Raw genomic sequence first — 177693 nt, 5'->3', positions numbered from 1 at the left:
ACCTGCGGCGGCGCTCCGGACCGGTGATCAAACTGACATGGGCCATGCTGTGCAGCTACGAGCGCTCTTAAGGACGTCCTTACGAGCACAGCATCGCCATCCACCTCACCCCGACAAGGCGGCCCCCACCGGAGGCTCACGCTGAGCGAGGCATTTTCGGCTGGAAAGCAATCCATGAGACGGAGTTTCACTGGCCGGATGCTCCCAGTGAGGGCGAAGTCGTCAACAATGGAACGCCGGAGCGGCTAGTAGCGCAGGTCCTCGACTACCTAGAGGGGCGTCGTGACGGGAACTGACCCGCTCTGTAGAAAATTGGTCACGTAGTCGCTGGGCCAGTCGATGCCTAAGGTCCGATATGCCGAAAGCACTGGCTCGGCTTCCGCTTTGTCGACGCCGGCGAACAACTTGAGTAGGGCGGCATGCGCGGTCTCAAGCGGATGGTGGTATCCAGGCTCAACGAGTAAGGCGCTCACGTGCTCAAGGGGCTGATTAGCCTCTTCAGTTTTCCTTGCCTCAATGTAGGCAGCAGCTTCGCCGAGCAGCGCCCAAATCTGGGAGTCTCGGTTTCCAGTAGCGCGCGCCAGCTCCTCAGCAATTTTGTAGCTAGAGATCGCCACATCAAAATCATGTCGGTATCGAGCGGCTTCTGCTCGGGCTAAGTGTGCATTGCCAACGTCTCTAACGGATCCAATTTTCTGACTTGCTTCAAACGCGGCCTCCGCAAACTCCGCGGCTTCCTGGTGGCGCCCAAGCTTCGCTAAGGCTCGCGCGAGATTTCTGTCCAGCGACATTTGCGCTTCGGGGGTGAGCTTCCCGCGGGCAGCCAAAAGATAGGCTGTGGTCTGATTGATACCGCCGTAATCCATGAGGTCGCGATACGCGACATTGAGGATTTGCTGACCGGACGCCATAGCCCCAGGGTCGTCTGTCGCTAACGCCTCGAGCTCCTTAGCGAAGGCCCAAAGCGCCTGATACGCATTTCGCCGCAACGCGAGTTTCATTTGCAGCAAGGCAACCTGACGCTTGTCATCGGCAGTGGATGCCTGTCGGGACGCCATCGTCAATGGCTCGTCGACCTCACTATACCGCCCAAGGTCAAGGCGAGTCCGAGCTGCAAGTAACGCATGCTGGAGCATATTCTCGCTGTTACCGCTCCCTTCCACATCATAATGCCACGCATGATCCAGAAGCATCAGGCCTGGGTGGACTTGGCCGCTCGCGATCAGTCGCCTGCCGATCTCGGCAATCTCATCTGGCTTTTTCGCCGCAATTAGAGGCTGGACGATGGCGTCGATCAAACCGATCACACCCGACGCCGTCAACTGTGGCGGCTCATATTTCCGCACAACGCTGAACCAGGCAGCGCCAAGTTCGCTGGTCCGCGGCCCAGTGAGTCCGGCGCGCCACACGTCCTGTGCCAGCCGGTGAGCGAGCCCTAGGTTACCATCTCGTTCACGCAACAACCTTTCACGATGGAGCTCTATCAAGGCTGGGCCCACGTCGGACACGCCGAGCTGCAGCGCTGCGCCTGCCAGCAGGTCCGCGGGCACAGCCGCATCATAGTTGATCACTGACAACAGTTCGGCGGTCGTCCTAGCTTCTGCCGATAGCGCGGCACGCTTGTTGGCGTAATACCCACTAAAGTTGCCATGGATTGGGTCGGTGCCACCATCGCGGATCGCTTCAAGCGCAGTCTTGAGGTTGAAGGCCCTTCCACCTGTGCTTTGGAGAAGTGCTTGGACCTCTGCTTCCGTAGGGAGGCGGCCAACAACCTTGTGGAACCACTCTCTGACGACGCCGGCGGGGAACGTCTCTAGCTCTTGGTTCTTGCCACCGCGCGCCTCAAGGTCGGCGACAATCTCGTTCCAACGCTGATTGTTACCGTCCTCAACGTTGTGAGCGATGAGCAGCGCTACCCGACCTGGCTTTGCGCGGATCAGATAGCGGAGAAAGTCTGAAAGGGATGGGTCAGCGCCGTCGAAGTGGTCGACTGCGATCACTACAGGGTTCCCTGCCGCCTCAAGAGCTGCAAGGAAGGAGGTGAGGAAGTATCTCTGATTAGAGTTATCAGCATCTCCAAGCGCCTTAGCGACACTGCTACTACCTTCCCCACCCTCAACTAGCCCTTGGACGGCTTCGATAGTCTTCTCGGCGTTTTCTGCCGCGCCCCTTAGCACGTCAGCGATTACGGCGGCGGTTAGTGTTCGGAGCACCTGCACGGCGCTTTCGGCGAACTTCTTCTTAAGTTGCTGAATGACAGCTTCAGGATCGGGGGCAACCGATCGAAGCTGAGTGTAGATAGCTCCGATGGCCAGCTCCTCACTCGCAAGTTCGGCGGCGTTCAAGCGAGCGACGCCTGCGTAGCCAATCCCCTGCAATTCTGACGCAAGCGTCTCAAGCACTGCCGACTTGCCAACGCCTGTGATGCCCTCCAGACCAATCAGACGTCGGCCTGCGCCAACCTGATTGATCAATTCCTCGATCAAGGCCTGGCGGCCGACAAGGCCGAAGTCTCGCTTAGGTGCAATCGCGGGAGGGCGTGCCATTGGGTTCGAGAGAATGAGAAGATGACGCAGGACATCAATCGCCAGCCGTTTGTGACGGTCCCAACGCCCGCTGGCATACTACGCGTGCGTGTCGCGGAAGTGAACGGGCAGACTCTGCTGATTGCGACGAGTGAGACTGTGCCGGAGGTGCCTGTCGTCCGCTTCCAATCATCGTGCGTGTTTGGCGAAGCGTTCCACGCCGTCGACTGTGATTGCGGAGCTCAGGTGTCTGCGGCGCTGAAGCTCATTTGCTCAGAGGGCGGGATACTCATCTATGCGTGGGAAGAGGGGCGCGGGACCGGCATCGCGAACAAGCTGAAGGCGATTGCGATGCAGCAGGGGGAGGGCCTTTCAACGTCCGAGGCATTCAAAGCGCTTGGCCACGAGCCGGACCCACGAACTTTCGTGTCCCATATCGCGGCTCTGAAAGAGGTGTTCGCCGGATTGCGCATCAAGATTGCATCCGACAACCCCAGGAAAATGACCGCCCTGGAAAATGCCGGCTACTTTGTCGAGCGTGTCCGCCTGAATGTGCCAATGACTCCTGAACGCGCAGCCTACCTTAAGCACAAGCGCGACTATCTGGGTCACATCAATGACGACGATTGATCGGGCTCTCACGGGCAATCCTTTCAGCGTAGATTTATTCCGCTGTCGTCATGCGGCTGAAGCGCTACGGGGCTTCAAGCCGGCTCACCCCCCTGAGGCCTGGTCAGACTTGCCTCAAATCTCCCAAGTGATTTTCAAAACGCTGTTCGTTTCTATCTGCCACCAATTCAATTGGGACTTTCTGCAAAGCGCTATGGCGAACTGGTTGCTCCCGTCACCGGAGCAAAGACTAGACGAGATAGCAGAAACGCGGCCGGCGACGATTGCGGCCCTTCTCGCATCCTATCCGAAGCCTGAGCGTATTCGTGCTCAGCAGCGAGCTCGCATGCTCCGGCATACCGCGAACGTGTTGCGGCAGATGCTGCGCAGCGGTGAACTAGAACAGCTGCTGGCGGCCCCTCGGCTGGAAGGCGGTGCCGGCTTCTACGAGCTGATGCGCCAAATCCCCGCCTTCGCTGAGGACGAGCTCGAAAAAAAGGTCCGCGTCCTCGCTCACGACCTTCACCGAGAAGAGATTGTCGTCTTCGCCGACCCCGAGAACCTGAAGCCAGCGGTCGAGTATCATCTGCTGAGACTCTACCTCCGGACAGGCCGGGTCTACGCGACAAAGGAGTCAGTCCGCGACAGGCTCCGAAGTCCTGGCCTAACCTCTCGGGACCGCTTGGTGAAACTCCTTCGACAATCAGTGGAGGAGGCGATGATCCAGACGGCCTTCTACGCTGGCATGGACGTGGCGACACTAAACTACGTCGAGTGGCAGATCGGGAGAGCCATTTGCACTCCAGACTTTCCGCGCTGCGAGCGACCACCAATCAGCGAGATTGCCCCCGATGTCGCTCCGCTATCGTCGGAGCGATGCGTCTACGCAGGCTTCTGCCGCTCCTTCACCGATGTGAACTACGGTTGGTTCCACGAACCGCATTTCCAGAAGGCTATCTACTGAAGCCGATGAGCGACTCGCTCAGCACCTTGTTAGGCAGTCGCCTACGCGAGTGAGGGCTCAACCGAGAGAGGTGCTGGTTCACACGCCAATCGCGACGGCAAACGGCTTGCATCCCCACATTTATTGCAATCTCGCCGAGCAAGTCAGCGGTCGGAACATAGACATCTTTATAGTATGTATCTTGAACGACCATGAATAGTAATCCGCCGGGTTTCAATAATTTCCGCATGTGCTCGACGGCATTATACATGTCACTGAAATAATATAAAAACCCTTTAAAGTAATACCTCTCAGATGCATAGCTAGAGTGCGTTCTAATGCTGTGTAAGGCGGCGGTTATTTTAGCCGGAAGCGGCGCGTTTGGCTCCACATCTCTGATCAGCGGCGTTCCGATTTGCTTTGCGCGAACCGACCGCTCATCTTTCCCCGATAAGTTCAGTAATAGCTCCGACGCCGGCAAATAGTGACGAATGTAATCCGTTCTATTCGCGTAAGGGGGCGATGTGATAATGGCGTCCAGGGTTTCTGGCTCTATGGGTTGGCTCTCTATGTCAGTCCAGAATACACTGGTTGAATTCTGCGCATGAATATTTGGCAGTTGAGTGGCGTAGATGCGCGCAATTTCGGAGGTCTCGATAATCGCCCTCCTCGCATCATCTCCACCTGCGTCTATATTGGCCCGCTTCACCCAGGTTGGGTTGGAACCAGCCAAGCCCTTGTGCAAGCGCAGGCGTCCCAACGCCACCACATAGATGAGCAAAGCCGCTTCCCGATGATCTTGCGCAGTGGGTGAGCTCATGATCTTGGCGAAATCAGCGGGCGTCTGAGCGCCTGTAGCGTCGAACATACGAGCGAAAAACGTTGTTTCATCCTCTGCGGTGACTTGATTGGCGACGCTCCTTGCTGTGTCGATAACCCTAAGGATCTCTTCGGCGGGCGCGGATCGAAATGCACACGACAGTGCAGCAAAGGGGCTGATGTCGCCGAGGTGCATTTCCAAAGGCTTTGAGCGAGCAGCCTCTGCCATCGTGCCCATTCCACCAAAAGGGTCCGCAATACTGCGGCAGCCCGCCTGCACGCAGACGTCCAGCGCAAACGAGGCAAACTCGCTGGAGAATGCGGTGTAGAGGCTCGCCAGCTGACCAAATCGCGCTTTGTCAGCTGCCTGAGGCTTTGGGTTTGGCGCGTCTGCAAGGGCGTCGACAAGCCACTCGCCGGTTGGAAATAGCGAGGAGCTCATTTCAGCCTAGTCACCTGCGGAAGAAGCACTGATCGGGGGCAAGCTGGACACTTATCCCCATTTGCGACGGGCTCCAAAGCCCCTCTAGAGAGACTGGTATGCTCGTCGAGCGGTGCGAAAAAGACTGACACGAGAGCCGACTTCACAAAACAAAGTTACCCGTTTGCGACTCCCCCAGCCAACCGGGGCAGTCTTCGCCGAATTTGTGGGGTGGCTCTGGGAAAACCCCGACGCGGAACGACCCCGTCGCAGTCGAGGAAGCGTCGCCTCGGGTTTTGCAAACCGGATTGCTAAAGCCGATGTAAAAGGCGGTGAGAACCGCGCCGCTCTCGTGCGCTAAGCAATTGATTTAAAGGCGTAAAAGAAAAATGGCGCGCCCGGAACGATTCGAACGTCCGACCCTCAGATTCGTAGTCTGATGCTCTATCCAGCTGAGCTACGGGCGCGCAGTGCCTTTCGGCAAGGGCGCGGAACCTAGTCGGCCTTTTGGGAAAGTTCAAGCGGGGGAATTGGGGGAATGGCGATTCTTCTTGCGCCCCCTCAGGCGAGGTCGCGCCAGCAGGGGACAGGGGCGTCTGGCCAGGGGGCGGCGGCGTAGACGCCACGGGCCACGGCGCGGGCCAGGACGTCGGCGGCCAGGGCGCCCAGGCGGGCGATCTGGAAGTCCGGTCGCGCGCCCAGGGGCCGCTGGGCGGTGGCCAGGGCGAAGACCACGTCGCCATCGAACGGGGCATGGACGGGCCGGATGGCGCGGGCCAGGCCGTCCTGGCCCATGACCGCCACGCGGCGGGCCTGGGCCGGGGTCAGGAGGGCGTCGGTGGCCACGCAGGCGATGGTGGTGTTGGTGCGGGCCTGAGGATCGGCCTTGGCCAGGCCCCAGTCGTCGCCGGCGCCCGCCAGGCCGGCTGAGCCGAGGCCGCCGAACTCGCCGTCAATCTCATAGGGCGCGGCCCAGAAGGTGCGGCCGCCGGGCGCCACCACCGAGCCGAAGCTGTTGACCGCCACCACCGCGCCCACGGTGAAGCCATCGGCGGTGACGGCCGAGGCTGAGCCGACGCCCCCCTTGAGCCGGCCGGCCATGGCGCCATAGCCGGCTCCGGCCGTCCCGAGGTCAAAGTCCTCGGCCGCCGCCAGCGCCGCCTGACGTCCAAGCGCGCGATAGGGCGGGTCCTCGCCCCACGCCTTGTCGCCGCCATTGGCCAGGTCGAACAGGATGGCCGCCGGGACCACCGGCGAGGGCGGGACCGCGGAATTGGCGACGAGACCATAGCCCCGCCCCTGAGCGCCCAGCCAGGCGGTCACGCCGTCCGGGGCGGCCAGGCCATAGACCGAGCCGCCGGACAGGACGACGGCGTCGATCGCCTCCACCAGATTGTGCGGCTCAAGCGCGTCGGTCTCCCGCGTCCCAGGGCCGCCGCCGCGGACGTCGCAGGCCGCCACGGCCCGGGTGTCGGGCAGGATGACGGTGACGCCGGTGCGGGCGCGGGGCTCATGGGCCTGGCCGACCCTGATCCCTGGCACATCGGTGATCAGGTTGCGCAGGCCCGGGCGGGCGATCCCGGGGTGGGCGAGCGATGACGTCATGGCGGCGGGTCTCCCTTCTGGCTGGGTCGCACAGCCAGATGGTTGTTGTCCACGCCGACGCCGCTAAGGTGCCGCCATGATGCAAGCCAGCCCCTGGAGCGCCGTGTCCGCCTTCCTCCCGCGTCCCCTCGCCCGCCTCGCCTATCCCCTCATGCGCCCCCTGGCTCCCGCCCTGCTTCTGCTGGCCAGCGCCTGCGCGCCCATGACCCAGACGACCGAGGGGCCAACGCCGCCGTCTGCCACGTCGGCGGGCCAAGGTCAGGTGATGGTCACCGCGGCCAATCCCCTGGCGGTGGAGGCCGGTCTGGAGGTCCTGCGGGCCGGCGGCTCGGCGGTGGATGCCGCCGTCGCCGTCCAGGCGGTGCTGGGCCTGGTGGAGCCGCAGAGCTCAGGGCTCGGTGGCGGCGCCTTCCTGGTGCACTACGACGCCGAAACTGGCGTGGTCAGCGCCTATAACGGCCGGGAAACCGCGCCGGCGGCGGCCACGCCCGACGTGTTCCTGAACGGCCAGGGCAAGCCCCTGCCCTTCTTCGACGTGCTGCTCAGCGGCCGCTCCACTGGCGTCCCTGGGGCGGTGGCCATGCTGCATATGGCCCAGGCCGAGCACGGCAATCTGGAATGGAACCAGCTGTTCGGCTCGGCCGAGCGCCTGGCCGACGAGGGCTTCGTCGTCAGCCCACGCCTGGCCGGCATGATCTCCGGCCCCGCGCCCCAGGCCAAGGCGCCCGACGCGGCAGCCTATTTCACCAAGCCCGACGGAACCCGCTACGTCGCCGGCGACCGCCTGCGCAATCCGGCCTACGCCGCCACGGTGCGCAGGATCGCCGCCGAAGGCCCCGCTGCCCTGCTGCAGGGCGAGATCGCCCAGGCCATCGTCGCCCGGGTGACTCAGGGCGAGCTGCCCGGCGTCATGACCCTGGCCGATCTGGCGGCCTATGAGCCCAAGAAGGCCGAGGCCCTGTGCCGGCCCTATCGCGTCTATGTGGTGTGCACCCCGCCGGCCCCATCCGGCGGCCCCGCCGTGCTGGAGGGGCTCGGCATCCTTGAGCACACCGCCATCGCCGATCATCCCAATGACGCCCAGGGCTGGTACCTGTTCACCCAGGCCAGCCGGCTGATGTACGCCGACCGTGACCGCTATATGGGCGATCCCGACTTCGTCGCCGTGCCGACCGAGGGCCTGCTGGACAGGGCCTATCTGGCCGAGCGGGCCAAGCTGATCGGACGGACGGCGGGACCGGCGCCCATGCCCGGGACGCCCGCCGGGGCCGGCGTTCGCGCCCCTGACGCGACCCGGGAAGTCTCCGGCACCTCGCACTTCGTGGTGGTCGATGCGGCCGGCGACGCCGTCTCCATGACCACCACGGTCGAGAGCCTGTTCGGCTCAGGGCGCATGGTGGGCGGCTTCTTCCTCAACAATCAGCTCACCGACTTCGCCTTCGCCCCGGTCAACACCGACGGCGCGCCGGCCGCCAACGCCATCGCCGGCGGCAAGCGGCCCCGGTCCTCCATGGCCCCGGCCATCGTGCTGGAGGACGGCAAGCTGGCCGCCGCCGTCGGCTCGCCGGGCGGCACCTCGATCCTGGCCTATAATCTGAAAGCGCTGGTGGGGATGCTGGACTGGAAGATGCCGGTGGCCGAGGCCATCGCCCTGCCCAACCTGATCGCCCGGGGCACGTCCTACGCCGCCGAGGGCGAAAAGTTTTCGCCTGATGTCGTCGCGGGCCTAGCGGAGCGCGGCGTGACCTTCACCGCCGTGGGCGGCGAGGGCTCGGGCCTGCATGGCGTGCGGGTGACGCCGCAGGGCCTGGACGGCGCCGCCGATCCCCGCCGTGAGGGCGTCGCCCTGGGCTTCTAGAGCCGCTGTCAGGCCTTGGGCGTGGCCGGGGCGGCCTTGCGCCGGGTCCGGCCGGCCTTGGGCTGGGGCGGCGGCGCAAGCGCCGCAGGCGCGCCGGGCAGGCGAAGCTCGAAGGTCGTGCCCGCCGTGCCGCTCTCCACCAAGCTCAGATCGCCGCCGTGGCCCTGGGCCAGCTCCCGGGCGATGGCCAGGCCCAGGCCGGCGCCTTCGGCCCGCCCGGAGCCCGTGAAGGGCAGGAACAGCCGCTCGCGCACCTTGGCGGGAACGCCCGGGCCATTATCGCTCAGCCGCACGCGGCTCTGACTGTCGTCCTGCTGCAGACTGAGGGTGATCACGCCCGGCCCGCCCTCGCCTTGCTGCTCGATGGCCTCGCGGGCGTTGCGCATCAGATTGACCAGGATGCGGTGCAGCTGGTCCGGATCGGCCAGCACCTGGTCGGCGGCGGCGACCTGCAGGTCCAGGCGCACCCCGTCCGGGGTCAGGCGCGCCTCTTCAGCGGCCATCTCGGCGGCTTCGGCCAGACGCACCGTGCGGGCCTCCGGCGGGGCCTCCTGGGTCTTGCCGTAGGTCAGCACGTGGGAGGCCAGCTTCACCGCCCGGTCCAGAGCGCGCTCCAGGCGCGGCAGGGCGCGACCCACATCGGGATCGGCCGAGGCGGCCAGTCGTTCCGAGGCGATCTGGGCGCTGGTCAGCATGTTGCGCAGGTCGTGATTGATCTTGGCCACGGCCTCGCCCAGGGCCGCCAGCCGGGCTCTGGCGTTCAGGGCGGCGCGCAGATCGGCCTGCATGAGGGCCAACTCCACCTCGGCGCGGCCGATCTCGTCGCGGCGGCCCGACAGCTTGACCGTCGCCCGGGGATCGTCGGGATCGGTGCGGAACAGCTCCATCCCCCGGGTGATCCGCTGCATGGGCCGGACCAGGAAGAGGTTGAGCGACAGATAGACCAGCCCGCCGGCCATGGCCGAGACGAAGGCGGTCACCGCGATCAGCCGCCAGAGATAGGCGGTCAGCTCCTGGCGCAGCTCGTCGTCGGGGGCGACGATCTCGATGAACTCGGCGTCGCGGAACCGGGGCTCGGCCACCACGCGCACCATGCGGCCCTCGCCGCCAAACATGGTCTGGAACGGGGCGGCCAGCCACGAGGCCACGGCCTGGTCGCGCAGGTCCACCAGATAGGGGGTGCGGCTCATATTATTGCCCCGCAGGACAAGCCGGCGAACCCCATCGCTCTGGATGGCCACCCACTCCACGCCGGCGACCTCCAGCAGTTCGGAGGAGAGTTGCTCGCTGACCACCACGTCGGGCGCCACCTCGGTGGCCAGGGAGGCCAGTTCGGCGGCCCGAACCCGGTCCAGCAGCCACTGTTCCTCGAAGGCCGCCAGGGTCGGCGGCACGATCAGGGCGCCCCCGAAAAGGACGAACAGACTGGTGAGGATGAGCAGGCGAGCAGAAAGGCCGCCCGGCCAGAAGAAGCCGCGCCTGACAGGCCCTGAGGGCTTCGGTGGCGAGGTGGGCTCCGCCATGCCTGTCCGTTAATGCACGCCGCCCGATTGGGCAACGCGCCTCGTGACCAGGCCGGCCCTCAAGAGCGCCAACGCCTCAGCTTGCCGCAACCGCCTCGGCCGTCGAGGTGAAGCCGTCGGCCCGCAGGCGCGCGGCCAGGTCGCGCTTGATGCGCACGACAAGGCCAGGCCCCTGGAAGACCAGGGCCGAATAGAGCTGCACCACGCAGGCGCCGGCCCGGATCTTGGCGTAGGCGTCCGCGCCCGAGGCCACGCCCCCGGCCCCGGCCAGGGGAAAGCGGCCCTGGGCGGCGTCATGAAACTGGCGAAGCACCAGCGTCGACGGCGTCAGCAGCGGCGCGCCGGAAAGACCGCCAGCCTCGCTGGACTGGGCGGACCGCAGATCTGAGGGCCGCGCAATGGTGGTGTTGGAGACAATCACCGCGTCGAGGCCCGCCTCGGCCACGACGTCGCAGATGGCCTCGATCTCGGCATCGTCCAGGTCGGGCGCCACCTTCAGGAACATGGGGGCTGCGCCTTCGGGCGGCAGGCTGTCGCGGGCCTCGCCCAGACGTCCCAGCAGTTCCTGCAGCGCCTCGCGGGTCTGCAGGGCGCGCAGGCCCGGCGTATTGGGCGAAGAGATGTTGATGGTGAAATAGGAGGCCAGGCCCCAGAGGCGGCGAAGGCCCGTCACATAGTCGCCGATCCGGTCCTCGGACTCCTTGTTGGCGCCGATATTGGCGCCCACCACCCCGCGATGGCGGCGGGCCAGACGCGCGGCGAAGGGGTCGAGGCCTTCGTTGTTGAAGCCCATGCGGTTGATCACCGCCTTGTCCTCGCTCAGCCGGAAAAGCCTGGGGCGTGGATTGCCCGCCTGGGCCAGGGGGGTGACCGTGCCGCACTCCACGAAGCCGAAGCCCGCCGCCAGCATGGGGGCGAAAACCTGGGCGTTCTTGTCGAAGCCGGCCGCCAGGCCCAGGCAGTTGGGCAGGGACAGACCGCAGAAGGTGATGGCCAGGATCGGGTCTTCGGGCCCGCTCGGACGCGGACCAAGTCCCATCTGCAAGGCCCGGATGGTCAGGCCGTGGGCGTCCTCGGGGTCCATCTGCCGCAGAGCGCCGGCCGCGAGGCTATGCAGCACGCTCAAGACAGGTCCCCCAGAGCCGGCACGCCGTCCTCGCCCAGCGGCGCCTCATGCACGGCCAGGACATGCTCGGTGTCGAAGCTGCCATAGAGGTGGGCGAACAGGTCGCCGCCGCGGGAGGGCTCCCACTTCACGCCCGGCCCCAGGTCGTCGGTGTCGAGTTCCAGCACCACCAGGTCGCCCTGGCCTTCGAAGTGCCGTCGTGCGGTTTCCTGAGCCTGGGCGGCGGTGGAGAAATGGATATAGCCGTCGGCCAGATCGACGGCCGAGCCGTCGAACCGCCCGATCGCCTTGGCCCGATCCCATTCCTCACGACCGAGGATCTTGTAGATTCGGGTCAATCATTTCCTCCGCGGGGGGGCATCATCAGGCCGTCATAGACCGGGCGACCTTGGCCGTCGAACAGGAAGACCGCGGCGGCCGAGGTCGGAAACCGCGAACGGGCCGTGTTCAGGAGGTCGCCCGAGGCCCCACCCTCGATCAGGAGACGCAGGACCAGTTCGTGCAGGCCCGGATTATGGCCAATCACCAAAACGGTCCCGGCCTCGGCGGCGGCCTCGCGCACCCGGTCGAGCACGGTCTGGGCCTCGGCATGATACAGGCTGTCGTCGAACCGGACCTCGCAGGCGTCGCAGACGGCCTTCAGCGACTCCCAGGTCTCCCGCGTCCGGGCCGCATCGGACACCAGGGCGAGATCGGGGGTGAAGCCCATCTCGGTCAGGCGCTGGCCTGCCTCCAGGGCGTCCCTGCGGCCCCGGGGCGTCAGCCGCCGCGCATGGTCGTCCCCGCTCAATGACTCGCGCTCGGCCTTGCCGTGCCGCAAGAGGATCAGCCGCTGCATTCCCACTCCATAAGCCCACGGCTGTTCCATAGCGCGACCTTGCCCGGACGCGAAGCGGTTGACAGTCGCAGAGCTTGGCGGTCCAAGGCGGCATGAGCCAGACGGTCATCGCCAGCCCGGCCATCGAAACCAACGGCGGGACCCTGCGCCTGCCGGCCGACGCCCCCTTGCGCCTCGACTCCGGGGCCGCGCTGGCGCCCCTGGAGATCGCCTACAAGACCTATGGGCGCCTCAACACCGAGCGATCCAATGCGGTGCTGGTCTGTCACGCCCTGACCGGCGACCAGCATGCGGCCTCGGTCCATCCGATCACCGGCAAGCCCGGCTGGTGGAGCCGGGTGATCGGACCGGGCCTGCCGCTGGATCCCGACCGCTATTTCATCATCTGCACCAATGTGGTCGGCGGCTGCATGGGCTCGACAGGCCCGTCTTCGGTCGATCCGGCGACCGGCAAGCCATATGGCCTGACCTTCCCGGTCATCACCATCGCCGACATGGTGCGCGCCCAGGCGATGCTGCTGGACGCCCTGGGCATCGAAACCCTGTTCGCCGCCGTCGGCGGGTCCATGGGCGGCATGCAGGTGCTGCAGTGGGCGGCCGACTATCCGCACCGGCTGCGGTCGGCCGTATGTATCGCGGCGGCGGCCCGGCATTCGGCCCAGAACATCGCCTTCCACGAGGTCGGTCGTCAGGCGATCATGGCCGACCCCGACTGGCGCGGCGGCGCCTATGAGGCCCATGGCGTGCGCCCCGAAAAGGGTCTGGCCGTGGCGCGCATGGCCGCCCACATCACCTATCTGTCCGAGGCCGCCCTGCAGCGGAAGTTCGGCCGCGAACTGCAGCGCGACGGCCTGTCCTGGGGCTTCGATGCGCCCGACTTCCAGGTGGAGAGCTATCTCCGCTATCAGGGGGCGTCGTTCGTCGATCGGTTCGACGCCAACTCCTATCTCTACATCACCCGGGCGGTGGACTATTTCGACCTGGCCGGCACCTATGACGGCGTGCTGGCCCAGGCTTTTCGGCGCGCCCGCGACGTGCGCTTCTGCGTGCTCTCCTTCTCGTCGGACTGGCTCTACTCCACCGGCGAGAGCCGTGACATCGTCCGCGCCCTGAACGCCGCCGGCTGCCGGGCGAGCTTCGTCGAGATCGAAACCGACAAGGGCCACGACGCCTTCTTCCTGGACGAGCCTGTGCTGGACTCCGCCCTGCGCGGCTTCTTCGAATCCCAGGCCCTGCGCGGAGGGCTGGCGTGAGCGGCCTGCGGGAAGACTTCAAGGAAATCCTGCGGCTGGTGCGACCCAACGCCCGGGTGCTCGACGTCGGCTGCGGCGAGGGCGAACTGCTTGAGCTGCTGACCCAGGAAAAGGGCGTCGACGGCCAGGGCCTGGAGATCAGCCCCAGCGGCGTGGCCGCCTGCCTGGCCAAGGGCATCGCCGCGGTCCAGGGGGACGGCGACCGCGACCTGGATCACTTCCCGACCCAGGCCTTCGACTATGCGATCCTGTCCAAGACCCTGCAGCAGATGCGCGAGCCGCGGCATGTGCTGTCGGAGCTGCTGCGGATCGCCGACCGGGCCATCGTCTCGGTGCCAAATTTCGGCCACTGGCGGGTCCGCTGGGCGCTGCTGACCCAGGGGCGCATGCCCGAGACCAAGGCCCTGCCCGAACCCTGGTGGTCGACGCCCAACATCCACCTCTGCACCCTGCGCGACCTGACCGCGCTGTGCGACGAGCTTGGCCTGCGGATCGAGGCCTGCGCCGCAGTCAGCCGCGGCCAGCCGGCCCGCAGCATCGATCCCTCGCGGCCCATTGAGAACTGGCGGGCCGAAACCGCGCTGTTCCTGCTGACCCGCGAACGCCCGCGGCCGCCGGCGCCTGAGCCAGCCGCCACGGGCGATCTGTTCGGCTAGACCTCTTTAGAAGGCCAGGCGCGCCGTCAGCCGGGCGTCATAGGCCTGATGGTCTCCGCGCAGTTCGCCGCCGCCTTCCAGGGCGAGGTCGAAGTAGCGGGTCATGCCGCGGACGCCCAGGCGCACGACGGCTGCGCCATCGTCCAGTTCGGGCGCGGCCAGGGTGAAGCTGGAGCCGCCGCTGACGAACCGCGCCGTGGTGACGTCCGGTCCGTCGCCGGTCAGGGCGCGATAGCCCACCGTGACTTCCGGCCGCCACAACATGGTTTGCGGATCGCCCAAGGTGGCGCCCAGAGCCACGCCGGCGAAGGCAGACAGCTGCTGGCTCGTCCGCTCGTCGATCACCAGGTCGATGGCCTCGCCGCCGCCGCTCTCGGTGCGGCCGTCTTCGCCGAAGTAGAAGTAGTCGACCTGCAGCATCGGGCGGGCGTGGAAGCGCCCGGCCTGCGCCGTATAGGACAGGCCGGCATGGGCGGCCCCCATCACCGCGTTCCATTCGGAATTGGCGTTTCGGACCAGGCCTGAGTCGGTGTCGACCACGGCGCGGTCGGCCTGCAGCCAGGCATAGCCGCCGCTGGCGCTGGCCGAAGCCTGGAACGCGCCAGCCGAGGCGCGCCAGTAGACGCCGCCCGAGAGCGCCGAGCCCGTGAGATCCTCGGCCGCAGCCGCGCCGTTCTCTTCGACCGACACATTCAGGAAGCTGGTGTGGAGGCCGAACGAGCCCATGGAGCCCGCCGCGCTCTCCACGCCCGCCGCTAGGCCGAAGCCGCCGGCGTCGAAGCCCGCAGAGCCGCTGAGGTCCTGACGGTGGATGACGCCGATCTCCTGCACCCAGGCCCGGCGCTGGCCCTCAGGAAGGCGGCCCTCGGTCTCGTCGATGCCCCGGGCGGTCGCTTCATTCGCCGAGGCGAACACCCGGAAGAGCGCGCCCGAATAGTCGGGCAGGAACTGGTCATAGAGGGCGACGAAGCTCGCCTGATCGGTCTTGGACAACAGGGCGTCGCGGACACCGCTGTCCCGATCGAAGGCGTCGAACACCGCGTCATAGGCGCCCGCCTGAGCCACATCGAGGCCGGCCTCGCCCGCCGTGCGTCGGCGGACATCGGCGATCAGCTGGTTCTGCGTCTCGTCGGCCCGCAGGGTCGTCTTGTAGAGCCAGGGACCATCGGCGAGCAGGCTGTCGTCCAGCGCGCCTCGGATATCCAGGTCGCCGGCCTGAATCAGGGTGAAGCTGGCGGGATCGGTCAGCTTGCTGGTGAACCGCAGGCCGACCTTGGCGCCATCCTCCAGTACGGCTGCGCCGGCCACATTGAGCCGGGTGCTGGCGCCCGTCACGGGGTCGGCGGCCAGCACCAGCTCGGACTTCTGGCCAAGCTGCAGGCTGGTCAGGCCCAGGGTGTCGATATTGGTCGCCGTCAGACGCCCCTCCCCCATGGACACAGCCAGACCGCCGCCGGCGTCGGTGAGCGCGCCGGTGAAGGTCGCCCCGCCATCGACCACCAGGACGTCGGCCCCGGCGCCGAAGGCCAGGGCCCCGTTCATCTGGCCGGCTAGAAGCTCCATGCGCGCCGGCCCGGAGCCGAACAGGACATCGCCGGTGATGGTCGGGACGACGGTTTCGACGCTGTTGGCCGTTTGCCGGACCGTGACGCCCGAGGTGTTGGCGCGCAGATCCAGCGCGATGGCCCGGCCCTCGACGCTCGCCCCATCGGTCGGCGCGATGGCGGCGCGGATGAGGCCGGTGTTTTCCACCCGGGTCAGGGTCCCGGCGGCGTCCAGAACGGCCGTGGCCGAGCCCTTGGCGCCGGTAATGACAGCCGCGACGGTGCCATTGTTGGTCAGCTGGCCCGTCGAGGCGCCGGCGTCGATCTGGATGGCCCGCACATCGACCGCGTTGGTCGAGGTCGAGAGCCCCTGGATGACGCCGCTGTTGGCGATGACCGGGGCGGTGGCGCCTGACTTCAGGTGGAGGCCGACTGCGCCGGCCTGAACCCCGCTGCCGGACACGACGCCAGCGACCTTTATGCCGTTGGCGATGTTCACCTGCCCGCCCTGACCGCCGATTTCAACGCCCAGGCCCCTGACGCCGTCATAGAGGCCGATGCCATTGGCCGAGCCCTTGACCACCAGGCCATAGGCGTCGGCGCCGGTTCCGACGGCGCCGAGCACGATGTCGCCCGTTCCGCCGATCTGGATGGCGGCGGCCGAGCCATAGGAGGTGACGACACCGGTGGACTCCGAAGCGTCGGCGACGCCATCGTCGTCCTCGTCGGCGTCGTTGGGGTCATTGTCGGCCGGCGGCGCATCCACCAGCACGCCGCCCTGAACGCTGCCGCGCACGCGGACAGCCGGCCCCCCTTGCAGCAGGTCATCAGCGTCCAGGATGCTCGTGTTGCTGGGGCGGGTGGTGTAGCGATAGCCGGTCGCCGTGACGCTCGATCCCAGGACCAGCCGGCCGCCGACATTCTGGTCCACGGCGACGCCGACGGCGTCCCGGCCCTGGGCGGTCACGCCGCCTGTGGTGACCACATCGCCGCCCACAGTCCCGGCCGCGTGCAGGCCATAGGTGCGGTCGCCAGTCACGGTGATGCTGCCGGCCGAGCGGATCGAGCCGTCCACCGCGCTCTGCGCATAGATGCCGGCCGAATCATTGCCCTCGACGGTGATGGCGCCCGCAGTCTGGACGATGGAGCCGTGGAAGGGCTCGGCCCCGCTGACGCGCACGGCGAAGCGGTTGGAGCCCGACGCGAACGGGCCGTCGAGATCGCCGTCGTTGTCGGCGTCCGCCGCCGCATAGCTTTCGTTGACCTGCACCGTACCCGACAGAGTCACCTCGCCGGTGCGGCCGCCTTCGATGAGGACCGCCGTCGCATCATTGGCGTCGGTGATCGTCACCTCGCCGGCGATGGCCAGATTGTTGTTGCTGTTCAGGGTGACGGCGTTCCCGCCGGTGGGCTTGACCGAACCTCCGGCTGCGATCCTCAGGTCGTCGGGCGATCCCGAGGCCGCCGTGGCCGTGCTGACCGGGGTGGTCACCGCCGTGCTGATCGTCGTCTCAGCCTGGCTCGCGCCAGCAGCAAGCAAAAGCGGCGCAGCTGCAGCCGCGCTCAACCAACGCCTGTCCATAATATCCCCTCCCGGTGCGCCAAAATGACGATCGAGCCGGGAATGAGCCCCAAATGCGGAGGAAGTCGGGACCCATTGGGGCCATGCCAAGGCGAATTGGGGCGAGGAAGGGGCGCGGCCGAACGCCGATCTTCAACGGCGAGCGCGAACCTCGCCTCTATCCAGGGGTGTAAGCCTAGCCGGCGATGGCCGCGGCGTCCCGGTCGCCGGTGCGGATGCGCATGGCCTGCTCCAGATCGAGGACGAAGACCTTACCGTCGCCGATCTTGCCCGTGTTGGCGGTGCGGGCCACAGCCTCGATCACCGCATCGGCGATGTCCGACGGCACGGCGATCTCCAGTTTCACCTTGGGCAGCAGCTTCACTTCGTACTCGGCCCCGCGATAAACTTCGGTCTTGCCGCGCTGGCGGCCATAGCCGCGAACCTCGGTGACGGTGAGGCCCGAGGCGCCGGCCTCGGTGACGGCTTCGAGCACCGCGTCGAGGCGGCTGGGCTTGATGACCGCGACGATCATCTTCATGGCGACGGGTCTCCGCTGGGGGCCGGCGAAATGCCGAGCTGACAATCTCAAGCTAGGGCGTTCCGCCCCCGTCTCCAAGGCCATCAAGGGCTGGCGAGGGCGGGCGCCTGCGCCTTAGGCGCCTCCAGCAAACGATCAGGCTGCGGCTAAGGTTGCGACCGATCGCCCTCACGCATGGCCGGCGCCGGTGAAAGCGTCGGTCGCGCCTGCCGGACCCGAACTCTCTGGGGCCTGGCCTTGAGCGCATAGGTCTGTTTGACCGCCTCCATCAGCAGCACCCCCGAAAAGCGCGGCCACAGGCGAGAGCCGGCCTGTTCGAAGGTCTCCGCCGAGCCGGCCATCCAGGATACCGGCGGCGCATAGAGGGCGCGGGTATAGCCGGCGGGCTCGAATTCGGCCTCCCGCAGCAGGGCGGCGAGTTGGCGGCGGCTATAGGGTCGCCCGTGGCCAAAGGGCGTGCTCTCGGCGTTGGCCCACAGGCCGTCGCGGGCGACCACGGCCACGATCACCCGCCCCGACGGCGCCAGGACGCGCCAGACCTCTCGCAGGAGCGACGCAGGCTCGGGGCTCTCCTCGATGGCGTGGATCACCAGGATGCGATCGAACAGCGCATTCTGGAACGGCAAGGCCTCCTCATCGACGAGGGTGGCGAGATTGCGCTCGGCGCTGGGCCAGATCTCCACCCCCTGCTGCGCGGGCATGGCGGCGACGGTGCGACGGGCGCGCCCCCGCAACCCGCCGAGAAAGGGTGTCGGATAGCCCAGCCCCAGCACGTCCTGGCCCGAGGCCGAGCCCCAGGCCTCGGTGACCTTGCGGCTGATCATGGCGCGCGCGGCCCGCCCCAGTTCGGAGGCGTAGAAGGCGCGCAGCTCAAGGATGTCTCGACGCATGGACCTGGGGGACTAGGATCGGGGTTCGAACCCTATCCTAGTTTGCGGAGCGCGGCCTTGTCGCCCCGCCCGAACCCGACGAGGCGCGCCATGGCCCTGACCGTCCACCAGTTTCCCTGCCTCTCCGACAATTACGGCTTTCTGATCCGCGACGAGGCCACCGGCCTGGCCGCGACCATCGACACCCCGGACGCCAAGGCGATCCTGGCCGAGCTGGACAAGACCGGATGGCGGCTGGCGCTGATCCTCAACACCCACTGGCATCCCGACCATGCCGGGGGCAACGCCGAGATCCAGGCGGCCACGGGCGCGAAGATCGTCGGCCCCTCTGAGGTGCGCAAGATCGCCCCGCTGGATCGCGAGGTGGGCGATGGGGACACCGTCGAGCTGGGCGAGACCCGGTTCGCGGTGATGGAGGTGGGGGGCCACACCCTGGGCCATGTGGCCTTCTATGATGCGGCCGACGACATCGCCTTTGTCGGGGACACCCTGTTTGCGCTCGGCTGCGGCCGGATGTTCGAGGGCCAGCCCGACCAGATGTGGGCCAGTCTCCAACGGCTGGCGGCCCTGCCCGACCAGACCACCGTCTATTGCGCGCACGAATATACCGCCGCCAATGCGCGGTTCGCCCTGTCGGTGGATTCAGATCCGGCGGTCGCGGCGCGGGCCAAGGACATCTTCGCCGCCCGCGAACGGGGGGAGCCGACCGTGCCGACCAGCATCGGCGTGGAAAAGCAGACCAACCCGTTCCTGCGCGCGCCCCTGCTGGCGCCGGCGCTGGGGGTCAGCGGAGCGGCCGATCACGAGGCCTTCGCCGCCGTGCGGGCGGCCAAGGACAGCTTCAAGGGCTAGGCCAGGGTCAGCGTGAGCCGGCGGCGGCGACGATCCGCTCCGACGAGGGCCGGCCCGCGAGCCCGTCCTCCGGGGTGATGGTGATCAGTATGACCCCGGCCCGGAAACTGGCGCCGGGCCGGCGGCCCTCGACCAGGGTGACCTTGTTGACACTGTTTAGCGTGGCGCGGCCGCCGGGCTGGGTCGACATCCGCACCACGGCCTCGGCCGCCACCATGGCCGCATCGGCCACCAGCGGCGCGGTTTCCGGCGAGGCGTCGGCCTCGAAGGGGATCAGCCGTCGCGCCGCCCGGCTCGCCCGGGCGCTCGCCTGGGCCAGGCGCTGCAGCAGGGCCTCTGGCCCCAGGACCGGCAGGCGCAGGGGATTGGAGCCGCCGGCCAGGGCCGCGGGCGCCCCGGAGGGCCGGTCCGGTGTGAAGACGGTCAGCCCCCCCAGACGGGTGGCGCGCAGGACCGGCTGACCGAGATCGTTCTTGTAGATGATGTCGCCGCGCGGCGCCGGCTGGGGCTGGAGCACCCAGACCTCGGCGCTGTCTTCGAACTTCATCATCGGCCGCGGGGTGGAGCGGTCAAGGATGAAGCCCCCACCATCCTCGACCACATAGCGGGCCACCGGCGGGGCCGAGAAACGCCGGCCATCGTGGCGGCCTTCGCCGAACAGGCCTTCGCGCAGGGATAGCGGCGCGGCCACGGCCGGAAAGGCCATGGCGACGCCAGCCGCGGCGAACGTCGCTGCGACGAGAATCCTCAGGGGCAGCACGGGGCGAGCGCTCATCATGGGCGATCACACATGGCGTTGGACTGGGGCGCTTTTGAGACGGAGCCTTGGTCAGCCAGCCATGTACTGACCGCCGTTCAGCGACAGTGTCGATCCGGTCACATAGCCGGCGTGCTCCCCGGCCAGGAAGGCCACCATGTCGGCGATCTCGTCGCCGCGGCCCAGGCGTCCGACCGGGATCTGACCGATGATGCCTTTCAGCACCTCTTCGGGCACGGCGGTCACCATCTCGGTGTCGATATAGCCCGGCGCGATGCAGTTCACGGTGACGCCCTTGCGCGCATTCTCCAGAGCCAGGGCCTTGGTGAAGCCGATCATGCCGGCCTTGGCCGCCGAATAGTTGGTCTGGCCGATCTGGCCCTTCTGGCCGTTGATCGACGAGATGTTGATGATCCGGCCCCAGCCGCGCTCGCGCATGCCCTCGATCACCTGCCGGGTCATGTTGAACAGGGAGTCCATGTTCACCCGGATCACCTCCGACCATTGTTCGGAGTCCATCTTGTGGAAGAAGCCGTCCCGGGTGATGCCGGCATTGTTGACCAGCACGTCCACCGGACCGAGCTTGGCGGCGACCTGATCCACGGCGACCTTGCAGTCGGCGAACACCCCGACATTGCCCTTGACCACCATGACGCCCAACTCGCGGGCGCAGGCCTCGGCGGCCGCCTCATTGCCGGAATAGCCGGCGGCCACTTCGAAGCCGTCGGCCTTGAGCCTCTGGCAGATCGCCCGGCCGATCCCGCGCGTACCCCCCGTGACGAACGCCACCTTGGCCATGAGCTTCCTTCCCTGACGCGTCTTGGCCGGGCGCTTCAGACGCCCCCTGGCCGGATTTTCTGATTGAGGGCTAGACCTGCTCGACGCACATGGCCACGCCCATGCCGCCGCCGACGCAGAGCGTCGCCAGGCCCTTGCGGGCGCCCGAGCGCTTCATCTCGTGGAGCAGGGTGGTGAGAATCCGTGCGCCCGAGGCGCCGATCGGATGGCCGATGGCGATGGCGCCGCCATTCACATTGACCTTGTCGGCGTCCAGGCCCAGTTCGCGGACCACGCAGATGGACTGGGCGGCGAAAGCCTCGTTGGACTCCACCAGATCGAGGTCGTCCACGCTCCAGCCGGCCTTTTCCAGGGCCTTGCGGCTGGCCGGGATCGGGCCTGTGCCCATGATCTCAGGGTCCACGCCGGCATGGGCCCAGGAGGCGATGCGGGCCAGGGGCTTCAGGCCGCGGGCCTTGGCCTCCTCGGCGCTCATCACCACCAGGGCCGCGGCGCCGTCATTGAGACCCGACGCATTGGCCGCGGTCACCGAGCCCTCCTTGTTGAAGGCCGGGCGCAGGCCAGACACGCTCTCCAGGGTCGCCCCGTGGCGGATGTATTCGTCCTGATCGACCACCGTGTCGCCCTTGCGGCCCTTGATGGTCACCGGCGCGATCTCGTCGGCGAACTTGCCGGCCTTCTGGGCGGCTTCGGCGCGGTTCTGCGAGGCGACGGCGAAGTTGTCCTGGTCGGCCCGCGTGATCTGCCAGCGCGCGGCGATGTTCTCTGCGGTCTGGCCCATGTGATAGCCGTGGAAGGCGTCCCACAGGCCGTCCTTGATCATGGTGTCGACGAAGGCGAGGTCGCCCATCTTCTGGCCCGAGCGCAGGTGGGCCGCATGGGGCGCCTGGCTCATGCTCTCCTGGCCCCCGGCGACGACGATCCGGGAGGCGCCCTCGGCCACCTGCTGGGCGGCGAGCGCCACGGCGCGCAGGCCCGAGCCGCAGAGCTGGTTCAGGCTCCAGGCCGGGGCCTCCACCGGAATGCCGGCCCCGATCGAGGCCTGACGGGCGGGGCCCTGGCCGGCGCCGGCCTGCAGCACCTGGCCCAGAATGACCTCGTCGATGTCGGCGGGCGAAAGCCCGGCGCGGCTGATGGCCGCCGAGATGGCCACCTGGCCCAGCTCGTGGGCCGGCAGGCTGGCCAGGGCGCCGTTGAACGACCCCACAGGGGTGCGGGCGGCCGAGACGATCACCACATCGGTCATAGGAAGCTTCTCCCTCAGTCTTCGCCGCTATCTATCAGGACGACCAGGGCTTTGGGCAAGGGCGGCGCGCGCGGCGGCGTGATTTGCGCTTTTCCTCGCATCCGCGATACTGCGCTGCAAAGCCGGACCCGCCGCCCAGGCGCGGCCCGAAGAAAAGGAAACGGGATGGCTGATACCCAGGACAGCGGCGGCAAGACCGGCGGCGGCAAGCCGGGCGGCGACCGCGTGGTCATCAAGAAGTACGCGAACCGCAGGCTCTACAACACCGCCTCGTCCTCCTATGTCACCCTCGAGCATCTGGCCGAGATGGTGAAGCAGGGGGTCGATTTCGTCGTCTATGACGCCAAGACCAATGACGACATCACCCGCACCGTCCTGACCCAGATCATCTTCGAAGAAGAGAGCCAGGGTCAGAGCCTGCTGCCGATCCAGTTCCTGCGCCAGCTGATCGGCTTCTATGGCAACTCCATGGAGGCCTTCCTGCCCAGCTATCTGGAGCTGTCCCTGGCGACCTTCGCCCAGCAACAGGAGCGGATGCGGACCCAGTTCACCCAGATGGGCCAGGCCACGCCGCTGGGCGCCTATGACGACCAGATCCGCCAGAACCTGGCCATGTTCGACCGGGCGATGAAGATGTTCACCCCCTTCGCCTACGCCCCCAAGCCCGAGGACGCCGCGCCGCGCAGCGAGACCTCGGCGCCCGAAGGCGGCGGTCAGCAGACCGACATGCTCAAGACCCTGCAGGAACAGATGGCCGCCATGCAGGCCCAGATCAACAAGCTGGCCTCGAAGGATTAGGCGGCGCGACCGACGCCAGCTTTCCACCTTCCTTAAGGAAGGTCGTTCAGGCTTGCCCGGTTCAGGCCGAAGGAGCCCGCCCTTGACCTTGCCGATCGATCCCGTCCGCCAGATTGCGCGTCTTCGCCGCGTGCGGCCTCGGACCCATGAGGCGCAGGGCGGGGCCGATGAGGAGCATCCGAACCTGCCGGTCCCGGCCGGCGGCCTGGAGCCTGCGGCCACGCCTGCGCCGATCACCAGCAGCGGGCCGGCCACTTTTACCGCCCATGTCATGGGCGCGGCCGAGCAGCGCCGGGGCCTGCGCGGCGGGCCGCCGACCCTGAACGCCGCCCGCACCGCCTATAACCAGACCGAGTTTTCCGGCCAGGCCGACCGGCGGGCCCGCAAGGGCGGCCTGACCCGCACCGACATCTAGCCCTGCCCGTTCCTGCCGAGCAGGCGGGCAAGATCGGCCTCCAGGGCGGCCACCTTCCGTTCTAAAGCGGCGATCCGCGCCTCGGGCCCTGCGCCTGGGACTGGCGTCGAGACGCCGGCCTGCCGGGCGATCTCGGCGGCGCTCACCCCCAGCACCTCGGCGAAGACGCCCACCTCATCGGGGGAAAGCTCGCGCTGGTCCTTGTAGGCCAGCGCCAGGTCGGCCTCGCTCATGCCGGCGGCCGCGGCCAGCACCCGCCGGCTCAGGCCCCGCTCGGCCAGGCGGGCGTCGAACCATTGGGCGTCGAAGAACAAAGCCAAGTCACACCTCCGAGCGGGCCTCCGAACTGGCGCCAGTCTTGCTTAACCGAAGATGACCTTTTGTGCGTCTTCCACGGTGCGTCCCATGCTGGCTCTGGCCACCCGCGTTTTCGACATCACCCTCGTGGCCCTGATCTTCACCGCGCTCACCTAAGCGCCGGAGAAGCCTTCAGGCCGGGCCGCCGGAAAAGTCGATGTCCCGCCGAGCGGCGACGATGGTCACGATGAAGCCCGCCAGCACGTCCAGCAGCACCATCACCGTGATCAGGAAATAGGTCGAGGTGGCGAAGGCCGGCGCCAGCAGGAACTGGATCAGGCAGATGATGAACAGGATCATCGACAGGGCGTGATTGATGATCGCCACCCCGCGGCTGGTGGTGGACTTCAAAAGCTCGATGAACAGCACCACCAGGGCTGCGGCCAGCAGCAGGTCCCCCAGACTGACCGACCAGTCGATATTGGACGCCATCCGGATCGTGAACAGAGTCTCGCCCATCCGCGCATGGGCGTCGACCGGCGAAAATCCGCCGGTCAGGGTCAGGACGATGAGGTTGTAGACCAGCACCGGCAGGGCCAGCAGCGGAAACGCGGCGAACATGCGCATTGGATCTCCCCCTCAGGCCAAGGTCGCCCCGGGCCAAACCAACCTTAACCCTACCGCCCGATGCGCGGGAAGCTTTGGCCCCCTCTGCGGGAGCGCAAGCCTAGACCTCATCCACCCCTTGGGGCCGGCGCGAGCGGGACTGGAGCCACATGACGCCGAGAAGATCCGAGGCCGACGCCCAGAGCCGGCCGAGATTGGTGTATTTCGACGCCCCCGTCTGACGATGACGATGACCCACCGGGCGGAAGGCCACCTCATAGCCCTCCCGCAGCATCAGGGCCGGGATATAGCGGTGGATGTGATCGAAATAGGGGAGCCGCAGGAAGGCCTCGCGCCGGAAGGCCTTGAGACCGCAGCCCGTGTCGTTGGCCGCATCCCCCAGCAGGCGCTTACGCACCCCGTTGCCGAGCTTGGAGGCAAGCTTCTTGGCGCGGCTGTCCTGGCGCTTGACCCGCTCGCCGCCCACCAGGGCGAGCTCTGGCCCCCCGGCGTTCAGGGCGTCGACCAGGGCCGGGCCGTCGGCGGGATCGTTCTGGCCGTCGCCGTCGAGCGTGACGATCACCGGGGCGCGGGCCGCCAGCACGCCGGAACGGATGGCGCGGCTCTGACCGGAATTGCGCCGATGGCTGAGCACGCGGAGCTGCGGCAGCTCGGCCTTCAGCGCCTGCAGGCCTGCGCGGGTGCCGTCGCGGCTGGCGTCATCGACGAAGATGATCTCGACATTGCGGCCTTCGAAGGCGGCGGCGATCTCTCGGGCCAGGGCCGGGGCAGCGCCTTCTTCGTCAAAGACCGGCACGACCACGGAAATGTCAGGACTAGGGGTCATGCTTCTCCATAGCCGAAAAGCTGGCGAGCGAAAGGATCGTGCTATCACCAGCGCCATGACGTTCCAGTCCAGTCTCCAATGGGCGAGCCAAGGTTGGCGAGGCCCCCTGTTTGCGGCCCTGCTGGCCCTGGCGGCCGGGCTGCCCGGTGTTTTCGCCATGCCGCCCCTGGACCGGGACGAGGCGCGATTCGCCCAGGCGACGGCCCAGATGCTGGAGACCGGCGACCTGGTGGTGATCCGTTTCCAGGACGAGCCGCGCTTCAAGAAACCGGTGGGCATCCACTGGCTGCAGGCCGCCAGCGTCTCGATGGTTTCAGCCGTCGAGGACCGGGAGATCTGGGCCTATCGGCTTCCCTCGCTGCTCGGCGCCATGCTGGCCGCGGCCGCCTGCGCCTGGGGGGCGGCCGCCTTCTTCGGCGCGCCGGCGGGTCTGATGGCCGGCGCCATGCTGGGCTCGACCCTGCTGCTCTCCACCGAGGCCTTCATCGCCAAGACCGACGCCGTGCTCTGCGGCGCGGTGGTGCTGATGATGGCGGCCCTGGCCCGGATCTATGGCGCGGCGCGCGGCGGGGCGCCCGTGGGCTGGCGCACGCGGCTGCTGTTCTGGCTGGGCCTGTCGGCGGCCCTGCTGGTCAAGGGGCCTGTAGGCCTGATGGTGGTGACCCTGACCACCCTGGCCCTGATCGCCTGGGATCGGAAGATCGACTGGCTAAAGGGCCTGGGCCTCAGCTGGGGTCCGATACTGCTGGTGGGCCTGGTGGGACCCTGGGCCTGGGCGGTCACCGTGGCCACGGACGGCGCCTTCTGGACCACCGCCCTGATGAGCGACCTGGCGCCCAAGCTGGCCGGCGGCCATGAGACCCACGGCGCGCCGCCTGGCTATCACCTGCTGGGCCTGAGCTTCCTGGCCTTCCCCCTCACCCTGCTGATTCCCGCCGCCCTCGTCCTGGCCTGGACCCAGCGACGGGAGCCTGGGGTGCGGTTTGCGCTGTGCTGGCTGGTTCCCACCTGGCTGGTCTTCGAACTCGCCCCCACCAAGCTGGTCCACTACACCCTGCCGACCTATGGGGCGCTCGCCTGGCTGGCGGCGGCCGCCCTGCGCCAGGGCGTCGGCCCGCTCGCCCGCTGGGCCGGCGCGGTGCTGGCGGCGGTGACGGGGCTGATCCTGGCCGGCGTCTGCTTCTATCTGGTCTCCGAATTCGGCGGGAACGCCGATGTCGCCGCCGCCGCGGCCGCCGGCGGCCTGCTCGCCGCGGCGGGCCTCATCGGCGGCTTCATGCTGGTCAATCAAGCGCCAAAAGGGGCCATTGTCGCGGCCATGGGCCTCACCATCCTGGGGCACGCCGCCCTGGCCGCCGGCCTGATCCCCGGCCTCGCCCCCCTCTGGAGTTCAGCCCGGGTGGCGCGGATCATGGAGTCCGAACGGCTGCTGCCCCGGCAGGGGATGGCGGCTGCGCCGGTGGCAGTGGCGGGCTATGCCGAGCCCAGCCTGGTCTTCGCGCTCGGCACGCCGACCAGTCTCGGCGACGGCGCCGAGGCCGCCCAGGCCATCGCGGCCTTCCGCCCAGCAGTGGTGGACGCCTCCGAAGAGGCCGCCTTCCGCGCCGAACTCAGCGCCCGCGGATTGCAGGTCAGCCAGGTGCGTGAGATCCGCGGCCTCAACTATTCCAACGGCGATCGCACCCACCTGCGAATCTATATGAACGCCGAGCCACGGCCCGCGCCGGCGGCGGGTCGCGTCATCGGGGGCCGCCCATGAGCTGGACGATCTAGATGAGCCGGAAGATCCAGATCGTCGAGGTCGGCCCTCGTGACGGCCTGCAGAACGAGAAGGTGCTGCTGGAGGTCGCGCAGAAGATCGAATTCATCGACCGGCTGCGCCGCGCCGGCGCCCGGCGCATCGAGACCGTCTCCTTCGTCAATCCGCGCCGCGTGCCTCAGATGGCCGGCGCCGAAGAGATCATGGCCGCCCGGCCGCCAGAGGGTGATTTCTCGCCGATCGGCCTGGTGCTGAACGCCCGTGGCTGGGACCGGGCGGTGGCCGCCGGCTGCGCCGAGGCCAATGTGGTGGTCTGCGCCACCGACGGCTTTGGCGTCCGCAACCAGGGCGCCACCACGGCCGAGCAGATGGAGGCCCTGGCCGCCATCGTCGAACGCCGCCGCGCCGAAGGGGGACCGGCCCTGTCGATGACCCTGTCGGTGGCCTTTGGCTGTCCCTTCGACGGGGAGGTCAGCCTCGATCAGGTGACGGCCCTGGCCGGCGAAGCCGCACGGCTGGGGGTGGCCGGGATCGCCCTGGCCGACACGATCGGCGTCGCTGACCCCTGGACCGTGCGTGAACGGATCGCGGCGGTCCGCAAGGTCGCGCCAGACACGATCCTGCGTATGCATTTCCACGACACCCGCAATACCGGCCTGGCCAACGCCTTCGCCGCTGTCGAGGCGGGCGTGGACGTGCTGGACGCCAGCTGCGGCGGGCTCGGCGGCTGCCCCTTCGCGCCGGACGCCACCGGCAATATCGGGACCGAAGACCTGGTCTATATGCTGGAGCGGGCCGGGTTCGAGACCGGCTACGACCTGGACGCGCTGATCGCGACAGCCCAGTGGATGGCGGGCCTGCTGGGCAAGCCGCCAGCGGCCTCGGTCAGTCGGGCCGGCGGGTTTCCAAAGGTTTAGATCGCCCGGCCCGTCAGCCGCCAGAGTAGCGGCCGTACGATGGCCGCGCCGACCACCAGGGGCCACAGCAGCCAGGCCGCGACGGCCTCGCCCAGCCCATGGGCGCGCTTGCGGAAATAGCGGGCCAGGCCCAGGCCCTTATAGAGCTCGACCCGGAGAGGACTGGCCCGGCTGGTGTGGCCCAGATGGACCACCTCGGCCTTGGGATGGAACATGACTTCGCCGCCGGCCTCGCGCACCCGCCAGCAGAGGTCGATGTCCTCCACATGCAGGAAATAGCCCTCGTCGAACCCGCCCAGGCGGGCGTAGTCGGCGCGGCGCATGGCGAAGAAGGCGCCGGAGATGGTCGGCACGGGGCAAAGGCCCGCCGGCGCAGCCTCATTTTCCCAATGGACCTCATAGCGGCGCAGGGCCTTGGCCCGGCGGGTCAGGCCGCTGAGGGACAGCAGGGCAGCGATCGGCGTGATCTCGCCGCGGCGGGCGCCACGCTGTTCGGTGCGGTCGGCGTTCAGAACCCGTCCGCCCACCAGGCGCATGGCCTTGCCGTCGAGCACCGCCTTGGCCAGCGCCCGGGGCCCGCCCGGTTGCAGGAAGGCGTCGGGATTGAGGAAGATCAGCACCTCGCCCGCCGCGCGCTCAGCGCCGAGATTGGCGCCGCGGGCGAAGCCGACATTGCCCTGGCCACGCACCAGCCGCATCTGCGGATAGCGCCCGGCATAGGCGTCGAGAATGGCCGCTTCGCGGGCGTCCGAGCCATTGTCCACGACGATGAACTCATTCACCTGCGGGTCGGCGAGCACGCAGGTGAGGCTCTGCTCCAGAGCCTCACCCGTCATGTACACGACCATGATCACCGAGATGCGCGCATCTCCGGCGATCTCATGCGGCGTCGGGGCGGTCTCGACCGCCACAAACGATGCGCCGATATCGTTCATCCAGCCTCCATGGCCTCGGCGGACCCCCAGGTATCCGCCTCGCCCCGAGCCTCCCGGGCAACATCGGGCGGAAGCGCCTCGGAGGCAAGCACTGAGACGGCTTCCTCCAGGGTGAGGATCTCCTGGCCCTGCGACCCCAGCCGGCGAAGGGCGACCTTGCCCTCCTCGGCTTCACGCCGCCCGATCACCGCGATCACCGGCGCCTTGGCCAGGCTGTGCTCGCGGATCTTGTAGTTGATCTTCTCGTTGCGAAGGTCCGTCTCCACCCGCAGGCCCGCGGCCCTCAGCTTCGCCACGGCCTTTCGGGCGAAGTCGTCGGCGTCCGACGTGATCGTGGCCACCACCACCTGAGTCGGCGCAAGCCAGAGCGGGAAGGCGCCGGCATGATGCTCGATCAGCACGCCAAGGAACCGCTCCAGCGAGCCGAGAATCGCCCGGTGCAGCATGACCGGCCGGTGCTTCTGGCCATCCTCGCCGATATAGGAGGCGTCGAGGCGCTCGGGCAGGACGTAGTCGAGCTGCAGGGTGCCGCACTGCCAGGTGCGGCCGATGGCGTCACGCAGGTGGAATTCGAGCTTGGGACCATAGAAGGCGCCCTCGTCCGGCAGCATCTCCACATCCATGCCGCAGGCCCGCGCGGCGTTGGCCAGCTTGGTCTCGGCCGCATCCCAGCCCTCGTCCGTACCGAACCGCAGCTCGGGACGCAGGGCGAGCTTCACCGAATGAAGCTCGACGCCCAGGTCCTGATAGACCCGCTGGAGCAGCTCGATAAAGGCGATGGACTCCGCCTCCACCTGGTCTTCGGTGCAGAAGATGTGGGCGTCGTCCTGCTGCATGCGCCGCACCCGCAGCAGCCCCATCACCGAACCGGAGCTCTCATAGCGGTGCAGGCCCTCGAACTCCGAGAAGCGGAGGGGAAGGTCGCGGTAGGAGCGCTGGCCGTGGCGGAAGATCTGCACATGGCCGGGGCAGTTCATCGGCTTGACGGCCAGGGTCTCGCCCTCCTCCGTCTCGCAGACGAACATGCTGGCGTGGAACTTGTCCCAGTGGCCCGACTTCTCCCAGAAGGAGCGGTCCAGGATCTGCGGCGTCTGCACTTCGGCATAGCCCTGCGCCTCGGTGACCCGACGGACATAGTTCTGAAGCGTGCGGTAAAGCGTCCAGCCCTTGGGATGCCAGAAGATCATGCCGCGGCCTTCTTCCTGCATATGGAAGAGGTCCATGGCTGCGCCGAGCTTGCGGTGGTCGCGCTTCTCGGCTTCCTCGATCCGCTGGATATAGGCTTCCAGGTCGGCCTCGGTGGCCCAGGCCGTGCCGTAAATCCGCTGCAGCTGCGCATTGCGGTGGTCGCCGCGCCAATAGGCGCCGGCCAGCTTGGTCAGCTTGAAGGCCTTGCCCACATGCCGCGTGGACGGCAGATGCGGACCCAGGCACAGGTCCTTCCAGGCGCCTTGCCAATAGACGCTGATCTCCTCGGACTCCGGCAGATCTTCGATGATCTCGGCCTTGTAGGCCTCGCCGATGCCGCGGAAGTGCTCCAGCGCCTGATTGCGGTCCCAGACCTCGCGGCGGATCGGCTCGTCCCGCTCGACGATCTCGCGCATCTTGGCTTCGATCTTCTCGAAGTCGTCGAGGCTGAAGGGCTCATCGCGGGCGAAGTCGTAATAGAAGCCGTCTTCGATGGACGGGCCGATGGTCACCTGGGTGCCCGGGAACAGCTCCTGAACCGCCTCGGCCAGCACGTGGGCGGCGTCGTGGCGGATGGTCTCCAGGACCTCGGGGTCCTCCCGCGTGAGGATCTGGAAGGCGCCGCCATGGTTCAGGGGCCGGTCCAGGTCCAGCAGCTGGCCGTCCAGCTTCACCAGCACGGCCTTCTTCTCCAGGGACTTGGCGATGCCCGCGGCGACCTGGCGGCCGGTCACGCCGGCCTCAAAGGGCCGTTTGGAACCGTCGGGAAAAACGAGCTCGATCATGTGTCACACGTCCATTTGCGCGCCGGCGACTCATCGGAGCGGCCCGGCGGCGGAGGCGGCGGATCATAGCCCGAACCGCCCCAGGGGTTGCATCGGCACAGCCGCCGCGCCGCAAGCCATGAGCCGCGCCAGGGGCCGTGATCGATCAGAGCCTGGGCCGCATAGTCCGAACAGGTCGGAAGGAAGCGACACTGGCGTCCGATCAGAGGGGAAAGCGTCAGCTTGTAGGCGCGATGAGCGCCTCTGACGCAGGATTCGTAGGGGGTCATGCCGGCCGCAGGCTTGCGAATACTCGCAGCGATTACGTTGCGGGGGCGGTCAAATCAAGCCGCGCCGGCGGGGCTAGTTCGCGTCATGGCCTGGCGGACAGCATCGACCGTCGCCTCGAACGCCAGGAGCGTGGAGGCGTGGCGGGCGGGATAGTCCTTCACCGGCGCAAGCATGGAAAGATCCGAAAAACGTCCAACGGGCGCGTCTGCGCCGTCCTTCAACATAGCACGAAAGGCGTCCCGGGCCATCTCGATCTCCGAGAGGCGGGCGCCGACCACATGGGTCCCCAGCACGGCGGCGGCGGCCTGGCCGAGCGCACAGGCCTTCACGTCCTGGGCGAAGTCGATCACCTGGTCGCCGTCGAGGGCCACATCGACCACCACCCGGCTGCCGCAGAGCTTGGCCACCTTCTCCGAGGTGCCGTCGGGATCGGCCAGTCGACCGGCCCGGGGCATGTTGGCCGCCAGCTTCAGGAGCTTGGCCGAATAGAGATCGTCGATCATGGGCTTGATCTAGGCATTCAGCGGCTGGGGCGCCACGCGGCCTCGGCCTTGGCCTTCAGCGCCTCGCCCATAGCGGCGAAGCCCTTCTTCAGCGGGCGCTGCACGCGCTTGGCCGAGGTGGGTCCCAGCAGGCCCCGGAAAAGTTCGCCGTTGGAGACGATACAGGCGTGCTCGGCCACCTGGTCGATCTCGATATAGCGGATCGCCGTGCCAAAGCCGCCCGCCACGCTGGTGCGCCAGTGGAGCTGCTCCAGGGGCACCCAGTCGAGGACCACCGGCTCGATATGCCGCGGGGGCTGTTCCGGCAGGGCCAGGGTCAGCTCTAGGGGCGCGCCGATGGACAGGACGCCCTCGGCCCGGGTGTAGAGCGGATTCCATTCCGGCCAGGCCCGGAGGTCGGCGATCAGGTCCCAGATCACCTGCGGCGGCGCCTGGACGCCGATCCGGTGCTCGAGCTTGAGGCCCTTCACGCCATCGCCCCCGCCACCCTTGCGCTTGCCGAAGCCGAAGCCCGGCATGAAGGACGGCGACAGCTGGGTGGCGCCCAGGGGGTTGGTGTTGCGGTTCATGCCCATCATGGCTCAATCCTCCGAAGAGCTCGGCTCCCTGAGCCGCCAGGTGGCGCCGTCTGCGGAGTCCATGACAACCACATTGAGGGCGTTCAGTTCATCACGGATCGCATCGGCCCGTGGCCAATCCTTGGCGGTCCGCGCGGCGATGCGCTCGGCGATCAGGGCCTCGACCCTGGCCTTGAGTTCAGGATCGGCCCCGCCCTGGAACCAGGCCTCGGGATCGGCCTGCAGGAAGCCCATCAGGGCGCCCGACGCCAGCAGCTCGCCCTTGGCCTGGGCGCGGGCCTCATCGTCGCCGGTCTCGATGGTCGAGGCGAGCGCGAACAGTTCGGCCATGGCCTGGGCGGTGTTGAGATCGTCTTCCAGCGCGGCCAGGAACTTCGACGAGGGCGCATCGGTGCTGGCGGTGACGTCGGCGCAGCGGCGCAGGGCGCCGTAGAGGCGATCCAGGGACTTGCGCGCCTGCTCCAGGAGCTCGCCCGACCATTCCTGGGGCGCGCGGTAGTGGCCGACCAGCAGGGCCCAGCGGACCGCCTCGCCCGGCGTCTGCGCCACCAGGTCATGGACCAGGACCACATTGCCCAGGCTCTTGGACATCTTTTCCGAACCGAAGTTCAGGAAGCCGTTGTGCATCCAGTAGCGGGCGTAGTCGCCCCCGTGGCCGGCCTCGCAGCCGTGGGCGGCGCAGACCCCCTGGGCCAGCTCGTTCTCATGGTGGGGGAAGATCAGGTCGTTGCCGCCCCCGTGGATGTCGATGGGCAGGCCGAGCGTCTGCTCGATCATGGCCGAGCATTCGATGTGCCAGCCCGGACGCCCAGGCCCCCAGGGACTGTCCCACACCGGCTCGCCGGGCTTGGAGGGCTTCCACAGCACGAAGTCGGCGGCGTTGCGCTTATAGGGCGCCACATCGACCCGGGCGCCGGCGATCATGTCGTCCAGGCTGCGTCCCGAAAGCTGGCCATAGTCGGGATAGGATTCTGTGCTGAACAGCACGTGGCCCTCGGCGGCGTAGGCCGCGCCCTTGTCCACCAGGCGGCCGATCATCTCGATGATCGCATCCATGGTCTGGGTGGCGCGGGGCTGGAAGGTGGGCGCCAGCGCCCCCAGCGTCGCCATGTCGCGATTGTAGATGTCGAGATAGCGCTGGGTGATGACGTCGATCTCGACGCCCTCGGCCTGGGCCTTGGCGTTGATCTTGTCGTCCACGTCGGTGACGTTGGCGGCGTAGAGCACGGCCTCTTCGCCATAGGTGTGCCGCAGCAGGCGGAACAGGACGTCGAACACCACCACGGGCCGGGCGTTGCCGATATGGGCGTAGTTGTAGACCGTCGGCCCGCAGACATACATCGTCACCCGCTTGGGATCGACGGGGACGAAGGGCCGCTTTTCGCGGGCCATGGTGTCATAAAGATTCAGGGACATCGACCATACTGACGCTGCGGAACGGTTGCCCGCTCGGTTGAGGGAACCATATACAGATCGCCCGGGCGGGAAGACAGAGGGCGCATCCGCTCAAGCTTCCCGGCCGTACCTCGGTGGCACGCGTCATTTCCGGAGCCCTCGCTCCGGCGCAACTCAGCACCAGAAAGACCTGCATCAAGCCCATGGACGCCATTACGCCTGAACGGACCATCGTCGGTTCCGACCTGGAGCCCGTCACCCGCCCGACCCGCGAAGAGGCCATGGCGGCTGTTCGCACCCTGATCGCCTGGGCCGGTGACGACCCGCGCCGCGAAGGCGTGATCGACACCCCCAAGCGGGTGGTGGACGCCTATGCGGAATGGTTCGAGGGCTATGGCGCCGATCCGGCCAAGGAGCTGTCGCGAACCTTCGAGGACGTACAGGGCTATGACGACATCGTCATGCTGCGCGGGATCGAGGTTGAGAGCCACTGCGAGCACCACATGGCGCCCTTCCTGGGCAAGGCCTATGTCGCCTACATGCCGACCAACCGCGTGGTCGGCATCTCCAAGCTCGCCCGGGTGGTGGAAATCTTCGCCAAGCGTCTCCAGACCCAGGAGACCATGACCCAGCAGATCGCCGACGCCATCACCGACAGCCTGCGCCCGGCCGGCGTGGCCGTGCTGATCGACGCCCAGCACCAGTGCATGACCACCCGTGGCGTGCACCACCGGCATGTGGGCACCATCACCACCCAGTTCACCGGGGTGTTCAAGAGCGACGCCAGCCTGCGTCAGCGCTTCCTGGACTTCGTCAACAAGAGCTGAGCCCCTCAGGCGAGGATGGCGCTCGGGCTTCGCGCCGTCTTCGCCGCCGGCCGCGGCGGGTGGACCAGGGTGACCAGAACGAAGCTCAGCATCATCAGCAGGTACCAGGACCCCATCTTGGCCAGGGAGACCGGCGTCCAGCCGGCCTGCTGGTCAGGATAGACCCAGGCCGAGGCGTAGGTGCCGAGGTTCTCGGCGATCCAGATGAAGAAGGCGACCAGCACCGCGCCCAGCAGCATGGGCATGCGCCGGACGGTCAGGTCCGGTGTAAACTGGAACCAGGTCCGGCCAAAGATCACCGCTGAGAAGGCGAACAGGCCCCAGCGGATATCGACCACATAGTGGTGGGTGAAGAAGTTGGCATAGGCCAGCACCGCCAGCAGCCAGGGCGCCCAGGGGGGCGGATAGGCTTCGAACCGGATGTCGAACAGGCGGATGATCCGGGCCATGTAGCTGCCGACGCAGGCGTACATGAAGCCCGAGAACAGGGGCACGTCGCCGATCCGCAGCAGGCTCGCCTCCGGATAGGTCCAGGAGCCGTGAGCGGTCTTGAACAGCTCCATGGCCGTGCCGACGACGTGGAAGATGGCGATGACCAGGGCCTCTCGGGGACGCTCCAGCCCGGTGGCGAGCAGGAAGATTTGCAGGGCGATGGCGGCGATCACCAGGAAGTCGTAGCGCGCCAGGGGCGCCTCGTCGGGCCACAGCAAATGAGTGCCGACCAGCAGCGCCAGCATGGTCCCGGCGAACAGGCAGGCCCAGGCCTGCTTCAGCCCAAACAGCAGGAATTCATAGGCCCCGGCCCGCCACGGCGACCGCGCGGCCCAGGGCCGCGCCCAGGCGTCGAAGGCCAGGACCCTGGCCTTGATCTGGTCCTTGAGGTTCACCCGCCGCTCGCGCTCAGATGCGCCGCAGCTGACTCAGCAGCCCTCGGGCCAGGGCTTCGGGCGAGCCGTCTCCCGTCAGCGCCACGGCCACGGTGGCGCGGGTCGCCATCGAATAGGCCACCATCCCGCTGGCGCTGGAATAGCCGAGCCAGGTGTCCTGCGCCCACGCATCTGCGGCGGCCAGATCGGTGGCCATGACCCCCAACCCGTGGTGCGTCCCGCCCTCGCCCATCGGATAGAGCCGGTAGAACCGCCGCCCGGTGATCTTAGCCCCGTGCAGCCGGTCGCCCATCAGGTCGCGCCAGTATCGGACCACGTCGAGGGCTGACGCCGACACGCCTTCGGCTTCAAACTCGGTCTCACCGAGGTCGCGCCGCCCGGCGATGCGGCGGCCTAACGATTCCGCCAGGGTCGTCTGGTCGATCGCCGCGATGATCTGCGACAGCAGGGCCGGGTTGGCGCGCGACACACCCCACATCGCCCCGGGCGCGAACACCGGCGGCAAGGCGGCCGCAGCGCTCAGGTCGGCGTCCGGCAGGCCGCTCGTTCCGGCCAGCACGTCTTCGAGGGTGATCCAGCGCGCATTGGGCAGCTCCGGCGCCCAGCGATCGATCGTGGCGTCCAGCGCCAGATCGCCGGCCTCGACCATCTGGAGAAGCGCGGTGGCCCTATAGCTCTGGACCAGTTCGCCCCAGGCGAACCGGGCCGGCGGCGCGCCAGGTGTCCGTGTCCAGGTCTGGGTCCAGACCGCCCCGCCCGGCTCGGCCACGGCCGCGGTCGCGGTCTCCACGCCCGTGGACGCGGCGAGATCCTCGAAGAAGCGATCCTCAAGGCTGTCGCGGATCACCGGCTGCAGGCGGGAGGAGACCGCCGCGCGGATCTCGTCGAACTGCCAGTCGCCGAACTGCTGGCGAAGGGGCGGACCGGCATAGTTGGCGCGGCCATCCGCCGGCGTTTGCGCGGCCCGTCGCCCGATCCCGAAAGGCCAGGCGGCGAGGGCTTGCCCCGGCAGGGCGAGGGCGGCGGCGGACAGGAGGGCGCGGCGGCTGAGGCTCATGGGCGAAATCGACTCCCCTAACAATGGACGCAAGCTGCGCCGGACACCTCCCCTTGGGTCAGGAGGAGGGCTATAGTTTGCCCATGACCGCCCAATTTCCCACTGCTTCCGACAAGCACGCCTTGGAACGCGGCGACGTTATCGCCCCGCGCTTCGACACCAACGGCCTGATCGCCGCCGTCGCCACCCATGCCGAGACCGGCGAGGTGCTGATGTTCGCCTGGATGAACGCCCAGGCCCTGGCCCTGACCCTGTCGACGGGCAAGGCCCACTATTTCAGCCGCTCACGCAACGAACTCTGGCTCAAGGGCGAGACCAGCGGCCAGGTGCAGCAGGTGGTCGAGACCCGCCTGGACTGCGATCAGGACTGCGTCTGGATCAAGGTCCTGCCCCAGGGCGACGGCGGCGCCTGTCACGTCGGCTTCCGCTCGTGCTTCTACCGGGTGGTCGAGGACGGCAAGCTGGTCGAGCGACCCGACTGAGCCGGGCCGCCCGCACCTGATCCTCAGCCCTCGATGGCCTGAAGCGGCGAGACGCCGCCTTGCGTCGGCGTGACCTTGAAGGCCTTGCGCACCGCAGTCTCATAGTCCTTCGAGAAGATCGACGAGACGGTCATCAGATCGCCGCGGACCTCATCGGCGGTCAGGGTCAGGAGGACGAACCCCTTGGCGTCGTGATCGCTATAGATCACCTCCTTGGCCCCCTTCATGTAGAGGTCGCCCACCGGCAGGCTTTTGACCGTGTCGCCCGCGCCGGGGCTGGTGATGCCCGTGGCCCCGAACTCGACGCCGCGCAGAACGTCCCCGTCGTCATAAAGCTCGTTGACCCAGAAGGCGTGGCTGTCGCCGGAGATGACGATGGCCCGGGCCTGCGCGGCTTCCACGGCGTCGTACAACCGCTCGCGGGCGGCGGCGTAACCGTCCCACATGTCCAGGCCGTAGGGCAGGCCCATGGCCGCCAGACGCTCCATCTGCTCGATGCGGCGGGCGATGTCCTCCGGCTGGGCGGCGATGGCGGCGGCCACGGCCTCTTCGCCCAGCACCTTGCCGGGGCTGGGGACGTCCATCCGCGCCATGACCACCTGGTTGCCCAGGATCTGCCAGGTGCGGCCGCTCTTGACCGAGGCGGCCAGCTCATCCGCCAGCCAGGCCTCCTGCGCCTCGCTCATCATCTTGCGGGCGGGATCGTTGATCTTGGTGCGGAAGCCCTCGACATCGGGCTGGCCGTTCACGACCTCCATGTCGCGGGCATAGTCGAGCTGGTCGTCTCGGGCGGTCAGCCGGGATTCCAGCATGATCAGGCTGGCCAGGTCCCCGAACTGGAAGCTGCGGTTCATGGCCTCGAAGCTGCCGCCGGGCGCCGGGTCGCGGATCGGCATCCATTCGAAATAGGCCTTCAGCGCATTGGCCTTGCGGGTGTTCCAGTCGCCCTCGGTCTCGGGGCTGTGGTTCTCGGCGCCGCCCATCCAGCTGTTGTTGGCCGTCTCGTGGTCATCCCAGGAGACGATCCAGGGCGCTCGGGCGTGGGCGGCCTGGAGCTGGGGATCGGCCTTGTACTGGGCATGGCGCTGACGATAGTCGGCGAGGCTGACGATCTCCCGGTCCGGAACATGCCGGCGCTCGCCGGCCACCGGCGAGTTCATCCCGTAGGAGCCGTCGCCGCCATACTCGTAGATATAGTCCCCGAGATGGATCACCGCATCGAGCTGCGGCAGGTCGGCGATGGCCTGGTAGGCGTTGAAATAGCCGTAGGGATAGAGGGCGCATGAGGCGACGGCGAAGACCAGTTCCCGGGTCTCGCCCACCGGCAGGGTGCGGGTGCGGCCCATGGGCGAGGTGACTCCATTGGCCTCGAATTCGAAGGTGTAGGCCCGCCCGGCGTCGAGGCCGGTGACATCGACCTTCACGGTGAAGTCCCGGTCGGGGCCGGTGAAGCCCTGACCCGACTTGGCGCCCCCGGCGCGGCGGTCGATGGGGTTCAGCCGCCAGGCATAGGCGATCTGGCCCGCGCCCTCTTCCTTGGGCGTGATCCGGGTCCAGAGCACCACGGCGTCGGCCAGCGGATCGCCCGATCCCACGCCGTGCTCGAAGGCGACAGCCCCGGCATAGGCGCCTTGCGCATGGACGGCGAGCGGCGCCGCGGCGCCGATTCCCAGAAGGGCCAAGGCCCGGCGTCGATCGATCTTCATTCTATGGTCCCCAACTCGCGCAGGCGTTCTGAGCGTGTAATAGAAGGCGTTTCTGCGACAGGAGCATGATGCCATGGCCAGCGAGACCCTTCACGTCCCCCGTGAGAAACTTAGCCCCAAGACCCTCCAGCTCCACTACGCGATCTCCTCGCTGATGGAAGAGCTCGAGGCGGTGGACTGGTACCGTCAGCGGGCCGACGATTGCGACGACCCGGAGCTCAAGAAGATCCTCCTGCACAACGCCAAGGAGGAAATGGAGCACGCCGCGATGGTCCTGGAATGGATCCGCCGCAATGACGAGCAGTTCGACGGCCAGCTGCGGGAATACCTGTTCAAGGACGGCTCCATCACCGGCCAGGAAGAGGGCGCGGCCGGCAAGCATGGTCTCTGACCCTGCCGCCGACACGCCTGCGGCCGACGAGGACGAGGACGGCGACCTGCTGATCGTGCAGGTCGCCCCCGAGGCGGCCGGCGGGCGGCTGGACAAGACCCTGGCGGCCCTGGTTCCGGACCTTTCGCGGGCCCGCATCCAGGCGCTGCTGGCCGAGGGCGCGGTCAGCCGCGAGGGCGCGCCGGTGCGCGACGGGTCCGCCAAGGCCCTGGCCGGGGCCTATGAGATTCTGGTGCCGGCGGTGATCTCCGCCGAGCCGGCCGCCCAGGACCTGCCGCTCACCGTGCTGTTCGAAGACAGCCACCTGATCATCATCGACAAGGCCGCCGGCATGGCGGTCCACCCGGCGCCGGGAACCCCGGACGGAACGGTGGTCAACGCGCTGCTGCACCACTGCGGCGCCAGTCTCTCAGGGATTGGCGGCGTGGCCCGGCCGGGCATCGTCCACCGGCTCGACAAGGACACCTCCGGCGTCATGGTCTGCGCCAAGACCGACGCCGCCCACCAGGGCCTCTCGGCCCTGTTCGCCGCGCACGACATCGACCGGGCCTATGTGGCCCTGACCCGCGGCGCGCCGAAGCCCCGCAAGGGCACGATAGAATCCCGCCTAGGCCGCTCGGCCCACGACCGCAAGAAGATGGCCGTGCTGCGCACCGGCGGGCGCGAGGCCATCACCCACTACGAGGTCACCGCGCTGTTCGGCCCCTCTGACCGCCCGACGGCGGCCCGGGTGCGGTGCCGGCTGGAGACCGGACGCACCCACCAGATCCGGGTGCACATGGCCTCCAAGGGCGCGCCCTGCCTGGGCGATCCCATCTATGGATCGGGCAGCCCCGCCGGCCCTGTGCGCGCGGCGATGATCGAGGCCGGCCTCGCCCGCCAGGCCCTGCATGCGGCCGTCCTCGGCTTCATCCATCCGATCACCGGCGAGCCCCTGCGCTTCGAAAGCGCCCTGCCGGCCGACATGGCCAGACTTGAAGATTTGCTGTCGGCGCTCTGAGTTTTTCCCCGAGGCCTGCGGGCATGATCGCCTTGCTTGCGCCCTGATCAGGGGGTAATAATTCCCCAGTACACAAGTGGGACATTCAGTCCGCACGGTGGACCCGACGGATCGCCCTCCCCGGCGGTCTTCCGCTCCGAGAACCCAATACCTATCTGCAGGGTCGAGGGGCGGACTGACCCGCGCGCGTCTGCGCGACGGTCCCTAAGGTCCGCAGGGAAAGGGGATAATCATGGCCACAGCGAACACGCTTTCCGTCATGTCGCCAGATGGCGGCCTGAGCCGGTATCTGAGCGAGATCCGCAAGTTTCCGATGCTGGCCAAGGACGACGAGTTCATGCTCGCCAAGCGCTGGCAGGAGCACGAGGACTCGGACGCCGCCCACAAGCTCGTCACCAGCCACCTGCGCCTCGTGGCCAAGATCGCCATGGGCTATCGCGGCTATGGCCTGCCCATCGGCGAGGTGATCTCCGAGGGCAATGTCGGCCTGATGCAGGCGGTCAAGAAGTTCGATCCCGACCGCGGCTTCCGCCTGGCCACCTACGCCATGTGGTGGATCCGCGCCTCGATCCAGGAATACATCCTGCGCTCCTGGTCGCTGGTGAAGATGGGGACCACGGCGGCGCAGAAGAAGCTGTTCTTCAACCTTCGCAAGGCCAAGAGCCAGATCAGCGCCTTTGAAGAAGGCGACATGCATCCCGACCAGGTTCACCAGATCGCCACCAAGCTGGGCGTGCTGGACGAGGAGGTCATCTCCATGAACCGGCGCCTGTCGGGCCCGGACGCCTCGCTGAACGCCCCCCTGCGGTCGGACTCCGAGAGCGAATGGCAGGACTGGCTGGCCGACGACAATGCCCCCAGCCAGGAGTCCGTCGTCGCCGATAAGGAAGAGCGCGGCCTGCGCATGGGCCTGCTGGAAGAGGCGATGGCCGAGCTCACCGATCGCGAGCGCCACATCCTGACCGAGCGTCGTCTGAAGGACGATCCGACGACCCTCGAGGAACTGGCCGGCCAATACGGCGTCAGCCGCGAGCGGGTGCGCCAGATCGAGGTTCGCGCCTTCGAGAAGCTTCAGAAGACCATGCAGGCCGCGGCCGAAGACCGGAACCTGGTCAACGCCTGAAGCCCATGACCTCGAGACATCAACGGTCGGCCCTTCCGGGGGCCGGCCGTTTTCGTTTCAGGCGACCCGCTTGGCGCCCGCGGCGGACTCCGCCGGCATGAAGGCCGCCAAGGCTGCGACGTGGAACGCCACCTGCCCGGGGTCGAGGCGCCTGGGATCGACGACGGTGGCCAGATAGCGCTGGAAGTCGGCCGAGGCGGCCGCCAGCTTCATGTCGCCGGTCTTCACCGCCACCGACTGCAGGTCCGCGCCCTGAGCCTTCATGGCGCGCAGGGCCTGGACCGGATCGCTCTGCAGGGCGCTGGCGGCGGATTTCAGAATCTTGATGGCCTGGGTGATCCGCGACTTTTCCGGCGTGGCGCGGACGTCCGAGCGACGCTTGAGGGGGCCGGTATAGTCCCCGGAGTTGAACCTTCGGCGGTCGGGGCCGACATAGGTCACCGCCTCCACCCAGTCGCGGGGCCGCAGGGTCACCGCCTCCAGGCGCTTCAGCAGATCGCCGGTGGTGAAGGGTTTGCGCAGGAATTCGTGGACGCCCGCGTCCCGGGCGCCCAGGACGGCGGCGGCCGTCGGCTGGGCCAGGATCATGACCACCGGCGCCTGGCGGCAGGCCGCCTCGCTGCGGCGGAGCCTGCGGGTGAACTCGATGCCGTCCACGCCGCCCCGTTCCGCATGCTCGACGAAGACGATCTGGGGATCGATCACCTTCAGCAGCTCCATGGCCTTGCCGGCCGATGGCGCGATCCAGACCTGGCAATGGACCAGGCTGCGCATCAGATCAGCCAGCATGCGCCCGCCCGGCGGCGACGGATCGATCACGAGCACCCTCTGCAGGGCCGGCGCCATGCGCTCGATCAGTTTTCCGTCGTCCTTGAACACTTGGGCACGCTCCGCGAATGGGGCGAAGGTGCCACGAGGCCGTAAAGAACCACTTACGGGCGCGGGGTCGCTTAACCCTGAAAAGGATCCAGCATCATGATGATGTCGTCCCGGTCCGGGCTGGTGGAGAGCAGCACCGCCGGGGCGCCGATCAACTCCTCGATCCGCCGCACATACTTGATCGCGTTGGCCGGCAGGTCCTTCCAGGAGCGGGCGCCGCGGGTGCTCTCGCTCCAGCCCTCCATCTCCTCATAGATGGGCTCGATGGCGGCCTGGTCCCGCAGGCCGGCGGGCAAGTAGTCGATGGTTTCGCCCCGCAGGCGATAGCCGACGCAGACCTTGAGCGTCTCGAAGCCGTCAAGGATGTCGAGCTTGGTCAGGACCGCGCCCTGGATGCCGCCGACGGCGATGGACTGGCGCACCAGCACCGCATCGAACCAGCCGCAGCGGCGGGGCCGGCCGGTGACGGTGCCGAACTCATGGCCCCGCTCGCCCAGCAGGCGGCCGGTCTCGTCGTTCAGCTCCGTGGGGAAGGGCCCCTCGCCCACCCGGGTGGTGTAGGCCTTGACGATGCCGAGCACATAGCCCCCCGCCGTCGGCCCCACGCCGGCGCCCGCCGCGGCCTGGCCGGCCACCGTGTTGGACGAGGTCACGTAGGGATAGGTGCCGTGATCGACATCCAGCAGGGTCGCCTGGGCGCCTTCGAACAGGACCCGCTGGCCCGCCTTGATGGCGTCTCCGAGGATCCGCCAGGCCGGCTTCACATAGGGCAGGATGCGCGGCGCCAACTCTTCGAGCTGGGCGAGAATTTCGTCGGCGCGAGCCTCGGGAAGACCCAGGCCTTTGCGCAGGGCGCCATGGTGGGCCAGCAGGCGCTCGATCTTCACCTCCAGGGCCTCACGGTCGGCCAGGTCGGCGAAGCGGATGGCGCGGCGGCCGACCTTGTCCTCATAGGCCGGGCCGATGCCGCGACCGGTCGTGCCGATCTTTCCGGCCCCGGCGCGGGCCTCGCGGGCCCCGTCCAGGTCGCGGTGCAGGGGCAGGACCAGGGTGGCGTTCTCCGCCAGGATCAGGTTCTCGGGGCTGATGCCCAGGCCCTGGCCCTGGGCGCGGGTGATCTCGTCCAGCAGCGACCAGGGATCGACCACCACGCCGTTGCCGATGATCGACAGCTTGCCCTGGATGACCCCCGACGGCAGCAGCGACAGCTTGTAGGTCTTGTTCCCCACAACGATGGTGTGGCCGGCGTTGTTGCCGCCCTGGAAGCGCACCACCACATCGGCGCGGTTGGCCAGCCAGTCGATGACCTTGCCCTTGCCCTCGTCGCCCCACTGGGCGCCGATCACCGTCACATTGGCCATTGAGATACGATCCTTCCGCCTGCCGAGCGGATCCGTCCCGCCCTTCGACAGGGCTCGGCGAGAGGATTTGATCGATTGTGGAACCTGCCGGATGCGCTCATGCGGCGCCGGGGCAGGTCAGAAGCTGTAAATCAGCCGCACGCCAGCTTCGTCAAGGCCCTGGTTCTTGCCCTGGTGGAAAATCTGGGCGTTGGAGATGTGGACCCAGGACAGTTCGGCGGCGAACCGCTCGGTGAATTCGTAGCCCAGCGACAGCTCGGGCTGGAACAGGACCTGAGAGCCGAAGTCGATGCGGGTGTTGTAGAGCTCGAGACGGCGCGCCACTTCATCAGGCGTCAGGCCGGGCTCATTGACTGGCGGCAGGCCCGCCTCGCCATCGGTATAGGCCAAACCCAGACCCGGGCGGATATAGAGCCGGTCTGTGACGCCGATGGGCCAGGACAGGCCGGCGGCGATGAAGTTGCTGGTGTTCTCGCTGTTGATCGAGACGAAGGCGTGGGCCTGGGGATCCCCCCAGAGGGCTTCGATCGGCTCGCTGCGCAGGCCAAGATGCAGGTCGATCCCGTCCTCGCGGCCCGCGGCGCCCGAACCGATCGCCTCGCCGATGAAGGTCACGTCATGGGCATAGACCCCGACCATTAGATCGGCAGCCTGGGCCACCCCCGAGCCAGCCAGACAGACGGCGGCGCTGGCCGCCGCAACGAGATTGCGCTTCATGATTGGTCCCAAACCCACCGCTATGGATCGCGCACAGATAAGCACGGCGGGGCGGCTGTCAAAGCGGTCGCGCGTCGGTAGATGGCAAGCTATGCAGAAGGCCATGACCCGACCCCGCTTTCACCTCGCCTTCCCCGTCCGCGACCTGGCCGAGGCCCGCGCCTTTTACGGCGATCTGCTGGGCTGCGCCGAGGGCCGCTCCAGCCCCGACTGGATCGATTTCGACTTCTACGGCCACCAGATCGTCGCCCATCTGGCGCCGGACGAGGTGGGTCACCGCCAGACCAGCGCGGTCGATGGCGAGCAGGTTCCGGTCCGCCATTTCGGCGTCATCCTGACGCTACAGGCCTGGCAGGACCTGGCTGATCGGCTGCAGGCGGCGGGCACGGACTTCATCATCGCCCCGCAGGTCCGCTTCAAGGGCCAGCCCGGCGAGCAGGCCACCCTGTTCTTCCTTGACCCATCCGGCAACGCCCTGGAGTTCAAGGCCTTCGCCAACGACGACATGGTGTTCGCAAAATGAGCCTGACCCTCGCCGATATCGAGGCGGCCGCCGACCGCATCCGCGGCCTGGCCATTGAGACGCCGCTGATCGAAAGCCCGGCCCTGAACGAGAAGATGGGTCTGCGCGTCCTGCTCAAGGCCGAGACCCTGCAGCGAGTCGGCGCCTTCAAGTTTCGCGGCGCCTATAACCGCCTCGTTCAGCTGGACGCCGACGAGCGCGCCCGCGGCGTGGTGGCCTTCTCGTCGGGCAACCATGCGCAGGGTGTCGCCCTGGCCGCCCGGCTGCTGGGGATTCCCGCCCTGATCGTCATGCCCAAGGATGCGCCGGCGGTGAAGGTCGCCGCCACCAGGGTCTATGGCGCCGAGGTGCGGTTCTACGACCGGCTGACCGACAGCCGCGAAGCCATCGCCGCCGAGATCGCCGAAGAGCGCGGAGCCGTGGTCGTTCCGGCTTTCGACGACCCGCACATCATGGCTGGCCAAGGCACGGTGGGGCTGGAGCTGGTGGCCCAGGCCAGGGCGGCCGGCGCGACCCTGGACGTGGTGGCTGCGCCCATCAGCGGCGGCGGCCTGCTGGCCGGACTGGCCACGGCGGTGAAGGCCTTGAGCTCGCACACCGCCATGGTGGGCGTCGAGCCCGAGGGTTTCGACGACACCCTGAAGTCGCTGCAGGCCGGCGCGCGCCAGACCTTCAAGCCCACGGGCCGGTCCCTGTGCGACTCTCTGGAATCGCCGGCGCCAGGCGTGCTGACCTTCCCGGTCATGCAACAGACGGTGGCCGATGTGGCCCTGGTCAGCGATCGCGAGATCACCGAGGCCATGCGCTACGCCTTCTCGACCCTGAAGCTGGTGGTCGAGCCTGGCGGCGTCGCAGCCCTGGCGGCCCTGCTGGCGGGCAAGATCGACGTCGCCGGCAAGACGAGCATCGCGCTGGTCCTGTCCGGCGGCAATGTCGATCCCGAGCAGTTCGCCCAGGTCATCCGCGGCGAGATCTGACGACGTCAGATCTGCGCCTACAGGCGATCCTCCGGCACGGCTGCGCCGGGCGCCTCCCGGGGCGTGATCAGGCGGCCGAGCTTGGGCGCCAGCCAGCGCTCGAAGTCGTCGACGATCTCATAGACCACCGGCACCAGCACCAGCGACAGGATGGTCGAGGTGATCAGGCCGCCGATCACGGCGACGGCCATGGGCTGGCGGAACTCGGCGCCCTTTTCGAGGGCGAGCGCCGTGGGCAGCATGCCGGCCGCCATGGCCACCGTGGTCATGACGATGGGCCGGGCGCGCTCGCGGCAGGCCTCGATCAGAGCTTCGCGCTGGGGCATGCCCTCGCGCTCGCGCTCGATCGTGTACTCGACCAGCAGGATCGAGTTCTTGGCCGCCAGGCCCAGCAGCATCAGGAAGCCGATCAGCGACGGCACCGAAAGCGAGAGCCCGAAGGCGAGCAGCCCCAGGAAGGCTCCGCCCACGGCCAGCGGCAAGGCCGACAGGATCACGATGGGCTTGAAGAAGCTGCGGAAAAGCAGGATCAGCACGGCGAAGATCATCGAGACCCCGGCGAAGACCGCAATCCCCATGGCGCCGAACAGCTCCATCATCGCTTCCAGCTGGCCGGTAGCCGCCGGCGCGACCCCCTCGGGAAGGTTCTTCATGATCGGCAGGGCCTGGACCTTCTTGTTGGCGTCGCCGAGCTCCACGCCGTTGAGCTCGGCCTGGACGGTGAGCTGGCGTTTGCGATTCAGACGCTCGATGCGGGCCGGACCGGCCTGGAACTCCACATCGGCCACGGCGCCCAGGGTGGTCACGCCCCCGGTCGCGGTCGGCAGGCGAAGGCCCCGGATAGCTTCCAGGTCGGTGCGGGCGTCTGCAGGCAACCGCAGACGGATGGGCAGGCGCCGCTCGCCAATGGTCATCTTGGCGACATTGGCGTCGATGTCGCCGACGGTGGCCACCCGGGCGACGGAGGCGATCTGTTCAGCGCTGACGCCAAGCCGCGCCGCCTCGGCGGCCCGCGGGCGAATGATCAGCTCCGGCCCGACGGGCGGCACCGACGGCCGGGGTTCGGCGATCTCGGGCACGCCCCGCATCTGCCGCTCAAGCTCGAGGGCGGCTTCGCGAAGGGCGTCGGGGTTCTCACCGGTCAAGACAATCTGGATACCGGCCTGGCCCTGGCCGTCGAGGAAGGTCACCCGGGCGTCGGGGATTTCCCGCAGCGCTTCACGCATTTCACGACGGATTTCGTCGCCGGACAGGTCGCGGCCCTCATTCAGCAGAACCGTGACGGTGCCGCTGCGTAGGTCGCTCCCGCCGCCGCCGCCACCACCGGGACCCTGGGCGACCACGGTCGAGCCGATCTGGGCGAAGACATTGGTCACTTCAGGCCGCCCGGAGAAGGTGTCGGTGATGCCGCGGACCACACCTTCCATGTGCTCGGCGGTGGCGCCGGGCGGCCCCTGCACATTCACATAGAGGTAGTCGGGATCCCCGGCGGGCTGGAACCCTTGGGGCAGCAGGAGGGTCAGGGCCAGGGACACGGCGAACAATGCGCCGCCGACCATGCAGGCCACGATCCGGTGGTCCAGGGCCCAGTCCAGGCTGTTGCGATAGAAGCCCGTGAAAGGCTTGCGCTCCTGGGCGTGGGCCGCCGGCTTGAGCAGATAGGCGGCCATGAGCGGAGTGAGCAGACGGGCCACCAGCAGGGAAAAGATCACAGCCACAGAGACGGTGATGCCAAACTCGGTAAAAAACTGTCCGGCCATACCGCCCATGAACGAGACCGGAGTAAACACCACCACGATCGACGCCGTGGTGGCCACGACGGCCAGGCCGATAGCGTCGGCGCCTTCCAGCGCGGCTTGGTAGGGCCGCATCCCGGCGATGATTCGTTTCTCGATATTCTCCACCTCGACGATGGCGTCATCGACCAGGATGCCGATCACCAGGGTCAGGCCCAGCAGGGTGACGACGTTCAGTGAAAAGCCCAGCAGATCCATCACAAAGAAGGTGGGGATCAGCGACAGCGGCATGGCGACCGCAGCGATGGCCGTCGAGCGCCAGTTGCGCAGGAAAACGAACACCACCAGGGCGGCGAGCCCCATGCCTTCCAGGAGGACGTTCTGGGTGGCGTGGAAGCTGGCGCGGGTCTCGTCCACCGACGAGAAGATCTTGGTGAAGCTGACGCCTTCATACTGCTGCTCAAGCGCGGCCATAGCATCGAGCACCCCGTCCTCGACCTCCACGTCGCTGGAGTCGCGGGTCTTGGTGACCATGAAGGCGACCACGGGCTGGCCGTTCAGCCGGGCGAAGCCGCGGGGCTCGGAGGCGCCATCGCCGACGTCGGCGATGTCCGACAGGCGAACATAGCCCCCCTGGCCTGTGGGGATGGTCAGGTCGCGCAGGGCCTCGACGCTGCTGACGGCGCCCAGAACCCGCAGGTTCTGCTCCTGGCCGCCGATGGCGACCCGGCCGCCCGGCGCATCGAGATCGAAGCTGCGCAGGGCGTTGTTGACCTGGGTCGCCGTCAGGCCGCGAGCCGCCAGGCGGTCGGGATCGAGGACGACGTTGATCTCGCGAGTCACGCCGCCGACCCGGGCGACCTGGGCCACGCCCTCGCTGGCCTGCAGAGCCCGTCCAACGGTGTCATCGACAAACCAGGACAGCTCGACATCCGACATGCGGTCGGAGGCGACCGCATAGGTCATGATCGGCTGAGAATCGAACTCGATCCGCTGGACCGTCGGCTCGTCGATCTCCCGCGGCAGCAAGGCTCGGGTCTGATCGATCCGGGAGCGGACGTCGTCCGTGGCCTTTTGCAGGTCTTCGCCAAGCTCGAACTCGACCATGGTCACCGAGGCGCCCTGGGTGATGGTCGAATGGATGTTCTTGACGTTGGGGATGCCCGCCAGGGCGTCCTCCACCGGCCGGGTGATCTGGGTCTCCATCTCGCCCGGCGCGGCCCCGCTCTGGGTGACCGTGACGGAAACGGCTGGGAACTGCACGTTGGGGAACAGCTTCACCGGCAGATTTCCATAGGAAATCATTCCGGCCAGCGTCAGGGCGACGAAGAGGACGACGACCGGAACCGGGTTGCGGATCGCCCAGGTTGAGATGCCCGTGGGGTGCTCCGCGCTCATTTCGCCGGCTCGGTCTTGGCGGCCGGTTGGGCGGCCGGTTGGGCGGCCCGCGGGGTCGCCGAATTCGCCGTCGGCGCAGTGGCGCCGGCTGAGGCCCGGACGGGCCGGACAATGTCGTTCTCAAGCAGGAAGGAACCCGCGCTCTCGACCACCAGGGCGCCGGCCGGCGGACCGCGCACGAGCTCGACCTGCCCGCCGCCCCGGGCGCCGGTGGTGACCGCGACGCGCTTCACGCGATTGTCCTCGCCCACCACCATGACGCTGGCGCCGTCGCCGTCATAACGCACGGCGGTCTCGGGCACGGTCAGCGACGACGATCCGCCGCCCTCGAAGGCGGCGCTGGCGAAGCCGCCGGCGCGGATGTCGGGGCGATTGGGCAGGCGGATCCAGACCTCGCCCAGCTGGCTGGTGTTGTTCACCTGCGGGCTGACCAGGCGCACGGTCCCCTGGACCGTCTGGCCATTCTGAAGGGCCACCTGAACCGACTGGCCCTCGCGGATGCGGGCCAGGTCGGCCTCGGACACTTCGGCCCGCAGCTCGATCAGGCCATCGCGGGCGATGACGAACCAGGGGGTCGTCCCAGCGCCAGACTGATCGCCCGGCCGGACATTCCGTTGCAGCACAAGCCCCGACACCGGGGCCGTGACCGAAAGCCTCGCCAGGCGGGCGCGGATATCTGCGAGCCCCGCAGCCTGGGCCTCGGCCTGGGCGCGGGCGCTGCGGGCCTGGAACTGGCGCTGTTCGATCTGTTCGCTGGACAGGACGCCCTGGCCTTCGAGGCCTTGCACGCGGGCGGCCTGGCTCTCGGCCTGCTGGGCCTGAACCTCGGCCTGGGCCAGGGCGGCTTCCTGCTGTTGCAGCTGCGACTGGAGGAGCGCGCCGTCGAGGACCGCCAGGGCCTGGCCCTGGCGCACATAGGCGCCCGGCTCGACCAGCACGCGGGCGACGCGATAGCCGGCGATCTCGGCGCTGACCGCGGCCTCTTCCCGCGGGACCAGGGGGCCGGAGGCCGCGACAGAGCCGCTGATCGATCCGGCGGACACCGGCACGACCGTCACGGCGCGGGCCTGTTGCTCGGCCGTTTCGCGGGGCGCGTCCTCGCTGCAGGCGGCCAGGGCGAGCGCGCTCGCGATCATCACGATCAGGGCGACGGGGGCTGTGCGGCGGGTCGCCGGAGATGTCTGGATCTGCATCATGCCATCCGCCTCAGCGGGCTTGGGTGTTGGGGGGAAGGTCCTGCGACGGCCAGCCGCCGCCGAGGGCCTTGAAGGCCTGAACCGCCCGGCGCTGGGACTGCACCTGGGCGCCGGTGAGCTGGGCGCGGGTGGCGCGCCAGGTCTGCTCGGCGCCCAGGGCGGTCTGCAGGTCGGTAAGACCGATATCGTAGCCAAGCCTTGCGGACTGGTAGGCCCGCTGGGCGCGGGCTTCCCCGTCGGTCAGCAGGTCCACCCGGCGGCGGTCGGCCGACAGTCGGACCAGGGCGCTTTCAGCCTCGGCATAGGCGGTCTGCACCACCTTTTCGTAGGCGATCACCGCCTGTTCGGTGCGGGCGTCCTGGGCGCGCATGTCGAGCAGGAGCTGGGGAATGTTCAGCACCGGCTGGGACACATTGGCCCCGATGCTCCAGTTCTGAGTGGTCGCCTCATAGCCCGGCTGGACCGTCCGCGAGATGCCCAGGCCCGGCGTCAGGGTGAAGGTCGGAAAGAAGGCGAGCTGCGTCACCGCCAGGCGACCGGCCGCCGAGCGCACCCGCGCCTCGGCCTCGCGCACATCAGGGCGGCGGGCCAGGAGTTCGCCGGGCACCGCGGCGGGAACCGGCGGCGGAAGGCCGGCCAGCGGCGGGGTGGAGACACCGGCCAGGGGCGCCGTCCCGCGGCCGACCAGGACGAGCAGCGTCCGCTGCTGGGCCTGGAGTTCGGCCTCCAGGCTCTCGACCTGGCTGCGGGCCTGGGCGAGTTCGCCGGCCACGCGGTCGGAGTCGGAACGGGCGGCGATGCCGATATCGACCCGCTGCTGGGCGACATCATAGAGCGACTGCTGGACCCGGGCGCTCTCGCGGGCGTCCTCAAGCTGGATGGCCAGACCGCGGGCCTGGAAATAGGCGTCGGCCACATTGGCCGCCAGGCTGGCGCGGGCGCCCTCATAGGCGAAGCGGGCGGCGGCCGTGTCACCCTGGGCCGCACGACGGGCGGCGAAGAAGCGGCCGAACAGGTCCAGCTCCCAGCTGACATTGAAGGCGCCCTGGTAGCTTTCGCTGGTTCCCGAGGTGGACAACCCGGGCACGCTGATCTCCTGACCGTCGATCTGCTCGGTCTCGGTCTGCCGGGCCGAGCCGGTCAGCTGGCCCTGGGGCAGAAAGCTGGTGAGCGCGCTGGCGGCGGTCAGCCGGACCTCGCGCAGCCGCGCCGCCGCGCTCTGGGCGTCGGGGCTCCGCACCAGGGCCTCATCGATCAGGGCGGTGAGCTCAGGATCATTGAAGGACAGCCACCAGGCGTCCAGCACCTCGGCCGAGGCCGCCGCCGCATCCACCGTCGGATAGGCTTCGGGAAGATCGATCTCAGCATCCCGGGCGGTCGCACAGGCGCCCAGGGCGAGCAGAGCGGACAGGGCGAGCGAAGACGTCAGACGCATGGCAGTCCTGCAAGGCCGCGAATCGGGAATCATCATACCGCCCCAGGAGGTAATGCCGCCTAAACAGCGACGCTTCCCAAACCACAGGTTCGCGACGCGGGAATTGCAGCGCCGATACAAACCTCAAGCCGCGCCGTCACAGAGGTAACATCCTCGGTGGCGTGGCGCCTGCGCCGCGGTTAGGCTCGCCCCCAAACGACAACCCTGCGCAGAGTTTCAATGAAAAAGCTCCTATTTGCGGCGGTCGCCTCAGTGGCCCTGATCGCCGCCCCTGCCCTGGCGGCCCCCTCCATCTCCGGCGAACGGATCGGCCAGCATGTCGAGGTCCTGGCCTCCGACGCCTTTGAAGGCCGCGCGCCCGCCACCCCGGCCGAGGCCAAGACCATCGCCTATATGGTCGAACAGCTGAAGGCCGCGGGCCTCAGCCCCGCCGGCGACATCAAGGACGGCCAGCGCCTCTGGACCCAGGACGTGCCGCTGGCCCGGTTCGAGATCAAGGGCCCTGTGGAGGCGACCATCCTGGCGCCGGGCGCGGCGATCACCCTGCGTCAGGGCGAGGAGATCGCCATCCGCGCCGCAGCCAACGGCGCCGATCGGGTCGATATCGACAACGCGCCCATCGTCTTCGCCGGCTATGGGGTCGTGGCGCCGGAGCGCGACTGGGACGACTTCAAGGACATGGACGTCAAGGGCAAGGTCGTCGTGGTCCTGGTCAACGATCCCGACTATGAGGCCGGCGAAGGCGACTTCGGCGGCAAGGCCATGACCTATTATGGCCGCTGGACCTACAAGTACGAGGAAGCCGCCCGCCAGGGCGCACTCGGCCTGCTGGTCGTCCACGAGTCCGAGCCGGCCTCCTATGGCTGGGCGACGGTCAAGAACTCCAACACCAACGAGATCTTCGACATCATCCGCGCCGAGCCGGCCAAGGCCCATGTGCCGGTGGAGGGCTGGATCCAGCGCGACGTGGCCGTCGATCTGCTGGCCCGGGCCGGGTTGGACTTCGAGGCCCTCAAGGCCGAGGCCCAGACCCGAGACTTCCAGCCGCGCCTGCTGGAGGGCGTCTCCTTCTCCACCGCCTTCGAGGTCGATGCTCGCCAGATCATCAGCCAGAACGTGGTCGCCGAAGAGCCCGGCTCCGAGTGGCCCGACGAGCGCATTCTCTACACGTCCCACTGGGATCATCTGGGCGTCGGCGCGCCGGACGCCTCAGGCGACACCATCTATAACGGCGCGGTGGACAACGCCGCGGGCATCGGCGCGGTGATTGAGATCGCCCGGGCCTTCGCGCAAGGGCCGGCGCCGAAACGCAGCGTCGGCTTCCTGCTGGTCACCGCCGAGGAAAAGGGCCTGCTGGGATCGGAATACTACGCCGCCAATCCCCTCTATCCCCTCGAAACCACCGTGGCCGTGCTGAACCTGGACGCGCCGTCTCCGGCCGGCCCGGCCAAGGACTTCTCGGCGGCCGGCGACGCGGCCTCGCAGCTGCAGGACATGCTGATCGCCAAGGGCGAGGCGCAAGGGCGGACCTTCAAGCCCGATCCCCGTCCCGAAGCCGGAAGCTTCTTCCGCTCCGACCACTTCCCCTTCGTGCGCGCCGGCGTGCCTGCGATCTCGTTCCGCTCGGGCCAGGATCTGGTCGAGGGCGGACTTGAGGCCGGCCAGGCCTGGTCGCGGGACTACACCGCCGAGCAGTACCACCAGCCCGCAGACGAATACGGACCCGACTGGAACCTTGAAGGCATGGCCCAGGACGCCGACATGCTGTTCCAGCTCGGCCTCGACCTGGCCAATTCCAGAGATTGGCCGGAATGGAAGGCGGGCTCGGAATTCAAGGCCGCCCGCGACGCCACCGCAGCGGCGCGCAAGTAAAGGGACGACGACCGATGACCGGACAGGTGCGTGCAGGAATCGGGGGCTGGACCTTCGAGCCCTGGCGGGGCATCTTCTACCCCCAGGGCCTGCGGCAGGCCGATGAACTGGCCTATGCCAGCGCGCACCTTCCGGTCATCGAGATCAACTCCACCTACTATTCCAGCCAGAAGCCCGAGAGTTTCGCCAAGTGGGCCGCCGCCACGCCCGAGGGCTTCGTCTTCACCCTGAAGGCCTCGCGCTTCTGCACCAACCGCAAGGTGCTGAAGGAGGCCGGCGAGTCGGTGGACAAGTTCCTGAACCAGGGGATCGCTGAACTGGGCGACCGGCTGGGCCCAATTCTCTGGCAGTTTATGGCCACCAAGCGGTTCGACGCCGAAGACTTCGAGGGCTTTCTGGACCTGCTGCCATCCAAGCTGGCGGGCCTGCCCCTGCGCCATGCGGTGGAGGTCCGCCATGAAAGCTTCGCCGACCCGGCCTTCCTGGCCCTGTGCCGGGCGCGCAATGTGGCGGTCTGCCTGACCGAGCACGCCGAGTTTCCGATGATCGCCGATCCGGTGGCCGACTTCGTCTACGCCAGGCTGATGGCCGGGTCCGATGACATCGAGACGGGCTACGAGCCCAAGGCGCTTGATCAGTGGGCGGATCGTCTACAGGTCTATGCCGCCGGAGACGCGCCCGACGACCTGCCGATGCTGGAGGCTGCGCCTAAGACCAAGGCCCGCGAGGTCTTCGCCTTCTTCATCAGTGAGGGAAAGGTGCGCGCGCCCGCCGCCGCCCAGGCCCTGATGACGCGTCTGAAGGCCTGACCGTCAAAGAAAAAACGCCCCCGCGCAGGACGCGGGAGCGTTAGATCGTAAGAATACGAAACTGTCTGGCTTAGCTGCCAGGGAACCGCATCGGGACCTTCACCTGGCCCGTCTTGGCGCCCATGGGCAGGACTTCGGCGACGCAGAGCGCGGCCTTGTCGAAACCCTTGCCGGCAGCGCTGTCCTGCAGAACCTTGCAGCCCGACAGCTTGCCGCCGTCAGCACTGCATTCCAGCATGACCGTCGCCGCTTCACGCGTATTGGCGTGCTTCGACAGACAACGAGCCATGCTTTCTTCAAACGAAGCCGCCACAGAGGCGTTCGCCAGAACGAGGCTCACGAAGAGGCCCCCACCGATTGCGATGATCTTTTTCACCTACCCACTCCTTCTAGACCGGAAGTGAGAGCACCATCGGGGATTCAGGTTAAAATTGTCTAATCCATCCAAGAAAACGATAGTAAATAAACATAAACCATAATCTCTTTGGGTAAACGCCATCGCCTTCACTTGCCCGTCTCTATATAGGCGCGGCCGCGGGCGAACGACGGCGCTGATGCAACCCTCGGTGAGGAACTGTTAGCAACCTGCCGTTCATTATGCCCTGGCTGGATAGGAAATTCAGGCCTGTCAGGGGGATGGAACAGCGATGCGCTTTCGGCTTGTGGACTTACCTTTGATCGTGAAGATCGGCTTCGCGCCGGCCTTCGCCTTGCTCATGCTCGCCGCCGTTGCGGGCGGGACCATTTATATGCAGCAGGCCCAGACCAGGGCCTTGCAGCAGGTGGTTCACACCGACATGCCTAACAGCCTGCGGATCCAGCAGATTTCTGAACGGATCAACGCCGTTCATGGCCAGCTCTACTTCCTCCTGACCAAGCAGGCCGCGGCCCTCGAGGTCGAGACCATCGACGCCCAGGCCCAGCAGATGCTCGCCGAGGTGGACGCCATCGCCGCCGATGCGGCCACCGCCAAGGCCACCGCGCCGGCCAGCCAGCAGGCGGCCTTCGACACCCTGATCCAGGACCTGACAGAGACCCGCGAGGCGCTGGACATCATCGCCGCCTTGCTCTCGGTGGACTTCACCACCGCTGCGAGCTTCGCCGCGCCCTTCGAAGAACAGTATACGGAGATGACCGCCAATCTGGGCGCCATCGTCGCCGAGACCCAGGCGGCGACCGACGCCCGGGCTGCGGCCAGCGAGGCCCGTGCGGCCCTGGCCCGCAATGTCACCATCGCGGTGGTCCTGATCACCCTGCTGGCGGCCGGCGCCCTGGCGCTGATGTCGGTGCTGACCATGCGCCGGGCGGTCAAGCGCATCGCCGGCGCCACCGAGCGCCTGTCCCGCGGCGACAACGAGGTCAATCTCGACGTCCTGGCCCGCAAGGATGAGCTCGGCGCCATCGTCGGCTCGCTGACCGTGTTCCGCGACAACCAGATCCAGATGGAACAGCTGCGGGCCGACCAGGAATCCTCCCGCCAGTCCGCCGAAGAGTCCCGCCGCCAGAGCGCCGAGGCCGCCGCCGCCGTGGCCGAGGAGCAGGCGCGCGTGGTCGGCGAGCTGGCTCGGGCCCTGTCGCACCTGGCCGACGGCGACCTCACCTATCGACTGGAGACCGACTTCCCCGGCGAATATCAAAAGCTCCGCGACGACTTCAACGCCGCCGTGGCCAAGCTGGAAGACGTCATGGGGGCCATCGCCTCGACCACCGGCGCGATCACCTCTGGGGCGACCGAAATCTCGTCGGGCGCCGACGACCTGTCCCGCCGCACCGAGCATCAGGCCGCCACCCTCGAAGAGACCGCCGCGGCCCTCGACGAGATCACCGCGACCGTCCAGAAAACCTCCAGCAGCGCCGATCAGGGTCGGGAAGCCGTCACCTCGGCCCGGGCCGACGCCGAGCGCTCCGGTGAAGTCGTCCGCCGCGCGGTGGCCGCCATGGGCCAGATCGAACAGTCCTCAGCCCAGATCAGCCAGATCATCGGGGTGATCGACGAGATCGCCTTCCAGACCAACCTGCTGGCCCTGAACGCCGGGGTCGAGGCCGCCCGGGCCGGCGACGCCGGCCGCGGCTTCGCCGTGGTCGCCTCCGAGGTGCGGGCGCTCGCCCAGCGCTCGGCCGAGGCGGCCAAGGAGATCAAGGCCCTGATCAGCGCCTCGACCGAACAGGTGTCCCAAGGGGTCGGCCTGGTGGGCGAGACGGGCAAGGCCCTGGAGCGGATCGTGTCCCAGGTGACCGAGATCAACGGGCTGGTCAGCGAGATCGCCGCCTCGGCCAAGGAGGAGGCGCTGGGCCTGGCCCAGGTCAATACGGCGGTCAATGAGATGGACCACGTGACCCAGCAGAACGCCGCCATGGTCGAGCAGTCCACCGCCGCCAGCCGCGTCCTGGCCGATGAGTCCCGCGAACTCGCCAAGCTGGTGGGACGGTTCAGGGTTTCGGCCGGCCAGCCCGCCGCCTATCGCTCGGCAGCCCCCGCCCCGCGGGCTGCGCCCCGACCGGCCGCAGCGCCCCGCGCCGCGACCCGAGGCGCCACAGCCCTGGCCCTGGCGCCCGCCGCCCAGGAAGAGGGCTGGGAAGAGTTCTAAGGCCCTTCCCTGACCGACTGAGCTGATCGAAGCGTGCGGCCCCCCGCGCGCTTCTTTCGTTTTCAGCACATGAACCTCGGCCGACGCCGGGGCTTGACCGACGAGGCGTCACAGGTCCGCAGTGTCGAAAACAGCGGAAGACGCCCCATGGCCCAGTTTTCGATGGACGACCTGATGTTCCGCCCCGGCCTGATGGCGGGCGAACGGATCCTGATCACCGGCGGCGGCACGGGGCTGGGCAAGGTGATGGCGGAGGCCTGCCTGATGCTGGGCGCCGAGGTCTATATCTGCGGCCGGCGCGGCGGCGTGGTGGAGGCGACCGCCAGCGAACTGATGGCGGCCCACGGCGGCAAGTGCGTGGGCCTGGCCTGCGACATCCGCGTGCCCGACGCCATCGAGGCCATGCTGGACGCCATCTGGGCTGACGGCGGCGCCCTGACCGGTCTGGTCAACAATGCGGCGGGCAACTTCATCAGCCGCACCGAGGACCTCTCGCCCCGGGGCTTCGACGCCATCTCCAACATCGTCTTCCGCGGCGCCTTCTTCGTCACCCAGGGCTGCGGCAAGCGCTGGATCGCCGAGGGCCGCAAGGCCTCGGTCGTCTCCATCCTGGTCACCTGGATCTGGAACGGCGGCCCCTACACGGTGCCCTCGGCCATGTCGAAGGCGGGCATTGCGGCCATGAGCCAGTCGCTCGCTGTGGAATGGGGCTCCTACGGCATCCGCTTCAACAATATCGCGCCGGGTCCCTTCCCCACCGAGGGCATGAGCGCGCGGCTCAATCCCAGCCAGGGCGAGGAGACCGGCGGCGCCTATGGCGACATGAGCAGCAACCCCATGGGCCGGGTCGGCGACATGCGCGAACTGGCCAATCTGGCCGTCTATCTGCTGCATCCCCTGTCGGCCTATGTGAACGGCCAGACCATCGCCATCGACGGAGCGTCCTGGCAGGCCACCGGCGGCAACTTCTCGCGCCTGCGCGCCTGGGGCGACGATGAGTGGCAGGCCGCCCGCAAGGCGATCCAGACCACCAACGAGAAGGACCGCGCCCAACGCACCGTCTGAACAGGCCCGGGCGAGAACGTGGTTAATCGGGCCTTAACGGCTGGGGGCCAGGATGGCGTCATGCGTCTCGCCCTCGCCCTTCTGCTGGCCGCACTGACGGGTCTCCCGGCGTCTGCCCAGACGGACGGACGCCTGGACCTGTCTCGGCCGGGCGCGGGCGCCCTTGGCCTGCGGGGGGCCGGCGACCTGGCCCCCGAGGCTTCAGGAGCCGCCGGCGCGGCGGGCGAAGCCACGTCGGCGCCGGGGACGATCGACCTGAATCTGCGCCCCCTGGCGGGACCTGTGCTGATGTCGTCCCCCCCGCCGCCAGACGCCCAGGCCTGCCGGATGTCCTGCGCCCAGACCTATTATTTCTGCCTGGCCGATAACGCCTCCGACGAATGCCCCCAGGCCTGGGGGCAATGCCGGCTGGGCTGCGGCCCTGGCGGCGGCGGCGCACCCGCCGTCTGACCCAGCCCGGCCCTGCGGCGCCCAAGGGGCAAGCGGGCGGCCTGAATATCAGGGGCCTGACGACCACGTGCGTCAGACCAGTGGCGCTGGCCAATACCACGGCCTAGAATGACACCCGTCAGTTTTGCGTACGGAGTCGCATGTCCCAGCTCGCCATTCTCCCGGCCGGAAAGCGCGCCAAGACCAAGGTCCAGAACCGGACCGCCATATTGGACGCCGCGCGCGAGGTGTTCGGTGAGATCGGCTACGAACCTTGCACGGTGCGCGACATCATTCGCCGGACCGGCCTCGCCGCCGGCACCTTCTATAACTACTTCAAATCGAAGGAGGAGGTGTTCGCCGCCCTGGCCGACGACGGCGCCCGGCGGTTCGGCCCGATCCTGAAGGCCCTGCGCAGCCAGAACGACGACTTCGAAAGCTTTTTGCGCGCCGCCCTGCGGGCCTATTTCCGGTTCCTCGCAGACGAATACCAGAACTGGGCCGCCCGGCGACCGGCCGAGGAGCACCTGCACGTCCAGGGTCAGACCCCGGAGATGGAGGCGGTGTTCAGCGAGGTGCGCGCCGCCATCCTGGACGCCATCGCCCGCGGCGGGGTGCCGGCCGCCGACGCCGACTATCTGGCCGCCGCCTGCATCGCCATCGCCCGCGAGGTGGGCGACCAGATGCTGAACCGCCGCCCCGTCGACGTGGACGGCGCCACGGCCTTCTCCACCGCCCTCATCCTCTCGGGCCTCAAGGGCCTGCCCCAGGCGCAACCGGCGGAAGACCGCTGATGCGCGCCCTGCTGGTCGAGGAACTGGCGGCCGACTATGGCGGCTGCGTCCTGAAGGAGGTCGAGACGCCCGCCCCAGGGCCTGGCGAGGTGCTGGTGCGGGTGCGGGCCGCAGCGGTGAACTTCCCCGACCTGCTGCAGACCCGCGGCGAGTATCAGCACAAGCCCGCCCTGCCCTTCATTCCCGGCATGGAGATCGCGGGCGAGGTCGAGGCCCTGGGCGAGGGCGTCGAGGACTTCCAGATCGGCGAGGCCGTCGTCGGCGGCGCGCGGATCGGCGGCTTCTCCGAATTTGCCGTCACCCCGGCCAAGGGCCTGCGCCGCAAGCCTGAGCGCCTCTCCTTCAGCCAGGCCGCGGGCTACGCCACGGCCTATCTCACCGCCTATGTGTCGCTGGTGCGCCGCGCCCGGGCCGAGCCCGGCGAGTGGGTGCTGGTGCATGGGGCGGCCGGCGGGGTGGGCCTGGCGGCCGTCGATCTCGCCCGTCACCTGGGCTGCAAGGTCATCGCCGCCTCGGCCTCGGACGCGAAGCTGGCCATTGTCGCCGACGCCTATGGCCCGGACGCGACGGTCAATGTCACCGGCGGCTTCCGCGAGGCGGTCAAGGCGATCACCGGCGGCCGCGGGGCCGACATCATCTATGATCCCGTGGGCGGCGACGTGTTCGACGAGAGCGTGCGCTGCATCGCCTTCGACGGCCGGCTGCTGTCCATCGGTTTCACCTCCGGCCGGCTGCCCGTGCTGCCGGTCAACCTGGCGCTGATCAAGGGCTTCTCCCTGATGGGCGTTCGCGCCGGCGAGTATGGCCGCCAGTTTCCTGACAAGGGGCGTGAGAACCAGGCGGCGATCTGGGCCCTGGCGCAGGCCGGCCAGGTCACCCCGCGGGTCCATGCCGAATATCCCCTGGCCGACTGGCGCGCCGCCTTCGACAGCCTGGCTCTGCGCCAGGTGGTTGGCAAAGCCGTCATTCGTCCCGATCTCTGACGCCACATCCTCGACGAAAGACCGCCATGACCATCAACAGCCAGGAAGATCTGGAAAAGCTCAGGATCATCGGCCGACTGGTCGCCCAGACCCTCGAGGCCATGGGCAAGGCGCTGGAGCCTGGCATGACCACCGCCGAGCTGGACGGGATCGGCCGACGCCTGCTGGAGGCGGAAGGCGCGAGGCCTGCGCCTGAGCTCACCTACGGCTTTCCCGGCGCCACCTGCATCTCGGTGGGGCCAGACGTCGCCCACGGCATCCCCGGCGAGCAGAAGATCGTCGCCGGCGATCTGGTGAATATCGACGTCTCCGCCGAGCTCGACGGCTATTTCGGCGACACCGGCGCCAGCTTCGCCGTGCCGCCGGTGTCCCGCAAGGTGGAGCGTCTGTGCCGCGATGGTCGCCGCGCCATGTGGAGCGGCATCCGCGCGGTGCGGCCCGGCGCGCCGCTGAACGCCATCGGCCGCAGCATCGAGGGCTTCGCCCGGCAGAACGGCTACAGCCTGATCCGCAACCTCGCCAGCCACGGGGTCGGCCGGTCCCTGCACGAGGAGCCTGAGAGCATCCCCACCTGGTACGAGCCGGGCGATCGCCGCCAGATCACCGAAGGCCTGGTCTTCACCATCGAGCCCTTCCTGGCGCTGGGCGAAGACTGGGTGGACGAGTTGGACGATGGGTGGACATTGCGCCCCACCGGCGGCGGTCCGGCGGTGCAGTACGAGCACACCCTGGTCGCCACCCGCAACGGGCCGATCATCATGACCCTGGCCAATTGAGGGACATTCGGCCTTTTCCGCAGCCGAGCGGTTGACGGGGCCAGGTGGTTGGCGTATCTCCGCGCCTCGTTTTTCTGAGCTGGAGCCAACAACGTGAAGCGGACATATCAGCCGTCGCGACTCGTGCGTAAGCGCCGTCACGGCTACCGCGCGCGCATGGCCACCAAGAATGGCCAAAAGGTCATTCAGCGCCGCCGCGCCAAGGGCCGCAAGCGTCTGAGCGCCTAAGGGCGTTCGCTGAGCGGCAGAATCGAGGTGTCGGCGTGACCGACGCCCCCATCAAGATCGAGCGCCTGCGTAAGCGTCCAGACTTTCTGGCCGCCGCGCGGGCGTTTTCGTGCGCGAGGGGCGCCGTGGTCGTCCAGGCCCGCGACCGGGCCGATGACACGGCCCTGGTCCGCGTCGGCTTCACCGCCACCCGCAAGGTGGGCGGCGCTGTGGTCCGCAACCGCGCCAAGCGCCGCATGCGGGCCGCCGCCCACGAGATTCTACCGAGCCTGGCGCGCCCCGGATTCGACTATGTTCTCATCGCCCGAAGCGGCGCGCCGGCCCGGGCCTGGCCGCGTTTGCTTGACGATGTGAAAAGCGCGCTGATAAGCCTCGCCACCGAAAGCGACCGGCAGGCGCGTCCGTCTGCGACCGCAACCCCTCCTCCCGCCTGAGCGCGCTGACTCCATGCAAAATGACAACACCCGCAACACGATCCTGTTCGTGGTCAGCGCCATCATCGTGCTGGTGGTCTACCAGTTCCTGGTGATCGAGCCGGCGGCCAGGCGCCAGCAGGCCGAGGCCGCCCGGGCCGCCGCCGCGGACGCGCCTGTGGCGCCCGGGACAAATCCGGTCGGCCGCGACCCCGCTCTGCCCTCGGGACCGGCGCAGATGGCTGACCGCGCCACCGTCGTGGCGCGCACCGCCCGGGTGCCGGTGGCGACGCCCTCTCTGACCGGCTCCATCGCCCTGCGTGGCGCGCGGATCGATGACCTGTTCCTCAACAACTACAAGGTCAGCGTTGATTCCGACGCCGACCCCGTCGAGCTGCTGCGCCCCGAGGGCGCGGAATATGCCTGGTTCGCCGAGTTCGGCTGGACCGGGGCCAACCTCACCGGCCTGCCCACGCCTGACACCCGCTGGACCCTGGTCGAGGGCGATCGCCTCGCGCCCGACTCGCCGGTCACCCTTCGCCACACCAATGGCCAGGGCCTGACCTTCACCCGCCAGATCTCGGTGGACGACCGCTACATGTTCACCGTGACCGACACGGTGGCCAATACCGGCGAGGGCTCGGTGACCCTGGCCCCCTATGGCTCGGTGCAGCGTCAGGGCATCCCGGCCGACCTCGGCAAGAACCAGATCGTGCACGAAGGCGCGGTCGGCTGGCTGGGCGAGGAGCTTCGCCTGGTGAAGTACAACAAGTGGGCCAAGGACGGCGGACCCGAGGTCACCTCCCAGGGCGGCTGGCTCGGCATCACCGACAAGTACTGGCTCGCGGCCCTGATCCCCGACCAGGACGAGACCCTGAAGGGCGAGTTCCGCGTCACCCGCGCCGGGCCGGTGGAGATCTTCGAGGCCAACTATGTGGGCCAGCCCCGGACCATCGCCTCTGGCCGCCAGATCACCGAGACCACCCACTTCTTCGCCGGCGCCAAGACCGTGCCGGTGCTCAAGGCCTATGAGACCGACCTCAACATTCCCCGGCTGGACGCCGCCGTCGACTGGGGCAACTTCTGGTTCCTGACCCGGCCGCTCTTCAGCTTCCTGCACTTCATCTATCAGCACATCGGCAATGTCGGCCTGGCGATCCTGGCCCTGACCGTCGTGGTCAAGCTGATCTTCTTCCCGCTGGCCAACAAGAGCTACGAATCCCTGACCAAGATGAAGAAGGTGCAGCCTCAGATCGAGGAACTGCGCAAGAAGTACAAGGACGACCCGGCCAAGCAGCAGCAGGAGCTTCTGGGCCTCTACAAGACGGAAAAGATCAATCCGCTGACCGGCTGCCTGCCCATGCTGGTGCAGATTCCCGTCTTCTACGCCCTCTATAAGGTGCTGACCGTCACCATCGAGATGCGGCACGCTCCCTTCTATGGCTGGATCCAGGATCTCTCGTCGCGGGACCCGACGACCATCTTCAACCTGTTCGGCGCCATCCCGTGGGACCCCGGCACAGTCCCGCTGATCGGCGGCTTCCTGAACGGCCCGCTGCATCTGGGCGTGCTGCCGCTGCTCTACGGCTTCACCATGTGGCTGACCACGGCCATGAACCCGCCGGCCACCGATCCGATTCAGCAGCGGATTTTCCAGCTGATGCCGATCATGTTCACCTTCATCATGGCGCCGTTCGCCGCGGGCCTGCTGATCTACTGGATCTGGAACAACATCCTGACCATCGGCCAGCAGTACATCATCATGCGCCGCTTCCAGGTCGATAACCCGATCGACAGCCTGATCAATCGCTTCAAGGGCAAGAAGGCGGTCACTTGAGCGCGCCCGACGAACTCTTCGACGACGCGGCCCTGGAGGCCGCCCGCATCCTCTTCGCCCGCAAGGCGGAGTTCATGATGGGGGCCGTCGCCATGGACGGCCTGCCGGCGCCGGACCTGCCGGAAGTGGCCTTCGCCGGTCGCTCCAACGTGGGCAAGTCCTCGCTGATCAACGCCCTGGTGGGCCACAAGCACCTGGCGCGGGCGTCCAATTCGCCGGGCCGCACCCGCGAGGTGAACTTCTTCGTGCTGGACGAACGCCTTCGCCTGGTGGACCTGCCGGGCTACGGCTTCGCCCGGGCCTCGCGCACCGAGGTCAAGAAGTTCCAGAACCTGGGCCGGGACTATCTGCGCGGCCGGCCGAACCTGAAGCGCGCCTATCTGCTGATCGACGCCCGCCACGGCCTGAAAGAGGTGGACGGCGATCCCATGGACGCCTTCGACCGGGCCGCCGTCTCCTATCAGATCGTCCTGACCAAGGCCGACAAGCTGCGCCCCGCCGCGGTGGAGGATGTCCGCCGCCGCACTGAGGCGGCCATCGCCAAGCGCCCGGCCGCCTTCCCCCGGGTGATCGCCACCTCGGCGGAAACCGCCGCCGGCCTAGCCGAACTGCGGGCCGAGATCGCCGCGGCCTGCGAGATCACCGAGGTCTAGGGCAGACGGTGGAACGCCCTCAGGGCGCCTTCACCGTCTCGCCGCCCTTCATCACGAACACCGGGGCCTCCAGCAGGGTGACGTCGGTCAGGGGATCGCCGCTGACGCCGATCAGGTCGCCCCAGGCGCCGGGCGCCACGACCCCCACCTCGCCCGCCTGGCCCAGCGCTTGGGCGGCGTTCACTGTGGCGGTCTGGATGGCCTGGAGCGGGGTCGCCCCATAGCGGACCATGACCGCGAACTGGCGGCCATTCTGGCCATGGGGATAGACCCCGGCGTCGGTGCCGTAGACCATCTTCACCCCAGCCTTGAGGGCCTTGCGGAAGTTCTCCCGCTGGATCTCGGCGATGTCGCGGTCCTTGCGCAGATTGTCCTCCAGCACGCCGTTCTTGCGCCCCTCGGACTGGGTGTATTCGGTGTTGTAGATGTCCATGCTGAACCAGGCGCCGTGTTCGCGGGCCAGCCGGATGCCTTCATCGTCCACCAGGCTGGCGTGCTCGATGGTGTCGACGCCCCCCAGGATGGCGGCGCGAATGCCGGGCGCGCCGTGGGCGTGGGCGGCCACCTTCATCCCGGCCATGTGGGCGGCTTCGGTGACGGCCTTGATCTCATCGAGGGCCAGTTGCTGGGCGCCGGGCTCGGAGCCTCGGGAGAAGACCCCGCCGGTGGCGCAGATCTTGATCACCTGGGCGCCGTACTTGCGCAGGGTCCGCACATTGCGCCGGGCCGCCTCCGGTCCATCAGCCACATAGGGGCTCTTCTCATCCATGGACGGCGGGAAGAAGGTGGAGTCGCAGTGGCCGCCTGTCGCGCCGAAGGAATAGGCCGCCGTGACGATGCGCGGTCCGGGGATGTGCCCCTCGGCGATCGCCTCGCGCAGGCCCACATCGCCATAGAACTCGGAACCGACATTGCGCACCGTGGTGAAGCCCGCTTCCAGGGTGTCCTTGGCGCTGCGCGTCCCCACCGCCGTCCAGAAGGCGTCGGAGTACTGCAGATAGTTGTAGCCCCCATAGACCGGCGTCGAGGTCAGGTGGACATGCATGTCGATCAGCCCCGGCAGCAGGGTGACGCCGGGCAGGTCCACCCGCGTGGCGCCTGCGGGATCGGCCGGAGCCTGGGCGGCGCTCGCCACCTGGGTGATCTTGCCATCGGTGATCACCACCACGGGGTCGGCCAGCATGCGGCCCGTAGCGGGGTCGAGCAGATGGGCGGCTCGCACGACGACGGTCTGCGCCTGAGCCCCGAAGGCCATGAGGCTGACGGCCACGGCGCCCAGCAGGCGGTTTCGAAGAATGTCCTTGCCCATGGGCCTGTCCCCCGACTCGTAGGTCCCCTCTGGACCCTATCCGGGCATAGGCGTGCGGCGGGGCGGCGTCGATTCGAGATTCATGCCCCCGGCCCGCCTCATCGCCGGCGCCGAAGCTGCGGGCGGCGGGTGACACAGAAGCCGCCGTCGGCTATCGGGGCCATCCACGTCCAGGGAGCCGCGGCCACGTGACCGACACCACCGAAGAAGAAGGCTGGGCGACGGCCCGCACCCTGGCCGAGGCCCTGCCCTTCATCCAGCACTACGACCGCGAAACCGTGGTCATCAAGTATGGCGGCCACGCCATGGGCGAAGAGTCGGTGGCCAAGCTGTTCGCCGCCGACGCGGTGCTGCTGAAGATGCTGGGCGTCCACCCGGTGGTCGTCCATGGCGGCGGGCCGCAGATTTCCCGGATGCTGGACAAGGCCGGCGTAAAGTCGAGCTTCGTCGACGGCCTGCGGGTCACCGATGCGGCCACCATGGAGGTCGCCGAGATGGTGCTGTCGGGCGCCATCAACAAGGAGATCGCCAACTGGATCACCCTGGCCGGCGCCGAGGCCGACGTCCGGGGCGTAGGGCTGTCGGGCAAGGACGCCCGCCTGATCACCGTCGAAAAGGCCGTCCGCACTCGCAAGGACCCCGACAGCCAGATCGAACAGGCCGTCGATCTGGGCTTTGTGGGTGAGCCCACCAAGATCGATCCCAAGCTGATCGAGGCCCTGATCTACGCCGACGAGGACTATGTCCCGGTCATCGCCCCGATCGGCGTCTCCAAGGCCGGCGAGACCTACAACATCAACGCCGACACCGTGGCCGGCGCCCTGGCCGGCGCCCTGCGCGCCAAGCGCATGCTGCTGCTCACCGACGTCAAGGGCGTGCTGGACGCCAATGGTCAGCTGATCCGCGAGATGAATCTCGCCCAGGCCCGCGAGGCCATCGCCTCGGGCGTCGCCACCGGCGGCATGATCCCCAAGCTGGAGACGGCCATCAATGCGGTGGAGTCCGGCGTCCAGGCCGTGGTCATCCTCGATGGCCGTCGCCCGCACGCCATGCTGGTGGAGCTGTTCTCCGAGCATGGCGCCGGGACTCTGATCTCCGCATGAGCGCCGACCTCGTCCACGTCGACACCTGGCTGTTCGATCTCGACAACACGCTCTATCCGGCCGAGTCGGGCTTCATGGCCCAGATCGAGGCGCGGATGACGCAGTTCGTGGTCAAGGTCACCGGCCTGCCGACCGACGAGGCCTTCGCCCTCCAGAAGCGCTATCTGGTCGAACATGGCCTGACGCTGAGGGGCATGATGGAGCATCACGGCGTCGATCCCGCCGACTTCAACGCCCTGTTCCATGACCTCTCCCTCGAAGCCCTGGCCCAAGACGCCGACCTGCTGGCGGGTCTTGAGCGCCTGCCCGGCCGCCGGCTGATCTTCACCAACGCCGACGCCTTCCATGCCGAACGGGTCCTGACCCATCTGGGCCTGCACCACCTGTTCGACGACGTCTTCCACATCGATTCCTTCGGCTTCCGGCCCAAGCCTGATCCGGCCGCCTTCCAGGCCATGCTGGACACCCACGGCCTGGCGCCTGAGGCCACCGCCTTCTTCGAGGACTCCGAGCGCAACCTTGCGCCGGCCGCCGCCCTGGGCATGACCACCGTTCTGGTGGGCGCCCACGCTCCGGCCTCGACCGCCCCCTTCGTCCGACATCGCACCGAAAAGCTGGCGCCGTTCCTGGCGACCGCACGCCTCAGGGAGACCCGCTGATGACCGCGCTGACCTTTGACGATCTGAAGACCGAGATCGAAGCCGCCTGGGAGGCCCGCGACGGACTCTCGACAGCCACCAAGGGCCCGGTCCGCACGGCGGTGGACGAGACCCTGCGCCTTCTGGACGAAGGCCGCCTGCGGGTGGCCGAGCGGGCCGAGGACGGCCAGTGGGAGGTCCGCCAGTGGGCCAAGCAGGCGATCCTGCTGTCCTTCCGCCTGAACCCCAACAGCGTCATGCATGCGGGTGCGCCGGGACCCTACTGGGACAAGGTGCCGACCAAGTTCGACGGTTGGGACGCGCCCCAGTTCCAGGATGCGGGTTTCCGCGCCGTGCCGGGCGCCGTGGTCCGCCGCGGCTCCTACATTGGCAAGAACGTGGTGCTTATGCCGTCCTTCGTGAACATCGGCGCCTATGTGGATGACGGAACCATGGTCGACACCTGGGCCACGGTCGGCTCCTGCGCCCAGATCGGCAAGGGCGTGCACATTTCCGGCGGCGCCGGCATCGGCGGGGTGCTGGAGCCCCTGCAGGCCAACCCGACCATCATCGAAGATGGCTGCTTCATCGGCGCACGGTCGGAGGTCGCCGAGGGCGTGATCGTCCGTGAGGGCGCGGTGCTGTCCATGGGCGTCTTCATCACCGCCTCCACCAAGATCATCGACCGCAAGACCGGCCAGACCTATCGCGGGGAAGTGCCGGCCTATTCGGTGGTGGTGCCCGGATCCCTGCCCGATCCCCACGGCGTCGGCCCCTCCCTCTATTGCGCGGTGATCGTCAAGACGGTGGACGCCCAAACCCGGTCAAAGACCAGCGTCAACGAACTGCTCCGCGACTAAAAAACTTCAACCTTCGCCGCCTTCCGCATCACGTCCTGCTCACACCTCGCGCGTCACGCCCTCCGCAGCGTCACCCGCTCATTTTGAGCGCGGGACTTGTTTCCCGTTATGGGCGAGTAGACTAGGTTGAGTCTCAGAAGCGGGGGCGGTTCTATTCTTGGTTAACGAAGTCTTCCCCCTCAGCTGGCCCAGTGATCTGAATAGAATTGGCCCTCGCTTCGCCTAACTATTGACAGGTTTTCGTCGTTTTTACGACGGCGCCTATAATCGGAGCGATGGTTATGTTTTCGTTAAGCTCGAATTCTCAACCGCCATCCCTACGGGACGCGGCGGATGAGTCAATGGCTGTGCCCGCCGAGGCGCGCGGCTGGAGCGAGCCCAGTCCGGGCTATCTTGACCAGGACGCCCAGCGCTTCTTCTACCGGTGGGGTGGCCAGCTATCGGCCTCGCTGATTCGCATTCGGGCTCGGTTCGACGGCGATCTGGATCAGTACGTCCTCTATCTGACCTTCCTGCTGTCGGAACTGGCCGAGACGATTAACGGCGAAGCCGGCGTCGCCCGACCGCCCCGCGGCCTGAACGCGCTCAGCCTGTCGGAAATCACGGGCATCCCCCGCGAGAGCGCCCGTCGCAAGCTGCTCATCCTGGCGGCCAACGGCTATCTGAACCGGGACGCCGACGGCCTTTTCACCCTGGGCGACCGCTACGGCCTCGACGCCTTCTTCACCGAGCTGAAGCCTCTCTTCTGGGACGCCATCCGCACGCCGCGCTAATCGGTTGAGAGGCTGAGCCCCCACTCAGCCGACCTCGTCCATCCAGCGCCAGAGACTGCGGATCGCCAGGGCCCGAAGGGCCGCGTCCTCAGACTCCAGGACCGGCAGCCCGGCATAGGCCAGGCAGTCATTGAGCGTCAGCGGCTCCCGGGCAGAGACCTCCAGGCCGATGCGCCGGGCCGTCTGCTGGAACCGACGCCAGGCGCACTCGACGCCGGCCGCAGAACGAACTGCGCCATAGGGCAGAAGCCCCCCTTGTAGCACCCGCTGATAGGCCACCAGCGTGGCCCCGCCGCAAAGTCGCGCGGCGATGTGATCGAAGGCGTCAGCCTCCAGCGGCTCCATGGCCAGATCTTCGGCCCGGCTCCCAAACATGATCGCCGCTGGCGCCTGCGAGCGAACGAAGGCGCTCATGACGACATTCCCGCGATCGTCGGCGAAGGCGTATTGCAGGACATGATCTCGCCCCTGCACACCCAGAGACCGCACCACAAAGTAAAGATGATCGCTGGCGGCGGCATCGAGGCGGCGACTGCGCCGGCCAAAAGTCTTCTTCTCAGGCGGCCGATGCTTGGGATCACTCGATCGCAAGGCCATGCCCATGCGGGACCTGCACGGCTTTACAGTTTGACGGCCCAATAGCTCGGAGAAGTTCATCTCGACCTCCAATTACTGGGAGATACGAGCACCATTGAGCGTCCTTTGGAACATAGATGGTCCCTACACTGAGATGATTACTGCGGATTAATCATCTCATACTGGGCTCGGGTGGCGCGGGGCGCCCAGCACGCGCCATTGCCGATCGCGCAACCTGCGGCTACCTGCATGGACATGATCAGCCTCGACGCCGTCCGCCTCACCCAGGATCTCATTCGCCGCCCCTCGGTCACGCCAGCCGACGCCGGGGCCATGGACGTGCTGCAAAGCCAGCTCGAAGCCCTCGGCTTCACCTGCCGACGGATGCGGTTCGGGGAGATCGAGAATCTCTATGCCCGCTGGGGAACGGCCCGGCCCAATCTCTGCTTCGCCGGGCACACCGACGTGGTGCCGGTGGGCGACGCCGGCGCCTGGAGCCATGACGCCTTCGCCGCCGAGATCGTCGACGACATCCTGATCGGCCGCGGCGCGGTGGACATGAAGAGCGCGCTGGCCGCCTTCGCCGCCGCGGCGGCCGCCGCGCTCGCCCGGGGCGAGGTGAGTGGCTCGCTCTCCTTCCTGATCACCGGCGATGAGGAAGGGATCGCCCTGGACGGCACCCGGAAGGTGGTCGAGGCCCTGATGGCCGAGGGGGAGATTGTCGATCATTGCGTGGTCGGCGAACCCACCAGCGCCGAGACCTTCGGCGACATGATCAAGATCGGCCGGCGGGGCAGCATCAACGCCGAAATCGCCGTGGAAGGCCGGCAGGGCCATGTGGCCTATCCCCACCGGGCGGCCAATCCCGTTCCGGTGCTGGTGCGCATCCTGGCCGCCTTGGACGCCCATGTGCTGGACGACGGCTATAGCGGATTCCAGCCCTCGAACCTCGAGATCACCACCATCGATGTGGGCAACGCCGCCACCAATGTCATCCCCGCGCTCGCCCGGGCGCGGGTGAACATCCGCTTCAATCCCGCCCACAAGGGGGCAGACCTCGCCGCCTGGATCGAGGGCGTCGCCCAGGCTCAGGCGGAGGGCTTCGACGGGACCGTGCAGGTCACGCCCGCTATCAGCGGCGAGGCCTTCCTGACGCCGCCGGGCGACTTCACCGACGTGGTCGCCGCCGCCGTGCGCGACGTGGCCGGGCGCGATCCGGAACTGTCCACCACCGGCGGCACCTCGGACGCCCGCTTCATCCGCGCCCTGTGCCCGGTGGTCGAACTCGGCCTGGTGGGCAAGACCATGCATGCGGTGGACGAACGCGCCCCGGTGGCCGAGATCCGCGACCTGCAGGCGGTCTATGAGCGTCTGATCGCCCGCTACTTCGCGCGGTTCGGCGGCTGAAGCGCCCTCGCGCCGAAGGCGCGGAGTGAGCGTCAACCACGAAGGACACGAAGTTCACGAAGAGCCTTTGCGTCCTTCGAGCCCTTTGTGAGCTTCGTGGTTCAAACTTCTGGCGCTGTCGCGCCGTACGTCACGCCCACCAGATAGAGGCCTGTGGCCGGCGCCACGGGGCCGCAGGCGCGGCGGTCGCGGGCCGCCAGGGCCTGGCTGACATCGGCGGCGCTCCAGCGGCCCAGGCCCACCTCGGCGAGCGTGCCGGTCATCGAGCGGACCTGCCGGTGAAGGAAGGAGCGCGAGGCGAATTCCAGGATCACCTCCTCGCCCTCGCGGCGCACCGCGGCCACGTCCAGGGTCTTCATCGGCGACTTGGCCTGGCATTGCAGGTCGCGGAAGGTGGTGAAGTCGTGATGGCCCACCAGCACCTGGGCGGCGGCATGCATGGCGTCGGCGTCCAGCGGCTTCTTCACATGCCAGACCCGGCCCCAGTCCAGGGCGGGCGGCGCCTTGCGGCAGAGAATGCGGTAGATGTAGCGCCGCTCGGTCGCCGAAAAGCGGGCGTGCCAGCGGGGGTCCTCGACCTGTTCAGCCGACAGGATGGCTATGGGCTCGGGCACGAGATGGGCGTTCAGGGCGTCACGGACCACCTCGGCCTTCCAGGCCTTGTCCAGGTCCACATGCACCACCTGGCCGGTGGCGTGGACGCCGGTGTCGGTGCGGCCCGCCGCCTGCAGCCGCAGGTCCTGGCCGCAGAATCCCTTGACCGCCTTCTCGATAGCGCCCTGCACCGAGGCCAGGCCGGCCTGGGCCTGGAAGCCGCGATAGGGCCGTCCGTCATACTCGACGGTGAGTTTGTAGCGCGGCATCAGCTGAGCATTGTCCCGGCCGGCAGCGGAAAGCCCCGCAGGAAGACGTCCGCGTCCTGGGGACCGCGGCCTTCACGCTGCAGCCGCAAAAGGCGCACCGCGCCGTCGCCGCAGGCCACCAGCAGGTTATCGTCCAGCACCTCGCCCGGCGCGCCCGCCCCCGCCTCGCGGACGCAGGCCAGCACCTTCACCCGCACCGGCCCCTTGTCGCCCGGCGCCATGAACCAGGCGCCGGGAAAGGGCGACAGGCCGCGGATCTGGCCATCGGTGCGCGCAGCCGGCCGCGACCAGTCGATGCGGGCCTCCTTGGGACGGATCTTCTTGGCGTAGGTGACGCCCTCGGCGGCCTGCGGGATTTCTTCCGCGACGCCGGCTTCGATCCTCGGCAGGGTCTCGGCGAGCAGGTCGGCGCCCAGCTCTGCCAGACGGTCATGGATGTCGCCGGCGGTGTCCCGGGGCCCGATACGGACCGTGGCGGTCGCCAGGACCGGGCCTTCGTCGAGGCCCTCGGTCATCCGCATCACCTGGACGCCGGTGATCTCGTCGCCGGCCATCACGGCCCGCTGGATCGGAGCCGCGCCGCGCCAGCGCGGCAGCAGCGAGCCGTGCAGGTTGAAGGCGCCGAGCCGCGGCGCGTTCAGCACCTCCGCGGTGAGAATCTGGCCGTAGGCGACCACGCAGGCGGCGTCGAGGTCGAGGGCGCGGAAGGCCTCGATCTCGGCGGGATCGCGCATGGAAACCGGCGTCCGAACGGGCAGCCCGTGGTCCTGCGCAAAGGCGTGGACGGCTGAGGGCTTGAGCGTCTGGCCCCGCCCCCGCGGCGCCGGCGGTTGCGAATAGACACAGGCGATGTCGTGTCCGGCGGCCACGAGGCGGGCCAGGGCGACGACGGCGAAGTCGGGAGTACCAAGAAAGGCGAGGCGCATGGACGCCGTTTACCGCGCTCCGCAGGGTGCGCAAAGCCGCGGAACCATCCAGCAAGCTTGACCGTTAATCGGCCGCTTCAGGAAAAGAGGAGGCCACCATGCGCACGACCCTGACCACCATCACCTTCGCCGCCGCGGCTCTGGCGCTCGCCGCCTGCTCGCAGGCCGAACAGAACGAGGCCGAGGCCAACGCCGATCAGATGGCCGCCGAAGCCAGCCAGGCCGCCTCCGAGGCCGCCGATGCGGCCCAGGACGCCGCCGCTGACGCCACGGCCATGGCCAAGGAGGCCGCCCACGAGGCTGGCCAGGCCATGGAAGCCGCCGGCGACGAGATCAGCGACGCCGCCGACGACGCGACCAACTGAGACGTCCGCCTCAGACATGATGAAGGGCGGCGCGTGTGACGGGCCGCCCTTTTTTATGATGTCCAGCCAAGTCTGCGCCTTGCTCGCCTCAGGCGGCGCGGGCCTGCTTCTTGACCTTGGCCACGGCGCGGTCGCGCTTCAGCCGCGACAGGTGGTCGATGAACAGGACGCCTTCCAAGTGGTCCATCTCGTGCTGGATGCAGACGGCGAACAGCCCCTCGGCGTCCTCTTCCACCTGCTCGCCCTGATAGTTGAGATAGCGGAGCTTGACCTTGGCGGGGCGCTCGACCTCGTCATAGATGTCGGGGATCGAGAGACAGCCTTCCTCATAGGGCGCGGTGTCGTCCGAGGCCCAGAGGATTTCGGGATTCACATAGTACCGGGGCTGGCGATCCTCGTCGGGGCCGGCGATGTCCATGACGATCACCCGCTTGGGCACACCCACCTGGATGGCGGCCAGGCCGATGCCCGGCGCGGCGTACATGGTCTCCAGCATGTCGTCCATGAGCGCGCGCAGCTCGTCGTCCACAGCGGCGACAGGCTGCGAGACCTGCTTGAGGACCGGGTTGGGGACAGTCAGGATTTCACGGATAGCCATGATCGGGAGGTAAGGCTCCGGTCCGCAAGCGTCAAGGTCAGGGACGCCCGCAGAGGCTATCCGTCGTCGCCCACGGCCCGGAAACGCGGCGTGGAATCGGCCTCGGCCGTCAGCTTGGCCAGGGGCCGCACAGCCGTCTCGACGGGGCTGAGTTCGGGGATTTCTCTGCCCTCGTGATCGACCTTCAGGTCCTCGAAGCGTCGGGCCTGGGTGAGCACCTGTGTCTCCAGGGAGCCGACCATCTGGTTGTACTTGCCGACCGCCTCTTCGAGCTTCTTGCCCACGGCTGCGGCGTGGCCGCCCATGACCGACAGGCGCTTGTAGAGCTCGCGACCGAGCTTGGAGATCTCCTGGGCGTTGGCGGCCTGCTCCTCCACCCGCCAGCCATAGACCACAGCCTTGCACAGGGCGAACAGGGTCGTCGGCGTCACCACCAGCACCCGGCGGTCCATGGCCTCGCTCATCAGGTCCGGCGCCCGGTCCAGCGCCGCGGCCAGGAAGCTGTCGCCGGGGATGAACATGGCCACGAAGTCCGGCGAGGCCTCGAACTGGTCCCAATAGGCCTTGGCCGACAGGCTCTGCATATGGGCGCGCACGCTCTGGGTGTGGCGCACGAAACAGGCCTCGCGCACGGCGTCGTCGGTAGCCTCCTGGGCGTCGAGGAAGGCGTTCAGCGAGCACTTGGCGTCGATGACGAACAGGGCCCCGCCCGGCAGGCGCACGGTGACGTCGGGACGGCGCTTGCCGTCCTCGGAGTCGGTGGAGACCTGCTCGTCGAAGTCGTAGCGGTGCGACAGGCCCGCGGCCTCCAGCACATTGCGCAGGGTCTGCTCGCCCCAGCGGCCCTGGACGCCGGCGCCCCGGCGCAGGGCGGCCGAGAGCTTGCGCGCCTCGTCCTGGGTGGCGACGGACGCGGTCAGCAATTGCGCGATCTGAGCCTTGAGGCCGCCGGTCTCCTCGGCGCGGGTCTTTTCCACCGCCGTGACCTGTTCCTGGAACTTGGCCAGGGTCTCGGCCACGGGCTTCAGCTGGGCCTCAAGCCTAGCCTGGGCCAGTTGCTCACGATTGCGGAAGGTCTCTTCGGTGCGCTTGAGCAGGGCCTCGGCGACCACATTGGCCGACTGGGCCGCCTGGTTGCGCAGGATTTCGGCCTGGGCCTCGGACTGGGCCTTGAAGCTGCGGAGCTCGGCCTCGGCGTTGGCGCTGTGGTCGCGCAGGCTCCAATAGTCCCCCTGCAGCCGGTCGGCCCGGCGACGTTCCATCAGCGCCCAGGCGAAACCGGCGACGGCGGCCAGGGCGCAGACCACGACGGAGACGAGGGAGGCATCCAGGTTCATGCTCCGTTCCTAGCGGGAGTCGGCGGCTTGGGCCAGGGCCGGGACCAAACCCCTACACTCCGTCACCCTCGGACTTGATCCGAGGGTCCATGAACACCTTGGCCAGAACGGTGTTCATGGATGGTCGGGTCAAGCCCGACCATGACGGTGAGCTGGTGCTCCTCATCCTGAGGTGCGAGCGCATGCGAGCCTCGAAGGACGCAGAGCCTCAGGCCGGGCGGCGCGCCCGCAGGGCCTGGGCGATGGTGCCGTCGTCCAGCCAGTCCAGTTCGCCGCCGACGGGCACGCCGCGGGCCAGCATCGAGATCGTCACGCCGCAGGGCGCCAGGCGCTCGGCCAGATAGTGGGCGGTGGTCTGGCCATCGACTGTGGCGGGCAGGGCCAGGATCACCTCGGTGACCTCGGCGGCCTCGGCCCGGGCGACCAGGGAGCCTATCCGCAGGGAATCTGGCCCCACCCCGTCCAGGGCCGAGAGCAGGCCGCCCATGACGTGGTAGCGGCCCCGGAAGGAGCCGCCTCGCTCCATGGCCCACAGGGCGCCGACCTCTTCGACCACGCAGATCAGGCCGCCATCCCGCTCGGGATCGGCGCAGACGGCGCAGGGGTCGCGGGTGTCTAAGGCGCCGCAGGTCGAACAGGTCTTCACCCGCTCGGCCGCGTCGGCCAGGGCCTGGGCTAGCGGGGTCAGCAGCTGTTCGCGGCGCTTGAGCAGGGCGAGCGTCGCACGCCTCGCCGAGCGCGGCCCCATGCCGGGCAGCTTGGCCAGCAGCGCGATCAGCCGCTCGATCTCGGGTCCGGAGGATGCGGCCAAGGGGTGTCGATCAGAACTTGGGCATGCCGGGCAGGCCCATGCCGGCCAGGGGACCGGCGGCCTCGCGCATCACCTCGGCCTGCATGGCGTCGAGCTTGCGCTTGGCGTCGGCATGGGCGGCCACCATCAGGTCCGACACCACCTCGCCCTCGCCGGGCGCCAGCAGGCTTTCGTCGAGCACCACCCCGGCCAGCTCGCCTGAGCCGCGCAGGGTCAGCCTGACCATGCCGCCGCCGGACGTGCCCTCGACCGTGGTCTCGGCCAGCCGCGCCTGGGCGTCGGCTAGCTTCTGCTGCATGGCCTGGGCCTGCTTCATCAGGGAGCCAAGATCCTTCATCGGCTAGTCCTCTTCGGTTTCGTTCTCGTCCTCGCCGGTCGGCTGGACGTCGGGTTGCGGCAGGGCGCGGACGCTGAGGATCTCCGCGCCGGGAAAGGCCTCCATGACGGACCGCACGAAGGGGTCCTGTTCGATCCGCTCCCGGGCCTCGCGCTCCTCGCGCTTCTGCAGCTCCCAGCGGCTTTCGGCGCCGCCGCCGCCCTGGGCGACGATCAGCCAGGGCTGGCCGGTCCATTCCTTGAGCCGTCCGGCCAGGCGCTGGATCAGGGTGTTGGGGGCGCCAGGCGCCGGCTCGAACTCGATGACGCCGGGACGGAAGGCGATGGGGCGCACGAACCGCTCCACGTCCAGCCGCAGGGAGATGTCGCGCTTCTGCTCGATCAGGGCGATCACGTCCTCGAACCGCCGCAGGCTAATCTCGGGCGCAGCCTGCGCCTGGGGCTGGGCCATCTGGCGGGCCATGGCCGTCGCCCCGCCGCTGGAGCCCATGGCGGAGCCGCCGCCTCCCCCACCACCGGACGGGCCAGAGCCGCCTGGCAGGGGTTCGCCAGCCTGGAGCTTCTTCAGCGCCTCCTCCGGCCCCGGCAGGTCGGCGGCGTAGGCCAGGCGGATCAGGGCCATGTCCACGGCCGCGGCCGGGTCGGGGGCGCGGCGGACCTCTTCGTGGGCCCGCAGCAGGATCTGCCAGACCCGCGACAGCGTGCCGGCCGACAGGGCCGCGCCGATGGCCGTCAGGCGGGCGGCCTGATCCTTGGGCATGACCAGGGCCTGCGGACCCACGGCCTTGGCCACCGAGGCCGAATGGCAATGTTCCAGCAGGTCGCCCATCACCTGGGCCGGATCGGCGCCATAGCCATAGAGGCTGCGGAAGGTCTCAATGGCGGGACCGCCTTCGCCCTTCATGGCCTGTTCGAACAGGCTGATGGTCTGGGCGCGGTCGGCCAGACCCAGCATGTCGCGTATCGAGACGGCGCTCACCGTCTCGCCCGACTCCGCCTGGACGATGGCCTGGTCGAGCATGGACTGGGCGTCGCGCACCGAGCCTTCGGCGGCGCGGGCGATCAGGGTCAGGCCCTCGGCCTCCACCCGCGCGCCCTCGGCCGCGCAGATCATCTCCAGGTTCTTGACGATGACCTCCGGCTCGACCCGGCGCAGGTCGAAGCGCTGGGTCCGCGACAGGATGGTCACCGGCACCTTGCGGATCTCGGTGGTGGCGAAGATGAACTTGGCGTGGGGCGGCGGTTCCTCCAGCGTCTTGAGCAGGGCGTTGAACGCCCCGGTCGAGAGCATGTGGACCTCGTCGATGATGTAGACCTTGTAGCGCGCCTCGACGGGGGCATAGCGCACCCCGTCCAGCAGCTCGCGCATGTCGCCGACGCCCGTGCGGCTGGCGGCGTCCAGCTCCAGCACGTCCATGTGGCGCCCCTCGACGATGGCCCGGCAATGCCGGCCTTCCTGCGACAGGTCCAGGGTCGGGGCGTGGATGGTGTCGGATTCGTAGTTCAGGGCCCGCGCCAGCAGGCGCGCCGTGGTGGTCTTGCCGACCCCGCGGACGCCGGTGAGCATGAAGGCGTGGGCGATGCGGCCGGCCGAGAAGGCGTTGCGCAGGGTGCGCACCATCGCCTCCTGGCCGAACAGATCCTCGAAGGTCCGGGGCCGGTATTTCCGCGCGATGACCGTATAGGCCGCGCTCTCCGCCGCAGCCGGCGCGGGCGCCGGCTCGGGGTTTCCAAACATGTCCGTCGTATTCGGATCACGCTCGGGCAGATCGGAATCGAGCGTGATGTCTGGGTCGGCCATGAGGAGACGGTGAGAGGAGGCGGGTGGAGACCGGACGACGACCCGAAGCGAAACTCGTTACGGCTGCTTCCTTCCGGACCTGACCGGGTTGGCGAGGACTCCGCCCGTCGCCGATCTCCACCCCCAATATCGCGATCGAAAGGGGTGCGTGCAAGCCGCTGCGCAGATAGAACCGCGTTCATGCCTCTCACAGCCTTTCAAAACACCTTCGCCGGCAACCCCCTGGACCGCGCCAGCGAGCGCCGGGGCGACACAGCCTGGCTCGCCGAAATGCAGACCGCGGCCGAATCGCTGGCCATCGTCCTGTGGAACGGTCGGCCCCTCGTGGAGACCACCGCCGACGGGGGCGTGCAGCTGGCCTATGTGCCGGCCACGATTTCCGACGAGCTGGCGGGCGGCGTCGAGCGGCTGCTGTTCATGGGGCTCTGGAAAGACGTGGCGGTCTTCGCCGTCGACATCGAGGGCGGGGTCGATCCGGCCGAAGGTCCCCTGCGGGGCGTCGGCGCCTTCGAGGATCTGCGGGCCGTCGCCCTGCGCCTGCCCGGCCCCGAGGCCGCCATCGCCGCCACGGCCAAGTCGATGTTCGAATGGCGCCGCCGCCACCGCCACTGTGCGGCCTGTGGCGAGCCCAGCGTCGTGGTCGACGGGGGCTGGAAGCGCCAGTGCCCGGTCTGCAAGGCCGAACACTTCCCCCGTACCGATCCGGTGGTGATCATGCTGCCCTATCTGGGGGACCGCTGCATGATGGGCCGCCAGGAGGCCTGGCCGCCGGGCATGTTCTCGGCCCTGGCCGGCTTCCTCGAGCCCGGCGAAAGCATCGAAGAGGCCTGCGCGCGGGAGCTGGCCGAAGAGGCCGCCCTTAAGACCGTGAAGGTCCGCTACCACTCGACCCAGCCCTGGCCCTATCCGTCATCCCTGATGATCGGCCTGCTGGCCGAGGTGGAGGACGACCAGGCTGCGCCGGATCAGACCGAGCTGTCGGAGGTCCGCTGGTTCACCCGCGCCGAGGCCCGCGACCTGCTGGCCGGCAAGATCGAAGGGGTGTTCGCGCCCGGGCCGCTCGCCATCGCCCATCAGCTGCTGAAGGCCTGGGCCGAGGAAGGCTGAGTCCGGCGGCGAGGCCGTGCGTCCTTCGAGGCTCGCTTTCGCTCGCACCTCAGGATGAGGGAGGGGGTTAGCGGCTTCTCGGTCCGACCTCATCCTGAGGCGCCCTGCGCCAGCAGGGCCTCGAAGGACGAGGGCGGTCGCACCGCGCAACAGCCAGAGGCGCCCGCCTAGACCCGCGCGCGGAAGGGGTCGGCCGGATAGACGCCGAGGATCTCGAACTTCTCGGAGAAGAACTGCAGTTCCTCGAAGGCCAGGGCCAGGCCGCGATCCTCCGGACGTCCATCGACCTCGGCGTAGAAGAAGGTCGCCGTCCAGGCGCCGTCCTCCATGTAGCTTTCCAGCTTGGTCATGTTGACGCCATTGGTCGCAAAGCCCCCCAGCGCCTTGTAGAGGGCGGCCGGCAGGTTGCGGACCCGGAACACGAAGCTGGTGATGCAGGGGCTGGTGAAGGGCGGGGGCGGCGGATCCCGGTCGGCGGTCATCACCAGGAAGCGGGTGGTGTTGTGCCGCTCGTCCTCGATGTCGCGCATGAGGATGTCCAGGCCATAGATCTCGGCCGCCAGGGCCGGCGAGATCGCCGCCCGGGTCCGGTCCGGGTTCTGGGCCAGCATCCGCGCCGCCCCGGCGGTGTCGCCCACGGCCTCGGCCTTCAGGCCCAGGCGCTTGACCGTCCTGCGGCACTGGCTGATGGCGATGGCCATGGACTGGACCGTAGTCACCTCTTCCAGCTTGACGCCGGGATTGACCATCAGCTGGAAGCGGATCGGCTTGAACTTCTCGCCGATGATCTTCAGGCCGGAACTCGGCAGCAGGTGGTGCACGTCGGCCACCCGCCCGGCGATGGAGTTCTCGACCGGGATCATGCCCAGCTGGCAGTCGCCGCTTTTGATCGCCTCGAAGGCCTCGTCGAAGGTCGGATGGGGGACGGGCTCGTAATCCGGGAAGTAGGCGGCGCAGGCCTCATGGCTGTTGGCGCCCAGCTCGCCCTGGAAGGCGATACGTCCCTGGCTCATCGAAGTCCCTCAGTCATGGTCCGGGCATGGGCCCGGGCGCGTTCCAGATCGGCGGGGTTGTCCACCGAGATCGGCGCGGAGTCGATCACCGCCGCCCAGATACTCAGGCCCATCTCCAGGGCGCGCAGCTGTTCCAGCCGCTCGCGCTGCTCCAGCGGAGAGGGCGGCGCAGCCGTGAAGCGGACAAGGGCCTCGCGCCGATAGCCATAGACCCCGTGATGCAACCAGACCGGCCCGTCCCCATAGAGGGTCGAGCGGGTGAAATAGAGGGCGCGGCCCGAGCGGCCGTCCGCCGCCATGGCCAGCACCGCCTTGGGGATGTCGGGGTTCGAGCGCTCTGAGGCGTCGCTGTCGGCCACCACGATGGTTGAAATGTCGCAGGCCGGCTCACGGGCCAGCAGATCGGCGCAGGCGCGCACAACACCAGGCGCCACAAAGGGGATGTCGCCCTGGAGATTGACCACCACGTCGTGGCGGCCCTGCGGGTCCAGAACGTCCAGGGCGCGGAGGATACGATCCGATCCCGAGGGCAGATCCGGGTCGGTGAGCACCGCCCGACCGCCAGCCGCCTCTACCGCCTCGACAATCTCAGGATCGCCCGCCGCCACGGCCACAGGACCGACATCGGCCGCCTGCGCCTGGCGCAGAACCCGCACGATCATCGGCACGCCTTCGATGTCGGCCAGGGGCTTTCCAGGGAGGCGGGTGGCGGCCATGCGGGCGGGTATGAGGATGATCGGGGTCATGGTTCGGACGAAGGCTGTGCGCGGTAGCGCTTGACGCTCCCAGCGACGAACTGGCCGGTTGCACGAGCGCCGGTAGCGTGTAAGAGACGCGGGCGCAATAAGGGGCGGGAGATTCCCGCGCGTCCGCCGGTTTCTGATGACCGGCCTCAAAGAGGGCCGAATCCAAGACTATGAGCGACCTTACGTTCAACAAGGTCGCCGGCGCAGTGCTGGCGACAGGCTTGGCCATTGTTGGCCTGCGTGAAGCCTCCGCCATCGTGTTTGCGCCGCATGCGCCCGAGACGGCTGGCTATGCCATCGACATTCCTGAAGTCGCCGCCGGCGGCGCGCCCGCCGAGGCGCCCATCGACTGGGGCACGGTGCTGCCGACCGCCGACGTGGCGGCGGGCGAGGCCAGCTTCGCCAAGTGCGTGAGCTGTCACACCATCGCCCAGGGCGGCGCCAATGGCACCGGCCCGAACCTGTTCGGCGTGGTCGGCGCCCACCCGGCCTATCATGCCGGCTACTCCTATTCCGCCGCCATGGTCGATCACGGCGAAGAAGCGCCGGTCTGGACCCACGAAGAGCTCGGCCGCTTCCTTGAGGCCCCCCAGCGCGTCGTCCCGGGCACCAAGATGACCTTTGTCGGCCTGAAGCGCCGCGAAGAGCTGATCAATGTGGTGGCCTATCTGCACTCCATGGGCGGCTCCATCCCGTTCCCTGCGCCGAACCCGGTGGAAGAGCCGGCGGCTGAAGAGGCTGCCCCCGCCGAGGGCGAAGACGCTGCGCCGGTCGATGGGGAGGCTGAAGCCGCCGCCCTGGCCGCCGAAGCCGAGGCTCCGGCCACCTGAGCCTAAGGCGACACCTTCGAACGATCAGGCCCGGCCCCAGCGCCGGGCTTTTTCGTGTCTGGCCTTCGGCTCAGGGGCGACGATAGCTGGTGGGTTCGCCCGAGCCCGCCGCCTCGATCCGCGCAATGGCGGTGTTCAGCGGCTCGATCGCCACGGCCATGTGATGGGCGTTGGCGTGGATGATCTGGTCTGCGTCCAGCATCATGGCCACATGGCCGCGCCAGAAGACCAGGTCGCCGCGACGCAGGGCCTGGGGATCGGCGTTCTGGGTGAAGCGCGCCTCCTGCATGTCGGTGTCCCGCGGGCAGGCCCGGCCGCAGGCCAGCATCGCCTGCATGACGAGACCCGAGCAGTCTATGCCCAGGCTCTCGCGCCCACCCCAGAGATAGGGCGTCTCCAGGTGGCGCTCGGCGACCGTGGCCGGGTCGCTGGCGAAGTCGAAGCCCGCCGGGGCGAGATGGCGCTCGACGAACCAGGCGCCGCTGGCGTCGCGGACAAAGCGCCCCTCCCGCTCGGCCTCGGCCACCAGGGCGTTGAGGCTGAACGGCCCCAGAGCCGGCGCCTTGATGCTGGGCGCCTCGAAGGCATAGGTGCGCAGGGCGCTGACCCGGTGGGTGACGTGCGATGGGGCCCCAAGCGCCTCCAGGGCCACATAGCCCACATAGCCGTCCCGCCGGGCCTGGCCCCAGGCGAAGCCATCCACCTCGTCCAGGACGTCGAAGATTTCGCCGAACAGCAGCTGGTCGGCCTGTTCGGCCGCCATTGAGGGCGACGTGCGGATGGCGCTCGCCGCCACGCGACAGGCGAAGGGCCTGGGCTCTGCATAGCGCTCGGCGGCCACCAGCCCTTCGAGATCGCGGGCGGCGAGATCGGGACGCGCCAGCGTCAGACGGGGATCGCGGCTCACCCGTAGCGATCCTGCAGCAGGCGGAAGAGGGCGCGAATCGCCATGACCTCTCCCCCGGCCGGCACGCCCGGCTTGGCGCGGGGATTCCAGGCGAAGATGTCCAGGTGGACCCAGGCGCCCTCCGGCGCAAACCGCTGCAGGAACAGGCCCGCGGTTATGGCGCCGGCCTGCGCCCAACCGTCCGGGTCGTTCTTCAAGTCGGCCACATCGCTGTCCAGAGACTCGGCATAGCCCTTCCACAGGGGCAGACGCCACAGAGGGTCCTCCGTCGCCTCCGAGGCCGCCATGATCGCCGTGGCGAGGTCCTCGTCGTCGGTCATGAAGGGGGGCAGCTGCGGCCCCAGGGCCACTCGCGCCGCCCCGGTCAGGGTGGCCAGGTCGATGGTCAGGTCCGGCGAAAACTCCGCGGCCCGGGTCAGGGCGTCGGCCAGGATCAGGCGGCCCTCGGCGTCGGTATTGCCCACCTCGATGGTCAGGCCCTTGCGCGAGTCGATGACGTCGCCCGGCCGCATGGCCTCGCCGGATATGGCGTTCTCCACCGTCGGGGTCAGGACCAGCAGCCGGACGGGCAGCCTGGCGGCCATGACCATCCGCGCCAGGGCCAGGGCATGGGCGGCGCCGCCCATGTCCTTCTTCATCAGGCGCATGCCGGCCGACGGCTTGATGTCGAGGCCGCCGGTGTCGAACACTACCCCCTTGCCGATGATCGCCACCAGGGGATGATCCTCTTGCCCCCAGGACAGTTCGATCATCCGCGGCTCGCGACCCGCCGCGGCGGCTCGGCCGACGGCATGAACCGCGGGATAGTTGGCCTCCAGCAGCCCCTCGCCGGTGATCACCGTGATCGCCGCCCCATGCTGCTCGGCGATCTCCCGGGCGATGGTCTCGATCTGCAGCGGCCCCATGTCGTTGGGCGGGGTGTTGATCATGTCGCGGGCCAGGGCGCAGGCATGGGCCATGGCGCGGACGGCGGCCACGTCGGCCCCCTTGGCCAGCAGGCGCGGGCGCTCGTCGGGCTTCTTCTTGTAGCGGTCGAAGCGGTAGCTCCCCAGCGCGAAGGCCAGGGCCGCCTCGTCAGGGGTGATGTCCTCCGGGCCGGCGGCGATCTGGTAGGCGCCCTGGGGCAGCTTGGCGGCGAGCGCGCGGACGCCGGAGGCGCGGGCCTGGCCCAGACCGAACAGCACCTGTTCGAGCCCGCCCTCGGCGTCGTGAACCAGCAGGATCTGACCCGCCTTGCCCTTGAACCCCTGAGCCGCCGCCAGACCGCGGCCCTGCGGTCCAAGCGTGGCCACGGCGGCCTCGACATCGGCCTCCCGCAGCAGGTGGACCGGGACGATGACGCCCTCTGCGGCGTCCAGGATCACGTCGGACATGGCGGCTGGCCCTTCGGTTTATGCTTAACGCTTCCTTTAAGGCGCCCGGTCCAGTCTGGACCGAACCTACGGAGGCTACCCTTGGTCATGTGTCGCATGTCGGCCCTCGCCGCAACCGCCCTCGCGCTGAGCCTGACCTCGGTCGTCCCTGCGCAGGCGTTCGGATTCAAGGCCAAGGCTGAGACCCCGGCCGCGCCCGAGGCGGGGGCGAGCGCAACCTCACAGCCGCCCAAGCCGCAAAAGGCCAACGCCGAAGAACGCGCCCTGTCGGCCCGCCTCGACCCCCTGGCCCAGGCGGCCTTCTGGGCCCGGGAAGTCAATCTCGACGCCACCGACCTCGAGGCCGGGATCGGCCTCTCCCGCGCCCTGCGCAACATGGGCAAGCCCGATGACGCCGCCGCCGCCGCCGAGCGGCTGGCCGTGCTGGCGCCCGACAATGTCGAGGTGATGCTGGAGCTGGCCCGCGCCCATCTCGCCCGCGGCCAGGGCTTTTACGCCGTCGAACCTGGCCGCAAGGCCCAGAGCCTGGCGCCCGGCGACTGGCGCGCGCCCTTCCTGCTGGCCATGGCCTATGAGCAGGCGGAGCGGGACGCCGAGGCTCTGGCGGCCCATCGGCGGGCCGTGCAGCTTGCGCCGGACAACGCCTCGGTGCTGTCCAACCTCGCCATGTTCCAGGCCGCTCGCGGTCAGACCGCCGAAGCCGAAGCCCTCCTGCGCCACGCCGCGACCCTGCCCGGCGCCACCGCCGTCGCCCGCCAGAACCTGGCGCTGATCCTTGGCCTGCAGGGCCGGCTCGCCGAGGCCGAGGCCCTGGCGCGCCAGGACCTGCCGCCGCAGCTGGTGGCCAACAACCTGGCCTATCTGCGGGCCGCCGCGGCGGCGGGCTCGACAGGGGGCGCGGGTCGGTCCTGGAATTCTGTCGGCTCGGCCCAGTAGGCTTAGGCCAGTAGGCTCAGGCCGGGCCGTTGGCGGCCATCATGTCCATGACCCGCAGGATCGCCGGCCCCAGGATCACCAGGAACAGCACCGGCAGGAAAAAGACGATCATCGGCACGGTCAGCTTGGCCGGCAGCTGGGCGGCCTTCTTCTCGGCCGTGGCCAGGCGCAGGTCGCGGTTCTCCTTGGCCATCACCCGCAAGGCCGTACCCAGCGGCGTGCCATAGCGCTCGGCCTGGATCATGGCCGTGGTGACCGACTTGATGCCCGGATGGTTGGTCCGTTTGGCCAGCCCCTCATAGGCCTGCCGGCGCTCCGGCAGATAGGAGAGCTCGGCGGTCAGCAGGGTCATTTCCTCGGCCAGCTCGATGGAGGAGCCGCCGATCTCCTGGCTGACCTTCTGGATCGCCGCCTCGATGGACATGCCGGACTCCACACAGATCAGCAGCAGGTCCAGGGCGTCGGGGAAGGCGCCGACGATGGACTCCCGGCGCTTCTGGGCGATGTTGCTGATGTAGATGTTGGGGGCGTAGTAGCCCAGCGTCAGGCCCGCGACGCTGGCGGCGAAGCGCGTCATCGGCGTCAGGCCGAAGTCGTTGACCACGAAGAGATAGAAGCCCACGCCGGCGGCGATCACAAAGGGCGAGACAAAGCGGAAAAAGTAGAAGGTGCTGACCGGCCGCGGCCCGCGGAAACCGGCCTGGGCCAGTTTTTCCACCACCTGCGGGTCCTCCAGCAGCCGGGAAAGCTGCAGACGTTCGACGACCTTCTTGTAGAGTCCCTCGTCGGTCTGGCGCAGCGAGCCGCCCTTGGCCGCCACCAGGGCCTCCCGGGACTTGCGCCGCAGCTCCTCGCGGCGGCTGGAGACGGACTTGAGCCGCGCCTCGAGGTTGCTGCGATTCATCAACGGCCGGGCGATGGTCATGAGGGTGGCGAAGGTCACCACCGCCACGAAGACGGCCAGCAGGTTGTCGGGATCGGTGAAGGCGCCGAGGTCCATCGCAGCCGCCCCTAGATCTTCATCCGGATCATGCGGCGCATCACCCAGATTCCCAAGCCCATCAGCAGCGCGCCGCCCAGCAGGATGATCCGGCCGCGCACATCGGTGAACAGCGGCGCCATGTATTCCGGCGCCATTATGGTGATCATGACCACCACCGCCGGGGGCAGAGAGCCGATGATGAAGGCGGAGGCGACGGCCTCGCCGGACAGGGCCTTGATCTTTTCGCGCATCAGCTTGCGGGCGCGGATGACCGTCGAGAGGTTGCCCAGGGCTTCGGCCAGATTGCCGCCGGTCTTCTGCTGGATCGCCAGGACGATGCCGAAGAAGCGAACCTCCTGGGCCGGCATGCGCTCATACATCCGGTCGATGGCCTGATCGATGGAGACGCCCATGCCGGTGTTTTCGGTCAGCGACCTGAATTCGCTGGCGAGGGGTTCGGGCGCTTCGGCGCCGATGATCCGCAGGCTGTCATTGACCGGCAGGCCCGACTTGATACCGCGGACGATGATGTCCATGGCGTCGGGAAAGGCCTCGACAAATTTCTTGGTCCGCCGGGCGGCCATCATGGCGACGACCCAGCGCGGCAGGCCCAGGCCCGCGGCGAAGGCCAGACCCAGGGCGACATAGGCCGCCTGGCCCGCCATCAGGATCAGCAGGAAGACGGACACGCCGAGCCCTGCGCTGATCAGCCAGAAGGTGCGGACATTGATGCTGAGCCCGGCCTGTTGCAGGCGCGCGCCGATGGAGAGGGAGGCTTTGCGCTGCTGGCGGTCCTGCTCCTTGAGACTCTGCAGGATCTGCTTGCGCCGCTGGTCCTGGGTGGCGCCGGTGGCGCGGCGGGCCTTGGCGTCCCGCGGCTCACGGCCCAGGATCGCCTGGGTGCGCTTGGCCGCACGCGCCTGGCTCGGCGACTGACCGGCCAGGGCGAAACCAAAGCCGGCCACGGCGATGAAGCCGAGCACGGCGGCCAGGATGCTGAGCGCGGTGGCGCTCATTCCGCGGCGTCCAGGGCTTCGGCCAGTTCGCGCTCCAGCCCGTAATAGCGGGCCCGGTCCCAGAACCTGGGGCGGGCGATGCCCGTCGAACGGTGGCGACCGACCACGCGGCCCTCGGCGTCCTCGCCGGTGATCTCGTAGAGCATCAGGTCCTGGGTGATGATCACGTCGCCTTCCAGGCCCACCACCTCGGTGACATGGGTGATGCGACGCGAGCCGTCCCGCAGGCGGGCGGCCTGGATGATGACGTCGATGGAGCCGACGATCATTTCCCGGATGGTCTTCGAGGGCAGGCCATAGCCGCCCATGGTGATCATGGATTCCAGACGGCTGACCGCCTCGCGGGGGCTGTTGGCGTGCAGGGTGCCCATGGAGCCGTCGTGGCCGGTGTTCATGGCCTGCAGCAGGTCGAAGGCCTCAGGCCCGCGCACCTCGCCGACGATGATCCGCTCGGGCCGCATCCGCAGGCAGTTCTTCACCAAGTCGCGCATGGTGATCTGGCCCTGGCCCTCCAGGTTCGGCGGCCGGGTTTCCAGGCGCACCACATGGGGCTGCTGCAGCTGCAGCTCGGCGGCGTCCTCGCAGGTCACGACCCGCTCGGTGGGGTCGATGAAGGCCGTCAGCGTATTGAGCAGGGTGGTCTTGCCCGAACCCGTGCCCCCGGAGATCAGGATGTTGCACCGGCAGGCGCCGATCACGCCCAGGACCCTGGCGCCTTCAGGCGTGATGGAGTCGTACTCCACCAGGTCCTTCATGGTCAGCTTGTCCTTCCGGAATTTCCGGATGGTCAGGGTGGGGCCATCGAGGGCCAGCGGCGGGGCGATGACGTTCACCCGGCTGCCATCGGGCAGGCGAGCGTCGCAGATCGGCGAGCTTTCGTCGACCCGGCGGCCGACCTGGCTGACGATCCGCTGGCAGATGTTCATCAGCTGGGAATTGTCGCGGAACCGCACATTGGTCAGCTGGACCTTGCCGCCGACCTCGATGAACACCCGGCTGGCGCCATTGACCATGATGTCGGCGATGTCGTCCCGGGCCAGGAGGGGCTCCAGCGGGCCATAGCCGAGGACGTCGTTGATGATGTCCTGGACCAGGGTCTCCTGCTCGGAGATCGACATGGAGACGTTCTTGATCGCCACCAGCTCGGCGACGATGTCGCGAATCTCCTCGGCCGCGGCCTTGGCGTCCAGCTGGGCCAGCTGGGCCAGGTCGATCGTATTGATCAGGGCGTTGAAGATCGTCGTCTTGGTGGCGTGGTAATAGTCCGACTGCTCACGCACCACCTGGGTGGCCGGCGCAGGACCCTGGGCGGCGCGAAGCTGCTCGAAGCCGCTGGTGGCCTTGGGGCCCGCCTCGGGCTTGGACCGGGCCGGTTGAGCGCCTGCCGCCGGGGGCTCGCTGCGCTGGGGACGCGTGGCGATGGGGGCCGCCGACTTGGCGGGCGGCGGGGCGGACGCGCCGGCCGGCGCGGGCGCCTTGGGCTGGGGCGCCCGTTGCGGAGCAACGGCTTCGGCCTCGGCGGAGCGCTTCCCGAACATGGCTATTTCCGCCGCAACAGGGCCGACAGAAGCGAGGACTTCTGCGGCGCCGGGGCTTCGCGGCGGCTGATCTGCTGGGCAAGCTCGGCCAGGGCTTCGGTCGTCTTGCCCCGCGGCGCGACCTCTGACAGCATCTGACCATTATTGGCCGCCTGGCCAAACAGCTTGGGCTCGAAGGGCAGGACCAGAGCGGGAACCAGGTCCAGCGCCTCGCCGAAGTCCTTGACCGGAATCTCCGGACGGCCCGGCACGCCCACCTGATTGAGGATCAGCCGCGGGGCCGCATCGTTGGGCCGGGCCCGGCGGACGAGGTCCACCAGGTTCTTGGTGTTGCGCAGGGAGGCGAGATCCGGCGTCGCCACGATCACCAGATCATCGGACGACAGCAGGATGCGGCGCTTCCAGGCGGTCCAGACATGGGGCAGGTCGAGGACCACGAAGGGCGCCGCACCGCGGATCTTCTGGGTCACCTCTTCGAAGGCGTCGGCCGAGATGTCGTAGTCCTGGTCCAGCGAGGCAGGCGCGGCGAACAGGCTGAGCCGGTCGGTGCAGCGGGCCATCATCCGATCCATCAGGACCGGGTCGAGACGGTCAGGCTCGCCCAGGGCGTCGGCCACCCCCTGCAGCGGGTCCTGGTTGAAGTCGAGGCCCGCAGTGCCGAACGGCAGGTCCAGGTCCACCAGCACGGCGTTGGCCGCCAGTCGCTCGGTGATGGCGTGGGCGATGTTGTGGGCCAGGGTCGAGGCGCCGACGCCGCCCTTGGCGCCGCAGAAGGCGATCTGGCGCCCGACGAAGGGCGCGCTGGGATCGGCGTAAAGCCCCGCAATCGAGCGGACGAACTGCAGAGGCTTCATCGGCGGAACGAGGTATTCGCTCACGCCGCGACGCATCAGCTCGCGATAGAGGGCGATGTCGTTGGCCGCCCCGATGACCACCACCTTGGAGCCGGGGTCGCAGACCTCGGCCAGCCTGTCGAGATGGGCCAGAAGTTGCGCGCCCCCCTCGCAGCACTCCACCACCAGCAGGGGCGGGGTCGGCTGGTTCTGATAGGCGGCGACGGCCGCGGCCAGCCCCCCCTCGCGAACCGTGACCGTGGCCCGTTCCATGCGACGGTCCTTGGCGGCGTGTTCGATCAGATCGGCGGTGCGGTCGCGCTCGGTGAAGGCGTGGATGGTGATGCGCGGGACAGGCGTGTCGCCGAAGGCGGCCTCTGCCGTGGCCATCATCTCATGGACCGGATTGTCCGTAGTCGGCGCCGCAGGCTCGGCCCGGCGGCCTTCGGCGGGAGGGTCAGCACGCAGGGGATCGGCGGCCACCGCCACCGGGGGCGGAGGTTCCAGGTCGGCGAACGGGTCGCGACGGGGCGCCGACCGCGCGGCCGGGGCGCCCCAGGCCTCATCGCCCGGCGCGCCGAAGTCGTCATCGGCTTCGAACTGGAGGTCGAAAGGATCGGGTCCGGAACTCGCGCGCATCAGACCCCTACCTCACAACCTGGGAGACGACGCCGGTGGAACGATCGTCGGACTCGCTCGAGGTGATCGCCCCCTCACGGTACTTGGCCAGGACATCGGCGCGACGCGCAGCGTCAGGGGCGTCCATGGCGCGTGGTCCAGCCAGGTCGGCGGGATTGGCGATCTGGGCGGCCAGATTGGCGGTCACCGCACAGCCGAAATTGGCCGAGACGCGGTTGTTCCAGTTGCTGCTGAGATTGTCCCAGCTCTCGCCGCAGTCGGGAATCTGGGCCTCATAGCGCAGATAGCCGACGATCATCGGCGGCCGCAGGTGGCCGCCGGCGTCATAGCCGATCACCTGGACGGCGGCGGGCGGCGCCCCGTGGGAGATCAGGAAGGCGCGCACGCTCTCGCCCATGCGATAGGCCGCCGCGGAGTCCACGCCGCTGGCGGGCGCCTGGATGCGGATGGCGCCGCCGTCGGCCGCGCGCCAGCCAGCCAGCAGTCCTAAGAGGGCGTCGGCCTGCGGCCCGGAAAGGCCTTGGGCATGGATCGCCAGCAGCACCTCTTCCGGGCGCGGCGTCACCTGGACGCGGTATTGGTCCAGCGGCGTGGCGGGATTGGCCACCGCCCCGTCCCGGGGCGGCGCCGAGGCGCAGGCCGCAAGACCAGCGGCCAGCGCCAGGGGCATGAAACAACGCAGGGTGCGGGTCATGGCGGCGCTCACTCGATCACATAGCCGTAGGGGCCCTGGTAGGCCGGCGCGCCTGCGGGCTGCGGCTTGGCCTTGTAGGCGCGGTTGAGGCGCCCCAGGAGGATGGTTTCGGGATCAGAGGCGATCCGCAGGCCGTCGGCCGGGGTCTGCAATCTGTCCGGCGACGTCGGCTGGACAAGGTAGGGGGTGACGATGATCACCAGCTCGGTCTCGCCCTGCAGATAGTCCCGCGACCGGAACAGCGTGCCCAGCACCGGCAGGTTGGTCATGCCCGGCAGGGAATCCACCGCCTGCTTGGTCTGTTCGCGCAACAGGCCGGCGATCATCATGGCGCCGCCGGAGGGCAGCTCCACCATGGTCTCGGCGCGGCGCACGCTGAGGGCCGGGATCACCAGGGACGGGGTCCCCGCGCCATTCCTGATCGAGAAGGCCCCCTCATTGGTGAGTTCGGACACCTCGGTGGAAATCTTCAGGGAGATTCGCCCGCCCGACAGGACCACCGGGGTGAAGCCAAGTCCGACGCCGAAGGGCTTGAACTCGATGGTGACGCGGCCGGTGTCGTCCTGGCCCACGGGCACGGGAAACTCGCCGCCGGCCAGGAACTTGGCGGCCTCGCCCGACACCGCCGTCAGGTTCGGCTCGGCCAGGGTGCGGACCAGGCCGACCCGTTCGAAGGCCTGGATCATGGCCTCGGCCTGGTTCAGGCCGGGATCGCCGGCCAGGCCTTCCTTGATGGTCGCGGTGTCGGAATTGCCGCCGTCGCGGGTGACGAAATCACACAGGGCGTCCGGCTGGTCGACCCAGCCGCATGGGAACTGCATGATCGGCTGTTTGGTGGTGTCGAGGTTGTAACCCCCGGTGAGGCCGCCGATCAGGCCGCCGTTCACGGCGAAGGAGGCGGCGTTGTTGAACATGTACTGGGGCTCGCCCAGCTGGTTCAGGACCGCGTTGGTGTTGAAGCCGAGCTGCTTGATGACGTTGCGCTGGACCTCGACGATGCGCACCTTGAGCATCACCTGGTCCTTGCCGGCGATGGCCAGCATGTTCAGCACCTGCTCGGGCCGGGCCACAGCCGCCCGGGCGATCTGCAGGGCCTTGTCGGCGTCCGATAGGCTCATCACCTCGCCCGACAGGATCAGGCTGTCATTCATGGCGTCGACCCGCACCCGCGCCCCGGGCAACAGGCGATTGATGGTCTGGGCCACCGCGCCGGTGTCCTGATCGACCCGGATGTCCAGCGACAGGATCCGCCGACCGGCGCCGTCGAAGAAGACCGCGTCGGTCTGACCGGCAGCCACCCCCAGCACATAGATTCGCCGGGGCGAACGCAGGACGGCGTCGGCCACCTGGGGATTGGTGACCAGCACGTCGCGGGCGTCCACCGGCAGCTCGATGATGGCCGACTTGCCCCGCGGCAGGGTCAGGGCCTGGGTGGCGCCGCCGCCGGCCAGATCGACCCGGATGGTCGAGCCTTGGGCTTCGAAACGGGACGCCGACCCGGCCAGATCCTGGGCGGTCGCCGGATGGACTGACCACAGGCCGAGGCTTGCGGCGGCGGCGATCAGGAAGGAAAGGCGCCTCATCGGACGGAAACCTCGGTCATCTCGCCGTCGCGGTAGATACGAACGGTCTGGGGCTCGGCCGATCCGCCGCGGCCCACAGGCCCGCCGATGTCGGTATAGGCGCGCAGGGCCAGGATCATCTCGCCCGCCGCCTTGCCCCGCACCAGCACCTCGGCGTCGCCAGCCGGCGCCTCCAGGGTGGCGACGGCGCCGATCATGGTGTTGGAGTCGTCCTTGGGCTCCGTGGCCTGGTCGATGGCCAGGACCCGCAGGTTGCGCATCAGGGTTTCGGTGATCATCGAGCCGTTCTGGTCCTCGCGGCTCTGCAGCACATCGACCCGGTCGCCGGGCAGGATGAAGCCGCCCACGGCGGTTTCCACAGAGACGGGCACCGAGACGGCCCGCATGCCCGGGCCAAGCACCACGGACATGTAGCCGCCCTCCCCGCCGCGAATGACCTTGCGGGTGGTGACGGGCTCGCCAGCGGCGATGGCTTCGCGGACGATGGCGCCTTCGAAGGCCTGGATCGGATTGTCACCCATGAGGGTGGAGGCGGCCTGGCTGGCCTTTTCGGCGACCTTTTCGGCGCCTTCCTTGGGCGGGACCGCAGTCTTGCCGTCGGTCACGAAGGCGGGGTTCAGGGCCTCGACCGGCCAGGCCTGCCAGCCAAGCATGGTCGAAACGATCCGCGTGCCCACGGCGAGGTCTTCCTTGGCCACCAGAACCTGGGCCATGGGGCGGGTTTCCACCTCAGCGGCGGCCTGAGACGGCTCGCCGGAGCTCATCATCCCGCGCACAATGAAGGCCAGCAGGATGGCGGCTACGGCGGCGGCGGCCAGAATGGCGATGCGGACGGCGCCCATGAACTTCCCGATACGCTCCCGCTGAGGGGGATGGGGCGACGCGCCGATTCCGGCGGGCAGCCGCGACTCAAAATCATGCTGCAGCCTTCTGGCGGCGTGATCCTTGTCGGGCGCCCATGGTTAACAGCGGCTAAAGGTCCTAGGCGCCGAGGGCTTGGACCAGGGTGCTGGCGGGGAAGGCGGCGAGGCCGCCGATGCAGATGGCCAGGCCGTAGGGAACGCTCTCGCCCGGCTCGGCCAGGCGGCTCAGCCAGGGCGGGCCGGCCGAGACATAGGGGCGCAGTCGGATCGAGCGCATGGCCAGGAGCATGACCGCCAGGACGCCGCCGGCCATGGCGGTCGCCAGCAGGAAGGTCGCCGAGGCGGGCCAGCCCAGCCAAAGGGCCGTGGCGGCGAACACCTTGGCGTCGCCGCCCCCGATCCAGCGCAGGGCGAACATCACCATGCCGGCGACCAGGGCGCAAAAGCCGATCGCCGCATGCAGCCCCACGGTGTCGAGGCCAAGGCCCAGGATCAGCGCCGTCGGAAAGAACGCCGCGATCAGCGCCAGGGTGATCCAGTTGGGGATCGTATAGGTCGTCACGTCCTTCAGCGCCGCCACGATCAGCAGGGCCGGGCAGATGACGAGCAGGACGGCCTGGGCTTGGGCGATCATGGGCGGGCTCTTGCAGCAGGCGCGAAACGGGCTTCCAGGCGGGCAGTCTGCGCATTGCGAGTGAACGCTTGGTTTCCCGCCCATGAAGAAGGGGCCGCAGCGTCTCCGCCACGGCCCCCGAAAGTCTAATCTTCGTTTTCGCCGCTTGGCGCGGCCGTTGTCTTAGGTCTGGGGCAGCTTGCCGGCGATCATGCCGAAGGTGCCGGTGAGGTTGCCGCCGAGGGTGTTCAGGGCGGTGATCAGCACGACGGCGATCAGGGCCGCGATCAGGCCATACTCGATGGCGGTGGCGCCGGACTCATCTTTCAGGAAGCGCGTGACGAACTTGGACATTGCTCGATCTCCTATGTTGGCGAGCAGATTGATCGGGGATCAGGCCTTGGTGGTCTGCTCGCCCCGAATTGCAGGGTCACAATGCCGCAGCTGACTTAATGGCGAGTAAACTAGCGAGTATTCGATCCAATTTTGTTTTGGTTTACTTGCGTTTACTATTATCATTCATTAACCACGAGGGCAGATTCGAGCGAAATTCGGCCATTTCCCTTTATGATTCACGCACGCGCGCGAGTCGGGTGCGATTCAGCCTTTGTTGACCATTCGGATCGACTCTGGCGCCTCAAGTCCTGCCGCCAGCCGCCCACCGGAATCGCCATGCTTCGCCTCGCCGTTTGCGTCCTCGCCGGCCTCCTGATCGCAGCGCCCGCCGTCGCGGCGCCCCTGTCGGTTCATCTCGACCAGGGCTCGAAGGTCCGCCTTGCCGGCGCGGCGCGCAATGTGGTGGTGACCAATCCGCGGGTGGCCGACGTGAATCTGCTGGGCGCTCAGGACCTGGTGATCATCGGCAAGGGCTATGGCGTCACCAGCGTCATCGTCACCGACGCCCTGGGCCGCACCCTGTTTGATCGCGACATCGTGGTCAGCGCCCCCGACCAGGGCCAGATGTCCTATATCCGCGGCGCAGAGGCCCGCACCTTTTCCTGCTCGCCCCGCTGCGAACCGATCGCCGCCGCCCAGCGGCCCTGAGGGCTTAAGCATCGCTTAGGCCAATGAGGTCTAGGGTCCGCCGGAAACCGGATGGACCCGCAGAATGCCGCGCGCCGCCCAAAACCTGATCCTCGCCCTGCGCGACTTCGCCCGCGCCCGTCAGGGCGCGACCGCGGTGGAGTTCGCCTTCATCGCCGGTCCCCTCCTGATGCTGCTCTTCGGCATTCTGGAATTGGCCCTGGTGTTCATGATGTCCACGGCCCTGGAGGCGGCGACCACGGACGCGGCCCGGACCATCCGCACCGGCGAGATGCAGACCAGCGGGGCCGCCAGCAAGGAGGGCTTCGCCGAGGCGGTCTGTGATCGCATGAGCTGGCTCGGCCCCAGCTGCGGCGACAACCTCTATGTCGACGTCCGCACCTACGACGACTTCACCAGCCTGAAGGACGACCCGGCCCAGGGCGGGAACGCCTTCAACGAAAACAACACCTGCTGGTCGCCAGGCGGGCCTGCCGACATCGTGCTGGTCCGCACCTATTACAGCTGGCCGATCTTCACCCCGCTGATCAGCAACGCCCTGGTCAATTCCGGCACGGACAAGCGCCTGCTGACTGCGGTCGACGCCTTCCGCAACGAGCCCTACAGCGACCAGCCCCCCACCGGAGCGGGGTGCTGATGATGAAGCCGATGGGCCGCATGATCGGTTTCGCTCGCGACCGCCGGGGCGTCGCCGCCGTGGAATTCGCGCTCATCGCGCCGTTCCTGATCCTGAGCTATATGGGGCTGGCCGAGGTCACCATGGCCTTGATGGCCGAGCGCCGCGCCAGTCACGCCACGGCCGTGGTCGCCGATCTGGTGGCCCAGGACACCCTGACCACCCGCAGCGAACTGAACGATGTGTTCTCCGTCGCCGAAGAGATCCTAACCCCCTTCTCACCCAGCGGCATGAAGATCCGCATCACGGCGATCCGGGCCGACACCAACGGGGTGCCAAAGGTGGTCTGGAGCCACGGCAAGGGCATGAACGCCTATGGCAAGGGCGCGACCGTGTCGGGCCTGCCGAACAATCTGGTGGTCGCCCATGACACGCTGATCATGAGCGAGATGGCCTACAACTATGACTCGCCCGTCAAGTACGCCATTCCCAACGCCTTGAACTTCAATGAGAAATACTATCTTCGCCCCCGCAAGATGACCATGGTCAACTGCACCGACTGTTGAGCCGGGCGCGCGGCCCGACAGGGCCCGGTGATCGGAGCGCCTTGATCAGGCGCTAGGGCAAGTCGGCGGCCAGGGCGTCGAGCAGCGGCGGATTGGCGAGGCCTCGCCCCTCCAGGGTCGCCGCCGGGCGCAGGCCCACCAGGCTGTTGGTCAGGAAGACGGCGTCGGCGTGCGCCAGGGCCTCAGGCCCGGCTCTGACCTCGCGCACGGTCACGCCCAGGGCGGCCGCACGGTCCATCACCGCCGCTCTCGCCAGGCCGTCGAGCACCCCGCACTCCAGCGCCGGGGTGAAGAGGTCGCCGTCGTCCATCCAGAAGATGTTGGCCGCCGCCGCACAGGCCACCTCGCCATCTGTATTGAGCATCACGGCTTCGTCCGCGCCGGCGACCTGCGCCTCGCGCCGGGCCAGCACATTGTCCAGATAGGCCAGGGTCTTGTGCCGCGAGGCGGGCGAGCCCCCATTGCGGCGCACCTGGGCGATCGCCAGCCGCAGGGGGCTCGTCGACCGCGGCGCGGGCGCAAGGCTCGACAGCAGTCGGGGGCCGAGCATGGAGGGCCGGTCCAGGCCGCGCCCGCCCGATCCCGCCGTCCAGGTCAGCCGCAGGGCGGCCCGGGCATGGGTCGCACCCGCCATCGCAGCCGCCGCGGCGGCCAGGGCCGCGTCCTCGGTGGGCTCGGGCAGGCCAAGCGTCCCGCAGCCGCGGCGCAGTCGGGCCATATGCTCGGCCCACCAGACCGGCGCCCCGCCGACCACCAGCAGGGTTTCGAAAAGGCCATCGCCCAGCAGCAGGCCGCGGTCGTCGATAGGAACGCTCACGGGCGCCTCACGGGTCTGAAGACAGGGCCGCCAGGATGGCCGAAATCTTGGCCTCGGTCTCCAGGCGCTCGGCGACGGGGTCGCTGTCGGCCACCAGGCCGGCGCCAGCCCTGGCCTCGACCCGCCACCCCTCCGGCGTCTCCACACAGGCGGCGGTGCGGATCAGAACGCTGGAGTCGAAGGCGCCATCGACGCCGGCCCAGAAGATCGAGCCGCAATAGGGCCCACGCGGCGGCTCCAGGCCTTCGATCACCTTCATGGCCTGGATCTTCGGCGCGCCGGTGATGGAGCCCGGCGGAAAGGCCGCCTGCAGGAGATCGGCGCCGCCGCGTCCGGCCTGCATGCGGCCGGTCACCGTGGACACCAGGTGATGGACATTGGCGAAGCTCTCGATGGCGAACAGGTCCGGGACCTTCACCGTGCCCGGCCGACAGACCCGGGCCAGGTCATTGCGCATCAGGTCCACGATCATCAGGTTCTCGGCGCGGTCCTTGGCGCTGGCCAGCAACTCGGCCGCCAGGGCGGCGTCCTGCGTGGCGTCAACGCCCCTCGGCCGCGTCCCCTTGATCGGCCGGGTCTCGGCCGTGAGGCCGTCGGCTCCACGGCGCAGGGCGACGAAGCGCTCCGGAGAATTGGACACCACCGCCCGCCCCGGCAGTCGCAGATAGGCCGCGAAGGGGGCTGCCGAACGCTGGGCGAGACGGGCGAACAGGTCGTAAGGCGTCGCGCCGGCCGCGAGGTCGCCGGTCCAGCGGCGAGCGACATTGGCTTGGAAGATCTCGCCTGCGGCGATGCGGCCGACCACCTCGGCGACCGCCGCCTCATAGGCCTGGCCGGACGAGGCCGTCATCGGACCGGCGAGGCGACCTGGCGCAGTGCGGTTCGGCGCGCCGAGCGCCGCAAGCAGATCCTGGGCCCGGCCGCGGGCCTGGTCTTCCCCCTCGCCGCGGCCGATGGCCAGCAGCCTCTGGTCGCGATGATCGAAGGCGAGCACGGCGGGATAAAGCCCTGCCGCCAGGTGCGGCCAGTCGCGATGCGGGGCCAGGCCCAGCCCCTGGGCGCGGCCCCCGAGCTCATAGGTCGCAAGGCCGACGACCCCACCCTGGAACGGCGGGCCCTCGGCCAGCATCTCGCCTTCCGGGATCAGGTCGGCCAGGGCCGCCAAGGGGTCAGCCGCGTCGTCGGCCTCGACCACCAGCACCCGCTGCGGCCGGGCCGCAAGATAGGACCAACGCCCCCGCAGCCCTCCGCCGCCCGACAGCAGGCAGAGGCTCCAGGCCTCGCCCGCCAGGGCGGCCAGCGCCTGGGCGGGATCACACCAGGGGGCTTCGATCTGGACGACACGACGCATGTCCGCGCCTTAGCCCCCTAAGGCCCCGCTGGAAAGCGATCAGGCGGCGAGCTTGGCGTCGGCGGCGGCCAGAGCCTTGTCCTTGGCGCCGGCGAAGCCCTGTACGGCCAGAGCCTCGGCCAGGGCCGTCAGGCAGAGGCGGACATGCCAGGGGCTGGCCGAAGCGCCCATCAGGCCGATGCGCCAGACCTTGCCCTTCAGGGGGCCGAGACCGGCGCCGATCTCCAGGTTCCAGTGTTCCAGCACGTGATTGCGCACCGCCGCCTCATCGATCCCCTCGGGGATTTTCACGGTGTTGAGCTGCGGCAGGCGATCGGCCGGCGCCACCAGCATCTCCAGGCCCAGGGCCTCGAGCCCGGCCACCAGGGACTCATGCATCCGGGCGTGGCGGACGAAGGCGGCCTGCTGGCCCTCCTCGAACAGCGCGACCAGGGATTCGTGCAGGCCATACAGCGCATTGATCGGGGCGGTGTGGTGATAGGTGCGACCGCCCTCGCCGCCCCAATAGCTCATCAGCAGGCCGATATCGTAGAGCCAGTTGCGGGGCTTTTCCTTGCGCGCGGCGATGGCCGCCACGGCGCGCTTGGAGAAAGCCACCGGCGAGAGGCCGGGAGGAGCAGAAAGACACTTCTGGGTGCCGGAATAGACCACGTCGGCGTCCCAGGCCGCGGCGTCCACGGCGATGCCGCCCAGGGATGTCACGCAGTCAACGATGGACAGCGCGCCGTGCTTGCGCGCCAGGCCGCAGAGCGTGGCCGCATCGCTGCGCACGCCGGTCGAGGTTTCGGCGTGGACGAAGGCCAGCACCTTGGCCTGACGGCCGGCCAGCGCCGTCTCCACCTTGGCCGGATCAACGGGCTTGCCCCATTCGTCGTCCACCGTAACGACCTCGGCGCCGGCGCGGCCGGCCATGTCGACCATCCGTGTGCCGAACACGCCGTTGACGCAGATCACCGCCAGGTCGCCGGGCTCCAGCAGGTTCATCAGGGCCGCCTCCATGCCCGCCGTGCCGGGCGCCGGCAGGGGCACGCAGATGTGATCTGGCGCATTGAACAGGCGCGACAGCGCCGCCTTGATCTCTTCCATCAGGCCCTGGAAGGCGGGGTCCAGGTGGCCGATCGTCGGCCGGGCCAAGGCCGCCAGCACCCGAGGGGTCACATCGGAGGGGCCGGGGCCCATGAGGATGCGGCGGGGGGGTTGAAAGCTCTGCATGGCGACCTCCGGGTGACGACCTGATTTCACGCCGAGGTGATTAGGCCGAGAGGGCGCCTGAGCGCAAATCTTGTCGCTGAGCCTTGTCGGAGGTTCAGCCCCTGGAAGCGCCCGGCGACGACGCGGAGGTCGTCGCCGGGCGTAGGCTTTTCAAAGCGGCGAAAGCCCCTCCGCGGCCCCTACCCTGGTCGCCCTTGGCTCGTCCCGCTCGGCAGGGTCTTTCGCCATTCCGCCCACAGTTGCGCCCGGGGTCGAGGGTACTTTTCAGCCAGGAACTGCGCGCTCACCACCCGGTCGGTGCGGAAATGGCGGAAGCCCTGGCGCAACTCGCACCAGGCGCAGATCAGCCGTGTGGTGTCGAAATAGCCCACCGTGACCGGCCAGATCACCCGGCTGGTCACCGCGCCGGACTCGTCGCGATAGTCCAGGGCCACCTTGCGCTGATCGCGGAGGCAGGCGCGCAGCTGGGACATGTCGAGGGCGTCAGGGGCGCCGTCACGACGGCCCGAGGCCATCAGCGGCGAGGAGCTGATAAAGGGGCGCAAATCCTCCGGAATCACCTGGGCGATCTTGGCCACCAGATCCTGGGCGGCGCGGGCCAGATCCGGATCGCCTCGCCCGCCAACCCACTGAGCGCCCAGCAACACCGCCTCGACCTCCTGCGCCGTCAGCATCAGCGGCGGCATGTCGAAGCCATCCTCCAGCACATAGCCCACCCCGGCCTCGCCGCGGATCGGCACCCGCTGGGCGATCAGGTCGGCCATGTCGCGATAAAGGGTGCGCACCGAGGTCTCCAGCTCGCGGGCGAGCGCCGCGCCGGTCACCGGCCGGCGGCTGCGTCGCAGGATCTGAATGATCTGAAACAGGCGGTCGGCCCGGCGCATCGACGGCTCCAGAAGGCTTGGTGAGACTGCTGACAAGACGCTGACAGGAGAGGGTCCTTATCACGGTCTGGACGGACGCGGAGAAGCAAGATGATCACCCTCTACGGCTTTGGCCCAGCCTTTGGCCTGCCCGATCCCAGCCCCTATGTGATGAAGACCGAGGTTCAGCTGAAGATGGCCGGGCTTGGCTATCTGAAGGTGGCCGGTGACCTGGAAAAGGCGCCCAAGGGCAAGCTGCCCTATCTCGACGACGACGGCCAGGTGGTGGCCGACTCCACCTTCATCCGCCTGCACCTGGAAGAGTCCTATGGGCTCGACTTCGACGAAGGGCTGTCGCCGGCCGATCGCGCCCGGGCCTGGGCTGTCGAACGGATGATCGAGGATCACCTGGGCTGGGCGCTGGGCTATTGCCGCTGGCTGATCCCGGAGAACTTCGCCAACGGGCCGGCCCACTTCTTCGACGACGTGCCCGAGCCCGCGCGTGAACAGGTCCGCGCCGATGTTCAGGCAGAGGTGCGCCAGGCCATGACGGCGCACGGGGTGGCCCGCCACAGCCTGGCCGAGATCGCCGGCCTGGCCGATCGATCCCTGGCGTCCTTGTCGACGCTGCTTGCGGACAAGGTCTTCGTCATGGGTGAGCGCCCGACCTCGGTGGACGCCGCGGCCTTCAGCTTTCTGGCCGGCATCTATTGCGAGGCCTTTCCCTCGCCGGTGCGGGACGCCGCCTTCGCCTATCCGAACCTTGTGGCCTACAGCGAGCGGATGATGCGGATGTTCTTCCCGCAGTACACCCGTCAGGCCCAGGACGCCGCCTAGAGCCTGTTCCCACTTATCGGAACGCGCTCTAGGCCAGGATGCGCTCGGCGATCGACTCACGCATGGACGCATCCACGCCCAGCGCCTGCTCCAGATAGCCGTCGAGCGATCCGCACTGGTCGCGCATGACGGCGAAGGCCGCCTGCAGATACTCCGGATGGACGCTGAGCGCCGTGCGCACCGCCTCTTCAGTGGGCGCGCGGCCAGCGTGCTCAGCCACGAACTCCATCATGAAGGGGACCCGCCGCGCGATGCGGGTCTCGTCATTGGTCAGCAGATAGTCGGCGATCAGGTCGTCCTCATGGACGCCGGCCATGTGGTGGGTGAGCGCGCACAGCATGCCAGTGCGATCCTTGCCCGCCACGCAATGCACCAGCACCGGTCCCTCAGACGCCGAAAGGGCGCGGAAATAGCGCGAAAACAGGTCCAGGTGACGGGCTTCGAACGGGGCTTCCCGATAGAAGCGGACCCCGTCAGCGCGGAAGAAGTCGGCGCTGATGTCGGAGTCCTTCAGGCCCGCCAGCCACGGGTCGCCGGGCTCGCCCAGGTCGTTCTCGATCACATGGGCCATGAAGCCTTCCGGCCGCAGGGAGGGCTCACGCGCCCGCTCGGCGGGCCGGCGCAGATCCACCACCACCGAAATCCCCAGCGCCCGCAGCCGCTCAAGGTCAGACGGCGTGGCGCGGCCATGATTGGCCGAGCGATAGAGCAGGCCCGCGCGCAGGCCCCGGCCGCAGGCGGTGTCGTAGCCTCCGAAGTCGCGGAAGTTCTCGATGCCCTCGAAGTCCATATGTCGTTGCATCGGCAGGCTCTAACCCCGGCCGCCGGCGAAATCCAGGGCCTGGACGCCGCGGCCCCGGCGCTGCAGGCTGGCGGCCATGACCGAGCCCCAGACCCACCGATTCCAGAGCTTCGACGGCGTCGAGATCGCCGTCTATACGGCAGGCGCGGGCCGCCCCGTCGTGCTGCTGCACGGCTTCTTTTCCAGCGGTCAGCAGAACTGGTTCCTGCCGGGCCACGCCGATCGGCTGATCGCGGCGGGCTTCCAGGTGATCGCGCCGGACCTGCGCGGCCACGGCCAGTCCGGCGCGCCGGTGGAGCCCGAAGCTTGGCCGCAGGATGTGCTGGCCAGGGATCAGGCGGCGCTGATCGCCCATCTGGGGCTAAGCGACTTCGACCTCGTCGGCTATTCCCTGGGGGCGCGGACCTCGGTGCGGGCGGTGATCGGCGGCGCTGCGCCCCGGCGGATGGCGCTGGGCGGCATGGGCGCCTCAGGCATCATGGCGGCGGGCGCCCGGGCGGCGATGTTCGAAGACTCCATCCGCAATGGCGCTGGCGCCCGCGATCCCCGGGCTGGCAAGTTCATCCAGGCCCTGATGGCCGAGATGGGCCTCAACCCTCAGGCCATGCTGGGCGTGCTGGCAGCCTTCCAGGAAACCACCGAGGACCAGATTCGAGCGATCAAGGTTCCGACCCTGGTCGTCTGCGGCGACGCCGACCGGGACAACGGCTCGCCCCACGAGCTGGTCGAGCTTCTGCCCCAGGGCGAGCTGGTCATCGTCCCCGGCGATCACCGGGCCGCCGCCGCCACGCCCGAGCTTGGCGAGGCGGTCGTCCGGTTCCTGACGGCCTAGCGTTCTAGCGGAACGGCGGCTCGTCGAAGCTGCGCAGCTTGCGCGAGTGCAGGCGCGGCCCCTCCTCGCGCAGCAAATCCAGCGTCGCCAGACCGATCTGCAGATGCTGGCCGATGGCCCGCTCATAGAAGGCGTTGGCCTGGCCCGGCAGCTTGATTTCGCCATGCAGCGGCTTGTCCGAGACGCACAGCAAGGTCCCGTAGGGCACCCGGAACCGGTAGCCCTGGGCGGCGATGGTGGCGCTTTCCATGTCGATGGCCACGGCGCGGGACTGGTTGAACCTCAGGGCCGACAGCGAATAGCGCAGCTCCCAGTTCCGATCGTCGGTGGTCACCACGGTGCCGGTGCGCAGGCGGCGCTTGAGCACATCGCCCACCTCGCCCGTCACCAGCTCGGCGGCCCGGTTCATGGCCACCTGGACCTCGGCGATGGGCGGGATTGGGATTTCCGGGGGCAGGACATCGTCCAGCACGTGGTCGTCGCGCAGATAGGCGTGGGCCAGCACATAGTCGCCAATGGTCTGGCTGCCGCGCAGACCGCCGCAATGGCCGATCATCAGCCAGGCCTGGGGCCGCAGCACGGCCAGGTGGTCGGTGATCGTCTTGGCGTTGGAGGGGCCGACGCCAATATTGATCAGGGTGACCCCGCGCCCGTCCTTGGCCATCAGGTGGTAGGCGGGCATCTGGTGGCGCCGCCAGGCCGCCTCGGCCACCACCAGCTCGGGATTTTCCGTCTCGGCGGTCACCACCACCCGGCCGGCCGCCGAGAGGGCCGTGTAGGCGCCGCCGGCCTTCAGCTGGGCGCAGGCCCAGGCGACGAACTCGTCCACATAGCGGTGGTAGTTGGTGAACAGGATGAAGGGCTGCACATGCTCGGCCGGCGCGCCGGTATAGTGGGCCAGGCGGGCCAGGGAGAAATCGGTCCGCAGGCCGTCGAACAGGGCCAGCGGCCGGGCCTCCTCCAGGGCCGGCGTCCAGAAGCCGTCGGCGATCTCGTCGCCGATATGGGCGAGCTCGGTGGTCGGGAAGTGGCGGGCGATCTCGCGTGCGCCCACATCGGCCTTGGCCAGGTCCACCGTGCCGTCCAGCACATAGGGGAAGGGAATTTCCTGGTCCGAGCGGCCGACCTCGACGGTCACAGCGAAGTCCTGCATCAGCAGGGTCAGCTGCTCCACCAGATAGGCGCCGAAGAGGTCCGGCCGGGTCACCGTGACGGCGTAGGTCCCCGGCGCCGAGAGCCGGGCATAGGCCCGCGACAGGCGCGGATAATCCAGTCCGGCCGGCCAGGTCAGGCGCAGTTCCGGATAGGTGAAGGCGCCGGCCACGCGCAGGGCGGGGTCGGGCGGCGTTCCGTCGGCGAGGAATTTCTGCAGGGCGCCGCGAAGGGCGCTGACCGAGGCCTCATATTCCTCGGTGAGCCGCGCAAGAATGGCGGCGGGGTCGTTGCTTCTTGTCATGGGGGACTATAGCGCCGCTTGGCGACGGTTTCGAGATGCCTCGTCGCACATGTGCTTGCGCAAGGGCCTCGCCATTCCCCATATCTGGGGCCTGGAACAATCGCCGAACGCAAGATGCACAATCACCTGAGAACCTTCACCCTGCTGGCCGCCCTGACCGCCCTGTTCATGGGGATCGGCTTCATGATCGGCGGCGCCAGCGGCATGCTGATCGCCCTGGTCCTGGCTGGGGGCATGAACCTGTTCAGCTACTGGAACTCCGACAAGATCCTGCTGAAGATGCACGGCGCCCAGCAGGTGGACGAGAGCCACCCTGAGGCCCTGGTCCGCAACTATGTGCGCGACATCTTCGACATGGCCGACGGCGCCGGCATGCCCCGGCCCAAGGTCTATGTGATGGCCACCGACCAGCCCAACGCCTTCGCCACCGGCCGCAATCCGGAGAACGCCGCGGTGGCGGCGACTCAGGGCCTGCTGCGGATGCTGGACCGCCGCGAGGTGCGCGGCGTGATGGCCCATGAGCTGGCCCATGTGAAGAACCGCGACACCCTGACCATGACGGTGACGGCTACGGTGGCCGGCGCCATCTCGGCGCTCGCCAATTTCGCGCTGTTCTTCGGCGGCAATGATCGTGAGCGGCCGGGCGGGATCATCGGGACCATCGCCATGATGATCCTGGCCCCCATGGCCGCCAGTCTGGTGCAGATGGCGATCAGCCGCGGCCGGGAATACGAGGCCGACCGGGGCGGGGCCGAAATCTGCGGCGATCCGGAGGCCCTGGCCGACGCCTTGCAGAAGATCGAGCACTATGCCCGCGGCACGGTGAACCTGCCGGCCGAGCGCAATCCGGCCACCGGCCAGATGTTCATCATCAACCCCCTGTCGGGGCGTGGGGCCGACAACCTGTTCTCCACCCACCCGGCGACCCAGAACCGGGTGCGGGCCCTGATGGAGATGGCCGGCAAGGTGGCCGCGCCCGTCCAGCGGGCCGCCCGGGCCGTGGGCACGGCGGTGCCGGTCACGCGGCGCTCGAAGGGCGGTCCCTGGGGTTAGGCGAAGTCTTTAGAGGTTCGTCGTCCTGGGCCTTGTGCCCAGGATCCCTTGTGACGCTTGCGCCCGCCTTGGAGAGGGATCCTCGGGACAAGCCTGAGGATGACGGCAGAAAATGCTCTACTCCGCCGGCAGGGTGTTATCCGTGCGCTTGTTGAGCAGGCGGTCGAATTCCGACCAGACGCCGGAGTCCCCGTGCCATTGGCCCTTGGTGGCGGCCTTGGAATATTCGGTGGAGCGGGCTTCGAAGAAGTTGGCGTGCTCCACCCCCGACAGCATCGACTGCAGCCACGGCAGGGGGTTTTCCTTCACCCCGTAGACCTCGGGCAGGTGCAGCTGGCGCAGACGCCAGTCGGCGATGAAGCGGATATAGGACTTGATGTCGTCCGGCGTCATGCCCTGGACCTCACCGGCCTCGAAGGCCAGGTCGATGAACTTGTCCTCCAGGCCCACCACGGTCTTGCAGCAGTCGACGATGTCGTCGGCTACCGACTTGGTCACCACCTTCGTCTCGGCGTTGAAGGCGTGATAGAGCCGGATGATCCCCTCGCAGTGCAGGCTCTCGTCGCGCACCGACCAGGAGACGATCTGGCCCATCCCCTTCATCTTGTTGTGGCGGGGGAAGTTCATCAGCATGGCGAAGCTGGCGAACAGCTGCAGGCCCTCGGTGAAGCCGCCGAACATGGCCAGGGTGCGGGCGATGTCGGCGTCCGAATCGACGCCGAACTGCTGCATGTAGTCATGCTTGTCCCGCATCTCCTGGTAATCCAGGAAGGCGGTGAACTCCGAGTCGGGCATGCCGATGGTTTCGAGCAGCAGCGCATAGGCGGCGATGTGGATCGTCTCCATATTGGAGAACGAGGCCAGCATCATCTTCACCTCGGTGGGTTTGAACACCCGCCCGTAGCGCTCCATGTAGTTGTCGTTCACCTCGACGTCCGACTGGGTGAAGAAGCGGAAGATCTGCGTCAGCAGGGCCCGCTCCTTATCGTTCAGCTTGGCCGCCCAATCCTTGATGTCCTCGCCCAGCGGCACCTCTTCGGGCATCCAGTGGACCTGCTGCTGCTTCTTCCAGTAGTCGTAGGCCCACGGATAGCGGAAGGGCTTGTACGCATAGGACGGCGTCAGCAGGCCAGGCAGGGCGCGGAGGTTGGCGTCGGTCACGGCGTGACTTCCTCGATGAGCGGACAGAAAGCTAGGATCGCACCGATAACGTTATCAGCGATTGGGGCGATCTCCAGGGGACAATCGGCCGCTACCCCCAATATGTTGTTAACAATGCCTAACCAGCCACAAGCTGTAGACGATCATGCCGCCGGGCGCCCGCGGCGGGGCTTGGCTGCCGGGGCGGGGCCGACCTCGGCGAAGGGAACTGCGACATGAAGCTCTATACCTACCAGCGGAACTCGGCGGGGGAACGGGTACGCATCGCCCTGGGCTTGAAGGGGTTGGCCTATGAGTATGTCTCAGTCCCTGGCCTCGCCGAGGGTGAGTATCGTCGGATCAATCCGCAAGGGCTGATGCCTGCGCTCGAGCTGGACAACGGACAGGTGATCGCCCAGTCCGGCGCCATTCTGGCCTTTCTGGAAGAGCGTTTTCCTGAGCCGCCGCTTCTCCCGGCTGATCCCGTTCTGAGGGCCCAATCGCGTAGCTTCGGTCTTTTTATCGCCGCCGAGATGCACGCCGTCACCGTCAGTCGGGTGCGCCGATTCGTGGCTGACGAGTTGGGCGCAGGCCCAGAAGGGGAAGCGCTCTGGTTGGCGCACTGGACGGCGGAAGGCTTGGCCCGACTGGAGGCCATGCTCGCCCAACGGTCGCAGGATTTCACATTCTGCTACGGCGAGACGCCGGGGTGGGCCGATCTCCACCTCATTCCTGCCTTACGGAACGCCCGACGGTTCGACGTCGCCCTGGCCAGCTATGAGCGGCTTCTGGCCGTGGAGGGCGCGTGCGCTGAAATTCCAGCGTTTCAGGCCGCCCGGCCCGAAGCACAGCCAGACTTCATCTCGTCTGACCTCAGTTCGAGGGCTTGATCGAGAAGGACAGGGCGAGGATCTGGTCGTCGCGGGTTTCCTGGCCCCAGATCATGTGCTGGCCCTTCACCTCACGGTGAACATAGCCCAGGGCGGCCTGGATCGGACCCTTGCGCCAGCCGACGCCCACATGAGCGTCGCCGATCAGGGCGCTGGAGCGATCGGTGGACCAGCCGGCCTGATCCCAGCCATTGTCATTACGCAGCATGTTGAGGCCGACGGCCCGGCCGCTGGCCGCCGCGAACAGATACCAGCGCCCCGTCTTGCCGAAGGACTCCCCGTCCCTCACGCCCATGGCGTTGAGGCGGTCTTCGACCTCGTCATCAAGGTTCTGGCCGAAACGGACCTGAGCGCCCGCTTCCGCCTGGCCGCCACCGGCCCCGAAGCCCAGGCCGGCGTGGGGCGAGACGTCCACATCATAATCGCCCGCGGCGAATTTCATGGCGCCTGGCCAGTCGCGGACCATCGCGACCTCATAGGCCCGGGCGTCAAACTCGGCCCGTTCGGGATTGAGCGGCAGGCCGCCGGGGCCACGCAGGGGACCGCCGACACTGACGCGAAGGGAATCAACTGCGCCGCTCTCGGTCACCCCAAGCGGCACCGTGCTGGAGCGCCAGCGAACCGGCCCCTGCCCCGGGGCGAAGGCTTCGGGCGTCGTAACCTTTTCGTCGAATTCATTGAAGACGGACTGCGGCGCAAAAGCGGCGTCCATCAAGTCAAACGCAACCTGTGTGGACTCAGCATTGAGGGTAGCGGAGCTGAAGTCTTGCGCCGTGGCAGACGTCGCAACTCCGAACCCCATGACGATGGCCAATCCAGCCGACAGCCGCACCTGCTACTCTCCCTGTCCCCTCATCTACCGCAGAGCGGCAGATGACATCCTTCCATGTCGTTTCAATGTGGGGAAGGTGACAGAGGTTCCCGGTTTATCTGGTCACGGGGTCGTGCATCGAACAGCGCACATGAAAACGCCGGCACCTCTGGAGGCGCCGGCGATTCAATCAGCCCGATCGCCGCCTATTGGCAGGCCAGGCATTCCTCATAGTCGGTGCGGCCGTCTTCGGGCGGCGCCATGGCGGGCACGATGCCTGCGGCGGCCACCGCGGCCCCGGCGTGGGACGCCCGCTGAACGGACTTGGAGCGGAGATAGTAGAGCGACTTGCAGCCCCGCTCCCACGCCATCCAGTGCAGCATGTGCAGGTCCCACTTGTCGACGTCGCCGGGCAGGAACAGGTTCACCGACTGGGACTGACAGATGTCGGGCGTCCGGTCGGCCGCGAGTTCGACGATCCAGCGCTGATCGATCTCGAAGGCGGTCTTGTACACGTCCTTCTCGTCGTCGCTCAGCCCGTCGAGGTGCTGCACCGAGCCCTCGTTTTCCAGGATGGTGTCCCAGACGGCCGGGGTGTTGAGGCCCTTTTCCTCAAGCAGACGCTCAAGATAGGGGTTCCGGACGGCGAAGGTGCCCGACAGGGTCTTATGCGAATAGATGTTGGCCGGGATCGGCTCGATGCCGGCGCTGGTGCCGCCGCAGATGATCGAGATCGAGGCGGTCGGCGCGATGGCCAGCTTGTGCGAGAAGCGCTCCATGACGCCGCGCTCGGCCGCGTCCGGGCAAGGCCCGCGCTCCTCGGCCAGCCGGCGGCTGGCGGCGTCGCAATGGCGGCGCAGATGCTTGAACAGGCGCATGTTCCACGACTTGGCGAGCGCGCTTTCGAAGGGCACGTTCTGGGCCTGCAGGAAGGTGTGGAAACCCATCAGGCCCAGGCCCACCGAGCGCTCGCGGATCGCGGCGTAGACGGCGTTGTCCATTTCGCCCGGCGCGCGGGTGATGAAGTCCTGCAGCACATTGTCGAGGAAGCGCATCACGTCCTCGATGAAGGTCGGGTGATCGCGCCATTCCAGGAACTTCTCGGCGTTCACCGACGACAGGCAGCAGACCGCGGTGCGGTCCTTGCCCAGGTGGTCGACGCCGGTGTGCAGCATGATCTCCGAGCACAGGTTCGACTGCCGGACCTTGAGCCCCAGTTCGCGCTGATGCTGCGGCATGGAGCGGTTCACGGTGTCGGAGAAGATCAGATAGGGCTCGCCGGTCTGCAGGCGGATCTCGAGGATCTTCTGCCAGAGCGAGCGGGCGTCCACTTCGCGGATCACCTCATTGGTCTTGGGCGAGCGCAGGCCAAAGAGTTCGCCGGCCCGGACGGCCTCCATGAACTCGTCGGAGATGCTGATGCCGTGGTGCAGGTTCAGCGACTTGCGGTTGAAGTCGCCGGACGGCTTGCGGATTTCGAGGAACTCTTCGATCTCGGGGTGGTGGACATCGAGATAGACCGCCGCCGAACCCCGACGCAGCGAGCCCTGGCTGATGGCGAGGGTCAGGGAGTCCATCACCCGGATGAAGGGGATGATGCCGCTGGTCTGGCCCGCGCCCTTGACCTTCTCGCCGATGGAGCGGACCCCGCCCCAATAGGTGCCGATGCCGCCGCCGTTGGAGGCCAGCGCCACGTTTTCGTTCCAGACGCCCTGGATGCCGTCGAGGCTGTCGCGCACCGCATTCAGGAAGCACGAGATCGGCAGGCCCCGATCGGCGCCGCCGTTGGACAGCACCGGGGTGGCGGGCATGAACCAGAGGTTGGAAATGTAGTCATAGATGCGCTGGGCGTGGTCGGCGTCGTCGGCGAAAGCCGTGGCCACCCGGGCGAACATGTCCTGGTAGGATTCGCCGGCCAGCAGGTAGCGGTCCTCCAGCGTGGTCTTGCCGAATTCGGTCAGCAGGGCGTCGCGGCTGCGATCCACCTCCACCTTGCGAACCAGCTGCAGCTGGGGGCGTTCAGCGCGGTCTTGCGCCGCCGAAGCCGCCTCAGAAACCTTCAACATTGCCGCTTCACTGCCGCTCATGGCCAAAACCCATAACTTTCAGGGGCTTCGAGCCCATGCCCGATATTCCCGCCCCACCGCTATATCTTGTGGCCGCCAACCCGACGACACCACTATATGGGGCCACATAGGCTAATGACTCGTCAACGGGGTGCGACGGTTCGCCCCCAGGGATTTTCGTTACCTAGATCTTAACGTCGGGACTCCGCCCACTGATCGCAATGGGCTTTCCGGCGGCGCGCTCCCCTCCCCTTCACGGGACTGTGACAATTAGTGCGTGCGCGCCCCGCCCCAATCGGCTGCGCACGAGGCGCCGACTTGCCTTGGACCGCGCAAGGGGCTAGGCCAAGCCCGTCATTGGGGAGTAGCCGCCCGTATCTCCAGCGGGGGGCGCGTCAACAGACTTGCCGAAAGGGTCCTGGCCCAGACGGCATGGCGCGTCCGGCGGATTGAGCTTGGCGAGACCTTTGGCTTTCGCGCGTCGACCATGCGGGGTCGGAGGCGTCGATCGCCATTGGTATGCGCTGTCCGACCCCGCCGGGACATGACATTGGAAGCCTTCTTCATATCCACAGGCCTCGTGGCCATCGCCGAGATCGGCGACAAGACCCAGCTGCTCGCCCTGCTGCTGGCCGCGCGGTTTCGCAGGCCCTGGCCGATCATTGGCGGCATCTTCGCCGCCACCATGGCCAACCACGCCATGGCCGCCGGCCTCGGCGCCGTGGCGGCCGCCTGGCTCCAGGGACCCTGGATGCGCTGGATCCTGGGCGGCCTGTTCCTGGCCTTCGCCGCCTGGGCGCTGATTCCCGACAAGCTGGAAGACGATGACGCACCGGCGCAACGCGACGGGGCCTCGATCTTCTGGACGACCACGGTCGCCTTCTTCTTCGTGGAGATGGGGGACAAGACCCAGGTGGCCACAGCGGCCCTGGGGGCCCAGTTCCAGAACGTGCTCCTGGTCACTGCGGGAACCACCGCCGGCATGATGCTGGCCAATGCGCCGGTGGTTCTGTTGGGGGAAGCCGCCGCCGGGCGCCTACCCCTCAAGCTTATCCGGAGCCTCGCGGCCGGGGCCTTCGCCCTGATCGGCCTCTGGATCCTGATCTTCGGCTGAACCCGCCCGCCGTCGACGGCGGCGTCAGACCCCACAAACGAAAGGAGCCCGGCCTTGCGGCCGGGCTCCCCATCGGTTGGCTTAGCGCCAGTCGAAGATCGATATCAGAAGTTGATGTCGATGGTCGAACGACGGTTCAGCGGTTCCTTCACGCCGTCGCCGGTCGGGACAGCCAGTTGGCTCTCACCCTTCCAGTCGACTTGCAGCGCGCCTTGGTTGACGCCCATGCCGACCAGCTGGTCAGCCACGGCCTTGGCGCGACGTTCCGACAGACGGACGTTGTACGCCGGCGAGCCGGAGGAGTCGGTGTGACCGATCACGACGACCTGGGTGGCGTTGCCGCCCTGGGCGTAGTTGGCGGCCTCAGAGACCACGGCCTGGGCTTCCGGCGTCAGGATGTACTGATCGAACGGGAAGTAGACCACGAACTGCCGGGCTTCATACGCCGCGGGAGGCGGCGGGGGAGGCGGCGGCGGGGGCGGGGGCGGCGGGGGCGGCGGCGGGGGCGGCGGGGGCGGAGCGGCCGGCGAAGCGAAGGAGTAACGCAGGCCGACGGTCACCGACTGATCGCGGTAGTCGCCAGAGAACACGCCCGGCTGCAGCGAAGCGCTGCCGGCCGAGGCGAAGTCGAGATCCGAACCGCCGAGATAGCGGTAGGTCAGATCGACGTCGAGGCGGTCAGTCGCACGCCAGGCCAGACCGGCGATCGCTTGATAGGCCAGGGCCGTATCATCGTCGTCGATCGACAGGTTCTGGATGGCCGGGTTGGCGGCCGTGAACGGACCAGGCGTGGTGGCGAACTGGCCAGTCACGTCCATCTTGACGTGATTGACGCCGACGCCGACGCCGACGAACGGGTTGATGACCGCGCCGGGGGCGATGTCATAGATGACATTACCCATGAGGGTCCAAGCTTCGACGTCGCCGTTGGGCGAGCCGCAGTTCGGAGCCGCCGCGGTGCGAACCACGCCGGGGGTGCAGAGGCCGGCGATGGCCGAGCCCGGAGCGCCACGGACGCTGGAGATGTCGCCGGGACGATAGCCGCCCTCGAGCTCGACACGCCAGTTGGGGTTCAGCCGATAGCCGAGACGGGCGAAGCCGGCCCAGTCATCATCCTGGCTGAATTCCCAGTTATAGCCGCCGCCACCGGGGCCATTGTTGGACGAACCGGTCTCAAGGCCTTCGGGCCAATGATAGCCGAGGTCCATGGCGCCGTACCAACCGGCGTCTTGGGCAGACGCGCCGGACGCGGCGAAAACCGCGGCCATTGCGGCCCCTGCCAGGAGTTTGAATTTCATATTTTGAACCCTCTTCATGCCCTCTGCTGCGGCCATATGACCCAGCAGCGTTATATCAAGCCCGGCGCATCGCGGAAGTGTCGCCTGAGCAACACTCTTGCGCAATCACCAGGCAGATTGGTCGAAATTCGCGAGAATCTCTAGGTCGTCCCCCTCCCTTGGCCCCAACCCGGCACATCCTCCGCTATCCGCGGCGATGTTTTAGGGGTTCTCGCCACCCCTCCCGGCCTATCGGCCAATACTAACCAGCACACCGACATCCATGAGGACTCTCCTCCTGGACAAGACTTCGGCGCTGCGCGGGCGGGGCAGACGATGCCCAAACCAACCGCCACGCTTATGGCGCCGGGCGATGAACGCCAGCCTAAGGAAGAGGTTCCAAAGAAATCCTCCGCCAAAAGATTTTCTGGCGCCTCGCATCGGCGAGACGTGATGTTGCAGCCCCTTGGGGAAATACGCAATCGGCTTCCCGCAAGAGTGGAGTCTTTGGCCCTCAGCCCTTGTCGTTCGCCCGGCTGCGACGGCGGCCTCCCAAGGCGTCGGGCCGGTTGAGATCCTGCCGGTATTCGTCGCGCCGCTCATGGATCGAGGCGATCACCAGGCCCATGGGCACGCCGATCTCCACAAGGACGGTCTCGGAGAGTTGCAGGCTAGCCTCGACCGTCTCGGGCACCGCGTCCGTGGCGCCCATCTCATAGAGGCGTTTGGCGTGGCGCGCGTCCCTAGCGCGGGCGACGATCACCAGGTCGGGGCGCAGCCGACGAGCCACTGAGACCACGGTCTCGGCGCCTTCTGGATCATCCATCGTCACGACCAGGGCGCTGACGTCGCCCAGGCCGCAGCGGTTGAGAAACTCGGCCCGGGAGGCGTCGCCAAAGAAGCAGGGCCGGCCCGAGCGCCTCGCCTGCTCCACCAGCCGCGGATCTCGCTCGGCCGAGACCCAGGCCGCGCCATGTCGGCTGAGCATGTCCCCGACAAGCTGCCCCACACGGCCGTAGCCGACGATAAGCACCGCAGGCGCGCCCTCGCCGCCGCCCGGGGCCTCGTCCAGGGCCGGCGGCGGCTCGCGACGGGCCAGTCGCTGGCCCAGCCAGGCCAGCACCGGCACCAGAGCCATGGTCAGGGTGGCGGCCACCATGACGAACTGGCCGGTCTGCAGCGACACCACCCCAAGGCCGGCGGCCTGGTTGATGATGACAAAGGCGAACTCGCCGCCCGCCGCCAGCGGCAGGGCGACCTCGGCGGCCGCCAGGGGCGGCAGACGGGTCAGCCGCGCCAGGGCGAAGATCACCGCACCCTTGGCCAGCAGAAGGCCCGCCGCCAAGCCGAGGACCTCCAGGGGCCGCGCCGCCAGGAGCGAGAGATTGAGCCCGATGCCCACCGACAGGAAGAAGAGCCCGAGCAGCAGGCCCTTGAAGGGTTCGATGGTCACCTCGACCTCGTGGCGGAACTCGGTCTCCGCCAGCAGCAGGCCGGCGACAAACGCGCCAAGCGCCATGGACAGGCCCGTCAGCGCGCTGACCAGGCCCGCCCCGATGACGACCAGCAGGCAGGCGGCCATGAACAGCTCTTCGCTCTTGGCCCGCGCCACCGATCGGAGCAGGGGCCGCAGCAGGAGCCGGCCAAAGGCCACCAGGCCGATCATGCCCAGCATGGCCGGGGCGAAGGTCAGCAGCAGGCGCGGCGAAAGCTCTTCCCCGCCCCGGGCGCCGAGAACCGCAAGCGTGATCAGGATCGGCGCCACCGCCAGGTCCTGGAACAGCAGGATCGCAAAGGTCGCCCGCCCGGTGGTCGAATGGTGCCGACGCTGTTCGATCAGCACCGGCATGACGATGGCGGTGGAGGACAGGGCGAGCGCCGCGCCGATGGCTGCGGCCGGCGCCACATCCATGCCCAGCAGCATGGCCAGGCCCGTCAACACGCCCAGGGTCACCGCGACCTGGGCCGCGCCCAGCCCGAAGACCAGCTTGCGCATCAGCCGCAGCCGCTCCCACGACAGCTCCAGCCCGATCATGAACAGCAGGAAGACGACCCCCAGCTCTGCGAGCTGGGCGATGTCTTCGGGATTGTCGACGGTGAAGTAGGACACCCAGGGGGCCAGATCCCCCAGCCGCGCCAGACCGAACGGGCCGAGCGCCACGCCCGCCAGGATGAAGCCGAGGATCGGACTGATCTTCCAGCGCCGGAACAGCGGCACCACGACACCCGCCGTGGCCAGGAACAGGACGATGTCCTTATAGCCGTCCGTCGCCCCGTGGCCGTCCATATGATCCCTCGCCCCCGTTCACGGTAAGTATGGCAGGCGCGGCCCTACAGGCGAACTGTTCCACGCGCCGGTCAGGATCCTTGCCCGCCAAGGGCTGGGCGGCGTTGACTTCGCGCAGGCCCGTCCTCTTTATGCGCCACATATTTTGATAATGGAGGACGCCCTATGGAGGTTTGGAATTACGCCAACCTGTGGGAATCGGTCGCGCGCGCCACGCCGGACCGCCCAGCCCTGATCCACGGTGACACTGTGCTCGCCTGGAAGGACTTCGACGCCCGCGCCAACGCCCTGGCCCGACGCATGGTCGAGAAGGGGCTGACCCATCAGTCCAAGGTCGCCGCCTACCTCTACAACGGCCCGGAATACATCGAGACCTACTACGCCGCGTTCAAGGCGGGCCTCGTCCCCTTCAACACCAACTATCGCTACAGCGGCGACGAGTTGGTCTATCTGTTCGACAACGCCGACGCCGAGGCCGTGGTGTTCCACGCCTCGTTCGCCGAGACGGCCGCATCGGTCCGGTCGCGCCTGCCCAAGGTGAAGGCCTGGATCGCCGTCGCCGAAGAGGGCTTCCCGGTTCCCGACTGGGCCGAGGATTATGACGCCATCGTCGCCGGCGACGGCGCGCGCTTCGAGGCGCCCTGGGGACGCTCGGCCGACGATCTTCTCTTTATGTATACGGGCGGCACGACCGGCATGCCCAAGGGCGTGATGTGGCGTCAGGAAGACCTGTTCAAGGGTCTCGGCGGCGGCGCCAATCTGCTGCTCGGCCTGCCCCCGCTCGAGACCGTCGAAGAGGCCGGCGTCCGCGCCAAGGCCAATGCGGCGTCCGCCGAACCCCAGGCGATCACCATCCCGGTCGCCCCGCTCATGCACGCCACGGGCCAGTTCATCTCCTTTGGCCAGCTGATCAGCGGCGGCGCCATCGCCACCCTGCCCTCGCGCAAGTTCGATCCGGCCGTCCTGTTCGACGAGGTCGAGCGGCTGGGGGTCAGCGGCCTGATCATCGTGGGCCTGGCCTTCGCCGCGCCCATGCTGGAATGCCTGGAGGCCAATCCCGGCCGCTGGACCATGCCCAGCCTCAAGCGGATCGTCTCGTCCGGCACCATGTGGTCGGCGGAGAACAAGCAGGGCCTGCTCAAGCACCTGCCCAACATCATGCTGATGGACAGCCTGGGTTCGTCCGAAGCCCTCGGCCTCGCCTCTTCGGCGTCCGGCGGCGGCGTCTCGGCGGCGACGGCCAAATTCGCCACCGGCCCCAATGCGGCGGTCTTCACCGAGGACGGCCGCCGGGTGGCGCCGGGTTCGGGCGAGCGCGGCCTGGTGGCGGTCGGTGGTCACACCCCGCTCGGCTATTACAAGGATGAGGAAAAGTCGGCCAAGACCTTCCGCATCTTCGAAGGCCAGCGGTGGTCGGTGCCCGGCGACTGGGCCACGGTGGAGGCCGACGGCGCCATCACCCTGCTGGGTCGCGGCAGCCAGGTGATCAACACCGGCGGCGAAAAGGTCTTCCCCGAAGAGGTGGAAGAGGCCCTGAAGCGCTTCCCCGGCGTGCGTGACGCCGCCGTGGTCGGCCTGCCCGACCCGCGGTTTGGCGAGCGCATCTGCGCGGTGGTGGATGTGGCCGGCGGCGCCGAGCCCAGCCTCGCCGACCTTCAGGCCCACGTGAAGACCAACCTCGCCGACTACAAGGTCCCGCGGGACCTGGTGTTCGCGCCCGTGGTCCGCGCGCCCAACGGCAAGCTCGACTACAAGTCGGTGCGCGCCCAGGCCCAGGACGCCCTGGCCGCCAAAGCCTAACGAAAATGTAATGAGTCTCCCGGGGTCTGGGCGGGGCATGGTTCGCCCATCCCAGACCCCAAAGAGGCTGATATTTCCACATGAAGACCCTCTGGTTCGGCGCCGCTGCGGCGGCCGCCCTCCTCAGCGCTGCAGCGCCGGCGACCGCTTCCGATTTCCGCCCCCTCCACATTTTCAGCGCTGCGCCCACCGCCGAGGCCGGCGCGGCCGTCGATGTCTCTCAGGCCCAGCGCATGGGCGCATGGGGTTTTGACCAGACGGGCATGAACCCCGCTGTCCGCCCGGGCGAAGACTTCTTCAACCACGTCAACGGCGCCTATGTGGACGCCCTGGAAATCCCGTCGGATCGCTCGCGCTACGGCACGTTCGACGCGCTGAACGAGCTGTCGGTCAACCGCATGCGCGCGGTGCTGGACGCCTCGGCCGCGGGCGGCGGCGCCAGCGGCGACGAGGCCCTGATCGGCGCCTTCTACAAGAGCTTCATGGATCAGGCCGCCGTGGACGCCAAAGGCGCCGCGCCGCTCGCCGACGACCTCGCCCGGGTGCGCGCCGCCACCACGAAACAGGACCTGGCCCGCCTGATGGGCGAGACCATGAAGGGCTTCGGCGGCTCGATCTTCGGCGCCTATGTCTATGACGACGCCAAGGATCCGGACCGCTACACGGTCTATCTCGGCCAGGCCGGCCTCGGCATGCCCGACCGCGACTATTATCTGACCGAGAACTTCGCCGCCCAGAAGGCGCAGTACGAGCTCTATGTGGCCGAGCTTCTCCGCCTGGCCGGCTGGACCGAGCCTGAGGCCAACGCCAAGGCCATCGTCGAGATGGAGACGAAGATCGCCGAGGTCTCCTGGACCCGGGCCGATCGTCGCGACGACGACAAGACCTACAATCCCTACACCCTGGCCGAGTTGAAGGCCTATGCGCCGGACTTCCCCTGGGACGCCTTCATCGAAGGCGCCGACCTGACAGCGGCCGAGCGGGTGGTGGCCTCGGAAAACACCGCCTTCCCGAAGATCGCCGCCATCTTCGCCGAAACCCCGGTCGAGGTTCAGAGGGCCTGGGCGGCCTACACCCTGACCGATCAGGCTGCGCCCTATCTGTCGGAGCCCTTCGTCGCGGCCTATCACGGCTTCCGCGAAAAGACCTTGTCGGGCCAGCCGGAGCAGCGGCCCCGCTGGAAGCGCGGCGTCAGCATGGTCGACACCTATGCCGGCGAAGCGCTCGGCAAGCTCTATGTGGCCGAGTACTTCCCGCCGGAGAGCAAGGCCAAGATGGAAGCCCTGGTGGGCGACATCAAGAGCGCCATGGAGACGCGCATCAAGGGCCTGACCTGGATGGGCGACGAGACCAAGACCAAGGCCCTGGAGAAGCTGTCCAAGTTCACGGTCAAGATCGGCTATCCCGAGGAATGGCGGGACTATTCGTCCCTGACGATCGCGGCCGACGATCTGTACGGCAATGTGCAGCGGGCCGCGGCCTTCGAATGGGCCTATCGCGTGAACCGCCTCGATGAGCCGGTGGACGACAAGGAATGGGGCATGACGCCCCCGACCGTGAACGCCTATTACAGCCCGACGAAGAACCAGATCGTGTTCCCGGCCGCCATCCTGCAGCCGCCCTTCTTCGACCCCGACGCCGATCCGGCGATCAATTATGGCGGTATTGGCGGCGTGATCGGCCACGAGATCACCCATGGCTTCGACGATCAGGGACGCAAGTCGGACGGCGACGGCAGGCTGACCGACTGGTGGACGGCCGAGGACGCGGCCAAGTTCAACGTCCAGGCCGAGAAGCTAGGCGCCCAGTACTCGGCGATCGAGCCGATCCCCGGCCTGCCGATCAACGGGCAGTTGAGCATGGGCGAGAACATCGCCGACCTCGGCGGCCTGCTGCTTGGCCTCGACGCCTACCACCTGTCCCTGGACGGCAAGCCTGCGCCGGTCATCGACGGCTTCACCGGCGACCAGCGGGTGTTCCTGGGCTGGGCGCAGGTGTGGCGGGGCAAGTATCGGGAGGACGCCCTTCGGCGCCAGCTGGTGTCAGGGCCCCACTCGCCGCCGCATTATCGGGTCAATGTGCCCGTCGCCAATATCGACGCCTGGTACGACGCCTTCGACGTTGCGCCGGAGGACGCCATGCATGTGGCGCCTGAGGACCGCGTCCGAATCTGGTGACCCCATGAGTCGGGGCGCGGCCGGATCGGCCCGCCCCGATTTTTATCTCTTGAGTCAATTTTTGGGTTTCGACCAAAAAGAAATGGCCCGCTGCGGGGGATAATCGCAACGGGCCTGTTCTTATTGTGAGCTGCCGCTCATTTTAGAAGGGCGTTTCCTCCCCGAAACGCCGGAGACTTCAGGACTTAAGTCGCCGTCTTGTCTCTCGCCAAGTGAGAAAACGGCAATTTCAGGTCCGAGTCAATCAACCAAATCGGCGGACAGGCGGAATTTCCCTTCGGATTTCCGGGATTTCGGCCAATCGCCCTCACAATCCCGATATTTTTGACTCATTCGTCAGTTTTTGGCCAGGATGGACTTCAGCAGGTCCATGCCGGGTGACGTCGTTGCAAACACGAAGTCCGGTTGCGCGGCGGCAACAGGCCCCAGTCCGGCCGTTGATAGCGCCTGACCCGCCTCAGCCACGACGCCGGAGGGGGCCAACAGGCCGTTGGGCCGGCGCGACGCCCCCCGCGACATCAGGCCGTCAATGACGCCCTGGGCGGCGGGCCCGATCTCGGCCTCGGGCCAAGTCAGGGTGGCGCTGGCCCGCGCATTCGCCCGCGCCTCCACCTGGCGCAGGAGCTGCTCAGCCACCTGGAGGTGGAAGCCCGACCAGTCGGCCCGCAGGCTGGCGGCCAGATGCGCCTGACTTTTCAGGATCACGCCGTCGCTCAGCACCTTCAGACCATTGGCCTCCAGCGTGGCCCCGGTGGTGGTGATATCGACCACCAGTTCGGCGGCCCCGGCCGCCGGCGCGCCCTCGGTGGCGCCGCCCGATTCCACGATCCGGTAGTCGACCAGGCCGTGGCGGGCGAAGAAGGCGCGGGTCTGCAGAATGTATTTGGTGGCCACCCGCATTCGCCGGCCGGTGCGGGCCAGGATGTCGTGCGCCACCTCTTCCAGGTCGCCCATGGTCTCGACATCGAGCCAGCTCTTGGGCGTGGCCACCACCAGGTCGGCGCGGCCAAAGCCCAGGGGACGCAGCAGCAGGGCGCGGGCGGCCAGGTCGCCCGGACGCTCGCGCATCAGGTCCTCGCCCGTCACCCCCAGATGGGCCTCGCCAGCATCGATGGCCTCGGCGATGTCGCCGGCCGACAGCAGGCGGACCTGCGCGCCCTCGAGCCCTTTGAGGCTGGCCATATAGCCCCGGGCGCCGCCCTCGGCCTCGAGCTTCAGCGCGCAGTCGGCGAGCCAGTCCTCGACCTGTTCCTTCAGCCGCCCCTTGGACGGCACGGCGATGATCAACGGAGCGTCCATCAGGCTTCTCCCTGGGCGAAGGCCCGCCAGGGCCGGACCATGCAGCCGACGGCGCGGCCGCCATCGCTCCCGCCGAGCCGGGCCAGCAGCCCGTCATAGCGCCCGCCCGCCGCCACCGGCCGGTCCGCGCCCAGGGCCGCGCTGCGCACCTCGAAGGTCAGGCCGTCATAATAGTCGAAGGCGTGGCCGAGGCCCGGCGTGAACCTCAGGACATCTTGCGGAACGCCTTCAGCGGCGAGCTTGGCGAGACGGCTCGACCAGGCGGCGATCGCAGCGTCCAGGGCGGACGCCTGAGCCCCAGCCAGGCGGCGCGCCTGGTCCAGAGCCGCCTCGGGCCGGTCGAAAATGGCCAGGAAATCTGCGACGGCTGCGGCCTGATCGACGGTCAGGGCCGGCGCCCGGCGCGCCTGGGCCTTGGCCACCAGCCGCTCGGCGATCTCCGCCGGACCCCGGCCGCCCACCGGCGCAATGCCGGCCAGGGCCCAGACCTCGCGGAGCAGGTTCCCGGCCCCCTCGCCGGGCAGGTCCGCCAGCAGGTCGGCCAGACCGCCGTCGGTCCCGGCTTCGACCGCCGCTTGTCCGGCGCGCGCCAGCTCGGCCTGGAGCAGGCGCGGGCGCTTGGCGATCCGGATCAGGCGGGCGGCCAGGGCTGGCGCAAGGTCGAGACTGTCGACAAAGGCCGCAAACAGGGACGCATCCCCAAGCCAGAGCTCCAGGTCCCGACGTCCTCCGGCGATCGCCGCGCGCCAGGCCAGCGCCGCCACCTCGGCGTCCGCGGCGACGGCGTCGGAGGCGTGCGCGTCGAAGCGCTCGAGCCCCAGTTGCAGGAACTCCTCCGAGCGGCCGGTATGCTCAGGCGCGGCCCGGAAGGCCTTGCCCTGATAGAAATATCGCCCTTCGGCGGCCCCGCTCTCCACATGGCTGCGGGCCACAGGCGCCGTGAAGTCCGGGCGAAGGCAGGATTCCGCGCCGCCCTCGGCCTGGACCACGAACAGCCGCGCCCGCAGACCCTCGCCCGCCAGGTCGAGGATCAGGTTCAGGGGCTGGACCAGGGGCACGTCGGCCAGGCTCGCGCCCACCGTCTCGAACGGCGCGCGGATGGCGGCCAGGACGGCCGGCGGCAGGGTCGGCTCCACCCGCATCAGGCGCCCCTCACGATCTTGGCCACCGTGGCCACCAGCTCGCCCCGCGGACAGCTGATCTGGCCCGGACGCTCGCCGCGCCACTGGCTGTTGTCGGTGATCCCGGCGGCCAGTTCACGCCCGAGGTCGAGATCCTTGATGGTCACGGTCCCGGCGGCGATCTCGTCGCCACCCAGGATGACCGCGGCCGGCGCCAGGCGTCGGTCGGCATATTTCATCTGGGCCTTCATGCCTGAGGATCCCAGATAGACTTCCGCGGCGATGCCCGCGGCCCGCAGCTCGCCGACGGCGGCGAAATAGTGGGCCATGTCGTCATGGCTGAAGGCGATGACCACCACCGGTCCACGGACGTCGGCGGCCATGTCCCGGCCCGCCGCACGCAGGGCCGAGGCCAGGCGGGACACCCCGAAGGAAAAGCCCGTGGCCGGCACGACCTGGCCGGTGAACCGCGCCACCAGGTCGTCATAGCGCCCCCCGCCGCCGATGGAGCCGAAGCGGACCGGATGACCCTTCTCGTCCGTAGTCTCCAGCAGCAGTTCGGCCTCGAACACGGCGCCGGTATAGTATTCCAGGCCGCGGACGATGGCCGGCTCGAAGACCGCCTGGTCCTCGGTGACCCCCAGGCTCTTCAGCGCGCCGTCGATGGCCGCCAGTTCCGCCAGGCCCGCGTCGCCCTCGGCGGAGCCGCCGATGATGTCGGCGAGACGGGACAGCACGCTGGACCTATCCCCGCCAGCGGCGCCTGCGGCGGTGAAGGCGAGCACGGCTTCGGCGGCCGCTGCGTTCAGGCCTGCGCCCTTGGTGAAGGCGCCGGACTCGTCCTTGCGACCCTCGCCCAGCAACAGGCGGACGCCATCCGGACCCAGGCGGTCGAGCTTGTCCACCGCCCGCAGCACGCCCAGCTTCTGGCGCTCGTCGCTGACGCCGGCGGTAGCCAGCAGGCCGTTGAGCAGCTTGCGGTTGTTGATGCGGATCACCGCCGTGCCGGCCGGCAGACCGGCGGCGGCCAGGCCTTCGGCGGCCATGGCGATGATCTCGGCGTCGGCCTCGGGCCGGGCCGAGCCGACGGTGTCGGCGTCGCACTGGGTGAATTCGCGGAAGCGGCCGGGGCCGGGCTTCTCGTTGCGCCAGACCGGCCCGAAAGCATAGCGCCGGAACGGCTTGGGCAGAGTCTCCCAATTCTGGGCCGCGAAGCGGGCGAGCGGCGCCGTGAGGTCATAGCGCAGGGCCATCCACTGCTCATCGTCGTCCTGCAGGGCGAAGACGCCCTCATTGGGACGGTCGGCGTCGGGCAGGAACTTGCCGAGCGCATCGGCATATTCGAAGGCGCCAGTGTCCAGGGCCTCGAACCCGTAGCGCTCATACACCGCCGAGACGGCGGCGAGGATCTGGCGCTCGGCCACAAGGTCGCGGGCGCGGCGGTCCATGAAGCCGCGCGGGCTGCGCGCCTCCGGGCGGATGGGGGCGGTCTCGTCGGTCATGGCGCGCGCTTAAATCAAGGAGCCGGACGCGACAAGAACGCGGCGGGCTCTGGCGAAGTTGGAAGGCGTTTCAAAGGTCATACGTCGCTCCGGAGGTCATGGGCGCGACGGACGGGGATGTGCAAGCGGCGAGCCCCGTCCGCTGCGGGGGCTCGAGCCGTGGTCGTCTGCCTGATCCTAGGCCGCGCAACCCCGCCCGATCCCGCAGGAGATCGGATGGTGGGGGTGGCCGTGATGGGGCGCGACGAAGGTCATGGGCGGCCCTATAGCCGAGGCGCACGCCCAAGGCCAGCCTTCAGGCGCCGTCCCGCAACCGCGCGATCAGGGCTGTGGTGGAGGGGTCATGCGCGCCGGGCGCCTCGCCCTCCAGATCCTTCAGGATATGGCCGGCCAGGGTTTTGCCCAGCTCCACGCCCCACTGGTCGAAGCTGTTGATGCCCCACAGCACGCCCTCGACGAAGGTCTTGTGCTCATAGAGGGCGATCAGCGCCCCCAGGGCCTCCGGCGTCAGCGCCTCCATCAGCAGGAAGCTGGTGGGCCGGTCGCCGGGGAAGGTCTTCTGGGGCGCAAGGATGTCGATCTCGCCCGCCGACAGTCCGTCCTTCGCCAGGGAGCGGCGAACCTCCGCCTCGCTGCGGCCGACCATCAGGGCCTCGGCCTGGGCCAGCGCATTGGCCAGCAGCTTGGTCTGGGAGGCGGGATGGCCGTCGGCGCTCTGGGCCACGGCCAGGATGTCGGCCGGGATCACGTCGCTGCCCTGATGCATGAGCTGGAAGAAGGCGTGCTGCACGTTGGTGCCGGCGTCGCCGAACACCGCCGCGGCCGTCGCCTGGGTCACGGGCCGGCCGTCGGTGCGCGTCCGCTTGCCGTTGGATTCCATCTCCAGCTGCTGGAGGAAATTGGGCAGCAGCCGCAGGCGTTGCGCATAGGGCACCACGGCGCGCACCGGGCGATCCATGGCGTTGCGATTGAAGACGTGGGCCAGGGCCAGCAGCACCGGCGCATTGGACGCCAGCGGCGCCAGGCGGAAATGATCGTCCATGGCCGCCCCGCCGGCCAGCAGGGCCTCGAAGACGTCGGGGCCGAGGGCGATGGCGCAGGACAGGCCCACCGAAGACCAGACCGAGTAACGCCCGCCCACCCAGTCGCGGAAGCCGAAGATCTGATCGCCCCGCACGCCGAAGCCCTTGGCCACGTCCGGCGCGGCAGAGACCGCCACCAGGTGGGCGTCGCCGTCCGTCCCCAGCGCGTTGCGCAGCCAGTCCCGGGCGATCAGGGCGTTGGCCATGGTCTCCTGGGTGGTGAAGGTCTTGGAGACCACCACCACCAGGGTCTCTGCAGGATCGAGCCCCGAGAGGGCCTGGGCGCTGTCGGCCGGGTCCACATTGGCGATGAACCTGAGCTCGATGTCGGGATCGGGAGCGCGCAACGCCTCCCACACCAGGCGGGGGCCGAAATCCGAACCGCCGATGCCGATATGGACGATGGCCTTGAACCGCCGGCCGTCTGCGCCGGCCCGCTCGCCGCTGCGGATGGCGCGCGCGAACGCGGCCATGGCCTCGCGGGTCGCCTCCACCTCGCGCGACACCGGTTCGCCCTGGGCGGCGAAGTCCGCGCCGCGGGGCGCGCGCAGGGCCATGTGCAGGGCCGCGCGGCCCTCGGAGGGGTTGGCCGTCTCGCCGGCGAACAGACGCTCCCGGGCCGCCTCGACCCCGGCGGCCTGCGCAAGGTCGAGGGCCAGGGCCAGATCCTTGGCCGACCAGGGCTGTTTCGAGAGGTCCAGATACAGGCCTGCGGCCTGCAGGCTCAGGCGATCCAGGCGATCGGGTTCGGCCTCGAACAGGCCGGAAATCGAGCGCGCGGCGGCGGCGGCTCCTGCGGCGCGCAGACGGCGCCAGGCGGCGTCCAGATCGGACATGATTCATCCCCCGTTCAAGCGGCCCCGCGCAGGATGGCAAGTCCAATCCTGCCTGTACGAACCGGGCCGAACCCGGTTAGCAAAAGCAGACCATCCCGTCTTCGTTCCCAGGACGATCTTGCCTGGGTGACGCGCTCAATCTGTGTCCTGAGGTCAGATCCATGTCCTGCGCCGCCCTCGCCGCCACGACCCTGCTCTGGATGGCTGCGGCCCCTGCGCCGGCCCAGCCGAACGCCCCGACGCCGGCGCCGGCCACGGCCCTTGAGCCCCTGTTCGCCGACATCGTCGCCCGCGCTCAGGACCTGAAGGCCCAGGCCGAGGTCATGCGCGAGACCGAGGCCTCGGCGACCGAAGCATTCAAGACCGGCGTCGCCGACCTGGCGGCCCTGGACGCTAAGGGTCAGCAGATCGTGCGCGACCGCGGCGTGGACGGGGACTTGGCCTGCATCCTGCGGGGCATTTCCGAGGACCTGCCGGTCAAGCTGGCGGCTCTGCAACTGGCCGCCGACAAGCCGGCCCGGGATACCGCCCTTCGCGAGCTGATCTATCTGCTCAACGACAATGTCGAGGTGCTGCTCGCCCCGCCGGGGCCGGCGTCTGGCCTGGCGCCCGACGGGAGCGTCTGACGCCTTCTAGTACTTCACGCTGCAGCCATAGGGGGCCGACACCGGCTGGGCCACGGCGCGGCCGGCCTTCATGTCGGCCAGCGCGGCGACGACATAGTTCTTGGCGCCCTTGAGGGTCGCGGCGTCGGCGCTGTTCTTGTCGTCGATGCCGCCCATATAGACCAGCGTTCCGGCGGGATTGACCACGTACATGTGCGGCGTGGTCTTGGCGGCGTAGGCGCGGCCCACATCGCCCTTGGGGTCGAGCAGAATGGCGGCGGGCGCAGCCCCGCTCTCGGTCTTCCAGGCGTTGGCCTGGGCGGCGGTCTTGTAGCCCTGCTTGCCCGGCGCAGATGAGATGAGGGTCAGCCAGACCACCCCGTCTGCGGCGGCGCTCTTCTGCAAGCCCTGCATGGCGCCGGCGTTGTAGTGCTTCTGGACATAGGGGCAGCCGTCATTGGTCCATTCGAGGACCACGGTCTTGCCCTTGAACTCCGACAGGCTGCGTGACTTGCCGGTGGAGTCCGCCGCCGTGAAGGCCGGCGCCGGTTTTCCAATGGCCGGCGCGGCCAGGGCCGGCGCAGCGATCATGGCGGCGGCGACGGTCAGGCCGAGCAGGACGGGACGGCGGGAAATCTTCGAGGTCGTCATGGGCGTCTCCTTCTGGGGAATAGGCCGGCAACACTCTAGTTTACGCACGCATCAGCCGGCGGATGCAGCAGCTTTCAGGGCGCGCACGACCGCACCCTCGGTGAGGATCTGGGGCAGGATAACCGGATCGGCGCCCGCATCGTCATAGATCAGGTACAGGGGCACCCCGGCCCGGCCATGACGGGCCAGCTCGGCGGCGATCACCTCGTCCTTCCGGGTCCAGTCGCCCTTCAGATAGACGGTCCCGGTCTCGGCCAACGCATCGGCGACCCCTTGCCGCGCCAGGGCGACCTGCTCGTTCACCTGACAGGTGACGCACCAGGCGGCGGTGAAATTGACAAACACCGGCGAGCCCTGAGCCCGCAGTTCGGCCAGGCGCTGCGCGCTGTAGGGCTCATAGGGCAGCTCGGCCACGGCGCCGCTGGCCTCGCCCGCGGGAGCCGAGGCCTGGTAGGCCGGGATGAGCGCCGCAGCCACGGCCGCGAGCGCCAGGACGGCGGCGCCCCCCTTGAGCGCTACGCCCGAGCGCCCCTGAGACAGGCCATAGAGCCAAGCGGCCAGGGCCAGCACCACCGCGGCGGCCAGAAGGCGGGCCAGGCCCATGGGGCCGACCTGCAGGGTGAGCACCCACAACAGCCAGGCTGCGGCCCCGTACATGGGGAAGGCGAGCACCTTGCGCAGGTTGTCCATCCAGGGGCCAGGGCGCGGCAGGCGCGCCAGCAGGCCCGGCGCGAAGGCTACGGCGACAAAGGGAGCGGCGAAGCCCAGGCCCAGGGCGGCGAACACCAGCAGGGCGGCCGGCGCGCTCTGAGTCAGGGCCCAGCCGAGCGCCGGGGCCATGAAGGGCGCGGTGCAGGGGGCCGCCACCACCACCGCCAGGACGCCGGTGAAAAAGGCGCCGGCCAGTCCGCCGCGGGCGGCGAGGCCGGAGCCCACCCCCTGGAGGGAGGTTCCGATCTCGAACACGCCCGACAGATTGAGCGCCACGGCCAGCATCAGCAGGCACAGCGCGGCGACCACCGGCGGCGACTGCAGCTGGAAGCCCCACCCCACGGCGGCGCCGGCCGCCTGGGCGATGATCAGCACCAGCGCCAGGGCGATGAAGGTGGCCAGGACCCCGACCAGGAAGGCTAGGCCCTGTCGCCGCGCGGCGGTCTGTTCATGGGCATGGCCGGCCAGACTGGCGGCCTTCATGGCCAGGATCGGGAAGACACACGGCATCAGATTGAGGATCAGGCCGCCGAGAACCGCGAAGACCAGGGCCAGGGGAAGGCCGAGCCCTGCGCCGCCGCCGCTCGCCCGCGCCGCCGGGGCGCCGAGGCCCGCGGCTTCGGCCGGGAGCGGGCCGGCCTGGGCTTCGATCTCGTAATAGGCCTCGCCCACCCTGATCACGCCGGCCATCACCTGAGGCGGCTCAGGCCCCTGAAAGGCGTAGCTGGGGGTCAGGGTGAGGGTCAGGCCTTGGGGCCCCCGCTCGATGGCCTGGGGCGCGGCATGGTCGATCACCGCGCCGTCGAAGGGAAAGAAGTAGCTGTCGGCCATGTCGGCGCCGGCCAGCACATCCCCGGTCACGGCGAGCTTCAGGCCGTCATCGCCGTTCTGGAACGCTGCGGTGAGGCCAGCCGGCTTGGGCGCCGCCTCCAGGGCGCGGGCGATCGGTTGCGCCCACCGGCCGGCCGGCTCGGCAGGCTGCGCCTGCACCGGCAGGGTGAGCTCGAGCAGCGCATCCTCGGGGATGCAGATCTCCTCGCAGACCAGGAAGGCGGCGGCGGCGCGCAGGGTCACCGATTGGCCCGGCGTCGCATCGGCCGGCGCGGTCAGGGTCATCGGCAGGATGACCTCGCCGGAATAGCCGTAGTTGACCAGCGGGCCGGCAGGCTGCGGCTCTGGCGGCTGCCAGACAAAATCGCCAGCCTGCCAACCCGCGGGCAGGGTCCAGCCGATCTTGGTCGCCTCGCCGGAATCGCCGGGATTGCGCCAATAGGTATGCCAGCCCTTGTCGATCTCCTGACGCAGGGCGACCTGGATCGTCTGGCCGGGCGCAATGGCCTGGGTCTGGGCGATCAGCTCGGCCTTCAGGTGGCCGGTGTCCACCGGCGCGGCCTGGGCGGCGGCGGCCAGGGTCAGGGGCGCGGCCAGGGCGGCGAGCAGGAGACCGGCGAGACGACGCATCATGCTTGAACTCAAACCTGTTTGGGGCTTGCCGCTATATGGGGTCAGATAGGCCTTGCCCGCAAATTCACGATTCCAGACCCTGTGGCCTGGCCTGGTCTACGGACCGGCGTCGCCAAAGGTTTCAGCCACCCACCGTAACGAGAGCCCAGAATGCCCGCACCGTTCGACGACATCGAGATCGGCCAGGTGGTCTCCCTCGGCGCCGCCGCCGTGGACGCCAAGGCTCTGGAGGCCTTCATCGCCGCCTTTACGCCTGGCTGGACGCTGGAGCGCGGCGCGCCCGACACCATGGTCTTCGCCATCTGGGCGCGGTTGGACAGCCAGGCCGCGGCTGGCTGGCCCCAGACCAAGCGGCTGGGGGTGGACGCCCTGCGATGGGTGAGAAATCCGCCGGCCGGCGAGCTCTTGCGGGCGCGGATGACGGTGATGGGCAAGGACCCGGTGGGGGAAGGCAAGGGCATCGTGATCGCCCAGCACGACCTGCTGGATGAGGCCGGACGCCTGGTCTTTTCCTGCCTGACCCGCAGCATCTTCGCCCGATAGGCGCGAGGGACCCGCGCCTATCGGGGAAAAGGGTTCAGTCTCAGCTGTTGGCGGCCTGGAGGTTCTGGGCCTGGATCTGGCGGTTCATCGACAGGGCGACCAGACGGTCCCACTGGGCCAGCGAGATCAGGTGGGCATAGATCTGGTTCAGGGCGCCCGACTGGCGGAGATCCATGAACTTCTCAGCCGGCAGCTCGCGCAGGCGCTCTTCGGAAACGCCGAAATAATCCGCCAGCTTCTGGGGCTCGCCCGGCGTGCCGTCCTCGTTCACCGGGGTGTAGAAGGACTCCTTGGACTCGAACAGGTCCAGCGCCTTCAGCAGCTGCACGAAGTTCTGGGTCTTCTGCCGTTCCATCTCGTAGTTGTTGCAGAAGGTCAGGCAGTTCTGGGTGTACTCGGTCGGCTCGCCCTTTTCGTCGAAGAAGGGCAGCTCGGCGTCCTTCTCGGCGAAGAAGGCCGCGTTGCGGTCCACGCAGAGGATGGACTGGCCCGCCTTGGAATCATTGGCGAAGACGAACGGATAGCGGCGCACATAGGCCGGCACATAGACGCCCGCATCGAACAGGCCGGTGGGCAGGACGAAGATGTTCTCGTCGTGGTTCAGGCCCATCACCTGCAGCGGGGTCTTTTCCTCGCCGACGAAGATGATCGGGCCGTTCAGCACCGCCAGCTGGAATTCCGCCACGGTCAGCGGCACCAGATTGTGCTTGGCCGCGAAGCTGAAGGGGCCATCGATCCGCTTCACGCCCATGCCCTTATGGGTCGTCGGGTTGAGCGGCTCGGGATTGGAATAGAAGAGAACGTTGCCGGAGATCTGGCCCGTGGCCGAAGCGGTAGTCTCGGTCATAAGAAACCTTCGAGGAATTCGGGTGTCCGACGGAGCCCCTTGCGGACCCGCGCGGAACGGTCGGGCGCTTCTAACCGATCACGGCAAGGGCGGCAAATCCCAGGAGGGATGCTTGCGTCGCAGCCTCAGTGCCGGTTCAATCAGACCCATAGAAGAGCAGCCCCATCCTTGAGCGGGCTCCGGAGGAACGATTTCAACATGCCTATCTTTTATCCCGACATTCTCGACCAGCGCACCGCCCCGCGCACCTTCACCTATGGCGACAAGGACGTGATGCTCTACGCCCTGGGCGTCGGCATGGGCCAGGACCCGATGAACGAGACGGAGCTTCCCTTCGTCTACGAGAAGAATCTCAAGGTCATTCCGACCGCCGCCACCGTTCTCGCCGCCGGCGCCCGGGCCGCAGCCAATGCCGGCCCCGCCCCGCAGATGCCCGAGGGCCACCGCCCCAGCCAGATCAACTTCCTGATGGTCGTCCATGGCGAGCAGAAGGTCGAGCTGCACAAGCCTCTGCCCACCAAGGGCACCTTCACCGTCGAGGGCCGCACGGTCGGCGCCTATGACAAGGGCAAGGACAAGGGCGCGGTCGTCATCAACGAATCGGTCTGGACCGATGAGAACGGCGAAAAGGTCGCCACCCTGACCTCCTCCACCTTCGCCCGTGGGGATGGCGGCTTCGGCGGCCCCACCGAAGGCGCCCCCGAGCCGCACAAGGTGCCGGAGCGCGCGCCGGACATGTCGGTGGATTTCACCACCCGTGAGGATCAGGCCCTGCTCTATCGCCTGAACGGCGACCGCAACCCCCTGCACTCCGACCCGGACTCGGCCAAGCGCTCGGGCTTCCCGCGCCCGATCCTGCACGGTCTGTGCACCTACGGCATCACCTGCCGGGCCATCCTGCAGGCGGTCACCGACTTCGATCCCGACCAGATCAAGAGCCACCAGGCCCGGTTCTCGGCGCCGGTCTTCCCCGGTGACACCATCACGGTGGACATCTGGAAGGACGGCAAGGAGATCAGCTTTGAGGCGCGCGTGAAGGACCGCAACGCCACGGTGATCAAAAACGGTCTGGCCGTCCTTCGTTAGGCCAAACCCTGCTCGGAACGGTTCCCCCGCGCGGGGAGCCGTTCTAGAGAGGGCCGATGATCCGTATGCATCCCGCCTTGGCCGCCCTCGCCTTCGCCGCCGGACTATCGGCCTGCGCCGCGGCCCCGGCCCACGCGCCGACCACCCTCGCCGAACCCAACAGCCCTGACTTCGTCCCCCCGGAGATCGACGGCTATCTGACCGCGGCCGACATCGACGGCGTGGCGCTCATCGGTCCGCCGCCAGCGCCCGACAGCCCCCGCGGCCGCGCCGACGCCCAGCGCTTCGAAGAAACCAGATCCCTGGAAGGCACGGCCCGCTGGGCCAAGGCCGCCGCCGACGCCGACCTCTGGGGCGGCAAGGCGCTGAAGGGCTATGCCTGCGCCGCCGGCCTGGACATCAGCCCTGACTCCACGCCGGTCACCGCCCACATCCTGGAGCGGGCCGAGCAGGACGTCCGCACGGTCAGCACACCGGCCAAGGATCACTACGCCCGGCTGCGCCCGCTGATCGGCAACGACAAGCCGATCTGCGTGCCCCGCGCCCCCTGGATGGAGATCAACGCCTCCTACCCTTCCGGCCACTCCATGACCGGCTGGGCCTGGGCGCTCATCCTGGTGGAGCTGGCGCCCGACAAGGCCGGCCCCCTGCTGGAGGCCGGCAAGGAGATGGGCGAGTCGCGAGTCATCTGCGGCATGCACTATCCCAGCGACGTGGAAGCTGGCCGAGACCTGGCTGCGGCCATGGTCGCGCGCATGCGGGCAGAGCCCGAATTCCGCGCCGACATGGAAAAGGCCCGCCGCGAGGTGGCCCGGCTGAAGGCGCCGCCTTCGGGCTGCGACGCCTAAGGCTTGGCCACCCAGACCCGGGCGGACCTGAAGGGGTCACCCGGCGGAAGGTTGGGGTTCTCGAAGTCGAGGTCCGGGCGGCGCGCCAGGCGCAGCCGGACCATGACCGCCTGCGAGCGGAGATTGTGCGGGCTGGTATAGGCCCAGACCTCCGTCAGCCCCACCCGCCCGAAGGCGTCGGCCAGAGCCGCGGCGGCGGCTTCGGTGGCGTAGCCCTGGTCCCAGACCTCAGGGATCAGCCGCCAGCCGATCTCGGGCGTGCCGGCGATAGGCTGGCTCTCATGAGCGGGCATGACGCCGCACCAGCCCAGCACCCGGCCGTCGGATCGACGCTCGAGGCAGAACCGACCATAGCCCAGGCGATCGAAGGTCTCCTCGACCCGCGTCAGCCGCTGGTCGGCCTCGTCCGGGGTCAGCACGCCGCCCAGCCAGTCCATCACCTGAGGATCGGCGCAGATCGCCCGGAAGGCCGGCCGGTCGTCCTCGCGCCATCGGCGCAGAATGAGCCGCTCGGTCTCGATCATGGGCGAACCTAGGCCTGTGATCGGGCCGGCGCCAAGCGTCAAACCGGGCGAGGACCGGCCAGGGCGCCGTAGAGGTCGGTGCGGCGATCCCGGAAAAAGCCCCAGGCGGCGCGGTGGGTGGCCAGGAAATCCAGATCGAACTCGGCCGCCAGCACGCCCTCATCATTGGCGCCGAATTCGGCGACCAAGTCCCCGCGGTGATCGGCGATGAAGGACGAGCCGTAGAACCGCTGGCCGCCGCCGGGATAGTTTTCCCAGGGCTCAAAGCCGGTGCGGTTTGCGCCCACCACCGGGATCACGTTGGAGACTGCATGTCCCTGCATGGCGCGCCGCCAGGGGGCGGCGGTGTCCAGGGTCTCGTCATGGGGCTCGGAGCCGATGGCGGTCGGATAGAACAGCACCTCGGCGCCCATCAGGGCCATGGCCCGGGCGGCCTCGGGGTACCACTGGTCCCAGCAGATGCCGACGCCGACCTTGCCGAACCGGGTGTCCCAGACGCGGAAGCCGGTGTCGCCGGGGCGGAAATAGTACTTCTCCTGATAGCCTGGGCCGTCGGGGATATGGCTCTTGCGATAGACGCCCATGGGCGAGCCGTCGGCGTCGATCAGCACCACGCTGTTGAAGTAGTGCGGGCCTTCGCGCTCATAGATCGAGATCGGCAGGACGATCCCGAGCTCGGCCGCCAGCGGCGCCAGCGCGGTGACGCAAGGGTGCTCGCGCCAGGGATGGGCGGTGGCGAACCAGTGCTCCTCCTGGGTGACGCAGAAATACGGCCCCTGGAACAGCTCGGACGGCAGGACCACCTGGGCGCCCTGGCCGGCGGCCTCGCGGATGAAATCGGCGGTCTTCTTGATGTTGGCGTCCAGGTCCAGGCCATAGGCGGTCTGGATGGCGGCGACCTTGATGATGCGGGCCATCAGGCGGGCTCCTGCTGGGTGATGCAGTGGAAGGAGCCGCCGCCGGTGAGGATGGCGGCGGAGGGCAGGCCGATCACCTTGTGGTCGGGGAAGACGGTCTCCAGGGCCTGGATGGCCATCTCGCCCGGACGCTGCGCATAGGTCGGCACGATCACCGCCCCATTGGTGATGATGAAGTTCATGTGCGAGGCCGGCACATAGTCGCCGTCGGCGCTTTCGATCCAGCCCGGCGAGGGAATGCGCACCACCTTCAGCGCCTCTCCGCGGGCGTCGGCCATGCCGGCCAGGCGCCGCGCGGCGTCGTCATAGGCGTCCATGTTCGGATCGCCCCGCCCGAAAGCCACCGGACAGACCACAACGCCCGGCGCGACGAAGCGGGCGAGGTTGTCCACATGGCCGTCGGTATGGTCGTTCTGCAGGCCTTCGCCCAGCCAGAGGGTCTTGCGGACCCCCAGCGCCTCGGCCAGCGCCGCCTCAGCGGCGTCGGCGCTCCAGCCGGGATTGCGGTTGGGGTTCAGCAGGCACTGTCCGGTGGTCAGCACCGTGCCGAAACCGTCGTGGTCCAGGGCGCCGCCTTCCAGGATGAAGTCGTTGGCGGCCAGCGGCACGCCGGCATGGTCGGCGATCTGGCCGGCCACGGTCTCGTCGTGCGGATAGACATACTTGCCGCCCCAGCCATTGAAGCGGAAGCCCCGGGCGCTGAAGCCGTCCCCGTCGCGGGCGAAGATCGGACCGGTATCCCGCAGCCAGATATCGCCGAAGGCGCCGGCGACGATCTCGATCCCCGCCACGTCGCCCAGCATCCGGCGGGCAGCGGCCTCGCCGTCTGGCGAGCCGGTCATCAGGCGCACCGTCTCCTGCCCCGGACCGGCCATGGCGCGGGCCAGGGCGGCTGCCTCGGCCTGGGCCTGGGCGTAGTCCTCGCCCCACAGCGCCTCGTGGCTGGGAAAGCCCAGCCACATGGCCCGATGCGGCGCCCATTCGGCTGGAACGACAAGGCTCATGGACGTTTCCCCAGGTTCGGCTGCGCGGCCGATCATACAGAACCGGCGCAGATGGGCGCACCCCGCCCGCAGGTCAAGCATGGCCGCAGGATCGCGGCACAACAAAAAAGGGGCGGCCCGAGAGCCGCCCCTTCCGTCTGGTCAGAACCCTCTGATCAGAACTGGTAGCGAAGACCGACCTGGATCGCCCAGAGCGACTTGCCGTTGTTGTCGATGTTCTCGCGAAGCCCGTTGGCGTTGAAGTTGGAGTAGCGATAACGGGCGCAGGTCGGATCACCAGCGGCCACAGCGGCCCCGGCCGCGGTGGCGCAGCTGACGCTGACCAGGTTGTTGACGTCGGTGTACTCCTCAACGATGCCCCACTCGTCGTTCAGCATGTTGAGAACATTCTGGAAGTCGAGGACGAGCCGGAACTTGTGCCCAGAGAAATAGGCGGGCAGTTCCTGGCTGAGCTGCAGATCGACGATATGGATGTCGTCATTCTGATAGTAGCCCTTGGGAACGATCTGGTCCTGCGGCAGGCCGAACTGCTGCACCGCTTGGATGAAGTTGTCCCGGGTAGCGGCGTCGGCAAAGCTCACCAGGCCATAGTCAAGGCCGCTCGTCCCGCCGCTGCCCGACATGTCCGGCACGTAGAGCAGGTGGTTGGTTCCGCGGTTGACGCCAAACACCGGACCGCGGCCCGAGGTCAGATCGCCCATGGTGAAGGTGGTGCCGCGACCGGAGCGCTTTTCGGCGAACAGGGTGGCGCGGGTCTCCAGGTCCCACAGGAACGTGCGGGCATAGCTCGCCTGGAACTTGAAGCTGTGCTCGATCTCTTCGTACGAGGAGCCATAGGCCGGCTCGTTCGGATCCTGGCCAGCCGGGGACTGGTAGCTCGAGCTCTGGGTCGAGCTGAACCGCAGGGACGACGAGAAGTCGTCGATGTTCTGGTAGGTATAGCTACCGACAACATCGAGGCCGAAGTCGAAGGACTTCTGAAGCGAGACCGCGGCCACCAGGCCCTCGCCCTCGTCGGTGTTGAAGATGACGAGGTCGCGGGCCGAACCCAGGTTTTGCGACGAGATGCCCGCCGCAGCCCGTTGCGCCGCCGTGCCGCCGACGCCGTCATAACGGATGCGGCCGTCCGGCGTGAACTGGGCGACGCCGTTCACGATGAGCGGATTGGCGCGGGTGTCGCGGACATAGAGGCCGTTGCGCACCTTGGTGCCGACCACGTCGAGACCCAGGTTCCACCCGTCCCACAGCTCGTACTGAGCGTTCAGGAACACCTTCCAGTCCGAGGGGAACTGGAAGCCCGGCGCGAAGGCGGCCACTTCGGTGGTGGGAGACGCTGAGCCGCCCCCCTGGAAGGCGCGAACCGCAGCGGGGATGTCATAGAAGGTCTGCGGATTGGTCCGGGACAGGTCCAGGGCCGAAGCGCCGATGCTCTGCGAGAAGCCCGGGGTGCCGGTCGTCTCGATGAAGGTGCCCGTAGCGGTACGCTGGATGTCCACGCCCGACGTCAGGAAGCCCGCGCCGCCGCCGTAGGAGTTAGAGGCCAGCACGTCGGGCACGCCGCCCGAGAACAGCCCGCCGCCGACGCGAATTTTCAGGCGATCGGTGGCCCTCCAGTCGATGGAGACCCGCGGCATCATCACGCTGCGGCCATCATAGGTGGCTTGGTTGGAATAGCCGTTGCGGGCGAGGAAGTTGACGTTCAGCGGCGGCGCGTCGTCGTTGGTGTACCAGTCATAGCGCAGACCGGCCGCGACCGTCAGGTTCGGGGTGACGTCGTAGGTGTCCTGGAAGAACACCGAGTTCAGGCGATACTTCAGGGCCGCGGCGGCGTCCGTCGTCGTAAGGCTGCCGATGGCGTCGGTGTAACGCAGACGGCTGGCCCGGCCGGCCGCGAAGTCGGCGATGGAGTCGAAGTAGTACTGACCATCCTGCGTTGGGATGAAGATGTTGAAGATCTCCTGCTCCTGGGTGGAGAAGCCGAACTTCAGCAGGTGATCGCCCAGGGCCCATTCGCCCTTGAGCTGTACCGTCAGGTTGTCAGTGGCCAGTTCATTGGCGTGACGGAATTCGTCCGGGCCAAACCGCAGGATCGAGGGGTTCGCGGCACCGGCGAGGTCGCAGGTGGTGGCCGAACCGCCGCTGGTGGGCGCAAGGCAGACCTGGACGTCGGAGAACTCCTGGCCCGAGGGCGGCAACTGACGACGCTCATAGTCGCGCATGGTGACGCGCAGCTGGGTGGAGAAGGTGTCGGTCCAGTCGGAGTTCAGCTCGCCGGTGTAGGAATAGTCCTCTTCACCGGTCAGGTACCACTGGGAGTCGAGACCCGCGGTGGAGGTGGTGATGTTGGTGCGCTGAACAACTTCCGACAGGGCGTAGCGCGCCGTCAGGGCCAGACGGTGGCGGTCGGTCAGGTTGGCGTCGATCTTGAACGAGTACTTCTCATCCAGGATCGGCTTGGTGCGGGCGATCGTGCCGACGTCAAACTCGGTGGCGTAGTTGGCGTTAAAGATGCCGGTGACCTGGTCGATCAGGGCCTGATTGACGCCACGCACGGAGTTGGCGAAGCCCGCGCCCTCTGGACCGGTGGAGGTCGTGTCGGTCGACTCATAGATTTCGTAGGAGGCGGCGAAGAAGACGCGGTCCTGCCAGATCGGGCCGGAGAGGAAGGCGCCCCAGTTGTTCTGGCTGACCTGCGAGGGGATGTCATTGCCTCGGATCGAGCGGCCGACCATGCCGTCATTCAGATAGTTGACGAACAGACTGCCGTGGAAGTCATTACCGCCCGACTTCAGCACGACGTCGAGGGCGCCGCCGGAGAAGTCGCCGTTCTCGACATCGACCGGAACCGCGTCGACGGTGAACTGCTCGACCGCATCCAGCGAGATCGGGCCGCGACGGGTGGGCGTGCCGCCGGTGTTCAGGCCGAAGTCGTCCTGGGCCTGGGCGCCGTCGATGGTGATGCGGTTGTTACGCGGGTTGGAGCCGGCGATCGAGATGCCGCCGTCGCCGCGGGTGTTCTGGGTCACAAGCGGGCTGCGGCGGGCCAGATCGCGGATGTCGCGGGTGACCGAGACAACGCTTTGGATATCGGTCTCGTCGAGCACCCGGCGGACGCCGGTGCTGGTTTCGCCCGGGGTCGCGGTGACGACGAGTTCGGACACTTCCGAGAAAAGATCGAAATTCAGGCGGGTCGTTTCGCCCTGGGTCAGGAACACGTTTTCCGAGGTGCGCTCGCCGTAGCCCGGAGCCACCACCGTGACGGTGTACGGACCGCCGACCCGCAGGCCGCGGGCGTCAAACACGCCCTGGGCGTTACTTGAAGTAACCGAACGAGTGTTGGACGGCGTGTGCACCACGGTGACCGTGGCGTTTCCGACCGGGGCCCCCGCCTCGGTGATGACTTCACCGCGGATCGCCGCGGTGGTTTCCTGCGCGTAGACGGCGGTGCTCATGGCGCAGACGAGCGCCGTAAGAGCCGCGCCGCTGGCGAGCCGCTTCATAGACGTCATTGTGAGATTCCCCTCTCAGTCGAGAATCGGAGCGGGCGAACGCACAAGCGCTCCGAAGTCCGGCGGTCTATACAGGCAACTTTCGGGCTTGTTGGTGATGGATTTATGACGAGGGCGACCTGTTGTTGCGGCGCCACACCCGCGGGCGCCCGGTCCACTATATCGCCTCTTGGGCGAGCAATGTTCTGCGCCGTTCTCGGAGACTCCCTTGTCTGACGCCGCTACGCCCTCCGCCCTCGCCGCCTGGCGCATGGCCCTGTGGATCACCGTAGCCCTGACGGCGATCCGTCTGGCGGCCATCTTCATCACGCCGCTGGAGCTCTATCCGGATGAGGCCCAGTACTGGCTCTGGTCCCGAACGCTGGATTTTGGCTATTATTCAAAGCCTCCGATGATCGCCTGGAGCATATGGGCGACCACCCTGGCCGGCGACACCGAGCCTATGGTGCGGCTTTCGGCGCCGCTGTATCAGGCCACGACGGCGCTGGGCGTCTTCGTCCTGGCCCGCCGGCTTTACGGCGCTCAGATCGCCCTGGCGGCCTGCGCCCTCTATCATGTGATGCCTGGGGTGCAGCTGTCATCGGCTGTCGTGGCGACCGACGCTCCGCTGCTGACTTGCCTGACCTGGGGCCTGGCCCTCTATGCTTATCTTCCGCAGGCGGAGGGACGGCGACGTTTGGTCGCGGCCGCGGGGGCCGGTGCTCTCCTCGGCCTGGCCTTCCTTTCCAAGTATGCGGCGCTCTACGCCCTGATCGGGGTGGCGCTTCATCTGATCCTCGACCGGGACGCCCGCAAGATCTGGTCCCCACCGATGATGGCGGCGGCCCTTGGGGCGATGCTGCTGGTGCTGGCGCCCAATATGGTCTGGAACGCGGCCCATGGCTTCGCCACCGTTCAGCACACCGCAGCCAACGCCAACTGGAGCCCGGGCAGCCTCTTCCATCCTGGCGAGATGCTGGACTTCCTCGGCTCGCAGTTCGGGGTGTTCGGGCCGATCCCGTTCGTGGTGCTGGTGGTCGGCGGGGGGCTGTTGGCCTGGCGCCGGCGGCTCACCCCAGCCGACCTGCTGCTGCTCTGCTTCACCGCCCCGGTCTTCCTGATCGTCACGCTCCAGGCCCTGATCAGCCGGGCCAACGCCAACTGGGCCGCGGCCGGCTATGTCACCGGGGTGATCCTGGTGGCCGCGTGGCTGCTGCGCTGGCGGGCCAAGGGCTGGTACATCGCCGCCCTGGCGACCCAGGGCGCCGTTGCGGCCCTCTTCCTGTCCTTCGTCATATCGCCGGACCTGGCCGAGCGGGCGGGCATGGCCAACAGCTTCAAGCGCGCCAAGGGCTGGTCCCAGCTGACCGAGGCCATGACCAACCGCGCCATGCACGATCTGCGGGTCTCGGCCATCGCCGTCGACGACCGCTTCATGTTCAACGCCGCGGCCTATTACGGCCGGGACTATTTCACGCGCCCCGACGCGGCGCCTTTGCGCATGTGGGTCCGCACCGCCCATCCCCAGAACCAGGCCGAGGCGAGCGATCCCCTCAGCGCCGCGGAGGGGGAGCGGGTCCTGGCCATGAGCCTGGAGCCCGACTTCACGCCCGAGATGAAGGCCGATTTCGTCCGCACCGGCGAGACCGAATTCGTCAATGTCTGGCTCGACCGCGACCGCAGCCGCCGGGCCGAGATGTTCATCGGCGAGGACTACCGGCCCAGGCCCCGCGATCCCATCACCGGCCTGCCCACACCGCCTTGATCGCCCGCTCCCGCCCGCAGCCGACCTTGTAGGCCTGGTAGCGTCCGGGATTCTTCTCGGCATAGTCCTGGTGATAGGTCTCGCCCATCCAGAAGCGGGCGGCGGGGCGGATCTCGGTGGCCACCGTCTGGCCCAGGGCCTTGGCCACCTGGGCCTTCACCTTCTGGGCGGCGTCGCGCTCAGCGCCGGAGGCGTAGAAGACCGCCGTACGATAGGACGGGCCCTGATCGCAGATCTGGCCATTGGGGTCGGTGGGGTCGATGCGGCGGAAGAAGCCTGAGGTCAGTTGCTCATAGCTGAGCCGCGTCGGATCATAGGTGACCCGCACCGCCTCCAGATGGCCGTCATGGCTGCGATAGGTGGGATTGGCCTTGGCGCCGCCGGCATAGCCGACCACCACGTCGATCACGCCCGGGATCTGCTCCAGTTCGTGCTCCACCGACCAGAAGCAGCCGCCGGCGAACACCGCCGTGGCCTGCCCAGGACTGGCCGCGGGCGCCTGGGCGGGCGCCGCCGAGGCGGCGGCCAGGGCCAGGGGCGCAAGCACCATGGCGGCGAGCGTGTGGGTCTTCATCATCGAGCGTCCTTCATTGCGGGGGCCAGCCGCCCCGTCACGCCCCCGATAACCTTACGCAGCAGCAGCCTCGAAAGACGCCTCGGTCTTGGCCCGAACCTCGTCTAGCGTGACCCCGTCGGCCAGCTCGATGAGCCGCAAGGGCGAACGCCCGCGGTTCACCTCGAAGACGGCGAGGTCGGTCACCACGAGATCGACCACCGACTGGCCGGTGAGCGGCAGGGAACAGGCCTTGACCAGTTTGGGCGCGCCGGACTTCTCGGTGTGCTCCATGACGATGACCACGCGCTTGACGCCCGCCACCAGGTCCATGGCCCCGCCCATCCCCTTGACCATCTTGCCTGGCACCATCCAGTTGGCCAGGTCGCCATTGGCGGCCACCTGCATGGCGCCCAGGATGGACAGGTCGATATGGCCGCCACGGATCATGGCGAAGCTGTCGGCCGACGAGAAGTACGAGGATGCGGCGAGCTCGGTGATGGTCTGCTTGCCGGCGTTGATCAGGTCGGCGTCCTCCTCCCCCTCGAAGGGAAACGGTCCCATGCCCAGCATGCCGTTCTCGCTCTGCAGGGTCACCTCGACGCCCTCGGGGATGTAGTTGGCCACCAGGGTCGGAATGCCGATGCCCAGGTTCCCATAGAAGCCGTCCTGCAGTTCGCGGGCCGCCCGGGCGGCCATCTGGTCTCTTGTCCAGGCCATCAGACGTCTCCCCCGGCGCCGGCGCCTTCGACGGCCCTGGGCCGCGTGGTCACGCGCTCGATCCGTTTCTCGAAAGCCGCGCCTTCGAAGATGGCGTCCACATAGATGCCCGGCGTGTGGATGTGGTCCTTGTCGAGCTCCCCAGGAGCCACGAGGCGCTCCACCTCGACCACCGTCTTGGCGCCCGCGGTGGCCATCATCGGATTGAAATTCCGCGCGGTCTTGCGGAAGACCAGATTGCCGGCGGTGTCGCCCACATCGGCCTTGATGATCGCCAGGTCGGCGGTCAGGCCGCGCTCCATCACATAGAGCTCGCCGTCGAACTCGCGCACCTCCTTGCCCTCGGCCACCAGGGTGCCGACGCCGGTCTTGGTGAAGAAGGCGGGAATCCCTGCGCCGCCGGCGCGGATGCGTTCGGCCAGCGTGCCCTGGGGATTGAATTCCAGCTCCAGTTCGCCGGAGAGGTAGAGCTGCTCGAACAGCTTGTTCTCGCCCACATAGGAGCTGATCATCTTCCTGATCTGGCGGTTCTCCAGCAGGACGCCGAGGCCGAAGCCGTCGATCCCGCAATTGTTGGAGATCACCGTCAGGTCCTTCACCCCATGGGCGCGGATCGCTGCGATCAGGTTTTCAGGGATGCCGCAGAGGCCAAAGCCCCCGGCCATGATGGTCATGCCGTCGAACAGGAGCCCGTCGAGGGCCTGGACGGCGTCTTTGCGAACCTTGTCTGCCATGGCCCCCTTTTACGCCGCAGCGCAATCGTTGGGAACGGGCCGAAAAAAGAGACCCCTGGCGCAAGGCCAGGGGTCTCCCGAAGATCGCGCTCAGTCGGTGTCGATCAGTTGGTCAGGGGACGCAGGACGATCTCGACACGGCGGTTCTGGGCGCGGCCCTCCGGCGTGGCGTTGGTCGCCCGCGGTTCGTTGATGCCGCGGCCGGCCACATAGAGACGGTCGGGCATGACGCGGCCCCGGCTGACCAGATAGTTGGCCACCGAGCCGGCCCGACGCTCGGACAGGGCCTGGTTGTAGGCCGCGGCGCCCGTGGAGTCGGCGTGACCGACGACGTCCACCAGGGTCTGCGGATAGGCGTTGATGGTGCGCGCCACGTCGTCCAGCACCGTATAGAAGCGCGGCTGAATGTCGGACTGATCAACCGCGAAGGTCACGTCGCCGGGCATGTTCAGGATGATGTTGTCGCCCTGGCGGATGACGTCCACGCCCGTGCCGGCCATCTGCTGACGCAGTTCAGCCTGCTGGCGGTCCATGTAGTTGCCGGCCGCGGCCCCGGCCAGGGCGCCGACGCCCGCGCCGATCAGGGCGTTCTTGCGCCCCTCGGAGCTCTTGTTGGTGTTGGTGAGGTAGCCCAGGGCCGCGCCGCCGAGGGCGCCGGCCAGGGCGCCGGTGCCGGTGTTGTTTCGGACTTGCTGGCCCGTATAACCGTCAGTGGTGGTGCAGGCGCTCAGGGCGAAAGCGCCGATAAGGCCCACAGAGGCTGCGGTCAGGTGACGCATCTGGTGTCTCCAATGAATTGTTATGACTACGGCAACGCTAGGCCTCCTTACGAAGTTCCGTTATGGCCGATTTAAGACCCCTTCGCGAAACCGGACCCCGCCCTGTGAATCCTGACTCTATCCAGCCGGTCTCCTTTGCGGCCTATGAGGCGGACTTCGACGGCTTCGCCCAGGCCCTGGGCGACTCCTTCACCCGCTATGGGTTTGCGGTGATCAGCGACCACCGGCTGGAGCAGGGCCGCATCGAGGCCGCCCTCGGGTCGGCCAAGGCCTTCTTCGCCCTGCCCGAAGCGGTCAAGCAGGCCTATGTGGTCGGCCAGGGCGGCCAGCGCGGCTACACGCCCTTCGGGGTCGAGACCGCCAAGGGCGAAGCCCACCACGACCTCAAGGAATTCTGGCACATGGGCCGCGACCTGCCGGCGGGCCACCCCTATGCCGGCGTCATGCCGCCCAATGTCTGGCCAGATGAGGTCCCGGATTTCCACCCGAACGTGGCCTGGCTCTATGGCGCGCTCGACGCCATGGGCCGCAAGGTTCTGGAGGCCCTGGCCGTCTATCTCGACCTGGACCGCGGCTTCTTCGATCCCACGGTTAACGACGGCAATTCCGTGCTGCGCCTGCTGCACTATCCGCCGACCGCCGGAGACGGGCCGCACATCCGCGCCGCCGCCCACGAGGACATCAACGTCATCACCCTGTTGCTGGGCGCCGAGGAGGCCGGGCTGGAGGTGCTGCGGCGCGACGGCAGCTGGCTGGCGATCAATCCGCCGCCGGGCGCCCTGGTCTGCAATATCGGCGACATGCTGCAGCGGCTGACCAACCACCGGCTGCCTTCGACCACCCACCGCGTGGTCAATCCCGCGCCGGAGCGGCGGGGCGTGGCGCGCTATTCGACGCCCTTCTTCCTGCACTTCAATCCGGACTACGAAATCCGGACGCTCGCCACTTGCATCGATGGGGCCCATCCCGACCGCTATCGCGAGCCGATCACCGCCGACGGCTATCTCCAACAGCGTCTGCGCGAGATCAAGCTGCTGTAGCCGCCGGAAAATTGACGCCCGGCCACAAAAATTTAACTCCGCGCGGGCGAGGCTGGCCGACAACGCAAAAGGCAGACTCAACGCGGCCATGGTCGAATATCCCGCCGCTCTCCAGGCCAAGGCCCGCAAAATCGCCGTCATGGGCGCATTGGACCTGGCGGCGCTCAAGCCCACCTTCGAACGGATCGGCAAGCTGGCGCGGGCCCTGATGGGCGGCGGCCTGGGCGACGTGATCCTGATCGATGGCGACCGAACCTGGCACGCCAGCGCGGGCGCCGACTTCAGCCGCCAGATCGATATCGACACCTCCTTCGCCGGCCTCGCCGCCCAGGCCCAGGACGTCCTCTGGGTCGCCGACGCCAGGCTTGATCCCGGCCTGAGGCAACACCCCTATGTGACCGGCGAGCCCGGCGTGCGCTTCTTCGCCGGGGCGCCGATCGTGCTCCCCGACGGCATGGGGTTAGGCGCCATCGCCGTCGCCGGCCCGGAGCCCAGGGCCTTCGATCCCGCCCTTGCAGATTCCTTGCGCGACCTGGCCGCGATCGCCGCCCTCGAATGCAGCCGCCACCAGGCGGTGTCCGACCTCGCCCAGGCGCGGATGCGGGTCGACGCCGCCCACACCCTGATGGCGGCCTTTGTCGAGAGCGCGCCGGTCGCCCTGTGCCTGACCGACACCGATCTGCGGATCGTCCAGGCCAGCCCGCTCTGGCGGCAGGAGCGCGACATCGCCGACCCCATCGGCAAGATCCTGTACGATGTGAACCCCGGCGCCCTGCGCTGGCGCCCCGCCTATGAGCAATGTCTGAGAGGCGAGCCGGCCCACTATGACCGCGTCCTGGTGCAGCGAAGCAACGGGCCCCGCTGGCTGCGGGTCGAGATCGCCCCCTGGCGAGAACCCAGCGGCGCCGTCGCGGGCCTGCTGATCATGTCGGTGGACATCACCGACTCCGTGGCGGCTCTGGAAGAGGCGCGCAGTTCGGAAGAACGCCTGAAGTTCGCCCTGGAGATCGGCGAACTGCAGATGTGGGAAATGGACTATCGGCGCGGCAAGCTGACCGCCGCCGGCGCCCGCTCCATCCATGCCGGCGCCACCTTCGAGAAGGTGAGCCGCCACATCTGGGACGCGGTGCATCCCGAGGACCGCCCAAGGCTGATGGAGGCGTGGGACCGCCACCTTCGCGACGGCGCCCCCTTCCACCAGACCTACCGCCTGATCCCGCCCGGCAAGGGCGAGGCGCGCTGGACCACCGCGGCGGCCAAGGCATTCAAGTCCGACAAGGGCCGCGTCGAGCGGGTGGTCGGCGTCATGCGCGACGTCGACCAGCAGCGGCAGGCCGAGCTTGAGCTCGTGAAGGCCAAGGAGGAGGCCGAGGCCGCCAACCGCGCCAAGAGCGAGTTCCTGGCCAATATGAGCCACGAAATCCGCACCCCCCTGAACGGGGTGATGGGGGTGGCCGGCGCTCTGGCGCGAACGGCGCTGGCGCCGCAGCAGGCCGAGATGGTGAGGCTGATCGAAACCTCGGCACAGACCCTGGAGGCGCTGCTCAGCGACATCCTGGACCTGGCGCGGATCGAGGCCGGTCGCCTGGAGCTTCGCCCTGAACCTTTCGATCTGGCCGCATCGGTCGACGCCTGCGCCGCCCTGTTCGCCCCGAGCGCGGCGGCCAAGGGCCTCGGTTTCCAGGTGTCGATCGCCCCGGAGGCCCGCGGCGCCTATGAGGGGGACGCCGCCCGTCTGCGCCAGATTCTGTCCAACCTGCTGGGCAATGCGGTGAAGTTCACTAACCAGGGCGAGGTTCGCCTGACCGTGACCGCCGCGCGCGGGGAAACCGGCTCACGCCTAGTGTTCCAGGTGACCGACACCGGTATCGGCTTCGATGCCGCGACGCGGCGGCGGCTGTTCAGTCGCTTCGAGCAGGCCGACGGCTCGATCACCCGGCGGTTTGGCGGCACGGGTCTTGGCCTCGCCATTTCGCGCTCCCTGGCGCAAGCCATGGGCGGGACCCTGAGCGCGGAATCCGAGCACGGCTGCGGCGCCGCCTTCACCCTGGCCCTCGACCTGCCCCGCTGCGTCGGCGTCGTCGAGATGTGGGACCCCAGGACAGCCGAGATCGCCGACCAGCCGCCCCTGGAGGGCATGCGCGTCCTGCTGGCCGAAGACCATCCCACCAATCGCCGGGTGGTCGAGCTGATCCTCGGCGCGGCGGGTGTCGATCTGACCTGCGTCGAGGACGGGGCCCAGGCGCTGGAGGCCTGGTCGGCCGGCGCCTATGACCTGGTGCTGATGGATATGCAGATGCCCGTGATGGACGGGCTGACGGCCATCGCCGAGATCCGCCGCCGCGAACAGGCGCAGGGTCGCAACCGCACCCGGATCCTGACCCTCACGGCCAACGCCATGCCCGAGCACGGCCAAGCCTCGGCCGCCGCGGGCGCCGATGGCCATGTGACCAAGCCCGTGACGGCTGAACGCCTGCTGGCGGCCGTGGACGAGGTCTGGTCAGATCTGCGGCGCGGGCCTCATGCGCCGGCCAAGCTCGGCGCCGCCCGCGGCTGATCCGCCAAGACCTTGAGCCTGGGATTGGGGCCACCCGTCATGGCGGCCGCCTCCAGTCCCTATTTCGTGAGCCGCAGGTTGTCGATGGAGCCGGCGATGGCGTCGAAGGCCGCACCCAGCTGGGCCACGTTCTGCACGTCGAAGAATTTCTCGGAGTCCGTCGCGCAGGTCTTCAGGAGCTCGCTGGAGCCGGTCTTGACCTCGACCCGCACCGTATAGAGCACGATGTCCTTGGCCTTGATGTTCTCGCACAGCAGCTTCAGGCGGCCGTTCATCGCATTGGTCCGGGCCGTGCTTGTGCCAGACGTGATCCCGAGCAGGTTCTGCCAGATGTAGCCGATGCCGCTGTATGAGGAATCGTTCTCGTAATTCCCCGTGCTGGCGACGTTGTCGCCGTCGGTCATCAGGATGATGATCTTCCGGTGGTTCTTGGTCCCATAGGCCACGCCATCGGCGAACGGCGCGTTGGGCGACAAGGTATGCCAGCCCCAGACGAGGCCCATAGGAATGTTGGTGTTCCCCACCGCCTTCATGTCGTCGATGGCCGACTTCAGCTTGGTCATGTCGGTCGTCAGGCGCGCGACAGGCTCCAGGTCGCAGTCTCGGTTCGGCCCGCTGGTGCTCGGCGTGGCGTCCTTGTACTTGGCGACGTTGCCCTGGAGGTCCTTGAAACTGCCGGTGGATTTGTCGGGAATGTAATTGTTGTAGTAGCGCTTCACCGACCACCAGTTGCCGCTGTCATCGGGCTCATCGGGGGCGAAGTAGGGCACGAAATAGCTGTCGACCTTGGCGGGGTAAGGCGCCGTGTCCTGCACGTCGAACGGCGGGCGGCGGCTCTCGACGCAGCCCCCCCAGACCTGGGAGCCCTTCATCGACTTGAGGACGGCGAACCGGTCGGTGTTGACGGTGGTGAAGATATCGACGCCAGCGGCGCCATGGCCCTGGGCGCGGCTGTCCACCCAGTTGGGGATGCCCGGGCCCGTCCGGGTCGAGGTGTTGTAGTTCTTGACGCTGACGTTTTCATAGATCCGCACGGTGCTGGAGAAGGGCACCAGGGAAATCCGGATCGGATCGGTGGCCGTGCTGCGCGAGCCGGCGGCTTCCAGCTTGTCCACCAGGTCCTTGGCGGCGGTCTTCAAGGTCGAAAGCTTGGTTCCCGCCATCGAGCCCGTATTGTCGAGCACCAGGGCCACTTCCAGACGGTCCATGGCCCGCAACACCTCGGTGTTGGCCCGAACGTTGGCGTGCTCGAAGAAGCCGGCGGAGACGGCCATGGGCGCCATCTCGGCCGATCCCACCACCTTGGGGCCGTCGAGCACGAAGGTGGCCGTGATCAGCGCCGAGCCCGGGAAGGCCGAGAGGTTGGCCTGCAGCGCCCGCTGGCCGATCTCGTTGATGTCTTTCTCGGTCTGGGCCGACGAGCGGGCCGCATAGAGCGCCGCGGCGTCCAGGGCGTCCTGCAGCTTCTGCTTCTGGTTGGCGGCGATATAGAGGTCAAAGACCCCGAGCGTCAGGGGCGCCAGCAGGACCAGCGCCACGGCGAAGATCATCGCCGCCGCCCCGCTCTCGTCGCGGGCTCCGGATTTCAGGCGGGCGGTCAGGCCCTTAAGGATAGAGGTTCGCACGTCTGCGCCCCGCTCGGCTCTTTATGGGTGTCGAGCAGGCATGATGCGGCCTCAGGGTAAACGAACCCCCCGCAGAAGACGGTAAACGAAAGCTTCCGCCCAGGCCTCGCAGCCTGGGCGGCGGACGACGTCAGGCCGCGAGCGCGAGGCGCATCACCAGCCGCACTGTTCGCCCTGGTTCTGCTGCGTCAGCCAGGTGTTCAGCGGGGCGAAATAGGCGGCCACCGCGCTGGCGTCGGTCTGGCGCTGGCCGGTGAACGCTTCCAGCGCGTCCGGCCAGGGCTTGGACTGACCCATCTCCATCATGGCGTTGAACTTCGCCCCCATCTCGGCCTGGTCATAGACCGAGCAGCGATGCAGCGGCCCCTGCCAGCCGGCCTGGGCGCAGGCCGCCTGGTGGAACTGGAACTGATAGATGTGGGCCAGGAAGTAGCGCATGTAGGGCGTGTTTCCGGGGATGTGGTACTTGGCCCCCGGATCGAAGGCGTCGGCCGGCCGCGGCCCCGGCGGGGTGATCCCCTGGTACTGGGTCCGCAGCGCCCACCAGGCCTCGTTATAGGTCTCCGGCGTGACCTCGCCTGCGAACACCTGCCAGCGCCATTTGTCGACCATCAGGCCGAACGGCAGGAAGGCGATCTTGTCCAGCGCCGTCTTCAGCAGGAACGGAATGTCCTCGGCCTCGCCGGGCGTGGTCTCCAGCAGGCCGATCTGCTGCAGATAGGTCGGCGTCAGGGACGAGAGCGCGGCGAAGTCGCCGATCGCCTCGTGGAAGCCGTCATTGGCCCCGCCCTTGAACAGATAGGGCTGATCGGCATAGGCCCGCTGATAGTAGTTGTGGCCCAGCTCGTGGTGCACGGTGAAGAAGTCCTCGCCGTTCACGCGGGTGCACATCTTGATCCGGATGTCGTCCTTGCCGTCCAGGTTCCAGGCCGAGGCGTGGCACACCACCTCGCGGTCCTCGGGCCTCGTGATCATCGACCGCTCCCAGAAGGTCTGCGGCAGGGGCGCCAGGCCGAGCGACGAATAGAAGGCCTCGCCGGTCTTCACCATCCGGGTCGGGTCATAGCCGGCCTTCACCAGCAGCTCGTCCAGGTCATAGCTGGAGCGGACTTCGGCCGGGGCGACCACGTCATAGATATTGCCCCAGCTCTGGGCCCACATATTGCCGGTCAGGTCGGCGCGGATGGGGCCGGTGCGCGGCTGCACCGCATCGCCATAGCGGTCGTTCAGCCGGGCGCGCACATAGCAGTGCAGGTTCTTGTAGAAGGGCTCGACCTGGCTCCACAGACGGTCGGCCTCGCCGGCGAAGGCGTCGGGGTCCATGTCGTACTTGTCGCGCCAGAGCACGCCGGCGTCCTTGTAGCCCAGCCCCGCCGCCCCCTCATTGGCCAGGGCCACCAGCTGCGCATAGTCGGCGCGCATGGGGGGCGACACCGTGCGCCAGCCCTCCCAGACCGCCTTCAGTTCGGCCGGATCGCGGGACTCCCGCATGATCTCCTCGGCGTCGTTGAGGGTGATCGGCGCGCCCTTGTAGCTGAACTTGCCGGTGGAATAGGTGGAGTCCAGGCGGGATTCCAGGCGGGCCAGCTCGGCGGCCGCCCCGGCGCGGTCAGGGGCCGGCAGGGTCAGATAGAGCTTGAGCAGCTTCAGCTTGCGGGCGGTGACCGGATCGACCGCGACCCCGTCATAGCGGGCCGCCTGCATGGCGAGCTGGGCGGCCAGCTCCTTTTCCTCGCCCACCGCCTTGGCTTCCAGCCACTGGGTGTCCTCGGTGATGTAGGTGGCCCGCACCCAGGCGGACTTGGCGACATAGAGGCTGAGAGCTTCCAGCTGAGCCTCGGCCTCGTCGATGAAGGCCTTGGCCTGGGCCGGCGTAGGTTTCTGGGCGGCGGGCTGGGCCTGGGCGACGCCAAGTGGGCCGAGCCCGATCAGGGCGACCGCTGTGGCGGCCAGCAGCTGGGTTTTCATGCGAAAAGACTTCCTTGCCACGGGCGCGACGCGGCGCGCCGATTGGCGCCGATGCAAGCCCTGGCCGGCGGCGACGTCAAGCCGCCGGCGCCCCGCCGGCCTTCGTGCGTTTGAAGAAGGCCCATCCCCGACCAAGGAGACCGTCATGTCCGAACAGGCATCCCCCCAGGCCCTCGCCAAGCTGGGCGCCGACCTCATCCTCGAACAGGCCCTGGTCGATGGCCGGTGGATCTCTGACGGCGGCGACCCCATCGCGGTGGAGGACCCCTCGGAGGAGACGGTCCTCGGTCATGTCCCCAGCCTGTCCGGCGATGTGGTCGATGCGGCGATTTCGGCCGCCGCCCGCGCCTTCCCCGACTGGGCGGCCCGCAAGGGCAAGACCCGGGGGGAAATCCTGGGCCGCTGGGCCGAGCTCGTCACGGCCAACGAAGACGGGCTGGCCGCCCTGATCTCGCTCGAAAACGGCAAGCCTTGGAAGGAGGCCCTGGGCGAGGTCCGCTACGCCAATTCCTTCATCACCTGGTTCGCCGGCATGGCCGAGCGCCTGGACGGCCGCGCCATCGAGAGCGCCAAGGATGAGGACCTGATCCTGGCCTTCCGCGAGCCCGTGGGTCCGGTGGCGGCCATCACGCCCTGGAACTTCCCCGCCGCCATGATCACCCGCAAGGTGGCTGCGGCCTTCTGCGCCGGCTGCACGGTGGTGCTGAAGCCGGCCTCCGCCACGCCCTTCACCGCCCTGGCCCTGGGCAGGCTCGCCCTGGAGGCTGGCGTTCCCGAGGGCGTCTTCTCGGTGGTCACCGGCGCCAACAGCGAGGTGGGCGCGCGCCTGACGGGCTCGAAGCTGATCCGCAAGCTCTCCTTCACCGGCTCCACAGATGTGGGCCGTAAGCTGGCCGCCGACTGCGCGCCGACCCTCAAGCGCCTGTCGATGGAGCTGGGCGGAGCCGCGCCGCTGATCGTCTTCGAGGACGCCGACCTGGACGCCGCCGTCGAGGGCGCGATCGCCGCGAAGTTCCGCGCCGCCGGCCAGACCTGTGTCTGCCCCAACCGCCTCTATGTGCATCAGGCGGTGCAAGCCGACTTCCTGGAACGGCTGACCGCCCGGGTCGCCGGCCTGAAGGTGGGCAAGCCCTTCGAGGACGGCGTCGAGATCGGCCCGCTGATCAACGCCAAGGCCCTGGACAAGGTGGAGGACCATATCGCACGCACCAAGGCCAGCGGCGGCCGGGTGTTGACCGGCGGCGCACGGCACGCCCTGGGCGGCCGGTTCTTCCAGCCCACGGTCCTGGCGGGCGGCGACGATCGCCTGTTCGCCACCGAGGAGACCTTTGGCCCCGTAGCGCCGGTCTTCAGCTTCCTGACCGAAGATGAGGCTCTGTCGCGGGCCAACGCCTCGGAATTCGGGCTGGCGGCCTATCTGTTCACCCGCGACCTGGACCGCGCCATGCGGGCCGGGCGCGGCCTGGAGGCCGGGATCATCGGCGTGAACACCGGCGTGATCTCCAACGCCGCCAACCCGTTCGGCGGCGTCAAGCAGTCGGGCTATGGCCGGGAAGGCTCGACCTATGGCGTCGATGACTATCTGCAGGTGAAATCCCTCACCCTGGCGCTGAACTGAGCCGCACCCCACGAGCGATTGACGGTGACCCCGTCGTCGGGCTCCTCTAGACCGGCTGTCTAAGGCCATACCGGGGGGAAGCTGATGACGCCGAGCGACGAGACGCCTGCCGAAGCGGCCCCCCCGCAGCCCCCGCCCGAGGCGGCGCCCGACGCACCGCCGCCCAAGGCGCCCTGGTGGCGCCGGGCCAGGGACCGCATGTCGCACGGCCGCGCGCCGGTGGTGGTGGCCGCCGCCCTGATCATCGGCGCCTTTGGCTGCGGTTTCCTCACCGCCAAGGGCGTGGACATCCTGAGCATTCCCCGCACCGTGGTGGCGGGCGGCGAGGTGGTGCCGGGCGGCTGGTCCCTGTTTGGCCGCCCCCGCGCCGCCGATGCGCCCCGCCGGGGCGTCCCCATGCCCGAAGGCTTCGCCGTCTGGCGCACCCGCATAGATACGAGCAGCGCCCAGCCGCAGGCCTGCGTGGAGATGAGCCGCCCGCTGGATCCAGAGACCTCCTATGGCGACTATGTCCTGGTCTCGCCCGACCTGGGCGAGACGCCGGCCATCTCCGTCGAAGGCTCCGAACTTTGCCTGGCCGGCCTCGGCTTCAATGATCGCCGCGTGACCCTGCTCAAGGGGCTGCCCGCCCGCGGCGGCGAGACCCTGGCGGCCAACGCCGATGTGGATTTCACCTTCGGGGAAAAGCCGCCCTTCGTCGGTTTCGCCGGCGACGGCGTCATCCTGCCCCGGGAGGACTCCGACGGGGTCGGCATCGAGACCGTCAATGTCAGCCGCCTGGAGATCGAGGTCTGGCGCGTGGCCGACCGCAACCTGGTCCGCACCGCGATCAGCGCCCCGGAACCCACCGCCGAGGGCGAATACGCCTATGACTGGGGCTCCGACAGCCCCGATCAGGAGGGCCAGAAGATCTGGACCGGCGAGGTCGCCGTCACCGGCGAGGCCGGCCAGCGAGCCACCACCGTCTTTCCCCTGGGCGCAGTGCTGCGCGAGATGAAGCCCGGCGGTTATGTGATCAAGGCCCGCGACGCCTCGGGCGGCCGCAACCTCACCGACGGCGACAACAATCCCCCGGCCCAGGCCCGGCGCTGGATCATCTTCACCGACATGGCGCTCAGCGCCTATGCCGGGGCCGAGGCCACCGACGTGGTGGTTCGCTCCCTGAAGAGCGCGCGGACCCAGTCGGGCGTCCGTGTCGCCCTGGTGGCCGCCAATGGCGAGGACCTGGCCGAGGCTCGCACCGACGGCCAGGGTCGGGCCCGCTTCGACGCCGCCCTGACCAAGGGCGAGGGCGGCCTGCGGGCCAAGATGATCATGGCCTATGGTCCCCAGGGCGACCTGGCGGTGCTCGATCTCGACCGCCCGCCAGCCGACCTGTCGCGCCTGGGCGTCGGCGGCCGCATCGAAGCCGCCGCCGTCAGCACCTCGGGTCGCACCGCAGGCTCGGTGGTCGACGCCTATCTCTATACCGACCGGGGGGTCTATCGCCCCGGCGAGACCGTCCACCTGAACGCTCTGATGCGCAACCGGGAGGCCCGGGCGGTGAAGGACCGCAAGGGCGCCATCGTGGTGCGCCGGCCGTCCGGCGTGGAATTCCGGCGCTACGCCTTCGACGGGGCGCCCCTGGGCTCGGCCGCCGCCGATATCAGCCTGCCCCGCAGCGCGCCCCGCGGCCGCTGGCGGGCGACGCTCGAGGTCGAAGGCCTGGAGACCCCGGCGGGCGAGGTCACCTTCGCCGTCGAAGACTTTGCGCCTCAGCGCCTGGCGGTCACGGTCACCGGCCAGGCCGCGACCCCGGTGGCCGTGGGCCAGAGCCGCAACCTCGATATCAACGCCCGCTTCCTCTATGGCGCGCCAGGCTCTGGCCTGCAGGCCGAGGGCGAGGCGCGGCTGCGGGTCGATCCCGATCCCTTCCCGGCCTTCGAGGACTATCAGTGGGGCAACCAGCGCGACCCCTTCCAGGAGGCGTTCGTCGAACTCGGTCGCACGGTCACCGACGGCGAAGGCCGGGCGATCATCACCCTGCCGCCCCAGGCGGCCGAGAACGCCCAACCCCTCGTGGCCGCCACGACGGTCAGCGTCTTCGAGCCGGGCGGCCGGCCGGTGCGGGAATCGGTGAATCTGAAGATCCGTCCCCGCACGACCTATCTGGGTGTCAAGGTCGATCAGGCCGAGGGCGCCCGCGGGGCCGACCCCATGGTCAGCCTTGATCTCATCGCTGTGAATCCCGCCGGTCAGCGCATCGCGGCGCCCGGGGTCACCTGGCGCCTGGTGTCGGAGAACTGGGACTATGACTGGTTCCAGCAGGATGGCCGCTGGCAGTGGCGGCGGACCAGCCGCGACGCCCTGGTCGACCAGGGCACGGTCGATCTCGCCGCCGGCGAACCAGCCCGCCTGTCGCGACGCCTGGGCTGGGGCGATTATCGCATCGAACTCAGCGGTCCGGATGGCGCGGCCAGCGTCATCCGCTTCACCTCCGGCTGGGGCGCGCCCGCCGAAGACGCCGAGGCGCCCGACATCGTCCGGGTCAGCGCCGGCGACCGCACCTACGCCCAGGGCGACACGGTCGAGATCACCCTGAAGCCCCCCTATGCCGGCGAGGTCCAGGTGGCGGTGGCCACCGACCGAGTGCTCGACTTCCGCACCCTGACTGTTGGCGAGAATGGCGGAACCGTTCGGTTCCAGACCGACGCCCGCTGGGGCGGCGGGGCCTATGTGATGGTCACGGTGGTCCAGCCCCGCGATCCGGTCCAGACGCCCAAGCCCCGCCGGGCCCTGGGCCTGGTCTATGTTCCCCTCGATCCCAAGGGCCGCAAGCTCGAGGTCGATCTCGGCACGCCGGAAAAGGCCGGCGCCCGCGAGGCGCTGTCCGTGCCGGTCACGGTCCGCGGCGCGGGCCTTGGCCAGCGGGTGCGCGTCACCCTGGCGGCTGTCGACGAGGGCATCCTGCAGCTCACCCGCTTCGACAGTCCCGACCCGGCCAAGTGGTACTTCGGCAAGCGGGCGCTGGGCGTCGACTATCGGGACGACTATGGCCGCCTGCTGGACCCGAACCTGGGCGCGCCGGCCAATGTGAACTTCGGCGGCGACGAGATCGGCGGCGAAGGGCTGACGGTCACGCCGATCAAGACCGTGGCCCTGTGGTCCGGGGTCGTCGAGACCGGCCGCGATGGCCGGGCGACCATCCAGTTGCCGGCGCCGGACTTCAATGGCGAGCTGCGGCTGATGGCCGTGGCCTGGACCGACGACGCCGTCGGCTCGGCGTCCAAGCCGTTGGTGGTCCGCGAGCCGGTGGTGGCCGAACTGGCCCTGCCCCGCTTCCTGGCGCCCGGCGACACCGCCTTCGCCACTCTGGAGCTGCACAATATCGAAGGCCGGGCGGGCGAATACATCGCCCAGCTCACCGGCGAGGGCGGCATTCTGGCCCCCTTCCGCAAGGCCTATGACCTGGCCATCGGCCGACGGCTGGCCGAGCGCGTTCCCCTGGAAGCGCCGCGGGTGGCCGGGATCGGCAAGGTGAGCCTGGCGGTCACAGGCCCCGGCTTCTCCAGCACGCGGGACTATCCGCTGCAGACGCGGCTGGGCTGGGGCCGGGAGACCCGCACCACCACGGCGCTGCAGCAGCCCGGAACGGCGTTCACGCCGACGCCGCAACTGCTGGCCGGGCTGGCGGCGGGCGATGCGACCCTGCAGGTCAGCTATTCGCCCTTCCGCGGGTTCGATCCCGGTCCGATCGCGGTGTCTCTGCTGCGCTATCCCTATGGCTGCACAGAGCAGCTGGTGTCGGCGGCCTATCCGCTGCTCTACGCCAGCAACGTCTCGCAGGACCCCAAGGCCCGCCGCTCCAGCACAGGTCTCAACCAGGCGGTCAGCCGCCTGCTGGATCGCCAGACCTTGGACGGCGCCTTTGGCCTCTGGCGGGTGGGCGATGGCGAGGCTGACGCCTGGCTCGGCGCCTACGCCACCGATTTCCTGATCGAGGCGCAGAAGGCCGGCGCGCCAGTGCCCGCCTCGTCGCTGGACCGGGCGCTCGGCGCCATGCGCCAGATTTCCCGCCCCGAGGGCTGGGCCAGTGTCTCCTACCGGCTGGAATATCCCGACTGGTGGGCGGGCTCGCCCCAGGCCTCGACGAGCGCCACCGAGTCCATGCGCCGCCGGGCCTCGGCCTATGCCCTCTATGTGCTGGCCAAGGGCGGTCGGGGCGACCTGGCCAGGCTGCGCTGGTGGCACGACGTGCAGATGAAGTCCGAGGCCTCGCCGCTCGCCAAGGCCCATGTGGGCGCAGGGCTCGCCCTGATGGGCGACAAGGCCCGGTCTCGCTCGGCCTTCCGCCAGGCGGTCCGGTCGCTGAACTATCGCGAGGAGGCCGATTGGTACCAGAGCCCGCTCCGCGACCTCGCCGCCGTGATCGCCCTGGCCTATGAAGCCGGGGAGACCGACATCGCCCGAGAGCTCCAGGGCCGCCTCGAAAACGCGGTGGAGGACCCCGAAGCGCTCAACACCCAGGAACAGGCCCGCCTGCTGCAGGCGGCCCAGGCCATGATGAACGCCGCCGGGCCGCTGAACATCCAGGCGTCAGGCGCCATCCCCCTGACCGCCGTCGCGGGCGGCCCCCGCTGGGCGGTGGGCAAGCTGGCGGACTCCCGCTTCGTCAATTCAGGCGAAGGCGCGGTGTGGCGGACAGTCACCGTCACCGGCGCGCCGGTCTCGGCGCCCTCGGCGACCAGCAACGGCCTGACCCTGCAAAAGCGCCTGTTGAGCTTCACCGGCGGGCCCGTCGATCCCGCCAGCCTGACCCAGGGCGACCGCGTGATCATCATCGTCTCGGGTCGCGCCCAGCAGGCCCGGTCCATGGCCCTGGTGATCGACGATCCCCTGCCGGCCGGCTTCGAGATCGAGACGGTGCTGGGTCCGGACGACGCCCAGAGCGGGCCCTTCCGCTTCCTGGGCGAACTGTCCTCGGCCGATGTGCAGGAGGCCCGCGACGACCGCTATGTGGCGGCCATGGACCTGCCCGGGCGTGAGGACTTCGCCTTCGCCTATGTGGCGCGGGCGGTGACGCCAGGGGACTTCCTGTTGCCCGGCGCCCAGGCCCGCGACATGTACCGTCCGGCGGTCAACGCCCGCACCAGCGTCGGCCGCACGGTGATCGCGCCCGGCCAGTGACACCACTGGCGTCCCTGAAGGCCAAGGCCCGCCAGGCGGCGGGCTCGCCCCGGGTGGTCCGTCGCCTGACCCTGGGCCTGCTGGTCGCCATGGGCCTGCAGGTGGCGGGCCTGGCCCTGGACGCCGCCCTGCCGCCGGACCTGTCGCGCGGCGCGCAGGCCTCGCCGGTGGCGCTGGACCGTCGCGGCGCCTGGCTTCGCGCCCTGCCGGTGGAGGACGGCCGCTGGCGCATCCGCGCCGACCTGGCGCGCACCGACGAGAGCTTCATCAGGCGACTGGTCGCGATCGAGGACGCGCGCTTCTGGCGCCATCCCGGGGTCGATCCGCTGGCCGTGGTCCGCGCCGCGGGTTCAGCGGCGTTCACCGGCGAGGTCAGCTCCGGCGCCTCGACGCTCACCATGCAGACCGCGCGCCTGCTGACGCCGCGGCCCCGCACGGTGCCCGCCAAGCTGGTGGAGATGATCCGCGCCGTGCAGATCGAGGCGCGGCTGTCCAAGCGCGAGATCCTCGCCCTCTATCTGACGTTGGCGCCCTATGGCGGCAATCTTGAGGGGGTGCGGGCCGCCAGCCTCTCCTACTTCGGCCATGAGCCTGTGACCCTGACGCCGGGCCAGCAGGCGCTACTGATCGCCCTGCCCCAGTCGCCCGAGGCGCGCAGGCCCGACCGGCGGCCGGAGGCGGCCCGCCGGGCGCGGGACCAGGTTCTGGCCAAGATGGTCCGGGCCGGCGAGCTGAGCCCCCTGGAAGCCGCGGAGGCGGGCGAGGACCCGATGCCGAGCCGTGTCCCCTTCCCGGCGCTGGCCTGGCACGCGGCCGGCGAACTGGCCCGTTCAGCCCGGGTCGATGAGGCCTCCGTGGTCTCGACCCTCGACGCGGGTCTGCAATCGCAGCTGGAGCCCCTGGTGGCCCGCGCCGCCCGCGCCCAGGGACCTGAGGCGAGCGCCGCGGTCCTGGTGGTGGCCCTGGACGGACGGGCGGTGCGCGCCTCGGTGGGGTCGGCGGGACTGGACCGGGCCGGCGGCTGGATCGACATGACCCGGGCCCTGCGCTCGCCAGGCTCGGCCCTGAAGCCCTTCATCTACGCCATGGCCTTCGAGCAGGGCCTGGCGGCGCCCGACACGCGGATGGCCGACGCCCCGCGGCGCTATGCCGACTACCAGCCGGAGAACTTCGACCGGGTCTTCCACGATCAGGTCACCGCCCGGGAAGCCCTGACCCATTCGCTGAACGTGCCGGCGGTGGACACCCTGGCCCGCCTGGGGCCGGCGGCCTTCGAGGGCCGGCTGGAGGCCGCCGGCGTGCGCCTCTGGCGGCCGAGATCCGAGACCCGCGACGCCGGCCTGGCCATCGCGCTCGGCGGCGTCGGGGTTTCGTTGCGGGACATGGCGGTGCTCTATGGCGCCCTCGGCGACGGGGGCCTGGCGCGGCCCCTGGCCTGGACCGAGGCCGAAGCCAGTTCACGGCGCGAGGAGCGGGGAGTTCGGCTGGTCAGCCAGACGGCGGCCGACGAAGTCCTGGCCATCTTGCGGGAAACCCCGCCGCCTGCCGGCGTGACGCCGGCCGCGCTGAGCCGAGGTCGCCCCTTGATGGCCTATAAGACCGGCACCTCCTACGGCTTCCGCGACGCCGTCGCCGCAGGCATCGTCGGCGGTCATGTGATCGTGGTCTGGAGCGGGCGCGCCGACGGCGGCGCTCGCGCCGGCCTGACCGGACGCAACGCCGCCCTGCCCCTGCTGTTCGAGGTCGCCGACCTGCTGCAAAGCCCGCCGTCCGCCGCCCCGCCCCTCGCCCCGCGCAATGCGCCCGCCGCCCTGGACGACCAGACCCGCACCACCGAAGGCCCGCGCCTGATCTTCCCCCCCGATGGCGCCGTGGTGCAGGTGGACGCCTTTGGCGCAGGGTCCCGCGGCCTGGCGCTGGCGGCCAGCGGCGAGGACCTGGCCTGGTATGTGGCCGGCCAGCCCCTAAGTCCCGACCCCCTGAGCGGCCAGGTGCTCTGGCGGCCCGAGGGGCCGGGCTTCTACGATCTCAATGTGGTCGACGGCCAGGGCCGCGCCGCCCGGGCGCAGGTGCGCATCCGCGGCGGCTGAGCCGCTAATAGAGTCGGGCGAGGTCCTCGGGGCCGGCGCAGGTGACGTTCATGTCGTTCACCAGCCCGTTGGACAGGGAATAGACCCAGCCGTGGATGCTGACCAGCTGACCCCGCAGCCAGGCCTCGCGGATGAAGACGTCGGAGGCGACATTGCGCACCTGGCGGATGACGTTCAGCTCGCACAGCCGGTCGTGGCGGGCGTGCTCGTCCATGGCGTCAAGTTCCGTGCGGTTGGCGGTGTAGACCTCGCGGATCGGATGCAGCCAATGGTCGACGAGACCCCGCCGCTGACCGTCGATGGCCGCCACCACGCCCCCGCAGCCATAGTGGCCGACCACCATGATGTGCTTCACCTTCAGCACGTCCACGGCGAACTGCAGCACCGACAGATAGTTGGCGTCCTGGGGCGGGGCGAGATTGGCGACATTGCGGTGGACGAAGAGTTCGCCGGGATCGAGGCCGACGATCTCATTGGCCGGCACCCGGCTGTCGGCGCAGCCGATCCACAGATATTCCGGGCTCTGCTGGCCCACCAGGCGCTGGAAGAAGCCGGGATCGACCGCAAGCTTGCCTTGGGCCCAGGCCCGATTGTTGTCCTTCAGGTGGTCGAGCATGGTTGAAAAACCTCCCTGTACGAAGCGTCGCCCGGCCTAGCCCGCCGCCGGGGCGTCGGGCTGCCGGTCTGGGTGGGCCGCCACAAAAGCGGGATGGGCCCGCGCCCGTTCGGCCGCAGCCCTTATCGCCGGATAGGGCGAAAGGTCCACCCCGAAGCGGTCGGCCGAATAGACCTGGGGGACCACGCAGCAGTCGGCCAGCCCCGGCTCGGCGCCATAGGCGAATCCCTGGCCGTGGCGAGCGATCATCGGCTCCAGGGCGTCGAAGCCCTCGGTCATCCAGCGCGCCACCCAGGCCTGCCGATCAGCCTCGCTGACCCCCAGGGCGGCCAGTTGCTGGTGGATGCGCAGATTGTTCAGGGGGTGGATGTCGCAGGCGATGATCCCGGCCATGGCGCGGACCACCTGACGGCCCGTGGGATCAGACGGAAGCAGCGGCGGCTCCGGATGCGTCTCGTCCAGCCACTCGATCAGCGCCAGGCTCTGGGTCATGGTGGCCTCGCCGTCGACCAGCATCGGGGTCAGACCCTGGGGATTTTGTGCGAGATAGGCGGCGGTGCGCTGCTCGCCCTTGGGCAGGTTGACGGGGATGTAGTCGTAGGCGAGGCCCTTGAGCGCCAGGGCGATCCGGACCCGGTAGGGGGCGGTGGCCCGCCAGGAACTGTAGAGGGTCAGCGCCATGTTCAGATCACCTTGAAACTGAGTTCGCCGACGCCATCCACCGCGCCGGCCACGAGGTCGCCCCGCACAATAGGCCCGACGCCTTCGGGCGTGCCGGTGAAGATCAGATCGCCGGGCGCGAGCCGCCACAGCTTCGAGGCCTGGGCGATGATCTCGGCCACGTTCCAGATCATGTCGGACACCTGGGCGTCCTGCCGCCACTGGCCGTTCACCGTCGCCGAGATTCGGCCCTGGGGCGGAGGCCCGCGCCAGCGGCGGATCGCCGAGATCGGGGCCGACTGGTCGAAGCCCTTGGAGGCGTCCCAGGGGTGGCCCTTGTCCTTGGCCACGGCCTGCAGGTCGCGGCGGGTCAGGTCGAAGCCGACGCCGTAGCCGAAGACCAGATCCAGCGCCTGATCCACCGCCACATCGGCGCCGCCGGCGCCAAGCGCCACCACCAGTTCGATCTCGTGGTGCAGGTCGGCGGTGGCCGACGGAAAGGCCACGTCGGCGCCGGGCGGCACGAGGGCGTCGGCCGGCTTGGCAAAGAAGAAGGGCGGATCGCGGTCGTCCCCGCCCATCTCCCGGCGATGGGCGGCGTAGTTGCGGCCAACGCAGAGAATACGGCGAACCGGAAACTGGGCCTCTTCGCCCACAACGGGAACGGCGGTGACGGGTGGCGGAGCCAGGACATATGCGGTCATGGTCAAGGCCGTACTCCCACCCCCGGCCAAAGAAAAGGCTCCCGCCAGAAGCGGGAGCCTGATCGTCGTCGGTTCGTAGGGTCTAGGCCGATCTAGTTCGCGTTGGCGAGCCGATCCCGCAGGGCCGTCGCCTGGTTCAGATGCTGCTGGATCGCGGGCGCGGTGGCCGCCGCAAAGGCCTGCAGGCCGGGCATGTCCCCGTCGCCGGCATAGCGCTGCATCAGGTTGAGGGCCTTCTGATGGGTCTCGACCTGGAGCTCCATATACTCCTTGTCGAAGTCAGCGGCCTCGGTCTCCCGCAGGTCGTTCAGTTCGTCGGTGACCTCTTCGTCGGCCGTGGTCGGCGGGGTGATCGGCTGGCCGGTGGCCGCGACGGCGGTCTTGAGGTCCGCCGTGGTCTGGGTGTGGGCGTCGATCATCATCTGAGCGAAGGCCTTGACCTCGGCGTTTTGGGCGCGCTCCAGGGCCAGTTGAGAGGACTGGATTTCCAGCATGTCGCTCTGGGCCGCCAGACGCACGAAGTCCGGGGCCGAAGCCTCGTCGGCCATGGTCGGAACGGTGGCGGTGGGGTTGGCGTCTGGGGTCACGCTTTCAGCCGGGGCGGTGGCGGACTGGTCAGCCGGCTGACCGCAGGCGGCGAGCGAAAGCGCGGCGATCGCGGCGCCCGCGATAAGCAGGTGGCGGGTCATGTGAACTCCTGAGACGTTGACAAATTCTGGCGTCGCGCCTGTCGATGCGACGGGGCTAAAACTCACGCGCTCGTGATCTGTTCCAAAGAAATGGGGAGAACCCTATGACCGACACCACCGCGAAAGGCGCCTTGGCGGGCCTCCGGGTCATCGAGATGGGCTCCCTGATCGCCGGGCCGTTCTGCGGCCAGATCCTGGGCGACTTCGGCGCCGAGGTGATCAAGCTGGAGGACCCGCGCACCGGCGATCCCATGCGCCAGTGGGGCCGCAGTCTGCCCAAGGGCCAGTCGCCCTGGTGGCCGGTGATCGGCCGCAACAAGAAGTCCGTCGGCCTCGATCTGCGCCAGCCGGAAGGTCAGGACCTGGCCCGTACGCTGATCGCGTCGGCCGACATCGTCATCGAAAACTTCCGCCCCGGGGCCATGGAAAAGTGGGGCCTGTCCTATGAGCGCCTTTCGGAGGGCAATCCTGGGCTGATCATGGCCAGGGTGTCGGGCTTCGGCCAGACCGGCCCCCTGTCGCACCGCGCGGGCTATGGCCTGATCGGCGAGGCCATGGGCGGGCTTCGCCACATCACCGGCGAACCGGACCGCCCGCCGGCCAGGGCCGGCATCTCCATCGGCGACAGCTTGGCGGCCATGCATGCGGCCATGGGCGTGATGATGGCCCTGCATTCCCGTCACGCGACCGGCAGGGGCCAGGTGGTGGACGCCGCCCTCTATGAGAGCGTGCTGGCGGTGATGGAGAACCTGATCACCGAATACGACCTCACCGGCTATGTGCGCGAGCGCTCAGGCTCGGTGCTGCCGGGGATCGCCCCGTCCAATGTCTACCCTTGCGCGGGCGGCGAGATGATCCTGATCGGCGGCAACGGCGATACGGTCTTCGCCCGCCTTTGCGAGGTGATGGGCCAGCCGGACCTGGCGCGGGACCCGCGATTCGCCAGCCATGCCGCCCGCGGCGAACGGCAGGGGGAACTGGACGATCTGATCAGCGCCTGGACGGCGACCTATAGTCTTGAGGACCTCCTGGCGCGCCTGGAGGAAAAGGGCGTGCCCTGCGGCCGCATCTATCGGGCGCCGGACATGCTGTCTGACCCCCACTTCGCCGCCCGGGAGGCCATCGTCACCCTGGAGCACCCCGTGTTCGGGCAGGTGAAGATGCAGAACGTCTTTCCCAAGCTGTCGGCGACGCCGGGCCAGGTGCGCTGGCCAGGGCCAGCCCTCGGCGCCCACACTGATGAGGTTCTGCAGAGCCTGGCTGGCCTGTCGCCTCAGGCGTTGGACGATCTCCGCGCGCGCGGCGTGATTTAGGCCCTAGACTTGGGGGCGTAGCAGGTCGGCCACAGCGGCCGTGACCTGGGTCACATCATAGGGTTTGCGGATCACCGGCGCGCCGAAGCCGCTGGGCGCTCCGCCCGCGTCGCCATAGCCGGTGGCGAACACGAAGGGCACGCCGCGCTCGGCCAGGATGTCGGCCACCGGGCTGACCGACAGGCCGTTGAGATTGGCGTCGAGGACCGCGGCGTCGATCTGCTGGTCCATCAGAGCCAGAGCCTCTTCCAGTTCGTAGGCGGGCCCGATGACGATGGCGCCGGCCTCCGACAGGCCGGTCTCGAGCTCCATGGCCAGAAGCGCGGCGTCCTCGACGATCAGCACCCGGGCGCCCGCCAGGTCCACCGGGCCGGCCGGGCCCGCGGCGGTTTCTGCGCTGCGCCGGCTCGGGGCCTCAGGCACCGTATCTGGGCGCGCCACCAGGGCCGCGGGGCCGGCCTCGAGCCTGGCCCGGGCGCCGGTGGAGGGAAATTCCAGGGAGGTGGTTCCATTCAGCTCGCGCCCGGTGACCTGGCTGAGCAGCGTGGTCCCGAACCCAGTCCGCAGAGGCGGAGCGGCCACCGGGCCGCCGGACTCCGTCCAGTCGAGGATGAAGCCGCCGTTCGGCGTTTCTCTCCAGGAGACCAGCACCTGGCCGGTCTCCACCGACAGGGCGCCATACTTCAGGGCGTTGGTGGCCAGCTCATGCAAGGCCAGCGACAGGGCGTTGGCCGCGCGCGGCGTGAGAAACAGATCGGGGCCTTCCCAGCGGGTCTGGCCAGGGGCGAGCCCCCCGAGTTCGGCCGCGGCCAGATGATCGATGGCCGCCCCGCGCCACCGGGCCGCCGTCAACAGCTCATTGGCCGAGCCCATCGACTTCAAACGGCCAGAAAAGGCCTGAAGAAAGCCCTCCATCGACGATGTCCGACGCGCCGTCTGCACCGCCAGGGCCTGGACGGTGGCCAACACATTCTTCACCCGGTGATCGATCTCGGCCATCAGGGCGTGGCGCTGGTCCTCCTCGACCTTGCGGGCCGTAATGTCCTCGACAATGCCAATGACGCCCTGGACCTCGCCGTGGTCGTCACGGATTCTCTGGCCCACGACCCGGAGCCAGACCTGAGGCAGGCCGGGGCGGGGGGCAGCCCGGCACTCGATCTCATAGCGGTCGTGAGCCTCGAACCCGGCGCGGATCTGGCCGAGGGTTTCCTCAAAGTCGTCAGGGTGGATACGGGGCCAGAGCGCCTTGCCGCCCTCGGCCGGCAGATAGCCGGCCTCGCCGCCCGTGATGGCCGCCATGCGCTCGCTGATCACATAGAAGTCGCCGGGCACATCGTACTGGAATTCCCCAAGGCCTGCCGCCTGGAGAGCCAGTTCGAGGTGCTCGATATCCAGGCGAGCGCGCCTTGCGTCTGCGACCATGAGGCAACCCTAGCGCCGCGATTGTGCCGAAGCGACAGGAACTGTGGAGGTATTGCTAAGTTTTGACCCAGGGTGGCCTGGAACCGGGAACCGCCCTGGCCTATGTCACGTTCAGGCAGAGCCCTGTGCGAGGCGTGCGGGGACCTCGAACCTGTGGAGAACCTTCATGACGAATGCTGCCGACCGAGCCACGAGCGAAGCCAAGGCGGCCGCCAGCTCCGCGGCCAACTCCGCCCAGGTGCTCGCTGACGACGCTCAGCGCACCTTCCGCGACGCCGCCAAGCATTTCGAACGCGCCGTGCAAGAGGGCGTTGAACAGATCCGCGCCCAGTCGCGCGCCTATGCCGACACGGCGGGCGAGCAGATCGAAGAGGCGCAGCGCTACGTCGTCGAACATGTGCGTGAACGTCCCCTGGCCGCGACCGGCGTCGCCGTCGGCGTCGGTGTGGTCATCGGGCTGTTGCTCGCCGGCGGTCGCCGTTGATCGAAAAGGCGCTCACCGCCGTCATCGGCCTCGCCGCAATCTGGGCATTGACCATGCTGTGCGTGAGCGCAGCTGGTTTTGCCCTGTTCGCTGTGCTGGCAGGGCCCCTGGGGCCGGCCGGAGCCGCCGGGGTCCTGGCGCTGGTCACCGGCCTGCTTCTCGGGGCCGTTGTGTTCGCCGTGCGCGGCAAGGGTCCGACCTTGCCCGTGCTGCAGGATGACGACAGCCTCACGGCTCGGGCCTTCGATCTGGCGCGCCAGCATCCGCTGGCGGCCGGCGCCGCCGGGCTTCTGGCGGTGCTGACGGCCGGCACTCTGGCGGTGAGAAACCCGAAGGTGATCGCCGCGGCCCTCAGCGCATTCCTCGCTGGCCGTACGGCAGGCCGACACTAGCTTTGCGCATCCCGCCAAGGGACCGCAATCGAAGCTCGACAGGCGCGTCCCTCAAGGGGGCGCGTCGCTTCACGTGACTAAACTTCGACCCCAAGGACCGCCATGTTCAAGCTCCCCGACCTGCCCTACGCCTACGACGCCCTGTCGCCGGTGATCTCCGCCGAAACCATGGGCTATCACCACGACAAGCACCACGCGAAGTACGTGGACACCCTCAACGACCTGCTGAAGGCCGCCGGCGAAAGCCCGGCCAGCCTCGAAGAGGTGGTCAAGGCCGCCGCGGGCGATCCGGCCAAGAAGAAGCTCTTCAACAACGCGGCCCAGACCTACAACCACACCTTCTTCTGGACCTGCATGATCGGCGAGAAGCAGACGCCCCAGGGCGATCTGGCCGCCGCCATCGACCGTGACTTCGGCGGCCTGGACAAGCTCAAGGAGGCCTTCGTCACCGAGTCGGTGAACCATTTCGCCTCGGGCTGGGGCTGGCTCGCCGCCGAGGGCGACAAGCTGAAGGTGCTATCCACCCATGACGCCGACGATCTGCTGACCCATCAGGGCCTGACGCCGCTGCTGACCTGCGACGTGTGGGAACATGCCTATTATCTGGATCACCAGAACGACCGGAAGGCCTTCGTGGAGGCCTGGTTCGACAACCTCCCCCACTGGACCTTCGCGGCCGCCCAGTACGACGCCGCCCGCGGCAAGGGCCAGGCCTGGCGCCACCCAGCGCCGGTGAACTAATCACGGGCTGGGAACAGCTTACAGTCAAGCACGTTGAAATCCCGCGGCCCTTCAGGTCGCGGGATTTTTCTTTGGCGGCGCGGTCGCCTCTTTGGAGAAACGTGGAAATGTTGAGCTGGGCTCTTGTCTTCCTGGTGGTCGCCCTGATTGCCGGCGTGCTTGGATTTACCTCGATCGCCGGCGCCGCCGTCGGCATCGCCAAGATTCTCTTCTTCGTCTTTCTGGTGCTGTTCGCCGTCTCGGCCATCATGCACATGGTGCGCGGCCGGCGCGTCTAGGCAGTCTTGAGCGCGTTTCGTCCCGATAGCCGGGTATCGGAACGCGCTCTAGCGCCGCCTGTCCAGGGACCACGTCCGGTGCGCCTCGAAACGCGAGCCGGACCAGGTCAAGGCCTTGATCCGGACCGCCTCTTCGTCCGCCTCGATCATGTTGAAGCTGGCCGGTATGCCCCGCTCGCGCACGGACAGCGTGCCGCAGCCGATCGCATAGGTCCGCCCATCCCCAAAAGCATAGGGCAGGGCGAAGGGCGCGTGGACATGTCCTGACAGAACCAGATCCACCCGCGCTTCGCTGAACGCCCTGGCGGCGTCCACCCCACCCCAGACCTTGGCCGTCATGGGGCCGCCGATCATCTCGGTCAGGGGGTGATGAACCGCAACGATCCGGAGGTGAGCTGGCGAAGCGCCATCGAGGAAGCTGACCGCCTCACGAACCTGGCTGCGGGCGATCTGGCCCTTGGACCAGTTCAGCCGCCACTGGGCGCCGCGGGCGGTGTTGATGCCAGCCACGGCCACGTGGTCATCCAGGTGCGCCTGGCTCCAGGCCGGCCCGATGATCCGCTCGAACCGCGAGAAGGGCGCAAAGATCCGTTCGATCCAGGCCAGATAGGGCGCGTCATGGTTGCCGGGCGTCACCAGCCAGGGGCGCGGCAGGGTTTCCATCCACGCCTTGGCCGCTTCGAGCTCGGCGACCTCTGCAAACCGGGTGATGTCGCCCGTGATCAGGGTGAGATCGGGCGGATCGGCCTGAATCATCTCGGTAGCCGCCTCGACGGCGGGCCGGTTCTCGTCACCGAAATGGACATCGGACAGCTGGGCGATACGGATCATGCGGCGTCCGGGTTCAGCACACTGGCGGCCACATCCCTCTCGGCCCCGGCCGGCTCGTCCGGCGGCGCCAGGACACGGGCCACGTGCGGCACGAAGGCCACCTCGGCCAGGGGCCCCAGTTGCACGCTTTCGCCGTCGAGGAGCGCCGGGATGCCCCGGGCGGCCCATACGCGGGCCTTCCGGCACAGGCCCAGATCCACCGCCGGATCGTCGCGCCAGTCGCCAACCGCCGCATGGAGGCCAAGTCGAAAGGCTTCCATGGCCCCATGCAGGTCGAGACCGGCGGCCTCCAAGGCTTGCTCGTCATCGGCCAGGCTGCGGCTGGCGGTCGGGCACATGAAGATGACGGCCTCGCCCTTCTCCCGCTGACCGTCGCCGATGACGTAGCGGAGCCGGCCCGAGAAGGCCCGGGACCAGGCGGTGCGCGCCCGTTCGATAGCCAGTCGCGCCTTGCCCTCGCGCATGGCCTCGCGCGCCGGCGCCCACAGGGCTGGCGCGCCGAGGATGGCGGCCACCAGGAACAGCTTGCCGTCCACCGTGCCGCCGGCCAGGGGCCGTTCGACACCATTGTCGAGAATATCGACCAGCGCCTCCTGCCACGGCCGGGCGCCATAGATGGCGTGGGGCAGCATGTTCATGGTGCCCCCTGCCAGGGGCGCGAACAGCGGTCCCTCGGGCCCGCACATCTCCGCCGCGCTCCGCGCCGTGCCATCGCCGGCGACCACCGCAAGGAGGTCCGGCCCTGCGTCCAGCGCGCTGCGCAGGCAGGATTCCAGATCGCCCGAGGACGAGGCGCAGACGCGGGATGTCACGTCATAGCGTGACAGGATGTCCGTGGCCTCGTCAGGGGCGTTCTTCGAGACGCTGCCTGAGGCGAGATTGAGGACGACCTCGATCTTCCGAACACCCTTGATCACCGTCGCGCCTAAAGGTCTTGGTCAGACGGGGCAGGCTCGGCCGCCGTCGAGGGGTCGGTATTGGTCTGGAGATCGCGGCCGGCCCCGCTGAGGGCTGCGCCGGCGTCGTCTGCGGCGGCGCGCAAGGCCGGCTCGGCGCGGTCAGCGGCCACCGCCAGTTTCTGATCGACGACCCTGCCGCCCTCGCCAAACGAGCCGTACCAGGCCGCCACGCCGAGAACGACGCCGCCTGCCAGAACCACCACGCCGATCATCAGATTGCGAATCGGATGGCTGTGGCGGCGACGTTCTTCGCGCCGGCCCTCCGCCAGGCCCCGCTCATAGGCCCGTTCCAGATCCCGCGGATCCACCACCATCGGCTCGATAGCTTCAGCAGGAATGCCGTCGCGGTCACGTCGTCCAAATCGAGGCCACATTCTGGGCGCTCCATTGTTTATCTGCGGTCAAGCTAACGGCGGGCGCCGACGCCGGTTCCCACCCTTGGCCGCGGCGATGACTAAGCGGAGCCTGATGGTCGGGAACCTGACCAAGAGGACCGGCGTTTGATGTCTGGCACAAGCTCAAGGAGAGCCTGAAATGATGAAGTCTCTGATTGCTGTCGCGGGCGCGGGCCTGCTGGCCGCAGCCTGCACCTCAACCGGAACTGTGGAACGCAACGCCGCGGGCGGCGCGGCCCTGGGCGCCCTCGCCGGCGCCGTGATCGGCAACAATGTCGGATCGGGCAGCGCGGCCACTGGCGCGGCCATCGGCGCTGTCGCTGGCGGCGCGGCTGGCGCCTATAAGGGCTGTCGGGAAGACGGCGGCTGCGGCGCCAATGTCCCCAATCGCCGCCAGTACTATGATGAGCGCGCCGGCCGCTACTACTTCTACGACTCGGCCAGCCAGCGCTACTATTGGGAAGATGGCCAGCCCCGCTATTGATCAGCGCGGCGATCGCCAAAGAAAGAGAGCGGCCAGGACTCCTGGCCGCTCTTTTCGTTTATGGCTCTAGATAATGAAGCGCGGCTGGCGCGCAAATGGGGTGAACAAGATGATGGTTCGGCAAGGATCTGGGCTGCGGATCGTGACCTTAGGGGCGCTGCTGGCGCTTGGCGGCTGCGAGGCCTGGCCAAACCGGCCGCTCGTGGAAGACGTCCGTTGCGCCGATGTGAGCGCCGAAATCTATTTCCAGGCTGATTCCGCCAATCTGGGGGCGGACGCCGAACAACTGATCCGCGCGGCCGCCGATCAGGCGCAGGGCTGCACGGTCACCCGCGTGGATGTGCTGGGACTGGCTGACGCGCCAGGTTCGGCCAGCGCCAACCTCGCCCTGTCGCAGGAACGCGCCAAGGCTGTCACGGCCGCCCTGGCCGCCGCCCGCCTGCCGGCCGCCCAGTTTCATGTGCAAGCCGCTGGTGACGCCGGCGCCGTGACGCCTGAGGGACTGGCCCAACCCATGCGCCGCCGGGTCGACATTGTCCTGCGTCTGGCTGCGCCCAGTAGCTGAGACGCCAGGGCGGCCGAAAGCCGCCCTACACCCATGGCCCCCACGCCAAAGGCCCGCACGCCAAAGGAAAGGCGGATCTCAGGAGATCCGCCGAGTGGCATTATCGAGAAAAAGGGGGGTGCGGAGGCGGCAGGCCAGCCTTGGGAGGCCAGCCTCAAGTCGGGGGGGGCGTCGCCGCCTCCGCAGGATAATAAACTCGGCGCGCCGACCTCCGTTCCCGCCCGACATCGATTTTTTTCATTCTCCCCGCCCAAACCGGGTCAGAGGAAAACGAGCGCCACAAGCGGCGCCATTCGAGGAACGCCCCCGCACCCCCTGCGTTGATCTGGTGAGGCGAAGCACAGGCTTCGCGCGACCATGGAAGGGGCAGGACATGATCAGACGAAGTGAAGCTGCGCAGACCGGTTCGTCCCGGGCCGCCACGCTTTCGCACCGCGACCAGGCGCGCCAGAGCCGCCTCATGGCGGTGGTTTCCATCGCAGCGATGGCCAGCGCCATCGCGCTTCTGAGCGGCATGACGGCCCAGGCCGATGCGCCCGTCGTCCCCGCCAGCATCTTCAACACATAAAGAATAGGAGAGCCCCGTGGCTGACTCCCCCGCCAATCCAGAAACCAAATTGCCGGCGACCCCTGCCCGACAGGGCGCGCTGGGCAAACCCGTGCTGCTTGTTCTCGTGGTCTCGACCGCCTTGGCCGGCATTGCGCTGATCAGCGCCTGGCTGTTCCGCGCCGACGATCTGGCCGAGGTTGAGCCGCACGCCGGCCGACAAACCACGGACGCCACGACCTTCCAGCAGGATGCGCCCGCGCCGATCCAGAACCCGGCCCCGGACAACCAGAACCCCGCTCCTGCAAACTGATCCTGCCTTAACCGCCACGCGAAAGGGCCGCTGGATATCCAGCGGCCCTTTTTCGTATGCGAAGGTCTCAGGCCAGCTTGAGCGCTACACCACAGACTGGCCACGGATGGCGCGCACCACAAAGCTCGCCACCAGCAGGACCAGAAACAGCACGAACAGAATCTTGGCGATGGTGGCCGCAAGCCCAGCCAGACCCATGAACCCTAGATAGCCGGCCGCCAGGGCCAAGACTGCAAATACGATCGCCCAACCCAGCATGGCGTGGTCCTTCGAGATGATTGATCGGGCGCAAACGCCCTTTCGAACCCAACGCCCTCGAAGCGCCACCGTTCCCTCCGCCCGGTCGCCCGGACGGAGGTGGGAGGGTGTCCCGGCCTCGTCTCTAGGCGGCGGCCTTGGCCTTACGGCGCGGATGGAAGAACAGCGCCTGGCCGATCGCCGCCTTCACCGTTTCCGGCTGGAAGGGCTTGGTGATCAGGAAGGTCGGCTCCGGACGTTCGCCGGTCAGAAGGCGCTCCGGGAAGGCGGTGATGAAGATCACCGGCACATCCAGCTCGGCCAGGATGTCCTTCACCGCGTCGATGCCCGACGACCCATCGGCCAGTTGGATGTCGGCCAGGACCAGGCCCGGGCGACTGCGGCTCACCGCGTCCACCGCCTCAGTGCGCGTGGCGGCGATATCGACCACGGTATGACCGAGCTCCTTCACCAGCGCCTCGATGTCGGCGGCGATGACCGGTTCGTCCTCGATGATGAGGACTTCGGTAGCCAGTTCGGCGTCGATCTCGGCCTGCGCCTCGGCGATGAGGCCCTCGACCTCCTCGAACCGCGCACCCAGGATCTGGGCCGTCTCGCTGGGGGTGAACCCTTCGAGGGCGGTGAGCAGGAAGGCCTGGCGTGAGCGCGGCGCGATCCGCATCAGGCGGGAATTGGCGTCCTCGTCGGCGGCGTCCTCGCCACTGCGCGCTTCGAGCTGCGCGCCGGTGGAGCACCAGATGGTGTGGAACACGTGATAAAGAGCCACCCGCGGCGTGAGGTTGGCCTCAAGCACCTTCTCGCCCGCCGCCAGCGCTTCGAGCGCGACGCGGACATAGTGGTCGCCCGTAGTTTGATCGCCGGTGAGCGCACGCGCATAGCGCCGGACATACGGCAGATGCGGCGCCAGTCGGGCTAGAAGACTCAATGACCCCTCCCGTAGAGACAAGAACAGACACGCGGCAGCGTCCTTTGCGACCGCGCTTCATCCATCATCGGCATAAAACGCAAAGGAAGGGAACCGGTTCCGCCCCCGATACGTTTTCGACATTCACACAGCAGGTTCCCTATATAGAGGCCGTTGGGAACTGGACGGGGGGGCCGGTCGTTTGAGCGATCAGAATGACAATATGAAGGGGCGTCCGCTCCAAGATCCGGACGCCGGGGATATGATCGAACAGCAATCGCAACATCCTTCCTCGGGTTCCGAAGCGAACGCCGCGGCCCTCGATGAGGCCCGCCTGCGGCAGCAGGCGATCGGCGTGCGTCTTCGTCAGATGTTCGACGAGGTGGTCAACGAGCCGGTGCCCGACGATTTTCTCGAGATCCTGCGTCGCGCCGACAAGTCGGCGGAGCAGGGCTGATGATCGACCGTAGCCCGCGAGATCCCGCCCTCGACGAAGCCTTCAAGGTCGAGCTGGTCACCCTCATTCCGCACCTGCGCGCCTTTGCACGCACCCTCTGTGGCGACGCGACCGCCGCCGACGATCTGGCCCAGGACGCCATGATGAAGGCCTGGGACGCCCGATCCAGCTTCCAGATGGGCACGAACATGAAGGCCTGGACCTTCATGATCCTGCGCAACCAGTTCTATTCCGAAAAGCGCCGGTCCTGGCGTCAGAGCCAGCTCGATCAGGAGGCCGCCGAGCGGACCCTGGTCGCGGTCGATGATCCCGAGGCGCCGGTGGCCCTGGACGAACTTCGCCTCAGCCTGGGCATGTTGCCCCCTGAGCAGCGAGAGGCGCTGATCCTCGTCGGCGCCGGCGGCTTCGCATATGAAGAAGCGGCCGAGATCTGCGGGGTGGCTGTCGGCACGGTGAAGAGCCGCGTAAGCCGGGCGCGCAAGGCCCTGCAATCCATCCTCGAAGACGGCGCCTATGACCGCGATGGCGGTGCGGCAGGCGACGCGATGCGGTCGATCCTGGCCGACGCCGAGCGACTCAGCACCGTCCGCTGAGCGCCCAGGGGGCGGCGCCTTGAACACTGATCCATGGGCTTCGCTCAGCACCATTCGGGTAAGGCTGATCGCAGCCATGGCTGCGGCCCTGCTGCCCATCCTGATGCTGGGGGCGGTGCAGACCGCCGTGGCTTTCAATCGTGAGGCCGAGCTTCTGCGCGAGAGCCTGGGTTCGGCGGCCCAGCGCAGCGCCGCCGACGCCCGCGCCCGCATGGAATCGGCCGACATCCTGCTGGAAACCCTGGCGCCAGGCTCGGTAGGCTTCGCCTGCGCCCGGCGGCTGGCCGAAGTGACCGCCAGAATCCCGGGCTATGACAATCTCATCCGGTTCGACCGGAACGGCCGGGTGGCCTGCGCGGCGGGCACCGTGCCCAGCGATCCTGGCCGCAGCGAGCGGCCCTGGTTTGCGCAACTGCGCACGGTCGACGACATGATCATCACCCGCGACCCGGGGGTGAGCTATTCCGATCAGCCGGCCCTGGTGGCCGCTGTGCCGGCGCGCAACGCCGCCGGCGAGTTCGATGGCGCCCTGGCCGCGGTGATCGCCCTGTCCAGCCTTCAGCCTGGCAGAGCAGCCTCAGCCCTGCCCGAGGGCGCCGAGGTCGCTCTGGTGGACAATGCCGGCCGCTATCTCAGCATGACGAACGCCGGCGCCTTCGCGCCCCCGCCGAAGGACTGGCTGGCCCGGACGCGGTCGGCGGGCTCCTATGTCTGGTACGCCCAGGCCGGCGGCGAGCGGCGCGTTCATATCGCCGCCCCCCTGGTCGGCGAGAGCCTCTTCGTCATCCTCTCGGCCCAGTCACCCAGCCTGTTTTCCTGGGCGCGGTTGAACCCGCTGACCGGCCTTGTCCTGCCGCTCATGACCTTCGTGGTCGTGCTGGTCACCGTCTTCATCGCCGCCGATCGCGTGGTGGTGAGATGGCTGATCTATCTGCAACGGATCGCCGCCCTCTATGCCCGCGGTCGGCTGACCGTGCGCCCGGCCCGGGCCGAGGACATGCCGGCCGAAATCCGCGACCTGGCCGAAACCCTGGAAGACATGGCCGACGCCATTGTCGGGCGCGACGCCTCCCTGCGGGATTCCCTGGCCCAGAAGGACGCGCTCCTGCGGGAGATCCATCACCGGGTGAAGAACAACCTGCAGGTCATTTCCAGTCTGCTCAGCATGCAGCAGCGGGCCCTGTCGGATCCGGGCGCCCGCGCGGCGATGTCCGACACGCGCCAGCGGATCTCGGCCCTGGCCCTGGTCTATCGCGCCCTCTACCAGGGTCCCGACCTCAAGCGGGTCGATCTCCGCCCCTTCCTTGAGGAACTCACCGCCCAGCTGGTGGCCGGCGAGTCCATGCGCGGCCCCCCCGTCAGGACCGAACTTCATGCCGACGCCTTGATGATCGATCCCGATCGCCTGGCGCCCCTGGCCCTGTTCGCCGTCGAGGCCATCACCAACGCCCAGAAGCACGCCTTCGCCGATCGGGGCGGCACGCTCAGCGTCGATTTCCGGACGGCCAACGGCGAAGCGGTGCTGGAGATCGCTGACGATGGTGTCGCCACCGAACAGGCCCTGGCCGGGACCGGCGTCGGCCGCACACTGATGACCGCCTTCGCCCGGCAATTACGCGGCGCCGCCGAGGTGCTGAGAAACGCCTCGGGCGGCGTCACCGTGCGCCTGGTCTTCCCGACGCCGCCGCCTGAGGCGATGGAGGACACCGAACGGAACCAAGCTGTAGCCTGAACGTTGGATCACCGACGCAGACAAGCCTCACAATGGAGCCTCCCACAATGCGCAAGATTTTCCTTCTCGCCGCCCTGACCGCCAGCCTCGGCATGACCGCCTGCAACACCATCTCTGGCGCTGGTCAGGACGTGGGCGCGGCGGGCGACGCGGTGACCCGCACCGCTGAAGACGCCAAGAACTAAGAAACAGGCCACACGCGCGGGAGCTATGCCCTGCGCGGTCCAAGAGAGAAGGCCCCGCCCGGCGAACGCCGTGGCGGGGCCTCTTTTTTTGGGTGCAAGCCTAGAGCCTGATGTGTGAGCGCGTTTCGTGACGATAGCCGGTCCAGCCTATCGAAACGCGCTCTAGGCTGCGGCCCTGGCGTTTGCGGGGGATCGGAAGACGCCCGCCTGCTCGGCGGCCTTCAGCCCCTGGGCCTCGAGAACCTGGGCCTCATGGGTTCCTACGACCAGGTAGGCGCCCGGATTCAGAGCGGCCGTCAGGTTTTCGATCACCCGCTGTTGGGCCGGTTCGATCATCGTTTCCAGAACGTGGCGACAGAAGATCACGTCGAATCCCCGGACCCGCGACAGGTCGCCGATCAGGTTCAGTCGCCGCCAGCGGATCGCCTGACGGATGCGGGGCGAGATCACCCAGGCGTCGTCGATCTTGTCGAAATGGCGAACCAGGCTGCGGATCGGCAGGCCCCTCTGAACCTCGAATTGGGTGTAGAGGCCGCTCTGGGCCTTTTCCAGGGCGCGCTCCGACAGGTCGGAGCCGAAAATTTCGAACTGGGCCGCCGGGTGGTCGCCCGCCATCTCGTCCACCAGCATGGCCAGGGAGTGCACCTCCTGGCCCGTGGCGCAGGCGGCGCTCCAGATGCGGATCGGCTGGTCGCCCCGTCGACGGACCAGGTCCGGCGCCAGGTCATCACGGAACAGATTGAAGAGCGCCTGGTCGCGAAAGAAGCTGGTGTCGCCGGCGGCCATGGCTTCCACGATGGCCCAGATCAACCGATCTTCCCGCCGCGTGCGCAGGCCAGATATCAGGTCGGCGATGCTGTCGAAACCTTCGCGGCGGGCCACGGGGCCCAGGCGGGTCTCAAGAAGATAGTCTTTGGCCGGATCAACCTGCTGGCCTGAACGGGCCGCGCAGAGCTGGGCGACGAGATCGCGATCCTCGGGCTTCATACCAGGCCTGCCTGGGCGAACTTGGCCGCCACGATCTCGCTGTCGAAGGGCTTCATGATGTACTCGTCGGCCCCGCTCTCCAGCGCCTCGCGAATGGCGGCCAACTCGTTCTCGACGGTGCAGAACACCACCTTGGGCGCGCCGCCGCCGGGCTCCATCCTCAGGCCACGCAGGAATTCGAGGCCGTTCATCACCGGCATGTTCCAGTCGAGCAGGACCACGTCGGGCATGGCCGTGCGACACCAGGCCAGCGCCTCGGCGCCATCGGCGGCCTCGGCGATATCGAAGCCGAGATCCTCCAGGATCCTGCGCGCGACCTTCCGGATCACCCGGCTGTCATCGACGATGAGGCAAGTCCTCAACCGAATACTCCCAATATGAGAGCCCGAGTTGTCGCGCCCTCCTGGTTAAGGAGCCGTATGGTTTTGGGAGATCACCCGGATCGAGCGCCCGATTTGGGGGCAGACTCAGCTGGACGGCAGCGTGGCGGCGAAGGTGATCTTTTCTTCGTCCGCCTCGGCGAACACCCGGCCGGACGCCTCGGCGACGAACAGGTGGACGTAATAGGCCTGCACCCAATGGCCGTGCATCATGCCGTCCGGCAGCTTCTCGCCGGCCAGGCCCGCAGCGATGTCCGGCCGCAGCCGGGCCTTGGGTCCGATAGCCTCCACGGCGATCACCGTGGCCCCGCCATCATGAACCGCCTGCAGGCGGGCCTTGCCACCGAGGGGAAGCGCCGCGCCGGCCAGCTGGGCCAGGTTCAGGGCTGTGCGGGCCGACGCCTTGTCGAGGGACGCAGCCTCGACCGCCCATTCGAGCTCGGCCCGCTGATGCCGGAAAACCCCCTGGGCCAGGGCTTCCAGATCGCGGGGGTCGAAGGTTTCCGCAGAGGCCGAAGCGCCGAACGCCACGCGGGTGAAGGCCAGCATCTCCGCCAGTTTGCGGCCCGAGGCCGCGATCAGGCCCATGGCGTCCTCGCGCATGTCCTGGGCGTCCGGATCTTCCAGCAGGTCGAGACCCGAGACGATGGCGCTCACCGGACTGATGAAGTCGTGACACATCCGCGCCGCCAGATAGGCGGCGATCTGGGCGGCGCCCGGCGTGGCGTCAACCGCGGCGGACTGGGATTCGGCGGAGGGGGAAACGTCTGTCATCGCGCCTTGAGACTGGCGTGATTTGGGCCTGGCTGAACAGGAAAAGCAGGGGCTCAGATCGACTTTTCGAACGCCCAGGGCGCATCCGGCGGCGAGAGGCGCGTCGGCGTCTTGTAGACGTCCTGAGGTGGCTCAACCCCGATGGCCATTTGCGAGGCGCCCGTTTGCGGCGACAGATGGACCGCAAGATAACCCGCAAATCCCGCAAAGAAGGCGAAGACCGCAACCCACATGAAGACCCGCAACGGGGCCTGGGATCGATTTCCGTGGGCGGGGATGCTCTCCATGAATCCCTAACTCGGACGACGCGCCCGGGGTTGCGAGCCTGAGGCGATTTCGTGGCGTGATCTTTCGGACGGCTCTTGTTGCGAATTATTCGCATTGCCTTACCGATTGGGTCGTTCTAATAACGACTCGCAACTGGACGCGCCCGCCGCCCCCGCGGGCGCCCAGAACGTCCCCTCTTGGCGCTTCCTCCCCGCCAGGCTTCGCCCCGCCCGGCTCCCCGCCTGGGCGGGGCCCTTTTTCACCCCGGCCCCCGGCTGGCTCACACCCAATAGGCCGCGCGGTCGCACGCGAAGGCGGCTGTAAAATCGGCCAGATTGGGTTCATAACCCGGGGTCAGGTTCAAGACGTCGCAGATCAAGGAGGCCCGCCATGGCTCTGGATTCCGGTGAGACCCCAAAGACCTTCAGCTGGGAGGATCCTCTGGATCTGATCTCGCGGCTTTCGGAAGACGAGCGCATGATCTGGGAGGCGGCCCGCGCCTATGCCCGCGACAAGCTCCTGCCGCGGGTGGTGTCGGCCTATGCCGAGGAACGCTTCGACCGCGAGATCATGAGCGAAATGGGCGCCCTGGGCTTTCTGGGCGCCACCATTCCGGAAGAATACGGCGGCGCCGGCGTCAATCATGTGGCCTATGGCCTGATCGCCCGCGAGATCGAGGCGGTGGATTCCGGCTATCGCTCGGCCATGAGCGTCCAGTCCTCGCTGGTCATGTATCCGATCTACGCCTTCGGCTCCGAGGCCCAGAAGCAGAAGTACCTGCCCGGCATGGCGCGGGGCCAGATCATCGGCTGCTTTGGCCTGACCGAGGCCGACGGCGGGTCTGATCCGGCCTCCATGCGGACGGTCGCCAGGAAGGTGGACGGCGGCTTCGTGCTGAATGGCGCCAAGATGTGGATCACCAACAGCCCGATCAGCGATGTGGCCCTGGTCTGGGCCAAGCTGGACGGGGTGATCCGCGGCTTCCTGGTAGACCGCGGCTCCGAGGGCCTGACGACGCCGAAGATCAACAACAAGCTGTCTCTGCGCGCCTCGGTGACCGGCGAGATCGCGCTGGCCGACGTGTTCGTGCCCGAGGATCAGATGCTGCCTGGCGTCACCGGCCTGCGCGGTCCGTTCTCATGCCTGAACAAGGCGCGCTACGGCATCGCCTGGGGCGCCATGGGCGCGGCGGAATTCTGCCTGCACGCCAGCCGCGACTATGTGGCCAGCCGCCAGGTGTTCGGAAAGCCGCTGGCCGCCCGCCAGCTGGTCCAGAAGAAGCTGGCCGACATGCAGACCGAGATCGCGCTGGGTTATGAGGGCGCCCTGGCGCTCGGCCGTCTGATCGACCAGGGCGCCTGGGTCCCCGAAGCCATCAGCCTGATGAAGCGCAACAACTGCGGCAAGGCCCTGGCCATCGCCCGCGAGGCCCGCGACATCCATGGCGGCAACGGCATCAGCGGCGAGTACCACGTCATGCGGCACGCGGCGAACCTCGAGACCGTCAACACCTACGAGGGCGCCCACGACGTTCACGCCCTGATCCTCGGCCGCGCCATCACGGGTGAAAACGCCTTCTAGGCGAGGGCCACGGCGCCAATGGCGGTCCCGGGCGTTCTCCATGGACGCCTCGGGAGCCTCCATGTCCGACAGTCCACGCACCCTCGACGACGTCATTCTTTGCGTCTGCGACACCGCCGCCGCCTCCGACGGCAAGGTCAGCCTGGAAGAGGTCCGTGACGCCATCGGCGGGCGGGCCTATGGGCCGTTGCTGTTCATGGCCGGCCTGATCACCATGACGCCGGTCAGCGCCGTGCCTGGCGTGCCGACGCTGCTGGCCTTCACGGTCGTCCTGATCGCCGGCCAGATGCTGGTCGGCTGCGAGACCGTATGGCTGCCCCGTTGGCTGCTCAAGCTGAAGATCAAGGGCGCCAGCCTGGAAAAGGGCGCGCGCAGCGCCCGCCGACCCGCCCAGTTCATCGATCGCCTGATCCGCCCGCGCATGACCGGCATGACCGAAGGCGTGGGCCGCAAGGGCGTGGCTCTGGTCTGTATCCTCGTGGGCGTGCTGACGCCCCCGCTCGAGCTGATCCCGTTCTCCACCGCCATTCCAGCGGCGACGATCACGGTCTTCGGACTCGGGCTGACGGCCCGCGATGGCGTCGTGGTGCTGGCGGCCCTCAGCGCCGGGCTGATGGCCATAGGGTTGGTGGCGTGGGCGGTGGTGGCTTAGCGGGTGGGCGTGTGTTGAACGCGAAAACGCCCGCGGGGCTTTTGGCCATGCGGGCGTTATCTGGATGTTTGGGTGCGGGGACAGGATTTGAACCTGTGACCTTCAGGTTATGAGCCTGACGAGCTACCGGGCTGCTCCACCCCGCGGCAGATGTGTTGGCGCGCTGAGGTGCGCCATGTGTGCTGGCAAGGGTGATCTGA

General features: G+C 68.4%; 169 protein-coding genes, 2 tRNA genes, 1 other RNA gene and 1 riboswitch. Of the genes, 73 read left to right on the top strand and 99 right to left on the bottom strand.

The annotated features are described in order from the left end of the window. Positions 1–269: 269 nt before the first annotated feature. Positions 270–2546 (bottom strand): ATP-binding protein, encoded by a 2277-nt coding sequence (locus tag Q8L83_RS07770; RefSeq protein ID WP_305285743.1) that lies wholly within the window; start codon positions 2544–2546, stop codon positions 270–272. 21 nt (positions 2547–2567) lie between these two features. On the opposite strand from Q8L83_RS07770, the gene Q8L83_RS07765 reads away from it, so the two are divergent. Both Q8L83_RS07765 and Q8L83_RS07760 read left to right on the top strand, forming a co-directional pair. Then, complete coding sequence (locus Q8L83_RS07765) at positions 2568–3155, top strand: hypothetical protein (RefSeq protein ID WP_305285742.1); 588 nt, start codon at positions 2568–2570, stop codon at positions 3153–3155. 325 nt (positions 3156–3480) lie between these two features. Then, complete coding sequence (locus Q8L83_RS07760) at positions 3481–4098, top strand: hypothetical protein (protein WP_305285741.1); 618 nt, start codon at positions 3481–3483, stop codon at positions 4096–4098. Here the strand turns inward: Q8L83_RS07760 and Q8L83_RS07755 are convergent. The 3 genes from Q8L83_RS07755 to Q8L83_RS07745 all read right to left on the bottom strand — a co-directional run bounded on the left by Q8L83_RS07755 (position 4088) and on the right by Q8L83_RS07745 (position 6922). Then, positions 4088–5338, bottom strand: a complete 1251-nt coding sequence (locus tag Q8L83_RS07755; protein ID WP_305285740.1) for a hypothetical protein — start codon at positions 5336–5338, stop codon at positions 4088–4090. The two genes, Q8L83_RS07760 and Q8L83_RS07755, sit on opposite strands and share 11 nt — an antisense overlap. Positions 5339–5707: 369 nt before the next feature. Further along, positions 5708–5784 (bottom strand) — tRNA-Arg (locus tag Q8L83_RS07750). Positions 5785–5878: 94 nt separating this feature from the next. Further along, the gene (locus Q8L83_RS07745) at positions 5879–6922 is read right to left on the bottom strand and encodes a P1 family peptidase (protein WP_305285739.1); all 1044 of its coding nucleotides are present in this window, start codon (positions 6920–6922) and stop codon (positions 5879–5881) included. Positions 6923–7073: 151 nt separating this feature from the next. On the opposite strand from Q8L83_RS07745, the gene ggt reads away from it, so the two are divergent. Then, on the top strand, positions 7074–8780 hold the full coding sequence (gene ggt / locus Q8L83_RS07740; RefSeq protein WP_305285755.1) for a gamma-glutamyltransferase: 1707 nt from the start codon (positions 7074–7076) through the stop codon (positions 8778–8780). 8 nt (positions 8781–8788) lie between these two features. On the opposite strand, the gene Q8L83_RS07735 is transcribed toward ggt, so the two are convergent. The 4 genes from Q8L83_RS07735 to Q8L83_RS07720 form a co-directional block, all read right to left on the bottom strand. Beyond that, the gene (locus tag Q8L83_RS07735; protein ID WP_305285738.1) at positions 8789–10303 is read right to left on the bottom strand and encodes a HAMP domain-containing sensor histidine kinase; all 1515 of its coding nucleotides are present in this window, start codon (positions 10301–10303) and stop codon (positions 8789–8791) included. A 76-nt stretch (positions 10304–10379) separates the two neighbouring features. Beyond that, complete coding sequence (locus Q8L83_RS07730; protein WP_305285737.1) at positions 10380–11429, bottom strand: quinone-dependent dihydroorotate dehydrogenase; 1050 nt, start codon at positions 11427–11429, stop codon at positions 10380–10382. Further along, positions 11426–11767, bottom strand: a complete 342-nt coding sequence (locus Q8L83_RS07725; RefSeq protein ID WP_305285736.1) for a DUF952 domain-containing protein — start codon at positions 11765–11767, stop codon at positions 11426–11428. Before Q8L83_RS07725 ends, Q8L83_RS07730 begins: the two co-directional genes overlap by 4 nt. Next, on the bottom strand, positions 11764–12267 hold the full coding sequence (locus Q8L83_RS07720) for a histidine phosphatase family protein (protein WP_305285735.1): 504 nt from the start codon (positions 12265–12267) through the stop codon (positions 11764–11766). The genes Q8L83_RS07725 and Q8L83_RS07720 overlap by 4 nt, the downstream gene beginning before the upstream one ends. A gap of 92 nt (positions 12268–12359) precedes the next feature. Here Q8L83_RS07720 and Q8L83_RS07715 point away from each other — a divergent pair, with 92 nt between their 5' ends. Together Q8L83_RS07715 and metW are read left to right on the top strand one after the other, a co-directional pair. Then, positions 12360–13520 (top strand): homoserine O-acetyltransferase, encoded by a 1161-nt coding sequence (locus Q8L83_RS07715; RefSeq protein ID WP_305285734.1) that lies wholly within the window; start codon positions 12360–12362, stop codon positions 13518–13520. Beyond that, complete coding sequence (gene metW, locus Q8L83_RS07710) at positions 13517–14176, top strand: methionine biosynthesis protein MetW (protein ID WP_305285733.1); 660 nt, start codon at positions 13517–13519, stop codon at positions 14174–14176. The genes Q8L83_RS07715 and metW overlap by 4 nt, the downstream gene beginning before the upstream one ends. 6 nt (positions 14177–14182) lie before the next feature. On the opposite strand, the gene Q8L83_RS07705 is transcribed toward metW, so the two are convergent. The 3 genes from Q8L83_RS07705 to Q8L83_RS07695 all read right to left on the bottom strand — a co-directional run bounded on the left by Q8L83_RS07705 (position 14183) and on the right by Q8L83_RS07695 (position 18712). Then, complete coding sequence (locus Q8L83_RS07705) at positions 14183–17302, bottom strand: autotransporter outer membrane beta-barrel domain-containing protein (RefSeq protein WP_305285732.1); 3120 nt, start codon at positions 17300–17302, stop codon at positions 14183–14185. A 175-nt stretch (positions 17303–17477) separates the two neighbouring features. Next, a complete protein-coding gene (locus tag Q8L83_RS07700) occupies positions 17478–17822 on the bottom strand; it encodes a P-II family nitrogen regulator (protein WP_293321104.1) in 345 nt (114 codons plus the stop codon). 146 nt (positions 17823–17968) lie between these two features. Next, positions 17969–18712 (bottom strand): class I SAM-dependent methyltransferase, encoded by a 744-nt coding sequence (locus Q8L83_RS07695; protein WP_305285731.1) that lies wholly within the window; start codon positions 18710–18712, stop codon positions 17969–17971. Between the two features lie 90 nt (positions 18713–18802). Between Q8L83_RS07695 and gloB the strand changes: the two genes are divergently transcribed. Further along, positions 18803–19564 (top strand): hydroxyacylglutathione hydrolase, encoded by a 762-nt coding sequence (gene gloB / locus Q8L83_RS07690; RefSeq protein ID WP_305285730.1) that lies wholly within the window; start codon positions 18803–18805, stop codon positions 19562–19564. Positions 19565–19571: 7 nt separating this feature from the next. On the opposite strand, the gene Q8L83_RS07685 is transcribed toward gloB, so the two are convergent. From Q8L83_RS07685 to Q8L83_RS07675, 3 genes are all read right to left on the bottom strand, one after another. Further along, entirely contained in the window at positions 19572–20339 is a 768-nt protein-coding gene (locus tag Q8L83_RS07685) for a DUF4908 domain-containing protein (RefSeq protein ID WP_305285729.1), read from the bottom strand. Between the two features lie 54 nt (positions 20340–20393). After that, positions 20394–21119, bottom strand: a complete 726-nt coding sequence (phbB, locus tag Q8L83_RS07680) for an acetoacetyl-CoA reductase (protein WP_305285728.1) — start codon at positions 21117–21119, stop codon at positions 20394–20396. 70 nt (positions 21120–21189) lie between these two features. Continuing rightward, positions 21190–22365 carry an acetyl-CoA C-acetyltransferase gene (locus tag Q8L83_RS07675; protein WP_305285727.1) on the bottom strand — a complete coding sequence of 392 codons (1176 nt, stop codon included), beginning with the start codon at positions 22363–22365 and terminating at the stop codon, positions 21190–21192. A gap of 165 nt (positions 22366–22530) precedes the next feature. Between Q8L83_RS07675 and phaR the strand changes: the two genes are divergently transcribed. After that, positions 22531–23163, top strand: a complete 633-nt coding sequence (gene phaR, locus Q8L83_RS07670; protein WP_305285726.1) for a polyhydroxyalkanoate synthesis repressor PhaR — start codon at positions 22531–22533, stop codon at positions 23161–23163. A gap of 82 nt (positions 23164–23245) precedes the next feature. Then, positions 23246–23578: a hypothetical protein gene (locus Q8L83_RS07665; protein WP_305285725.1), complete on the top strand. Its 333-nt coding sequence runs from the start codon at positions 23246–23248 to the stop codon at positions 23576–23578. On the opposite strand, the gene Q8L83_RS07660 is transcribed toward Q8L83_RS07665, so the two are convergent. The 3 genes from Q8L83_RS07660 to Q8L83_RS07650 all read right to left on the bottom strand — a co-directional run bounded on the left by Q8L83_RS07660 (position 23575) and on the right by Q8L83_RS07650 (position 25328). Continuing rightward, positions 23575–23898 carry a helix-turn-helix transcriptional regulator gene (locus Q8L83_RS07660; RefSeq protein ID WP_304714055.1) on the bottom strand — a complete coding sequence of 108 codons (324 nt, stop codon included), beginning with the start codon at positions 23896–23898 and terminating at the stop codon, positions 23575–23577. The two genes, Q8L83_RS07665 and Q8L83_RS07660, sit on opposite strands and share 4 nt — an antisense overlap. A 169-nt stretch (positions 23899–24067) precedes the next feature. After that, a complete protein-coding gene (locus Q8L83_RS07655; protein WP_305285724.1) occupies positions 24068–24496 on the bottom strand; it encodes a hypothetical protein in 429 nt (142 codons plus the stop codon). Between the two features lie 106 nt (positions 24497–24602). Further along, the gene (locus tag Q8L83_RS07650; RefSeq protein WP_305285723.1) at positions 24603–25328 is read right to left on the bottom strand and encodes a glycosyltransferase family 2 protein; all 726 of its coding nucleotides are present in this window, start codon (positions 25326–25328) and stop codon (positions 24603–24605) included. A 55-nt stretch (positions 25329–25383) separates the two neighbouring features. Here Q8L83_RS07650 and Q8L83_RS07645 point away from each other — a divergent pair, with 55 nt between their 5' ends. Further along, positions 25384–27087: a glycosyltransferase family 39 protein gene (locus Q8L83_RS07645; RefSeq protein ID WP_305285722.1), complete on the top strand. Its 1704-nt coding sequence runs from the start codon at positions 25384–25386 to the stop codon at positions 27085–27087. Positions 27088–27101: 14 nt separating this feature from the next. Then, the gene (locus Q8L83_RS07640) at positions 27102–28004 is read left to right on the top strand and encodes a hydroxymethylglutaryl-CoA lyase (protein WP_305285721.1); all 903 of its coding nucleotides are present in this window, start codon (positions 27102–27104) and stop codon (positions 28002–28004) included. Here the strand turns inward: Q8L83_RS07640 and Q8L83_RS07635 are convergent. The 6 genes from Q8L83_RS07635 to cysS are packed head-to-tail and all read right to left on the bottom strand — an operon-like array spanning position 28001 to position 33679. Next, complete coding sequence (locus tag Q8L83_RS07635; RefSeq protein WP_305285720.1) at positions 28001–28939, bottom strand: glycosyltransferase family 2 protein; 939 nt, start codon at positions 28937–28939, stop codon at positions 28001–28003. The genes Q8L83_RS07640 and Q8L83_RS07635 overlap by 4 nt on opposite strands. Next, the gene (thrS, locus tag Q8L83_RS07630; protein ID WP_305285719.1) at positions 28936–30912 is read right to left on the bottom strand and encodes a threonine--tRNA ligase; all 1977 of its coding nucleotides are present in this window, start codon (positions 30910–30912) and stop codon (positions 28936–28938) included. Before thrS ends, Q8L83_RS07635 begins: the two co-directional genes overlap by 4 nt. Then, positions 30909–31181, bottom strand: coding sequence for a membrane protein insertion efficiency factor YidD (gene yidD, locus Q8L83_RS07625; protein WP_304714062.1), 273 nt, complete (start codon positions 31179–31181; stop codon positions 30909–30911). The genes thrS and yidD overlap by 4 nt, the downstream gene beginning before the upstream one ends. Before the next feature lie 54 nt (positions 31182–31235). After that, positions 31236–31685 (bottom strand): iron-sulfur cluster assembly scaffold protein, encoded by a 450-nt coding sequence (locus tag Q8L83_RS07620; protein WP_305285718.1) that lies wholly within the window; start codon positions 31683–31685, stop codon positions 31236–31238. Positions 31686–31702: 17 nt separating this feature from the next. Further along, positions 31703–32263, bottom strand: a complete 561-nt coding sequence (locus tag Q8L83_RS07615; RefSeq protein ID WP_305285717.1) for an SRPBCC domain-containing protein — start codon at positions 32261–32263, stop codon at positions 31703–31705. Positions 32264–32266: 3 nt separating this feature from the next. After that, a complete protein-coding gene (gene cysS / locus Q8L83_RS07610) occupies positions 32267–33679 on the bottom strand; it encodes a cysteine--tRNA ligase (RefSeq protein WP_305285716.1) in 1413 nt (470 codons plus the stop codon). Positions 33680–33861: 182 nt separating this feature from the next. Between cysS and folE the strand changes: the two genes are divergently transcribed. Next, positions 33862–34485 (top strand): GTP cyclohydrolase I FolE, encoded by a 624-nt coding sequence (folE, locus tag Q8L83_RS07605; protein WP_305285715.1) that lies wholly within the window; start codon positions 33862–33864, stop codon positions 34483–34485. 5 nt (positions 34486–34490) lie between these two features. Here the strand turns inward: folE and Q8L83_RS07600 are convergent, their stop codons facing one another. Beyond that, positions 34491–35372: a DUF817 domain-containing protein gene (locus Q8L83_RS07600; RefSeq protein WP_305285714.1), complete on the bottom strand. Its 882-nt coding sequence runs from the start codon at positions 35370–35372 to the stop codon at positions 34491–34493. A gap of 13 nt (positions 35373–35385) precedes the next feature. Beyond that, positions 35386–36429: a serine hydrolase domain-containing protein gene (locus Q8L83_RS07595; protein ID WP_305285713.1), complete on the bottom strand. Its 1044-nt coding sequence runs from the start codon at positions 36427–36429 to the stop codon at positions 35386–35388. A gap of 83 nt (positions 36430–36512) precedes the next feature. Here Q8L83_RS07595 and hisI point away from each other — a divergent pair, with 83 nt between their 5' ends. Continuing rightward, positions 36513–36911, top strand: a complete 399-nt coding sequence (hisI, locus tag Q8L83_RS07590) for a phosphoribosyl-AMP cyclohydrolase (protein ID WP_305285712.1) — start codon at positions 36513–36515, stop codon at positions 36909–36911. A 23-nt stretch (positions 36912–36934) separates the two neighbouring features. Here the strand turns inward: hisI and Q8L83_RS07585 are convergent, their stop codons facing one another. Beyond that, positions 36935–38617: an alkaline phosphatase gene (locus Q8L83_RS07585; protein ID WP_305285711.1), complete on the bottom strand. Its 1683-nt coding sequence runs from the start codon at positions 38615–38617 to the stop codon at positions 36935–36937. 73 nt (positions 38618–38690) lie between these two features. On the opposite strand from Q8L83_RS07585, the gene Q8L83_RS07580 reads away from it, so the two are divergent. From Q8L83_RS07580 to rpoH, 3 genes are all read left to right on the top strand, one after another. Next, entirely contained in the window at positions 38691–39008 is a 318-nt protein-coding gene (locus Q8L83_RS07580) for a ferritin family protein (RefSeq protein WP_300574521.1), read from the top strand. Further along, entirely contained in the window at positions 38998–40008 is a 1011-nt protein-coding gene (locus Q8L83_RS07575; RefSeq protein ID WP_305285710.1) for an RluA family pseudouridine synthase, read from the top strand. The genes Q8L83_RS07580 and Q8L83_RS07575 overlap by 11 nt, the downstream gene beginning before the upstream one ends. Positions 40009–40240: 232 nt before the next feature. Beyond that, on the top strand, positions 40241–41131 hold the full coding sequence (rpoH, locus tag Q8L83_RS07570) for an RNA polymerase sigma factor RpoH (protein ID WP_305285709.1): 891 nt from the start codon (positions 40241–40243) through the stop codon (positions 41129–41131). Positions 41132–41188: 57 nt separating this feature from the next. Here rpoH and Q8L83_RS07565 read toward each other — a convergent pair whose 3' ends face one another. From Q8L83_RS07565 to Q8L83_RS07555, 3 genes are all read right to left on the bottom strand, one after another. Next, entirely contained in the window at positions 41189–42010 is an 822-nt protein-coding gene (locus Q8L83_RS07565; RefSeq protein ID WP_305285708.1) for a PleD family two-component system response regulator, read from the bottom strand. 71 nt (positions 42011–42081) lie between these two features. Further along, positions 42082–43371, bottom strand: coding sequence for an adenylosuccinate synthase (locus tag Q8L83_RS07560; RefSeq protein ID WP_370868370.1), 1290 nt, complete (start codon positions 43369–43371; stop codon positions 42082–42084). A gap of 117 nt (positions 43372–43488) precedes the next feature. Continuing rightward, positions 43489–44088 carry an acyloxyacyl hydrolase gene (locus Q8L83_RS07555; RefSeq protein ID WP_305285707.1) on the bottom strand — a complete coding sequence of 200 codons (600 nt, stop codon included), beginning with the start codon at positions 44086–44088 and terminating at the stop codon, positions 43489–43491. A 103-nt stretch (positions 44089–44191) separates the two neighbouring features. On the opposite strand from Q8L83_RS07555, the gene Q8L83_RS07550 reads away from it, so the two are divergent. Together Q8L83_RS07550 and Q8L83_RS07545 are read left to right on the top strand one after the other, a co-directional pair. Further along, positions 44192–44611, top strand: a complete 420-nt coding sequence (locus Q8L83_RS07550; RefSeq protein ID WP_305285706.1) for a VOC family protein — start codon at positions 44192–44194, stop codon at positions 44609–44611. Further along, positions 44608–45588 (top strand): threonine/serine dehydratase, encoded by a 981-nt coding sequence (locus Q8L83_RS07545; protein ID WP_305285705.1) that lies wholly within the window; start codon positions 44608–44610, stop codon positions 45586–45588. Before Q8L83_RS07550 ends, Q8L83_RS07545 begins: the two co-directional genes overlap by 4 nt. 17 nt (positions 45589–45605) lie before the next feature. On the opposite strand, the gene Q8L83_RS07540 is transcribed toward Q8L83_RS07545, so the two are convergent. The 3 genes from Q8L83_RS07540 to Q8L83_RS07530 are packed head-to-tail and all read right to left on the bottom strand — an operon-like array spanning position 45606 to position 51353. After that, positions 45606–48722 carry an efflux RND transporter permease subunit gene (locus tag Q8L83_RS07540; RefSeq protein ID WP_305285704.1) on the bottom strand — a complete coding sequence of 1039 codons (3117 nt, stop codon included), beginning with the start codon at positions 48720–48722 and terminating at the stop codon, positions 45606–45608. Continuing rightward, on the bottom strand, positions 48719–49918 hold the full coding sequence (locus Q8L83_RS07535; RefSeq protein WP_305285703.1) for an efflux RND transporter periplasmic adaptor subunit: 1200 nt from the start codon (positions 49916–49918) through the stop codon (positions 48719–48721). Before Q8L83_RS07535 ends, Q8L83_RS07540 begins: the two co-directional genes overlap by 4 nt. 10 nt (positions 49919–49928) lie before the next feature. Continuing rightward, positions 49929–51353: an efflux transporter outer membrane subunit gene (locus Q8L83_RS07530; protein WP_305285702.1), complete on the bottom strand. Its 1425-nt coding sequence runs from the start codon at positions 51351–51353 to the stop codon at positions 49929–49931. 219 nt (positions 51354–51572) lie between these two features. Here Q8L83_RS07530 and Q8L83_RS07525 point away from each other — a divergent pair, with 219 nt between their 5' ends. Both Q8L83_RS07525 and Q8L83_RS07520 read left to right on the top strand, forming a co-directional pair. Further along, positions 51573–53225 (top strand): M28 family peptidase, encoded by a 1653-nt coding sequence (locus tag Q8L83_RS07525; protein ID WP_305285701.1) that lies wholly within the window; start codon positions 51573–51575, stop codon positions 53223–53225. A gap of 14 nt (positions 53226–53239) precedes the next feature. Next, positions 53240–54034, top strand: a complete 795-nt coding sequence (locus tag Q8L83_RS07520) for a DUF72 domain-containing protein (RefSeq protein WP_305285700.1) — start codon at positions 53240–53242, stop codon at positions 54032–54034. A gap of 70 nt (positions 54035–54104) precedes the next feature. Here the strand turns inward: Q8L83_RS07520 and Q8L83_RS07515 are convergent, their stop codons facing one another. Continuing rightward, positions 54105–54410 carry a hypothetical protein gene (locus Q8L83_RS07515; protein ID WP_370868369.1) on the bottom strand — a complete coding sequence of 102 codons (306 nt, stop codon included), beginning with the start codon at positions 54408–54410 and terminating at the stop codon, positions 54105–54107. A 271-nt stretch (positions 54411–54681) separates the two neighbouring features. Between Q8L83_RS07515 and Q8L83_RS07510 the strand changes: the two genes are divergently transcribed. The 10 genes from Q8L83_RS07510 (at position 54682) to yihA (ending at position 63800) form a co-directional block, all read left to right on the top strand. After that, positions 54682–56622: a methyl-accepting chemotaxis protein gene (locus Q8L83_RS07510; protein ID WP_305285699.1), complete on the top strand. Its 1941-nt coding sequence runs from the start codon at positions 54682–54684 to the stop codon at positions 56620–56622. A 147-nt stretch (positions 56623–56769) separates the two neighbouring features. After that, positions 56770–57687 (top strand): SDR family oxidoreductase, encoded by a 918-nt coding sequence (locus Q8L83_RS07505; protein ID WP_305285698.1) that lies wholly within the window; start codon positions 56770–56772, stop codon positions 57685–57687. A gap of 60 nt (positions 57688–57747) precedes the next feature. After that, entirely contained in the window at positions 57748–58137 is a 390-nt protein-coding gene (locus tag Q8L83_RS07500; protein ID WP_305285697.1) for a hypothetical protein, read from the top strand. Positions 58138–58277: 140 nt separating this feature from the next. Continuing rightward, on the top strand, positions 58278–58910 hold the full coding sequence (locus Q8L83_RS07495; RefSeq protein WP_305285696.1) for a TetR/AcrR family transcriptional regulator: 633 nt from the start codon (positions 58278–58280) through the stop codon (positions 58908–58910). Beyond that, a complete protein-coding gene (locus Q8L83_RS07490; protein WP_305285695.1) occupies positions 58910–59893 on the top strand; it encodes an NADPH:quinone oxidoreductase family protein in 984 nt (327 codons plus the stop codon). Before Q8L83_RS07495 ends, Q8L83_RS07490 begins: the two co-directional genes overlap by 1 nt. Before the next feature lie 26 nt (positions 59894–59919). Then, positions 59920–60669: a type I methionyl aminopeptidase gene (gene map, locus Q8L83_RS07485; RefSeq protein WP_305285694.1), complete on the top strand. Its 750-nt coding sequence runs from the start codon at positions 59920–59922 to the stop codon at positions 60667–60669. A gap of 93 nt (positions 60670–60762) precedes the next feature. Next, complete coding sequence (gene rpmH / locus Q8L83_RS07480) at positions 60763–60897, top strand: 50S ribosomal protein L34 (RefSeq protein WP_293317463.1); 135 nt, start codon at positions 60763–60765, stop codon at positions 60895–60897. A gap of 35 nt (positions 60898–60932) precedes the next feature. Beyond that, complete coding sequence (gene rnpA, locus Q8L83_RS07475; protein ID WP_305285693.1) at positions 60933–61331, top strand: ribonuclease P protein component; 399 nt, start codon at positions 60933–60935, stop codon at positions 61329–61331. A 13-nt stretch (positions 61332–61344) separates the two neighbouring features. Further along, entirely contained in the window at positions 61345–63147 is a 1803-nt protein-coding gene (gene yidC / locus Q8L83_RS07470) for a membrane protein insertase YidC (protein WP_305285692.1), read from the top strand. Further along, positions 63144–63800, top strand: coding sequence for a ribosome biogenesis GTP-binding protein YihA/YsxC (gene yihA / locus Q8L83_RS07465; protein WP_305285691.1), 657 nt, complete (start codon positions 63144–63146; stop codon positions 63798–63800). Before yidC ends, yihA begins: the two co-directional genes overlap by 4 nt. 19 nt (positions 63801–63819) lie before the next feature. On the opposite strand, the gene Q8L83_RS07460 is transcribed toward yihA, so the two are convergent. After that, positions 63820–65109, bottom strand: coding sequence for an amidohydrolase family protein (locus Q8L83_RS07460; RefSeq protein ID WP_370868368.1), 1290 nt, complete (start codon positions 65107–65109; stop codon positions 63820–63822). A gap of 188 nt (positions 65110–65297) precedes the next feature. Between Q8L83_RS07460 and argB the strand changes: the two genes are divergently transcribed. The 4 genes from argB to Q8L83_RS07440 all read left to right on the top strand — a co-directional run bounded on the left by argB (position 65298) and on the right by Q8L83_RS07440 (position 68483). Then, the gene (gene argB, locus Q8L83_RS07455; RefSeq protein ID WP_305285690.1) at positions 65298–66212 is read left to right on the top strand and encodes an acetylglutamate kinase; all 915 of its coding nucleotides are present in this window, start codon (positions 65298–65300) and stop codon (positions 66210–66212) included. Continuing rightward, positions 66209–66871: a pyrimidine 5'-nucleotidase gene (locus tag Q8L83_RS07450; RefSeq protein ID WP_305285689.1), complete on the top strand. Its 663-nt coding sequence runs from the start codon at positions 66209–66211 to the stop codon at positions 66869–66871. The genes argB and Q8L83_RS07450 overlap by 4 nt, the downstream gene beginning before the upstream one ends. Further along, positions 66871–67710 (top strand): 2,3,4,5-tetrahydropyridine-2,6-dicarboxylate N-succinyltransferase, encoded by an 840-nt coding sequence (gene dapD, locus Q8L83_RS07445; RefSeq protein ID WP_305285688.1) that lies wholly within the window; start codon positions 66871–66873, stop codon positions 67708–67710. The genes Q8L83_RS07450 and dapD overlap by 1 nt, the downstream gene beginning before the upstream one ends. A gap of 341 nt (positions 67711–68051) precedes the next feature. Then, positions 68052–68483, top strand: coding sequence for a hypothetical protein (locus tag Q8L83_RS07440; RefSeq protein ID WP_305285687.1), 432 nt, complete (start codon positions 68052–68054; stop codon positions 68481–68483). A gap of 24 nt (positions 68484–68507) precedes the next feature. On the opposite strand, the gene Q8L83_RS07435 is transcribed toward Q8L83_RS07440, so the two are convergent. Beyond that, positions 68508–68897 carry a hypothetical protein gene (locus tag Q8L83_RS07435; protein WP_305285686.1) on the bottom strand — a complete coding sequence of 130 codons (390 nt, stop codon included), beginning with the start codon at positions 68895–68897 and terminating at the stop codon, positions 68508–68510. 411 nt (positions 68898–69308) lie between these two features. On the opposite strand from Q8L83_RS07435, the gene dapE reads away from it, so the two are divergent. After that, entirely contained in the window at positions 69309–70466 is a 1158-nt protein-coding gene (gene dapE / locus Q8L83_RS07430) for a succinyl-diaminopimelate desuccinylase (protein ID WP_305285685.1), read from the top strand. 101 nt (positions 70467–70567) lie between these two features. Here the strand turns inward: dapE and truA are convergent, their stop codons facing one another. Together truA and fmt are read right to left on the bottom strand one after the other, a co-directional pair. Further along, positions 70568–71329 carry a tRNA pseudouridine(38-40) synthase TruA gene (truA, locus tag Q8L83_RS07425; protein WP_305285684.1) on the bottom strand — a complete coding sequence of 254 codons (762 nt, stop codon included), beginning with the start codon at positions 71327–71329 and terminating at the stop codon, positions 70568–70570. Next, positions 71329–72255 carry a methionyl-tRNA formyltransferase gene (fmt, locus tag Q8L83_RS07420; RefSeq protein ID WP_305285683.1) on the bottom strand — a complete coding sequence of 309 codons (927 nt, stop codon included), beginning with the start codon at positions 72253–72255 and terminating at the stop codon, positions 71329–71331. The genes truA and fmt overlap by 1 nt, the downstream gene beginning before the upstream one ends. Positions 72256–72353: 98 nt before the next feature. On the opposite strand from fmt, the gene Q8L83_RS07415 reads away from it, so the two are divergent. Beyond that, the gene (locus Q8L83_RS07415) at positions 72354–72620 is read left to right on the top strand and encodes a hypothetical protein (RefSeq protein WP_305285682.1); all 267 of its coding nucleotides are present in this window, start codon (positions 72354–72356) and stop codon (positions 72618–72620) included. 88 nt (positions 72621–72708) lie between these two features. Here Q8L83_RS07415 and Q8L83_RS07410 read toward each other — a convergent pair whose 3' ends face one another. The 6 genes from Q8L83_RS07410 to ffs form a co-directional block, all read right to left on the bottom strand. After that, complete coding sequence (locus Q8L83_RS07410) at positions 72709–73218, bottom strand: peptide deformylase (RefSeq protein ID WP_305285681.1); 510 nt, start codon at positions 73216–73218, stop codon at positions 72709–72711. 56 nt (positions 73219–73274) lie between these two features. Next, entirely contained in the window at positions 73275–74555 is a 1281-nt protein-coding gene (gene rmuC / locus Q8L83_RS07405) for a DNA recombination protein RmuC (protein ID WP_305285680.1), read from the bottom strand. Between the two features lie 208 nt (positions 74556–74763). Continuing rightward, positions 74764–75366, bottom strand: a complete 603-nt coding sequence (recR, locus tag Q8L83_RS07400) for a recombination mediator RecR (RefSeq protein WP_305285679.1) — start codon at positions 75364–75366, stop codon at positions 74764–74766. 10 nt (positions 75367–75376) lie between these two features. After that, a complete protein-coding gene (locus tag Q8L83_RS07395) occupies positions 75377–75703 on the bottom strand; it encodes a YbaB/EbfC family nucleoid-associated protein (protein ID WP_304715251.1) in 327 nt (108 codons plus the stop codon). Positions 75704–75706: 3 nt separating this feature from the next. After that, complete coding sequence (locus tag Q8L83_RS07390; RefSeq protein ID WP_305285678.1) at positions 75707–77503, bottom strand: DNA polymerase III subunit gamma/tau; 1797 nt, start codon at positions 77501–77503, stop codon at positions 75707–75709. Positions 77504–77524: 21 nt separating this feature from the next. Further along, positions 77525–77623, bottom strand: an RNA gene (gene ffs / locus Q8L83_RS07385) — signal recognition particle sRNA small type. A 60-nt stretch (positions 77624–77683) separates the two neighbouring features. Here ffs and nudC point away from each other — a divergent pair. Next, a complete protein-coding gene (gene nudC, locus Q8L83_RS07380) occupies positions 77684–78610 on the top strand; it encodes an NAD(+) diphosphatase (RefSeq protein WP_305285677.1) in 927 nt (308 codons plus the stop codon). A gap of 167 nt (positions 78611–78777) precedes the next feature. On the opposite strand, the gene Q8L83_RS07375 is transcribed toward nudC, so the two are convergent. Both Q8L83_RS07375 and Q8L83_RS07370 read right to left on the bottom strand, forming a co-directional pair. Next, the gene (locus Q8L83_RS07375; protein WP_305285676.1) at positions 78778–79623 is read right to left on the bottom strand and encodes a prephenate dehydratase; all 846 of its coding nucleotides are present in this window, start codon (positions 79621–79623) and stop codon (positions 78778–78780) included. After that, complete coding sequence (locus Q8L83_RS07370) at positions 79620–80369, bottom strand: 3-deoxy-manno-octulosonate cytidylyltransferase (RefSeq protein ID WP_305285675.1); 750 nt, start codon at positions 80367–80369, stop codon at positions 79620–79622. The genes Q8L83_RS07375 and Q8L83_RS07370 overlap by 4 nt, the downstream gene beginning before the upstream one ends. A 170-nt stretch (positions 80370–80539) precedes the next feature. Between Q8L83_RS07370 and Q8L83_RS07365 the strand changes: the two genes are divergently transcribed. Further along, positions 80540–81199, top strand: a complete 660-nt coding sequence (locus Q8L83_RS07365; protein ID WP_305285674.1) for a cytochrome c family protein — start codon at positions 80540–80542, stop codon at positions 81197–81199. Between the two features lie 70 nt (positions 81200–81269). Here Q8L83_RS07365 and Q8L83_RS07360 read toward each other — a convergent pair whose 3' ends face one another. Further along, a complete protein-coding gene (locus tag Q8L83_RS07360; RefSeq protein WP_305285673.1) occupies positions 81270–82106 on the bottom strand; it encodes a C40 family peptidase in 837 nt (278 codons plus the stop codon). Next, positions 82103–83479: a M17 family metallopeptidase gene (locus Q8L83_RS07355; protein WP_305285672.1), complete on the bottom strand. Its 1377-nt coding sequence runs from the start codon at positions 83477–83479 to the stop codon at positions 82103–82105. The genes Q8L83_RS07360 and Q8L83_RS07355 overlap by 4 nt, the downstream gene beginning before the upstream one ends. 87 nt (positions 83480–83566) lie before the next feature. Between Q8L83_RS07355 and Q8L83_RS07350 the strand changes: the two genes are divergently transcribed. After that, a complete protein-coding gene (locus Q8L83_RS07350) occupies positions 83567–84415 on the top strand; it encodes a tetratricopeptide repeat protein (RefSeq protein WP_305285751.1) in 849 nt (282 codons plus the stop codon). 16 nt (positions 84416–84431) lie between these two features. On the opposite strand, the gene Q8L83_RS07345 is transcribed toward Q8L83_RS07350, so the two are convergent. The 9 genes from Q8L83_RS07345 to Q8L83_RS07305 form a co-directional block, all read right to left on the bottom strand. Beyond that, entirely contained in the window at positions 84432–85415 is a 984-nt protein-coding gene (locus tag Q8L83_RS07345; RefSeq protein WP_305285671.1) for a type II secretion system F family protein, read from the bottom strand. A gap of 11 nt (positions 85416–85426) precedes the next feature. After that, entirely contained in the window at positions 85427–86413 is a 987-nt protein-coding gene (locus Q8L83_RS07340; RefSeq protein WP_305285670.1) for a type II secretion system F family protein, read from the bottom strand. Beyond that, positions 86410–87951, bottom strand: coding sequence for a CpaF family protein (locus tag Q8L83_RS07335; protein ID WP_305285669.1), 1542 nt, complete (start codon positions 87949–87951; stop codon positions 86410–86412). Before Q8L83_RS07335 ends, Q8L83_RS07340 begins: the two co-directional genes overlap by 4 nt. Positions 87952–87953: 2 nt before the next feature. After that, positions 87954–89423: a CpaE family protein gene (locus Q8L83_RS07330; RefSeq protein WP_305285668.1), complete on the bottom strand. Its 1470-nt coding sequence runs from the start codon at positions 89421–89423 to the stop codon at positions 87954–87956. A 7-nt stretch (positions 89424–89430) separates the two neighbouring features. Continuing rightward, on the bottom strand, positions 89431–90117 hold the full coding sequence (locus Q8L83_RS07325; protein ID WP_305285667.1) for a CpaD family pilus assembly protein: 687 nt from the start codon (positions 90115–90117) through the stop codon (positions 89431–89433). An 8-nt stretch (positions 90118–90125) separates the two neighbouring features. Further along, entirely contained in the window at positions 90126–91700 is a 1575-nt protein-coding gene (locus Q8L83_RS07320) for a type II and III secretion system protein family protein (RefSeq protein WP_305285666.1), read from the bottom strand. Next, entirely contained in the window at positions 91697–92542 is an 846-nt protein-coding gene (gene cpaB, locus Q8L83_RS07315) for a Flp pilus assembly protein CpaB (RefSeq protein ID WP_305285665.1), read from the bottom strand. The genes Q8L83_RS07320 and cpaB overlap by 4 nt, the downstream gene beginning before the upstream one ends. Before the next feature lie 139 nt (positions 92543–92681). Further along, on the bottom strand, positions 92682–93197 hold the full coding sequence (locus tag Q8L83_RS07310; RefSeq protein WP_305285664.1) for a prepilin peptidase: 516 nt from the start codon (positions 93195–93197) through the stop codon (positions 92682–92684). A gap of 162 nt (positions 93198–93359) precedes the next feature. Continuing rightward, positions 93360–93530: a Flp family type IVb pilin gene (locus tag Q8L83_RS07305; protein ID WP_305285663.1), complete on the bottom strand. Its 171-nt coding sequence runs from the start codon at positions 93528–93530 to the stop codon at positions 93360–93362. Between the two features lie 318 nt (positions 93531–93848). Here Q8L83_RS07305 and Q8L83_RS07300 point away from each other — a divergent pair, with 318 nt between their 5' ends. The 3 genes from Q8L83_RS07300 (at position 93849) to Q8L83_RS07290 (ending at position 95402) form a co-directional block, all read left to right on the top strand. Further along, complete coding sequence (locus Q8L83_RS07300) at positions 93849–94220, top strand: pilus assembly protein N-terminal domain-containing protein (protein ID WP_305285662.1); 372 nt, start codon at positions 93849–93851, stop codon at positions 94218–94220. 64 nt (positions 94221–94284) lie between these two features. Continuing rightward, positions 94285–94857, top strand: coding sequence for a TadE/TadG family type IV pilus assembly protein (locus tag Q8L83_RS07295; protein ID WP_305285661.1), 573 nt, complete (start codon positions 94285–94287; stop codon positions 94855–94857). Further along, positions 94857–95402 carry a TadE/TadG family type IV pilus assembly protein gene (locus Q8L83_RS07290; protein WP_305285660.1) on the top strand — a complete coding sequence of 182 codons (546 nt, stop codon included), beginning with the start codon at positions 94857–94859 and terminating at the stop codon, positions 95400–95402. The genes Q8L83_RS07295 and Q8L83_RS07290 overlap by 1 nt, the downstream gene beginning before the upstream one ends. 52 nt (positions 95403–95454) lie before the next feature. Here Q8L83_RS07290 and Q8L83_RS07285 read toward each other — a convergent pair whose 3' ends face one another. The 4 genes from Q8L83_RS07285 to Q8L83_RS07270 form a co-directional block, all read right to left on the bottom strand. Continuing rightward, positions 95455–96219, bottom strand: coding sequence for an aminotransferase class IV (locus tag Q8L83_RS07285; protein ID WP_305285659.1), 765 nt, complete (start codon positions 96217–96219; stop codon positions 95455–95457). A gap of 7 nt (positions 96220–96226) precedes the next feature. Continuing rightward, positions 96227–97570 (bottom strand): anthranilate synthase component I family protein, encoded by a 1344-nt coding sequence (locus Q8L83_RS07280; RefSeq protein WP_305285658.1) that lies wholly within the window; start codon positions 97568–97570, stop codon positions 96227–96229. A gap of 39 nt (positions 97571–97609) precedes the next feature. Continuing rightward, the gene (locus Q8L83_RS07275) at positions 97610–98782 is read right to left on the bottom strand and encodes an alanine--glyoxylate aminotransferase family protein (protein ID WP_305285657.1); all 1173 of its coding nucleotides are present in this window, start codon (positions 98780–98782) and stop codon (positions 97610–97612) included. A 179-nt stretch (positions 98783–98961) separates the two neighbouring features. After that, complete coding sequence (locus Q8L83_RS07270; protein ID WP_305285656.1) at positions 98962–99666, bottom strand: YafY family protein; 705 nt, start codon at positions 99664–99666, stop codon at positions 98962–98964. Positions 99667–99756: 90 nt separating this feature from the next. Here Q8L83_RS07270 and Q8L83_RS07265 point away from each other — a divergent pair, with 90 nt between their 5' ends. Beyond that, positions 99757–100482: a glutathione S-transferase family protein gene (locus Q8L83_RS07265; RefSeq protein ID WP_305285655.1), complete on the top strand. Its 726-nt coding sequence runs from the start codon at positions 99757–99759 to the stop codon at positions 100480–100482. A gap of 28 nt (positions 100483–100510) precedes the next feature. Here Q8L83_RS07265 and Q8L83_RS07260 read toward each other — a convergent pair whose 3' ends face one another. After that, complete coding sequence (locus tag Q8L83_RS07260; RefSeq protein WP_305285654.1) at positions 100511–101284, bottom strand: tyrosine-protein phosphatase; 774 nt, start codon at positions 101282–101284, stop codon at positions 100511–100513. 76 nt (positions 101285–101360) lie between these two features. Here Q8L83_RS07260 and Q8L83_RS07255 point away from each other — a divergent pair, with 76 nt between their 5' ends. Beyond that, positions 101361–102116 carry an alpha/beta fold hydrolase gene (locus Q8L83_RS07255; RefSeq protein WP_305285653.1) on the top strand — a complete coding sequence of 252 codons (756 nt, stop codon included), beginning with the start codon at positions 101361–101363 and terminating at the stop codon, positions 102114–102116. Positions 102117–102120: 4 nt separating this feature from the next. Here the strand turns inward: Q8L83_RS07255 and Q8L83_RS07250 are convergent, their stop codons facing one another. After that, positions 102121–103572, bottom strand: a complete 1452-nt coding sequence (locus Q8L83_RS07250) for an AMP nucleosidase (protein ID WP_305285652.1) — start codon at positions 103570–103572, stop codon at positions 102121–102123. Between the two features lie 114 nt (positions 103573–103686). On the opposite strand from Q8L83_RS07250, the gene htpX reads away from it, so the two are divergent. Beyond that, positions 103687–104625 carry a zinc metalloprotease HtpX gene (gene htpX / locus Q8L83_RS07245; RefSeq protein WP_305285651.1) on the top strand — a complete coding sequence of 313 codons (939 nt, stop codon included), beginning with the start codon at positions 103687–103689 and terminating at the stop codon, positions 104623–104625. Between the two features lie 117 nt (positions 104626–104742). On the opposite strand, the gene Q8L83_RS07240 is transcribed toward htpX, so the two are convergent. Next, complete coding sequence (locus Q8L83_RS07240; RefSeq protein ID WP_305285650.1) at positions 104743–105786, bottom strand: ribonucleotide-diphosphate reductase subunit beta; 1044 nt, start codon at positions 105784–105786, stop codon at positions 104743–104745. A gap of 215 nt (positions 105787–106001) precedes the next feature. Here Q8L83_RS07240 and maiA (Q8L83_RS07235) point away from each other — a divergent pair, with 215 nt between their 5' ends. After that, complete coding sequence (gene maiA, locus Q8L83_RS07235) at positions 106002–106655, top strand: maleylacetoacetate isomerase (protein WP_305285649.1); 654 nt, start codon at positions 106002–106004, stop codon at positions 106653–106655. Here the strand turns inward: maiA (Q8L83_RS07235) and Q8L83_RS07230 are convergent. Both Q8L83_RS07230 and Q8L83_RS07225 read right to left on the bottom strand, forming a co-directional pair. Continuing rightward, a complete protein-coding gene (locus Q8L83_RS07230; protein ID WP_305285648.1) occupies positions 106639–107367 on the bottom strand; it encodes a lipid A-modifier LpxR family protein in 729 nt (242 codons plus the stop codon). The genes maiA (Q8L83_RS07235) and Q8L83_RS07230 overlap by 17 nt on opposite strands. Positions 107368–107672: 305 nt before the next feature. Continuing rightward, a complete protein-coding gene (locus tag Q8L83_RS07225; RefSeq protein ID WP_305285647.1) occupies positions 107673–109559 on the bottom strand; it encodes a ribonucleoside-diphosphate reductase subunit alpha in 1887 nt (628 codons plus the stop codon). Between the two features lie 320 nt (positions 109560–109879). Further along, positions 109880–110065, top strand: a riboswitch (yybP-ykoY riboswitch). A gap of 11 nt (positions 110066–110076) precedes the next feature. Between Q8L83_RS07225 and Q8L83_RS07220 the strand changes: the two genes are divergently transcribed. Further along, positions 110077–110646 (top strand): TMEM165/GDT1 family protein, encoded by a 570-nt coding sequence (locus Q8L83_RS07220; RefSeq protein WP_305285646.1) that lies wholly within the window; start codon positions 110077–110079, stop codon positions 110644–110646. A 104-nt stretch (positions 110647–110750) separates the two neighbouring features. Here Q8L83_RS07220 and Q8L83_RS07215 read toward each other — a convergent pair whose 3' ends face one another. Both Q8L83_RS07215 and Q8L83_RS07210 read right to left on the bottom strand, forming a co-directional pair. Then, positions 110751–111944, bottom strand: a complete 1194-nt coding sequence (locus tag Q8L83_RS07215) for an OmpA family protein (protein ID WP_305285645.1) — start codon at positions 111942–111944, stop codon at positions 110751–110753. A gap of 493 nt (positions 111945–112437) precedes the next feature. Next, positions 112438–114210 carry a cation:proton antiporter gene (locus Q8L83_RS07210; protein ID WP_305285644.1) on the bottom strand — a complete coding sequence of 591 codons (1773 nt, stop codon included), beginning with the start codon at positions 114208–114210 and terminating at the stop codon, positions 112438–112440. A gap of 165 nt (positions 114211–114375) precedes the next feature. Here Q8L83_RS07210 and Q8L83_RS07205 point away from each other — a divergent pair, with 165 nt between their 5' ends. Together Q8L83_RS07205 and Q8L83_RS07200 are read left to right on the top strand one after the other, a co-directional pair. Continuing rightward, positions 114376–116010: an acyl-CoA synthetase gene (locus tag Q8L83_RS07205; protein WP_305285643.1), complete on the top strand. Its 1635-nt coding sequence runs from the start codon at positions 114376–114378 to the stop codon at positions 116008–116010. An 80-nt stretch (positions 116011–116090) separates the two neighbouring features. Then, positions 116091–118187 (top strand): M13 family metallopeptidase, encoded by a 2097-nt coding sequence (locus tag Q8L83_RS07200; protein WP_305285642.1) that lies wholly within the window; start codon positions 116091–116093, stop codon positions 118185–118187. Positions 118188–118523: 336 nt separating this feature from the next. Here Q8L83_RS07200 and hisG read toward each other — a convergent pair whose 3' ends face one another. The 4 genes from hisG to pgi form a co-directional block, all read right to left on the bottom strand. Then, the gene (gene hisG / locus Q8L83_RS07195) at positions 118524–119486 is read right to left on the bottom strand and encodes an ATP phosphoribosyltransferase (protein WP_305285641.1); all 963 of its coding nucleotides are present in this window, start codon (positions 119484–119486) and stop codon (positions 118524–118526) included. Then, positions 119486–120628, bottom strand: coding sequence for an ATP phosphoribosyltransferase regulatory subunit (locus tag Q8L83_RS07190; protein ID WP_305285640.1), 1143 nt, complete (start codon positions 120626–120628; stop codon positions 119486–119488). Before Q8L83_RS07190 ends, hisG begins: the two co-directional genes overlap by 1 nt. Further along, positions 120628–122109 (bottom strand): histidine--tRNA ligase, encoded by a 1482-nt coding sequence (gene hisS, locus Q8L83_RS07185; RefSeq protein WP_305285639.1) that lies wholly within the window; start codon positions 122107–122109, stop codon positions 120628–120630. Before hisS ends, Q8L83_RS07190 begins: the two co-directional genes overlap by 1 nt. Before the next feature lie 295 nt (positions 122110–122404). Continuing rightward, the gene (pgi, locus tag Q8L83_RS07180; RefSeq protein ID WP_305285638.1) at positions 122405–124027 is read right to left on the bottom strand and encodes a glucose-6-phosphate isomerase; all 1623 of its coding nucleotides are present in this window, start codon (positions 124025–124027) and stop codon (positions 122405–122407) included. A 161-nt stretch (positions 124028–124188) separates the two neighbouring features. On the opposite strand from pgi, the gene Q8L83_RS07175 reads away from it, so the two are divergent. After that, positions 124189–124653, top strand: coding sequence for a hypothetical protein (locus tag Q8L83_RS07175; RefSeq protein ID WP_305285637.1), 465 nt, complete (start codon positions 124189–124191; stop codon positions 124651–124653). 6 nt (positions 124654–124659) lie between these two features. Here the strand turns inward: Q8L83_RS07175 and Q8L83_RS07170 are convergent, their stop codons facing one another. Both Q8L83_RS07170 and Q8L83_RS07165 read right to left on the bottom strand, forming a co-directional pair. Beyond that, positions 124660–125283, bottom strand: a complete 624-nt coding sequence (locus Q8L83_RS07170) for a redoxin domain-containing protein (RefSeq protein WP_305285636.1) — start codon at positions 125281–125283, stop codon at positions 124660–124662. 51 nt (positions 125284–125334) lie between these two features. Further along, positions 125335–127458: a protein-disulfide reductase DsbD family protein gene (locus tag Q8L83_RS07165; RefSeq protein WP_370868367.1), complete on the bottom strand. Its 2124-nt coding sequence runs from the start codon at positions 127456–127458 to the stop codon at positions 125335–125337. A gap of 150 nt (positions 127459–127608) precedes the next feature. Between Q8L83_RS07165 and Q8L83_RS07160 the strand changes: the two genes are divergently transcribed. After that, positions 127609–128001 (top strand): acyl dehydratase, encoded by a 393-nt coding sequence (locus tag Q8L83_RS07160; protein WP_305285635.1) that lies wholly within the window; start codon positions 127609–127611, stop codon positions 127999–128001. A 40-nt stretch (positions 128002–128041) separates the two neighbouring features. On the opposite strand, the gene Q8L83_RS07155 is transcribed toward Q8L83_RS07160, so the two are convergent. Continuing rightward, positions 128042–128848 (bottom strand): SapC family protein, encoded by an 807-nt coding sequence (locus Q8L83_RS07155; protein ID WP_305285634.1) that lies wholly within the window; start codon positions 128846–128848, stop codon positions 128042–128044. Positions 128849–129046: 198 nt separating this feature from the next. Here Q8L83_RS07155 and Q8L83_RS07150 point away from each other — a divergent pair, with 198 nt between their 5' ends. Together Q8L83_RS07150 and Q8L83_RS07145 are read left to right on the top strand one after the other, a co-directional pair. Continuing rightward, a complete protein-coding gene (locus Q8L83_RS07150) occupies positions 129047–129934 on the top strand; it encodes a MaoC/PaaZ C-terminal domain-containing protein (RefSeq protein ID WP_305285633.1) in 888 nt (295 codons plus the stop codon). A 56-nt stretch (positions 129935–129990) separates the two neighbouring features. Then, positions 129991–130782, top strand: a complete 792-nt coding sequence (locus Q8L83_RS07145; RefSeq protein WP_305285632.1) for a phosphatase PAP2 family protein — start codon at positions 129991–129993, stop codon at positions 130780–130782. On the opposite strand, the gene Q8L83_RS07140 is transcribed toward Q8L83_RS07145, so the two are convergent. From Q8L83_RS07140 to Q8L83_RS07125, 4 genes are all read right to left on the bottom strand, one after another. Next, positions 130779–131306 carry a GNAT family N-acetyltransferase gene (locus tag Q8L83_RS07140; protein WP_305285631.1) on the bottom strand — a complete coding sequence of 176 codons (528 nt, stop codon included), beginning with the start codon at positions 131304–131306 and terminating at the stop codon, positions 130779–130781. The genes Q8L83_RS07145 and Q8L83_RS07140 overlap by 4 nt on opposite strands. Before the next feature lie 38 nt (positions 131307–131344). Further along, positions 131345–132223 (bottom strand): N-carbamoylputrescine amidase, encoded by an 879-nt coding sequence (aguB, locus tag Q8L83_RS07135; protein ID WP_305285630.1) that lies wholly within the window; start codon positions 132221–132223, stop codon positions 131345–131347. Beyond that, on the bottom strand, positions 132223–133227 hold the full coding sequence (locus Q8L83_RS07130) for an agmatine deiminase family protein (RefSeq protein ID WP_305285629.1): 1005 nt from the start codon (positions 133225–133227) through the stop codon (positions 132223–132225). Before Q8L83_RS07130 ends, aguB begins: the two co-directional genes overlap by 1 nt. Before the next feature lie 155 nt (positions 133228–133382). Beyond that, entirely contained in the window at positions 133383–136736 is a 3354-nt protein-coding gene (locus Q8L83_RS07125; protein WP_305285628.1) for a TonB-dependent receptor, read from the bottom strand. 208 nt (positions 136737–136944) lie between these two features. On the opposite strand from Q8L83_RS07125, the gene Q8L83_RS07120 reads away from it, so the two are divergent. Beyond that, positions 136945–138480 carry an ArnT family glycosyltransferase gene (locus tag Q8L83_RS07120; protein WP_370868366.1) on the top strand — a complete coding sequence of 512 codons (1536 nt, stop codon included), beginning with the start codon at positions 136945–136947 and terminating at the stop codon, positions 138478–138480. On the opposite strand, the gene msrA is transcribed toward Q8L83_RS07120, so the two are convergent. The 4 genes from msrA to Q8L83_RS07100 form a co-directional block, all read right to left on the bottom strand. Further along, entirely contained in the window at positions 138455–139054 is a 600-nt protein-coding gene (msrA, locus tag Q8L83_RS07115) for a peptide-methionine (S)-S-oxide reductase MsrA (RefSeq protein WP_370868365.1), read from the bottom strand. The two genes, Q8L83_RS07120 and msrA, sit on opposite strands and share 26 nt — an antisense overlap. A gap of 54 nt (positions 139055–139108) precedes the next feature. Then, complete coding sequence (locus Q8L83_RS07110; protein WP_305285627.1) at positions 139109–139753, bottom strand: CoA transferase subunit B; 645 nt, start codon at positions 139751–139753, stop codon at positions 139109–139111. Continuing rightward, complete coding sequence (locus Q8L83_RS07105) at positions 139753–140487, bottom strand: CoA transferase subunit A (RefSeq protein ID WP_305285626.1); 735 nt, start codon at positions 140485–140487, stop codon at positions 139753–139755. Before Q8L83_RS07105 ends, Q8L83_RS07110 begins: the two co-directional genes overlap by 1 nt. A gap of 104 nt (positions 140488–140591) precedes the next feature. Then, on the bottom strand, positions 140592–141266 hold the full coding sequence (locus tag Q8L83_RS07100) for an OmpA family protein (protein WP_305285625.1): 675 nt from the start codon (positions 141264–141266) through the stop codon (positions 140592–140594). 62 nt (positions 141267–141328) lie between these two features. On the opposite strand from Q8L83_RS07100, the gene Q8L83_RS07095 reads away from it, so the two are divergent. Both Q8L83_RS07095 and Q8L83_RS07090 read left to right on the top strand, forming a co-directional pair. Further along, entirely contained in the window at positions 141329–142306 is a 978-nt protein-coding gene (locus Q8L83_RS07095; RefSeq protein ID WP_370868364.1) for an isopenicillin N synthase family dioxygenase, read from the top strand. A gap of 88 nt (positions 142307–142394) precedes the next feature. Continuing rightward, positions 142395–144863: an ATP-binding protein gene (locus Q8L83_RS07090; RefSeq protein ID WP_305285623.1), complete on the top strand. Its 2469-nt coding sequence runs from the start codon at positions 142395–142397 to the stop codon at positions 144861–144863. Positions 144864–144922: 59 nt separating this feature from the next. Here Q8L83_RS07090 and Q8L83_RS07085 read toward each other — a convergent pair whose 3' ends face one another. Next, positions 144923–146488, bottom strand: coding sequence for a TadE/TadG family type IV pilus assembly protein (locus Q8L83_RS07085; RefSeq protein WP_305285622.1), 1566 nt, complete (start codon positions 146486–146488; stop codon positions 144923–144925). A gap of 153 nt (positions 146489–146641) precedes the next feature. After that, positions 146642–148456 (bottom strand): M2 family metallopeptidase, encoded by a 1815-nt coding sequence (locus Q8L83_RS07080; RefSeq protein WP_305285621.1) that lies wholly within the window; start codon positions 148454–148456, stop codon positions 146642–146644. A gap of 145 nt (positions 148457–148601) precedes the next feature. Here Q8L83_RS07080 and Q8L83_RS07075 point away from each other — a divergent pair, with 145 nt between their 5' ends. The 3 genes from Q8L83_RS07075 (at position 148602) to pbpC (ending at position 157330) form a co-directional block, all read left to right on the top strand. Continuing rightward, positions 148602–150074 (top strand): NAD-dependent succinate-semialdehyde dehydrogenase, encoded by a 1473-nt coding sequence (locus tag Q8L83_RS07075; protein WP_305285620.1) that lies wholly within the window; start codon positions 148602–148604, stop codon positions 150072–150074. A gap of 84 nt (positions 150075–150158) precedes the next feature. Further along, a complete protein-coding gene (locus Q8L83_RS07070; RefSeq protein ID WP_370868363.1) occupies positions 150159–155240 on the top strand; it encodes an alpha-2-macroglobulin in 5082 nt (1693 codons plus the stop codon). Between the two features lie 89 nt (positions 155241–155329). Next, a complete protein-coding gene (pbpC, locus tag Q8L83_RS07065; protein WP_305285746.1) occupies positions 155330–157330 on the top strand; it encodes a penicillin-binding protein 1C in 2001 nt (666 codons plus the stop codon). A 4-nt stretch (positions 157331–157334) separates the two neighbouring features. On the opposite strand, the gene Q8L83_RS07060 is transcribed toward pbpC, so the two are convergent. The 4 genes from Q8L83_RS07060 to Q8L83_RS07045 all read right to left on the bottom strand — a co-directional run bounded on the left by Q8L83_RS07060 (position 157335) and on the right by Q8L83_RS07045 (position 159999). Further along, on the bottom strand, positions 157335–157946 hold the full coding sequence (locus tag Q8L83_RS07060) for a carbonic anhydrase (RefSeq protein WP_305285619.1): 612 nt from the start codon (positions 157944–157946) through the stop codon (positions 157335–157337). A gap of 36 nt (positions 157947–157982) precedes the next feature. Further along, entirely contained in the window at positions 157983–158627 is a 645-nt protein-coding gene (gene maiA / locus Q8L83_RS07055; RefSeq protein WP_305285618.1) for a maleylacetoacetate isomerase, read from the bottom strand. Between the two features lie 2 nt (positions 158628–158629). Next, positions 158630–159310 (bottom strand): fumarylacetoacetate hydrolase family protein, encoded by a 681-nt coding sequence (locus tag Q8L83_RS07050; RefSeq protein WP_305285745.1) that lies wholly within the window; start codon positions 159308–159310, stop codon positions 158630–158632. A 92-nt stretch (positions 159311–159402) separates the two neighbouring features. Then, positions 159403–159999, bottom strand: a complete 597-nt coding sequence (locus Q8L83_RS07045) for a DUF4142 domain-containing protein (RefSeq protein WP_305285617.1) — start codon at positions 159997–159999, stop codon at positions 159403–159405. 104 nt (positions 160000–160103) lie between these two features. Between Q8L83_RS07045 and Q8L83_RS07040 the strand changes: the two genes are divergently transcribed. Then, positions 160104–161312 carry a CaiB/BaiF CoA-transferase family protein gene (locus Q8L83_RS07040; protein WP_305285616.1) on the top strand — a complete coding sequence of 403 codons (1209 nt, stop codon included), beginning with the start codon at positions 160104–160106 and terminating at the stop codon, positions 161310–161312. A gap of 3 nt (positions 161313–161315) precedes the next feature. Here Q8L83_RS07040 and Q8L83_RS07035 read toward each other — a convergent pair whose 3' ends face one another. Continuing rightward, the gene (locus Q8L83_RS07035; RefSeq protein ID WP_305285615.1) at positions 161316–162734 is read right to left on the bottom strand and encodes an HWE histidine kinase domain-containing protein; all 1419 of its coding nucleotides are present in this window, start codon (positions 162732–162734) and stop codon (positions 161316–161318) included. A 166-nt stretch (positions 162735–162900) separates the two neighbouring features. Here Q8L83_RS07035 and Q8L83_RS07030 point away from each other — a divergent pair, with 166 nt between their 5' ends. The 4 genes from Q8L83_RS07030 to Q8L83_RS07015 all read left to right on the top strand — a co-directional run bounded on the left by Q8L83_RS07030 (position 162901) and on the right by Q8L83_RS07015 (position 164629). Beyond that, complete coding sequence (locus Q8L83_RS07030) at positions 162901–163218, top strand: hypothetical protein (protein WP_305285614.1); 318 nt, start codon at positions 162901–162903, stop codon at positions 163216–163218. After that, positions 163215–163610 (top strand): hypothetical protein, encoded by a 396-nt coding sequence (locus Q8L83_RS07025; RefSeq protein WP_305285613.1) that lies wholly within the window; start codon positions 163215–163217, stop codon positions 163608–163610. The genes Q8L83_RS07030 and Q8L83_RS07025 overlap by 4 nt, the downstream gene beginning before the upstream one ends. A gap of 102 nt (positions 163611–163712) precedes the next feature. Further along, positions 163713–164351, top strand: a complete 639-nt coding sequence (locus Q8L83_RS07020; protein WP_305285612.1) for a superoxide dismutase — start codon at positions 163713–163715, stop codon at positions 164349–164351. Positions 164352–164458: 107 nt separating this feature from the next. Then, positions 164459–164629 (top strand): DUF1328 domain-containing protein, encoded by a 171-nt coding sequence (locus Q8L83_RS07015; RefSeq protein WP_305285611.1) that lies wholly within the window; start codon positions 164459–164461, stop codon positions 164627–164629. Positions 164630–164677: 48 nt separating this feature from the next. Here the strand turns inward: Q8L83_RS07015 and Q8L83_RS07010 are convergent, their stop codons facing one another. The 3 genes from Q8L83_RS07010 to Q8L83_RS07000 are packed head-to-tail and all read right to left on the bottom strand — an operon-like array spanning position 164678 to position 166793. Continuing rightward, positions 164678–165460 carry a metallophosphoesterase gene (locus Q8L83_RS07010; RefSeq protein WP_305285610.1) on the bottom strand — a complete coding sequence of 261 codons (783 nt, stop codon included), beginning with the start codon at positions 165458–165460 and terminating at the stop codon, positions 164678–164680. Continuing rightward, positions 165457–166377 (bottom strand): diacylglycerol kinase family protein, encoded by a 921-nt coding sequence (locus Q8L83_RS07005; RefSeq protein ID WP_305285609.1) that lies wholly within the window; start codon positions 166375–166377, stop codon positions 165457–165459. The genes Q8L83_RS07010 and Q8L83_RS07005 overlap by 4 nt, the downstream gene beginning before the upstream one ends. Positions 166378–166385: 8 nt before the next feature. Next, positions 166386–166793, bottom strand: coding sequence for a hypothetical protein (locus Q8L83_RS07000; protein WP_305285608.1), 408 nt, complete (start codon positions 166791–166793; stop codon positions 166386–166388). Positions 166794–166953: 160 nt separating this feature from the next. On the opposite strand from Q8L83_RS07000, the gene Q8L83_RS06995 reads away from it, so the two are divergent. From Q8L83_RS06995 to Q8L83_RS06980, 4 genes are all read left to right on the top strand, one after another. Next, complete coding sequence (locus tag Q8L83_RS06995; protein WP_304754709.1) at positions 166954–167298, top strand: YMGG-like glycine zipper-containing protein; 345 nt, start codon at positions 166954–166956, stop codon at positions 167296–167298. A gap of 109 nt (positions 167299–167407) precedes the next feature. Continuing rightward, a complete protein-coding gene (locus tag Q8L83_RS06990; RefSeq protein WP_305285607.1) occupies positions 167408–167863 on the top strand; it encodes an OmpA family protein in 456 nt (151 codons plus the stop codon). A 373-nt stretch (positions 167864–168236) separates the two neighbouring features. Then, the gene (locus tag Q8L83_RS06985) at positions 168237–168431 is read left to right on the top strand and encodes a hypothetical protein (protein WP_305285606.1); all 195 of its coding nucleotides are present in this window, start codon (positions 168237–168239) and stop codon (positions 168429–168431) included. A 16-nt stretch (positions 168432–168447) separates the two neighbouring features. After that, positions 168448–168723: a hypothetical protein gene (locus tag Q8L83_RS06980; RefSeq protein ID WP_305285605.1), complete on the top strand. Its 276-nt coding sequence runs from the start codon at positions 168448–168450 to the stop codon at positions 168721–168723. A gap of 84 nt (positions 168724–168807) precedes the next feature. Here Q8L83_RS06980 and Q8L83_RS06975 read toward each other — a convergent pair whose 3' ends face one another. Together Q8L83_RS06975 and Q8L83_RS06970 are read right to left on the bottom strand one after the other, a co-directional pair. Then, positions 168808–168981, bottom strand: a complete 174-nt coding sequence (locus tag Q8L83_RS06975) for a DUF1328 domain-containing protein (protein ID WP_305285604.1) — start codon at positions 168979–168981, stop codon at positions 168808–168810. A gap of 124 nt (positions 168982–169105) precedes the next feature. Continuing rightward, a complete protein-coding gene (locus Q8L83_RS06970; RefSeq protein WP_305285603.1) occupies positions 169106–169906 on the bottom strand; it encodes a response regulator in 801 nt (266 codons plus the stop codon). 241 nt (positions 169907–170147) lie between these two features. Between Q8L83_RS06970 and Q8L83_RS06965 the strand changes: the two genes are divergently transcribed. The 4 genes from Q8L83_RS06965 to Q8L83_RS06950 all read left to right on the top strand — a co-directional run bounded on the left by Q8L83_RS06965 (position 170148) and on the right by Q8L83_RS06950 (position 172852). Further along, positions 170148–170342, top strand: a complete 195-nt coding sequence (locus Q8L83_RS06965) for a NepR family anti-sigma factor (RefSeq protein WP_305285744.1) — start codon at positions 170148–170150, stop codon at positions 170340–170342. Further along, positions 170342–170935 (top strand): sigma-70 family RNA polymerase sigma factor, encoded by a 594-nt coding sequence (locus Q8L83_RS06960; RefSeq protein ID WP_305285602.1) that lies wholly within the window; start codon positions 170342–170344, stop codon positions 170933–170935. Before Q8L83_RS06965 ends, Q8L83_RS06960 begins: the two co-directional genes overlap by 1 nt. Before the next feature lie 76 nt (positions 170936–171011). After that, entirely contained in the window at positions 171012–172667 is a 1656-nt protein-coding gene (locus Q8L83_RS06955; protein ID WP_305285601.1) for a sensor histidine kinase, read from the top strand. 47 nt (positions 172668–172714) lie between these two features. Then, entirely contained in the window at positions 172715–172852 is a 138-nt protein-coding gene (locus Q8L83_RS06950) for an entericidin A/B family lipoprotein (RefSeq protein WP_305285600.1), read from the top strand. Positions 172853–173014: 162 nt separating this feature from the next. Here Q8L83_RS06950 and Q8L83_RS06945 read toward each other — a convergent pair whose 3' ends face one another. The 4 genes from Q8L83_RS06945 to Q8L83_RS06930 all read right to left on the bottom strand — a co-directional run bounded on the left by Q8L83_RS06945 (position 173015) and on the right by Q8L83_RS06930 (position 175280). Continuing rightward, positions 173015–173839, bottom strand: a complete 825-nt coding sequence (locus Q8L83_RS06945; RefSeq protein ID WP_305285599.1) for a protein-glutamate O-methyltransferase CheR — start codon at positions 173837–173839, stop codon at positions 173015–173017. After that, positions 173836–174201, bottom strand: a complete 366-nt coding sequence (locus tag Q8L83_RS06940; protein WP_305285598.1) for a PleD family two-component system response regulator — start codon at positions 174199–174201, stop codon at positions 173836–173838. The genes Q8L83_RS06945 and Q8L83_RS06940 overlap by 4 nt, the downstream gene beginning before the upstream one ends. Before the next feature lie 105 nt (positions 174202–174306). Further along, entirely contained in the window at positions 174307–174993 is a 687-nt protein-coding gene (gene chpT, locus Q8L83_RS06935; RefSeq protein WP_305285597.1) for a histidine phosphotransferase ChpT, read from the bottom strand. A 53-nt stretch (positions 174994–175046) separates the two neighbouring features. Further along, positions 175047–175280, bottom strand: a complete 234-nt coding sequence (locus Q8L83_RS06930; RefSeq protein ID WP_305285596.1) for a hypothetical protein — start codon at positions 175278–175280, stop codon at positions 175047–175049. A 370-nt stretch (positions 175281–175650) separates the two neighbouring features. Between Q8L83_RS06930 and Q8L83_RS06925 the strand changes: the two genes are divergently transcribed. Together Q8L83_RS06925 and Q8L83_RS06920 are read left to right on the top strand one after the other, a co-directional pair. Beyond that, entirely contained in the window at positions 175651–176841 is a 1191-nt protein-coding gene (locus Q8L83_RS06925; RefSeq protein WP_305285595.1) for an acyl-CoA dehydrogenase, read from the top strand. 61 nt (positions 176842–176902) lie between these two features. Next, the gene (locus Q8L83_RS06920; protein ID WP_305285594.1) at positions 176903–177493 is read left to right on the top strand and encodes an exopolysaccharide biosynthesis protein; all 591 of its coding nucleotides are present in this window, start codon (positions 176903–176905) and stop codon (positions 177491–177493) included. 69 nt (positions 177494–177562) lie between these two features. Here Q8L83_RS06920 and Q8L83_RS06915 read toward each other — a convergent pair. Then, positions 177563–177639: transfer RNA gene (locus tag Q8L83_RS06915), tRNA-Met, on the bottom strand. Positions 177640–177693 lie beyond the last annotated feature (54 nt).

The organism is Phenylobacterium sp. (assembly GCF_030680185.1).
Lineage (GTDB): Bacteria > Pseudomonadota > Alphaproteobacteria > Caulobacterales > Caulobacteraceae > Phenylobacterium.
The sequence above is the reverse complement of the archived record's forward strand: the minus strand, read 5'-3'. Positions and strand labels throughout refer to the sequence as shown.

What these genes read in the sequence shown, in the direction of transcription:
- dapE (WP_305285685.1), top strand. Translation starts at nt 69,309, where the DNA reads ATGGACATGATCAGCCTCGACGCCGTCCGCCTCACCCAGGATCTCATT.
- Q8L83_RS07160 (WP_305285635.1), top strand. Translation starts at nt 127,609, where the DNA reads ATGCCCGCACCGTTCGACGACATCGAGATCGGCCAGGTGGTCTCCCTC.
- Q8L83_RS07125 (WP_305285628.1), bottom strand. Translation starts at nt 136,736, where the DNA reads ATGACGTCTATGAAGCGGCTCGCCAGCGGCGCGGCTCTTACGGCGCTC.
- Q8L83_RS06950 (WP_305285600.1), top strand. Translation starts at nt 172,715, where the DNA reads ATGCGCAAGATTTTCCTTCTCGCCGCCCTGACCGCCAGCCTCGGCATG.
- Q8L83_RS07615 (WP_305285717.1), bottom strand. Translation starts at nt 32,263, where the DNA reads ATGATGGGCATGAACCGCAACACCAACCCCCTGGGCGCCACCCAGCTG.
- Q8L83_RS07595 (WP_305285713.1), bottom strand. Translation starts at nt 36,429, where the DNA reads ATGAGCCTCAGCCGCCGCGCCCTCCTGTCCGCCGCCGCCCTCGCCCTG.
- rpoH (WP_305285709.1), top strand. Translation starts at nt 40,241, where the DNA reads ATGGCCACAGCGAACACGCTTTCCGTCATGTCGCCAGATGGCGGCCTG.
- maiA (WP_305285649.1), top strand. Translation starts at nt 106,002, where the DNA reads ATGAAGCTCTATACCTACCAGCGGAACTCGGCGGGGGAACGGGTACGC.
- Q8L83_RS07760 (WP_305285741.1), top strand. Translation starts at nt 3,481, where the DNA reads ATGCTCCGGCATACCGCGAACGTGTTGCGGCAGATGCTGCGCAGCGGT.
- Q8L83_RS07695 (WP_305285731.1), bottom strand. Translation starts at nt 18,712, where the DNA reads ATGCGTCGAGACATCCTTGAGCTGCGCGCCTTCTACGCCTCCGAACTG.
- phbB (WP_305285728.1), bottom strand. Translation starts at nt 21,119, where the DNA reads ATGGCCAAGGTGGCGTTCGTCACGGGGGGTACGCGCGGGATCGGCCGG.
- Q8L83_RS07715 (WP_305285734.1), top strand. Translation starts at nt 12,360, where the DNA reads ATGAGCCAGACGGTCATCGCCAGCCCGGCCATCGAAACCAACGGCGGG.
- Q8L83_RS07060 (WP_305285619.1), bottom strand. Translation starts at nt 157,946, where the DNA reads ATGCTCGACCACCTGAAGGACAACAATCGGGCCTGGGCCCAAGGCAAG.
- Q8L83_RS07310 (WP_305285664.1), bottom strand. Translation starts at nt 93,197, where the DNA reads ATGATCGCCCAAGCCCAGGCCGTCCTGCTCGTCATCTGCCCGGCCCTG.
- Q8L83_RS07650 (WP_305285723.1), bottom strand. Translation starts at nt 25,328, where the DNA reads ATGACCCCTAGTCCTGACATTTCCGTGGTCGTGCCGGTCTTTGACGAA.
- Q8L83_RS07150 (WP_305285633.1), top strand. Translation starts at nt 129,047, where the DNA reads ATGCCTATCTTTTATCCCGACATTCTCGACCAGCGCACCGCCCCGCGC.
- Q8L83_RS06960 (WP_305285602.1), top strand. Translation starts at nt 170,342, where the DNA reads ATGATCGACCGTAGCCCGCGAGATCCCGCCCTCGACGAAGCCTTCAAG.
- Q8L83_RS06920 (WP_305285594.1), top strand. Translation starts at nt 176,903, where the DNA reads ATGTCCGACAGTCCACGCACCCTCGACGACGTCATTCTTTGCGTCTGC.
- Q8L83_RS06990 (WP_305285607.1), top strand. Translation starts at nt 167,408, where the DNA reads ATGATGGTTCGGCAAGGATCTGGGCTGCGGATCGTGACCTTAGGGGCG.
- Q8L83_RS07040 (WP_305285616.1), top strand. Translation starts at nt 160,104, where the DNA reads ATGACCGACACCACCGCGAAAGGCGCCTTGGCGGGCCTCCGGGTCATC.
- hisG (WP_305285641.1), bottom strand. Translation starts at nt 119,486, where the DNA reads ATGGACGCTCCGTTGATCATCGCCGTGCCGTCCAAGGGGCGGCTGAAG.
- Q8L83_RS07575 (WP_305285710.1), top strand. Translation starts at nt 38,998, where the DNA reads ATGGTCTCTGACCCTGCCGCCGACACGCCTGCGGCCGACGAGGACGAG.
- Q8L83_RS07020 (WP_305285612.1), top strand. Translation starts at nt 163,713, where the DNA reads ATGTTCAAGCTCCCCGACCTGCCCTACGCCTACGACGCCCTGTCGCCG.
- Q8L83_RS07090 (WP_305285623.1), top strand. Translation starts at nt 142,395, where the DNA reads ATGGTCGAATATCCCGCCGCTCTCCAGGCCAAGGCCCGCAAAATCGCC.
- gloB (WP_305285730.1), top strand. Translation starts at nt 18,803, where the DNA reads ATGGCCCTGACCGTCCACCAGTTTCCCTGCCTCTCCGACAATTACGGC.
- Q8L83_RS07275 (WP_305285657.1), bottom strand. Translation starts at nt 98,782, where the DNA reads ATGCAGAGCTTTCAACCCCCCCGCCGCATCCTCATGGGCCCCGGCCCC.
- Q8L83_RS07395 (WP_304715251.1), bottom strand. Translation starts at nt 75,703, where the DNA reads ATGAAGGATCTTGGCTCCCTGATGAAGCAGGCCCAGGCCATGCAGCAG.
- Q8L83_RS07305 (WP_305285663.1), bottom strand. Translation starts at nt 93,530, where the DNA reads ATGTCCAAGTTCGTCACGCGCTTCCTGAAAGATGAGTCCGGCGCCACC.
- Q8L83_RS07635 (WP_305285720.1), bottom strand. Translation starts at nt 28,939, where the DNA reads ATGAACGATATCGGCGCATCGTTTGTGGCGGTCGAGACCGCCCCGACG.
- fmt (WP_305285683.1), bottom strand. Translation starts at nt 72,255, where the DNA reads ATGCGCCTCGCCTTTCTTGGTACTCCCGACTTCGCCGTCGTCGCCCTG.
- Q8L83_RS07375 (WP_305285676.1), bottom strand. Translation starts at nt 79,623, where the DNA reads ATGAGCCAGGGACGTATCGCCTTCCAGGGCGAGCTGGGCGCCAACAGC.
- Q8L83_RS07230 (WP_305285648.1), bottom strand. Translation starts at nt 107,367, where the DNA reads ATGGACGCCGCTTTTGCGCCGCAGTCCGTCTTCAATGAATTCGACGAA.
- Q8L83_RS07580 (WP_300574521.1), top strand. Translation starts at nt 38,691, where the DNA reads ATGGCCAGCGAGACCCTTCACGTCCCCCGTGAGAAACTTAGCCCCAAG.
- Q8L83_RS07050 (WP_305285745.1), bottom strand. Translation starts at nt 159,310, where the DNA reads ATGACCGCATATGTCCTGGCTCCGCCACCCGTCACCGCCGTTCCCGTT.
- dapD (WP_305285688.1), top strand. Translation starts at nt 66,871, where the DNA reads ATGACCGCGCTGACCTTTGACGATCTGAAGACCGAGATCGAAGCCGCC.
- Q8L83_RS07355 (WP_305285672.1), bottom strand. Translation starts at nt 83,479, where the DNA reads ATGTCCGACGTGATCCTGGACGCCGCAGAGGGCGTCATCGTCCCGGTC.
- Q8L83_RS07045 (WP_305285617.1), bottom strand. Translation starts at nt 159,999, where the DNA reads ATGACCCGCCACCTGCTTATCGCGGGCGCCGCGATCGCCGCGCTTTCG.
- Q8L83_RS07350 (WP_305285751.1), top strand. Translation starts at nt 83,567, where the DNA reads ATGTGTCGCATGTCGGCCCTCGCCGCAACCGCCCTCGCGCTGAGCCTG.
- folE (WP_305285715.1), top strand. Translation starts at nt 33,862, where the DNA reads ATGGACGCCATTACGCCTGAACGGACCATCGTCGGTTCCGACCTGGAG.
- Q8L83_RS07300 (WP_305285662.1), top strand. Translation starts at nt 93,849, where the DNA reads ATGCTTCGCCTCGCCGTTTGCGTCCTCGCCGGCCTCCTGATCGCAGCG.
- Q8L83_RS07265 (WP_305285655.1), top strand. Translation starts at nt 99,757, where the DNA reads ATGATCACCCTCTACGGCTTTGGCCCAGCCTTTGGCCTGCCCGATCCC.
- Q8L83_RS07735 (WP_305285738.1), bottom strand. Translation starts at nt 10,303, where the DNA reads ATGGCGGAGCCCACCTCGCCACCGAAGCCCTCAGGGCCTGTCAGGCGC.
- Q8L83_RS07030 (WP_305285614.1), top strand. Translation starts at nt 162,901, where the DNA reads ATGACGAATGCTGCCGACCGAGCCACGAGCGAAGCCAAGGCGGCCGCC.
- Q8L83_RS07410 (WP_305285681.1), bottom strand. Translation starts at nt 73,218, where the DNA reads ATGGCTATCCGTGAAATCCTGACTGTCCCCAACCCGGTCCTCAAGCAG.
- Q8L83_RS06965 (WP_305285744.1), top strand. Translation starts at nt 170,148, where the DNA reads ATGATCGAACAGCAATCGCAACATCCTTCCTCGGGTTCCGAAGCGAAC.
- Q8L83_RS07520 (WP_305285700.1), top strand. Translation starts at nt 53,240, where the DNA reads ATGACCGGACAGGTGCGTGCAGGAATCGGGGGCTGGACCTTCGAGCCC.
- chpT (WP_305285597.1), bottom strand. Translation starts at nt 174,993, where the DNA reads ATGACAGACGTTTCCCCCTCCGCCGAATCCCAGTCCGCCGCGGTTGAC.
- Q8L83_RS07620 (WP_305285718.1), bottom strand. Translation starts at nt 31,685, where the DNA reads ATGATCGACGATCTCTATTCGGCCAAGCTCCTGAAGCTGGCGGCCAAC.
- Q8L83_RS07510 (WP_305285699.1), top strand. Translation starts at nt 54,682, where the DNA reads ATGCGCTTTCGGCTTGTGGACTTACCTTTGATCGTGAAGATCGGCTTC.
- Q8L83_RS07295 (WP_305285661.1), top strand. Translation starts at nt 94,285, where the DNA reads ATGCCGCGCGCCGCCCAAAACCTGATCCTCGCCCTGCGCGACTTCGCC.
- Q8L83_RS07270 (WP_305285656.1), bottom strand. Translation starts at nt 99,666, where the DNA reads ATGCGCCGGGCCGACCGCCTGTTTCAGATCATTCAGATCCTGCGACGC.
- Q8L83_RS06995 (WP_304754709.1), top strand. Translation starts at nt 166,954, where the DNA reads ATGATGAAGTCTCTGATTGCTGTCGCGGGCGCGGGCCTGCTGGCCGCA.
- Q8L83_RS07755 (WP_305285740.1), bottom strand. Translation starts at nt 5,338, where the DNA reads ATGAGCTCCTCGCTATTTCCAACCGGCGAGTGGCTTGTCGACGCCCTT.
- Q8L83_RS07765 (WP_305285742.1), top strand. Translation starts at nt 2,568, where the DNA reads ATGACGCAGGACATCAATCGCCAGCCGTTTGTGACGGTCCCAACGCCC.
- Q8L83_RS07155 (WP_305285634.1), bottom strand. Translation starts at nt 128,848, where the DNA reads ATGACCGAGACTACCGCTTCGGCCACGGGCCAGATCTCCGGCAACGTT.
- Q8L83_RS07170 (WP_305285636.1), bottom strand. Translation starts at nt 125,283, where the DNA reads ATGACGACCTCGAAGATTTCCCGCCGTCCCGTCCTGCTCGGCCTGACC.
- Q8L83_RS07335 (WP_305285669.1), bottom strand. Translation starts at nt 87,951, where the DNA reads ATGTTCGGGAAGCGCTCCGCCGAGGCCGAAGCCGTTGCTCCGCAACGG.
- hisI (WP_305285712.1), top strand. Translation starts at nt 36,513, where the DNA reads ATGACCGCCCAATTTCCCACTGCTTCCGACAAGCACGCCTTGGAACGC.
- cpaB (WP_305285665.1), bottom strand. Translation starts at nt 92,542, where the DNA reads ATGGGCGCCGTCCGCATCGCCATTCTGGCCGCCGCCGCCGTAGCCGCC.
- nudC (WP_305285677.1), top strand. Translation starts at nt 77,684, where the DNA reads ATGCCTCTCACAGCCTTTCAAAACACCTTCGCCGGCAACCCCCTGGAC.
- pgi (WP_305285638.1), bottom strand. Translation starts at nt 124,027, where the DNA reads ATGTCCGATCTGGACGCCGCCTGGCGCCGTCTGCGCGCCGCAGGAGCC.
- Q8L83_RS07490 (WP_305285695.1), top strand. Translation starts at nt 58,910, where the DNA reads ATGCGCGCCCTGCTGGTCGAGGAACTGGCGGCCGACTATGGCGGCTGC.
- Q8L83_RS07330 (WP_305285668.1), bottom strand. Translation starts at nt 89,423, where the DNA reads ATGCGCGCGAGTTCCGGACCCGATCCTTTCGACCTCCAGTTCGAAGCC.
- Q8L83_RS07530 (WP_305285702.1), bottom strand. Translation starts at nt 51,353, where the DNA reads ATGCGTCTGACGTCTTCGCTCGCCCTGTCCGCTCTGCTCGCCCTGGGC.
- Q8L83_RS07100 (WP_305285625.1), bottom strand. Translation starts at nt 141,266, where the DNA reads ATGCGTCACCTGACCGCAGCCTCTGTGGGCCTTATCGGCGCTTTCGCC.
- Q8L83_RS07000 (WP_305285608.1), bottom strand. Translation starts at nt 166,793, where the DNA reads ATGTGGCCTCGATTTGGACGACGTGACCGCGACGGCATTCCTGCTGAA.
- yidC (WP_305285692.1), top strand. Translation starts at nt 61,345, where the DNA reads ATGCAAAATGACAACACCCGCAACACGATCCTGTTCGTGGTCAGCGCC.
- Q8L83_RS06925 (WP_305285595.1), top strand. Translation starts at nt 175,651, where the DNA reads ATGGCTCTGGATTCCGGTGAGACCCCAAAGACCTTCAGCTGGGAGGAT.
- Q8L83_RS07700 (WP_293321104.1), bottom strand. Translation starts at nt 17,822, where the DNA reads ATGAAGATGATCGTCGCGGTCATCAAGCCCAGCCGCCTCGACGCGGTG.
- Q8L83_RS07640 (WP_305285721.1), top strand. Translation starts at nt 27,102, where the DNA reads ATGAGCCGGAAGATCCAGATCGTCGAGGTCGGCCCTCGTGACGGCCTG.
- Q8L83_RS07720 (WP_305285735.1), bottom strand. Translation starts at nt 12,267, where the DNA reads ATGCAGCGGCTGATCCTCTTGCGGCACGGCAAGGCCGAGCGCGAGTCA.
- Q8L83_RS07705 (WP_305285732.1), bottom strand. Translation starts at nt 17,302, where the DNA reads ATGGACAGGCGTTGGTTGAGCGCGGCTGCAGCTGCGCCGCTTTTGCTT.
- Q8L83_RS07260 (WP_305285654.1), bottom strand. Translation starts at nt 101,284, where the DNA reads ATGCAACGACATATGGACTTCGAGGGCATCGAGAACTTCCGCGACTTC.
- Q8L83_RS07095 (WP_370868364.1), top strand. Translation starts at nt 141,329, where the DNA reads ATGGCCGATTTAAGACCCCTTCGCGAAACCGGACCCCGCCCTGTGAAT.
- Q8L83_RS07200 (WP_305285642.1), top strand. Translation starts at nt 116,091, where the DNA reads ATGAAGACCCTCTGGTTCGGCGCCGCTGCGGCGGCCGCCCTCCTCAGC.
- Q8L83_RS07645 (WP_305285722.1), top strand. Translation starts at nt 25,384, where the DNA reads ATGACGTTCCAGTCCAGTCTCCAATGGGCGAGCCAAGGTTGGCGAGGC.
- Q8L83_RS07280 (WP_305285658.1), bottom strand. Translation starts at nt 97,570, where the DNA reads ATGCGTCGTGTCGTCCAGATCGAAGCCCCCTGGTGTGATCCCGCCCAG.
- Q8L83_RS07190 (WP_305285640.1), bottom strand. Translation starts at nt 120,628, where the DNA reads ATGCGGGTGGAGCCGACCCTGCCGCCGGCCGTCCTGGCCGCCATCCGC.
- Q8L83_RS07500 (WP_305285697.1), top strand. Translation starts at nt 57,748, where the DNA reads ATGCGTCTCGCCCTCGCCCTTCTGCTGGCCGCACTGACGGGTCTCCCG.
- Q8L83_RS07215 (WP_305285645.1), bottom strand. Translation starts at nt 111,944, where the DNA reads ATGAAATTCAAACTCCTGGCAGGGGCCGCAATGGCCGCGGTTTTCGCC.
- aguB (WP_305285630.1), bottom strand. Translation starts at nt 132,223, where the DNA reads ATGGCCCGCATCATCAAGGTCGCCGCCATCCAGACCGCCTATGGCCTG.
- Q8L83_RS07220 (WP_305285646.1), top strand. Translation starts at nt 110,077, where the DNA reads ATGACATTGGAAGCCTTCTTCATATCCACAGGCCTCGTGGCCATCGCC.
- Q8L83_RS07145 (WP_305285632.1), top strand. Translation starts at nt 129,991, where the DNA reads ATGATCCGTATGCATCCCGCCTTGGCCGCCCTCGCCTTCGCCGCCGGA.
- Q8L83_RS07110 (WP_305285627.1), bottom strand. Translation starts at nt 139,753, where the DNA reads ATGGCCTGGACAAGAGACCAGATGGCCGCCCGGGCGGCCCGCGAACTG.
- Q8L83_RS07010 (WP_305285610.1), bottom strand. Translation starts at nt 165,460, where the DNA reads ATGATCCGTATCGCCCAGCTGTCCGATGTCCATTTCGGTGACGAGAAC.
- pbpC (WP_305285746.1), top strand. Translation starts at nt 155,330, where the DNA reads ATGGGCCTGCAGGTGGCGGGCCTGGCCCTGGACGCCGCCCTGCCGCCG.
- Q8L83_RS07015 (WP_305285611.1), top strand. Translation starts at nt 164,459, where the DNA reads ATGTTGAGCTGGGCTCTTGTCTTCCTGGTGGTCGCCCTGATTGCCGGC.
- Q8L83_RS07555 (WP_305285707.1), bottom strand. Translation starts at nt 44,088, where the DNA reads ATGAAGCGCAATCTCGTTGCGGCGGCCAGCGCCGCCGTCTGTCTGGCT.
- Q8L83_RS06985 (WP_305285606.1), top strand. Translation starts at nt 168,237, where the DNA reads ATGATCAGACGAAGTGAAGCTGCGCAGACCGGTTCGTCCCGGGCCGCC.
- ggt (WP_305285755.1), top strand. Translation starts at nt 7,074, where the DNA reads ATGCGCCCCCTGGCTCCCGCCCTGCTTCTGCTGGCCAGCGCCTGCGCG.
- Q8L83_RS07210 (WP_305285644.1), bottom strand. Translation starts at nt 114,210, where the DNA reads ATGGACGGCCACGGGGCGACGGACGGCTATAAGGACATCGTCCTGTTC.
- Q8L83_RS07365 (WP_305285674.1), top strand. Translation starts at nt 80,540, where the DNA reads ATGAGCGACCTTACGTTCAACAAGGTCGCCGGCGCAGTGCTGGCGACA.
- Q8L83_RS07560 (WP_370868370.1), bottom strand. Translation starts at nt 43,371, where the DNA reads ATGGCCAATGTGACGGTGATCGGCGCCCAGTGGGGCGACGAGGGCAAG.
- Q8L83_RS06955 (WP_305285601.1), top strand. Translation starts at nt 171,012, where the DNA reads ATGGCTGCGGCCCTGCTGCCCATCCTGATGCTGGGGGCGGTGCAGACC.
- Q8L83_RS07540 (WP_305285704.1), bottom strand. Translation starts at nt 48,722, where the DNA reads ATGAGCGCGGAGCACCCCACGGGCATCTCAACCTGGGCGATCCGCAAC.
- map (WP_305285694.1), top strand. Translation starts at nt 59,920, where the DNA reads ATGACCATCAACAGCCAGGAAGATCTGGAAAAGCTCAGGATCATCGGC.
- msrA (WP_370868365.1), bottom strand. Translation starts at nt 139,054, where the DNA reads ATGAAGACCCACACGCTCGCCGCCATGGTGCTTGCGCCCCTGGCCCTG.
- Q8L83_RS07685 (WP_305285729.1), bottom strand. Translation starts at nt 20,339, where the DNA reads ATGAGCGCTCGCCCCGTGCTGCCCCTGAGGATTCTCGTCGCAGCGACG.
- phaR (WP_305285726.1), top strand. Translation starts at nt 22,531, where the DNA reads ATGGCTGATACCCAGGACAGCGGCGGCAAGACCGGCGGCGGCAAGCCG.
- Q8L83_RS07080 (WP_305285621.1), bottom strand. Translation starts at nt 148,456, where the DNA reads ATGAAAACCCAGCTGCTGGCCGCCACAGCGGTCGCCCTGATCGGGCTC.
- Q8L83_RS07460 (WP_370868368.1), bottom strand. Translation starts at nt 65,109, where the DNA reads ATGGGCAAGGACATTCTTCGAAACCGCCTGCTGGGCGCCGTGGCCGTC.
- htpX (WP_305285651.1), top strand. Translation starts at nt 103,687, where the DNA reads ATGCACAATCACCTGAGAACCTTCACCCTGCTGGCCGCCCTGACCGCC.
- maiA (WP_305285618.1), bottom strand. Translation starts at nt 158,627, where the DNA reads ATGGCGCTGACCCTCTACAGTTCCTGGCGGGCCACCGCCCCCTACCGG.
- Q8L83_RS06945 (WP_305285599.1), bottom strand. Translation starts at nt 173,839, where the DNA reads ATGAAGCCCGAGGATCGCGATCTCGTCGCCCAGCTCTGCGCGGCCCGT.
- Q8L83_RS07255 (WP_305285653.1), top strand. Translation starts at nt 101,361, where the DNA reads ATGACCGAGCCCCAGACCCACCGATTCCAGAGCTTCGACGGCGTCGAG.
- Q8L83_RS07550 (WP_305285706.1), top strand. Translation starts at nt 44,192, where the DNA reads ATGACCCGACCCCGCTTTCACCTCGCCTTCCCCGTCCGCGACCTGGCC.
- Q8L83_RS07035 (WP_305285615.1), bottom strand. Translation starts at nt 162,734, where the DNA reads ATGGTCGCAGACGCAAGGCGCGCTCGCCTGGATATCGAGCACCTCGAA.
- Q8L83_RS07535 (WP_305285703.1), bottom strand. Translation starts at nt 49,918, where the DNA reads ATGATGCAGATCCAGACATCTCCGGCGACCCGCCGCACAGCCCCCGTC.
- yidD (WP_304714062.1), bottom strand. Translation starts at nt 31,181, where the DNA reads ATGACCCCCTACGAATCCTGCGTCAGAGGCGCTCATCGCGCCTACAAG.
- rmuC (WP_305285680.1), bottom strand. Translation starts at nt 74,555, where the DNA reads ATGAACCTGGATGCCTCCCTCGTCTCCGTCGTGGTCTGCGCCCTGGCC.
- Q8L83_RS07370 (WP_305285675.1), bottom strand. Translation starts at nt 80,369, where the DNA reads ATGACCCCGATCATCCTCATACCCGCCCGCATGGCCGCCACCCGCCTC.
- truA (WP_305285684.1), bottom strand. Translation starts at nt 71,329, where the DNA reads ATGCCGCGCTACAAACTCACCGTCGAGTATGACGGACGGCCCTATCGC.
- Q8L83_RS07390 (WP_305285678.1), bottom strand. Translation starts at nt 77,503, where the DNA reads ATGGCCGACCCAGACATCACGCTCGATTCCGATCTGCCCGAGCGTGAT.
- Q8L83_RS07325 (WP_305285667.1), bottom strand. Translation starts at nt 90,117, where the DNA reads ATGACCCGCACCCTGCGTTGTTTCATGCCCCTGGCGCTGGCCGCTGGT.
- Q8L83_RS06930 (WP_305285596.1), bottom strand. Translation starts at nt 175,280, where the DNA reads ATGGAGAGCATCCCCGCCCACGGAAATCGATCCCAGGCCCCGTTGCGG.
- Q8L83_RS07675 (WP_305285727.1), bottom strand. Translation starts at nt 22,365, where the DNA reads ATGACCGATGTGGTGATCGTCTCGGCCGCCCGCACCCCTGTGGGGTCG.
- Q8L83_RS07495 (WP_305285696.1), top strand. Translation starts at nt 58,278, where the DNA reads ATGTCCCAGCTCGCCATTCTCCCGGCCGGAAAGCGCGCCAAGACCAAG.
- Q8L83_RS07250 (WP_305285652.1), bottom strand. Translation starts at nt 103,572, where the DNA reads ATGACAAGAAGCAACGACCCCGCCGCCATTCTTGCGCGGCTCACCGAG.
- Q8L83_RS07655 (WP_305285724.1), bottom strand. Translation starts at nt 24,496, where the DNA reads ATGTTCGCCGCGTTTCCGCTGCTGGCCCTGCCGGTGCTGGTCTACAAC.
- Q8L83_RS07745 (WP_305285739.1), bottom strand. Translation starts at nt 6,922, where the DNA reads ATGACGTCATCGCTCGCCCACCCCGGGATCGCCCGCCCGGGCCTGCGC.
- Q8L83_RS07415 (WP_305285682.1), top strand. Translation starts at nt 72,354, where the DNA reads ATGCGCACGACCCTGACCACCATCACCTTCGCCGCCGCGGCTCTGGCG.
- Q8L83_RS07340 (WP_305285670.1), bottom strand. Translation starts at nt 86,413, where the DNA reads ATGAGCGCCACCGCGCTCAGCATCCTGGCCGCCGTGCTCGGCTTCATC.
- Q8L83_RS07205 (WP_305285643.1), top strand. Translation starts at nt 114,376, where the DNA reads ATGGAGGTTTGGAATTACGCCAACCTGTGGGAATCGGTCGCGCGCGCC.
- Q8L83_RS07290 (WP_305285660.1), top strand. Translation starts at nt 94,857, where the DNA reads ATGATGAAGCCGATGGGCCGCATGATCGGTTTCGCTCGCGACCGCCGG.
- Q8L83_RS07770 (WP_305285743.1), bottom strand. Translation starts at nt 2,546, where the DNA reads ATGGCACGCCCTCCCGCGATTGCACCTAAGCGAGACTTCGGCCTTGTC.
- Q8L83_RS07130 (WP_305285629.1), bottom strand. Translation starts at nt 133,227, where the DNA reads ATGAGCCTTGTCGTTCCAGCCGAATGGGCGCCGCATCGGGCCATGTGG.
- Q8L83_RS07175 (WP_305285637.1), top strand. Translation starts at nt 124,189, where the DNA reads ATGTCCTGCGCCGCCCTCGCCGCCACGACCCTGCTCTGGATGGCTGCG.
- Q8L83_RS07450 (WP_305285689.1), top strand. Translation starts at nt 66,209, where the DNA reads ATGAGCGCCGACCTCGTCCACGTCGACACCTGGCTGTTCGATCTCGAC.
- Q8L83_RS07505 (WP_305285698.1), top strand. Translation starts at nt 56,770, where the DNA reads ATGGCCCAGTTTTCGATGGACGACCTGATGTTCCGCCCCGGCCTGATG.
- Q8L83_RS07545 (WP_305285705.1), top strand. Translation starts at nt 44,608, where the DNA reads ATGAGCCTGACCCTCGCCGATATCGAGGCGGCCGCCGACCGCATCCGC.
- Q8L83_RS07105 (WP_305285626.1), bottom strand. Translation starts at nt 140,487, where the DNA reads ATGGCAGACAAGGTTCGCAAAGACGCCGTCCAGGCCCTCGACGGGCTC.
- Q8L83_RS07435 (WP_305285686.1), bottom strand. Translation starts at nt 68,897, where the DNA reads ATGAGCGCCTTCGTTCGCTCGCAGGCGCCAGCGGCGATCATGTTTGGG.
- Q8L83_RS07525 (WP_305285701.1), top strand. Translation starts at nt 51,573, where the DNA reads ATGAAAAAGCTCCTATTTGCGGCGGTCGCCTCAGTGGCCCTGATCGCC.
- Q8L83_RS07075 (WP_305285620.1), top strand. Translation starts at nt 148,602, where the DNA reads ATGTCCGAACAGGCATCCCCCCAGGCCCTCGCCAAGCTGGGCGCCGAC.
- hisS (WP_305285639.1), bottom strand. Translation starts at nt 122,109, where the DNA reads ATGACCGACGAGACCGCCCCCATCCGCCCGGAGGCGCGCAGCCCGCGC.
- Q8L83_RS06975 (WP_305285604.1), bottom strand. Translation starts at nt 168,981, where the DNA reads ATGCTGGGTTGGGCGATCGTATTTGCAGTCTTGGCCCTGGCGGCCGGC.
- Q8L83_RS07140 (WP_305285631.1), bottom strand. Translation starts at nt 131,306, where the DNA reads ATGATCGAGACCGAGCGGCTCATTCTGCGCCGATGGCGCGAGGACGAC.
- Q8L83_RS07165 (WP_370868367.1), bottom strand. Translation starts at nt 127,458, where the DNA reads ATGATGCGTCGTCTCGCCGGTCTCCTGCTCGCCGCCCTGGCCGCGCCC.
- Q8L83_RS07345 (WP_305285671.1), bottom strand. Translation starts at nt 85,415, where the DNA reads ATGGACCTCGGCGCCTTCACCGATCCCGACAACCTGCTGGCCGTCTTC.
- Q8L83_RS07585 (WP_305285711.1), bottom strand. Translation starts at nt 38,617, where the DNA reads ATGAAGATCGATCGACGCCGGGCCTTGGCCCTTCTGGGAATCGGCGCC.
- thrS (WP_305285719.1), bottom strand. Translation starts at nt 30,912, where the DNA reads ATGATCGAGCTCGTTTTTCCCGACGGTTCCAAACGGCCCTTTGAGGCC.
- Q8L83_RS07070 (WP_370868363.1), top strand. Translation starts at nt 150,159, where the DNA reads ATGACGCCGAGCGACGAGACGCCTGCCGAAGCGGCCCCCCCGCAGCCC.
- Q8L83_RS07320 (WP_305285666.1), bottom strand. Translation starts at nt 91,700, where the DNA reads ATGAGGCGCCTTTCCTTCCTGATCGCCGCCGCCGCAAGCCTCGGCCTG.
- cysS (WP_305285716.1), bottom strand. Translation starts at nt 33,679, where the DNA reads ATGTCCCTGAATCTTTATGACACCATGGCCCGCGAAAAGCGGCCCTTC.
- Q8L83_RS07440 (WP_305285687.1), top strand. Translation starts at nt 68,052, where the DNA reads ATGGCTGTGCCCGCCGAGGCGCGCGGCTGGAGCGAGCCCAGTCCGGGC.